A 230,686-nucleotide genomic window follows, 5' to 3' on the forward strand; every position below is an offset into this window, starting at 1 on the left:
TTGACCAGAAACTCGCCGTAAAGCTCCTTTTCTCCAGTCGATGGATTGCGGGTGAAGGCGACGCCGGTGGCCGAAGACGAGCCTAGATTGCCGAACACCATGGCCTGCACATTAACCGCCGTTCCCCAGTCTCCGGGAATATTGTGCAGATGGCGATAGGTTACGGCGCGGGTGTTCATCCAGCTTGCAAAGACGGCACCGATGGCGCCCCACAATTGCACCTGCGTATCCTGCGGAAAGGGATCGTCAAGCTCTTCCTCGATCAAGCCCTTGTAGAGCGAAACGATATGCTGCCATTCACCGGCGGAAAGCTCGGTATCATATTCATGGCCGAGGCGGCCCTTCTCGTCTTCGAGAATTTCCTCGAAGATTTCATGGTCGAGCCCCATCACCACATCAGCATACATCTGGATGAAACGGCGGTAGCTATCCCATGCGAATCGGGCGTCGCCGGAAATCTCGGCCAGCGCCTGCACGGTTTCGTCATTGAGGCCGAGGTTGAGTACCGTATCCATCATGCCGGGCATGGAGGCGCGCGCGCCGGAGCGGATCGAAAGAAGCAGCGGCTGAGGTCCCGCACCAAAGGTGCAGCCAGTGATGGCTTCCATGCCGCGCAAGCCAGTGGTGACCTGAAGTTTCAACTCTTCCGGGAGGCATCGGCCACCCTGATGGTAGCGCGCACAGGCTTCGCTGATGATGGTCAGGCCCGGAGGAACAGGCAGGCCGAGGCTTGCCATTTCGGCCAGATGGGCACCCTTGCCACCCAGCACGGCGAAATCGCTCGCACGCCCTTCGGCGGCCCCGTCGCCGAATGTATAGACCCATTTTTTCATTCTACGCTCTCCACCCAGAAGCGTTCTATTTTTCAACCCTTTACAGCATTGTCATAGTGTTGGAAACGGCAGTTCTTGCACCATTGCACGGCAGTGCAGCATAAATGCGGCGCATGTGTTGATAAAATCAAACCGCCCGCGACGAGCGCGAGCGGAATGGATGGCTTCTAAAGTGGATCAGTTCTGCTGTGAGCTCGGGCTTAAAACTCTTCCCAACCGGATTTGGCAGCGGCATTGCCATTGAAGGCCGCCGTAATCTTGCGGCCCAATGCGCGGGCAGGAGATTGAACCGGCCGTTCCGCTGACGTGGCCTGCCGCACCGGCGCCTCGTAACCTCCCTCCGCAAGCTTGAACTGACCCAGCAGGCGGTTGAGCGAAGCGGCCTCACGGGCCAGACCATGGCTGGCTGCCGTTTGCTCTTCGACCATGGCGGCGTTCTTCTGCGTGTCCTGATCCATCTGGTTCACAGCCGTATTGATCTGCTGCAGACCGGACGACTGCTCCTGTGCCGCATCCACAATCGCCACAACGTGACGGTTGATGTCCTGCACTTCAGCCACGATAGCTTCCAGTGCACGCCCCGTTTCGCCAACCAGTTGCACGCCCTGTTGAACCTGAGTGTTGGATGTGGTGATCAGGCCCTTGATATCCTTGGCGGCATTGGCGGAGCGTTGGGCCAGTTCGCGGACTTCCTGAGCAACGACAGCAAAGCCTTTGCCTGCCTCACCCGCACGGGCTGCTTCCACGCCCGCATTTAGCGCAAGAAGGTTTGTCTGGAAGGCAATCTCGTCGATGACGCTGATGATTTTGGAAATTTCAGACGAAGACTTTTCGATCTGCTCCATGGCGACAACAGCATTGCGGACCACCTCACCGGACTGCTCGGCACCAGTGCGGGCCTTTGCCACGATATGGCCGGCTTCCTGGGCGCGTTTTGTGGAATCCTTCACCGTGGTGGTGATCTCTTCCAGAGCCGCTGCGGTTTCCTCGACCGATGCTGCCTGCTGTTCCGTACGCCTGGCCAGATCATCGGCAGCGGCGCGGATTTCATTGGCAGCTGCATCGATGCCGCGGGCATTTTTGGCCACCTGGCTCAGCGCAGACTGAAGTTTTTCGGCAGAGGAATTGAAGTTTTCACGCACCGCATCGAGATGTGCGGCAAAGGGCTGGCTAATGCGGTAGGACACATCGCCGTTGGAGAGACGCGACAGCGCGGATGCCAGATTATCGACAGCAAAGCTGGTGTCTGCCGCTTCCCTCGCCTTCTGCTCCTCGCGGGCAAGGCGTTCCTTCTCCGACAGGCTGCGATTGGCGTCAGCTTCTGCCTCCAGACGGATACGCTCAATGGCGTTGTTGCGGAAGATGACGACATTTTGTGCCATTTTTCCGATCTCGTCCTTGCGATCAGCGCCGGGAATTTCCAGATCGACATTGCCTGACGCCAGCGATGACATGGAGCCCGTCATCAATTGAATGGGCTTGATAACGCCGCGGGTGACGATGAGAACGGAAATAGCGGCAAGCGCCACGGCAATCGCACCGAGGACAGCCAGGGTTTGCAGGATGAAATCTCTAAGATCATCACCGGCCACCAAACCGTCCTTGGCTGCGGTCAATTGTATGTCGATCAGTTTTGAAACGGATTCCCCCAGGGGATCGATGATTGCATAGAGTTGGGTATCGGCAAATTTGCTGATTTCTTCCAGATTACCACCCTGCAAAAGCGTGATGACGCCCTGTAGTTTCTGGTCCGCCGATTGGCGCAAGAGCTGGAATTCGTCGGCAAGCCGTTTCTCGTCCACCGTGAGATACGTCGCCATATAATCCGTCCAGGACTTCTCGATGCTCTGCATAGCACCCCGGATGCTCTGGACACCCTGGTCAGTGGTCAGCGCACCACCACTCACCTTGTGAACGGTGTCCACAATCTTGACGGCATAATCATCGGAAATGGATTTAAGCTGCGCCATGGGCACAACACGGTCCGCCACGATGCTGTGCAGCAATTTTCCTTCTTCATTCAATGCATAAAGTGAGAACAAGGAGGTCACGGCAAGTATTGCAACAAGAAAAAATACGCATGATAAAAGCTTAGAACGAATAGACATAGATATCCTCTTGAGCAGCTCAGAACCGCGAAATCGCGGTGGCTCGTATGGCATTGGACGATGTACAGAATGCGTGATGAAGAGTGATATCGAACTATTAATTAGATATGAATCATGTGTGATATGGCAATGGATTCAGTAATTTACACGCCTCCTGATCAAGTGTCGACAGCTTCGCGTGAGAACACCAATCAGAGGGTGTGTAATAGTTTATTAATATTTCCTGAAAACCAACCATTGAGAGAAACTATAAGGCAGCACTTAACAGGAATTGATAAATATCAAAAACGTGCCGTTACGTCAGATCCGACTGCGCAGGCATTTATTTTTATAAAATGATGAAAAAAACGACGATCAGGCGCTTAAACGGCTTCGATCAACCGCTCTGCCATCTGCAAATCGACGGAAACAAGTTGCGAAACGCCCTGCTCGGCCATGGTCACCCCGAACAGACGGTCCATGCGCGCCATGGTAATGGGGTTGTGGGTGATGATGACGAAGCGCGTTTCGGTGGATGCCACCATCTCGTCCATCAGGTTGCAATAACGCTCGACATTGTGGTCATCCAGCGGCGCATCCACCTCGTCCAGCACGCAGATGGGTGCGGGGTTGGTGAGAAACACGGCAAAGATCAGCGCCATGGCCGTCAAGGCCTGCTCGCCGCCGGATAGCAGCGTCATGGTCTGCGGCTTCTTGCCCGGTGGGCGGGCGAGAATTTCCAGCCCGGCTTCCAGCGGATCATCCGATTCGATCAGTTGCAGTTCCGCCGTGCCGCCGCCGAACAGGTGGGTGAACAGGCGCTGGAACTGCGTGTTGACGATATCGAAAGCGGCGACCAGACGCTCGCGGCCTTCGCGGTTGAGATTATGAATGCCCGCCCGCAGTTTGCGAACGGCGTCAATAATGTCGTCGCGTTCCTTGATGAGCGCCGCGAGTTTTGCCGAAAGCTCGGCCTGCTCTTCCTCGGCACGCAGATTGACGGCGCCCAAACGTTCACGCTCGATTTTCAACCGATCCAGATCCCGCTCGACATCGCGGATTTCCGGCATGGGCGCGTCCACGGCAAGGCCCGTCAGGCGGAAGGCCATATGCGGCTCGACATTCAGCGCTTCACGAATGCGGTGCTCGCCTTCCTGACGCTTTTCGCGGGCCGAAACCAGACGTTCTTCCGCACGCCCGCGCTTTTCACGGGCTTCCGCCAGTTCGGACAAGGCAATGGTTGCAACGCGATCCGCCTGACGCTGATGGTTTTCCGCCTCCACCAGCTGGTCGGCGGCAAGACGCCTCGCCTCTTCCGTCTTTTGCAACTCCGTCAGAAGATTGCGGCGCTTCTCATCGAATTCTTCAGGCGCGATATCCAGTTCGGCAAGCTCGTCACGGGCCTCGTCTTCACGCTCACGAAGCGTGGCAATGTGGCCGCTGGCGCTTGCCGCGCGGGCCTGCCATGTGGCGCGCTCCTGCGCGATGGCGTTGATGCGGCGCTGGCGCACCTCGGCCTCACGGTTCAAACCTTCGTGCCGCGCACGGGCCTCGGCCAGCAGGCTGCGGTCAGTTGCCACCTCCAGCTGGGTTTCCTTGAGGCGCAGGTCGATATCGGAGAGATCGGCGGCGTCTTCCAGTTCGATCAGGGTATTTTCTTCCTGAGCAACGATGTCCTCGATCTGCCCGCCGATCTGCTTGATGGCTTCAGACACGACATCGCGGCGGCGCAAAAGATCGCCGGAAGCACGCTCGGCCGTGGAAAGCGCATCGCGTGCATCCACAAGCTGGCGGGATGCGAGGCGACTTCTTTCCCGCGCATCGGCAAGCTGGCTCTCGGCGGAGGCAATCTCGTCAGCGCATGTCGCAAGCTGCTCCTGCGCTTCATCAAGCGCATAGCGGGCCTCTTCGCTCTCGTTTTCCAGTTCCGCCAGGCGGTTCTTTTGCGAGAGCCTGAGCGCGGCATTGCCCGGCGCATCGGCACCAGTAATATGGCCATCCCAGCGCACCAGCGCGCCGTCTTTCGTCACCAGCCGCTGGCCGGGCTTTAGCGCGGACATCAGCCGCATGGCTTCGTCCATGCTAGAGACCAGACCCGTCTGGCGAAGAGTGCGGTTCAAAGCCTTGGGGCCATCGACATGCGAGAGCAGCGACGCAACACCTGCCGGTAGCGCCGGGTCATCCGCACCATCACCATTGTCAGTCCAGTATGCGGCAGCGGCGGAATCGAGCGGACTTTCCAGATCATCCCCAAGTGCCGCACCAAGGGCTGCTTCAAAGCCGCGCTGCACTGTCAGCTCTTCGGCAACGGGCGTGAACGAGCCGGAGACGGCACCGGCTGCCAGCATTTTTGAAATGGTGCGCGCTTCGGTTTCCAGCGCATTGAGGCGGCTGCGCGCAGCCTCAACCGGGCCTCGCGCCAGAGCTTCGGCGGACCGTGCATCGGCAACAGCGGTCTCGGCATCCTCCACCACGAGCATCGCGTCTTCGACCGCAATTTCTGCCGCTTCTACGCTTTCACGCTTTTCCGATGGATCAGGCAGATGGGACAGCTTTTCATCGATGTTTTCAATTTCGCCAGCTGCTTCCGATGCCTGACGGTCCAGACGCGCCTTCCGGTCGGCAAGATCACGAATGGTTCGTTCCAATTGTCCGCGATTGGCGGCGGCGTCTGCACGCTGCGCCGTCAAGGCGGTGAAAGCCTGCTCACTCCGGGCCAGCTGGTCTGATGCTTCCTCGAAGGCTTGGCGCGTTTCTTCAGAATAGCGACCAGCATCGGCCAGCATCTCCTGAATTTCCGCCTCTTCCTCATCAAGGCGCGCCAAAATGTCGGCATTGTCGGCGACCATGCGTTCTTCACGCACAATATCCTCGCCCAATTGCGCAAGGCGGCGGGCAAGCTCATCGCGACGGCGCAGAATGCGGTTGGTTTCTTCGTCCAGCTGGGTCCGGGCAATCTGCAGGCGTTGCAGGGCAGCGGCAACTCTGGCTTCGTTTTCGCGCAGTTCAGGCAGCCTCAAGCTGGCAATGGCCTGCTCCTTGGCCGCTTCCATCTGCCGTTGCGCTTTTTCGGCCACGATGTTGGTCGCCTGATTGAGCGCGCTGTCCGCCTCGCCTTCCGCCTGCTTGGCCTCCACCCAGCGAATATGCAGCAGCGTTGCCTCGCGGGCGCGAATATCTGACGATAGCATCTTGAAGCGGCTGGCCTGTCGCGCCTGCCGTTTCAGGCTTTCGATCTGGCTTTCAAGCTGGGCGGTAACATCTTCCAGCCGCTCGAGATTTGTCTCGGCAGCGCGCAGGCGCAGTTCAGCTTCGTGGCGGCGCGAATGCAGGCCGGAAATGCCAGCGGCCTCTTCCAGCAACTGACGTCTCGCCTGTGGCTTGGCATTGATGAGCTCGCCGATGCGGCCCTGCCCGACCATGGAAGGCGAGCGCGCGCCGGTGGAGGCATCCGCAAACAGAAGCTGCACATCCTTGGCGCGGGCTTCCTTGCCATTGATACGATAGACCGAGCCGTTTTCACGCTCGATGCGGCGTGTGACCTGAATTTCATCCGCATCATTGAAGGCTGCGGGCGCGGTGCGGTCGGAATTATCGAGATAGAGACCGACTTCGGCGGTGTTGCGGGCTGGACGGTTGCCGGAGCCGGAGAAGATGACGTCATCCATGCCGGAGGCGCGCATGTTCTTGTAGGAGTTTTCACCCATCACCCAGCGCAGGGCTTCCACAAGATTGGACTTGCCGCAGCCATTGGGGCCGACAACGCCGGTCAGGCCCGGCTCTATGATGAATTCGGAGGGCTCGACAAAGGATTTGAAGCCGAGAAGACGCAGCTTGTTGAATTTCATGCCGCTGCTCTATCGTCAAAAAAAACGGGCGCACGGATGTATCCGTCGCCCGTTTTTGTCAGGTAACGTCTATTAGAGCAGGCTGTCGACAAGCGCCGACATTTTTTCAACAGACATATCTCCAGCGTAGCGCTTTCCATTGATGATGAAGGTCGGGGTCGAATTGACGCCGAATTCCGTCGCACCGCGTTGCATCGTTGCGTTCACATCATCCAGAAGCTTCTGGTTCGTCAAGCAGGCCTCGAAGGTCTCCTGTGAAAAACCGGCCAGTTTCGACATTTGCAGCAGGGCTGCGCGTGCATCCTGCGCCGTTGCCCAGCTCTGCTGCTGCTTGAACAGCATGGAAACGAACGGATAATACTGCTGCTCTGGCGCGCAACGGGCCAGCATGAAGGCGGCAGCGGCACGCGGATCAAACGGGAATTCCCGGATAACGAAGTAGACCTTGCCGGTGTCGATGTACTTCTTCTTGATTTCTTCAAATGTGGTGTTGTGGAAATGGGCGCAGTGCGGGCAGGTCATCGACATGTATTCGACGATCTTGACCTTCGCATTCACGTCTCCAAGACCACGGTCCGGCAGCGGGCCGGGCTTCATGACCGCGTCCATATCCACATTGCCGGATGATTCGGGCAATTCCTGCGCAAAGGCGGAGCCCGGTGTCAGTGCGAATGGCAGGGCGACAGCAACTGCGGCCAGTGCAACACCGCCAAGCAGGCTGCGGCGAGAGATATTGAATTCTGGAAAATGCATCTAGCACCTGTGTGTGAAAGACTGAAATTGTCTACAATTGCGATATAGTGGCTGCCCGAGCAGAACAAGCGGCCATTTCTTTTCTTCTTGTCAAAGAATTGTGACCAGTCAAGGACCGTCTGGACTTAGACCTGCGTCAAATCGTGCCACGGCGGACGCGCTTTTGCAAAACCGCAGTGCCCAGACGTTCAACCGCCTTGCGCAGCACATCGCTTTCAATGCCGTCCATCATGCCTTCCAGCCGCTTTGCGGCATCACCACGCAGCGGCTGTGGCTTAGGGCGACGGTTGAGCGTTCGCGACACGGGTTTCTGAACGATCCTGATCTGGCGCACGGCGGGAAAGCCGAAGAAACCGTTGATGCGAGCAATCAACTCCCCCTGCGCATGGGTCAGAAACAGGGCGCGGGCACCTTCGCAGGCAATGGTCAGCACGCCCGCCTGATAGCCACCGCGATCCGGCCCCTCATCGCGCCGCGGCCAGGTGATCTTTTCCGGCCGCGTGCAATCGGCAAAATCCGCACCGGCAATTTCATCCCAGGAGCCAAGAAGCGCGGTGCTGATACCGGCTCTCTTGGCCAGAACGGGATCGATGATGCCGTTTGCGATTTCGGCAATCTGGATAACGCCTCTGCGTGGCTTTTTCATTTTGAACTCGTGCACTCATGGCTTGATCGACGCAAGCGGATGGACCAAGTATAGGCCCAATATGAGGGCCACAGCAAACCATGCTTCAGAAAACTGACAACCCGCCTTACGCGGACGTGCTGCTGGCATGGTACGACCGGCACCACCGCGACCTGCCATGGCGCACATCACCGCCCATGGCGGCCAAGGGTTTGCGGGCCAATCCCTATCATGTCTGGCTGTCTGAGGTGATGCTGCAGCAGACCACTGTACAGGCGGTAAAACCCTATTTTGCCAAGTTTCTGGCGCTCTGGCCCAGGGTCGAGGATCTGGCTGCCGCGCCCAGTGATGACGTGATGGCGGCATGGGCAGGGCTTGGCTATTACGCCCGCGCCCGCAACCTTAAAAAGTGTGCCGAAGCGGTTGCCAATGAGCATGGCGGCATCTTTCCCGACACCGAGGAAGGCCTGAAAAAACTTCCCGGCATTGGCGATTATACGGCGGCAGCCGTGGCGGCCATCGCGTTCAACCGTCAATCGGCGGTGCTGGATGGCAATGTGGAACGGGTCATTTCCCGCCTGTTTTGCATCGACGCGCCCCTGCCCGGCTCCAAGCCCGCCATGAGGGCAAAGGTGGCGCAGATTACGCCCGCTGACCGTCCGGGCGATTTCGCGCAGGCCATGATGGATCTGGGTGCAACAATCTGTACGCCGAAGCGTCCGGCCTGTGCGCTCTGTCCCTATAAGGACCACTGTCTGGCGCTGGCGCAGGATGAGCCGGAACGTTTTCCGGTGAAAGCTGCCAAGAAGCAGAAGCCGGTGCGTTTGGGTGCAGCCTACGTTGCGGTGAACGATAAGGGTGAAATTCTTCTTCGCCGGCGGATCGAAACCGGCCTGCTGGGTGGCATGACAGAGGTGCCGACGACCACATGGACATCACGCATCGATGGCGGCACCGGCACAGACCACGCGCCCTTTGCTGCAAACTGGGAAGCGGCGGGCAGCATTACCCACGTCTTCACACATTTCGAACTGCGGCTTTCAATCTACCGCGCCGAGGTAACGAGCGCCGACATGCGGCTGACCAATGACGGATGGTGGGAGCCGGTCACAAATCTTGATGCCCAGGCCCTGCCAACGGTGATGAAAAAAGCCATCGCACAGGCTATTCCATTGGCCTTCGACACTGCTTAGGAAACATTGATGCCCAAGATCAACCATATCGTTTTCGACATCGGCAAGGTTCTGATCCATTATGATCCGAACATTCCCTATAGCCGCATCATTCCAGATGCGCAGGAACGGGCGCGGTTCTTCGAAACCGTTTGCACCCACGAATGGAACCTGGAACAGGATCGCGGGCGCAGTTGGGAAGAAGCAGAAGCGCTGCTTCTGGAAACCCACCCTGAGAGAGAAGATCACATTCGCGCCTTCCGTCTGCACTGGCACGAAATGGTGTCCCACGCCTATGATGATTCCGTCGCCATTCTCAAAGGTCTGATTGATGGCGGTCACGACGTGACGATGCTGACCAATTTCGCATCCGACACGTTCCGGGAAGCACAGAAGATGTATCCCTTCCTCACCCTGTCTCGCGGCGTGACGGTTTCAGGCGATGTCGGCCTGATCAAGCCGGATGTAGCGATCTACAAACTTCACGCCGAAACCTTTGGCCTCAACCCGGCAACCAGCATCTTCATCGACGATTCACTCGCGAATGTCGAAGGTGCGAAGGCTGCGGGCTGGGAGGCGGTTCATTTTAAAGATGCGAAGACATTGAAAGCGGATCTGGCCGCGCATGGCGTCCACGCTTGAGATGAGAATGGCTGGTGCAGGCGAAAATGGCGGTCTTCTACCTGCACCAGTCTGGCTGCAAGCAACCAGATTAGTAAATCTCGATCTCGGGAAAGTTGCCGTCTTCGTTCTTCGGTCCCGGCATCCCTGACATCATTTCTCATATCCGGGCAGGTCCGTTGGCGGCTTGCTATGGCTCCCTTGCACCGACTAGCTAAAGACCCATACTTGCCCCAGGCTTTCCAGGCAATTGATATGCTTAAGAAATTTCTGATATGATTAACGACGGATACACAGACGCCCGGCGTTCAGAGAAGGCCGGGCGTCTGTTACTCTTCATCCGGGACTGAAGGTACTAAAAACCGGACGAAGTATGCGCGGCGGGTAGACCCGCCTTTTGGGCAAGAGCGCAAGCGGTGGATCGCCTTATCCGGCCTTTGCCATTTCATTGCGGATAATGGTTCGCAGATCATCGATAGGCTTCAAGGCGTCGCCGTCCTCATAGTGCCAGAACGTCCAGCCATTGCAGGCATCCAGCCCTTGCACCTTGGCGCCCAGGCGGTGAATGGAGCCAGCGGTGCCAGCGGATGCAATCGTGCCGTCAGCCCTGATAATGGCGCTGTAGCGACGTTTCGCATCTGTCAGAACCTGACCGGGACGTACCAGGCCGCTTTCGAGAAGCACGTTGAACGCAACGCGAGGTTCGGCCTTCTTGCCGGTCATGACGGTGAGTTCCGCCTTGCCCAGAGGCTCCACTGCGGCGATGCGCGCAGAGGCCGCATCGATATAATCCTGCTCCCGCTCAATGCCGACAAAATGACGGCCGAGACGCTTTGCCACCGCACCCGTGGTGCCGGAGCCGAAGAATGGGTCCAGCACGACATCACCCGGCTTTGTGGATGCCATGATAATGCGGGCCAGCAGTGCTTCCGGCTTCTGGGTCGGATGGACCTTCTTGCCGTCATCGCCCTTCAGACGCTCATGGCCGCTGCAAATCGGAAAAAGCCAGTCGGAGCGCATCTGCACGTCATCATTGGACGCCTTCAGGGCTTCATAGTTGAAGGTGTAGCTTTTCGCCTTCGCATCACGGCTGGCCCAGATCATGGTCTCATGCGCGTTCTGGAACCGGCGGCCCTTGAAGTTTGGCATCGGGTTGGTCTTGCGCCAGACGATGTCGTTGAGGATCCAGAAGTTCATATCCTGAAGAATGGAGCCGACGCGGTAAATGTTGTGGTAGGAGCCGATGACCCAGATGGTGCCATTGGGCTTCAGCACGCGGCGGCAGGCCAGAAGCCAAGCGCGGGTGAAGGCATCGTAGGCCTCGAAGGACGCGAACTGATCCCAGTCATTATCGACGGCATCAACCAGAGACTGATCCGGGCGGTGCAGCGAGCCACCGAGCTGGAGATTATATGGAGGGTCGGCAAAGATCGCATCCACAGACTGGCTGGGAAGTGCCTCGAGTGCGGCAACGCAATCACCCTTGATGATGCTGTCTTTCCAGGCGTCGCTTTCACCTGCAAGATCAAAACCGGCACGCCGAAAATCGGCTAGCGGAAACACTGATGCCATAGGTACTCGCTCCATACGCTTACTCGACTGAACTGACCCTTATGGTTACCGAAGTTGGTTATCAAAGCCTGAACGCGGCGTGCAAAAACGCGCTAAGTGCGTAAAAAAATTCGCTGACTCGTCATAAAGTGGGAATGGACAGTGTTAATCGGGCCAGCAGATGACGCCCTCATCGCTTGCAGACAGGCGAGATGCCCCCTCGCCCAAAAGCGTCGAACTTCACCCAGGAAAATCAGCATTTTACTGTTCATCGTGATTCATTGGTGACCAATGGAACCATACGTCACTTTTGACGTTGTGATTTCGGAGTTTTGGGTGCCATCTAGAGATGGCGCCAAGGCTATGGGTTGCAGGGGTATTTTCAGAATGCGCGTTTCTATCATTGTTGTTTCTACGCTTCTCGCCAGCACTGCCTTTGCGCAGACCGCTACGCCGTCGGCTCCAAAGCCGCAGATCAACGTCAAGACGGATGCGATGCTCGTTTCGGGCGGTCCGTCGCTTGGCGATAGCGACAAAGTTCGCTGGGATTTTTACAAGGCTGACAGCGCAGGCAATGCGAGCACCGAGAATGTTGGCGGCGCTTACGACGCGACATTCGAGGAGAAAATCCCGGTCGGTAAATATGTGGCCGTCGCAAGCCTCGGCAATGTTTCCAAGACCATTCCCGTTGAAATTACCGATGGCAAGGTCGCGCAGGTCAACGTCGTGTTCGATGCAGCACTGCTGACCATCGTTCCAAAGCGCAGCGCAGACAGCAAGGAAGCCGAGCCACAGGCGCGTGTTGATATCAAGCAGGGCACTGCATTTACCGATAGCATCTATGGCGCCAAGGAAATTTACGTTCCGGCTGGAGAGCTGAAGCTAGAGGGCCGGATCGGCCCCGCACAGGCTTCGGAAACCATCAGCGTCAAGGCTGGCGAGACTGTCAGCCGCGATCTCATCATCCCCAGCGGTGTCGTGGTTGCCAATGCCGTCTACAAGGATGGCGGGCGCGCCGTTGAAACCGACAATATCCGCTTCGAGACCGTTTCCACCGATGAAACGCTGGATGGAACGCGGGAGACAATCACCGGCTCCTATGGTGTTGGCAAATTGATGCAGATGCCCGCTGGCTCCTTCATCATGCGGGCGCGGTTGGGCAAGGTGACCGCCGAAACGCCGTTCAACGTGACGGCTGGGCAACGCACAACTGTTACCGTGAACCTTGACGCTGGCGTGCTTGCCGTGACAGCCAAGGATGCACAGCGCATCGACATCATGGAAATCACGAAAGACCTGCAAGGCACCCAGAAGGAAATTTCCGGCCGTTACGATACCAAGCATCAGGAAACCCTGCATCCCGGCGAATATACCGTGAAGGTGACGTATGATGACAAGACGCGCCGCGAGCCAAAGCTGGTCAACGCCACGGTCACGGCGGCAGAACGCACGGAACTTAACATCACCGATTGACGCCTAGCTGCCGCGCTGTCTTGACGCCGCAGAAATCATCCCCCGCGATGCGGTCGCAAAGGCTTGTCCATTCGCAGCCTGAGCAGGGTTGCCGCAGATGGCCGTGCTTGAAGCCCGCTCGCAGCGTTTCGATAAAAGCTTCGTCCGGATTGATTTGATCACCGATCTGCAGGTTTCGACCCAGCCACTGCCCAACGGCATCGAGCGCGCTTGCATCGCGCCCGACCACGCTATGCGCGAAACAATGCGCGTCCTTATCATCCAGCAAGGGCTCGCAGATATCGTCCGGGCCGGATATGATTTCGATCTCTTCGCCACCCCGCAATCGCGCGGCGACACGGTCATAATTGACCGTGAAGCCGTGCGTATAGCCTTTGCCGACATAGGTCAGCATGCACAGCAGATGATGTGCCCTTAGACGAATGGTCACTTGGCGGCTTGCGCGCGCAAAGAGAGGACGTTCAGGACCGCAACGGCGAGAGCCGATTTCAGCACCGCGCCGAGAATGAACGGTGCGACACCGGCAATCCAGGCTTTTTCGGCACCGAGCAAACCTGCAAGCCAGACCCATCCGAGCGCAAGACCCAAAGCACTGGCACCGAAGTGAAGCAGGAAGCCCGCCAACGGACGATCGCCGCTGATGCCCTTTTCCGTCATGAAGCCAACGAGTGCGGCCATGATGGGGAATGAAACGAGATAGCCAGCCGTGGGGCCAACGAAGGGCGCAAGGCCAAATGCTCCGCCAGCCAGAACCGGCAGGCCAAGCATGGCTTCACCCAGCCAAGCCAGCACCGTCAGCGTGCCCAGCCGCCAGCCATAGAGCGCACCAATCATGGTGATTGCGAATGTCTGCATGGTGATCGGCACCGGCACCATGGGCACGGAAATCCTTGATGCAAGCGCAAGAACCAGCGTTCCGGCGACAACGAACAACGTCTGCTGGATGAACGACTTCGATGGGAGATCGAGAAATCCCGATGGAGCATTGGGGATGTGAACAGTCATGATGTCTTCCTTTCAAATTATAGATAATTTATAAAGACACCATGATTGATAGAGCAGAATCCCCTAATGAATCCAGCCTTACCGCTAAAATTCGCGCAAGGGTGCCGCCGCCATGTGAATAGATTCCACATAAGCGCAACAATTACAGCATGATATGCTGAGATAAAATTATCTATAATTTATCCGACGATGGCGAATGCATCACGCGTGGCGCCTGCGGATGTGCGCACCGCGGTGCGGCCGATCCAGCGCACGTGCCCCTCCAATATGCGCACGGCTTCCTCATCCCGTCCGCCACGCAGGGCATCGATAATGGCGCGGTGATCGGTGTCTGTGCGCCGTTCCCACCCTGCCCGCCATGCCGAAAACAGGAAACGTGCGCTTGCGGCGTGAAGACCGTCTATGGCTTCCATCAGGCGCGGCATATTGCAGGGCGCGGTGATCAGCCGGTGGAACCGCCGGTTTGCCTCTTCCCATTGCCGCACATCCATGGCCCTGTCTCCCGCAAGCGTCGCCGCTTCCGCCTCATCCAGAATGGTCGCAGTCATGTTGGGAATGGCGTGCCGCAGGGCCAACACTTCAAGCGCTGCTCGCATCTCGGCCACTTCCTGCACATCGGGAAGGCCAAAATCAGCGACTCGCACACCGCGGCGCGGAATGCTGACGGCCAACCCCTGCGCTTCCAGACGCCGGAATGCCTCGCGCACCGGCACATGCGACGCACCGAACTCCTCGGCCACATGGTCCTGCCGCAGGCGCTCACCGGGAGACAGCTCGCCGCGCACGATCCTTTCAGCCAGAGTCCGGCTGATTTTTGCGGCGATTGTGTCTTCGGGTTTGGATTTGGGTGATTTGGCCATGGCATGACATAGGACGGCGAAGAAATATTGTCGAGAAAGAGCGTCTCGCCTGTTTCGGTTGAGCTTGACGCCGACATCGGCTAAAAGCGGCCAAATCTTCCCGCATCAATCGCTAAGGAGAGCCCATGAGTGGCTTCGACCTCATCATATTCGACTGCGACGGCGTTCTCGTCGATTCCGAAGTTATCGCCGCCCAGGTCGAATCACACCTGCTGACCGAAGCGGGCTACCCGATCTCCACCGAGGAGATGGGTGAACGTTTCTCGGGCATGACCTGGAAGAATATTCTTCTCGAAATCGAGCGTGAGGCCAGCATTCCGCTGTCAGCTTCGCTGCTGGAAAGGTCTGAGAAGCTTCTGGATGCGCGTCTTGAACGGGACGTGAAGATCATCGAAGGCGTCAAGGTTGCGCTGTCGCGCCTGACGACACCGCGTTGCATCTGCTCCAACTCATCCAGCGCGCGGCTGGAGATGATGCTGACCAAGGTTGGCCTCAAGCCCTATTTCGATGGCCACATCTATTCGGCCAAGGATCTGGGCGCAGATCGCGTCAAGCCGAAGCCTGATATCTTCCTGCATGGTGCAAAACAGTTCAACGTTTCGCCAGACCGTGTTGTGGTCATCGAGGACTCCGTGCACGGCATTACCGGTGCGCGGGCGGCAGGCATGCGCGTTATCGGTTTTACCGGCGCTTCCCACACCTACCCGAGCCATGCAGACCGGCTGACGGATGCAGGCGCTGAAACCGTGATTGCCCGGATGCAGGACCTGCCTGCGACGATTGAAGCCCTGTCTGAATGGGCCGGAGTGGCGTAAAGCCACTCCCAAACCTGGTATACGTGGCGTAGAGCCACTATCGCCGGGATAGAAGCGTTAGACGGAAAGGTGCCGGTTGGCACCTTATCCGCGGCGCCCCTTCTTCGTGCTTGCAGACGCCCCGGTATCAAACGAGATGAAGACGTTCGTCTGGCGCGATGCGCCGCCCGGACCATTGGGAATGGCGACATTGGGGCTGTTGAAGATGAACTGCGTGCCAGCCTCGCCAGCCGGTAGATCAACCGAGAAATTCGTGACCTGCGAGTAGATTTCGCCATCGCCGTCCTTCACCGTCACGCGGATCGGTAGGGAAACCGGGCCGGGCTTGGACAGCGGGCCGGGAACGAGACGACCCTGGGCCAGAACATTTACCGTCAGCGTTGAATCGCTCATGCTGCACGAGCGCGTCGTGTCTGACAGGGAGGCTTGATAGACCAGCTTGGATGCATCATCCTTGGCGCCGCCCGCATAGATGCGGCGAACCGCATTGCCATCGAGAATGGTGATGGTTGGGCAATTGGCCTGCACGACAGGCGCCACCGTCTGCGCCGTGGGCGCATTCACCGCCAGCGATTCCGACGGATTGGAAGAGTTGCAACCGGCGAGCACAGCCAGAAGCGATATGGTGGCGGACAAACGCAAAATATTCCCTGTCACTCTGTTCAACCCTTCAAAAACTATCCCGAGACAGGACCAGAGAACCCACTTATTGGCCTTTCATGCCTGTCGGCGATGGTCTATAGCAGCGGCGCTGGAAAAAATCGATTGGTTGTGTTCGGATTTGGCCTAATTTCGCAAATTGGCTTTAAAACGCGGCAAATCAAGGCCTTCAGCAGGTGAGCGGCAGACGATAAGGGATACTCTCGTGGAATATGTATCGACCAGGGGCAGCGCCCCATCGCTTGGTTTTTCCGACGCGCTTCTGGCGGGTCTGGCACGCGACGGTGGGCTTTATGTCCCGCGCGAATGGCCGACAATGTCCAAGAAAGAAATTCGTGGGCTGCGCGGCAAATCCTATCAGGAGATTGCCTTTGAAGTGCTCTACCGCTTTACCGGCCGCGAAATTCCAGCCGATACATTCCGCGCGATGATTGACGATGCCTACGCCACCTTCCGGCATCCAGCCGTCGCCCCTCTGGTGCAGACCGGCCCCAACTCCTTCATTCTGGAGCTTTTCCACGGCACGACGCTCGCCTTCAAGGACGTGGCGATGCAGCTCATTGCCCGCCTGATGGATTACACGCTGACCCAGCGCAACGAACGCGCGACCATCGTCGGCGCCACATCGGGTGACACAGGCGGCGCGGCCATCGATGCCTTTGCAGGCCGCGACCGCACGGATATCTTCATTCTGTTTCCGCATGGCAAGGTATCGCCGGTGCAGCAGCGCCAGATGACCAGCTCAACCGCATCCAACGTGCACGCCATGGCCATCCACGGCAATTTCGATGATTGCCAGAACCTCGTAAAAGAGATGTTCAACGATGGCAAGTTCCGTGACAGCGTCAAGCTATCGGGCGTGAACTCCATCAACTGGGCACGCATCATGGCGCAAGTGGTCTATTATTTCACCGCAGCACTTTCGCTGGGCGCGCCGGATCGTAAAATCTCGTTCACCGTGCCGACAGGCAATTTCGGTGATATTTTTGCGGGCTATGTTGCCAAGCAGATGGGCCTCCCCATCGACAAGCTGGTGATTGCCACCAATGACAACGACATTCTGGCGCGCACGCTGAAAACCGGTCGCTACGAAATGCGAGGCGTGCATGCCACGACATCGCCATCCATGGACATCCAGATTTCCTCGAACTTCGAGCGTCTTCTGTTTGAAGCCTATGGTCGCGATTCCGGCGCTGTCAAACGCTCCATGGACGGCCTCAAGCAATCTGGTGCTTTCGACATTTCCGAAAAGGCGATGAAGTTCATCAAGAAGGATTTCCGTGCCGGTCGCGCCACCGAAAAACAGGTTGCCGACACGATCAGGGACACGCTTGCCGAAAGCGGATACCTTTTGGATCCGCACACGGCGTCCGCTGTTTTCGTGGCGAAAAAGCATGAGAAATCAGGCACTCCGATGGTCACGCTTTCCACCGCGCACCCAGCAAAATTTCCCGCCGCTGTAAAATCCGCTTGCGCAATCGATCCCGCGCTTCCACTATGGTTGGCAGATTTGATGAACCGGGAGGAGCGTTTCGACATTCTGGATGCTGAGCTGGACGCCGTTGAAACCTACATCGGCAAACATGCTCGCGCCAGCGGTCAGTGACGCGGAAAGACGTGATATGAGTGTAAATGTAACCCGGCTTTCGTCCGGGTTGACGGTTGTTACGGAGAAAATGCCGCATCTCGAAAGCGTCGCGCTCGGGGTGTGGATCAAATCAGGATCCCGTAACGAGACCGATGATGAGCATGGCATTGCCCATCTTCTCGAGCACATGGCTTTCAAAGGTACGGCGCGGCGCACAGCCCGCCAGATTGCCGAGGAAATCGAGAATGTTGGCGGTGAGGTGAATGCCGCCACATCGACCGAAACAACCTCCTATTACGCTCGCGTTCTGAAAGATCACGTTCCCCTTGCCGTCGATATCCTTGCCGACATCCTGACAGAATCGGCCTTTGACGAGGCAGAGCTGGAACGCGAGAAAAACGTCATTCTTCAGGAAATCGGCGCTGCGACCGATACGCCTGACGATGTGCTGTTCGATAATTTTTCCGGCGTTGCCTTTCGCGACCAGACCATTGGCCGCCCTATTCTCGGCACGCCCGATACGGTTCAGTCCTTTACCACCGGCCAGATCCGCAATTATCTGTCCCGCAATTACACCACTGACCGCATCTTCGTGGTGGCTGCGGGTGCCGTGGACCATGACAGTTTCGTCAAGCAGGTAGAGCAGCGCTTTGCCAGCCTGCCGCAAATGCCAGCGACCACGCCGGTCATGGAAAAAGCCATCTACACCGGCGGGGAAATCCGCGAAACGCGCGACCTCATGGATGCGCAGGTTCTTCTCGGCTTTGAAGGCAAGGCCTATCACGCCCGCGATTTCTACTGCTCGCAGATTCTGGCCAACATTCTGGGCGGCGGCATGTCTTCGCGCCTGTTCCAGGAAGTGCGTGAATATCGCGGCCTGTGCTATTCGGTCTATGCCTTCCACTGGGGTTTTTCCGATACCGGCATTTTCGGCATTCATGCCGCGACCGGCAGCAACGACCTGCCGGAACTGGTGCCCGTCATTCTCGAAGAGTTGCGCAAGTCGTCTCAGGCCATTCATCAGGAAGAAATCGACCGCGCCCGCGCACAGATTCGCGCGCAGTTGCTGATGGGTCAGGAAAGCCCTGCCGCACGCGCTGGACAGGTTGCGCGGCAGATGATGCTCTATGGTCGCCCTATCCCCAATGACGAGATGATGCAGCGTCTGGGTGATATCACCACGACACGCTTGACCGATCTTGCGGGACGACTGTTTTTCGATACAGTCCCGACGTTATCCGCCATCGGCCCGCTCGAAAACCTGCTGCCGCTTTCGGATATCACGGCAGAGCTTTCCGCGACGCCGTCCGTCAAAATGGCAAACGGCTAACGCCCGAAGGGCTAAGGAACCGTGGCGATTGGATGAGGTCTGACCTTATATGCTGCGTTTTCTTTCCCGCAACAGCGACGCGCCGGAACTTCGCAATGCCGACTACCTGCTGAGGCTGCCGCGTAATTCCGATTACCGGCAGTGGTACAGACTGCGCTCGGAAAGCCGCCAGTTTCTCCAGCCATGGGAGCCGACCTGGCGAAGCGACGAGCTGACCGAAAGCTCGTACCGCGTGCGGGTAACGCGCAATGCACAGGAATTTTCGTCCGGATTGGCCGTTTCACTGCTGCTTTTCAACAGCCAACAGACGCTGCTGGGCGGCATAACGATCGGTTATATCCGTCGCGGTGCGGCCCAAAGCTGTATGGTTGGCTATTGGATGGGTGAGGCCTTTGCCGCCCAAGGCCATATGTCTGCCGCATTAAAGCTGGTAATACCCTACATCTTCAACGGACTTCAGTTGCACCGTATTGAGGCAGCCTGTATTCCAGAGAACTTCAAAAGCATACGGCTGCTTGAAAATGCCGGATTTCAGCGAGAAGGTCTCTTGCGGGAATATCTGAAAATAAACGGCGAATGGCGGGACCACCTCATGTTCTCCCTCATCACCGACAAGCAAAATCCCGGCGGGACGCAGTAGATTGATGAGATATATGAGCCTTGCGTCGCACTTCGTCAGACGTCTTGTGACCGCAGCGCGCTTTACGCCCCTGCTGACCCTTGTCTGCATCCTGTTCGCCGCTCAAGCGCATGCTTTCGAGCCGGTGAAGATTTCCAGAGACGATACGGCGCTGGATCTGACGGCGACAACCGATATCCACGCCAATCAGGGTGAAGCCTTTCAGGTGTCCACCGCACCCGGCCCCGATGGCATTCGCCGTCGCATCGAAGTTCGCGCCTCGTCCCCTGCCCATCAGGGTGATTGGGCGGTGTTTGCGCTTGCCAATGTGTCGGAAGAGCAGCTTGAGCGCGTCATCGTCGCACCGCATTTTCGACTGGTCAATTCCAAGCTGTTCTGGCCGGATCTTGGTTCGCAGCGCATCATCGCCATCACGCCCAGTGAAGGCTTTGCGCTGGACCGGCAGCCAAGCGCCGACGCGGACGTGTTTCGCATCACGCTGAACCCGGGCGCGGTGATTACCTTCGTCGCTGAACTGTCCACGCCGCAATTGCCGCAAATCTATCTGTGGGAGCCGGAGGCCTACAAGGACACGATCAATGCGTTCACGCTTTATCGTGGCATCGTGCTCGGCATTGCCGGTCTGCTCGCGGTTCTTCTCACCATTCTCTTCGTGGTCAAGGGCACCTCGGTTCTGCCCGCATCAGCGGCACTTTCCTGGGCGGTTCTGGCCTATATCTGCGTGGATTTCGGCTTCCTCGAAAAGCTGATTTCGGTGACCTCCAGCGACGAGCGAATATGGCGCGCGGGTGCGGAAGTGGCACTGGCCTCCAGTTTCGTGGTCTTCCTGTTCACCTATCTCAACCTGAACCGATGGCATGCCCATCTGGGCTATGCGACCTTCGCGTGGATCATCGGGCTGGGCGCGTTGTTTGGCGTGGCGATCTATGACCCCTCGATTGCGTCAGGCATTGCGCGCCTGTCCTTTGCGCTGACGGCGACGGCGGGATTGGTGCTGATCATCTATCTCGGCTTCAACCGCTATGACCGGGCCATTCTGCTCGTGCCATCCTGGGCGCTTATTCTTGTTTGGCTGTTTGGAAGCTGGCTGACGGTAACCGGGCAGTTGGACAACGACATCGTGCAGCCAGCCCTTGGCGGCGGTCTGGTTCTGATCGTGCTGCTGATCGGCTTTACGGTCATCCAGCATGCCTTTGCCGGCAGCGCCTATCAGCAGGGACTGTTTTCCGATCTGGAGCGTCAATCTCTGGCGCTAACGGGTAGTGGCGACACGGTCTGGGACTGGGACGTAACCCGCGACCGCATTGTCACCACGCCTGACGTTTCGATCAAGCTCGGGCTCGCCCACGGCACCATGCACGGGGCTGCCCGCAACTGGCTGCCGCGCCTGCATCCTGACGATCGCGACCGCTTCAAGGCAACGCTGGATGTGTTACTGGACCACCGCAAGGGTCGCCTCAACCACGAATTCCGCATTCGTGCCGAGGATGGCCATTTCCACTGGCTGCAAATTCGTGCGCGGCCCGTGCTGGGCTCAAACGGCGAAATCATTCGCTGCGTTGGCACGATCACCGACATTACCGAGCAGAAGAACTCCATCGAGCGCCTGCTGCAGGATGCGTTGAGCGACAATCTGACCGGCCTGCCGAACCGCCAGGTCTTCCTTGACCGGCTGCAATCCGTGCTGAACCTTGCGCCCGAAGGCGAGACGGTTCGCCCGACGGTTATGGCTATCGATATCGACCGCTACAAGCTGGTCAACGACACGCTGGGCATCGCTGCGGGCGACAATATTCTCATCGCGCTCACGCGCCGTCTGCGCCGTTTGCTGAAGCCACAGGATACGCTCGCGCGTCTTTCCGGCGATGAGTTTGGCCTGATCCTTGTGTCGGAGCGCGATCCACAGCGCGTGGCGGATTTTGCCGAAGCCGTGAACAAGGCCATCATGGTGCCGATCAATTTCGCCAATCGCGAAATCGTCCTGACCGCCTCCATCGGCCTCGTTTCATGGATCGACCAGCAGGAAAGTGCTGCGGGTCTGCTCAGCGATGCCGAGCTTGCCATGTACCGGGCCAAGCGCGCCGGTGGAAATCGCGTCGAGCCTTTCCGGCCTGCGTTCCGCACCTCCGGCACCGACCGGCTGCAAATGGAGAGCGATCTTCGCCGCGCCATCGAGCGCAAGGAGTTGTCGCTGGCCTATCAGCCGATCATCAAGCTCGACAACGGCGATCTGGCAGGTTTCGAAGCCTTGATGCGCTGGGAACACCCCAAGCGCGGCTCCATTCCACCGAGCGAATTCATTCCAATTGCCGAAGCTTCGGGCCTGATCGAGCCTCTGGGAATGTTTGCGTTGGAACGTGCCGCGACTGATCTGATGGACTGGCAGCACGCAATCGACAAGTTGCCGATCTTCATTTCGGTCAACATTTCCAGCGCCCAGCTCCTGAACAACGAGCTTTACAACGACGTTCGCAGCATGTTGCAGCGAACCCGTTGCAACCCGAAACAGCTCAAGCTTGAACTGACCGAATCCATCGTTATGGAAAACCCGGAACAGGCGCGGCTTGTGCTGGCAAAACTCAAGGAGACGGGCCTCAGCCTCGCTCTTGACGATTTCGGCACCGGCTATTCATCGCTGGCCTATCTCACGCGCTTCCCGTTTGACACGATCAAGCTGGACAAGGCGCTGGTGGCCAATACCAGCGACAAGCGCAACGTGCTGCTTCGCTCCATCATTGCCATGGCGCGCGCACTTGAAATGCAGGTTGTTGCCGAAGGCATCGAGACGCCAGAGGATGCCGCGGAACTCGCCCGCATGAATTGTCACTACGGGCAGAGCTTCCTGTTCGGCACGCCAGATACGCCCGACGCAGCGCTGAAGCTGCTTCGGGAGCGCTTTCAGGTGGTCAAGAGAGCCTGATCCTGCTGCTGCATCGGCTGAAACCCGTCATCAGCCAGTTCTGGCTGACCGACCGGTATTCTCTCGTGCAACAGCTGGTGCATGAATTCGAGCTTGGTTTCAACAGCCTGCGTCAGCACGAACGGGTAGAGGTCTGGTAGACCCATGCTGCGCTGCATCGAATTTAGCGCAAGTGTTAGCGGTATCCAGGCCGTGACCAGCTGCTTGGCACTTCTTGCACTGTAGGGGTCGAAAGCAACCTCGGTTTCCAGCGCTTCATGTCCCTCGGGCTCGATGGCGATACCGTAGGCGTGTGCCGTCTCAAGCGTATCGACGATGTGCAGATAGTGCGCGAAGCACTCCGCAAAATCTTCCCATGGATGGACGGCGGCATAGGCGCTGATGAAATTCTGCTGCCAGCCGGGTGGTGGACCCTGCTCGTAATTGCGCTTCAGCGCCTCGCCATAATCTGCACGTTCATCCCCAAACACCTCGCGGCAGGCTTCCAGCCGGTGGGCATCGCGCACGAGCATATTCCATATGAAGTGGCCGACCTCATGGCGGAAATGTCCGAGCATGGTTCTGTAGGGCTCGTTCATGTTGCTGCGAATCTGCTCGCGCGTCGCATCATCCGATTCCGCCGCGCGAATGGCAATCAGCCCTTCATCATGGCCAGTCATGGCGGGGATGATCGAGCCGTCAGGCGCAACTTCGTCCACCAGAAAGTCAAAGACGAGGCCATTGGGATGCACATCGCGGTTCGGGTGCGGCAGCTTCAGCCGCAGCAGCGAATAGAACAGATGGCGCTGCGCCTGGCTCAGCCTGCGCCACTGTTCGATACCGTCTTCGGTGGTGGCGTCCGGCACCAGTCGATTATGGCTGCAAGCCGGGCAGAAGTTGCTGTTGCTGTCAGAGGGTACCGACCAGTTGCAGATATCGTTGACTTCATTGGCGCAAAAACGGATCTGTTTCTCGGGATTGGCAACGAGCGACCAGTTCGGCTCACCGGCGGGCTCGATTGCTTCCATGGACAGTGTCTGCGGGACGAACACCAGCCGATGGCCGCATCTGACGCATGAGCGGTTGTCGAAATGAACGGGCTGTCCGCACGCAGCGCAGGAAAATAGGCGCATAGGTCGCTCCTGGAAACGACGGCTTTGGGCTAAGGGCCGAGCCGCTTTGAGTGATGAGACGCTGGCGATGAAAAAGCGCACGTGCTTTGAAAACACATGCGCTCATTGATAAAGTGTTCAACGCTAGGGTTGAAATGCTGGTAAATTAAGCCCGGTCAATCGCGCCTTTGACGGCGTCCTTCGCTTTTCCAATGGTGGACTGGATTTTGCCCTTGGTTTCCTGCGCAGCACCTTCGGCGCGCAATTGGTCGTTGCCGGTTGCCTTGCCCAGGCCCTGCTTGACCTTGCCTGCAACTTCGTTGGCCGTGCCAGAGATTTTATCGGATGTGCTACCCATAATGTTTCTCCCTAAATTCTAAGCCAGACATTCAGCTGGCTGCGCAGGTAAAAACGTTGGGATCACAATTTTGTTCCCGCACTCAGGCGTGACCGGCTTCAGCGGATAACATACGCGGATCAACGCCCATCAGGCCCAGCGCCCGCTCATATTTGTTGTTGAGGGAGCGATCAAAGATCAAGTCCTCGGAGGCCGGGCAGTTCAGCCAGCCATTGCTGGAGATTTCGTTTTCCAATTGGCCCGGCCCCCACCCTGCATATCCCAAAAGCAAGGTCGCCTTCTTCGGACCTTCGCCGCTGCTGATGGCTCGGACGATATCCAGCGTTGAGGTCAAGGAAATATCCTCGCTGACGGGAATGCTGGAATCACCGCTATAGTCATCCGAATGCAGAACGAAGCCCCGCCCCGCTTCAACAGGTCCGCCGCACAAGACGGGGAACTGCCGCGTCTGGTCGGGCAGCATGATGGTATCAGTCTGGCTCAGCATGTTGAGATGCAGCAGCACATCGGTGAAGGTGATCTGTTGAGGGCGGTTGATGATGAAGCCCATGGCGCCTGCGCTGGAATGCGCGCAGATATAAACCACCGAACGCTCGAAAACACCGCCTTCCAGCCCCGGCATTGCGATGAGAAAATGGCCTTCCAGAAAGCCGGTTTCATCCTTGTTCATCAGGGTGGCAAACATCGCGGTAGCCTCCTGTGCGAGATGCGCTGGCGTGCCCACAAAGATGCTGCATAGACGCGGATCAATCAACCGAAAATGATAACCTGCGTAAAATCGTAACTTTCCACTGCGGAGATGTTGGGTTAGACCGGACGCATGAACGCCAAGCTCTCCCTCTTCGCCCGCGCATCACTGCCGCTATTTGCTCTCACGCTTGCACTGGCATTGCAGCCAGCCACCGCAAAAGCCGATATTACGGAGTGGCAGCAAAGCGAAGGTGGACGCATGCGGGTCGTCAGCCTGCCCGCCGATGCCGATGGCCGCATTCAGGCGGCATTGCAGATCGAGCTCAAGCCGGGCTGGATTACCTACTGGCGCGAACCGGGGGAATCGGGCATCCCGCCCAAGATAACGCTCGGTGATACGAGCAAGGCGCGCCTCACATCACTGTCCTTTCCAGTGCCGAAGCTCATCAAGAACGAAGAGATCGAGGATATCGGCTACGATGCGCCTGTGTCCCTGCCTTTCGAGCTGCAATCCCAAGCGGGCGTGGATAGCGGACAGGTTCGCCTCACGGCTTTTATCGGCGTCTGTCTGAATATCTGTATTCCATTCGAGGCCAGTTTTGACATCGACATGGGCAAGGGCGAGACCGCAACCGAGGAAGAAACCGAGGCTGTTGCGGAGGCCAAGACAAGCTTGCCAATGCCCGCGACAGACGACTTCAAGGTCCAGAGTTTCCACATCACGCCGGACAAGACCCTGCTGGGCGTGGAGTTGCGCCTGCCGGAAGGTGCACCGAAAGAGACGGAAATATTCGTGGCAGGTCCATCTGGCTACGCCTATTTCGAGCCGCAGAACATGGTGCGCGACAAGCGCAAGCTGGCTTTCTACATGAACATCAAAGGGCTGCCAAAGTCCTATAATCCGAAGGGCCAGCAGTGGACGATCCTGGTCAAATCCGGTGATCAGGTCATGGAAGCGCCACTGGATTTTCCTCCGTGAGGACAACCCAAAAATCGATGGAGACTTTGTCAATTCATCGACTATAGTCGCGCCGGATCATTGCCACAGGAGCGATATTATGACCATCAAAATCGGCGACAAACTCCCCTCTGCGACATTCAAGGAAAAGGCGGCCGACGGCCCGGTTGAAACCACCACCGACGCCCTTTTCAGTGGCAAGAAGGTTGTCGTTTTTGCCGTTCCCGGCGCGTTCACACCCACTTGCTCGCTCAACCACCTGCCCGGCTATCTCGAAAACCGTGATGCCATCCTCGCCCGTGGCGTGGATGATATTGCCGTTGTGTCCGTCAATGACTGGCATGTCATGGGTGCATGGGCACAATCGTCTGGCGGACAGGGCAAAATCCACTTCCTGGCTGATTGGGACGCATCCTTCACCAAGGCACTCGGCCTTGATATCGACTTGTCCGCAGGCGCGCTCGGCGTACGCTCCAAGCGTTACTCCATGCTCGTTGAAGACGGCGTGGTGAAGTCCCTGAACATCGAAGAAAATCCAGGCCAGGCCACGGTTTCTTCCGCCGCGACGATGATCGAACAGCTTTAATAGCTTCTTGCATACTCATCCCCGGCCTCGCGCTGGGGATGCTTTGAGCGCAGTCTCTTCCCCGCCTCGCATCTTCGCGATCAGGCGCGTGCCGCGCCACCGTCGAGCAGTCCAAGTCGCTGCCTACCGCACCCCATTTCAAACGTCTCACCACCGTTAAAAATCAGGACATTTTTCCGCCGCATTTGTTATATCATTACAGTTACTATATAACATTATTGTGAGCATAAAATGCTGCATCACTTCTCCCTCCACCGATTGCTAAGACAATCCGTCGCTACCCGCCTTCTCCTTGTGTCTGCCCTCATTGCTCCTCTCTGGCTTGCCATCCGCTGGGCGGCATTGCTGTCATGAGCAGGGCTGCGGTGCTCACACTCGATAATTTGACAGTGGCCTATGACCGCCATCCAGCGGTGCACCACGTTTCCGGCCAGTTTCTGGACGGCAGCCTCACGGCCATTGCTGGCCCGAATGGCGCGGGCAAATCGACGCTGCTGAAAGCCATGATCGGTGATCTGAGGGCCGCTGAGGGTCGCATTGCCCACAGCTTGACCCGTGCCGATTTTGGCTATCTGCCGCAGGCGGCCGAGATAAACCGGCGTTTTCCAATCTCCGTTCTAGAGACCGTCACGCTTGGCACGTGGAAAACCGCAGGCGCCTTCGGCAGCATCGGCAGAGCCGTCGAAAAACAGGCCCGAGAAGCGCTGGCGACAGTTGGACTTTCCGGCTTTGAGGCGCGGTCTATCGGCGCGTTGTCTGCCGGTCAGTTTCAGCGAGTCCTGTTTGCTCGGCTGCTGATGCAGGATGCGCGGGTTATTCTTCTGGACGAACCCTTTACTGCCATCGATGCACGCACGACCCGCGACCTTCTTGAAATCGTTACGCGCTGGCATGGCGAGGGCAGAACGGTGATTGCCGTCTTGCATGATTTCGAGCAGGTGCGCGCGCATTTTCCCCACACATTGCTGATTGCGCGCGAATTGATTGGCTGGGGGCCTACAGAGGAGGTCATGTCGCACAACAATCTCCTGCGTGCCCGCACCATGGCCGAACGATGGGATGACAACAGCGATATTTGTGAGGCTGTACAATGACGGCCTATGACATCTTTCTCGCTCCGTTTCAGGATTACGGCTTCATGCGCCGCGCGCTGGTCGCGTGCTTTTGCCTGGCGGCGGGTGCAAGCCCCATTGGCGTTTTTCTGATGCTGCGCCGCATGAGCCTGATGGGTGACGCGCTCAGCCACGCCATTCTGCCGGGTGCCGCCATCGGCTACCTCATCGCTGGTTCCCTGTCGCTGACCGCGATGGGCGTCGGCGGGCTGGTTGCCGGCCTTTCCGTCGCGCTTTTATCGGGCATCGTCAGCCGCATCACGCCGTTGCAGGAGGATGCCAGTTTCGCGAGCTTCTATCTCGCCTCGCTGGCGCTAGGCGTGCTGATCGTTTCGTTGCATGGCTCCAATGTCGATCTCTTGCATGTTCTGTTCGGCACGATTCTGGCAATCGATGCGCCCGCGCTCTACCAGATCGGAGCGATCACCTCGCTGACACTGGTCGTCCTTGCCATCATCTACCGCCCATTGGTGACCGAATGCTTTGACCCCGGCTTTCTCAGAGCCGTCGGCGGCCGTGGCCCTCTTTATCACGTCGTGTTTCTGGTGCTCGTCGTCATCAATCTGGTGGCGAGCTTTCAGGCTCTCGGCACGCTGATGGCAGTGGGGCTGATGATGCTGCCCGCAGCCACCGCGCAACTATGGACCCGCAACCTGCCGACCATGCTGGTTATCGCTGCCTTGAGTGCCGCCATTTCCGGCTATCTCGGCCTCGTCATTTCCTACCATTTCGAGCTGGCCTCTGGCCCAACCATCATCATGGCTGCGACCTGCCTATACGGCCTATCGATCTTGACCGCACCGGCGGGGCTTGCCGGGCGCTATTTCACCCGCCCTCATCTGAAGGGCTAACCCCAGGAGACTACCCCATGTTGTCCCGCAAACTTCTCATGACTGCCGCCGCGCTTCCCGCTTTCCTAGCGTTCTGCGCTCCTGTTTCTGCCGCCGAGTTGAAGGCCGTCGCGTCATTTACGGTGCTGGCAGATATAGTCAAACAGGTGGGCGGCACGCATGTGACCGTGACCAGCCTCGTGAAACCAGACGGTGACCCGCATGAATTCGAGCCATCGCCATCAGATGCCAAACACCTGAAAGCGGCGGATGTCGTTTTCGTCAGCGGTCTTGGCCTTGAAGGATGGATGGACCGGCTGATCTCCGCCTCCGGCTACAAGAGCACTCCGGTTACGGTTTCACAGGGTATTGTGACCCGCAGCATGGAAGAGGACGGCAAGACCGTAACCGATCCGCATGTGTGGAACAGCCCCCTCAACGTGAAGGTTTGGGTGAAGAATATCGAAACGGCATTGGCAGCGGCAGATCCTGCGGACGCTGCCGCCTTCAAGGACAATGCCGATACCTATCTGAAAACGCTGGATGGCCTTGATGCATTCGCCCACTCGAAATTCGACACCATTCCGGCAGATCGCCGCAAGGTGCTAACCAGCCATGATGCTTTTGGCTACTTCGGGCGCGACTACAAGGTCACGTTCCTGTCGCCACTGGGTGTTTCCACCGAAACTGAGGCGTCAGCTGGCAGCGTTGCCAAGCTGATCGAGCAGATCAAATCAGAGAACGTCAAAACCTATTTCTTTGAAAACTCGAACGATCCGCGCCTGGTGAAGCAGGTGGCCAAGGCCACGGGTGCGAAGCCGGGCGGCGAGCTTTACGTAGAGGCCTTGTCCAAAGCCAATGGCCCTGCCCCAACCTATGAGAAGATGTTCCGCTACAATGTCGAGCAGTTGGCGGCAGCCATCAACAAATCCAGCTGAACACCCATGAAGAAAGGCGCAGATCCCGTGGGTCTGCGCCCTTTCGATATCTGTCAGGTCGCCATATCGAAGACGAGCAGGCCAGCTGCGCCGCCGTCCACAAGACCCATCAATCGCTGGCCAACATCAATATGTTGGGGATGGGCCAGATACTTGTCGCGCGCCTCGATGCTATCAAGCGTGACAATGAAGCCATCCATGAAGCCGCCATTGAGGCCCTCTGAAGATACATTCTGGCCGCATTTCACATCCGTGATGCCGGGGATAACATCCTTCAGCGCTGTGATCGCCTCATAGATGCCCTGCTTTTCAGCCGTTGCTGTCGCCGATTTGAAGCGTATGAATACGCAGTGCATGATCATGGAATGTCCCTCGCCTGTTTAGTATTTTAGCAGAAAGATAGGTGAGCACGCGCAATGCGCAAGTGCGAATGCGTGTGGGTGCGAAACGCAGTGGGGTTCGAGCACGCGTGCGCTTCTCGGCTAGCGGCGTTTGAACGGCTCCATGCCTCTTCTGGCAAGCTCGTCGGCCCGTTCATTTTCAGGGTGCCCGGCATGGCCTTTGACCCAGTGAAGCGTGACCTTGTGGCGTTCGCGCGCAAGCTCCAGCGCCTGCCAAAGCTCCACATTCTTGACCGGCTTGTTATCCGCAGTTTTCCAGCCCTTTTTCTTCCAGCCGAAAATCCACTTTGTAATACCATCCTTCACATAGGCGCTGTCCGTATAGAGATCGACCTCGCACGGTGATTTCAATGCGTTCAGCGAGGAGATGGCGGCCATCAGTTCCATGCGGTTGTTGGTCGTTTCCGCCTCGCCGCCACAGAGCTCCTTCTCCGTCTCACCATAACGCAGAACCGCCCCCCAGCCGCCTGGGCCGGGATTGCCGGAACAGGCACCATCCGTGTAAATCTCAACATGCTTCATTGCGTAACCAGACCATATTCGCCGACATTGGAAATGGTGCGGTGGAAGCGCAACTTTTGCAGATATTCCAGCGGATCCTTCTTGACCACGAGCGCGCCTTCCGGCGTCGTCAGCCAGTCATAGAGGCGCGTCAGGAAAAACCGCAGCGCTGAACCCCGCGCCAGCAATGGCAGTGCGGTAAGTTCCGCCTCGCTCATGGGCCGCACGGACTGGTAGCCTTCCAGCAGCGCCTTGCCCTTGGTGACGTTATAGGCACCATCCTTCTCAAAGCACCAGGCATTGAGGCAGATCGAGACGTCATAGGCCAGAATATCATTGCAGGCGAAGTAGAAATCGATCAGCCCTGAGAGATCGTCGCCCAGGAAAAAGACATTGTCCTGAAAGAGATCGGCATGGATAACGCCATCTGGCAGATCCTGCGGCCAATGGGCCGCCAGAAAATCAAGATCCGTGCGGATTTCCTGCTGCAGGCCGGGCTCGACCTCATCGGCACGGGCCTCAGATTTCTCCCAGAGAACTTTCCACCCTTCGACAGACAGCGCATTGGGCCGCTTCAGCTCAAAGCCCTCGCCCGCCAGATGCATGGCAGCCAGTGCCTTGCCCACTTCACGGCAATGGCGGGCTTCAGGCTTGCGAAGCCACATGCCTTCCAGAAACGAGATGAGCGCGGCGGGACGACCGGAGAGTTCACCCAGCAATTCCCCGTCATGGCGCGGCAATGGCAGGGGGCAGGACAGCCCCTTTTCAAAGAGATGCTGCTTCAGGCCGAGGAAAAACGGCAGATCCGCCTTTTCGACACGCTTCTCATAGAGCGTCAGGATCAGCGGGTCTTGCGTGGTGTGCAACAGGAAATTGGTGTTTTCAACACCCTCGGCAATGCCCTTATAGGACGTCAGCTCACCGACATCATATTCCGTCAGGAACTTCTTCAGATCGTCTTCGCTGATATCCGTATAGACTGCCAATTTGTGATCTCTTATGCGTAAAAATGGATTGTTGGCTTATCAAGGCTGCGATGCTGGCTTTGGTGGCAACGCATCGCTGGCGGTGCCATTGACGAAGGCCATATCCTGTGTTGTCAGCTCGATTTCGCGCAATTCCTTATTGACCAGAAAATGCTCTGTTTCCTCAACGGTTACGGCCAGATCAAGCGTGGTATCGTAGCGTGCCTTGAAGGCCTGGATAATCTCATCCACGATCACCTCAGGCGCAGATGCGCCCGCAGATAGCCCAACTGTTTCGACAGGCCCGATCTCATCCCAATCGATTTCAGCAGCACGCTGAACCAGAACTGAGCGTTTGGCGCCAGCGCGAAGGGCCACTTCAACCAGACGCTTGGAATTGGACGAGTTGGGCGCGCCAACGACGATGAAAAGATCGCAACCGGGTGCGGCCTGTTTTACCGCATCCTGCCGGTTGGTGGTCGCGTAGCAAATGCTGTCTGCCGCAGGGGCCTGCATCGCCGGAAAACGCTCCTGAAGCTTGGCAATGACCCCAGCCGTATCGTCAACAGACAGTGTGGTCTGCGTGACGAAGCCCAGGTTTTGCGTGTCTTCAGGCTCGTAGCGTGCGGCATCCTCGATGGTTTCGACCAGAGACACAGTGCCTTCAGGCAGTTGGCCCATGGTGCCGATGACTTCAGGATGACCGGCGTGGCCGATCAGGATGACGTGGCGGCCAAGGCGCTGGTGGCGCATGGCCTGCTTGTGGACCTTGGACACCAAGGGACATGTCGCATCCAGATAAAACAGGTTTCTGGCCTGCGCATCCGCCGGCACGGATTTCGGCACGCCATGGGCGGAAAAGACCACCGGCTGCTGGCGATGTTCGGCAGGAATCTCGTGCAGTTCCTCGACAAAAATCGCGCCCTTGGCTTCAAGCCCTTCCACCACATAGCGGTTATGGACGATTTCATGGCGGACATAAACTGGCGCACCATAAGCCTTCAATGCCAGAACAACGATCTGAATGGCGCGATCAACGCCCGCGCAAAAGCCGCGTGGGCCGCAGAGCCTGATCGTCAGAGGCGGTTTGGAAACGGCGATATTCATTCCTTCTCCTTAAGCCTCCCGCTTATTATCCACCCGATTTTCTCAAGCCCCGGACATAGGCAAAACCGACAACAATGACAAGGGCGAGCGCCAATCCGTACCACGTAATCACATATTGAAGGTGATTATTTGGCAGATCGATCAACGTCACGCCGCCCTTTGGCCAGCCGCCGGGATTGGCTGCGGCATTGGCATCCACAAAAAATGGCAGGACTTGTGCCGGCTCTAGGCCCGCACGGCTCGTCATCGCTGTCAGGTCTTTCCAGTAGTAGATATTCTTGGCCAGATCATTATCCGGCAGCAGGCTGGAGGGCTTTGAGCCCAGCCGCGCTCGCGCAAGTCCTTCAATACTGACGTTGCCGGCAACCTCGCCCTCCTTGCGCGTCGCAGGCTCCTTCATATCGTAGGGCACAAAGCCGCGATTGACGAAGATTGTGCGATCATCGGCGAGCTTCAGCGGCGTATAGATGTAATAGCCCGTCTGGCCCTGGAAGGTCGCGAAGAAATGTTGTTCCTTGGTGTGATCGAACGTGCCGGACAGTTGCACTGTTCGGTATTCTATATCACCGCCAGATGCTGCCAGCTTTTCGATGTCGGCAAGCGGCACGGGTGGCGCCTGGGTGCGCTGCTGAATATCGGCAAGCAAGCCTTCCTTCCAATACATGCGCTTGACTTGCCATGTGCCCAGCGCAAGCAAAAGGACGAGCGCCAGAAGTACCAGCGGTGCTGCAAACCACAGACGACGGTGACTGGCTTGGAGAAGGTTTTTGTCAGTCACTGTCAATCTGGCCTTCACTGGCTTTATAGCGATATTGCAGCGCGATCATCACGCCTTTCATCTTCTTCAAAAGAACAAGGGACAGAATGATGGCCGTGGGTATCCAGATCAAGGCATGCAGCCACACCGGCGGCGCAAAGCTGGCATCGAACCAGAGCGCTAGCCCGATGATCAGGAAGCCGACGACCAGCATGACGAGGACAGCGGGCCCCTCACCAGCATCGGCAAACCCGTAATCCAGGCCACAGGCGCTGCATTTCGGTTTCAGTTTGATAAAGCCTGCAAACAGCCCGCCCATGCCGCAGCGCGGGCAGCAGCTCTGCAGGCCAGCCTTCACCGGGTCGACCGGTGGGTATTGCGGCTCGTCGTCTTGGGTCATCATATCCTCCTCGACATGATTGTCCGTCTCACACAAAAACAAAGGGCGGCACGCGCCGCCCTTTGATCAACTTCTTATGTCATCTCAGTGGGCGAGCGGTGCGCCCCAGCCACCCCAGACATAGATGGCGAAAAACAGGAACAGCCAGACCACGTCAACAAAATGCCAGTACCAGGCAGCCGCCTCGAAGCCGAAATGCTGCTTGGGCGTGAAGCCGCCAGCGATGGCGCGAATGAGGCAGACCATCAGGAAGACCGTGCCGATGAAGACGTGGAAGCCATGGAAGCCTGTCGACATGAAGAACGTCGCGCCGTAGATCGAGTTTTTGAAGTCGAACGGTGCTTCCATGTACTCATAGACCTGCACGAAGGAGAAGAACGCTCCCAGTGCAACTGTCAGTGCCAGTCCGCTGATGAGGCCCTTGCGATCATTGTGCAGCAGCGCGTGGTGCGCCCAGGTTACGCAGGTGCCGGATAGAAGCAGAATGACGGTGTTGTAGAGCGGCAGATGCCATGGATCGAGAACCTCGATGCCCTTGGGCGGCCACTGCCCACCGGTGTATTCGACACGAGCAGCCTGAATGGCCTCGTGAGGGTAAAGGCTGGCGTCGAAATAGGCCCAGAACCATGCCACGAAGAACATGACTTCGGACGCGATAAACATGATCATGCCATAGCGCAGGTGCAGCGAGACGACGCGGGTATGGTGGCCTTCATTGCCTTCCTTTACCGTATCGGCCCACCAGGCGTACATGGTGTAAAGCACGATTGCGAGGCCGATATAGAACAGCCAGGGGTTTGCCCATTCCATGCCGAACATCTTCATGGAGCCGCCAGAAAGATAGCGCATGTAACAGACGCCACCAAAGGTCAGCACAAAAGCGCCGATCGAGGCCAGAAGCGGCCATGGGCTGGGGTCTATGATATGGTAGTCGTGGTTCTTCTGATGTGTGTCTGCCATGTGATCGATCCCCGCAGGCTCTTCCCTAGTCTCACTCGATTAAGCAGCCGTCTCAACGAAGGCTACCCATGCAGCACGACCCAAACCGGTCGCGCCTCCCTCTCTCAAAGTTTCGCCTCGTCACGTTCAGCCTTTACCGGCAAGGACGCAACTGGTTTTTCCGTCTTGGACGGATAGAATGTGTAGGACAACGTCAATGTATGAACGTTTCTCGTTTCCCGAGCGCTGACGATCTCAGGGTCTATGAAGAATACCACTGGCATCTCCAACGTTTCACCGGGCTGAAGTGTTGTCTCGGTGAAACAGAAGCACTGCACCTTGTTGAAATAGGCTCCGGCTTCCATTGGCGTGACGTTGAACACTGCCGACCCGGTGGTTGCGACAGCCGAACGGTTGGTTGCCCTGAACATGACCTGCACAGTCTCGCCAATCTTTGGCTCAACCATCTTGTCGACAGGGTGAAAATCCCAGTTCAAGCCATTCGACGTATTGGAGTCGAACGTAACCTTCATCTTCTTGTCGAGGATGACATCCGAATATTGCTCGACGCGCTGGGTGGTGCCGTTATAGCCAGTGACCTGACAGAAAAGGCGGTAGAGCGGCACCGATGCATAGGCCATGCCGACCATGCAGCAGACGAAAATCAGGCACAGAACAAGGATCGAGGCATTGCTCGTCTTCGCCGCGCGTGTGTCACTCACTGCCATGTGCCTCCCCCTCCTGCCGCTCAGCGGTCAAAAATCGCCGATTTTTATGATGGTGATGATGTAGAAGAGAACCACGAGAGCGGCCAGAACAATTCCGAGTGCGATGTTGCGTCCGCGTCTCGACTTTTTCTGTGCCTCATTGAGCTTAATTGTTTCCATCAGGCGGCTCCTCCCACCAACGTCAGAAACGATGGCACCAGATGATCGGCCAGAAGGCCGGAGAAAATCGCAAACAGGTAGAACACCGAATAGGCGAACATCTTCTTGGCCTGAACCATGCGCGCATCGCCATCAGCCATGCGCCGGACCGAGATGGAACACCAGATGAAGACCGCGCTGAGGACAGCGGCGAATATGCCATAACCCGTGCCTGCAAGCCCGGTGAAATAGGGCGCAACTGCAGCAACTGCTGTCAGGAGCGAATAGGCGATCATCTGGTTTTTGGTCGAACGTTCACCCGCCACATTCGGCATCATGGGGATACCAACGGAGCCATAATCCCGCATCTTGAAAAGAGCCAGTGCCCAGAAATGCGCAGGCGTCCAAAGGAAGATGATCATGAACAGGATCGTGCTGTCGAGAGAAACGCCACCGGTGACGCAGGCCCAACCAATCATTGGGGGAAATGCTCCCGACGCACCGCCGATAACAATGTTCTGCGGTGTCGAGCGCTTCAGCCACATCGTATAGACGACAGCGTAGAAGAAGATCGTGAATGCCAGAAGTCCAGCAGCAAACCAGTTGACCGCAAGACCGAGGATGGCCACGGAAAAAACCGACAGGATCATGCCGAAAGCCAGCGCTTCACGCGGCTCAATCCGGCCCGATGGAATAGGTCGCTTGGCGGTACGCGTCATCACGGCATCGATATCGGCGTCATACCACATGTTCAGCGCGCCGGACGCGCCAGCACCCACTGCGATACAGAGAATGGCGATAACGGCCAGCACCGGATTGATGCTGCCTGGTGCGAGCACGAGACCCGCGAAACCGGTGAAGACCACCAGCGACATGACGCGGGGCTTCAACAGTTCAAAGAAATCGCGCGCACCCGCTTCAGACAGCCTGAGGCCATCCATATCCAGCGTATCGCTGTTGTCGATAACGGTCATATTTCCTGCTTTCATAGGAAACGCCGCGCAGAATGGCGGCGCTCCTTGATGTCTTTCGTCTAAGTTTGAAACTGACATTTATCATGTTCAGCTAAACGACACCCTTGGACAAAATGCCTCAGCGGATACGGGGAAGCTGTTCCCACTGGTGATATGGCGGCGGCGAAGACAGCTGCCATTCCAGTGTCGTTGCACCTTCACCCCAAGGATTGTCACCCGCGACGCGCTTCTTCGCAAAGGCTTCCCAAACACCAGCGAGGAAGATCAATACCGCGACGGCCGAGATGTAAGAGCCATAGGAAGACACAGCATTCCAACCGGCATAGGCGTCAGGGTAATCGATGTAACGACGCGGCATGCCAGCAAGGCCGAGGAAGTGCTGCGGGAAGAAGATGAGGTTGACGCCGACGAACATGACCCAGAAGTGCAGGTTGCCGATCTTCTCGCTGTACATGTAGCCCGTGATCTTCGGGAACCAGTAGTACCAGCCTGCGAAGATCGCGAAGACGGCACCCAGAGACAGAACGTAGTGGAAGTGCGCGACAACATAATAGGTATCATGCAGTGAACGGTCGAGACCTGCATTGGCAAGCTGAACGCCGGTCACACCACCCACAGTGAAGAGGAAGATGAAGCCGATTGCCCAGATCATCGGCGTGGAGAAGGTCAGAGACCCGCCCCACATCGTGGCGATCCAGGAGAAGATCTTGATGCCTGTCGGAACCGCGATGACCATGGTTGCGAAGACGAAGTAGCGCTGCGCTTCCAGCGAAAGGCCGACCGTATACATGTGGTGCGCCCACACGATGAAGCCGACTGCGCCGATGGCGACCATGGCGTAGGCCATGCCGAGATAACCGAAGATCGGCTTCTTGGAGAATGTCGACACGATGTGGCTGATGATGCCGAAACCGGGCAGGATCAGAATGTAAACTTCAGGGTGACCGAAGAACCAGAACAGGTGCTGGTAAAGGATCGGGTCACCGCCGCCTTCTGGGGAGAAGAATGTCGTGCCGAAGTTACGGTCTGTCAGCAACATTGTGATGCCGCCTGCCAGAACTGGCAAGGACAATAGCAGAAGGAAAGCCGTGACAAGAACGGACCAGGCAAACAGCGGCATCTTGTGCAGGGTCATGCCCGGCGCACGCATGTTTAGGATCGTGGTGATGAAGTTGATAGCGCCGAGAATGGACGATGCACCTGCAACGTGAAGTGCGAAGATCGCAAGATCCACCGCAGGCCCCGGCATACCGCTTGTCGAAAGCGGCGGATACATGGTCCAACCGCCACCCACACCATAAGCACCCGCTGGTCCCTCAACGAAGAGCGAAAGCAGGAGAAGGATGAAGGCAGGAACGATCAGCCAGAACGAGATGTTGTTCAGACGCGGGAACGCCATGTCAGGCGCACCGATCATGATCGGGACCATCCAGTTGGCGAAACCGCCGATCATGGCTGGCATGACCATGAAGAAGATCATGATCAGCGCATGCGCGGTGGTGAACACATTGTACATGTGCTTGCCGCCATCAATGGCAGCGTCGCCTTCGAAACCATAGACCATGGTCGCGAGACCGTGGAAAATCTGAATGCCCGGCTCCTGCAATTCCATGCGCATGACAACGGAAAGTCCACCACCGAGAATACCGGCAATGATTGCGAAGATCAGGTAAAGCGTGCCGATATCCTTGTGGTTGGTCGATAGAAACCAGCGCTGAAAGAAAGTCGGCTTGTGCGCATGGTGCGCATGGTCGTCATGATGAACGTCATGGACGTGAGATTGGTGATTGTCGTGTGCGGATGGTCCAGCCATTGTGCTCACTCCCTACGTTACTTGGTTTCGTTTTCGGCAAGCTGAACGGTGCGCGATGCACCATCCACCGACGCCATGAGCGCCCGGTTCGCACCACCAAGATCTGAGGCGGCAGCAGCATACCAGGTTGCGTATTGCTCGTCGGAAACCACTCGTATGGCGATTGGCATGTAAGCGTGATCCTTGCCGCAAAGCTCGGAGCACTGGCCGTAATACAGGCCCTCTTTTTCAGGCTTGAACCATGTTTCGTTCAGGCGACCAGGCACGGCATCGATCTTGACGCCGAAAGCGGGCATTGCGAAGGCGTGAATAACGTCTGTTGGCGCTGCGGTAACGAGCAGGCGTACTGTTTTGCCAACAGGAACAACCATTTCGTTATCGACAGCCAAAAGGCGTGGATAGCGGGCCACATCAACCTTGCCAGCAGTCGCACGGTCTGCGTCCTTTAGCATATAGCTGTCGAAAGCCAGGGGCTCGGCACCTTCGGCAGCCGTGTACTCATAATTCCACTGCCATTGTGTCGCCGTCGCCTTCAGGGTGATATCCGGATTTTCCGGCTGGGTCAGCTGGGCGTTCAACAGGTTGAAAGACGGAAACGCCAGGAACATCAGGATAAGGACCGGAGCCAGAGTCCAGACAATCTCAATCGCCGTATTATGGCTGGTCTTGGAAGGGACCGGATTTGCCGATGCGCGGAATTTGACCGCGACGATAATCAACAATGCAAGCACAAACAGCGTGACAGGAACAATAAACCAGAGCGTATATTGTTCGAACCAGCGAATTTCATGCATGATGGGCGTTGCCGCCTCCTGCAAACCCATCTGCCACTCTTTCGGCTGATCGGCGCTTGCGCCGCCAGCCGTGAGCAGACAGATACCGCCCACCAAGCTTGCGTAAATTCTGTTAGTCACGGTACCTCTCCCTCACGCGTTTGATCATGATCAATCTCAAACGCAGAATCCATGCATATAGAGTAGACTTCAAATCATAGTTTGCCTGTCGCCGCAATATCGCCTTGGTTTGCAACCGAACCATTTTTAGCTCTATCCTGCTTCATCTTACCAGCGAAGCGCCGCCACCACCACTTGCAACGGTTGGTTTGCGATAAAGACTGCGATCAATGCGCCGCAAAGTCCTATTTTGGCCGTACTCGCTTGGAATTGAGGGTGGCGGCTCTTTTCTTTCCGCTGCGGGACGTCAAAATAGCCACACTGATTCGAATTCCTGAGGTATCCATGCGTCTGTCTCCGATTGCGCGCGGTTTTATTATCGCCGCCGGTCTTTCCCTTATCGTTCCGGCTGCGGGTTTTGCCCAGCAACAGCAGCCCGGCACGCCCAAATCGACGCATGGTGCGTGGTCCGTCATCTGTGACAAGCCTGCGGGCGCATCTGAAGAGCAATGCGCTCTGATGCAGAACGTGATTGCGGATGACCGTCCGGAGGTTGGCCTTTCAGTTGTCATTCTGAAGACGGCGGATCGCAAATCCCGCATTCTGCGCATTCTTGCCCCGCTCGGCGTTTTGCTGAAGGATGGGATGGAGCTCTATATCGACAACAACAATATCGGCCGTGCCTATTTCACCCGCTGCTTTTCCGAAGGGTGCTACGTGGAAGTCGATATTGACGACGAATTGCTGAAAGTGCTCCGCGCCGGCAAGAACGCGGTGTTTGCCTTGCGCGAATCCGTCGATCAGGACCGCGTTGGCATTCCCATCGAGTTGCGCGGCTTTGCCGAAGGCTACGACACGCTTCCTTGATCAATCTTGCGCGGGCGCGTCCTAGCGCTTAAATGCGCTGAGACATCGGGTAATGCATGTGAACGCTATCCGATGCTCAGGAACAGCCAGAACCGGAGCCCGCGATGACCCAAGATCTCTTGACCCTTTTCGATTGCGATGAAGGGCAGTTGCGCGCCAAGGTCGCTGATGCGCTTGCTGGCGCTGATGATGGCGAATTGTTCGTAGAACACGCGCAGGCAGAATCGCTGACCTTTGATAATGGTCGCCTCAAGGGCGGCAGCTTCAATACCGATCAGGGCTTTGGTCTACGCGCCGTTGCAGGTGAAACGGTGGGTTATGCCCATGCAGGCGAGCTTTCGCTTGGCGCTCTCGGTCGGGCATCCGACGCCGTAGGTGCTGTAACCAAAGGCTATTCCGGCTCCTATGCGGCGGCACCTCAGCGCACCAACAAGAAACTCTATGGCGACGAAAATCCGATCGGCTCTCCGAGCTTTGAGGAGAAGGTCAAGCTTCTAACGGAGATCGATGCCTATCTACGCGATAAGGATCCGAAGGTTCGCCAGGTGACTGCAAGCGTTGCGGCCAGCTGGCAGGTGGTCGATATTCTGCGCGCCGATGGGCACCGGGTCAGTGATATCAGGCCCATGACACGCATCAACATATCTGTCGTAGCCGGTGAAGGCGACCGGCAGGAGAGCGGTTCCTATGGCATAGGCGGTCGCGTCGGTTTCGGTGATTTCATCACTACGGAAAACTGGCAGCGTGGCGCAGATGAAGCATTGAGACAGGCGCTCGTCAATCTGACCGCCATTGATGCACCAGCTGGTACGATGGACGTTGTGTTGGGCGCTGGCTGGCCGGGGGTCATGCTGCACGAAGCTGTCGGCCACGGGTTGGAAGGTGATTTCAACCGCAAGAAAACCTCGGCCTTTGCCGGACTGTTGGGAGAAATGGTGGCCGCCCCCGGCGTGACCGTGGTGGATGACGGCACCATCGATAATCGTCGCGGCTCGATCACGATTGACGACGAAGGCACCCCTTCGGCCTATAATGTGCTGATCGAAAATGGCAGGCTTGTCGGCTACATGCAGGACCGGCAGAACGCACGGCTGATGGGGCAGAAGGCCACCGGAAACGGCCGACGCCAAGGCTATGCCCATGTGCCCATGCCGCGCATGACCAACACCTATATGCTCGGCGGCGACAAGACGCCGGAAGAAATCATCGCCTCGGTCAAGAAGGGTATCTATGCAGTTTCCTTCGGCGGCGGCCAGGTCGATATTACCTCAGGCAAGTTCGTTTTCGGCTGCACGGAAGCCTATCTCATCGAAAACGGCAAGATCGGCGCGCCCGTCAAGGGTGCCATGCTCATCGGCAACGGGCCGGACGCGATGAAACGCGTTTCGATGATCGGTAACGACATGAAACTGGACACCGGCGTCGGCAATTGCGGCAAAGCCGGTCAGTGGGTTCCAGTCGGTGTCGGCCAGCCGCATCTGCGGATGGACCATATTACCGTGGGCGGTACCAAGGCTTAAATATGCGAGGACGGGCCCGGATTCAGATGCTGACGCCGGGCCGATACCTTTCGCACTGCAACAATTTCGCCGTTCTGACGTTATCATAGCTTATTGGAAAGACATCCAACGCAATTCATTTTCAAAAGGTGATACCCAGCCCAATGACATTTACTGCAAATGCTCTCGTGCCCGAACTTGCCGTCAGCGATTGGCCAAAGTCGCGCTCGTTCTACTGCGATCTCATTGGTTTTCATGTGGTTTATGAGCGGCCCGAAGAAGGGTTCACCTATCTTGCATTGGGCGATGCGCAACTGATGATCGACCAGTTGGGCGCGGGAAGAACGTTTGAAGACGGCAAGGTGCCGATCAATTATCCCTTCGGGCGCGGCATGAACCTACAAATCGTTGTGCCATCGCTGGAAGCCATTCTGGACCGTCTTGAGCGCGCCGGTATCGAGCTTTACCTGCCGCTTGAAGAGAAGTGGTATCGCCGCGGCGAAACGGAACTCGGCAACCGGCAATTCATCGTGGCCGATCCTGACGGATATCTTGTCCGTCCTTTTGAGAGCCTGGGCGAGCGCCCATTCCGATTTGGTTGAGCCGGTGGTGAAATTGTTGCGCAGGCCTAAGGCCGTTATCTTCGATATGGACGGCGTTCTGATCGAGAGCGAAAAACACTACAGGGATTCGTTTCTGGCTGCCTCGGATGAGGGTGGACATGGCATGGCGGTGGAGGTCTATCAAAAGGTCTGCGGCAGTCCATGGGATGTCATTACCGCAACCATCCGTGCCGACTATGGCGAAGATTTCCCGATGGAAGAATTCCGTGATGCGTGGCTGCGGCATCTGGCCGTGCAGATGGCAGACGGTGTGGCGCTGAAGACCGGCGTTCTCGAAATTCTCGATCTGCTGGATGAGCTAGGATTGCCCCGCGCCATTGCGACCTCGTCCGGTCATGAGTCCGTCAACCGGCACCTCGGCCCCTTCGATATCATGAAGCGGTTCGATCATATTCTGGCACGTGGCGATTATGCCGAGCCGAAGCCATCTCCCCTGCCCTATCTCACCGCAGCGACACGTTTGAATTTTGCGCCGGAAGATTGTCTGTCGCTGGAGGATTCCTACCACGGCGTCCAATCCGCCTGGAGTGCGGGCACACAAACCGTGATGGTGCCAGACGTCGCGCCTGCAACGGATGCGATGCGCGAGAAATGCGTTGCAATCTGCGACAGCCTTCTGGATGTCGCAGAGTTGTTGAGAGCAGCTTCACGCTAGCGTCAGGGATACATCCGCACCTTCTCCCAGTCTCCCTCTGCCGTTTCGCGGCGAAATTCGACGCGGTCATGAAGGCGGAACTTGCCGTCTTGCCAAAATTCGATGGTCAGTGGCTGGATGCGGAAACCGGACCAGTGTGGCGGGCGTGGAATATCGCCGATCGCATATTTTGCGGTATAGGCCGCAACCGCTTTTTCCAACGCGAAGCGGCTTTCCAGCGGGCGCGACTGTTTCGATGCCCATGCACCGATACGGCTGCCGCGCGCGCGTGATGCGTAATACTCGTCCGCTTCCTGATCGCTGACGACCTCCACCGGACCGCGCACCCGCACCTGCCGGCGCAGGCTCTTCCAGTGGAAACACATGGCGCCTTTGGGCTGACCGAGCAGTTCGGTGCCCTTGCGGCTCTCAAAATTCGTGTAGAACACAAAACCGCGCTCATCGGCATGTTTCAAGAGAACCATGCGGACGCTGGGCATGCCGTCTTCATCAACCGAGGCGAGCGCGACCGCGTTCGGATCATTGATTTCAGACTCCGTTGCGTCTTTTAGCCAATTAGCAAAAAGTGCAAAAGGTTCATTTTCCTCAGTAAAGTCACTGGATGTTAACCGACTTTCCGACATATTGAATTAAATGCTCCTGAGCTGATTTTCACACCAGAGATGGATTCTGGATTAATGATGGTGATCGTCATAGCAAAGTCGAACAGTCGAACAAAGCGCTTCCTGAGCTCTGTCGTCAATGTTTCCGCGACCTTGGGGATGCTCGGCATGTTGGCCGGTTGCGTCAGCCTCGATATTTTTGGTGGCGAGAAGGTCGACAAATCCTTGTCGACGGCTTCTGTGCCCAACCAGCAAAACACGCAGACTCTTTCCGATGACGCAACAATCCGCAATGCTGTTACCTCGGCGGACCTTGCCAAGATTTCAGATGCACCGTTGCCATGGGCCAATGCGGCGACCGGCAGTGCGGGCGTTGTCACAGCCATTCGCGAAGACAGAAACACCGGCTTCGTGTGCCGGGAGTTTGACACGACCCGCCACTCCTTCGAGGGTGTGGCCAGTTACAGCGGCCAGGCTTGTCTCTCGGAGACGGGCGAATGGCTGATGACCCGCTTCAGCCAGAAATAAAGCATTTACCCTGTCTGCCATAAGGCCATGTGCATCAGCGCATGGCTTCGTAGCGTAAAGGTCTGGTTAGCAACTTCTTGCGACAGTCGAATCCAATTTCAAGATGAACGATGCAACGCAAAGAATGCCTGCACGTTCAAGATGGGTGGTTTTCGTGTTGCAGGCTTTTCATGACGAAAGAATACGGCCTGAACCGACATATTTAATTGGTGGTTCGGATGCGTGATCCCTACTCTATCCTCGGCGTTCAGAGAGATGCTGGCTCAGACGAGATAAAGGCTGCCTGGCGTTCGCAGGCAAAAGCCGTTCACCCGGATCAAAACCAGACCGACCCTGACGCGACAGCGCGTTTTGCGGAAATCGGTCAGGCCTATGATCTGCTGAAAGATCCGAAAAAGCGTGGCCTTTATGATCAGGCCAGACGCGCCGCCGAGACCAAAAAACGCGACCAGACCATTATGCAACAGCGCGCTGCGGCTCGTGAAGCTGCCGAGCGTGCCAAGGCTGCCGAGAAGCTCATGGAAGAGCTTGATAAGGCGCAGGCGCGTGCCCAGACCGAGCGCAAGCCGGAAAGTGCTAAACAGGATTCCGCAAAGCCGGAATCAGCCGAGGACATGCTCGAGCGTATTTTCGGCGAAAATGCCAAGGCCCATGCGGCAGCAGCAAAGCCTGAAGCCGACGATCCCAATATGACCAGCGAAGAAAATGCTGCTGCACGCAAGGAAAAAAGCGAAGCGCTCGCGGCACAGGTCGGCAGCTTTTTCAGCGGCCTGCTGCGTCGCATCCGGGGAACGGCACCTGCTGCAGAAAAAGCTCCTGATATCACCGCAGAAGCAATCGTCACCGTGTCTGATCTCCTGGAACAGAAGTGGGTGACAATTGGCATGCCGGAGGACAGGGAAGTTCGCTTCCAGCTGGAGCCGGGGATGACCGACGGCCATGTCGTTCGGTTGAAGGGCCAGGGGCTGAAACTGCCGGACACCGTTCGTGGCGATCTGGTGGTCACGCTTCTTTCGTCCCGCAATGACACATTCTCCATCCGCAACTTCGATATTCACACGACCTTTTCCATCTCGCTTGCCGATGCGGTTCTGGGTTGCGAGGCGACCGTTCAATCGCCCCACGGCGAATTGAAAGCGACGGTTCCACCATGGTCCGGCTCCGACCGGGCGGTTCGCATCGAGGGCAAAGGCCTGAAGGACGCATCCGGTGGTTACGGCGATTTCGTCGTTGAATTGCGCGTTGTGCTGCTGGATACGCCAGACGCGAAGGTCATGGACCTGATGCGGCATATGCGCGAAGGGCTCTATATCTAGCATCCGCCCTACCCTTTCGAGTGGAACCGCTGTTCTTGCGTTGAAGCATCCCGTTGAAAGAGGTGAACAACGCGCCCTTTGTTACGTTCGGTTACACGAGATGATCCCGCCCTGCTTGAACCTGCGTTCAGCCTATGCAATAGGCAGGTTTGATTTGTGTATAGGGAGCATCGAATGGCTCAGACATCCGGCCTCATGGCTGGCAAGCGCGGCCTCATCATGGGCGTCGCAAACAATCGCTCCATTGCTTGGGGCATTGCAAAGGCGTGTGCGGATGCAGGCGCTGAACTGGCTTTCACATGGCAGGGCGACGCGCTGAAAAAGCGTGTTGAACCATTGGCCCACGAGCTTGGCGCATTTATGGCCGGCCACTGTGACGTGACCGATCTTGAAACAGTTGACGCCGTTTTTGCAAATCTTGAGGCGCACTGGGGCAAGTTCGACTTCGTCGTTCACGCGATTGCCTTTTCCGAGAAGGATGAGCTGACGGGTCGGTATCTCGACACAAGCCGCGACAATTTCAACCGCACCATGGATATCTCCGTATACTCCCTGGCCGCCGTTGCAAAACGCGCCGAGCCGCTGATGAATGATGGCGGTGCGCTGCTGACGCTGACCTATTATGGCGCTGAAAAAGTCATGCCGAATTACAACGTCATGGGTGTTGCAAAAGCGGCTCTCGAAGCCAGCGTTCGCTATCTGGCCGTCGATCTCGGCAACCGTGGCATTCGCGTCAACGCAGTCTCTGCTGGGCCGATCAAGACCCTCGCGGCGGCTGGCATCGGCGACTTCCGCTACATTCTCAAGTGGAATGAATACAATGCGCCGCTGAAGCGCACTGTGAGCATCGAGGAAGTTGGCAAGTCCGCGCTCTACCTGCTGTCTGACCTCTCGACCGGCGTGACAGGTGAAATTCACCACGTCGATTCCGGTTACCACGCGATTGGCATGAAGGCCGTAGACGCGCCTGATATTTCCGTCGTCAAGGACTAAAGAATGCTGCACGCCGCGCAAAAGCATCAGAGGCTTTCGCGCGGCGTGTGCCCTGCGCCAGTATTGAGGCGACGGAAAACACGGGCTTTCCAAAGGGACTAGCCCTTTGTTTGTAGTTTGAGACAGGAGTGCCGCCTTGCTGGTCTACATCATCCGTCACGGACAAACAGACTGGAATGCGACGCGCAGGATGCAGGGCCGAAAAGACATTCCGCTGAATGATCTTGGCCGGTCTCAGGCGGTTGCAAACGGCAAGACCCTCGCAAGCATTCTTGGGGAAACTGCCAGCGATTTCGATTTTGTCGCCAGCCCTCTTGGCCGTACACGCGAAACCATGGAATTGGTGCGTGGCGCCATGGGCCTTGACCCTCATGCCTACCGAACCGACGAGCGCCTTGTTGAAGTGTGTTTCGGTGATTGGGAAGGCCACACCCTTCCCGAACTCAAACTGACCCAGCGCGAAAAAGTAAGAGCCCGCAAAGCTGCGAAGTGGGATTTCATTCCGCCCGGTGACGATGCCGAAAGCTATGAAATTCAATCCTGGCGAGTCGGTGCCTGGCTATCTTCCGTTGATCGTCAAACCGTCTGCGTCGGCCATGGCGGCGTTATCAGATCTGTTTTCCGCCTTGTCACCGATATGGACAAGCGGCTTGCCGCTGATACGGCGATACCGCAGGATAGGATTTTGAAAGTCGACACTGAAAGCCGTACGGCTGAGTGGATGGACCCGGTTCAATAAGCGGCGAGACCTTTACTGGACAACCTCAAGGTCATCCACGACGCGTCTGCCATCGACTTCCGTGTAGAAAACGACAACCTTCACACCAGCCTGCAAACCGTCGAAATTGAATTCCTCGGGCACTTTATAGCTCTTGCCATCAGCCAAGGTAATGGTCAGGCCCTTCACATCGACCTTACTGATCGTCGATTCGACATCGACGCTCTGGGCCGACGCGTTGAACGGAGCGAAAAGACCGGCGGTGGCCAAAAGTGCGGCAATCATCAAACGCATCGCTATTGCTTCCTTAAGGGTTCTGACGAGCTTCAAGTGCAACAAGATTTGCCTCCGGAATGTGGCGGAATTCGCCCACAAGCATGACATTTTCGGTATAATTGATGAACGGATTTTAACCTCTAATCAAGCCTTTAGGCAATGTTTCTTCTTGTGGAGAAATACTGTCATCACAAATTTCTTTAAATTACCATTTCTTGATACAAGAACTATATCGTCGGATTCAGACTATATTGTTTTTTCGTCTGTATAGCGGAAGAACGCGATGAACCCGAGGGATATGCAGAGTGAGTTTTTGGGCTGCGGCTGGGGACCGCCTTAACGAGTTAACGAAAAAGCGTGTCGCAGCGGCGCTGCTTGCTTTGGCCATGGCCGGCATCATGTTCAGTGCGTTCCACCTTGTGGACCACAAAAGTGCCAGCGCCCTGCGTGAAGATCTTCAGGTCCGTGCCCGCTATGCGCTTGAGCTTCTGCATGACAGCCTCGTGATGCGTCTGCACAACGACGTCGCGACGCTGACCTCTCTTGGACATTTCGCCGTCAACTCGGCTGACGCGCCGCAAAGCCTGGACAAGCTGACGGACTATCAGCTGCAACATACCGATCATTTCATTGCCATTGGTTTTGCCCGCAATTTCCAGCTCCAGAAGATTTATGCGTCGCAATCGGCGCAGGATTTTCCGACCGACCGGCTGAACACGATGCTGAGCGACCAATTGGCCAAGCTGGCTGCTTTGCCGGAAAAAGATCGACTGCCCGAGACACATGTTTTTGAGGCATCGGAAGGCAGCACCATCATGATAGTCGTCACGGTGCCGCCTCCTGGATCGGTCGCTGCGGCCCAAAACGATCTCGTCCTTGCTGTCGTTGACCGGAAAAAGCTCCTCCGAACGATCGGATATGACACAGAGGTTCCGCTCGAAGTCCATGCTGACAATATCCGCTTCGAGATCCGCGATACCGTGACCAACGAAGTGGTGGGCCGGGCTCTGGAGCCATTGCACGAAGACCCTGTTGTCTTGCCCGTAGACCTGCCCGGCTCCAACTGGGAAATCCGCGCCACGCCCGCGACCGGTTGGGATGCGGTAAAGCCCTATTATCGTTCGCTGAGCACGATGCTCATCATCGCTGTCACATCGATGCTGCTGCCGATCATCGTTGCGGGGCTGCTTCTTTCCGAACGAAACCGCAATATCAAGACGCTTCGCCAGCGTGAAGCCAAGCTCCTTGAGCTGTCACAGCGTTTCAAGCTCGCAATGGATTCCTCGAGCATCGGCATCTGGGAAATAGAGAACGATACATCTCGCTGCTACCTGGATGAGCGTGCGGCCAGTCTTCATGGTTTTCCGATGGTTGAACAGCGCCTGCTGTTGACGGAGTGGCTGACGGCGCTGGTCGCCGAGGACCGTTCGAAGGCGGCTCGGTTCTTTTTCAACTGTTCCTCCGGTCAACAGACCACATCGGAAGTGTACAGAATTGCGCTGCCGGGCGGCGCGGTGCGTTATCTGCGCTCTGCTGGTTCAAGTTACATCAAGCCGGACGCATCGCACCAGACGACAGGCATTCTCTGGGATGTCACAGCTGACATGATCATGGCGCAGAAATTGCGCGAGGCTAAAGACACCAGCGACATCAAGAATGCTGAACTCGAACTTGCCTTGCAGGAAATTTCAAACCGGGAACATGAGCTGGAAGAGCTTTCCGGCCGCCTGAAACTGGCGCTGGAATCTTACAATTGCGGCATCTGGGAATCGACAGACGACTATTCCCTGGCCATCTGGAACGAGCGCATGTGCGAGCTTTACGGGCTGCCGCCAGAGCCGGAAAAGCGCATAACCCGGCAAGCCTATCTCGACTGTCTTCACCCCGACGAGCGGTCTCGCGCACTTGGCGACGGAAATCGGGCAGCGGACGATCCCAACCGCCTGATCACCCAGCGTATTATTTTGCCGGATGGCAGTATTCGCCACGTCAAAGTTGTCGGTCGCCTTAACACCAACCGGGATGGAACGAGAAAAATCGTCGGCATCGCCTTTGATGTGACGGCAGATGTCTTGCTCTCCGAACAGTTGAGCACCGCAAAGGACGAAGCCGAAGCCAGAAGCGCCGAGCTTGAGGAAGCCAAAAACAGTATCGAGCACAATGCGCTGCATGACCCCCTCACCGGCCTTGCCAACCGGCGCAAGCTGGATGGCGCACTGGACGCCCTGTCATCCGGTGGGCCTAAGCAATTTGCCATTCTCCATCTCGACCTCGACCGCTTCAAGCAGATCAACGATACGCTGGGGCACGCGGCCGGTGATGCCGTTCTTGTTCATGCGGCAAACATATTGTCCAGAAACGTGCGCCAGGAAGATACCGTCGCGCGCATTGGTGGCGACGAGTTCGTGATCCTGATCTCTCCGCTGTCCGATAAGGACAGCATCAAGATGATAGCATCCAAGATCATCGCAGCTTTCAGCCATCCCTTCGATTTCGAAGGCTTTACCTGTCGGTGTGGTGTGTCCATCGGCATCGCCTTCTCGGACGGCATTGCGGCGGATCCCCGCCGTACGCTGATCAACGCCGACCTCGCGCTCTACCGTGCCAAGGCAACAGGCCGCAATCGCTATGAGTTCTTTACAGAAAACCTCCAGGCGGAAATTCTCAACCACAAGCGAACCGCTGACGAAATTCTGGCCGGACTGGAGCGTGGCGAGTTCGAAGCGTGGTACCAGCCGCAATTCTGCGCCAATACGCACGCGTTGACCGGCGTGGAAGCATTGGTACGCTGGCGCCACCCCGTGCGCGGCCTTCTAACCCCGGACAAATTCCTGAAAATCGCCGAGGAACTGAACGTCGTATCGGCGATCGACCATATCGTTTTGCAACACGCACTGCAGGACAAGGAAATCTGGCGCATCAAGGGCATCGATGTGCCGCGCGTATCGGTCAACGTCTCGGTTCGCCGCCTGCATGACGATCACCTGATTGAAAGCCTCAAGCAATTGCGGATCAAGCCGGGTGAAGTCGCCTTCGAGTTGGTAGAGGCCATTTTTCTCGATGACAACGAGGACATCGCCACCAGCAATATCGAGCGCATCAAGGCGATGGGTATCGACATCGAGATCGATGATTTCGGCACGGGCCACACGTCCATCATCAGCCTTCTGCGCCTCAAGCCGAAGCGTCTGAAAATCGACCGGCAGCTGGTCATGCCCATCACGAATGCGGCGCAAGAGCGGTCACTGGTGCGTTCGATTGTGGATATTGCCCGCTCGCTGGGCGTCGAAACGATCGCCGAGGGTGTGGAAACGCAGGACCACGCTCATATTTTGAGGCAGATGGGCTGCGACATGCTTCAGGGCTACGCATTTGCAAAACCGCTTGCGCCAGAGGAATTCACGAAGTTCGTCAGCGCGGAAAAATGGAAAATGGTTTCCTGAGGGTCACAGGAGTTGGCTGGAAAGATTTGCAAACAGGCGAACCGCACTCGCGAAAGAAAGGCTTTTGCCTTTTCATGTTTTACCCTATGAAAAGGCCGCTTCTTTCTTGAAATGCGTTCCACCCGTGGAATGCCGCTGCTTCGGTTTAATCATATGTCGCATAATACGTTCGGTTATCTTTTCCGCGTTTCCACCTGGGGCGAAAGCCATGGTCCAGCTCTCGGCTGCGTCATTGACGGCTGCCCGCCCGGCATTCGCTTCACGCTTGCCGAAGTGCAGACATGGATGGACAAGCGCAAGCCCGGCCAGAACCGCTTCGTGACCCAGCGCCGTGAAGACGACATCGTCAAGGTTCTGTCTGGCGTGATGCTGGACGAGGATGGTGAGACGATGATTACCACGGGCACGCCCGTGTCCATGATGATCGAGAACACCGACCAGCGGTCCAAGGATTACGGCGAGATTGCCCGCAGTTTCCGTCCCGGCCACGCCGATTTTACCTATGATCTGAAATACGGCATCCGTGATTATCGCGGCGGCGGACGTTCTTCCGCCCGCGAAACCGCCGCCCGTGTTGCCGCTGGCGCGCTGGCGCGCAAGGTCGTGCCGAGCCTCACGGTTCGCGGCGCGCTGGTGCAGATTGGCAAACATAAGATCAACCGTGCGAACTGGGATTGGGGCCAAGTCGACCAGAACCCGTTTTTCTGCCCCGATGCGGCCATGGTGCCCGTTTGGGAAGAGTATCTGGATGGCATCCGCAAGGCCGGATCATCCATTGGCGCTGTCGTGGAAGTTGTTGCAGAGGGCGTTCCGGCAGGAATTGGCGCGCCTATCTATGCCAAGCTCGATCAAGATATCGCCTCCAACCTCATGTCGATCAATGCCGTCAAGGGCGTGGAAATCGGTGAAGGCTTTGCCTCTGCCGAATTGACGGGTGAGGAAAATGCAGACGAAATGCGCATGGGCAATGATGGCCAGCGCATTTTCCTGTCCAACCATGCTGGCGGCATTCTGGGCGGCATCGCAACTGGTGAGCCCATCGTGGCACGCTTTGCCATCAAGCCGACATCTTCCATTTTGACCGAGCGCCAGTCCATCGATGCCGATGGTAACAATGTCGATGTGCGCACCAAGGGTCGTCATGATCCATGTGTCGGCATCCGCGCCGTACCGATTGGCGAAGCCATGGTGGCCTGCACGGTTGCCGATCATTATCTCAGGGACCGCGGCCAGACCGGACGTTTGAAATAGGAAGCAAGCATGGCATATGATCAGAAACGTGTCGTTGAAGCCATCAGGGCTTTCGAGGCTGGCGAAATCGTTGTGGTCATGGATGACGACGACCGCGAGAACGAAGGCGATCTGATTGTCGCCGCCGTGCATTGCACACCGGAAAAAATGGCCTTCATCGTGCGCCATACATCCGGCATCGTTTGCACGCCCATGCCTCGGGATGAGGCCAAACGCCTCAACCTCAACGCCATGGTGGCGGAAAACGATAGCGCCCACACCACGGCGTTTACGGTTTCGGTGGACTTCAAACACGGCACGACAACCGGTATTTCCGCCAGTGACCGCAACGTTACGGTTCGCAATCTTGCAAACCCGAACGCAAGCGCTGCCGATTTCACCCGTCCCGGCCACATCTTCCCGCTGATCTCTCGCGAGGGCGGCGTTTTGATGCGCTCCGGCCATACGGAAGCGGCTGTCGATCTGTGCAAGCTTGCAGGCTTGCCGCTGATCGGCGTCATCAGCGAGCTCGTCAATGATGACGGCACTGTCATGCGTGGCCCGCAGGTTTCGGCCTTCGCCGAGGCCCACGGCATGAAGCAGGTGTCGGTCGCAGATCTCATCGCCTATCGCCAGCGCAAGGAAACGCTGGTCGAGATGGAATCGGAATTTACGCTCGATACACCGTTCGGCCCCGCCAAAGTGCAGACCTACTCCCTGCCTTGGGACCCTATGGAACACATGGCTGTTATCTTCGGTGATATCAGGGATGGCGTCGATATTCCGGTGCGCCTGCACCCTGAAAATGTGGCCGGCGATGTGTTCGGCAAGAAGCAGCCTGTGCAGCACTATATGGAAAAGATTGCCGCCGAAGGCCGTGGCGTCATCATCTATCTTCGTGAGGGTTCCGTCGGTGTTGGCCAGGTATCCGGCCGCAGACGATCCCGCGACCCGGAGGAAGACCACGCTCAGGCCCGTACGCGCGATGATGAATGGCTGGAAATCGGCCTCGGCGCGCAAATCCTCAAGGATCTCGGCATCAGCTCGATCAAACTTCTGACGTCTAGAGAACGCCACTATGTTGGCCTTGAAGGGTTTGGAATCAGGATAAGCTCGACCGATATCGGTTGATATTCATCGTATTCGACACCCCGCAGATGCTGCGGGGTGTCGAGAGATCACAGAGCCCGCAAGAAGCTCTTGATGATCTGGGCAATCTCTTCGCAATGGGTTTCCAGCGCGAAATGCCCCGTATCCAGCAGATGAATTTCGGCATTCGGTAGATCCCGCTTATAAGCCAGCGCTCCAGCCGGGATGAATGCCGGATCATGGCGACCCCAGACGGCAAGAAGCGGCGGCTGGTGTTCGCGGAAATAGGCCTGAAATTCAGGATAGCGCTCCAGATTGGTGCGATAGTCCAGAATGAGATCAAGCTGGATATCCTCTGCACCCGGCCGCGCCATCAGCGCGATATCGAGCATATAGCCATCCGGGCCCAACCGGCGCGGGTTCGTTCCGGTTTTATATTGCCAGTTCTCGATCACATCCGCCGATAGGGATGCGCGGCAAGCCTCGCGAGTTTCCGGAGTTGGATTGCGCCAGTATGCCTCCCAGGCGCCCCACTCGTCACTGAACCCATCCATATAGGCATTGCCGTTCTGGCTGATGATGGCCGTGACCCTCTCAGGATGTGCCGCTGCGAGGCGATATCCTGTCGGCGCACCGTAATCGAAGACATAAAGCGCGTAGGTCTTGAGCGAGAGGGCCTGTGTGAACTCATCGATGACCTTGGCCAGATTGTCGAAGGTGTATTCGAAAGTGCCGCGTGCCGGAGCCATGGTATATCCGAACCCGGGCAAATCAGGAGCGATGACGCGGAAATGATCGGCAAGCATTGGAATAAGCTCCCTGAACATATGGCTGGATGATGGGAACCCGTGCAGGAGCAGAAGCACCGGCGCGTCCTTTGCGCCCGCTTCGCGGTAGAAGACATCCACCTCGCCCACTTTCTGGTTTTTGTAAGTGACAGCCATATTGGCCTCCAAAATCGTTTTGATGACATCGACACGAACCGACAGTCCGCCTCTCGACCGCAAAATACTACCGATCGGTCGTTTGTAAATAGCAAAAATATGTGATATAGATTGCGCGTTCGCTGCACCATGGCGGGCGGTTTGAGTGGAGTTGGGTAAGGCATGACAAAAGTCAGCAAGGAAAAGATCATTCAGGAAGCGCGGGAGCTGTTTCGGGAGAAGGGTTATGTCGGCGCGTCCATGCAGGATCTGGCCGATAAGGTCGGCTTGCGCAAAGCCTCGCTCTATATGCGATTTCCCAACAAGGAAGCGCTGGTGCCCGAGGTTCTGAGCCTGACGCTGCAGGAGACCTTTGCCCGGCCGGAGATTTCCAGTTCAGATTGGTACACGGCCTATGAGGCTGTTGTGCGCGCCATTGCCGGTAGCCTCATGGACCGCAAACGTTGTGTCGGATTTCATCTGGCCTATGGTGTCGGGGATGATACGCCGGTTGCCAAGGAAGCCGTGCGGACCTTTTTTCAGGCTCACCGCGATCGAATGACCGACATATTGGAAAAGGCAATGCCGCGTGATGCTGCATCCATCCTCGCCACGGATGCCCTTGTAACTCTGGAAGGAGCAACCTTGTTACTCGCCGTGTTCGACGATCCGGCTGCCATGGAGCGGGCCATCGACGCCGTTCTGGCTGCGGTCCGAAAAGAGGCGATTTAACCCAGCCAACCATCCAGATAGCAAACACGTTCCACACCGGTAAATTTCGCCAACCGGTTCAGCTCGGCATCCAGCTTTTCCAGCCTGCCGGTTGATGCGCGCACGGCTTTTTCAAGCCACAGACGCCTCACATCCAGCGTGCCGTTCTTGCGGTCTGCCTTCATGTCGATGCGGCCAATCAGCCTGTTCCCTTCCAGCAGCGGAAAAACGTAATAGCCATATTGTCGCTTGGCTTCCGGCACGAAGACTTCGATGCGATAGAAAAAGCCGAACAGCCGTTCCGTGCGGGCACGGTCGCGCAACAGCGGATCAAATGGGCTCAGCACCCGGATGCGCTGGGGTGGCGCTACCGCATCATCGCCCGTAAATCCTGCGAATGCGTAAGAGGCGCGGTCCTTGCCGCCATCGGAATGGGCAAGCATGACCTCACAGAGTTCATCGCGATGGTTCGCGACCCATTCTCTCGCTTCCTGCGGTGTGATGATATCGAAAAAGGCTGCGATTTCCCCCGATGTCGCAAAGCCGAGCCGCGACAGCGCCTGACGGCAGGCCCAATCGATAAACTCGTCGTGGCTGACGTCACGGTCGTGATGTTCTGGCGGAATAACACGCTCGGCAAGATCATAGACCTTCTGGAAATTCACCCGCCCCGAGACGGCGAGCTTGCCCGTGTGCCACAGGAATTCCAGCGCAGTCTTGGATGGATGCCAGTTCCACCAGCCGCCGGACTGATGCCCCTCCGCCTTCATATCCCGTGACATGACGGGACCGCCTTCGGCAATCCGCCGATAGGTTTCCTCGAAAGCGGAATCAAACCCCTCCCCGTGCCATTTGCGCCATCGTTCCAGAATGACCGGCTCGCGGCGGCGGAAGCGGTGTTTCCAATAGGGGTAGAAGGCCGTCGGAAGGATGGAGGCGTCGTGCGTCCAATGGTCGAAAAGCGCACGGTCTTTCTCGAGAAGGTCCGTCAGGTGCTGGCGCTTGTAGGTCTGGTTGCGGGAAAAGATGATCTGGTGATGCGCACGCTCGACCGTGCCAATGCTGTCCAGCTGGACGAAGCCGATATCGGTGATCAGGGCCAACAGATCAGCCTTGCTCATGGCGCGGCCTGGCGGCCCCGACAGTCCCTGACGGGACAGAAAGATGCGTCTCGCTGCTTCGTTGGAAATCAGAATCGCCATGGCAAAAGCCTAGGGTCGCGCCGCTCTAAAATCAACGTTCTTTTTTTGTTCCTTATTTTGTTTGTCGGGGCATATGATTATAGAACGAAGCTTGGAATTTTGAGGATCGGTTTTGGATATAGGTTTTCACGATGCGGGTGTGTCCTTTGAAGGGCGGGTGGCGGTGCAGCCGCTGTCGCTGCTGCTAACCGAGCGGCGCATCGGCGTTATCGGGCTGAATGGTTCGGGCAAGACCACATTCGCGCGGATGATCAACGGGCTGACGAAGCCCACACGTGGCCGGGTCAGCGTCGACGGGTTGGATACGGTGGCAGATGGCCCTGCCGTCCTGCGCGATGTCGGCTTCATTTTTCAAAACCCGCAGAACCAGATCATCTTACCCATCATACGTGACGATATTGGGTTCGGACTGAAGAACAGGGGCATGGATAAGGCTGGCATTGATGCTGCAGTCGATGCCACTCTGCAGCGCTTCGATATCCAGCATCTGGCAAAGCGGCGCGCGCATGAGCTTTCCGGCGGGGAATTGCAGCTCTGCGCTTTGGCGGCGCTGACCATTACCGGTCCGAAAATCCTCATCATGGACGAACCGACAAACCAGCTCGACCTGAAGAACCGGGCGCTGGTGGAACGGACCATGGCAGGGCTGGAGCAGTATCTCATCGTCATCACCCATGATCTTCCCTTGCTGGAGAGTTTTGATCGCGTTCTGGTGTTTCATCAGGGCAAGCTTCACGCCGATGCATCGCCCGCAGACGCCATCCGGCTTTACCGCGAACTGGCGCTGTCATGAAAAGCCTTCACGTTGAAGGAACGGGGTGGCTCTACCGTCTCTCCCCGCGCATCAAGTTGATCGGCCTTGCCGGTTTCAGCATCGCGCTGTTTATGACGCGACAGCCGCTGCTTCTTTTGGCAGCCCTATGCATGGCAGCTTTCGTTCTTGCCCAGGCCCGTCTTGGCTGGCGAGAAACGGTGGCCAGACTGCGTCCGGTCTTGCTCACCATTGCCGTCATCGCGCTGGTCAGCTTTGCGCTGATTTCGCCGCTCGATGCGACGATTACGCTGTTGCGGCTCACCGCCTTGACGCTGCTCGCAACCGCGATCACGGCCAGTGTGAGCATTTCACAGTTCATGGATGAGATCACATTTGCGCTCCGCCCGCTGGAAAGGCTGGGGCTTGCCAATGCAGCCGATGTCGGGCTTGCCGTGGGTCTCGTCGTGCGTTTCGTGCCAGAAGTCATCAGTCGCTACCATACATTGCGCGACGCGCACCGGGCTCGCGGAATAGAAACGAAGCCACACTTAATTCTCGTTCCGCTCATCATTATGACGTTGAAGGACGCGGATGCGATTGCCGATGCCATTGACGCACGCGGTTTCAGAGGCCAAACCTCGTTTTCTGATTTATAAAGAGAAAGCCTGTTGAGAATGAAGACCCGTGACCTCGTTCTGATTTCGCTGTTTTCGGCCATCATCATCGCACTTGGCCTGTTGCCGCCAATTCCGCTCGGCTTCATTCCCGTGCCCATCACCGCGCAATCGCTGGGCGTCATGCTGGCGGGTGTCGTGCTGGGCGCCAAGCGCGGCGCGCTTGCGGTTCTCCTCACCATTCTCATCGCCGCTATCGGCCTTCCGGTTCTGTCGGGCGGTCGCGGTGGTCTGTCGATCTTCTACACGCCGACAACCGGCTATCTGATTGGCTGGGTGTTCGCAGCGCTGGTAACCGGTGCATTGGCGCAGCGCCTCGTCAACAGGGATCAGTCGGCTCTCGCGCAGCTCGGCGGCTTCTTTGTCGCGAGCACTGCGGGCGGCGTGGTTACGCTTTACGCCTTCGGCATCACCTATCTCGCATTCGCCACCGGCATCGGCTTCGAAAAAGCCTTCATCGGGTCGATGGCCTTCATTCCGGGCGATATCGTCAAGGCTGTGCTGGCAGCGCTCGCAGGCCGGGCCGTTATGGCCGGATACCCATTGTTGCCGCAACGCGCCTAACGCTTCCGTTAGGGCTGTTCAGGAGTCACCGCCATGGCCACACGGCTTTACGAGCACCCGATATTCCTGGAACACATCACGCCGCAGGGGCATCCCGAACGCCCTGACCGGTTGCGCTCGCTCAACATCGCGCTTGAGCACCCCAATTTTGAACGACTGGAACGCCGCCAAGCGCCTCAGGCCAATGAAGACGCCATTCTGTTGGCGCATCCGGAAAGCCATCTGATTTCGATCATGCGGCAAATTCCGGAAGAGGAAGGCGAGATCAACCGAATCGAGGCCGATACCTATGCCTCACCGAAATCGCTACAGGCTGCGCTGACCGGCATCGGAGCGGCCATGGCGGCTGTCGATGACGTGTTTTTAGGCGCGGCAGACAATGTTTTCGTGGCCAGCCGCCCGCCGGGCCACCATGCCGAAACCGAAAAAGCCATGGGTTTCTGCCTGTTCAACAATGCAGCCATTGCTGCCCGCCACGCGCAAAAAAACTATGGCGCAGAGCGCGTCGCCATCGTGGATTGGGACGTGCACCACGGCAACGGCACCCAGGATATTTTCTGGAACGACACATCCGTGCTGTTTTGCTCCACCCACCAGATGCCGCTGTACCCTTGGAGCGGCGACAAGCGCGAGACGGGCATCAAGAACAACATCGTCAACGCTCCGCTTTCGCCCAATACCGGCAGCGACCATTTCCGCGAGGCTTTCAAATCTCGCGTGCTGCCAGCACTCGCAGATTTCTCGCCTGATCTCATCATCATCTCCGCGGGTTTTGATGCGCATCACCGCGATCCGCTGGCGCAGATCAATCTGGTGGGCGAAGATTTTGACTGGGCGACGGGCCGAATTCTAGAGATGGCAGACAAATTTGCCTCCAACCGGGTCGTCAGCCTGCTTGAAGGTGGTTATGATCTGGAAGGGTTGGCGGAATCGGCAGCCATGCATATTTTGAGAATGATGAAGGGTTGAACATGACGGAAAATGCCAACACAGCCGATGTCAGCGGTTATTCTTTCGAAAAGGCTGTCGCCGAGCTGGAAAGCATTGTCGCCCGTCTGGAACGCGGCGATGTGGCGCTGGACGAATCTATTGCCATTTATGAGCGCGGCGAAGCCTTGAAGAAGCATTGCGAGACGCTGCTGACGGCGGCTGAAAAGCGCATCGAAAAAATCCGTCTGGATCGCGCAGGCAAGCCGGTTGGCGTGGAGCCGCTGGACGGCGAATAGGCTCCCCTCCCCAGTTCTCGGCTTCGATGGACGGCACGAAAACAGACCGTTCATTATTGATTCCTCACGAACGCCTTGAATCATGGTAAGCTAGCGCCTGATCTCAGGAGATTGCCATGTCATTTTTTCCGGGAAGAGACCCAGCAGCAGGCGATGCTTTTGCCTGTGACGCCATCGAAAACCTGATCATTCCGCGCTCCAGTGATATTGGCGGGTTTGCCGTGCGGCGTGCCCTGCCAACGCGGGACAGGCGGCTGGTTGGCCCCTTCATCTTCTTTGACCGTATGGGCCCGGCCATTCTCAGGGCGGGTCAGGCACTGGATGTAAAACCGCATCCGCATATCGGCCTTTCGACGGTCACTTACCTGTTTGATGGCGAAATCAAGCATCGCGATAGCCTTGGCACCGAACTGGTGATCCGCCCCGGCGATCTCAATCTGATGACAGCAGGGCGCGGCATTGTGCACTCCGAGCGAACGCCGGAAAACCTGCGCGGTCACCCGCTTTCCATGTCCGGGCTGCAAACATGGCTTGCCCTGCCGGACGGAAGTGAGGAGATTGCGCCGGATTTTTCGCATACGGGACGCGAAGCCATGCCCGTGATTGACATCAAGGGCGCGACCGGGCGGGTCGTCATCGGTGGTTTTGCAGGCGCTGCATCGCCGGTCAAGACGTTGACCGATACGCTTTACGTCGATCTGACGCTGGAAGCCGGGGTAAAGTTTCCCTTTCCAGCCGACCACGAAGAGCGGGCGATCTATATTCTCTCCGGTTCACTTGATGTGGCGGGCGATGTTTTTGCTGCCGATCAGCTCATCGTATTCCGCGCGGGCGATGATATTACGTTGAAGGGCGGCAATTATGGTTGCCACATCATGCTTTTCGGGGGCGCGGCGCTGAATTCGAAGCGCTATATCTGGTGGAATTTCGTGTCATCGTCCAAAGAACGCATCGAAAAAGCGAAGGATGAGTGGAGAACCGGTCGCTTCGACATCGTACCGGGGGATGAAGAAGAGTTTGTCCCTTTGCCGCAGGGTTGAAATTCGTTAAAACAAAATAAATCTTGCCCAAGACGGATCTACACACCATCTGAAGCGGCAGATTCACCACAAAAAAAGCGAAGGCCGAACGATTGACCGGAATGCCAGAGACACCATTGCTTGACCGTGTGAAGTTCCCCTCTGATCTCAAGTCGATCGAGGATCGCGATTTGCCGCAGCTTGCGCGGGAATTGCGCGACGAGATGATCGATGCTGTCTCGACCACGGGCGGGCATCTGGGCGCAGGGCTTGGCGTGGTGGAACTGACCATTGCCATCCACAAGGTGTTCAATACGCCGGAAGACCGGCTTATCTTCGATGTTGGCCACCAATGTTATCCCCACAAGATCCTGACCGGGCGCCGCGATCGCATCCGCACGCTTCGGCAGGAAGGTGGGCTTTCCGGCTTCACGCGTCGTGCTGAAAGCGAATATGACGATTTTGGCGCGGGTCATTCCTCCACATCGATTTCCGCTGGCCTCGGCATGGCGGTTGCCGCCGAGCTTGATGGCAGCGACCGCAAGGTGATTTCCGTGATCGGCGATGGCTCCATGTCCGCAGGCATGGCGTTTGAGGCACTGAACAATGCGGGTGCGCTCGACGCACGCCTGATCGTCATCCTCAACGATAATGATATGTCGATTGCCCCGCCAACGGGTGCCATGAGCGCCTATCTGGCGCGCCTAGCCTCCGGGCGCACCTATATGGGCTTTCGCGATCTTGGCAAGAAACTGACAGCCTACCTCGGCAAGTCGATTGACCGGGCCATTACCCGCGCAGTCACGCATGCACGCGGCTATGTGACCGGCGGAACGCTTTTCGAGGAGCTCGGCTTTTACCACATCGGCCCGATCGACGGTCACTCCTTCGAGCATCTTCTGCCGGTGCTGCGCAATGTCCGCGACAACCAGAAAGGTCCTGTGCTGATCCATGTGGTCACGCAAAAGGGCAAGGGCTATGCGCCCGCCGAAGCCGCAGCCGACAAGTATCACGGCGTCAACAAGTTCGATGTCATCACCGGCACACAGGCGAAAGCCAAGCCGAATGCGCCGAGCTATACCAGCGTGTTTGCTGAAGCGCTGGTGCAGGAAGCGACGCTGGACGAGAAGATCGTTGGCGTCAGCGCCGCCATGCCGAACGGCACGGGCCTGGACAAGTTGGCCGATATTTTTCCGAAACGAAGCTTCGATGTCGGCATCGCCGAGCAACATGCCGTTACCTTTGCGGCGGGTCTGGCAGCCGATGGCTACAAACCGTTTTGCGCGCTCTACTCCACCTTTCTGCAACGCGGTTACGACCAGCTGGTGCATGACGTGGCGATACAGTCCTTGCCTGTGCGCTTTCCGATTGACCGCGCTGGTTTCGTCGGCGCGGATGGACCAACCCACTCAGGCTCGTTTGACACAACATTTCTCGCCACCCTGCCCGGCATGGTCGTCATGGCGGCTGCGGACGAAGCGGAACTGAAGCATATGGTGCGCACAGCCGCCGCCTATGATGAAGGTCCGATTTCCTTCCGATATCCGCGCGGTGAAGGTGTTGGTATCGAAATGCCAGCGCGCGGCGAAATTCTGACTATTGGCAAGGGCCGGGTCATCAAGGAAGGCAGCAAGGTCGCCCTGCTCTCTTTCGGTACACGCCTTGCAGAATGTCTGGCGGCAGCGGAAGATCTGGATGCCGCTGGCCTTTCCACCACTGTGGCCGATGCCCGTTTTGCCAAGCCGCTGGACATTGATCTGATTCGCCAGCTCGCCAGCCACCATGAGGTGCTGATTACCATCGAAGAAGGTGCCGCGGGCGGGTTTGGCGCTCACGTGCTGCAATTCATGGCCAGCGCCGGACTTCTGGATACGGGTCTCAAGGTTCGCACACTGACCCTGCCTGACCAATGGGTCGAGCAGGCGAAACCGGAGGTCATGTATGCCAATGCCGGACTCGACCGGGCGGGCATCGTTTCCACCGTCTTTGATGCCCTCGGCCAGAAGCGTGCGGGGCTCGGCGTCGCCTGAACCGTCAGTTCATTCACACGTCAGAAAGCCCTTCCTTCTGATCGCTAATAAAAAACCCGCCGGATCTCTCCGGCGGGTTTTGCAGGTCAGCTTGCGCCTGTTTCTCAGAACTCTTCCCAATCCTGCGCGGCAGGTTTGGCAGAGGTATCGGGGGCAGCGGCAAAGGCTTTTTCTAGGCTCTGCCCGAGTGCGCGGGCCGGAGAAGGGACCGGGCGGGCTGTCGGCTTTGCGATCTTCGCGGCCGGACGTGGTGCTGGCGAATAGACAGGCTTTGGCGCGGATGCAGAGGCGGTGCGCGGTGCGCTGTGGGGCACAGGAGAAACGGGTTTGGCGACAGGCACGCCGTTGCCAAGATTGAACTGACCGATGAGTTCGTTCAGGGCCTGTGCTTCTCGCGCAAGCGTGTGGCTGGCTGCGGTCTGCTCTTCCACCATGGCAGCATTTTTCTGCGTGCCCTGATCCATCGTGTTGACGGCGGTGTTGATCTCCTGCAAGCCGGTTGCCTGCTCGCGGGAAGCCGTCACGATGGTGGTGACGTGGGCGTTGATTTCCTCAACTTCAGCAATGATGAGTTCCAGAGCCTTGCCGGTTTCGCCAACCAGGTTCACACCGTTTTCAACCTGCTGGCTGGAGGCGCTGATCAGCACCTTGATCTCCTTGGCCGCCTTGGCTGAACGCTGCGCCAGTTCGCGCACCTCCTGCGCGACAACGGCAAAGCCCTTGCCCGCTTCACCCGCGCGGGCAGCTTCAACACCCGCGTTCAACGCCAGAAGGTTGGTCTGGAAGGCAATATCGTCGATAACGCCGATGATGCTGGTGATTTCGCTGGATGAATGTTCAATGGCCTGCATGGCGGAAACGGCATTGCGGACAACAGTGCCGGACTTTTCAGCGCCAGAGCGTGCACGCTGCACCAGTGCGCTTGCCTCTTCGGCGCCCTTGGCGCTGTCATTGACCGTCGTGGTGATTTCTTCGAGGGCTGCTGCCGTTTCTTCGATAGAGGCAGCCTGCTGCTCGGTACGGCGCGACAGGTCATCGGCCGAAGAGAGCATTTCAGCTGCCCCGGCATTGATGGCCGACGCATTTTCACCAACCTTGCGCATTGTGCCCTGAAGCTTCTCAAGCGAGTTGTTGAAATTGATGCGAAGTGGCTCGACGAACTCCGTGAATGGCGAATCAATCCGGTAAACCAGATTTCCATCCGCCAAAGCCTCAAGACCCTTGGCAAGCTCATCGCGAGCGAATGTCTGCTCGGCCTCCATCCTTGACTTTTCGAGTTCGTCGCGGCGGCGGTCAGCTTCTGTCGCTGCGCGCATTCTGTCACCTTCACCCGCAAGGCGAGACTTCTCGATACCGGCTTCCTTGAAGACCAGAACAGCCTGCGCCATCTTGCCCACTTCATCGCCACGGTCCACGGCTGGAACCTCAACGCTCATATCACCACCAGCAAGGCGGCCCATGGCGTTGGTCATGCCGACAATCGGGGAAACGATTGTGCGAGAAAGAGCCCAAATCAACAGAACAGCAACAATACCGGCCACTGCACCGCCGCCTACAAGGGCAAGGCGAAGATTGTCATGCGCCGCAGCCTGTGCCGCCACATTGGCTTGAGACGTCGCTGCAAGCTCTGACTTGATCTTGGCGGCGGCAGCGCGGAAGGCATCCAACTGCCCTTTGCCATTGCTGCGCCCAATTTCGATGACCTCCGAAATCGAGGCCTCGGTGTTCTTGCGGGCCGCCATCTGGGGCTCGATCAGTTGTGTGTAGAAGACGGTTGCCGTGTTTTGCATCTCGTCGATAGATTTCAGAATATCTGCCTGGCCCGCGGCAAAGCCACGCGCTTCATCCAGCTTTTTCAACATCAACGCCCGCTGTGAAAACACGTCATTATAGGTGCTATCGCTGCGGAAAAGAATGTAGCCACGTTGGTTGACCGCCTGTTCCAGCATCGCAGCCAGCGCAGAATCGACCGTCAAAACGATGTTGCTGATGTTGGTCTGCTCTTCAGAAATGCGTTTGGCTTCAAGTGTTTGCCAAAACACGACAGCCGTTGCGACAAGGCAGACAGCCATCAAGGCGATAAAGGTTGCGATAAGCTTCAGGATGATAGGTAAATTTTTTAAAGACATCACGAAATCTCTCGATACGTCAGGTGTGAGGCAAGGCCAAACGGCCACTGACATCGCGTCATTTGTTCGGGAATAGGTGCCATCATGGCAAAATTGGTGCGCCGGAACTCAGCTTCGCGCCAACATTGCACCAAGCCGTTTATTTTCGCTTAAACCAGACGTGTCACCCTGTAGACAAACCGGTGTAGGCCGGGCCAGCACGACATCACAAAACGCTTGCTTTCCGGGCTTTTGACAGTCATTGACACGGCTATGTCTCATTCATCTGAAAATCACCGACTGGACCAGCTTCTAGTCTCACGCGGTCTGTTCGCCAGCCGCTCTCGCGCCCGGGACGCCGTCGCGCGCGGAACCGTGCGCGTCAACGGCAAGGTTGTGACCAAGCCAAGCCTGACATTTCCCGGAAATGTCGTCTTCGAGATCAGCGATCCTGCTCAGGATTACGTCTCACGCGGCGCCCTCAAGCTGGTCGCCGCACTGGATCATTTCCAGCTCGACCCACGCAATCTCGAATGTCTTGACGTCGGCGCGTCGACGGGCGGCTTCACCGAGGTTCTGCTAAAACGCGGTGCGTCCCACGTAACGTCCATCGATGTCGGCCATGGCCAGATCCACCCGCGCATCGAAAACGACAGACGCGTGACCAGCATCGAAGGTTTCAACGCACGTTTCCTGACCAGCGACGATATCGACAACCGTCCGATCAGCTTCATCGTTTCGGATGTGTCTTTCATCTCGCTCAAGCTGGCACTGGCACCTGCGCTGGAACTGGCAGAGCCGGGTGCGCTTGCCGTTCTTCTGGTAAAGCCACAGTTTGAAGCAGGACGCGACGCGATCAGCAAGGCTGGTCTTCTGAAAGAACCTGAAACGGCACCTGCCGTCGCCGCAGAGCTTGAACGCTGGCTGGTGGAAGATATGGGCTGGGTCAGCCTTGGCCTTATTCCCTCCCCCATTGCCGGTGGCGATGGAAATGAGGAATATCTTCTCGGAGGCCGCAAGCCATGACAACCCAGACGGTCACAATACAGAGCCTCGGCGCACAGGGCGACGGCATCGTGCATGGGTCAGATGGACCGATCTACGTTCCATTTGCTCTGCCCGGCGAAACGGTAGCGATTGCCCGGGTCAAGGATCAGGGCATGGTCATGTCCATCACCACGCCAGCACCCGAGCGTCGCGAACCCGCCTGCCGCCACTTTGGGCCGGATGGGAAAAACGGCACCTGCGGCGGCTGTTCGCTGCAACATATGGCCGATGAGCCCTATCACGTGTTCAAGCGCAGCCTCGTGGTCGCGGCGTTGAAGTCCAAAGGGCTGGATGTGCCGGTGGAAACGCTTGTGCACTGTCGCCCGGGCGAGAGACGCCGTGTCGTCTTTACCGCCCGAAAAACTGAAAAAGGCATGCTTCTAGGCTTCAGCCAAGCCAACAGCCACCACATCGTCGCTATCGAGGAATGTCCCGTCAGCTCGGATGGTATCGTGTCGCGACTCGATGCTATCAGAGCCATCAGCCTGCCGCTCGCATCCAATGCGGAGCCCTTCCGGATCGCCGTGATGGAAACGCTGTCCGGGTTGGATATTGCGTTTGAAGGCATCAAGTCTGCCAATGACAAGCAGCGCCGGGCGGTCACAGAGACCGTGCTCTCCATGCGCGGCATCTCGCGTGTGTCGCTGTCGGGTGAAATCCTGATCGAGCCACAAAAGCCGATGATCGATTTCGATGGCATTGCAATTTCCCCTCCATCCGGCGGCTTTGCACAGGCCACCCGCCAGGCAGAAGATGCCATGGCGGCACTCGTGCTGGAGCATGTGGGCAAATCCAAACGCATTGCCGATCTGTTCTGTGGCTCCGGCACGTTTGCGCTTCGCCTTGCGCGTCTGGGCAAGGTGCACGCGGTCGAAGCCGAGGAAAAGGCGCTGAAGGCGCTGGATCTTGCTGCCCGCAATACGCAAGGCCTGAAGCCCGTGACCATTGAAAAGCGCGACCTGTTCCGCCACGCACTGACAGCCAAAGAACTGAAAAACTACGACGCGGTGGTTTTCGATCCACCACGCGCGGGAGCCGAAGCCCAGTGCAAGGAACTGGCGCGCAGCACCGTCAAGAAGATTGTTGCCGTCAGCTGCAATCCGCTATCGCTGGCGCGGGATCTCGCCATTCTGGTCGAGGGCGGATACCGCATCACCAAGGTGACGCCTGTTGACCAGTTTCTATGGTCGCCGCATGTGGAAGCGGTTGCTACGCTCGAAAAATAGGCCTTACCAGGCCGTATCGATATTGCCGCTGCCAACGACACCGTTGCAGCGGCAACGTCCGCCCACGCGGCCCTGCTGAACGGGGCAGACGTAAGGGCGGGAGCGATTGGCGCTATCGGGTGGCGTCACCACACAGACGAAACGCTGATAGCGGCGGTCGGAATTGTTGTTTCGATCAGGCCGCCTGGACTGGCTGTTGTAGTTCTGGACCTCGACCACATCGCTCTGGTGCGCCTGCGGCACTTGCAGTGGCAGAACGCTTGCCGCTTGCGCAATGCTGGAGAGAGACATGAGGGCGAGCGTGGCAAGCACGATGGGGCGCATGTTACAGGCTTTCTTGAAAGACAGGCAGTTTGCGCAAAGACTAAACTGCCTTTGCCAGCAATTCCATAAGACCCGCCTATTTTCAACGTCCACGCTTAACGGCGCATGAATGCCTCAAAGGCGGCTCTGGCTTCAGCGCTTTGCAATTGTGCTGCAAAATGCACGATCTCGGCATCGATGCGCGCGCGTACCTCGGCCACATCTCCACGCAGCAAATCCCGGGCGATTTTTAATGCCTGCGGAGGCTTTGCCGCAAGTGACGAAGCGATCTTCAGCGTCTCGCTCTCGACTTCAGCCTCGGGAACCACTTTCCAGATCAACCCTGCGGCAAGCGCCTGTTCCGCAGAAAAGGCCTCACCGGCAGCCAGCATAGCAAAGGCGCGCTGATGCCCCATGATGCGCGGCACGAGCAGACTGGAGGCCGCTTCCGGCACCAGTGCGAGATCCACGAAGGGTGTTTTGAACAGGCTGCGGCTCGACGCGACCGTCAGATCGCAATGCAAGTGCAGCGTCGTGCCGATGCCGATGGCAAGGCCATCCACGCCGGAAACGATGGGTTTCTGGACGCCCACCAGGGCGTGCAGAAAATCTGCAGCCGCCAATCGTCCCTTGCCGCCAGACATGGCGAAGGCCATGAAATCGGCCATGTCGTTTCCGGCCGAAAAGCAGCCATTGGAGCCGAGAAAAGCGATGGCGCGAATATCGGCATCCTCATCCGCCGCCTGCAAGGCATCGATCATGGTGCGGTACATCGCATCCGTGATCGCGTTTTTCTTTTCGGGCCGGTTGAAGCGAATGACCTGCACGCCGGGTGCAGCCTGCGGACGTTCAACGAGAATAGGATCGGCAGCCATGGATAGCTCTCCTCAACCCAGCACGGTGCGGGCGGCTTCAAGGCTCGCAGCACCTGAGATCACGCGGTCCTTCAAGGCAGATGTTTCCGCCAGCAGGTTTTCAGCGGTGAAGCGACATAGGGCAACACGCTTTGCCCCCTGCCCGTCATCGACTGACACCAGCGCACCCTTGGCCAGATAGACACCCGTTAGCGCCAAACCGAACAGACGCTGGTAAGGCGTGGCACCGGCCAGAACAGCCGCCGTTTCACCCTTGGCAAGCGTGGCGAGCAGCCATTCCGTTGCATGCTCAAGATCAGCAATACTCTGGTCGAGATAGCGGGCTGTTTCACCAAGCTCAGGATTGTTGGCGGCGCGCACGGCCTGTGACTGCTCTTTCAGTTCCGCGATGAAGCCGCGAACATGATTGCCTTCGGAGAGCGGCAATTTGCGCATGACCAGATCGATGGCCTGAATGCCGTTTGTGCCCTCATAGATCGGGGCGATGCGGGCATCGCGCAGGTAACGGGCAGCACCCGTTTCCTCGATGAAGCCCATGCCGCCATGCACCTGTATGCCAAGCGATGCGACGTCTACCCCGGCATCGGTCGAAAAGGATTTTGCAATCGGTGTCAGAAGGGCAGCGCGCTCCTGCCAGAATTTTCGCTCAGCCGGTTCGCTCCGGGCATGGCTCATGTCTGTGGCGTGGGCGCAGGAGAAGGAGATGGCCCGCGACCCTTGCGTCAGCGCCTTCATCGTCAAAAGCGTTCTGGCAATATCGGGATGCTCGATGATCGGGCTCATGCCCACGGCTTGGGTGCCGGGAGCCTTGCCCTGTGTGCGCTCTTTTGCGTAGGCAATGGCCTTTTGCGTGGCCGCCTCGCAGATGGCAACGCCCTGCATACCAACGGCCAGACGCGCATTGTTCATCATGGTGAACATGCAGGCCAAACCCTTGTTTTCCTCACCAACGATCCAGCCAATAGCACCTTTTTCGGCCCCATAGCGTCCGTCGCCAAAAATCATCGTGCAAGTAGGAGAGCCGTGAATGCCGAGCTTGTGCTCCAATGCATGGCAGAAGAGGTCGTTGCGCTCGCCGGGATTTCCAGCCTCGTCGGGAAGGAATTTCGGCACCAGAAACAGGGAAATGCCGCGTGTTCCCGCAGGCGCATCCGGAAGGCGGGCCAGAACCAGATGGATGATATTTTCGGCAGCGTCGTGCTCGCCCCAGGTAATATATATTTTTTGGCCGAAGATACGGTAGCTTCCGTCAGCGGCGCGTTCTGCCCGGCTCTTCAAGGCTGCAAGATCCGATCCGGCGTGCGGTTCGGTCAGGTTCATCGTGCCGGTCCATGTGCCGGACACCAACTTTTCGAGATAGGTCGCCTTGAGTTCGCTGCTGCCATGGGCCGCGATCGCTTCGACAGCACCCATGGTAAGCGTGGGGCACAGCGCAAAGGCCATGGAACCGGAGTTCCACATTTCGAGCGCGGCGACATTCAGAAGATGCGGCAGCGCCTGCCCGCCAAATTCTTCCGGCGCTGTCAGGCCGTTCCAGCCACCTTCCGCCCAGCGGCGATACAGATCGGCCCAGCCATCGGGCGTGCGCACCGCACCATCCACGAGCTTCGAGCCTTGCTTGTCGCCAATATCGCCAAGCGGTGCGACCTCATCGGAGGCAAAGCGACCCGCTTCATGGAGAATGGCATCGACCGTGTCTTCATCGAGATCGCCGAAAGCGCCCTCTTCGAGCGCGGCTTTGAGACCTGCCACATGTTTCAGCGTAAAAGCGATATCGTCTACCGGTGCGATATACATCCTGCCTCCTCCCGAAGCGTCAGCTTGCAATGCGATAGCCTCTGGGGCTAATTGATTTTTACGTAAACGTCAATTTGAAAAATCTAAGAGATGCTCAACTTCTCGCTCTCAGCCAAAATCGGCGCTTGCCTAGCCCGCGGCAACGATAGCCGTAATCAAACCTTCGCAAAACTCTGGTCTGCATGATATGTCGCACAAGCGGATTGCGCTCCGCTGCCCGCCCGCGATTGCGTTTCAGGATTTACGACCATGGACATTCCCCATCCAGCCATACCCGGTCTCGTCTGGGCCTATCGCTTCAGCCCGGGCGCTCAGGCATGCACGCGATTGCCGCCGGATGTCGCCTTTAGCGAATTGCAAACCGAAGACGGGTTCTTCTGGCTGCACCTTAACCTTGCCGACTCACGCGTCACGGGCTTTCTGGAAACCCTTCAGGGCCTTGATGAGAGCATGAAGGCGAGCCTGACCACCCATGAAACGCATCCTTCCATTGTGGTGGATGATGGCGCGTTGCATGGAACGCTGGTGGATTTCCAGCGCGAATTCGATCAGGAAACACGCGACATTGGCTGGCTGCATTTTGCGCTGGGCGAACGCTTCATCATCACCACACGGCTCCAGCCATTGCGTTCCGTGGACCGGCTCCGCGCCGCGATCGACAAGAACCCGAAACGCTATTCCACGCCATCGCATGTGTTTGAGGGACTGGTTGCCGAGTTTCAGCGCAGCCTGATCGCGCTCATCATGGAAACGACGGAAGAGCTGAATTCCATCGAGGATATCGTCTACGACTCCACCCCACGGGATGAACGGCGCAGGCTTGCACCCGTGCGCCGCACCGTTGTGCGCCTTCACCGGCATCTGCGCACGGTCCTAACATTGATGCGCCGGGCCTCGGCTGCGGATGAAGACGAAATGCCACCCGGTTTCGAAGATATCGCCGCGCGGCTGACGGGTCGTCTGGAAGCCATCGATCATGATGTCTATGCCTTGCAGGAACGGGCAAGGCTTTTGCATGAAGAAGTCGATTCCAAGCTTTCGTCCGAAACCAACCGCCATCTTTATATTCTCTCGCTCATGACAGCGTTTCTCTTGCCGCCAACGCTGGTGACAGGCTTTTTCGGCATGAACACATCAGCCCTGCCCTTCACCGAGGGCGCAAGCGGCACATTCTATGCGGCCAGCTTCATTGTCGCATCCATTTTGCTGGCATGGGTGCTGATACGCAGGGTGGGAATTCTGTAAACGCGGAAACGCCGCCCCGAGACATCGGGGCGGCGTTTTCAAGATTGATAAGCGGGCGATCAGCTGTAAGGCGAATAGCAGGTCTGACGTGGGCCGTTATACGGCTGGAAGGTGTTGCTACCGGCATCGTAAGAGCGGTAACGGCCAAAGCACCAGTTCACGTGGCTCTGGCTCACGCCATAAGCGCGCGGTACTGGGCGGTAAACCGGACGTGGGCGATATTCAGGCACCGGACGGTAGACTTCGCGAGGCTGCGCGAGCGCACCGCCGATGATTGCACCGGCACCGAAAGCCGCCAGCGGGAACCAGTAACCGTTGTGATGGCGATAGCCCGGGCGATATTCGCGGTAGCCACGGTGGCCGCGATAATAACCGCCGCCATAATCGCGCCGGTATCCACGGTCGCGCCAGTACTGAACGTTGACAACGCCGTCATCGGCTTTTTCCACGGCTGGTGGAGCAACCTTGATTGGCATGGCCTGCGCGGGAACGATTGAGCCCGTTACAGCCAGAACAGAGAAGCCTACGGCCCAAACTGTTTTCATATAATTCTGCATCTGATTTCCTCCATCCACGACCGGTTACTCTGCCGGTGCATTGTGAACAACGATGTTTTCTTCTTGGTCTTATCACCCGCGATGCGGGCTGATTTTATATGTTACTCAACTTATAAATACTTAGCTGAACCCAGCATTAACAGCGCATTCACAGTCAATTGATGGGGTCTCATTAAATAAAATGAGAAAGGCCCGACATATGCCGGGCCCTTTCAAAAACACTGTTAGTTGGATACGCACTGTCTGCGCGGGCCATTGTTAGGCTGGAATGTATTGTCGGATGCGCGATACGAACGGTAGCGGCTTGCGCAATATTGCTGATGGCTGTTGCCGTAGGCAGGACGGCCCTGCGACATTGCACCGCCGATGATTGCGCCTGTGGCAAATGCTGCAAGCGGGAACCACATGCCGTTGTGCTGACGGTAGCCTGGGCGACGGTCACGGTAGCCACGGTGGCCGTTGTAATAATCGCGGCGCGCCATTGAGCGGCGGTAATCACGATCGCGGCCACGGAAGCTACGATCCCGATAGATACGGCGCTCGTCGCGACGGTACTGCACCTGAACGACATTATCGGCCATCGTCGTCTGTGCAGGCTTCTGCATGGGAACGGGCACTTGGAATGCCTGCGATGGCGTGAAGCTCGTCATGAGCATGATGACCGCTGTAGCGATGCTCGTTTTGCGCAAATTCATTTTGGATGTTCTCCGTATTGTGATGCGCGTTAAGACCGCGCTTCCATTGTCACAATAACGGAGAAGGTTGCTTTTGGTTCCATTGCGCAAAATGGAACAAGTATAATCAGGCCTCTACTTGAACATCTGTGAGGGGCCTCGAACAACAGGCGAGAATATAGCCTTCCTCGATTTCCTCATCCAGAATGCCGCCATTGTGGTTCATCTCAACCTCGCCGGAAAGCTTCAGAACACGGCATGTTCCGCAGATACCGGACTCGCAGGCGGCACCGATGCGCACACCCGCCGCACGCGCCGTCATCAAAATGGTCTGGCCTGACTGGCATGGCACGTCCTTGCCGGACAGTGTGAAGTTGATTTTGGCCAGCACTTCGCCATCGTCGGGCAAATCGCTTGCACCGACAGCAACGGGAGCCGCGGGAGAAAAGCTTTCCTGATGATAACGCGCCATATCGAAGCCGGATGCTTCCAGCATGGAGCGGATGGCCGCCATAAAGGGTTCCGGCCCACAGCAAAACACCGTGCGATCCATAAAGTCATGCGACAGCAGCGCGATCTTGGCCTTGTCCACCATGCCCTTCAGACCGGACCACAGATCCGTGCGCCCGCAGTTTTCAACGATGAAGCCGAGCGACAGGTTGGGCATGAAGCGCGCCAGATATTCCAGCTCATGGCGGAAGACGATGTCGGAAGGAGAGCGTGAGCAGTTGATGAAGGAAATATCGCTTTGCGGTGCGCGGTCACTCATATCACGCACCATCGACATCATCGGCGTCACGCCAGAGCCTGCGGAGATGAACAGATATTTGTCTCCGGGGTGCCGCACATAGGAAAAGTCGCCCAGCGGCCCCAACGCACGGATCTTCATTCCGGGCTTCAGGTTGTTGAACATCCAGCGCGTTCCGATGCTCGTGGCCTGCGCCTTCACGGTCACGGCAAGCGCGTAGGGTCGCGACGGGCTGGAGGAGAGCGTGTAGGTTCGGAACAGCGGCTCCGGGCCAACAGGCAGTTCCAGCGTCACAAACTGGCCCGGCAGATAGCGAAACCAGTTGGTGCCTTCGGAGCGAAACAGGAAGGTCATCACATCTGGTGTTTCAGGCGTAACGGAGATGCACTCCAGCAGATGGAGCTTGTCGCTCCAAGGCTTCATCTCATCAATATGCTTGTATGTCGTTGCGATGCTGGAAAAGGTCATGCGACAGCCGACAGTTTTTTCTCGTCGCCGGTCAGGCGGTCGATCATGAAATCCGCATACCAGTTGACGAACTGCATGACGCCGCCCTCATCTTCCATGGAGTAAGGACCCGGCTCATAGGCAGGGGAGCGAATGCCGAAGGCATTTTCCTCGACAATGCGGCGGTCCTGATCATTGGTCTCGTTCCAGACATGGGTCAGGTTTTCGATATCATAATCGACCCCTTCCACCGCATCCTTATGCACCAGCCACTTGGTTGTGACCTGCGTTTCCATTGGTCCGAGTGGCAGCACACGGAAGGAAATCAGGTGGTCGCCGAGGAAATGGTTCCAGGTCGTCGGGTAATGGAACAGAAGCAGCGTGCCGATATGGTCAATCGTAACATCATCCGACAGCGGGCGACGCACGGCGCGCTTGCCGGACATGGTGTAGCTCTCGGCATCACCAATCAGCGGCATACGCGCCACACGGAACTGGCCCTTGGGATCGATCTTGAAGCGGCTCGGAAGACCCGCAGCCTCGCAGCGTGCCCAGTGGCCGCCGATTTCAGGATCGCTCGCGCCGCCGTCAGTCCCGGTCACGCTCGGGTTTTCAGGATAGGTGCGGCACAGTTCCGGGTGGTTGGCGGCGCAATGGTAGCACTCGCGGTTGTTTTCCCAGACGAGCTTCCAATTGCCCTTTTCGATGATTGTGCTTTCATGGGCGACCTTTGCCTCCCACACACGGTGCGGTGCCATATAGCCCTCGATTTCGGCACGAACCGGCGCGAAATCGGCGGGCTTTTCGGCCAGACAGATGAAGACGTATCCGGCCACCGTCTCACAGGCGATGGGCTTAAGGCCAAACTCGCCCTTGTCGAAATCATCGCCCATATGACGCGCAAACAGCAGCTTGCCATCCAGATCATAGGTCCACTGGTGGTAGGGACAGACCAGACGGGCCGACTGGCCCTTATGGCTAGTGCAGACGCGTGAACCGCGATGGCGACAGGAGTTATGGAAGGCGCGGATGGCACCATCCCGGCCGCGCACGATGACCACGGAGTAGTCACCGATCTGAACTGTCATATAGGTTCCGGCCTTCGGCACTTCGCAATCATGGGCCACAAACAGCCAGTCGCGGTACCAGATGTTTTCCATGTCCAGCTGGAAATAATCCTGATCCACGTAGAAAGGCTGCTCAAGGGTAAAACCCTCACGACGGTTTTTCAGTTGCCGCAATACGGTGTCGCGCAAATCCATGGCCACGTCCTCGAAAAGTCGCGGCAAGCCTTCAAGGGGCCATCTCCCGCGTGTGATGGCGATTATCTAACCATTCACGCGCATCTTCAGCACCACATACAGCGACATCGGCTTCCGCATTGGCGACAATTTGCGACATGGACGATATCGGCCTTGGCCCGTGATTTTGGTTCTGAAACAGTGGCTTATAGATCGATCAAACGAAAATCCGTCGCAATGTGACGCGGGATTGTGCGCCATAATCTTTAATGGCGACAGTGTCGCGAAAAGGAATTTTTAACCTCCTTCACGTAAAACAATTCAATCGGCATAGGAGTTCTCCGATGGAAAAGAGCACGCAGATACGCTATTTTGATGCGAGCGCGCTCAAGCCCGCGCCTCCCCGCACGAAAACAGCCCATTCCGATTTCCTTCGCACCGGCAAGATCGCCCGTTACGAAGAGAAATGGGTTCCGCGTGAGCATCGCTATCTGACGCATGAGCAGGTGGCCGAGATTACCGGACGCAAGCTTCAGACGGCTGGCGAATTGACCTATTCAAGGCTGAATTCCTTCCACCAGTCCATCCGCTTTCCCAACATGGTGTTTCACCGCACCATCGAAGAGAGCCCACATCTGGGCTATTGCCATGTCACGGCATCGCGCACCAGTTTCGACCTGCGCAACCCCGTCATCTGGTCGTTCTATTTCGCCAATTTCTTTGCCGAACTGTGCGGCGACGACCAGTTCTTCGAGAACATCGATGCGCGGCATCCCCGCATGTATTTTGCCGTTGCAATGGCTGTGGCCGGTGACAGGTCGGTGAAAATCGACAAGACCATTCACCGCGATGGCCTGCTGTTTCGCACCCATGACCCCAAGGTTGCACTGAAGAATGTGCTGATGCTGGGCACGCGCTCCAGTGAGATGCGCAAGTTCATCCGCACACTTTGAAACTGACGCGGCAAACAGCTTTCCAACCCGGCTGAAAACCTCTAAAGCATGCCGCGCGAAACTGTGCGGCGTCAAAGGCCGCGCGCCCCTGGAAGGTGCAGCATTCATGGCGCGTCATATCGACATTGAAAACGACCGGGCAACGGCGCTTCGCGACGCCGTTGAGGTGTTGTCGTCAGGCCATCCCGTCGCCATTCCCACGGAAACGGTCTATGGCCTTGCCGCAGATGCCACCAACCCTGTTGCCATTGCCCGCATCTATGAAACCAAGGGGCGTCCGCAGTTCAATCCGCTGATCTGCCACATGGCCAGCATTGCGATGGCGGAAGATTATGCGGTGTTTGATCCCATCTCGCGAAAGCTGGCAGAGGCGTTCTGGCCCGGGCCTCTCACACTCATTCTGCCGTTGAAGGCGGGGGGCGCAATCCATTCGCTTGCCACAGCCGGTCTGGATACTGTCGGCATTCGCATTCCCAAGGGCTTTGCCAGCGCGCTGATCGAACATTTCGGAAAGCCGCTCGCCGCACCCAGCGCCAACAGTTCTGGCAAGATCAGCGCCACCAGCGCTGCCCATGTGGAAGCTGACCTCGGTGATAAGATCAGCCTTATTCTGGATGGCGGCGCGGCTGATGTCGGTGTGGAATCCACCATCATCAAGGTCGAGCAGGACGGCACCGTGCGCCTGCTCCGTCCCGGTGGATTGGTGGCGGAAGAAATCGAGCGCGTTGCGGGATCGAAACTCGTGCGCCCGGAAAAGGCGTCTGCCACCATAGAGGCTCCCGGCATGCTCGCCTCGCACTACGCGCCCGGCGCGGCGGTGCGGCTGAATGCCGCTTCCGTTCAGCCGGGCGAGGCCTTGATCCGTTTTGGTGACGAAGCCATTGTTGGCGAAGACAAAGCCGCGATTGTTCTTGATCTCAGCCGCAGTGGCGATCTCGCGGAAGCCGCCGTCAACCTGTTCGACCATCTGAAACAAGCCGATGCCAGCCGTGCAACCAGCATCGCTATTACGCCCATTCCGGTTACGGGGCTTGGCGAAGCCATCAACGACCGGCTGGCGCGTGCCGCTGCCCCCCGCCCTGACGAAGCTGATTGAGGACCGATAATGATGACCGCCTTGCCCGATGACCTGATCCAGCGTTTCGTAACCATCGTTGGCGACAAGAACGCCATGCGCGACCAGGCTGATCTTGCCCCGCATCTGGTGGAAAATCGCGGGCTTTACAAAGGCACGTCATCATTGATGCTGAAACCGGCCTCGACCGAGGAAGTGGCGGCCATCATGAAGCTTGCCAGCGAGACCGGCACGGCCATCGTGCCCCAGACCGGAAACACTGGCCTTGTGGGCGGCCAGACACCGCGAAGCGGCGCAAGTGACGTTATTCTGTCGCTGGAGCGGATGAACCGCGTCCGCGATATTGATCCCGTCGCCAATGTCATTGTCGTGGATGGTGGCTGCATTCTCGATACGGTCCATGCCGAAGCGGAAAAGGTGGAGCGGATGTTTCCGCTATCGCTCGGCTCTCAAGGCTCCTGCCGCATCGGTGGAAACCTTGCCACCAATGCAGGCGGAACGGCGGTGCTTGCCTATGGAAATATGCGCCAGCTTTGCCTTGGGCTGGAGGTGGTTCTGCCAACCGGCGAAATCTGGAATGGACTGCGCCGCCTCAAGAAAGACAATACGGGTTATGATCTGCGCGACCTTTTTATCGGTTCGGAAGGTACGCTTGGCGTGATCACCGGCGCGGTGCTGAAGCTGTTTCCCAAGCCTAGGGGTCATCAGGTTGCCTTTGCCGGTCTCAACTCACCTGAAGATGCCTTGAAGCTGTTTGATCGCGCCTCAACGCTGTGTGGCGCGGCGCTCACGGGCTTTGAGCTTATGCCCCGCATCGGTATCGACTTTACCACAAAGCATATTCCAGGTGTCCGCGACCCGCTGGATACGGTGCATCCATGGTATGCGCTCATTGATATCTCCACCTCCGATACGGCGGAAACCGCGCAGACCATGATTGAGGACCTGCTGGAGAAAGGGTTTGAGGCTGGTGTCGTCCAGAATGCCGTCATTGCCTCATCGGACGCGCAGCGCACGGCGCTTTGGCACATGCGCGAAAGCATGTCGGATGCGCAAAAGCCAGAGGGTGGGTCCATCAAGCATGATGTTTCCGTGCCGGTCTCCAAGATACCGGTGTTCATGGCAGAGGCGGAGGCCGCCGTCATGCAGGCACTGCCCGGTGCGCGCATCTGTGCTTTCGGGCATCTGGGCGATGGCAATATTCACTACAACATCTCCCAGCCCGTGGGTGCCGATAAGGCTGAGTTCATTGCCCGCTGGCGCGAGATCAACCACATCGTCCACGGCATCGTGCTTTCCCATGGTGGCTCGATTTCCGCCGAACACGGCATCGGACAGTTAAAGCGTGATGAGCTTGCCGATATCCGTCCGGGTATCGAATTGGAACTGATGCGCCGAATCAAGACAGCTTTTGACCCGGCGGGCGTGATGAACCCCGGTAAGGTTGTAAGCGTCTAAAGGGGTTTCACCGCCTCAGTCCTGCAATGGAGCGCACTGAAACACCAGTGGGCACGCGCATTGCGTGCCCTTTTTTGGGCTCCGCACCCATCATCCCCGCCCATTTTTGGCTTTGGTGTTTTTCACCATTGTCGGAACCGATTTGTCCTGCGCACCCTGTTTTTCAGGGCAATGGGCGCGGGGGCGGCACAGGTGCATTTCGATAAAATCACGGAACCGGATAGCGCAGGCTTGCGCCAGGCATTGGCATGATTGTGGCCTGATCAATTCAGGATTTCGAAACCCTATCGGTCTGCCTTTTGCTAACCATTTGGGAATGCAAAGTTTTCTTAACCTCGATTTTTAAGCTGTCTCGAAGATGCGGCGGCTATCTTCACCCTATCAGAGGACGAAAAGTCCCAGACGAGGCCATGAAACGGCTCTCAGGTAAAACAAGGATAGCATGATGACCAACACTGTTCTGAAGCCCGACTGGGCAGGCGCGACACTCCGGCTCGACCCAACGCGGTTCCCGCAGCAGCTGACGTATGGCAAGGACAAGAGTTCAACCGATATCGCTATCACGCTCGATGAACGCGGTGCTGTGCTTCGCAAGGTCCTCCACTCCAGTGGCCTTCCGCTTTCCTTCGCGCTTCCTGCCCGTGCCTTCAAAGGTGTTGCCGCCCGCGCCATCGACCATGGTGATGGTCAGGTGACCGTGACGCTCGAACTTCATCATGACGATCCAGACCTTTGCATTCCCCTTCTGGTGGCGCACGACCTGTGCGACATCGCAGCGGATTGGCGCAGCTGGTCTGAAGCCTACCGCATTCCCATGCTGATGGTTGAGGCCGATGGCATTGCCCGTCCGCTGGAGGACCATCTCGGCCAGGTGCGGACCAAGACCACGCGCCCGCGCCGTCGCCATTCCTATTTCGCAGAACGCCGTCCGCGCTTCCTCGTGCGTCGTAACACCGGCTCGCTGGGCATGACCATGCGCATCCAGGGCAAGGAAATCATCGCCCGCAGCTGATCCAAGAGTTTCCTCCGCGCAAAGCCCGGCACGTTTCAAGACGGAGCCGGGTTTTTCGTATCAACCAAAGATGAGCGGCAAGAGCAGACCGGCGAAAATCAAAAGCCCAACCCGATTGTTGGATTTGAAGAGAGCGAGGCACTGCTCGACATTGTTGATATCGAGCATCCTGACCTGCCGAAACAGCAGGAAAGCCGCAGTGGCAAGGCCGACATAGCCAAGCCAACCCACACCGGCTGTGGCGAAAGCCAGAAAAATGAAGACCAGCGCGGCACCATAAAGGCCGACAAGCCATGTGCCTGTCTTTTCCCCGAACAGAAGCGCTGTGGAGCCGATGCCCACAGCCGTGTCGTCTTCCCGGTCCTGATGAGCGTAGATCGTGTCGTAACCAATCGTCCAGGCGATGGCGCCAACATAGAGCAGGAACGGCGAGATCGAGAGCGATCCGAATTGCCCGGCCCAGCCCATCAATGCACCCCAGGAAAAGGCAAGACCGAGGAAAAACTGCGGCCAGTTGGTCACGCGCTTGGCAAAGGGATAGATGGCGACGAAGATCAGCGATGCCAGACCAACGAGAATGGCAAATCCGTTAAAGCATAAGAGGACCACTAGGCCGACGAGCGCCTGAAGCACTATGAAGATCTTGGCCTGTGTGCGGGTTACCCTGCCAGACGGAAGCGGGCGCGAACGGGTTCTCGCTACCGCCATATCGATTTTGTGATCGGCAAGGTCGTTATAGGTGCAACCGGCACCCCGCATGGCAACCGAGCCAGCGAAGAACAGAAAAAGATGGAACAGCAGCGTGGCCCAGGAGAAGGTGCCGATGTTCTGCGCCGCATTGGCCGCCATGGCCGCCGACCAGAAACAGGGCCACATCAGCAATTGCCAGCCAATGGGGCGGTCCCAGCGGGCAAGCTGCGCATAGGGCCAAAGGGTCCTCGGCAATATCCGATAGACCCAATTGTTGGATGGTGCGTCGGAAACGCGACCGGAAAGATCACTTTGGTCAGCCATATCTGCGTTCTACGCCTCACATTTACGAAGCGTCAAGCGCAAGACTGCCAAAGCAAGGCCCGGCCTGCGCTTAGCGTTTTTTCATGGCCTCTGCCAAGGCTGCCGCCAGTGCTCCACCTGCAGGAGCGGCTTCAGCGCGGGGCTGGGGTTTGGCACTTGCGTGGCGCATGGCGCTTGCATTGCCTTTTTCCCGCATCGGCTGGGGTGCGGCCTCGCCACCATCCTTGCGCATGGTCAGAGCGATGCGCTTGCGCTTCACATCCACCTCAACCACCCGCACCTTGACCACATCACCGGCCTTCACCACCTCGTGCGGGTCCTTGATGAAACGATCCGCCAGCTGCGACACATGGACGAGACCATCCTGATGGACGCCGATATCCACAAACGCACCAAAGGCAGCAACGTTGGTAACAGTGCCTTCCAGCAGCATGCCCGGTTTCAAATCGGTGATTTCATCGACGCCATCGGCAAAGGTCGCGGTTTTAAAGCTTGGACGCGGGTCACGACCGGGCTTTTCCAGTTCGGCGATGATATCCTTGACGGTGGGCAGACCGAACTGCTCATCGATGAACTGCTTGGGATCAAGCGACTTCAACGCCGCACTGTCGCCCATCACGGAACGCAGGTCGCGACCGCATGCGGCAACGATCTTCTTGGCGACGCCGTACGCTTCAGGGTGCACGGATGACGAGTCGAGCGGCTCCTTGCCGTTGGGAATGCGCAGGAACCCGGCGCATTGCTCGAAGGTGCGCTGGCCAAGACGTGGCACTTTCAGCAACTCCTTGCGGCTGGCAAACGGCCCCGTCTGGTCGCGGTGCAGAACGATGGCATCTGCGATGGAGGCACCAAGGCCCGATACCCGCGACAGAAGCGGTGCGGACGCCGTGTTGAGGTCAACGCCAACAGCATTCACCGCATCTTCCACAACGGCATCCAGCGAGCGAGAGAGTTTGCCCTGATCAACGTCATGCTGGTACTGGCCGACGCCAATGGATTTGGGCTCGATCTTCACCAGTTCTGCAAGCGGATCCTGCAAACGGCGGGCGATGGAGACCGCTCCGCGCAGGGAAACGTCGAGATTGGGGAACTCCGCAGCCGCACTTGCCGAGGCCGAATAGATCGAAGCGCCTGCTTCGGACACGATGACCTTTGTGGGCTTGGGGCCGGTCAGCTGAGTGAGCATATCCGCCACAAGCCGCTCCGTCTCGCGGCTGCCGGTGCCGTTGCCGATGGAAATCAGCTCGACATTGTGTTTGCGGATCAGAGCCGCAAGCTCTGCCTGCGTTCCGCGAATATCGTTCCTGGGCGGGAATGGATAGACGGTCGTCGTTTCCAGCAGCTTGCCGGTGCCATCCACAATAGCCACCTTGACGCCGGTGCGAATGCCGGGATCCAGCCCCATGGTGGCGCGCGAACCGGCAGGTGCGGCCAGAAGCAGATCCTTCAGGTTGCGGGCAAAGACGTGGATCGCCTCTTCTTCCGCCCGTTCCCGCAATTCGCGCATCAGGTCGAGAGATAGAGACATGGAAAGCTTGACGCGCCATGTCCAGCCCGCCACCTCCATCAGCCAGGCATCCGCCGGTCCTGCGCTCCGAATATCAAACGCGCTGGCAATGGTGCGTTGTGCTGGCTTCACCGGTGATGGATCATCCGCGTCCACATCGATTGTCAGCGTCAGAACTTCCTCGTTCCAGCCGCGCAGCATGGCAAGCGCGCGGTGGCCGGGCACGGTGGCCCATTTTTCGGAGTGGTCGAAATAGTCAGAAAATTTCTCACCCGTCGCCTGCTTGCCATCGACAACCTTGGCGCGGAACGTGGCGTTGTGGCGCATGTAGTCACGCAAGCGACCCAAGAGATCAGCGTTTTCCGTCATGGTCTCGGCAACGATATCGCGGGCGCCCTCAAGCGCCGCCTTCACATCCGCGACTTCACCCTGAACATAGGCCTGCGCCAAGACCGCGGGATCGGCGCTGCGATTGTCCCAAATCGCTTGCGCCAGAGGGCCGAGGCCCTTTTCGCGAGCGATTTCGGCGCGTGTGCGGCGCTTGGGCTTATAGGGCAGATAAAGGTCTTCCAGTTCCGCCTTCGTCGTGGCCGATACGATCTTGCGCAGCAGATCGTCGGTCATCTTGCCCTGCGTGGTGATGGAATCGGTGATGGACGAGCGCCGGGCATTCAGTTCGCGCAGATAGGATAGCCGCTCCGCCAGCGTGCGAAGCTGGGTGTCATCAAGGCCGCCGGTGACTTCCTTGCGGTAACGGGCGATGAAGGGAACCGTTGCCCCCTCATCCAGCAGCGCAATCGCTGCATTCACCTGTTCGGCGCGGGCATTGATTTCGGAAGCGATCAACGGAGCAATGCGGGAATTATCTGCGGCCATATGGTTCTCTGAACTTTCTTAAAATCTGCCCGAACATAGATGCTGATTACGGCATGACAACAGGCAGCTTGATCGATTCCACAGAAAAGCCGAATGAGCCTGTGATCCGACGCCATCGCGATCCGGGCAACAAACAGGCGACCAATCAGCGCTTAGACCTTGACCTTTCAGCCCCCTGCCCTTAACGCCCCAGCAATACGTTAAAGCGCGAGATGACAGGGGTGTTGACCATGAAAGTTCTGTTGATCGGTTCCGGCGGACGCGAACATGCGCTGGCCTGGAAAATTGCCCAGTCCCCCCTGCTCACCAAACTTTATGCCGCACCCGGCAATCCCGGCATCGCCGATCACGCCGAGCTGGTGACCCTCAATGTGGAAGACCACGCAGCAGTGATTGCCTTTGCGAAAAACAACGACATCGATTTTGTCGTTGTCGGCCCGGAAGCGCCACTGGTATCCGGTCTTGCCGATGATCTGCGCGCCGCAGGCATCGCCACATTCGGCCCTTCCAAGGCCGCATCTCAGCTTGAGGGCTCCAAGGGCTTCACCAAGGATCTCTGCGCCCGATACGATATTCCGACCGGCGCTTACCAGCGTTTCAAGGCTGCAGAACCGGCCAAGGCCTATGTCCGCCAGCAGGGCGCACCCATTGTTATCAAGGCCGATGGCCTGGCCGCCGGTAAAGGCGTGACCGTTGCCATGAGCGAGGCTGAAGCGCTTTCAGCGATTGATGATTGTTTTGACGGCGCATTTGGTGCGGCTGGCGCTGAAGTCGTCGTCGAGGCATTTCTCGACGGTGAGGAAGCCAGCTTCTTCTGCCTTTGCGATGGCAAAACGGCCCTGGCGCTGGCAACCGCGCAGGATCACAAGCGCGTGGGCGATGGCGACACCGGCCCCAACACAGGCGGCATGGGTGCCTATTCCCCTGCCCCCGTCATGACGCCTGACATGGTCGAGCGCACCATGAAACAGATCATCGAGCCGACGATGACCGGCATGGAAAAGGACGGAAACCCGTTTTCTGGCGTCTTTTTTGCGGGGCTGATGATCACGCAAAAAGGCCCCGAGCTGATCGAATATAATGTTCGCTTCGGAGACCCCGAATGCCAGGTGTTGATGATGCGCCTGAAGAGCGACCTGCTGCCGCTGCTCTATGCGACCGCCACCGGAACACTTGCCGATGTGAGTGCCGAGTGGCGTGATGATGCGGCCCTGACTGTGGTTCTTGCGTCCAAAGGTTATCCCGCCGCCTACGACAAGAACACACCAATCGACCACATTCCCGATGCAGGTGAGGACGCAAAGGTGTTCCACGCTGGCACAGCGCTGAAAGACGGTCAGCTGGTTGCCACGGGTGGGCGGGTGTTGAACGCGACAGCATTTGGCGCAACCGTCACGCAAGCCCAGAGCCGCGCCTATGCCTTGGCTGCCGAGGTGAAATGGGACAATGGTTTCAGCCGCAGCGATATTGGCTGGCAGGCCGTGGCCCGCGAAAAGGCGCAGTGAACAGCCGCCCGGCTTCGTTCAATATTTACCAAAATTCCTGACCGGATGGAAAGGAAGTCGCAGTAAAATCCGCCCCGTTGAAGCAGCAGAATTGCTGCACGGAACGGGAGATTTCATGCGCAAGACGTTGCTGACGGTCGCACTCGTGCTGGCAAGCGGTTCTGCCATGGCGTCATCCATTGAAATCATCGGCCAGAACCGCACATCAAACGGCAGCGTTGTGTCGGTGATCTGCGCGGCCTGCCCGCCTGCCATCGTCAAATCAGACTCGGTGGCAGCGCCAACTCTGGCCGCTGGCACTCAGGATGTTTCCATTCGTGACGTAGATGGAAAAAAGCAGCTTGTGCGCACCGAAGCGTGGCTTGGTGGCTCGCCCGTTACATTCGTAAGCTCTAATGCTCTATGGCTCCCTGAAGACACTTCGATCCCAAACATTGCAGAGCACCCATTGCCGGGAACCGACGCTGTGCAGACATCCGCCGTGTCATCCACAGAGCCGAAGGCGCAAGAGCCTCAAACCGCACCTCTGTTTTCAGACGCACCTCTGCGTCCGACCCTGTGATGTCTTTTCACACACGCCCCACGGCAAGAGAATCACGCACCGTTTCTTAACAAACATCTGCTAATTAGTCTGTGATGCGATCAAGCATTGGCGGAGCACCGTCTGCTGTCATGGGGGAGCGTCCATTAGGATGCTGACAGCCGTTACTCGTACGAGTCCGCAGGTTCTTATGAAGAGTTTCAAGATTTCGGTTCAGCTTGCCGTTTTGGTAGGTTGTCTGGTCGCTGCCTTTGCCATCGCCACTTTCCTCCAGATAAGGACCTCGTCCGAGACGATTTATCAGCAGCGTTACGAGATGCTGAGAACAGAAACGGAAACAGCGATTTCCGTTCTTAAAATTTACGATGACAAGGTGAAGGCTGGTCAGCTTACCATGGAACAGGCCCGCAAGCAGGCCTTCGAACTCTTGGCTGCCGTGCGCTATGAGCCTGACGGCTATTTCTTCGGCTACGACTACGACATCAACACGGTGTTTCATTACGACACCAAGCGTGTCGGTCAGAACTCCAGGAACAAGCCAGACCCGACTGGAAAGCTTTTCCGCGAAAATCTCGTCGAACTCGCGCTCAAGGGCGGCGGGCGCGTAGACTACATGTCCAGCAAGCCAGGTCTGGATCCGGGCCTTTACTTCCGCAAGACCGCCTATGCAGCCGAGTTCAAGCCCTGGGGCGTCATCGTCAACACGGGCCTCTATATGGATGACCTCGACGCCGAAGTGAACAGCGCCATCTGGAAAGCAATCAGCGCCTGCATCGGCATTCTCATTTTCGCAATCGCAGCCTCGGTCGTGATCATCAGAGGCATCACCAAACCATTGAGCGAAATTCACATGGCACTGGGCGAAGTGGCCAACGAAAACGTAGCGATTGGCATTCCGCATACCAGCATGAAGAACGAAGTCGGATTGATGGCCAAGGCAACGGAAGCATTGCAACGCAAGGTGCGCGAGCGCCACGCCATGCAGCTCCGTGAGGAAGAACAGCAGCAGCAGCTGGACAGCGAACGCCAGACCAATCTCGACACGCAGAAAAGCGAAGCGGAGCTTCAGGCCCGTGTCGTCAGCACCATCGGCAATGCGCTGGAAAAGCTGGCACAGGGAGATCTGACAGTTCGCTGCGGCGATCTGGGCTCTCGTTATACGGGCCTACGGACCAACTTCAACGAGGCACTTTCGCAGCTTGATGCGGCCATGGCGAAGGTCAATATCAAGAGCATCGATATTGGCGGCTCCAAGGATGAAATCCGCAACGCTTCCAACGAGCTGTCTCAGCGCACCGAGCGCCAGGCTGCAAGTCTGGAAGAAACATCTGCGGCGCTGGACGAACTCACAGTTGCGGTTCGCCTCACGGCGGATGGCGCATCGGAAGCAGCAAAGAAGGTCACATCGATCAGCACCGATGCCAACCGCAGCGACAAGATCGTTGAACAGGCCATCGGCGCCATGAGCGGCATCGAGCAATCCTCGCAGGAAATTACCAAGATCATCGGCGTTATCGATGGCATTGCCTTCCAGACCAACCTTCTGGCGCTCAACGCCGGTGTGGAAGCAGCGCGCGCGGGTGAAGCTGGCAAGGGCTTTGCGGTTGTTGCGCAGGAAGTGCGCGAACTGGCGCAGAAATCCGCGGCAGCGGCCAAGGAGATCAAGGACCAGATCGCCCGTTCCTCCACGCAGGTGGAAAATGGCGTTCGCCTTGTGGGTGAAGCAGGCGATGCGCTGAAGCGCATCTCCGATCAGATTAAGTCTTCGAGCGAGATCGTCAACAAGATCGCCCATTCGGCAGCCGAACAGGATACGACGTTGCGGTCTATCTCAAGCTCGTTGAACCAGCTGGATGCCGCAACCCAGCACAACGCTGCCATGGCCGAGGAAACAACCGCACTGGCGCAAACGCTGGCCGCCGATACGGAAGAGCTTCTCAACCTCATAAGCACCTTCCGCGTTTCCGGCTCGCAGAGCGGCAGCCTTCAGGGCATGGCGCAGCAAATGCGCCGCGCAAGCTGATCTGCAGCGCTAACATCACTGGATCACACAAACGCCGGGGAGAAATCTCCGGCGTTTTATTGTGTGAGCCGATCCAGCTCATCAATGTTGGCGGGTGAGAAAACGACTATTCCGGCTTGGCTGAGCAGCGCAGCCGTCACGCCATTGCCCGCCTGTTTGCGGCCCGAAAACGAGCCATCATAGATGGCCACGGAGCCACAGGATGGGCTGCCGTCAATTAGCAGGGCGTAGGCGCAGCCATGGTCTTTCGCAAAAGCCAGCGCCTTTTGCGCACCGTCTATGAATTGCGAGGTCACATCACCGCCGGTGATTTCGATGACACGCGCCCTTCCCTCCAGCACATCAAGCCCGGACGCTCCGTTCTCGATTTCCGCTGGCGGACGCGGAACGGCCATACCACCCGCCATTTCTGGACAGATCGTCACCAACCGACCCTCCTGCTTCCAGCGTTCGATTGCCGGATGCGCGAGCGGCTTGCCCTTGCCATCATAACGGACGGCGTGGCCGAGCAGGCAGGCGCTGATCAGGATTTTGCCAGTCAACGCCGCCGACCCTATCACCCCGTGATTTTCGAGAAGTCCGCCACGGTGCCGGTGGCTTCACGAATGGCCTTCAACAAGGCAAGCCGGTTCGCGCGGATGGCATTGTCCTCATCATTGACCAGAACGTCTTCGAAAAACTTATCGACCGGAGCGCGCAGGGTGGAGAGCGCCTGCATGGCCGAGCGGAAATCTTCGGTTTCAACCGCCTTTGCGGCATCGGCAGAGGCCGTCTTGATAGCCGCATAGAGCGCCTTTTCGGCATCGAGCTTCAGCAGCTCTTCCGAAACGCTGTTGGCGACCACAGTCCCCTTCTTTTCTTCTGCCGCCAGAAGCTGTGTGGCGCGCTTGGTGCCAGCCAGAAGATTGATGCCATCCTGATCCGTCACAAACGCCGTCAACGCTTCGACGCGACGCGCGACCATGAGAAGATCGTCAGTCTCAGGTGTGAGGACCGCTTCGATCAGATCATAGCGTGCGCCGAGATCGCGGAGATAGACTTTCAGGCGGTCGTGGAAGAAGGACAGGAGGTCACGGTCTTTGACGATGCTCAGCAGCGGCAGCCGAATATTCCGCTCCAAAATCATCCGCACAACACCCAACGCAGCACGACGCAGCGCGAATGGGTCTTTTGAACCTGTCGGCTTTTCATCGATGGCCCAGAAGCCCACCAATGTGTCGAGCTTATCTGCCAGGGCGACGGTCAAGCCGACCTTGTCTTGCGGCAGACGGTCGGACGGGCCATTCGGCTTCCAGTGGTCTTCAATGGCGGCGGCAACGCTTTCGTTTTCGCCCTGAAGCAACGCGTATTTGCGGCCCATCAGGCCCTGCAATTCGGGGAATTCGCCGACGGCTTCGGTGCGCAGATCGGCCTTGGCGAGAACCACGGCGCGGTCCACCAACGCTGCATCTGCGCCGATGACGGGCGCAAGCTGCTTGGCCAGTTCGCGGATGCGGGCCACGCGCTCACCCTGTGTGCCGAGCTTGGCGTGGAACGTCACGTTCAACGCATCGAGCTTGGCCATGCGCTGATCCAGCGGCTTGGTCAGATCAAGGCCGAACTTTGCGGCGGATGCCTTGAGTGTCTCAAGGTCCGGTAGGTTCCCCTGGTCGCGGGTCCAGAAGTGCTTGGCGTCTGACAGGCGGGCGCGCACAACCTTGCCGTTGCCGTGCATGATTTCCTTGCCGCCATCGATGGCCTGAATGTTGGACACCAGAATGAAGCGGTTGGAGAGGCCTTCGGTTGCACCTTGCGGGCGCGTCACGAAACACTTCTGGTTGGTCTTGATGGTGAGGCGGATGATTTCGGCGGGAATTTCGAGGTAGTCTTCCTCGAATGTGCCGATCAGCACCTGCGGCCACTCCACAAGGCCGGAAACCTCTTCCAGCAAGCCTTCATCTTCCACGAGGTCTAGGCCATTGGCGAAAGCCAGATCCTTGGCGTCGTGCAGAATGATATCCTTGCGGCGCTCGGCATCCAGAATAACCTTGGCCTTTTCCAGGCTCGATACATAATCTTCAAAGCGGCGCACGGTGATGGCGTCAGGCGCGTGGAAACGGTGTCCATAGGTCACGTTGCCAGCCACGATGCCGTCAATCTCAAAGGAAATGACCTGCGTTTCATCATTTTCAGGGCCGAATACACAGATGATGGATTGCAGCGGGCGAACCCAAGTCAGGCTTTCGGAGCCCTTGCCTTCAACTCCCGCATAGCTGGAACCCTTCGGCATGGAGGCAGCACCGGAGCGCATGGAAACCGGCCATGGGAACTTTCTGATAATGCCTGGCATAACGCTGGCAATGATCTCTTCCGCCGGGCGGCCGGGCTTGTTGATGATGGCGATGTAGAAATCACCCTTCTTCGGATCGGACACGACCTGCGCTTCCGCCACGGAAGACAGACCGGCACCGCGCAGAAAGCCTTCGATCGCCTTTTCGTTGGCGTCGGTGCGCGGACCCTTCTTTTCTTCGCGCACATCGGCAGAGCGGGCATTGAGGCCGCGAATATCCAGTGTCAGGCGGCGCGGCGTCCAGTATTCGCGGGCACCTTCATAGGTCAGGCCTGCTTCCACCAGCGCATCGGTGACAAGCTTCTTCAGATCACCCGCCGCCTTGCGCTGCATGCGTGCGGGGATTTCTTCGGAGCGAAGTTCGAGCAGAAGATCAGGCATATCTGTTTTCCGGTGTCATGGATTTTTCGTTGGCCTCTGCTAGCAAAATTTGGGGCCGATGCACAATGTAAATATCGGGTGCCCCCACGCGGGCGGTGCGTCCCAAACAGAAGTTCTTGACCCGCAGGCCCTTGCCATGGCACCTGTCCGCATCCAAAGTCAGTGCATTCTGACTATCCTCTTTTGACCGTGAAGACTGCAATGACCGACGTTCCAGACCATATGAACCCGAAACGTTCCTTTCAGGCGCTGATCCTGACGCTGCACAATTACTGGGCGGACAAGGGCTGCGCCGTGTTGCAGCCTTATGATATGGAAGTGGGCGCGGGCACGTTTCACCCGGCGACCACGCTGCGCGCACTCGGCCCCAAGCCTTGGAAGGCCGCCTATGTGCAGCCATCGCGCCGCCCGTCTGACGGACGCTATGGCGAAAACCCCAACCGTTTGCAGCATTATTACCAGTATCAGGTCATTCTGAAGCCCAACCCTTCCAACCTGCAGGAGCTTTACCTCGGCTCTCTCAAGGCCATTGGTCTTGATCCATTGCTGCATGATGTGCGCTTTGTGGAAGACGACTGGGAAAGCCCGACGCTGGGTGCCTGGGGTCTGGGCTGGGAGTGCTGGTGCGATGGCATGGAAGTCTCGCAGTTCACCTATTTCCAGCAGGTCTGCGGCATTGAGTGCTCGCCTGTTGCGGGTGAGTTGACCTATGGTCTTGAGCGTCTGGCCATGTATGTGCAGGGCGTGGATAATGTCTACGACCTGAACTACAATGGCCGCGAGGGCGACGAGAAGATTTCCTACGGCGATGTGTTCCTGCAGGCAGAGCAGGAATATTCACGGCACAATTTCGAATATGCCGATACCGCCATGCTGCATCGCCATTTCATCGACGCCGAGAAAGAGTGCAAGGCCCTGCTGGATGCCGGTGCGCCGGGTGAAAATGCCAATCGGGTTCTGCACAAATGCGTATTTCCGGCCTATGACCAGTGCATCAAGGCTTCCCACGTGTTCAACCTCTTGGATGCGCGCGGCGTGATTTCCGTGACCGAGCGTCAGAGCTATATCCTGCGCGTTCGCACACTTTCCAAGGCCTGCGGCGAAGCATTCCTGATGACGGATGCCGGTGGCGCGAACTGGAACAAAGACGCAGCCTGACGACTGATATGGACAGGCGATGACATGGCAGGTCGGAACGCAAGTTTTCCGGCCAGACCGGAGAGTTTCACGAGGGGGAACGGCACATGTATATCGCACTGGCCATTTTGGCGGCAATCGCGCTCTATGTCGTCTTCATCTATAATGGTCTCGTCAAATCCAGACAGATGACCGAAGAGGCGTGGTCGGGCATCGACGTTCAGTTGAAGCGTCGCGCCGATCTCATTCCCAACCTCATCGAAACTGTGAAGGGCTATGCCGCTCACGAAAAAAGCACCTTCGAGGAAGTGGTTGCCATGCGCAACCGCGCACAGGCTGTGCCCACAGGCGATGTCGAGGGCCGTGCACAGGCCGAAGGTCTGCTCAGCCAAGCGCTGGGAAAGCTGTTTGCTCTGGCAGAAGCTTATCCCGACCTCAAAGCGAACACTGGCTTTCTGGAACTGCAAAAATCACTTGAGACCATCGAGGGTGAAATCCAGATGTCGCGCCGCTACTATAATGGCTCGGCGCGGGATCTGAACGTCAAGGTGGAGAGCTTCCCTTCCAACCTTGTTGCGCGCAATTTCGGCTTTATAAAAGCCCCCTACTTCGAGATCACCAACGAGGCGGATCGCGCTGTTCCTGCTGTCAAATTCTGATGCGATAACCGGCACAGGCCGGTTGAGAAAAACGATAAAGCCATGATCGAACTGACCATTACCCCGCCAAACCACCCACTTTCCGGCAAGGTGGAGCCACCCGGCTCCAAATCCATCACCAACCGTGTGCTGCTGCTTGCGGGACTTGCCAAGGGCCGCAGCCTGCTGACCGGCGCTTTGAAAAGCGACGATACGCTGTTCATGGCACAAGCCCTGCGCGCCATGGGCGTTGATGTAACAGAACCTGACGCGACGAGCTTTGTGGTGGAAAGCGATGGCGTGCTGAAAGCCCCCGAAGAGCCGCTTTTCCTCGGCAATGCGGGAACGGCCACGCGGTTTCTGACGGCGGCGGTTGCTTCGGTTGATGGCACTGTTGTGGTTGATGGCGACGAACATATGCGCAAGCGCCCGATCCAGCCGCTGGTGGAAGCCTTGATCGCGCTTGGCATCGACGCACAAGCGCCGACCGGCTGCCCACCTGTGACCGTGAAGGGCAATGGCCTCGGCTTTGCCAAGGACAGCGTCACCATCGACGCCAATCTTTCCAGCCAGTATGTCTCCGCACTGTTGATGGCCGCACCCTGTGGCGCAAAGCCGCTGGATATTGTGCTGGCCGGTGAAGACATTGGCGCGAAAGGCTATATCGACCTGACAGTGGCGGCCATGGAAGCCTTCGGCGCCAAGGTCGAGCGGGTTTCCAATGCCGTCTGGCGCGTGCAGCCGACAGGTTATACCGCAACGGATTTCCACATCGAACCCGACGCATCTGCTGCCACCTATCTGTGGGGCGCGGAATTGCTGACGGGTGGCAAGATCGATATCGGCACGCCAGCGGAAGCCTTCACCCAGCCGGATGCCAAGGCGCATGCCATCATGGCGCAGTTTCCCAACCTTCCCGCCGAAATCGATGGCAGCCAGATGCAGGATGCCATTCCGACCATTGCCGTGTTGGCAGCTTACAACAACACTCCTGTGCGCTTTGTCGGCATCGCCAATCTGCGGGTGAAGGAATGCGACCGCATCCGGGCCATCTCGATGGGCCTCAATGCCATCCGTGACGGGCTGGCGCATGAGGATGGCGATGATCTGATCGTTCACGCCGATCCGGCTTTGGCAGGTCAGACGGTGGCCGCCTCCATCGATACGTTCCACGATCATCGTATTGCCATGAGCTTTGCGCTGGCGGGCTTGAAAACGGGCGGCATTGCCATTCAGAACCCTGTTTGCGTGGGCAAGACCTATCCCGGATACTGGAAGGCGCTTGCGTCTTTGGGCGTTCAATACAGCGAAACCGGACAAGACTGATTGCAGAGAAGGACGCCGCCCATGAAGACCCAAGCCGCCAGATATCTCGCGCTTCTCGTCTTCCTGCTGGCGGCGGCCCTTCCGGCAGCGGCTGAGGAATTCATCAGCTCTTATCATTCCGTTGTCGATGTCGCCAAAAGCGGGCAGCTGACGGTGACCGAAACCATCACGGCCCGGGCGGAAGGCAACAGGATCAAGCGCGGCATCTTTCGCGATTTTCCACTTTACGCGCTGGACGCGAATGGAAACCGCACCAAGGTTGGTTTCGACGTCTTATCCGTAGAGCGGGATGGTTCAAAAGAAGACTGGCGCACCGAAAGCATCGATGGCGGCATCCGCATCTATACCGGCAATGCCGACCGCTTTCTCTCCACCGGCGATCACATCTTCCAGATTACTTACACCACCGACCGGCAAATCCGCTATTTCAATGGTTATGACGAGCTGACCTGGAACGTGACCGGCAATGGCTGGCAGTTTCCCATGCGAGAGATTTCTGCCACCGTTTCCCTGCCGCAGGGCGTGGCACCAACAGACACCGCCGTTTTTACCGGACGCCTTGGAGCTAAGGGCAAGGATGCCCGCGCCCTGACGGAAGGCAACGAGGTGTTCTTTGCCTCCACCCGCCCCTTCTATCAGGGCGAAGGCATGACGATTGCGGTGAAACTGCCCAAGGGCGCTATCGACCAACCATCGGCTGCGCAGGAACGGAGCTGGTGGCTGCAGGATCATCTGGGGTCGGTGTTGGGTGTCTCCGGCTTCATCCTCATCCTGATTTATTACTACAGGGCGTGGTCAGCTGTTGGCCGTGATCCCGCCAAGGGCATTATCATTCCGCGCTGGGATGCGCCGGAAGGTTTATCGCCCGCTCTTGTCAACTATGTCGATAATAATGGCTTCTCCGATGATGGCTGGACGGCGTTCTCAGCCGCATCGCTGAGCCTTGCCGTTAAAGGCTATGTGGTGCTGGACGATTTGAAGTCGTCCCTCGTCATCCGCCGCACCGAAAAGCCTGTAGAGGGCAAGTTACCGCTGGGGGAGGCAGCCATCATCAACACGGTTGATGAGCCCGGCATGTCCTTTGAAATCAACAAGAAGAATGGGTCACGGGTTGTTTCGCTGGGCAATGCCTTCCGCAAAGCTATCGAGTCCGAGCACAGCGGCAAGTATTATCGCGCCAATTTCGGCTTCATTGCCCTCGGCTTCATCCTGTCGATTGTCGTCGTCCTTGCTGTCGCCGTGTTCGGGAATTTTGAACCGGACGCCTATATAGCCATGTTCGTGATTGGCATCCTCACCTTCGTCGGCACCATCTTTGCCTCCGTCTTCGGGAAATCCTTCACCCGTGGCGGGTCCCTGCTCAAACGGATCGGCATGATCATCGTGCTTGCGCTGGTGGGATCCATGCTCATATCCGGCATTGGCGGCGCGATCACCGTCATCTCGCTGGAAAAGCTGGAAGCACTCCAACTGCCCGCGATCATGTCAGTCGCCGGCATTATCGCGACAAACCTAATTTTCTTCATGCTGATGGGCGCGCCGACGCCGCTCGGCCGCAAGCTGATGGATGGTATCGAGGGTCTTCGGCTGTATCTGACGGTTGCGGAACAGGACCGGATGAACATGCAGGGCGCGCCGAAAATGTCGCCTAAGCATTTCGAAACGCTGCTGCCCTATGCTGTCGCGCTGGGTGTCGAGAAACCGTGGAGCCAGGCGTTCGAGACATGGCTGGCCAATGCGCAGGCGGGCGAGTATTCGCCGGGATGGTATAGCGGCAACTACAACAATTTCTCGGGGCGCATCGGTGGTTTTTCAACCTCCATGGCTTCCACCATCGCCTCGACCATACCTGCACCCGTGAGCTCATCATCATCGAGCTTTTCCGGCGGCGGCGGTTCGTCGGGGTCCGGCGGGGGTGGCGGCGGAGGCGGTGGCTGGTAGGCCAAGACGCCAATTGGCTCGAAGCAGCCACTGCCCCCCAACTTCAGCACATAGAGGCGAAACAGAGCGTGCATCTTTCAAGGATCGTGACTCGCGCGATGCTGCAAGAGCAATGGTTCGCGTAAAAGTCGGCATCGATACAAGATGCCTTTCAGGCTGCAGCCACGCCCGTAACGGCAATCCAAGTAACTTTGTACACCTTCTGAGAAAGTTGATAATTTTCAAAGCATATGCGAATACTTGTAATTAAAATTTAATCTATTTTTCTCATTTGACATAATAAAAATGTAGGTGAGGGAGTGCAACATGATCACCGCAAGCCCGAAGGAACCAACCAGACCCAACTTCGGGAGAGTAGTCATGAAAAATCTTCCCATACTAACAAAATTTCTGATCATTATGGCAATAAGCACCGTCTTTTGCCTCGGTGTAGCAATCTATACTTCGGAACAGATACGAAGCATCGATACGGCCTACAGCGGCCTAATCGATGAAGAGGCTGCGGCCTCGATTGCAATATCCCGAGCGAACCGCAGCATGCAGGGCATGCGCGCCACCATCAGCGAAATACTTGCGGCAACGAACCCGGAAACATTGAAACGCACAAAGGCTGAGTTCGATGATGTCCGTGCAAGATTCGTCGGTTTTATGGATACTTCGATAAAGGCGTTACCAAGCAAAAATTCGCTTGTTGATTTGAAAGCTGAAGGCTTGCGCGTCGTAGATGTGGTTTGCAACGAGATAATTACAGCAGGCATGGCCACGACCGATGCTGCGGCAAGCCAGAGACTTCAAGACAAATATTTTGAGACATGCCAACCCGCGATCGCGAATTTTGCTACTGCAATGACGCAAAACGCGAACCAAATCATCGGCGCAACTGAAGAAGAAAGCACACAGTTGTCTGCAAATTCGGCGTCCATCGTCATGTCTTCGATGGCCGGCATCGTCCTTGGCATGGGGGTCGTCCTGGCGCTGGGGATTTTTCTTATTCGTTCGTCGATCTCTAACCCGATCCGCCAGCTGGCATCCACCATGGGCGTTCTCGCCAATGGCAATCTCTCCGCCGTCGTAGAGGGTACGGACCGTCGCGATGAAGTGGGCGACATGGCCAAGGCCGTGCAGGTGTTCAAGGATAATGGTCTCAAGGCCCGCGACATGGAAACACAAGCCGCCAGCCAGCGTGACATGTCGGAAGCAGAACGCGCCCGTGCGGTGGAAGCCGATCGCCAGCGCGCCGCCGAAATGGCAGAAGCCACCTCCGGTCTTGCAGAAGGCTTGCAGCATCTGGCCAGCGGCAATCTCGGTTTTGAGCTGAGCCAGCCCTTCGCTGCCGATTTCGAAGGCCTGCGCAGCAACTTCAACGCCGCTGTTGGGCAATTGCGCAACACCCTCTCTTCCGTCGCCGAGGCCACCCGCGCCATCGACAGCGGCTCGCGAGAACTGTCTGCAAGTGCCAACGACCTGTCCAAGCGCACGGAGCAGCAGGCCGCAGCACTGGAGCAGACCGCAGCCGCTCTCGACGAGATCACGGTCAACGTCAAGAACTCGTCCCAGCGCACCGAGGAAGCCCGCGAGATGGCGGTCGATGCCAATAAGTCTGCGCGCCAGTCTGGTGATGTTGTGGCCAATGCCGTCAACGCCATGCAGCGCATCGAGACCTCATCCAGCCAGATCTCCAACATCATCGGCGTGATTGACGAGATCGCCTTCCAGACCAACCTGCTGGCGCTGAATGCAGGCGTGGAAGCAGCGCGCGCCGGAGAAGCCGGTAAGGGCTTTGCCGTCGTTGCGCAGGAAGTGCGTGAACTCGCCCAACGCTCCGCCCAGGCGGCCAAGGAGATCAAGGAACTTATCCGCACCTCTGCAGGAGAAGTGGAGAACGGCGTCAAGCTCGTCACCGCGACCGGCGACGCCCTGAAGGTGATCGACGATCACGTGGCGGCGATCAACGGCCAGCTGGACGCGATTTCGACATCGGCACGTGAACAGTCTGTCGGTCTTACCGAGGTCAATACGGCCGTCAACCAGATGGACCAGACCACGCAGCAAAACGCCGCCATGGTGGAACAGGCCACAGCCGCCAGCAGCACGCTGGCAAACGAAGCCGAAAAGCTTCGCCAGCTCGTCAGCCGCTTCCAGCTGAGCAGTGGCTCTAAGGGCAGCGTCAGCGCAGGCTATGGCGCAGGTCCGATGGCCGTTGCATCGGCCAACCATGCGCCAGCTCCATCGCCAGCACGCAAGCTGGTCAGCAAGCTCTCCCGCGCTGTCGGCGGCGGTTCCTCAGCAGCAGCAGCCCAAAGCTGGGAAGAGTTCTGAGACTGAGACAGTCCTAAACCCATACAAGAGGCCCGGCGGATTGCTCCGCCGGGCCTCTTGTTCAGTTCTTGCGCTTGTGACGCAATGGATCAGACCTCGTCTTCTCGCTTCACGCGGTATTCACCTGTTGCGGGGTCCTTGATCAAGGTTCCGGTCGCGCCAGTCTCGCGCTCTTTCTCCTGCCGCTTGGTTTTCTCCGACAGTCTTTTCGCGTCATTCACGAAACGCTTGTAGAGAATGATCGCCCCGAACACGAGCAGGGCGAGCGTAATCAATTGGGCCATCTAATCTGTGTCCATCAAAATCCGTAACGCGCCCACATTGCCTTTTCTTCGGCCACATCCGCAAGCCCCGATGCAGCCGATGCGGCGATGGAATGGGCATGAAGATCGACGCCGGGCAGTTTTTTGCCAAAGAAATTGCGCGCACCCGAGACCAGCTGAAGCTTGACCTTGTCGCCGTAGCGTCTGCGCAAGACATCGCGCATATCGCCAAGACCGTCTATGAGGCCAAGGTCGAGGCCACGCATGCCGCTCCAGAACAGGCCGGAGAAAATAGCCGGATCGTCCTTCAGCTTCGAGCCGCGACGCATCTTGACCATATCTATGAAAACATTATGGATTTCGAGCTGAAGCGATTTGAGATACTCAATATCGCCTTCCTTCTCGGGCTGGAAGGGATCAAGGATCGCCTTGTTCTGCCCGGCGGTGTAGACGCGCCGTTCCACACCGATCTTTTTCAGCATTTCCGGAAAACCGAAACCACCTGAAACGACACCGATGGAGCCGACAATGGAGGTTGGATCAGCAATGATCTCATCGCCTGCCAGCGCGATCATATATCCGCCTGATGCCGCGACATCCTCAACGAAGATAATGACCTTCTTGTTCTTTTCTTCGGCAAGCTGGCGGATGCGGCTATAGATCATGCGCGATTGCACCGGCGAGCCGCCCGGCGAATTCAACGTGATCGCAACGACCGGCGCATCCTTCATGCCAAACGCCTTGTCCAGCAGCGGGCCATAACCCGCAATGTTCAGCGCCGGACGAAACTGACTGCCACCCGCCATAATCGCTCCGTGCATACGCACCACGGGTATGACCAGCTCCTGCTTGCGAAACCGCTTGGGCACCAGTCGCTTCAAAAATCCAGCCATTTGCATCCTCATCATCATCACTATCTGTTGTTCCGATGTGGGTATCTGCGTGGCAAACGCAATGGGGCGCGGAATGATAATCTGGTGAGGAGTGGCTAGGCCTGCGTTCGCTTTTGCCCGTCATTGCGCCTATAGGCCACACGGCCATTGCTCAAATCATCGACCTCGCGAAGAAACGCGTTGCTGCCATGATCATGCATCGTCAAGGCTGCGCGAAATGTGAGCCTTGCGCGAGAACCCTTGATGCCGGTGACCAGCATGCGCACGGCATCTTCGCCTGCGCGTGGGTAAATCAGGGTGATTTCCAGCCCGCCGAAGCGCTTTCCGCAGGCGGCAATAATATCGGCGATGGATTGCGGCCTTGCGATCAAAGACATCTGCCCGCCGGGAACCATGATGGCGGCGGCGGTTCTCAGCCAATGTTCAAACAGATCATCCGTCATGGCGTGGGCGGCAGCCTTCAGCGCGTCGGGTGTTTTGCGGTCGCCTGCGTCATTATAGGGCGGGTTCATGATGACGTGGTCGAAATATCCATCCACCAACCCGGCATCGTTTCGCGCACCGGCGCGCAATGTGACATCTGCCTGACGTACGGAGACTCGCTTGGCAAAGTCTGCATTTGCAGGAAGTTCCAGGCTTCGCCTGGCGAAATCCACCATTTCCGCAGACAGCTCAAACAGTGTCACCTCAGCCTTTTCCAGACGGGAAGCGACCGCCATGCCAGCCGCACCGGCGCCCGCACCAAGATCGGCAACGCGGCACGGCGCATCATCCGCCACAAGCGAGGCCAGCAACATGGCGTCCATACCGGCCCTATGGCCCCTGCCCTTCGGTTGAAGGATCTGGAAGCGGCCGCGATGGAATGCGTCGACTGTTTCGGAAACGGTATCCGTCACGGGGATCAAGCCTGATCTTCGCGCAATTCGTCGGAAAGTCCGGCATCGACCAGAATGCATCGCGCCTCGTCGGCCCGGTCTTCCTCCACCAGAAGCCGACGCGGAAGCAGGCCAAGTGACCCTTCGAGAATGCTCATGCCCTGATCGGCAATAAGACTTTGAATGCCAGCATCCTTCATCAGACTCTGTGAGAAGGACAGAAGAACGGCATCATTTGTTCGTATCAGTTCACGCATTGGTCAGTTTCCACCCGAATCCCGTCTTTTTGAACGGTGTGAGGCAATTCGCCCCTTGCCGCATTCGTTCACGCTTTCTATTGTCGGCCCCAAAAGTGAACAGGAGTCCGTATCCTTGGGCGTCGTCATACCGCTTGAAGAAAGCAAAAACAAACTCGCATCCGTCAAGCCGCTTGTCGACCTGACACGGGCAGACATGGAAAGAGTGAACCAGCTTATTCTTTCCAAGGCCGGTTCAGATGTCCAGATGATTCCCGAAGTGGCCAATCACCTGATCTCATCGGGTGGCAAGCGTCTGCGGCCAATGCTGACACTCGCCTCCGCTGCGATGTTCGACTATCAGGGTGATCACCACATCAAACTGGCCACCAGCGTCGAATTCATGCACACCGCCACGCTCCTGCATGACGATGTGGTGGATGAAAGCGATCTGCGCCGCGGAAAATCAACGGCACGCACCATCTGGGGCAATCAGGCCAGCGTTCTCGTCGGTGACTTCCTGCTTGGTCAGGCCTTCCGCATGATGGTGGAAGTCGGCTCGCTGGATGCGCTGGATGTGCTTTCCACCGCAGCCTCTGTCATTGCCGAAGGTGAAGTTCTGCAGCTTTCCGTCGCAAAAAATATGGAAACGACCGAGGATGACTATCTACAGGTCATCCGCGCCAAGACCGCAGCCCTTTTCGCAGCGGCGGCAGAGGTTGGACCCATTGTTGCCAAGACGGACAAGGCAACCCGCAGCGCGCTGAAATCCTACGGCATGAACCTTGGCCTCGCCTTCCAGCTGGTGGACGACGTGCTGGATTATGGTGGGAAAGCCGACGAGCTGGGCAAGAATACGGGTGATGACTTCCGCGAGGGCAAGATCACGCTGCCGGTGATTCTCTCCTATCGTCGCGGCACAGCGGAAGAGCGTGCGTTCTGGAAGCGCGCCATTGAGAACGGCGAGAGCACGGATGAAAATCTGGAAACGGCCCTCGGCCTCATCAAGAAATACAACGGCCTGACCGACACCATCGCCCGCGCCAACCATTATGGCACAATTGCCCGCGATGCGCTTGCGCCGCTGCCACAGAGCCCATGGAAAAAGGCGCTGATGGAAGTGATCGACTTCTGCATCCAGCGCGTCAACTAGGTTCCTGGCTGGGTGGAGTTGTTCAGGCGCGGCGTATCACAGTCGGTGGTTGCGTTCGTTGCGGTTTCACAAATCTTGGTGCTCGGGCAGAATTTCTTGCAGGCGTGCTCCAAAAAAGCCATTCTATCGTGACGAGGTATGTGACCGTCTGGATCGTTTTCGGTTCAGGCGTCACGGTCCAGTTGAAGCATGAAGGCGTTCAGGTGCAACCACTTTGCCCGCGCTCTCATGTGGCAGACTGATTTTTCGGTGCAGATGCACAAAAGCAAAGGTTCCTTTATGCGGCGCAACCCAGCATTTCGTCTTCTCTGCGGCGCGGCCTTTATTGCCGCTCTCTCCATCGACGCGGGTTCGCCTGCTTTTGCCGAGACGAAGCCTGCAGACAAGGTGGCCGAGACCGTTACGTTTGATCCGGCAAAGGTCAACACTTTCTCCGGTGCGTTTCTGGCGGCACGCACGGCGGATGTGGATCAGGATTTCAAGACAGCCATCACGCTCTATCAAAAGGCGCTTGAGTTCGACACCGCCAATGTGGAGATCCGTCAGCGCCTGATGATTGCGCAATTGCTGAGCGGCGATTTCGATGCTGGCGCAAAGATTGCCGACAGCCTGAAGGGTGATTCGTCCGTCGAGCGCGTCACAACCATCATTCGTGCGCTCGCCGCCATCAAGAACAAGGAATTTTCCGGCGCGGAAAAGGTCCTGAAATACACCGGCCCGAATGATCTGGACCGCATGGTCAACACGCTGTTGACGGCCTGGGCCCGCGCTGGTGCTGGCAAGAGCAAAGAAGCGCTCTCGCTCGTCAATGGCATGAAGGGACCGGGCTGGATTTCCATTTTCCAGAAATACCACGCTGGCGCGATTGCGCTGGTGGCGGGAAATACGGAAGCAGCGCGCAAGAGCCTCAACGACGCAGTGGCCGACCGTGAAGGCGGTGCAACCGCGACCGATACTTATATGCGCGCCGTGATGGCCCTTGCCCGGCTGGAAGCCAATGTCGGCAACAAGCAGAAGGCGCTCGATACCATCGCTGTCGGCGATACATTTGCGCCAAACTACGCGCCGCTGAAGGCGTTGCGCGAAAGCATCGAAAGAGGCGAGAAGCCACAGCAGCAGGTGCAGACCCCCATTGAGGGCGCGGCAGCCGTGATGTTCTCCATTGCCGGTGCCTTGAACCGCGAAGGGGCCGAAGAGATTGTCACGCTCTACCTTCAGACCTCACGCGCTCTCGACCCCAAAAGTGCAGACACTTTGATTCTTCTCGGCGGACTGGCTGAAGCACAGAAGCAGCCGGACCGCGCCATTGCCTTCTACCGCGAAGTGCCTCTGGATTCACCGATGCACCGCATTTCCGAGCTGCAACTTGGCCTGACGCTGGCGCAGACGGACAAGGTCGAAGAGGCGCGCAAACACCTCAAATCCCTGCTCGATTCGGATCCGAGCGATATTCGCTCCTATCTTGCCTATGGCTCGGTTCTATCGGATGCCAAGGACTACAAGGCCATGGCGGCTAATTATGACAAGGCTGTCGAGGTTATCGGCGCTGTCCCGAAGAAATCCGACTGGACGATCTTCTTCCAGCGCGCCATCGCCTATGAGCGTTTGAAGCAGTGGGACAAGGCAGAGCCGAATTTCAAGCGCGCTCTGGAGCTGAACCCCGAGCAGCCGCAGGTTCTGAACTATCTTGGCTATTCCTGGGTCGACAAGAATATGAACCTCGATCAGGCAATCGACATGATCCGCCGGGCCGTGGAGCTTCGCCCCAATGATGGCTACATCGTCGATTCTCTGGGCTGGGCGCATTTCCGGCTGGGTGCTTTCGATGAGGCTGTCGAAGAGCTGGAACGCGCCATTGAACTCCGCGCTGGCGATCCCACGATCAACGACCACCTTGGCGATGCCTATTGGCGCGTTGGACGCAAGATCGAAGCAGTTTACCAGTGGAACCGCGCGCTCATCGGCGAAAGCGAAGAGGTGGACAAGTCCAAGGTGAAGGAAAAAATCGCCAACGGCCTGCCACCGCTGGAAAAGGATGCGCAGAATACGGCCAAGAAAGACCAGGCGCCTCTGCCGCCTGTCGCGCCTGCGCCAGCGCCGGACAAGAAATCCTGATCCTTCATGTCCTCGCCTGACACTCAAGGAGCGGTCCGAACGACGGAGGCCGCTCCCGCCAAGATCAACCTCGCTTTGCATGTCACAGGCCAGCGCACAGATGGCTATCACCTGCTGGAAACGCTTGTTGTGTTCACGCAAGCGGGCGACGTGATCAGCATCGAGGATACAGAACAGGATAGCTTTTCGCTGTCCGGCCCCTTCGCGAGCGTTCTGCAGCAAGAGAATGCGGGCACCAATCTGGTGTTGAAGGCGCGTGATCTGCTGCGCGAAGCCGTTGGGTCTCAGGCACGACCTGTCACAATCCATCTTGAGAAAAAGCTGCCGGTTTCATCGGGTATCGGCGGTGGATCGGCCGATGCGGCTGCAACCTTGCGGGGCCTGTGCCGCCACTGGAATATCGCAGCTTCAACCGTCAAGCTGGATGAGATTGGCCTGAAACTGGGTGCTGACGTGCCGATGTGTCTTTCCAGCCAGCCGCTGATTGCGCGCGGCATTGGCGAGCAGATAGAAACAGTTGACGACATGCCCATGCTGCATCTGGTGCTCGTCAATCCTCTCAAGGGTGTTTCGACACCGGAGATTTTCAAGCGGCTGACGACCAAGACCAATCCGCCGCTTTGCGACCGCTCCAATCTCGACTGGATGGATTTCATCAGACAGTGCCGCAACGATCTTGAGACACCTGCGCGTGAGGTTCTGCCAGAGATCGGCGCTGCACAGACTTTGCTTTCTGACGCGGGTGCAGCGCTGGTGCGCATGTCAGGCTCTGGCGCGACATGTTTCGGGATCTTTGAAACAATGGCGGACGCGACCTTGGCGGCGGCAAGCCTTCGCCAAAAGCGTTCCGACTGGTATGTTCAGGCAACAAAAACCATAGGTGGACTTCGAGATGAATGCTGAAAGAGCTTTTATACCGGTTGGCATCGCGGTTTTGACCGTTTCAGACACGCGAACACTGGCAGACGACAAATCCGGCGACACGCTGGCCGCCCGGATCGTCGATGCTGGCCACATGCTTGTGGACCGTGCCATTGTGCCGGATGACACGGTCGCCATTCTGGAGCAGGTTCGCAGCTGGACTCTGTCCGATGCGATTGATGTGGTGATTACCACCGGCGGCACTGGCTTTACCGGACGCGATGTTACCCCAGAAGCGCTGGAGCCCCTGTTTGAAAAGCGCATGGATGGATTTTCCGAGGTTTTCCACCGCATTTCCTATGACAAAATCGGCACATCCACCATACAGTCACGCGCAACAGCAGGGCTTGCCAATGCCACTTTCATTTTCGTCCTGCCGGGTTCTCCTGGTGCCTGCAAGGACGCATGGGATGGCATCTTGAAAGCACAGCTGGACTACCGCCACATGCCCTGCAATTTCGTGGAAATCATGCCGCGCCTTGACGAGCATTTGAAGCGCGGCGCTTAGAAAAAACGTCTGCTAGGACGCTCTGCGCAAAGCCCAGGCTGGAATGAGTTCTGCGCTCAGACGCCTCGCCTTCTGTCCCTTCAGGAAAATATCCAGTCCGATGCGACCCAGCCTTCCGCTGGATTGCGCCACCGCATCCGCCTTCCTCAGCAGCAGGCCGTACTCCAGCGGGCGGCTCCGGTGCGTCAGGCGTGATAGCAAGGATGGACGGTAATGGCGCGACGGCGCAAATCTTGCAGGGCGTGTGTTCAGCGCCGTATATTCCATGATGTCCTCAATCCAGCCGCTCTGTGGGCGGCCGCCCAGTTCCATCAGTAGTATCCATTCACCGCGCGCCGACGCTATGATCTGGCCCATATCCCAGTCTGTTTCAAACCGGCAACCTGCTGCCTCGGCCACGCGAGACGAGCCGTCCGTGGAGCCATGATCAAGGATGATCACGTCGCTCACCAGCCCCTCCACCGCACCGGAAACAAGCGTGGACAAGGTATGCGCAAGTTCCGGCTCCTGATCCCGGCATTCCATAATGACTGTCAGCATGTCTTAGGCAAGCTTGTAATCCCCAGCTTCGGAAACACGATCTGATTTCCTCGCCTGAATTTTTAACGCAAGGCAGAGCAAATTGCTATCGAGTCTTTCGGTATTTTGTTCTTGTCTTGTTCTCATTCCTGCTTTATGAATCGGGTCATCCACCAAGCCGGTTCACCCGGTCAGGAGTATCCAGATGAGACAACATGTGCTTTCGGGGCAGGCTGCTTTTCAGCCGGGCCATACGCCAGATATTGCCAATGCCCTGGCCGATGCATCGGGTCTACGGATCGAGATCGACCGTCGGCGCGGGCGTGGGGCGGGCATCAATCCGGGCGGACGTTTCGAGACCCTGCAGCACGAGGCCGTGGATGACGGCTGGCAGATCATCGAGGAATTGCCGGAGTTTCGCACTGAGGTTCAGATCGAAAAGCCACGCAGCATCATCACGCGCAATGATTCGCCTGACATTCCCTTTGATCGCTCCATCAATCCCTACAGGGGTTGTGAACATGGCTGCATCTACTGTTTCGCAAGACCTTCGCACAGCTATATGGGGCTGTCGGCAGGACTGGATTTCGAGGCGAAGCTGTTTGCCAAGCCGGACGCTGCGAAACTTCTGGAACGCGAGCTCGGCAAGCCGGGATACAAGGCACGGGTCATCGCCATTGGCACCAATACCGATCCTTACCAGCCGATCGAGCGGGAATGGCGCATCATGCGCCAGATCCTTGAAGTCCTGGCGAAAGCCGAGCATCCCGTTGCCATTGTCACCAAATCCGGGCTGATTACCCGTGACATTGATATTCTGGCACCAATGGCGGCCAAGGGTCTGGTGAAGGTGGGAATTTCCGTCACGACCCTCGACCGCAAGCTTGCTCGCAGCATGGAGCCACGCGCATCGACCCCCACCAAGCGGCTGGAGGCGATAAAGACACTGACGGAGGCTGGCATTCCCGTGGCTGTGATGATGGCACCTGTCATCCCTGCGCTGAACGACCATGAGATAGAACGCGTGCTGGAAGCTGGAAAGGCAGCTGGGGCAACGGAAGCATCCTATGTTCTCCTGCGCCTGCCGCTTGAGGTCAGCCCGCTGTTTCGCGAATGGCTGTTGAGAAACTATCCGCACCGCTATCAGCACGTCATGTCGCTGGTGCGCTCCATGCGGGACGGGAAGGATTACGATGCTGAATTTGGCAAGCGGATGAAGGGTGCAGGTCCTTATGCGTGGCAGATTGGACGCAGATTTGAGATGACGACCAAACGGCTTGGCCTGATCCGCCGCGGCATACAGCTGCGCGACGATCTCTTCATCGCGCCGGGTGGTGCCGGTGTCCAACTCTCCCTGCTCTGATTACTGATAGACCTGAGAGGGAAATCACGCAGGTCTATCGCACAAGAATACCCGTCAGCGTCTATGCCCTGCGCTGCGGGTTGTGCCCCCGGTAAATTGCCGCCTTGCAAGGGTTCTACTCTTTCAACTCCGCCGAAAGAGTTCTGGAGGTCATGATGCCTCAAACAGCACCCCTCCGCCCCGTCGGTTGCTGTCCACACCCTGCGACCGGGGCTTGCAGGAGATCGGTTGCCTGTGCGAGTTTCGCACTATGAAACAACGCACAGCATCCGATTCTCCTGCCCTCTTTGATTTGATCGACAAAGGCCCGGATTTCAGCCTGGAACTTGAGGCAAAGAAGCGCGGTGAATGGCCGGTTGCTGGTACGGATGAAGCCGGACGCGGCCCGCTGGCCGGACCTGTCGTCGCCGCCGCCGTCATCCTCGATCCCGACAATATCCCCGACGGTTTGAATGATTCGAAAAAGCTCTCCAAGGCTCGCCGTGAGGTGTTGTTTGAGCAGATCCTCGCAACATCGATTGTGTCCATCGCCTCATCGGGACCTGTCCTCATCGACCGCATGAACATCTTGCGTGCGAGCCTCGATGCCATGCGCCGCGCTGTGTTGGGGCTCCAAACCACGCCCGCTCTCGTTCTTGCGGATGGCCGCGACGTTCCACCGGGGATTCCCTGTCTCGGAAAAGCTGTGATTAAGGGGGATGGCCGTTCCGTGTCGATCGCCGCGGCGTCTATCGTCGCAAAGGTCACGCGTGACCGAATGATGGAGAAAGCAGGCCTGCTGCATCCTGCCTACGGTTTTGAATCCCACGCAGGCTACGGTACGCCAACACATCTGCGCGCCATTGAGACCAACGGCCCCTGCCCTCTCCACCGCATGAGCTTTCGCCCGATGAGGGTGGAGTGATGGCCTTCTGCTAGGGCCTAGCGGGTTAACGCCGACGCCGCCCCCTCCCCCACATGTGCATGTGAGGTTCCCTCGGCATTCAGAGTCAACACTAGCGAGCTTCGGTTGTGCAGCAGACTCTCGCTGCGGCGGGAAAGCCATGAAGGGCTGCAACGGCTTCAGAGACAATGGTTTCATCCGGCCCGAGAGGTGCACGACATCACGCGATTGACGGAAACAAAACCAAGGCAGCGCTCGCGCGGAGCAAAGCGCCATGCTTTTTCAAGCGAGTTTATCCGGTTGGCGTTTGACGAAAGGCGTGCCAACGAGGCGCTTCAGCCGACTATGCGCACGATATTCAAAAACAAAAAAACCGCCAATCGCTTGGCGGTTTCAGAATGCTTGACCTCAAAACGCAATTGCCTGCGCTGGCGTCTCAGTTGAGACGCGTCTTGGCTTCGTTGACGGCAGTGTTGAAGAGCTGTGTCTTCACGGCAGCTGTCATCTTCTCCGCGATCAGCTTCTCGCTGGCGGCAATCGCCAGATCAACGGCCGCGGCACGAACGGCACCGATGGCGTCGGTTTCGGCCTGCTTGATCTTCTGCTCGGACAGAGCGTTGCGACGTGCGACGAATTCCTCGGTCTTGACCTTGGCTTCTGCCGTCAGGGCTGCAGCTTCGCGTTCAGCAGCAGCGATGATGTTCGCCGCGTCCGCTTCGGCTTCCTTGCGCTTGCGCTGATATTCCGCAAGCAGGTGCTGCGCCTCTTCGCGAAGGCGCTTGGCTTCCGCCAGCTCTTCCTTGATGTTGACGGCGCGCTCATCGAGCGAGCTTGCCAACATGCCGGGGACCTTCAGATACGCAATCAGGACAAAGAAGAGAACGAGACCGACAAGCGCGAAAAATGTTGCATCAAACGCCATGTTAAGCTCCCTTCAAAACAGATGCGGCAGCAACAGCGGCCTTGGCATCCGTATCCGAAACCTTGACGTTGATCAGCTGATCAACGATCGCGGTCGCAGTTTCCTCAGCGATTGTGCCGACATCAGCAAAAGCCTGGGTCTTGATCGTCTCGATCCGTGCTTCGGCTGCCGCCAGTTTCTTGGCAAGGTCTGCCTCGATAGCGGCGCGATCTGCATCGGCCTTGACCTTCGCTGCTTCGCGAGCAGCGGCTGCAATGGAGCCTGCCTTGGCGCGAGCCGCGTTCAATTCTTTTTCGTAGGTTTCGATGGCGGCATCTGCCTCAGCCTTCAAACGGGCTGCTTCATCGAGGTCCTGTGCGATACGGCCGTGACGGTCTTCGAGAATTCCGCCGACGCGTGGCACGATGACCTTCTTCATCAGCACATAGAACAGGCCGAATGTAATGGCCAGCCATAGAAGCTGTGATGCGTAGGTGGACTGATCGAATGGGGGAAACACACCGGATGTATGACCGGCATCGTGTGCCACGCCTGTCTCGGTATGCGTTGCTTCCGGAGCCGTCTGACCGACAGCCGGCGCTCCCGTATTCGTTTCACTTGTCGCGGGTGCTGACTGGGCAAAAGCCTCGGTCACGAACATACTCACCTCCAGGGGTCGTGCAAATGCGAAGGATCACGGCACGCGCTGCGAGCCGTGATCCAAACCTGATGCTGATATTAGACAGCGAACAGGAGAAGGAGAGCTACGAGCAACGAGAAGATGCCCAGAGCTTCCGTAACGGCGAAGCCGAATACCAGACGGCCGAACTGGCTGTCAGCGGCAGACGGGTTGCGCAGTGCGCCCGACAAGAAATCGCCGAAGATACGGCCGAGAGCGAGGGACGTACCAGCCATGCCGAGGCATGCGAGACCTGCGCCGATGTACTTTGCTGCTTCCGCTTCCATGTTAAGCTCCTTAGAATGGTTGTTTGCGGCTATTTTTGACACCCGATTGTCGGGGCCAGCGACTTTACTTCTCAGTGACCGCCATGCACGGCGTCGTTCAGGTACATGCAAGTCAGTACCGCGAAGACGTATGCCTGCAGGAAGGCGACGAGAAATTCCAAACCGGTCATTGCGACCGTCATGATGAGGGGCAGAATTGCGCCACCGATACCAAGGGCGCCGAGCGCACCCATGGAGGCAACAAAGCCCGAGAAGACCTTCAGCGTGATGTGACCTGCCAGCATGTTCGCGAAAAGACGAACGGAAAGGCTGATCGGACGCGACAGGAACGAAATGATTTCAATGGACGACACAAGCGGCAAAAGCACAGCAGGCACGCCTGAAGGCGCGAAAATGCCGAGGAAGCTCAGGCCATGCTTATAGAAACCGTAGACGACGACCGTACCGATAACTAGGCAGGACAGCGCAAATGTAACGATGATCTGGCTGGTCACCGTGAAGAAATACGGGAACATGCCGAGCAGGTTTGCCGTCAGAACAAACATGAAAAGCGAGAAGACAAACGGGAAAAACACCATTCCCTTTTTGCCAGCGCCTTCGCGCAGCATCGAAGCAATGAATTCGTAGGACATTTCAGCAACGGACTGCATGCGACCTGGGATCAAGCCACGGTTGGACGTTGCGAAATAGAGGAAGCCCGATGCGGCTGCGACCGTTGCGACCATGAACAGAGACGCATTGGTGAACGAAAAATCGACGCCACCGATCTCAATCGGGATGATCGGCGTTACCATGAACTGATGGGTCGGATCGTTTGCCACCGTATGCCCTCTTTATCTTTTGCCGCAAAACACGACACTTTAATTCTATATGGAAGGTAAGCGACTACTCGCCCTGCTTTCCACTCTTATCTTTTCCGAGCCCGCCTTCAAGAAGCGGTGGCTTTGCCACGACGCCCGCAGAACGCAGAACATTCAGAACACCTGCACAGAAGCCGAGGAGCAGAAGAACAATCATCCCCCACGGCGACGTACCAGCAAAATGATCCAGTAGATACCCCAGCATCGCGCCAACAACGATTGCAGAGATGAACTCGGAGGAAAGCTTGATCGCCATGGCGAAACCCTTCCGAGTCTCTGCTGCGTTCTGCTCCGTCCGGCCCTGCGCGTCGTCTTCCGCCTTCACCTTTGCCAGCTCATCGGCAAGGCGCCTGCGGCGCTCATCCAGACTATCGTTACGGTTGCCAGTCATTGCCAAATCCCACCCTTTTTCTCCATTCCGGCATTGCCAGAACTCATTGGAGTTGTAAACGGCAGGGCATCAAGCCTGTTCCAGCCCGCTCTGAAGTCGCGCGCAACATAGTTTTAGGGACTTCGCTAGTCAAGGCACTGACTGCGCTTGACGGAATACAAAATTGTGATTGAAAGCAATGACTTAAGCGATACAGGCAGATTAATTGCGTCGCCGATGCACAGAATTGGCCATTTTGGCAGGTTTATCCCACGGAAAAGCCCGAAAAATCAGCTCCAGCCGCCGCCATAGGTGCGGTAGAACACGTGCAGACCGATTCTGCCGACTTTTTTCATGCTTCTGCCCCAGGCGGGGCGTACGTAGACAGCGTGATAATGCGTTGCGGAGCCGACTTCCTTCAGCCAAATCTTGCCTGCCGTGGTCGCCAATGCCACTTCGCGGGCCATTTTCCAATGGCGCTCGGAATTCACACGGTCCTTAATATTGTCACAGGCGAAGGAAAACTGGCAGCGATTGCGCCAATCCTTATTCTGATAGACGACGCCGCAGATCGATTTTGGATAGGTTGGGTTGCGCACGCGGTTGAGGATGACCTGCGCCACGGCGGCCTGACCCTTGACCGATTCGCCACGCGCCTCAAAATAGATGCCGGACGAAAGGCATTGCTGCTCGGCAGCGGAAAAGACTTCGGCTGGCAGCGGCTGTGCTGCCCAGGCGTGGTCGTCTGCTGCGATCTGGGGAATGAAACGACCGGCATCCGGCTTTTTCAGAATGGCGTCGAAGGGTGATTCGCGCGCGAAATCCGGTTCTGCCGGTGCATAGGCCGTGGCCAGCACATCGGGTGTTCGGTTTGTAATCAGCTCTGCCAGCATGGGCGAGACGGTCTTTTCGGCCTTGCTCTCATCCCGACGGAAATAGAAGGAGGCCAATTCGATGTCCTTGGCCTTCTTCTGCTTCACGAAAGCGGTTCGATCCTTCCGCTTCAAAGGTTCGATATCCAGCATGCTCGTGCGACGCAAAACGGAACCTGCGGTGAATTCCTTCGGTGGCTGCATGATTTCAGTCGAGACGATGCGGCCCTTCTTGGCGGCGCGATTGACGCGGTCGCTATCTGGCGTCGTTTCCTTGCCGCTCTTGGATGTGACGAAAGCAACCTTGCTTCCATCCGGCGTTATCATTCCAGCCCCGGTCAGCACGGAGGCGGGATCAGCCTGAGCAAAAGAAAGAGACGCATTGTGGACGGAACCTGCCGGAGAGCTGGTGAGGACCATGCGCCACTGCTCTCCCCCGGCATCGAGGCCAGCCAGCAAAGAGGCGAGATCCGCACGGGCGGCAAGGGTGGGAAAGGCAAGCCAGGCGGCCAAACCGAAAACAACTGGCGATGTCCATGTCTCGAACGAGAGGAAGAACCCGCGACGCGATACTTTTTTTGAACGCAAAACCAGCACTCCAGACACGAACGCAACTCACTGCTACAGGTCTGGATAATCTCTCATTAACCTTGATGCTTGGTTAACAGCAGCTGGTCGCACGCCTTCACGTTAACGTGTCGGATGCAAAAAAACGCCACCCGGCTTCCGCAGGATGGCGTTTGAGAAGATCGGCACGGCCAACAATCGATCAGATGACGACGTGAGAGCCAAGCTCCACAACGCGGTTGGCGGGCAAGCGGAAGTAATCGGATGGATCGGCCGATGTTTCAGCAAGGGCAATGAACAGCCGGTTCTGCCATCCCGGCATGCCAGACTTGGGGTCTTGCACCAGCTTGCGTCTGCCCAGATAGAAGGATGTCGACATGATATCGAACTTGTAGCCGGTGCGGCGCAGATATCCCAAGGCCTGCGTCACATTCTGCGTTTCCATGAACCCGAAGTGAAGTTCGACAACGACGAAGCGTTCGCTGACCTTGGTGATCGTGTATCGACGATCAGGATGGACGCGGGGCGTGTCTTCGGTGCGTATCGTCAGGATCACATTCTTGTCGTGCAGAACGTGATTGTGCTTGAGGTTGTGAAGCAGTGCAGCAGGCGCCGTCTCCGGGTCGCCCGTCAGGAAAATCGCCGTACCGGGGATACGAACCGGGCCATGGGCACTCTCTTTTTCCACCGACGAAACGAAAGCCTTCAACGGAACGTCCGTGCGGCGTGTCTTGGCGAAGAGGATTTTCGAGCCGCGCTGCCATGTCATCATGATGATGACGAAGGCGACGGCCATCAGCACCGGCACGTAGCCGCCGTCGTGGATTTTCAGAAGGTTTGCACCCAAAAAAATCATTTCAAGCGAAATGAACGGCAAAATCACCAGAAGAGCGAGGGATTTCGACCACTTCCAGTGTGTGCGGGTAAACTGGAAGAACAGCAGGCTGGTGACGACCATCGCGCCGGTCACAGAGATACCGTAGGCCGTGGCCAGAGCGTCCGAGCTTTTGAAGGTCAGCACCAGTGCCACGACGCCAAACAGCAAGACGGTATTGACCGATGGCAAATAGATCTGGCCGGTGTTTGTTTCAGACGTAAACAGAATCTCCATACGCGGCAGGTAGCCCAGATGGATGGCCTGGCGAACGAGCGAGAAAGCACCCGTGATAACCGCCTGGCTGGCGATGATTGTAGCCGCCGTTGCCAGAATAACCGCTGGAAGCAAGGCCCATTGCGGAAACATCAGGTAAAACGGATTGGACATGGCCGAGGGGTCTTTCAGCACAAGCGCGCCCTGCCCCAGATAGTTCAACGTGAGAGCCGGAAAGACAAGCACGAACCATGCCCATTGAATGGGTCTGCGACCGAAATGTCCCAGATCCGCATAAAGCGCCTCTGCACCGGTGATGGTCAGGAAGACAGCGCCCAGCACGACCAGACCGTAGAAGCCTTCGGCAAGCAGAAACTCGACGGCATGCCATGGGTTGAAGGCATAGAGAATATTGTAATCATCCGAGATATGGATGAGGCCAACGAAGCCCATGACGAAGAACCAGACGGCGGTGATAGGGCCGAAAAACTTCGCGACAACTTCGGTGCCATGCGACTGGATGGCGAAAAGCCCGACCAGAATAATGACCGAGATGGGAATGATGAAGGAATCCATCTGCGGGGTGACGAGCTTCAGGCCCTCAACCGCCGACAGCACTGATAGTGCCGGGGTGATCATGGCGTCACCCATGAAAAGGGCAGCGCCAATGAGGCCGAGCATGATCAGCACGCTACGCTTGCTGCCAGCAGATTTCATCAAAAGAGCCAAGAGCGACAGGGTGCCGCCTTCGCCATCATTATCCGCACGCAGCAGAAAACAGATATATTTGATGGTGACGATGATGGTCAGCGCCCAGATCATCAAGGAAATGAGGCCGATCACTTCAGCCTCGGTGACGCCATCGTGCGAAATTGGCTTCAAGGCTTCACGAAAAGCGTAGAGCGGGCTGGTGCCGATATCGCCATAGACGACGCCGACAGAACCCAGCATGGCTGCAAAAAAGCCCGTCGTGCGGCGATCATCCGCCTCCGGCTTTTCGGAGTTATCCTTATCCAACGCGTGAGACATGGTGTTTCTGACCGGTTAGAGCCAGCCCTTCCAACGGAAAATGATGAATGGAATGATGGCCGATATCAACATGATGAAAATTGCCAGCGGATAACCATAGGTCCACTGCAACTCAGGCATGACGTTGAAGTTCATTCCGTAGACAGATGCCACAAGTGTTGGCGGCAGGAACACGACAGACGCAATGGAGAAGATTTTGATAATCGCGTTCTGTTCGACATTGATGATGCCAAGCGATGCGTCCAGCAAAAACGTCAGATTGCCGGAAATGAACGATGCGTGTTCCGACAGGGACTGAATATCACGGCCGATGGAGCGACCTGTTTCCTTCGCTTCCTTATCCTGCTGAACATTGGGCGTTGCTTGCAGAAAAGACTGTAGGCGGGCCAATGATGCGAGGCTATCGCGCACTTTTGAAATGAGACGGTGATAGCCCGAGATATCGGCAAGCTTGTCTTCCAGATAGCGGGGGGCCTTGCGCTTGCTTCGAGCCTGATCGCCGAAAATTCCAGCAGCCACCGTGTCGATGCGGATGACCGAATTTTCGATGATTTCCGCCGTGCGGTCCACGATGGTTTCGAGAAGCTTCAGCAGCAGAGCCGCACCGCTGCGCATATCATGCGGCACACGGGTGATGGCCGCAATGAAGAGATTGAAGGATTTGGGTTCGGCATATCTGATGGTGACGAGCCTGTTTCCGACAAGGATGAAGGCAACATCGGTCAGGCGTGGATCTTTTGAATCCGCATTCCAGACCAATGACCCTGTCATGAAGACGTTTCCATCTTCCACGTAAAGGCGGCTGGAGGGCTCGATGTCCTTGAGATCCTCGCGGGTCGGCAACTCGACGCCAAGCAGTTGCTCGACGCGAATTTCTTCAGCCCGGTCAGGGTTGATCAGGTCAATCCAGACAATATCATCCGAAATCTGCTGAACCGATGGGTCCGCCGACAGGCTGATTGCCTCGCAATTGGAGCGATAGGCCTTGATCAATCAGTTTCTCCGGTCAGCATCCCGACGAATGCCGGAAGGCTGCTCTAACACAAACCGTATGCCTTCCGCAAACGCCCGGAATGGGCGGCGGACCAAACGGCGCGGCCTATGCTCTGAATACCCATAAGAATCAAGGAGTATTTTTCACAGCGCCATAGCCGCCAAGCCGGAATGAGCGTGCGGCTTGCTGGGGCATAGTCGAATGCAGATCGGGCCGTCCGCCGTTACTAGCATTTGTATAAGCTTTTAGAATCAGTGGCTTGATCGACTAAAACGGCCTTCAGAGACTTCTCGCGAAAACAGAAACTCTCGTTCCACGCAACCGGAGCGAGGGGCTGTCAAGCTGTACCATAGATCAATTGCTATGCGCCGGGCGCATCGGTTGTCCACCTTATTCGAAGACGATACGCGGTGCGGGTTTGCTCAGGCCAGCGCCCATCTGGGTCCAGACGCGCTGTGCAATCTCGCGGTAAATCTGCGCCTGGGGTCCGTCTGGCTCCGCCACGACAACGGGGGTTCCGGCATCGGACAATTCACGAATGGAGATTGTAAGCGGCACTTCTCCCAGAAATGGAACGCCGATGCGCTCCGCTTCCGCACGCGCGCCACCATGGCCAAAAATATCGTACCGCGCACCGGTATCGGGGGCGATAAAGTAGCTCATGTTTTCGATGACGCCTAGGAGAGGCACTTCCACCTTCTGAAACATGGTGATGCCTTTTCGAGCATCGATCAGGGCCATATCCTGCGGGGTAGACACAATAACCGCGCCAGCCAGCGGCACTTGCTGGGCAATGGTTAGTTGCGCGTCACCCGTGCCCGGCGGCATGTCCAGCACCAGCACATCAAGCTCACCCCAGGCCACTTCGCGCAGCATCTGCATCAGCGCAGACTGGACCATCGGCCCACGCCAGATCATCGCGGCTTCTTCATCCACCAGAAAGCCCATCGACATGACCTTGAGGCCGTAATTTTCCATGGGGATGATGGTGCGCCCTTCACCCTGCTGCGGGCGACCGGAAAGTTTGAGAAGCCGAGGCAGCGATGGTCCATAAATATCGGCATCCAGAATGCCGACACTCAGGCCAAGCGTTTGCAGCCCCAGCGCCAGATTGACGGCTGTGGTGGATTTGCCGACGCCACCCTTGCCGGATGCAACAGCAATGATGGCGCGGATGCCGGGAACGCCCGTTTTGACGCGCGGCTGTGCGGCACCTGCCTGTGGAGCTGGCGAGGGCTTTGGGACCTTTGGCTGGGCGGGAGCGGAACCGGGTTTGCGGTCGGCGGTCAGCGTGACCATCGCCGCCTTGATGCCGGATACGCCAAGGGCGGCTTTTTCTGCTGCAAGCCGCAGGGGCTCCATACGATCGGCCTCTGCTGCAGGAACGGTAATCGAAAAATAGGCCTTGTTATCGGCAATGAAAATTTCCGACACCATGCCAAGCGCGATGATGCTTTCATTACCGCCCGGATAGGCGATGCTTTTCAACGCTTGCTCGATTTCGTTCTTGCCGGCCTGTGCCATATCAGTTTCCATTATGCTGCATCCGCAGCCTTCCATAACCAAGTGCTTCCGTTTCGCCAATGATAAAGCGTAACCGCTCTTGCGATCCTGGCCGGTCACATCTTCGTATCGGCACCAAGATTCTCGGGATCGAAGATGCGCCCGTCGAAAAAGGCGTCAGGCCCGAGCACGAGGCCAGACCGGGATGCACCCACGATGACAGGCACTTTCAGCGTCCCCTCCAACTTCATATTGGCAGAGGGAACCGGGAGAAAAAGCGGCTTGATCGCCTTGCGGAAAATATCCGGACGATAGGCGCGCGCCGCGGCGTCATACGCGCTTTCATCAGCGGCGGCATCCGGGGCAAGATCGTTGGGCAAACCCATCTGACTGAAGAACCACAGCGCCTGGCTCTGCCAGGGAAAGTTGACGGCTTTGCCGCTTGTGGCAAAGAAGCCGGGGCATTCCAGCATGCGCGTAAGGGAATGAGAGATAAATCCTGTCAGGGCAGGAAGAATAAGCTCCTTATCCATATTAAGGCATTGAGGCGCACCTAGAATACCCGCGAGCTCCTGAATATTGGCATGGCTGGAGCACCATTCGCCCGCCCGGTAAAGCGCACGAATCATCGCCTCTAATGTGTCAGGCTCAGACCGTGCCCAAGCGTCTGACACGGCCAGGACCTTCTCCGGCGCGTTCTGCCAGATATGCGACTTGGTTGTAAGAATGCGCGCCGATCCACGCAATACGGCAACGGTTCCATAAGGTTCTGATCCGTAAAAGCCATCGATCTCCCCGGCCTCCAGCATATCAGGCATATCGCTCGGCGTCGCTTCGACGAGGGTGAGGTCGTCGCCGATATGCAAGCGGGCGCTGTTCAGAAGATAATGCAACTCCAATGCAGATGCAGAGAGCGGATGTTCGACAGCCAAGGCCAGCGGCTTCAACCTCGCTGACTGGCGGGACGCGGCAACGCGGCCGAGAGCACGGGCCAATGTGGCTGGGTCTGGTATCTTCATTCCCTGCTCGACCAGATCGTCATGCAAATCCTGGGCGGCGGCAAAGGTGGCACCACCTGTGGCCAGCACGAAGGGCGCTGCAAAACCGGCTGGAATATCGCCGAGACCAAGCGCTGAAGCCACCGGGAGGGAGGCGGACAGATGAAGGCCCTGCAGATCGCCGTTACGCCACTCGGCTAGAAGTTCGTGCACGGAGGATTTTTTGACCAGATGAAGAGACACCCCTTCATCTGCGGCAAAGCCTTTTTCAGCGGCAACGACAAGCACCGCGCAATCGATCGTCGGAGAAAATCCAGCCTTGAAGCTTCTCGAAGCTGCCAAACGAATCTCATCTCCTCTGCCACCTGCAACAGCAAGAATTGCCTACGTCGATGCAGATAACAATCCAGAAAATAGAAATATTTCTACTTGATCAAACCGACGCGCAAAGCCTTTGCGACAGCTTGCGTCCGGTTGACAGTGTCCAGCTTTTTCGTCGCGCGATTTAGATAGTGATTGACGGTATGCTCCGACAAAACCAGGATTTCCGCAATCTCTGCGCTGGTTTTTCCCGCCGCCGTCCAGTTGAGACAGTCGATCTCGCGATCCGTCAAGGTACCGGTCACGCGGGAATCAAGAGTTCTCACATGCGCAAGGCGGCTGAAAACATGAGCGCACACATAGGCAATCTCTGCCACGAATGCCGGTGGAAAGTCCGTGCGGCTGCCGTGGAAGGAGATTGCGCCTCTTTGCCCTGTGTGATCCTGCACCGGGCACCAGAGCGACTTCACCATATCAAAGCGGGTGAAGAGATCGAGAATGGTCTTGCCGACCGTGTTATCGTGCCCGCTTTTCAAAAGCTCGGCATCGACAAAAAACGGTACGCTGGTCCGCTTCAAGGCACGCAACACATTGCTGCGCGGCAACAGGCCTTCATGGTCATATTGATGCAACAATTCAGCTGGCCAGTTTGTAATGACCGTGTATTGCGAGAGATCCAGAGCAATATGATCTGGAAGATTGACAACCATAAAAGCTTTCATGCCCCAGGCTTCAGTTGTCTTTTTAAGAAAACGAAATATATCGAACTGAGTGCTCAGCTCTGCTACTTCTGCCGCGCTCTCCGCCCCAGGCTGCGCGTCGCAGGAAATCTTTGGTTCCAACATTTTTTTGGTTCTTTATGCGATAGACTTAAATGAATGAGACTCGATAAGATAAAATAACACTACATCAATAGCAGCGCATTGTTTTTTTTGCACACAAAAGTTGATATTTACAAATTATCGCAATTTTCGCGCATGAATATTGTTATTGCCTATTCGCCCACAATTTTAAGTATTTACTCGCTTACAGGCGGTAGGCGCACCATCAAATCGGCCGAAATATTCTTCGCTGCTTCACGGACAAGGTCTGCCCATCCTTCAAGACGCGGCCTGCTGAGCCGATAGGCGGGTCCGGTGACCGAAATAGCGGCATAAATGCGCCGTCCCGGCAGTGGCACCGGCACCGCGATACACTGTATTCCGGCCTCGTGTTCTTCCAGATCAAAACCAAAACCCTGAGAGGCGATGTCACCCACTGCCTGCTTCAGATCCTTTGCCGTGACAATGGTATTGGACGTGTAGGGCTGAAACGCCATGGTCTCAATGATAGCGTCGAGCTCCGCCTGCCCTAAAAGCGAAAGTGCTGCCTTGCCGACACCGGTGCAATAGGCTGGTGAAACACGACCGATCTGCGAATACATGCGCACCGCCTGCTTGCCATCGATCTTGTCCAGATACACGATCTCCGCGCCTCTCAGCACACCGAGATGGACCGCTTCCTGCGTCTTTTCCTGCAGGTCTCGAAGATGAGGTGCCGCGACAGTGCGCAGGTCGCTGCTGCTCCACGCCTGGGAAGCGAAACTCAGCAAACGCAGACCAGCCACATAGGTCTGATCGCCTCTCTGCTCCAGCAAACCCTCATCCAGAAGATGCGCAAGTTGACGGTGCAGCGTGCCACGCGGCTGGCCGCTGCGCTGCAAGATATCGGTGAAACGAAGCGGCTGTGGCGACATCACCACCAGCTCCAGCAGGGAAATCGCCTTGCCGAGTGTTCCCGTGGTACTTTCAACCGTCGTGTCACCGCTTCGAGGCATGATACTGGTCTCCCCGTGCGCTATTGTCACGCTTGACAGACACCAAGCGGACAGCGCACTATTCCGATTATTGAAACTTAGTTCCAAATAATGGAACGCGCAATCCTTTCCGAGTGATATGTTGAGCGAAAATTTCTCACCCACTTCTGAATTTGTAGATGACGGCATTCTGATTACGGGCGGCGGTTCGGGTATCGGGGCGTCGCTGGTGGCAGCCTTTGCCGATCGAGGGGCAAAAGTTGCCTTCATCGATATCAATGAAACTGCAGGCACACAGCTGGCTGAAACGCTATCTGCACGCACACGCCACCCGGTCACGTTCATCAAGGCTGATTTGCGGGACCAGCCGCAACTGGCGCGGGCCGTGACAGATGCGGCGCAGGCGACGGGTGGCATCAAGGTGCTGGTCAACAATGCTGCATGGGATGACCGCCACGATATCGATACGGTGACGAGCGAATATTGGGATCAAAACCAGGCGATCAATCTGAAGCCGGTTTTCTTCGTCACACAGGCCGCCCTGCCCTATTTGCGACAGGCCCATGGTGCGTCGATCATCAACTTTTCCTCCATCTCCTACCTCTTGAACATGGGCGAGTTGCCCGCCTACACCGCCGCCAAGGCAGGCATCATCGGCATGACGAAAAGCCTTGCCGGGCGTCTGGGTCAAGAGAACATCCGCGTAAACGCGATTTTGCCGGGCATGATCGTGACCGAACGCCAGAAAAGCCTTTGGCTGAACGATGACACCATCTCGCAAACAGTGGGCAGACAATGCCTCAAACGCACCCTGACGGCAGAGGATCTTGTCGGTCCCTGCCTCTTTCTGGCCTCTTCAGCATCCGCTGCCATGACGGCCCAAACCATGATCATTGATGGAGGTCTTTTATAATGTCTGATGCCGCATATGTTGCAGTGGACTGGGGTACGACCAGCTTTCGGCTCTGGCTGATCAGCCAATCGGGCGAAGTGCTTGGTGAGCGCCGAAGCAACGAGGGCATGACAACGGCAATGCAAACCGGCTTTTCGCAGGTGCTTGCATCCCATCTCTCTGCTCTTTCCGCGCCATCGGGCCTGCCGGTGATCATTTGCGGTATGGCGGGTGCGAGACAGGGTTGGGTCGAAGCGGGCTATGTCGATGTTCCCGCGAATTTGGCGCAAGTGCTTGATGGCGCTGTCCGGGTGCCGGGCGAAACGTCAGATGTACGCATTCTGCCGGGCCTTGCGCAGCGCGCAGCCGACAAGCCGGATGTGATGCGCGGCGAAGAAACGCAGCTTTTGGGCGCGCTTTCTGCCGATTACAGGTCCGGGGAGCAATTGGTTTGCATGCCGGGCACCCATTCCAAATGGGTCAATGTCGCCAATCTTGAGGTTACAGGCTTCTCCACATTCATGACCGGAGAGCTGTTCGATGTCATATCGAAACACTCCATCCTGTCCCATGCGGTTGCCGATGCCGGGAGCTTCACCGGTGACAGCGAAGCCTTCCGAACGGCTGTATCGCAAAGCTATTCCAACCCGCAAATGGCGACGAACCACCTGTTCACGGTGCGGTCTGGCCAATTGCTGCACGGCCTGTCTGCGACAGATGCCAAGGCGAAACTGTCTGGCACGATGATCGGGCTGGAAATTGCCGGCGCGCATTCCGCAGCCTCGAAAATGGCGCAGGTCGTTCTCATCGCATCCGGTTCACTGGGTGCGCTCTACGAAGCAGCGTTCAATGCGCTTTCCATTGATTTCGTCACCATTGATGCAGATGAAGCCGTGCGTCGCGGGCTTGTTGCAGCTGCAAACGCCATTTGGCACTGAGGAGTTTTCCATGCGTATTCCCTTCCCTTCCATGAAATACCCGCTTGTCGCAATTCTGCGCGGCATTCGCCCTGAAGAAACCGAGGGTGTGGTAACAGCACTTCTGGAAAGCGGCCTGCGAGCCATCGAAATTCCGCTCAATTCACCAGACGCCTTCCGCTCCATCGAAATGGCCGTCAAGCTGGCGCCAAGTGACGCGCTTATCGGCGCTGGCACCGTATTGACCGTCGAAGACGTGGCTAAGGTGGACGCCGTTGGCGGAAAGCTGATGGTCAGCCCGAATGTCGATGTGGATGTCATCACTGCTGCCAGAGAAAAAGGCATGGTCACCATGCCGGGTGTGCTCACGCCAACAGAGGCGCTTCTGGCGCTCAAGGCAGGCGCAACCGGGCTCAAATTCTTCCCCGCCAGCGTGCTTGGACCATCCGGTCTCAACGCTATCAGAGCCATTTTGCCCAAGGATACGCTCGTTGCGGCAGTCGGCGGTGTATCGGACAAGAATTTCACAGACTACACGAGCATTGGCATCACGGCCTTTGGCCTTGGAACCAGCCTGTACAAGCCCGGCATGACCGTCGATGATGTGCGCGCCCGCGCCATCGCCACCGTCACGGCCTATGATCTAGCAATCGGAGCTTAAGGCATGGCAGACATTCATGACTTCAAGGGAAAGGTGCTTGACCCAACACAGATGATGCTGGGCGAAGGGCCGAGTTTCGACCCGATCACCAACACATTGTGCTGGCTGAATATTCTGGGCAAGGAGCTTCACGCGCTTGACCTGACAAGCAACACCAAAACGGTGCATGCCCTGCCCTTCATGGCAAGCGTCGTTGCACGTATCGATGATAAGCGTCAGTTGCTGGCCTCCGATGAGGGCCTCTTCATTCGGGACCGCGCAACAGGGGAGCTGACGCTCCACGTCGATTTTGAGCCCGGCAAGCCCGGCAACCGCTCCAATGACGGGCGCATTCACCAGAGCGGTGCATTGTGGATCGGCACCATGGGCAAGAAGGCCGAGGATGGCGCCGGATCGATCTATCACGTCGCGGGCGGCAAGGTGACGCCGCTGTTCGACAAGATCAGCATCAGCAACGCCATCTGCTTTTCCCCTGACGGCGCGACCGCTTACTATGTCGATACGCGCGTGAACCAGTTGATGAGCCTTCCCGTCGATCCGCAAACAGGTCTGCCGACCGGCGCGGCCAAGGTGTTCATCGATCAGGCGGGTCAGAAGGGCGGCATTGATGGCGCGATCTGCGATGCGGATGGCAATATCTGGAATGCGCGCTGGGGCGTCGGCGCGGTGGATCAATATTCACCGAACGGACAGCACTTAGCGCGCTATGAAGTTCCGGCAGCACAGACGACATGCCCTGTGTTTTTCGGCGCATCGGCAGACCGCATCGGCGTGACCTCGGCTTGTGAGGGCCTTGATGATGCGACCATCAAAGCCAATCCCCTCTACGGCGCGACTTTCGATCTCGGCATCGAGGTTAAAGGGATGCTGGACGCCGCCTATCGGCTCTAAGCCCATCAGAATAATGACTGACAAAGGCGCCTGACGGGCGCCTTTTTCGTCAGCCAAATTCGCGGGCGGAGTGGTTTATGTCGCGGTAGTTTTCCTGAAGGTAGCGTTGCGTTGCGGCGGCATCGACCGGGCGACCATAAAAATAGCCCTGCCCCATGCCGCAGCCGAGGCACCGCAGTTTCTCGGCTTCCGCCTTGTCTTCAATGCCTTCTGCCACAACCTGCAGATCCAGCCCGTCACACATGGCAACGATTGCCTTGATGATGTGCTCTGACGGTCTATCGGTGGTGATGCGCGACACGAAAGCACGGTCGATCTTGACCTTGTCGAAGGAAAAATCACGAAGCCTGCCAAGGCTCGACTGGCCCGTGCCAAAATCATCCAGAGAAATCCGAATACCGGCATGTTGAAGGTCGGTCAGGATGCGCTGGGCCGTATCGGCCGATGTCATGACCGCAGTTTCGGTAATCTCAAGCTCCAGCCGTCGTGGATCAAGCCCGACGCGCCTCAGAATGCTGAGAATATTTTCAGCGGTACCGGGGTCCATCAGTTGCGCGGAAGAGAGATTGAAGGACAGGAACAGTTCTCGCGGCCATGAGAGCGCGGCTTCCGCTGCCTTGCGCAACAGCAGTTCCGATAGCGCATCAATAAAACCACGCTCTTCGGCCAGAGGCACGAAGACGGCGGGAGAAACAAATCCAAGATCAGGATCATTCCACCGCGCCAGAGCCTCGAAGCCGATGACCGTGGCATCGCTGAGCCGAACGATTGGCTGGAAATGCACATCAAGCGTGCCGCTGATGATGGCATGTCGCAATGCCTGTTCGAGCTGCGTCGCGCTTTTCATCTCCTGCGCAATTTCACGCGAATAGACGGTGATCTGGCCGCGGCCACGCCGCTTGGATCGATAAAGCGCCGTTTCCGCACTTTTGAGAAGATCCTCGAACTCATTACCTGCAAAGGGATGGATCGCAAAGCCGAAGGATGATGACAGCCTTACGTTCCGGTCTCCCAGATCGTAGGGGGCGGAAAGCACGTCCTTGATCATTTGCCCAACGCGCTCGGCCCCGGTGCGTTCGAAAACCAGCGGCAATACGAATGCGAATTCGTCACCGTCATGGCGGGTAACGATCGCCCCATCCGGCACGCAGGCTCTCAGGCGATGCGCGACCTGACACAGGATTTCATCGCCCGCTTCGGCGCCAAAAAGGTCGTTGATCGGTTTGAACCCATCGATATTCGCTACGCCAATCGTGAAGGGCGCGGGGTCACTTGCCCGCTCGGCTGCCAGCATCACAATTTTGTCGCGAAGCCTGTAGCGGTTTCCCAGTCCCGTCAACGGGTCGCGGTAAGCCATCGCCTGCAATTCATGCTGGCTCACCTGCGGCGCATTTCGCTCTGGCGATTTCATTCGCGCGTCCTGATCGAGGGAGTGCGGGTTATCTTGCAATATGATTTGGTCTCACGAAACATTAGCGCGGAAATGTGCGAAATAGCTATCAATATTCAGGGTATCTTCTTCCGCAGTGACGGTACGGCGTCTAAATACTGGCACGGTGCTCTCGCTGGGGCAGATAACGCTTCAAGATCAGTTCGATCATATCGGGACTGATAGGTTTGAGCAGCATATCATCCATGCCGGCATCTAGGCAGGCTTGCCGATCACCCTCGAACGCCTGGGGTATGACACCGATAATCGGGGTGCGCCCACGCTCGCCCCCAACCATGCCACGCACGCGTCGTGCCGCTTCAAACCCGTCGAAATCCGGCAGGGTGGTGTCCATCAAAATGAATGCGGGCTTTTCCGTTTCAAACAACCTGAGGGCATCACGGCCCGTGGAGGCGATCCGGTAACTCAGGCCAAGACCATCCATAATCTGCGAAAACACGATCTGATTGATGCTGTTGTCTTCAACCACGAGAACATCGAGCCCGCTCTTCTTGGCGGGCGCTGGAGGCGTACCTGTAGAAATCTCCCAGCCAGTATCGGTTTGGACAGGTGAAAGGGTGCGGCTCGCGAGCCGGAAATGGCGGGAAATCTCCGTGATCAGCGAGCTTTCCAGCAGATAGTCATCCACCGTCACGGCATCGACGCCATAGGTCTGGGGCAGATCCAGACAGGCAATATCCATTTGCACATCGACAATCACAAGATCGATGCGCACTCCGGCAGAGGTGGCATATTCCATGAACGCCTTCTGCTCGTGCTGCGTCGACACCATGGCGCAATCCACACCAACCGCGGTCATTTTACGCATGGCCAGATCGCCCAGTGAGGCATTGGGTGTGACCAGCAGAATACTGCGGCCCTTCAAGACCTGCGATGCCTGATGATGCTCATCATCCATGTAGGATGAGGCCACGAACGACATGTGCTCCAACCCGCGAATGACGCTCTTGCCATCCGCGCCTGCACTCGCAAAGGCGGTCACGTCATCCATGGTCGTGACAAGAAAATACCGGCCAGGCTTGCCGACCCTTTGCTTTCTGGTGATGACCAGTGCTTCTTCACCGGTCAGACGCGTGACGCGCTCCGGCAGAATGGCGGGCGTGCCTGTTTCCAGAACATGGCGGTCCATCGCGTCGATGCGCGAGGCAAGCGGATCGGAATGGATATCGGAAACCGTCCGGCCCAGAATAAGATCGGCTGACGTTTCCAGAAGGGCACAGCCAGCCTTGTTGACGCCGACATACGTTGTGGTGTGATCCTTGACGAAAATGGACAGGGGCAGCGTGTCGAGAATTTCTTCTGTCAGCTGCACACGCTCTACATCCAGGCGCCACTGATCTTCCCGCTTTTTCTGCTCGGTTATTTCACTGATGACGCAAATGCCGAGGCCAGAGGGAAAGCGCCGTTTGACGAAGCGCAGCCACCTGCCACCGGCACGCGGCTCCACCGTTTCCGAACGCTCTTTCCAGTGCGAAGACAATTGTTCGGCGATCCACTCGTCGCGTTCGATATTGTGCGCAATCGAAGGGCCGTCCACTTCGCGCCGACTGTCGTACAAAGCAGCGAGCAAATCCCTAAGGCGCGTGCCTATGCCTAGCTTTAAGTCAGGGATGGGTAGATGGGCGGGAACACGGCTGTTGATGAAGATGATACGATCATTGCGATCATAGATGACGATAGCAGCAGAGATCGCATCGCAAACGGCGTCGAACATGGCAGTTTGAATATCTGCGCAGACCGACACCTCATCCTTCATTGCATTTCCTCACAGGCACTTCTCAAGGCAAAATCAACTCACAAAAAACCGGCCACGGACCGTGGATAAATGGATAAAACGAAGGACATGCGGGATTTTGACTTGAAGCAGACTGGACAAGATGCGACGGCCCCAGCTTTCCGTCGCACATCCGCTGGCAATGCCAGAGGAATATAGTTGCTGAACTCATTTCAAGCAGTTTCGACTTTAGAAGCTTTCCCTTAAGAGGCGCTTAACGGTGTCGCTTCGAAAGATTTAGCGGGACAAGCAGGCGATTGGTCGCGTCTTGCATGATTTTCCTTTCATAAGACGGGCGAATCCTCGAAAATAGATCCATGTCCATCAAGCAACTATCCGAAACCCTGATCAACCAGATTGCCGCAGGCGAGGTTATCGAAAGACCCTCAAGCGCCGCCAAGGAATTGATCGAAAACGCAATCGACGCAGGCGCCACGCGCATCGAGATTGCGACCGCTGGCGGCGGCAAGGGTTTGGTGCGCATTTCCGACAATGGTTGCGGCATGTCTCCAGCCGATCTGGAGCTTGCGGTACGGCGGCACTGCACGTCCAAGATTTCCACGACGCTGGATGATATCCGCACTCTGGGTTTTCGCGGGGAAGCGCTTCCGTCAATCGGTTCGGTTGCCAGATTGACAATCACCAGCCGCCAGCAGGGTGCCGCCGAAGGCGCAATCATTTCCGTTGCGGGCGGCAAGCTCTCACCTGTCCGCCCGGCCCCTTCCAACACCGGCACCATTGTTGAGGTGCGTGACCTTTTCTTTGCCACGCCGGCGCGGTTGAAATTCCTGAAAACCGAACGGGCGGAAGCTGCAGCGATCACGGAAATCGTCAAGCGCATGGCGATTGCCTTCCCGCATATCCGGTTTGTGCTGTCTGGGACGGACCGCTCGACGCTGGAGTTTGCGGCCACGGGTGACGACCATCTGGCCCGCATGGCGCAAATCCTCGGCATGGATTTCAAGGATAATGCCATCGAGATCGATGCCGGGCGGGAAGACGTGACACTGACCGGATTTGCTGGTGTGCCGACTTTCAATCGCGGCAATTCGGCTCACCAATATATGTTCGTGAATGGTCGCCCTGTGCAGGACAAGCTGTTGCTGTCAGCCATTCGCGGGGCCTATGCGGAGACGGTGCCGCACGGTCGCTATCCGATTGCGGTTCTGTCGCTGCAACTTGATCCGGCGCTTGTCGATGTCAACGTGCATCCGGCCAAATCGGATGTGCGCTTTCGTGACCCGGGCTTGGTCCGCGGCCTCATCGTGGGCGCCATTCGACAGGCGCTGACCCGTGAGGGCGACCGCGCTTCCACCACGGGTGCTGCGCAAATGATGAATGCATTTCGTCCCGGCTATAGTCCATCGACCATGCGTTCGCAGCCAACGCAGGCATGGTCACCCGCAAACTCACCGTCGCGCCCTCTTTCCGTGCAGGATGGTCTGGCGCTTCGCGAGGCGGCGCAATCTCAGTTCACCGACATTACCATGCCAACGGCTCGCGCCGACGCCGCAGAGCAGGCAAACAGCATCGACACAGGCACAGAACCCACCCGTTTTCCGCTGGGAGCTGCCCGCGCACAGGTTCACGCCAATTACATTGTCGCGCAGACGCAGGACGGTCTTGTCATCGTGGATCAACATGCAGCCCACGAACGTCTTGTGTTCGAGGAAATCCGAAAAGCGCTGCATTCCAAGCGCCCGCCTTCGCAGGTGCTGCTGATACCGGAAATCGTCGATCTGCCTGAGGAGGACTGTGACCGGCTGATGGACCACGCCAGTGGGTTCGACAGCATGGGCCTTGCCATCGAACGTTTTGGACCGGGCGCCGTGGCGGTGCGCGAAACGCCCGCCATGCTTGGCGAAGTCAACGTGCAGGGTCTTGTTCGCCAATTGGCCGATGAGATAGCCGAGTGGCACACAGCCACCAGTCTCGCCAGCAAGCTGGAATATGTCGCAGCCACCATGGCCTGCCACGGCTCGGTGCGGTCTGGCCGTCGCATGCGCCCGGAAGAGATGAATGCGCTTTTGCGGCAGATGGAAAACACGCCGGGGTCAGGCCAGTGTAATCATGGTCGCCCGACTTACATTGAGCTCAAGTTGGCTGACATCGAAAAGCTGTTTGGACGAAGTTGAGATAGTGCCGTGTTGAGGCTGGCATTTTGGCCATTGCATCCTTAAAAAGATCCGACGTCAGGAGACAGGCAGATGAACAGATTTGAAGGCGGCAGCAACCGCGAAGCGAAGGTCGAATATCTCGATGGCGATATGCGTATCGTGCAGACAGGTTCGCATGTCGTCTGCGCCATGACGGGCAAACATATACCGATCGATGAGCTTCGTTACTGGAGCGTCCTACGTCAGGAAGCCTATGCAGATGCAGCAGCATCGGTTGAAGCGGAAAAGCGCGCCGGAGCTCTGCCAAACCAGCGCCGCAACGCCTGACCTCGGCCACGCAAGACATCCGTCTCCCAAATTAATCGATGATTCGCCCTGCCCGGCAGGAACGATCGCACCCAATGCCGGTTAGCCGGGTGTGTGACCAAGATGCACGATTTTCAATAGGAGACTGACATGGCCGAGAAGACACTCGACGATCTTTTCTATGACACGCTCAAGGACATCTATTATGCCGAGCGTCAAATCCTGAAAGCCCTGCCGAAAATGGCCCGCGCCGCCATGGATAAGAAGCTGAAGGCCGCCTTCGAAAAGCACAAGGAAGAAACCCAGGGGCAGATCGAACGCCTCCAGGAAGTCTTTGAAATCATCGGCAAGCGCGCGCAGGGCAAGACCTGCGAAGCCATCCAGGGCATCATTGCCGAGGGTGAAGAAATCATCGAAGATTACAAGGGTTCTGTGGCGCTCGACGCTGGCCTTATTTCCTCCGCGCAGGCCGTGGAACACTATGAGATTACTCGTTACGGAACTCTCAAGGCCTGGGCTGAAAAGCTCGGATATACCAAGGCCGTTGCGCTGCTGGATGCAACGCTGCAGGAAGAATCCACAACGGATGAAGACCTGACCAAGCTGGCAGGCTCTTCTATCAATGCTGCGGCCCAAAAGGCAGCTTGATCTTCCAACCACGCATAAAAAAGCCGGGCATCTCGCCCGGCTTTTTCGTTATGGTGCCGTGGTATTCGTAGAGCTTGGATTTCTATCCGTACCCTCCGTTGGCGGCGTGGTGCCGGAAGGCGTATTGTTATCGAATGTCTGAGTGCCCTGCGCACCCGGGTTAGGCGTGGCCGATGGTGAGGTCGAGCTGGTAGCTGGCGCTGTTTCTGTTGTTGCAGGTGCTGTGCTCTCACCCCAGCTCTCCGCAACGATCCAGACCGCGCCGGCAAGCACAAGACTGATGACCAGAATGATCAGAACAGGGCTGCCCTTGAACCCCTGACGGCTCTCCTTCGGTGAAAAGACTTTCTTTTCCGTATTTTCCTGCGGCATGAAATCCTCCTGAAATCGTGGAGCGACCAAATGTGGCGCTCACATCATCAAGGAAAGCCCGCCAAAGGTAGATAGTTCCAGCAGGCCAGGATATTCGCCCTGCACCTTTGCACCCTCAAGCCTCTCGCAGCTTCCTGTTGCGGCAATTCTGTAGAGCAGTGTCGATGATACCGCGCGCCACAGCCGGGTCGTCGAAGACCATATCGATATCGATGACCAGCGTCTGGCTCAGCAGGTTGGCCGCGCTGCCATGATGACCCTTCAGCCGAACGGCATCCTTGGCGGTGGTTACCAGCGCCACACCCAGCCTATCCGCCTCGGCCATGAGGTCGCTGATTTCCTCGTCGCTGAAATGATGATGGTCGGGGAAAGATCGCCTCGCGACGATGTCCCCCCCAAGCTCTTCGACGGTGCGAAAGAATTTGGCAGGATCGGCGATGCCGGCATAGGCAAGCACTTTAGTGCCCGCAAAGTTGGGCTGAGGCCGTGGTCGGATGGAGGATACAAAGACCGGCTTTCCAGCACGCGCAGCCGTTCGAACGATGGTCTCTGCCGCTTTCCCGTTGCCGACCTTCAAAAGCCCTGTCAGTTGACGCATCTGCTCATCCAGCGGCGCACGCACGGGACCGCCGGGCACAAAGTGGCCGTTGCCGATACCGCGCTGCGTATCGATGACGACGAGCGCATAATCCAGTGTCAAACGCGCGCTTTGGAAACCGTCATCCATGATGATGAGATCGACGCCTTCTTCGACCAGACGCCGCGCACCCTCCACCCGCTTTCGGGAAATGACCGTTATTGCTTCACGCGCCAGCAACAGGGGTTCATCGCCCACATCCTGAGAACGATGGTGTTCAGCCTCGACCAATGTCGTCACATCCAGCGTGCCGCCATAACCACGGCTGAGGAAACCGGGCTTCAAGCCCATCTCCAGCGCGGCCTGGGCGATGGCGATGGCAGTGGGGGTCTTGCCCGCACCGCCGACCGTGAAGTTGCCAATGCAAATGACCGGGACAGGAACGGAGGCCCGCTTTGCCGTCCGCATGCGTTTTCCGGCCACCTTGCCATATACGAACGAGAAGGGTGACAGTGCCCAGGCCTGCCAACCGGATTTTTCCCACCAGAATGGCGGCGCTTCCGAAACCATGCGTTCCCAAACTCCCGCGTTTGCCTTTGGTAGAAGCAGCTATCTGCCAGAAAGGTGAGGAATTTGCAAAGAGGGCGGCTTTCAGATCGGCCAGTCAGCTCGTCGCTACGGATGGTAGGAGCGTTTCAAGGCCGGTAATATCGTCGAAACAATAGTCGCAATCCGCAGACAGGCTTGCCTTCGAGCCGGTGCCGGTCAGCACTGCGATGCACAGGCCCGCGCCTGCGTTTCTACCCATGTGAAGGTCGTGATTGTTGTCACCCACCACAGCCACACAGTCCGGAGAAAGGCCAATGGCCTTGCAAAAACCCAGCACCATGCCCGGCCCTGGCTTGGTGCCATGGCCACTGTCATAACCGGCCACAAAATCAAGATCGGCCTCGAAACCGAACCGACGGGCAAGCTCACGGATCGATGCTTCATTGTCGCTCGAGGCAATGCCGAGCCTGTAGCCACGGCTCTTCAGTCGCGCAAAGAAAGCCTTGAGATCGGTGACGGCGACGGATTTTCCGGCTGCCTGCGTGAAAAGCTGATCGAGGCGCTTTGTGAGGTCTGATAGATCGCAGGGAGACCCTGCTGCCACAAGCCCTTGCGCAATCTGCACCGTGTTGCCAGCCGCCAACAGGCTATCGGGTGTGACATGGCCGGATACCGGGTCCATGCCGCAGGCCAGAAGCAGCTGATCCGCCAGCGCTGCATCGCCATTGGCGGCAATCGCTGCGAGTTCACGGTTGACGGGACCCCAGCTGGCATCATAGCCAATGAGCGTTCCATCCTTGTCAAACAGAATTGCCCTGATGGATGCGGGGGACTTTCGAGAAGCGTCCGTCGGCATGATCAACCAGCCGCACTGCGTGGCTGGAGTTTTGCCGTCACCGTCAGGGGGTTGATGTAGGGCTCCAGGGCCTTGACCGTGAGCGAAAGCGCTCCGCGCATATCCTCGATGACCTTGCCACCCGCATCGATCATCTTGTACCGCTCATTGTCGTTGACCAGCAGATAATGCACGGCTTTCGCCAGCATTTCCACGTCTTTTATGATACGGCCACCGCCTGAGCGGAGCAGCTTCTGATAGGCATCGCGGAAATTCTGCACATGCGCACCTGATAGCACGGCGCAATCCAGCATGGCTGGTTCCAGAGGGTTCTGGCCGCCTTCCGCCGTCAGCGAACGACCGACAAAGGCAAGCTCGGTCAGACGCAGATAAAGCCCCATCTCACCAATGCTATCGCCCAGAAAAATATCCGTCTGCGGCGTAATCACATCGCCCCGGCTTCTGCGGGCGACAGTCAGGTTCATGCCTTTCAGCATCGTCTCGATCTCATCGGCGCGTTCGGGATGGCGCGGTACGATGATAGTGAGCTGGTCATTGCGAGACTTGATGGCCGCGTGCACGGTGGCCGCAGCCTTCTCCTCGCCATCGAAGGTCGAGATCGCAGCCCATGTCTTGCGCGTGCCGATCTGGCGTCGGTAGGTTTCAAGAAGGACTGGATCATGCGGCGGCGGGTCGGTGTCACCCTTGAGGTTTCCAGACACAAGGACAGGCCACGAACCCAGATCTCGAAACCGTTCCGCATCGACATCGGACTGCGCCACGACCAGAGCCAGCTTGCTGAACAGCGCCTCGGCCAGATCCGGCCGGTTGTGCCAGCGTCCAAAAGAACGATCGGACAGGCGGGCATTGACGCGGATCTGCGGGATGTGACGACGCTCGAGCTCCATCATAGTAACAGGCCATATCTCGGATTCGGCAGTAATGGCCGCATCCGGTGTCCAGTAGGTCAGGAAACGGTTGATCGAGATTTTGATATCCAGCGGAACATACTGGTGGATGACGTCATCGCCCAAACGCGCCTTGCTGACCTCAGCCGAGGTCACGGTTCCGGTTGTCAGCAAAACATGGATATCGCGTTTGCGAATTTCGCGGATGAGCGGAATGAGCGCCAGCGTTTCACCCACGCTTGCGGCGTGAAACCAGACGAGCGGACCACGGGGGCGATCTGCGCTTGGAAAGCCGAAGCGCTCCATGCGGCGGCGCTTGTCTTCCTTGCCCTTGGCAGCACGATACATGAGGTAAGGACGGGCGAAAGGATAGGCGGCGACGCCAGCAATTCTGTAACCCGAAAGGGCGAAACGTGCGATACGGCTGTTCATGACATGCTGCCTTCGATCATTTCGCGCAATGCTTTCCCCTATGATCCCTGCCAGAGTGTAGAGCCAAACAGACCGGGCCACTCACAGTCGCCGTCTTTTCTGGCTAGACATCGAAACGACCCGAAAACGCGCACGCGCTTCTCGCCCATCGCCTGAAGGCTATGTCATACAAAAATGCGACTTTTTTGTTTCAGAGCAGACATTGCCTGCGGAAATATGCCGCTACCCCAGATGTTGTGCGTGCCCTAAGGGGACTCGCACAATTTTTCCCTGCATCTGGTATAATACAAACCAAGTCGGAAACCAGTGGTTATTTGCTGTCAGGCTCCAGCAAACGGTGCATATGCACTATAAAATAACGCATATGGGCGTTGTCCACAGTCTGCTGCGCTTTTGACTTCCACGCTGTCAGCGCCGATGCATAGTCAGGAAAGATACCAACGATATCCAGTGCCTTCAGATCACGAAACTGCACTTCCTGAAGATTTTCGAGTTCGCCGCCGAACACAAGGTGAAGAAGCTGTTTCTGGTCGCCCGCTACAGTCATTTTTTCTCTTCTTTCTAATCGTCCATTTGTCCCAAGAGTGTTTCATCTGCGGGATTTCGCCGTAAAAATCAACCTCTGTCAGACAGGTTGAGCGGCCCCAGCAAGGCCGGAAGAACATGGTTGGCCGCTGCGCACAGTTGCGGATGCGTCACCTGGCGCCTGTTGTAGATCAGGGTGTTGCCATCAATATCCACAAGGCTGCCACCCGCCCGCTGCAAAATGAGATCGGCTGCCGCGAGATCCCAGTCATGGGAATGGGGCTTGACCAATGTGCCATCGATGCGCCCATCCGATACCATGGCCAAGCGGTAAGCAAGCGATGGCACGTGGGCGATGCGGTGGACCCTTGCCTTGACGGAAGGGTCGAGGCGGGCAATCACATCTTCCGGTGCTGCCAAATGAATCTGCTCACCGCCAGCAGAGGTGACAGAGAGCGGCTGTCCGTTTTTGAGCGCAGGGCCAACTGTCAGTGCGCTGAACTCTTCATCAAAGGCTGGCGCAAACAGCGTCGCCGCAACAGGCCTGCCGCGATGAACGACGGCAACGCTGACGCACCACGTGTCCTTGCCGCCAATAAAGGCGCGTGTGCCGTCAATGGGATCCACGACGAACACCGTCTCTTTCGACAGCCGATCTTCGTCATCATCCGTCTCTTCCGAAAGCCAGCCATAATCAGGCCGAGCCTTGCGAAGCACGGTTTCCAAAATCTCGTTGGCAGCATAATCGGCAGCGCTGACGGGCGAATGGCCTTGCTTCCACCAGACCTCCGGGTCTTTGCGGAAAAACGTCATGGCTACACTGCCAGCCTGTCTTGCGGCATCTACAATGAGGTCAAGGTCGGAGCGCCAGTCTGCTCCTGTTGCGTCGTTCATATGCTCGTCGTTCGTTGCGCGGTCAGCGGGTTGGCCTATTTCCATGCCCGAACATGCGCATGACACGGGCCTCAATGCAACCACTGTGAGGGTAAATCAGCGTCCCGCTATTGTCATGCCTTCAATGGCGAGCGTGGGCGCAACCACGCCATACTTGCGGTCAATGTCATCTGCGGGGGTTATCCGCATGAACATGTCCTTGAGGTTCGAGGCGATTGTGACCTCGGAAACCGGGAACGCCTTTTCACCATTCTCGATCCAGAACCCGCTTGCGCCGCAGCTATACTCGCCCGTCAGCAGGTTGGCGCCATGGCCGATGAGTTCGGTGACGTAAAAGCCGGCACCAACATGCGCGATCAGGTCTTTCGGCGAAATATCGCCTGGCTCCAACATCAGGTTGGTCGAGGCTGGAGACACGAGATTGCCGCCGCGAACGCCACGGCCATTGGTTTCAAGTCCCAATTCGCGCGCCGTGGAGGTCGACAGAAACCAGTTTTTCAACACGCCATCTTCAATCATGACCAGCTTTTCACCGCGCACGCCCTCTCCATCGAAGGGACGCGACGATGGTCCGCGCACGATCTGCGGATCGTCGGTCAGAACGAGGCCCTTCTTCAGCACCTGCTGTCCCATCTTGTCCCGCAGGAAGCTGGTTTTACGGGCCACGGATGCGCCGTTGATGGCACCGGCAATGCTGCCGACGAAACCGCGTGAAATGCGCGGATCAAACACCACGGTTACGTTGCTGCCAGTATCGACCTGACGGGGATTGGTGCGTGCCACAGCCTTTTCGCCAGCACGACGGCCAATATCCTGGGGGGCATCGAGATCGGCGAAGTAAAGACGGCTGTCATACTCGTAATCGCGCTCCATCTTCGTGCCTTCACCGGCAATGACGCTGACGGAACGGCCAAAGCGGCTGCCCATATAGCTGCCGAAAAAACCATGCGAGGTGACAAGAACCAGACCGCCCATGCCGCTGGAGGCGCCAGCACCAGAGGAATTGCTGACACCGGCAACACCAAGCGCTGCTTCTTCAGCAGCAAGGGCTGCATCCCGAAGCTCGTCGGTGGAAACCACTGTGGCGTCGAACAGTTGAAGATCGTCATAGGAGCCAGCCAGACGCGACTTGTCTGCGAGGCAGGCGAAGGGGTCTTCGGGTGACACTTTTGCCATGGCAACGGCGCGTTCGGCCAGGGTCTTCAAATCAAGGCCGGGATTGGCCGAGACACTGGCCACGCGCCTGCCGACGAAAACTCGCAGGGAAAAATCATCGCTTTCCGACGATTCAGTGCTTTCCACCTTGCCCAGACGCACGCCCACGGATTGCGACCGGGATCGGATGATGACGGCGTCCGCCTCATCTGCGCCGGCACGCCGGGCGAGTTCGACCAGTTCGCTTGCACGGTCTAGAAGCTTGGAAGAATCGATTTCTGAGGACATGAGGTGGGCCTTTCGTTGACCTTCATTTATTGCGCCACACCTGCCGCATCAAGGCCAAAGCAGAACTTCACCTGCTTTTGAGTGGCTTGGTCACGATTCAACGCCGTGGCCGCGATGATAAAGCTCCACCTGCATCTCGATCTGCCGTTTCAGCTCATCCTTGGTCACTTCGGATTCGGCCAGGATCTCTTGGGCCTTTCTGAAATCCAGCACACGGAAACGGTTGACCGGTGGCCGCAGGAAAATATGCGGCGGGTGCAAGCGCAGTTTCAGCGAAATGGCAGATTGCATCATCAACTGGCTCGCACCGAACAGGCTTTCAAAGCGGCTCGGCATCGTCGTGCCATCACCTTCCGGCCCGCCGACGACATCCACACCGATGACGATATCGGCTTTGTCCAGCAGATGATCATAGGGAACAGGGTTGAAGATGCCACCATCGATCATGATCCGGTCATTCATGCGAATGGGCATGAACAGCGCGGGAATGGCGGATGATGCCGCCAGCGCCTGATGCAAGCTGCCGGTTTCCACAATGACTTCGCATTGCGCATAATAGTCAGTCGCAGTGACCTTCAGCGGAATTTGGAGGCCTTCGAATGTCTTGGGCAGCGCTGATGGCAGGAGGGCATCGAGAATAAGCTCGAGATTGAACTGGCCGAAGCGAAACCCGAACGCGCTGTGGCGCATGGCAGCGGGCCCAAGGCTCCATAGCTTGTTGGCCACGCTTCCCTTTTTGCCCATAAGCTCAAGCGTATAATCACGGATATCACGGCCACGCATTCCAGCCGCCATGCCAGCACCAATGATGGAGCCGATGGAAGACCCTGCAATGGCTGTGGGGCGAATGCCGAGTTCATCCAGTGCTTCAACGATATTGATGTGGCAGATGCCGCGTGCACCGCCGCCACCCAATGCCAGCGCAAATGTTGGATCGCGTGTTTCTCTGGCTGCTTCTTCGCGCTTGCGCTTTTTACCAGAGAGTTTCTTTTTCTTCGCAGCCACGGGTGCAGGCTCTCCTTCACGTCAATTCGCTTCCCGCTCTATGACACAAAGACGACAGGAGAGTGACGCGCACGGCAACGGTGCGCGTCATCCTGATCAATTCCGTGGTTGTGGCTCGTAACGATAGAAATGCATCTTCGAGTCGCCGAAGACGCGGCTTTCGAGAAGCTTGAAGGCGGGATCGACAGTCACCAGCACATCGGCGCGCTCTTCGAGAATGGCGAGCGCCCCCGGCACCAGCCAGCCGCCCACATGGGCAGCCTCAAGTGCCTTTTCGCCCTGGCCAAGGCCATAAGGTGGATCTGCAAAGATCACATCGAAGGGCTCGATATTGTTAACACTGCCGAGCTTGGTGGCATCGCGGCGCAGAATACGCGCACGACCATGCAGGCCCAGCGCATCGATATTTTCCCACAGAAGGCCCCTGCCCTCGATGCCGTTTTCCACAAACAGCGCAACCCGACAGCCGCGCGACAGGGCTTCAAGCCCCACCGCGCCGGTGCCTGCAAACACATCGAGAATCCGCGTGCCATCCAGGCTTTCCGGATAGGCGTGGCTCAATATGTTGAAGAGGCTTTCACGTGTACGGTCGATTGTGGGTCTGATTGTATTGGATTTCGGAGCGGCAAGAGACCTGCCGCGAAACTCACCGCCTACGATCCGCATTACGCGTCATTCCCCTGCCACCAGAAGGTTTTCCACCGGGGCCTCGGCCACCGGAACCATTACCCGGACCCTTGTTGTCTGGGCCCCTACTATCTGGGCCTTTGCCACCGGGACCCTTGCCCGAATAGCCACCCTCGGAACGCTCGCCGCGCGGCTTGCCGAATGAGGGCTTGCCAGCAAAACCACCCGGCTTGCCGCCAGAAGGCCTGCCTTCGCGAGGCTTGTCGCCAAAGGGTTTTGCACCGCGCGGCTTGTCACCGAATGGACGCTCGCCGCGTGGGCGGTCTGCACCGTCGCGAGGCTTGCGGTCGCTGAAGGGTCGTTCGCTGCGCTCGCCGCTACGGGCCGGGCGATCACCAAATGATGGACGCGCTGGCCGGTCACCACGGTCTGGACGATCCCCGAAGGACCGTTCGCCGCGTGGACGCTCACCGCGTTCGCCAGCATCACGAGGCTTGCGGTCGCCATAGGGGCGATCACTGCGCTCGCCGCTACGCGCCGGGCGATCTCCAAAGGATGGGCGGGCGGGACGGTCACCACGGTCCGGCCGATCCCCGAAGGACCGTTCGACACGGGGGCGGTCGCTGCGTTCGCCAGCATCACGGGGCTTGCGGTCGCCAAATGGCTTGCCGCCGCGATCACCACGGTCGCCTTTACCGCGTCCACGGCTTTCATCCTGCGCAGGCTTGTCAGCGCGGATCCAGTCACCCTCGGAATCCCTGTGCTTCACAATACCCCGGCGGGACTCTTCCTCAGCCGACGGTCTCTTGAAAGCGGTATCAGCCTCCTCACGGTAGGATTTACGCTCCTTGCCGTCACGGGTTGGCTTGGCGCCGGGTGCCATCCACACATTGGCTGTGCGGTTGCTGCCCATGGGTGGGCGCTTGGGGCGGTCTTCCTGTCCCTCTTCACGACCCTTGCCGAATGGCTTGGCGCCGCGTTTGGCATCAGGGCGACCCTGAGCGCGCTCGCGGGGTGCGGCTTCGCGCTTATCGTCGAAACGTGGTGTACGCGGGTTCTGCTCGGCAGGACCGCGCTTCGACCACTCGGACTTTACAGGACGCTGAGGTGCTGCTTCCTCATCCTCGGAAACAGCATCATAGATCGGCGCATCGAAATTCGCACCGGCTGCCTCGATTAGGCGTGGGCCCAACTGATCGCGCAGCATGCGGCCACGCACTTCAACGACCTGGCCTTCCGGCAGGTCGCCGAGCTGGAATGGACCGTAGGAGATGCGGATAAGGCGGTTAACCTCAAGACCAAGCGCGCCAAGCACGTTCTTGATTTCCCGGTTCTTGCCTTCGCGAAGACCCATGGTGATCCAGACGTTGCGGCCCTGGGTACGATCCAGCGTTGCTTCGATGGAGCCGTAGAGCACACCATCAACGGCGATGCCCTCTTTCAGCTTGTCCAGCGCCGCCTGATCAACCTCGCCATGGGCGCGCACGCGGTAGCGGCGCAGCCAGCCGGTTGTCGGCAGTTCAAGAACGCGCGACAGACCGCCATCATTGGTCAGCAGCAACAGCCCTTCGGTGTTGATATCAAGACGACCGATGGACAGAACCCGGGGCAGTTCCTTTGGCAGATTGTCAAAAACGGTCGGACGTCCCTCAGGATCGGAATTCGTCGTCACCAGACCTGAAGGTTTGTGGTACAGCCAGAGCCGCGTACGCTCGGCACCACGGATCGGCTCGCCATCGACCTCGATCTTGTCATCGAGAGTGGCGTTGATGGCGGGGCTTTCCAGCTTGACGCCGTTCAGCGAAACGCGACCTTCCATGATCATGCGTTCCACATCGCGGCGCGATGCCACGCCTGCACGCGCCATGATCTTGGAAATACGCTCGGGTTTTGCCGCCGCAGTTTCGGCCACGGCAGGCTCCGTTCTTGCCACAAACGGCTTCTTCTCGCGTGCAGCATCGGGGCCACCGGAAGATTTTGGCTTCCTGTCCCGGTCGAATGTCTTGCCACCACCGCGCGTCGGCTTGTCTTTGAATGTCATTTGTTGTTTGCCTGTTGTTTGCCGTGTCCTATCAGGTCACGCGGCATCGGTTAAGAGGAAATTGCACGGACAATGGCGGAAACGACGCATTTCATGGACCAAGCGCTTGATGAAGCGCAAGAAGCGGCCCTGCGAAACGAGGTGCCTATCGGTGCAGTGCTTGTGCTGGATGGCCGCGTGGTGGCCCGTTCTGGCAACCGAACACGGGAACTGAACGATGTTACGGCCCATGCCGAGATTGCAGTGATCCGCATGGCGTGCGAAGAATTGGGCCAGGAACGGCTTGTTGGGGCCGATCTCTATGTCACGCTGGAGCCCTGCACCATGTGCACTGCGGCCATTTCCTTTGCCCGCATCCGCCGGCTTTACTACGGCGCGAATGACGCCAAGGGCGGAGCTGTCGAGAGCGGCGTGCGGTTTTTCAACCAGCCCACCTGCCACCATGCGCCGGAGGTCTATTCGGGGATGGCGGAAGTGGAGAGTGCGGAGATTTTGCGGGGGTTCTTTCAGGGCAAGCGCGGCGAGTGAAGACTTGCGACGATCAAATAAGACTTAGGATCAGGGCGCGTTCTGAGTATCTGGAACGTTGAATGTAGGGGTTCGTTAGATCCTCGGGTCAAGCCCGAGGATGACGGAGGCGAAGGCCGGGGCTCTTCGAACCCGTTGGGTCAGCAAGCTACAAACGCCGCCCAATACCCCTTACTGGAACGGGTTCCACCAGCTCTTGCCGGTGCCAGCCATGGCAGCGTTTTTCTTGCGCTCTTTTTCTTTCTTGGATTCCGGCGTGCCTAGGTCTGCGAGTTGTTCCTGCGGAACGCTGCGATATTCGAGCGGCGGGTCGGTCAGGAACTTGCGCTGATTGCTGTTGACGATCGTACCGCCCTGCGCATCAGCCTTGGCCTTGCGGAAGGCTTCCCACTTCTGGGTCTCAGTCATCTGGCCGTTGGTGCCATTACCAGCCAGCAATGGCGAACGGTATCTTGGATTGTCGCGGTTGTCGTCTGCTTCCTGACGCAGGCGCTCACGCGCCTCTTCCGGTGTTTCCGGCCATTGCGGGTTAGTCTCACGGTTGGCGAGGTTCTGCTGTGGCTGCGCCAACTGTCCGGCGCGGGCCTGGGCTGGCACGACGAGACCGGGACGCGGATTGTATTTCAGGTTGCGCTTGTCCTGGTCTCCGGTGATGGAGGTGGCATTGCCAAGGTCATCGACCAACTGCTCGGCGGATGACTTTCCCGTACCATAGGTCGGGCTGGTGCAGGCGCTCAATGCGAGGCTGACAGATACCGCGCCAAGAATGGTGCCGTAGATGCGAAATCTCTGCGTCATGCTCATCGAAACCCTTCCGCCCCCAGCGCGCCGTTCGCCCTTACGGGCGCTCACAAAGCGCTCTTATATTAATTACAGGCATTGCGCATTCCAAAAATCGTTTCCGATTTTCGGCCTGATGCTGTCGCCGTCCACAGACCGGCAGCCCGCAGTGCTGCAAAAATCCGGCCAATTTCAGGCAGGTTTACCGGATGAACGCCCAAAGTGCAATTCACCCGGTACTTTTCTTAAGCAATAACCCCTAGCTCACGAAGGGCTGCGGCGTCACGGGCCGAGACATCCGGGAAGGCTGGATCGGAGCCGACATCGGTGGTGATGCGCCAAGAACGCGCACATTTCTGACCTTCGGCAAGTTTCTGCTCGACAGACACGTTCTGGACTTCGCCCAGACGGAACGCATCTGAGGGACCTTCGCCCGCCACAACCGAGATGGCCGATGTGATGCAGATTTCCGCGAAATCCTGGCCTTCAAGGGCAGCCAGCAATTCAGCATCCGCAACATGCACCACGGGAGCCGCTTCCAGCGAGGAACCGATGCGCTTTTCACGGCGCTCGACTTCCAGTGCACCGGTTACCACCGTGCGCACCTTGCGGATCTTATCCCACTTGGCTTCCAGCGTCTCGTTTTTCCATTCCGCCGGAACGTCGGGGAACTGGACGAGGTGCACGGATTCCGCATCTGGGTAGCGTGACAGCCATGCTTCTTCAGTTGTGAAGGGCAGCATGGGGGCAAGCCAAGTGACAAGGCAATCGAACAACTTTGATATGACCGAGAGCGATGCACGACGCTTGAGCGACGATGGAGCGTCGCAATAAAGCGTGTCCTTGCGGATATCGAAATAGAACGCCGAAAGCTCGACATTGGCAAAATCGATGAGCGCACGGGTGATCTTCTTGAAATCGAACGCGTCGTAACCGTCGCGCACGACCTGATCCAGCTCGGACAGGCGGTGCAGCACCAGCTTTTCCAGCTCCGGCAGGTCGGCATAGGCAATCTCTTCGCCCGTGTCATGCGCCAGCGTGCCCAGCATCCAGCGGATGGTGTTGCGCAGCTTGCGATAGGCATCGATATTGGTCTGGATGATGGCCTTGCCCAGACGCTGGTCATCCCAATAATCCGTGGTCATGACCCAGAGACGCAGAATATCCGCACCCGACTCCTTCATGACATCCTGCGGTGCCACGACATTGCCGAGAGATTTGGACTGCTTGCGGCCCTGCTCATCCATGGTGAAACCATGGGTGACAACGGCCTTGTATGGCGCACGTCCCCGCGTCGCGCAGCTTTCCAGCAGCGACGAGTGGAACCAGCCGCGATGCTGGTCGGAGCCTTCCAGATAGACATCGGCAGGCCATTTCAGATCAGGCCGATCTTCCAGCGTGAAAGTGTGCGTGCAGCCGCTATCGAACCAGACGTCGAGAATGTCGCGGACCTGTACCCAAGGTTCGCCTGCGCGCTCGCCCAGGAAACGCTCGCGCGCACCTTCGGTAAACCATGCATCCGCGCCTTCAACCTCGAAAGCCTCAAGGATGCGGGCATTGACAGCATCATCAACAAGCACTTCACCATGCTCATCGGCAAACACGACAATTGGAACGCCCCAAGCGCGCTGGCGCGAGAGAACCCAGTCCGGGCGGTTCTCGATCATGGCGCGCAGGCGGTTCTGGCCACCGGCTGGCACGAAGCGGGTATCGTCAATGGCAGACAGCGAACGGGAGCGCAGCGTGGTGCCATCCCCCAGTTCCTTGTCCATATAGACAAACCATTGCGGCGTGTTGCGGAAGATGACCGGCTTCTTGGAACGCCAGCTATGCGGATAGCTGTGCTTCAGACGGCCACGGGCAAACAGGTTGTTGACGCCGATCAGCGCCTTGATGACGCGCTCATTGGCATCACCCTTCTTGCCATTGTCGTCCATGACACGGGCAGCGCCACCTTCAGCCGATGGGCCGAAACCGGGCGCGTCTTCAGTGTAGAAGCCGTCATCGCCAACCGGGAACGGGATCTTCGACGAGATGCCACGCGCTTCGATCTCACGCGCCTTGGAGGTCCATGCGTCAAAGTCTTCACGACCGTGGCTTGGTGCTGTGTGCACGAAGCCGGTACCGGCATCATCGGTGACGTGATCGCCATCGAGAAGCGGGACAGGGAAATCGTAGCCAAGGTGAGCCAGCGGGTGGGCGCAGGTGATCGCCGAAAGAACGCCAGCAGGCACTCCACCCAACCTCTTAAATTGCAACTTGGCTTTGGCGAACGCTTCAGAAGCAAGTTTATCTGCGAAGATCAGCTTTTCGCCTGCCTGCGGACCGAAATCGTTTTCCGCACTTTCGACCTCATACAAACCGTATGGAAAACGCGAAGAAAAAGATATCGCACGGTTACCGGGGATGGTCCAAGGAGTTGTCGTCCAAATTACGACGGAAGCACTTTCGAGTGCCGTCAACATTTCACCGGCTGCGGCAAATGCGTCATCCATCGAGCCATAACTGTCCTTAGGGCTTTGAGCGACCCTAGCTTCCACCACCGGGAACTTCACCCAGATCATGTCGCTCTCGACGTCGGCATACTCGACCTCGGCCTCAGCCAGAGCTGTGCGCTCGACGACCGACCACATGACCGGCTTCGATCCGCGATAAAGCTGGCCGCTCTTGGCGATCTTGAGCAGCTCGCCAGCGATACGCGCTTCCGCGTGGAAGTTCATGGTCGTGTAGGGGTTTTCGAAATCGCCTTCGATGCCCAGACGCTTGAACTCAGCCGATTGCTTCTCGATCCAGCCAGCGGCGAACTCACGGCATTCCTGACGGAATTCGTTGATCGGAACCTCGTCCTTGTTCTTGCCCCTGGCGCGGTAGGCTTCCTCGATCTTCCATTCGATGGGAAGGCCGTGGCAATCCCATCCGGGAACGTAATTGCTGTCAAAGCCGCGCATCTGGAACGAGCGGGTGATGACGTCTTTGAGGATCTTGTTCAGCGCGTGGCCAATGTGGATGTTGCCGTTGGCATAGGGGGGGCCATCATGCAGCACGAATTTTTCGCGCCCAGCGGCAGAAGCGCGCAGCTTCTTGTAGAGGCCCATCTGCTGCCAGCGGGCAACGGTTTCAGGCTCTTTTTGCGGCAGGCCGGCGCGCATCGGGAAATCCGTCTGCGGCAGGTAAAGTGTTTTGGAATAGTCTAATGTCTGTGCGGTGTCGTTCATGATCATACCGTTATGCGGCGGCCCCAGAATGAGAGGGAATGGCGGGGTCGCGCCGTCTTGAGTGCAAAAAGGGCAAAGGCGGAAGGCGCTTTTGGCAAGCGCCGAAATCCCGGACCTTTCGGCTGCTTATTGCGCACGAAAGGCCGGGCCAATAATTCGGGATATGAACGTCAACCGAAATTGGTGCATAGGCGTCTGCTTATGTGTTTTTTCAGCGTTTGAAAAGGGAATAGATGCCGCACAAAGCCCTATCGCGCTCAAAAAGCGATCAGAGCATCCAGTTCGCCCAGAGGTTTCACGCCGGACAGAAGCGCCCTCGCCTCTTCCTCGTCGCGTTTGATCTGCGCCACCAGCGCCTCCAGCCCGTCAAATTTCAGCTCATCCCGCAGGTTTCCGAAGAAGGACACGGAGCAGACTTCGCCATAGAGATCGCCTGAGAAATCAAACAGGAAGGTTTCCAGAAGGGCTGCGCCATCTTCTGTCACGGTTGGGCGGTAGCCAAAGCTCGCGACGCCATCATGCAGCGTGCCATCGGGCCTTCGGAATCGCACGGCATAGATACCGGGCTTCAGTTCGGTTTCCGGCGGCAGCGCCATGTTGGCGGTGGGATAACCCAGCGTGCGACCCAGCTTCTGCCCGCCAATGACTTCCGCCTCGACAGTGTAACGATAACCCAGAAGGCCAGCCGCCGCGACAACATCGCCCTCGCCCAGCAATTCCCGGATACGGCTAGAGGAAACGACTTCGGCACCCTCATCGCGAAACGCATCCACCAGCGTCACATCGAAACCGTAGCGGTGACCGGCCTCCATCAGGAATGCAGGTCCACCCTCGCGGCCCTTGCCGAAATGGAAATCGAAGCCGGTGACGACAGCGCTTGCGCCCAGCCAATCAACCAGAACGGACTTTACAAAATCTTCGGCCGAGCGCTGGGAGAACTCCCGGTCAAAGGGATATTCGATCACGGAGTGAAACCCCTCCTTTGCCAGCAGCCGGGCCTTGACCGGGCCGGGCGTAAGGCGAAAAACCGGTTTATCCGGGCGGAAGACCGTTCGCGGGTGGGGCTCGAATGTTAGCGCCAGCACGGGAATGCCGCGCGCGCGCGCCAGTTCCAGCGCACGATCCAGCACGGCGCGGTGGCCGCGATGCACACCGTCAAAATTTCCAATAGCAACGACGCCGCCCTTCAGATTATCCGGAAGCGGTTCTTTCTGCTCATTGCGATGAAATACGGTCATAGGCGCATCTGCTTTCAGGCCAGGCGTGGCATCCACCAGCCGGGAGCGGCGTTCTGGCTTTCCAGATAGGCATTCATCAGCGCCTCGTCCGTTTCGCCATTCAACATATATTCCGCAGCGTGAATTCCGCCGCTAATATAGAGAAGCTGGAGCCCGGCGGAAATCGCGCCCTTCACGTCTGTCGGCATGCCATCGCCAATGGCCAGCACACGCGACTTGGAAAACTCGCCGCGCACCTCTTTTGCTGCCGCAAGACAGGCTTCATAGATTGGAGAGTGGGGCTTGCCCGCAATGCGCACTTCGCCGCCAAGCTGTTGGTAATAGGCCGCCATGGCGCCCGCACAGGGAACGATGCGCTCGCCACGCTCCACCACCAGATCGGGGTTGGCGCAGATCATCGGCACGGAACGGGCAATGAAGCCCTTCAACATATCGGTGTAGTCTTCCGGCGTTTCGGTTTCGTCATCGAAAAAGCCGGTGCAGACAACGGCTGTTGCCTCTGCTTCCGGCACGACCTCGACGTCGAGACCGTCCATCAGCGGCATGTCGCGCTCCGGCCCCAGAAGGAAGACCTTGTTCGGGCCTTCAGCAATCAGTTTGCGGGTAACATCGCCAGAGGTGACGATGCGGTCATAAACACTGTCGGAAATGCCGAATGCCCGCAATTGGGCGATGACGCCAGGTCCCGGGCGGGGCGAATTGGTGATGAGCACCACGGTCTTGCCCGCCTTTCGCGCCGCTTCCAATGCAATCGCCGCATCGGCAAAAACGGTGACGCCATTGTGCAATACACCCCACACATCAGACAGAATAACGTCAAAGTCCGGGGTAATGTCGCCGAGCGTGGCAATGCGATGGGCCATGTAAAAGATTCCAAGCGTTCCGTGAATTCACGCTGTGACATTGCAAAGCGGGATGGCGAAGGCAAGCAAAAAAGCAATTCCGCATGCGGATCACATCAGCCAGAGTCTCAGAAAACCCGCTGCAATACACATGGCCAGAACCGGCACCATGCCCAGTTTCAGCCGGAAAAGCATGATCGATGATGCAATAAAAAGACCGAGAAGCATGGGATCAAGCGTCGCGAGGACGGGCCATGAAAAGCCGAAATTAACGGCTGGCGCCACCGCCACCCGCTCCACCTGACCGAACAGCACATGCAGACCAAACCAGACGGACAGGTTGAGAATGACGCCGACGACGGCCGCCGTAATGGCTGATAGCGCTGACGACAGGAAGCGGTTGTGGCGCAGCTTTTCCATATAGGGCGCGCCTGCGAATATGAACATGAAGCTCGGCACGAAGGTTGCCCAAGCGGCGATGCTGGCGCCCAGAATGCCCGCTGTCAGCGGATCGAACCAGCCAGGCTGGCGAAAGGCCGCAAGAAAACCGACATAGGAGAGAACCAGCACCAGCGGCCCCGGCGTCGCCTCAGCCAGCGCCAGACCATCGAGCATCTCGCCCGCCAGCATCCAGCCCTTCGTTTCCACAGCCACCTGCGCGACATAGGCCAGCACTGCATAGGCTCCGCCGAAAGTCACCACCGCCATTTTGGAGAAGAATATCTGCAAATCAACAAGGGTGCCGGGGCCGGAGGTGATCCATAAAAGCAGCAGCGGCAATTGCCATATGACAAGACCGATCAAAAGCCCACGCACAAGCTTCTTCCATGACGGATTGGTCGTGCTGTCATCGTCCACACCCACCACCGGCAGCGCATCTCCTCGGGCTTTGAGAAAACCAATGAGCCCGGCGGCAAGAATAACGAGCGGGAACGGAAGGGAAAAGAAGAACAGGGCAACAAATGCCGCCGCCGCAATGGCAACCTGAAAGCGGCTGGTCAACGCCCTCCGCGCCACCCGCAGCAATGCCTCAAGCACGATGGCCAGCACACCCGCTTTGAGGCCAGACAGCAGCGCTGGCAGCCAATGCGTATCCTGATAAAGCGCATAGGCCGATGCCAGCGCCACGATGACCAGAAAGCCCGGCAGGATGAAGAGCAGACCGGCCACGATGCCACCGCGCCTGCCGTGCAGAAGCCAACCGGCATAAGTGGCCAGTTGCTGCGCTTCTGGGCCCGGCAACAGCATGCAATAATTCAGCGCGTGCAGGAACCGTTCTTCACTCAGCCAACCCTTCTCGTCCACCAGCACGCGGTGCATCAGGCCGATCTGTCCGGCGGGTCCGCCGAAACTCAAAAGGCCTATGCGCGCAAAGGCGGCAATCATCTCCAGAAAGGAAGGGCGGGCGGGTGCGATATCGCTGCGTAAAAATTCTGTCATGCGCTGGTAGTAACCATTTTACATGAAAATTTTCCGACAGGCCGTCCTTGACTCGGCAACATGGGCTGCTTATCTCCGTGTTGCTGGCACTCTACACTAGGGAGTGCTAACAATCATCACGCGGACCTGTTGTTAGGTCCGCTCAGGTCATTTGATCGAGGGATTAGACAATGACAAGCACCAATTTCCGTCCGCTGCATGACCGCGTCGTCGTTCGTCGCGTTGAGTCTGAAGCAAAGACCAAGGGCGGCATTATCATTCCTGATACCGCCAAGGAAAAGCCACAGGAAGGCGAAATCGTTGCTGTTGGCACCGGCGCCCGCGACGAAAGCGGCAAGCTCGTTCCTTTGGACGTCAAGGCTGGCGATCGCGTTCTGTTCGGCAAGTGGTCCGGCACCGAAGTCAAGCTCAACGGCGAAGACCTTCTGATCATGAAGGAATCCGACATCATGGGCGTTATCGGCTGATCAGCCGGTTCTTCTCACTTTTCCATGACAACCAATGGGCAATGAGCCCGGGAGTTTTCTACAATGGCAGCTAAAGAAATTAAATTCGGCCGCACAGCGCGCGAAAAGATGCTCAAGGGCGTCGACATTCTCGCAGACGCAGTGAAGGTAACGCTTGGTCCTAAGGGCCGTAACGTCATCATCGACAAGTCTTTCGGCGCACCACGCATCACCAAGGACGGCGTTTCTGTCGCCAAGGAAATCGAACTTGAAGACAAGTTCGAGAACATGGGCGCACAGATGGTCCGCGAAGTTGCTTCGAAGACCAACGATATCGCTGGTGACGGCACCACGACTGCGACCGTTCTTGCACAGGCCATCGTTCGCGAAGGCAACAAGGCTGTTGCAGCCGGCATGAACCCGATGGACCTGAAGCGCGGTATCGACCTCGCTGTTTCCGAAGTTGTGAAGGACCTTCAGGCCAAGGCCAAGAAGATCTCCACATCTGAAGAAGTTGCACAGGTCGGCACGATCTCTGCAAACGGCGACACGCAGGTTGGCAAAGACATTGCTGAAGCCATGCAGCGCGTTGGCAACGAAGGTGTTATCACCGTCGAAGAAGCCAAGACTGCCGAGACCGAACTCGAAGTCGTTGAAGGCATGCAGTTCGACCGCGGCTACCTGTCGCCTTACTTCGTCACCAACCCTGAAAAGATGGTTGCTGACCTGGAAGACGCTTACATCCTGCTGCACGAAAAGAAGCTTTCGAACCTTCAGGCCATGCTGCCTGTTCTCGAAGCTGTCGTTCAGACCGGCAAGCCACTCGTCATCATCGCTGAAGACGTTGAAGGCGAAGCTCTTGCTACGCTCGTCGTCAACAAGCTGCGTGGCGGCCTGAAGATTGCTGCTGTCAAGGCTCCTGGCTTCGGCGATCGCCGCAAGGCAATGCTCGAAGACATCGCGATCCTGACCGGCGGTACCGTTATCTCTGAAGATATCGGCATCAAGCTTGAAAACGTCACGCTCGACATGCTCGGCAAGGCGAAGAAAGTTTCGATCACCAAGGAAAACACAACGATCGTTGACGGTTCGGGCCAGAAGTCCGACATCGAAGGCCGCGTTGCGCAGATCAAGGCTCAGATCGAAGAAACATCTTCCGATTACGACCGCGAAAAGCTGCAGGAACGTCTTGCCAAGCTCGCTGGCGGCGTTGCCGTTATCCGCGTTGGCGGCTCCACGGAAATCGAAGTCAAGGAACGCAAGGACCGCATCGACGACGCTCTGAACGCGACACGCGCTGCTGTTCAGGAAGGCATCGTCCCAGGCGGCGGTACTGCTCTTCTGCGTTCTTCCACGAAGATCACCGTTAAGGGTGCAAACGACGACCAGGAAGCCGGCATCAACATCGTTCGCCGCGCTCTGCAGTCGCTGGTTCGCCAGATCGCTGAAAACGCTGGTGACGAAGCCTCCATCGTTGTTGGCAAGATCCTCGACAAGAACGAAGAGAACTACGGCTACAACGCCCAGACCTCTGAATATGGCGACATGATTGCCATGGGTATCGTTGACCCTGTCAAGGTTGTTCGTACAGCTCTGCAGAACGCAGCTTCAGTTGCTTCGCTGCTGATCACGACGGAAGCCATGATTGCTGAACTTCCTAAGAAGGAATCGGCAATGCCACAGATGCCAGGCGGCGGAATGGGCGGTATGGACTTCTAAGAAGTCTTACCCTTCGGAATACGGAAAGGCGGTCCTCACGGGCCGCCTTTTTTTGTTCATGGCTTGCGCACGCTATCGGCCCACTGTCTTTAAATAGTGAACAATTAGTCTTCACTTGTTCATCTATTCGGTAGCGACAATTTGGCGCATATGGTGGGCATACATTCCTGCCACACGGCACCATCTTTGGAGACTTTTATGTCCACTACCCAGAACGCGCTCGTGCTTGTTGCACGCATTCTTCTTTCCTTCATGTTCATCCTTGCAGGCTTCGGCAAGTTGACTGACCCTGCCGGCACTGCTGGCATGATTGCTGGCGCAGGTCTGCCTGCTGCAACGGCCCTGTCTTACCTTGCGGGCGCATTCGAACTCGTTGCCGGCCTTGCTGTTTTGGTCGGTTTCCAGACAAAGATCGCCGCTTGGGCGCTTGCAGTCTTCTGCGTATTCACCGGCCTCGTTTTCCACAGCGGCACGGTTGCCGTTCCTGGCTGGCCGGATGCGGCTCTCGGCTGGATCAACACACTCAACGGCATCATGATGATGAAGAACATCACGCTGGCTGGCGCTTACATCCTGCTCGCAACATCAGGTGCTGGCGCCTATTCGCTGGACGCCCGCCGTGGCGTAGCGGTTGCGCACGCCTGATTGCATCAGGTGCAAATCAAAAGGCCGCTGGAGAAATCCAGCGGCCTTTTTTCCATTCAGTAGAGATTTGCTAGAGCGCAGATTGGACGCGCGCGATGATGTCCGCTACCACGGCATCGCCCTCATGCTCGGCTTTCCGTGCCCGCACGAAGCAAGCCTCCGAGCGCAGGATAACGCCGTCGGTCAGGATTTTCAGGTGGTTTGCCTTCAGCGTCGAGCCGGTGGAGGTGATATCGACGATGATATCCGCCTGCCCTGCCGCCGGTGCACCTTCTGTCGCGCCCAGGCTTTCCACGATGCGGTAAAGCTGGATGCCGTGCTGGCGGGAAAAGAACTGCTGCGTCAGCCGCCAGTATTTGGTGGCGATGGCAAGGCGGCGGCCATGCCGGGCACGAAATTCCGAGGCGACGTCGCCCAGATCGGCCATGCTGTCAACATCAAGCCAGATCTCTGGCACGGCGACGACGACATCGGCGTGGCCGAAGCCGAGGCGCGCGCAAAACTCCACACGCTTTTCGACATCGCTCAAGTCTTCGCGCACCAGGTCTTCGCCGGTAACACCGAAATCCACCGTGCCGTTGCCGATCTCGCGCGCGATTTCCGACGCTGAGAGATAGGCGATCTCGATATCGTCTCGTCCTTCGACACGGCCGCGATAGGAGCGGTCATTGCCGATGGCGACAATTTTCAAGCCTGCGCGTTCCAGAATGGCTGAGGAATCATCCTTCATCCGCCCCTTAGAGGGCAAGGCAATGGTGATGGTCATGGTCTGGCCCTCACGGCTTCGATACGGTCCAGCCAGAGCGAGAAGCCGACTGCTGGAATTTTGTCTTTTGCGCCGAGAAGCGTCATCAACCGGTCAAACCGGCCACCGCCCGCTAGCACAGCTGTCTCGCCCTTCACGCTTACCTCAAACACGAGGCCGGTATAATAATCGAGCGGACGCCCGAAGGCGGCACCATAGGTGATCGTATCCAGATCGATGCCGCCATTGGCAAGGGCTGCAACACGCGCATCAAAGGCAGAAAGCGCTGCTTCCAGTTTCAGTTTCGCCTTATCGGCAAATTCGGACAGGGTTTGCGATGCCTGCGAAAGCGGTGCCTGAAGGCTCAGGAACTGCTTCAATAGCTCGAAACTCTCATCCGGCAGGCGCGTGGCGGCGAGCGCCAGCTTTTCGCGCAGGCGACGGGCGATCTCCTGCGGCGCGCGGCTGGCATTGGTGGAATAGCCGGTTTCCTGCATGACGGTATCGATATAATCCACCAGCACTTTTTCATCGCCGGTGGCCAGCAGCCCGGCAACACGGGCGTCAAGCCCCGTCATGGGCTTGGGGCTGACGAGGCTTTCCAGCAAGGCCTGGAGCTGCGCGGTATCACCAAAGGCTTGAACCAGCCGCTTCTGCCAACCAGTGGGCAGGCCGAGAGCGGCAATGACGGCCTCGAACACCTGCTGATCGCCCAGCGTGACGACAAGCGCACGCCCCGGCAACAGGCGTTTCAAAATGGCTGCGGCATCGTTGATCGTGCGGGCGTCTGCGGCGGCGATATCCTTATCGCCCAGATCTTCGATACCGGCCTGATAGAACTCGTTTGCCCCATCACGACGCTGGCGGAAGACTTCACCAAGATAGGAGTAACGCTTGGGCGTTCCGGTTGCGGTTTCGATGTGGCGCAGACAGACGGGAATGGTAAATTCCGGGCGCAGGCACAGGCTCTCACCCGTTTCGCTCTCCGTCATGAAAATTCGGCGGCGCAGGTCTTCCCCGGCCATATCCAGAAACGGCTCGGCGGGCTGGATGACAGGCGTGTTCACCCGCGCCGTCTTGCGGGCCGCAAATTCATCGAGAAGCTCTGCGGAGAAATCCGGCATGTCGATCATCGGCATGGTTCAGCCCGCCCGGCGCCGGTCTTCGGCCTGAGCCGCCAGCATGTCCTTGACCTTGGCAACCAGTTCCGCTTCCGGCACGGTTTCCTGTGCCACGCGGGCCTCGCGCCACGTGGCGTTGTCCTCGATCTCGCCAGACAGGCGCTTGCCCTCGATGAGGTCCTTGATCTGCACCATACCCTCCGCACGTTCGTCACTGCCCTGAATGATGGCCAGCGGCGCGTCCATGCGGTCAGCATATTTCAGCTGGTTGCCGAATTTCTTCCAGTTGCCCTGATACATTTCGGCACGAATGCCTTCATTGCGCAGCGCCTGCGTGAAGCGCTGGTAACGGCCAAGGCTTTCCACATCGCCATCCATGACGGTGACGAGAACGGGGGCCAGCGGCTTTGTCTGGCCCAGCTTGCCAAGGTTCTTCAACGCCGTCATCAGGCGAGAAACGCCGATGGAAAAGCCCGTTGCCGGGACCGGCTGGCCCATGAAGCGCGATACCAGACCATCGTAACGGCCACCACCGCCGACCGAGCCGAAGACAACCTTTTCGCCCTTTTCGTTGGTCACGTCGAAGGTCAGTTCGGCCTCGTAAACAGGGCCGGTGTAGTATTCGAGGCCTCGGACGACGGAGGGATCGATCTTGATGCGGGTGGAATCATAACCAGCGCCGGAAACCAGGGCGCCAATAACGTTCAGCTCTTCAACGCCTTCCGTGCCCTTGGATGTCCCAGCAACGAGGTTGGCTAGATCCTCAGCGCTTGCGGCGTAGTCTTTGATTCCGACAAAGAACAGAACCTTTTCAATCTGCGCTTCATCCAAGCCCGCGCCTTTGGTGAAATCACCGGATTCATCCTTGCGACCGGGACCCAGCAGCAGCTTCACGCCCTCAACACCAAACTTGTCGAGCTTATCGATCGCCCGCAGCACGTTCAGACGTCGGCCTGCATTCTCTTCACCGCCAAGCCCGATGGCTTCCATCACGCCATCCAGAACCTTGCGGTTGTTGACGCGGATCACGTAATCGCCGCGCTTAATTCCGAGAGCTTCCAGCGTGTCGGCCATCATCATGCACATTTCGGCATCGGCCTGAACGCCGAAGGCGCCGATCGTATCGGCATCGAACTGCATGAACTGGCGGAAGCGGCCGGGGCCTGGTTTTTCGTTGCGGAAAACATAGCCAGCGCGATAGGTGCGGAACGGCAGCTGTATTTCGTTGAAGTTTTCTGCGACGTGGCGGGCAAGCGGCGCTGTGAGATCATAGCGCAGGCTCATCCACTGGTCGTCATCATCGGTCAGCGAAAACACGCCTTCATTGGGGCGGTCGCTATCGGGCAGGAACTTGCCCAGCGCATCGGTATATTCAAACAGAGGCGTTTCGATGGGATCGAAGCCGTAGAGTTCATAGACCCCACGAATTTTCTCGATCATCTCATTGGTGGCATGGATATCGGCAGCCGAGCGATCCGTGAAGCCGCGCGGCAGGCGGGCTTTCAGTTTCTGAGGCTTTTTTGCTTTTTCGCTCATGATGCCGGTCCAATTGTCTCTTGAAATCAAGCCGGTCTATTAGAGGATGAAGCCCTGTGCGGCAAGGCGCGGCGGCGCAGTTTTACTGGCGTGAGGGCGGAAATCATGCTAGGTGGGATACACGCATCCCACTCTGCCGCCGGGAGAAGAGACCATGAGCAAACAAACCGCCATCCGATTGCCCGATGAAACCTATGAGCGCCTCAAAGCTCTATCCGAGCGCACCGGCCGCACATCCGCCTATTATATCCGCGAGGCCATTGAAAAGCATATCGAGGATATGGAGGATTTGTATCTGGCGGAAGAGGCGACGCGGCGGCGGGTTGAGGATAACGAACGCACCTACACTCTTGAAGAAGTGAAGCGCCGCCTTGGTCTGGACAATTGAGTTTCAGGAAAAGCCGCTCAAGCAGCTTGAAAAGCTTGGGAAACCCAATGCAACGCGCATCATTTCCTTCCTCACAGACCGTATCGCGCTGGATGACAATCCACGGCGGACCGGCCAAGCCCTGCAAGGCTCCGAACTCGGCAACTACTGGCGCTACCGCGTGGGCGACTATCGCATTCTTTGCGATATTCAGGACAACAGGCTCGTGGTTCTCGTCATTGAAATCGGCCATCGCCGGGAAGTCTATCGCTGAGCCATGATCCTCGAAGCCCTCAATTACGCTGCGACCTATTACAAGACGCCCGCTGAGTTCCGCCCCCATATCCGCTATTCCGTCAATCTCTGGGCGCGGGCCAACCGCTGCCAAAAGGCATGGGCCGAGCACGAGGAAAACAGCAAGCGCTTCATTTTCTCCACCGCAGCCAAGCTGAAGCAGAGACGCACCGCAGTCGTGCTGGGCTCAGGCCTGTTGCGGGATGTGCCGCTGCAACAGCTGGCTGGAGCATTCGATACCGTTGTTCTGGTCGATCTGGTGCATCTGGCCAGCATCCGCGCCAGGCTTTACAGCCGTCACAGCAGAACGGTCGTCCTGAACCACCGCGATCTCTCAGGCTATGCCGATCTGGAAGCAGGAAGGCAGCCGGAACCCCTGGCGTTTCTACGGCTGGTGCCCTATCTCGATCTGGTTATCTCCGCCAATCTTCTGTCGCAGATCGGCACCGGCGTTCGCAACCGGCTGGAAAAGCATCCCGATCAAGCAATGCCTGCGGACACCTTGCCGCAACTCATCCGAGCGCATCTGGATGGTCTGTCGGGCCTTCCCTGCAAGGCATGTCTCATCACCGATACCGCGTTTGAGGTCATCGACAGAAACGGCAGCGTCCGTCAGCAGGAAGATTTGCTGCACGGCGTGACGGTGCCCAAAATCATGCGCGGCTGGGACTGGCCGGTGGTGCCCTTTGGCGAAGAGAGCCGGGATTATCAGATCATTCACAAGGTTGTCGCCAGCGAGCTGACCTGACAGCCATTGTACTGACGTTTTTCCGTCGCTACATCTATGTCATGCGTCCTGTCTTTCACATGCTGATGTTTCTGGCCTGGCTGCTCTACGGGGCGATGCCCGCGCAGGCGGCGTTTGGGCTTTCAGTCCCGACGAGCGACGCAACTAGCCAGATGTCTCACGAACAGCATGCAGACCACGCCGCTTCGGAAAGTGAAGCTCACCACGCCGGAAAAGGCGATCCCTGTCCGCACCGTGGAAGCATGAGCCATGCGCCTTTTTGTGCGGCCTGCATCGTATTGATACCGCAGTTCCGTTTGGCAAAAATGGAACGATTGCCGCATGGGAACCCGAAGAGCCATGTGCTGCACGCCTTCATCGGCACCGTTCCCGCACCGCCACTACCCCCTCCCCGTGCCTGACGGACACACGTAACTATCAAAGTAGAATTCCGTCAGACACAGGAAGGATAATCCATGTCCATGAGAACCATTTCGCTGGCCGCAATGCTTGTCGCTGCTTTTTCCCTGCCTGCCCTTGCGCAGGAAGCCGGTGGCCATGCGGGCCACGACATGTCTGCGAAAACGACATCCGGAAATGCTTCAACCGAGGCATTCAAGGAGGTCAGAAGCAAGATGCATGAGGATATGTCGGTGAATTACACGGGCAACGCCGATGTCGATTTCGTGCGGGGAATGATCCCGCATCATCAGGGCGCAATCGATATGGCAAGGGTGCAGTTGCAGTATGGCAAGGACCCTGAAATCCGCAAGCTTGCCGAAGAGGTGATCAAAGCGCAGGAAACCGAAATTGCCTCCATGAAGGCGTGGCTGGCCTCCAAGGGTTACTAAACGCGCAGGTGGAGAGGCGGCCTAAGGCTGCTTCTCCACATTAACAGTATAATTCGCGCCCAGTCCGCGGCGCGATGAGCTGAGAACGAGGATAGGGCGGATCAGCCAGTCTGTGTCCGCCTTAGGCGTCAGCACCGCCTCGTTCTTGCCTGCATCGCTGAAGAAGATTGCATCGTCTTCCGGCTTGGCAAAATCGAAGATGGCCATGACCACATATTCACTGCGGCTGGAAAGCGTGACCTTGAGTGTCTCTCCGGCCTTGACCTTGATGCGATAGACATCGCCTTTGCCCTGCCGCGTCCAGCCATTCAGCACCAGCGGGCCGGTTGCAGGCATAGCAGCTGTTTTCAGGGCCTCGCCATCATCAAGCCAGATGCCATCGACATTGCGCGGCTCGGCGTAGGCTGAAACCGCGCCGGTTGCCGCCAGCATTGCAGCGATCAAAATGTGCGAAAATCTGGTCACGGGCGTACAAACTCCAGCCTTTGCGTTTCTATACGCGGATGGCAATGGCAACCTTCAATATGATCGTTGACCATCCCCATGGCCTGCATGAATGCGTAAACGGTGGTGGGGCCGACAAAGGTCCAGCCGCGCTTTTTCAGGTCTTTCGACAGCCGTGTGGATGCGGGTGTGATCGGATTGGCCCGCAGGGTGGCGTAATCAAAAACGTCAGGGCGCTCATGTGGCTGAGGCTCATAGCTCCAGAAAAAACGGGCAAGGGAACCGAATTCATCTCGCATTTCGATTGCGCGGCGGGCGTTGTTGATGGTCGAGACGATCTTGCCGCGATGGCGGATGATGCCTGCATCTGCGGCGCAGCGCTCGATATCCGCGTCCTGAAATTGCGCGACCTTCTCGAAATCGAACCCGCAGAAAGCGGCACGAAACGCCTCGCGCTTCCGCAAAACCGTCAGCCAGGAAAGCCCGGACTGGAAGCCTTCCAGACATATTTTCTCAAACAGTCTGGTATCGTCCTTAACGGGGCGGCCCCACTCCTCGTCATGATAGTGCGCGTAATCGGCCAATCCCTGCTGCCAGAAACAGCGGATCTTGCCGTCCTCACCCGTCAAAAGCCCGGTTTCACTCATGGCGCTGCTGCCCTTCTTGTCGTGTGCGGGTGATTACCATTGATTCACTCTGTTTCAAAACCGCCCGCTAACCTTATTAAAAGCTTTCGACGAAATCGCGGCTTTTCACCAACTACCATTTACCATTCGCTGTCGCCGAAGTGCGAACGTGACAATTATCTTCCGGTGCCATGTAGAGAGTCCACCCGATGTCGATGAAATCTGTTCTTTTGGCGCTGAGCCTCAGCTGCGCCATCACCATGCCAGCCCTTGCCAATGACCGTTACCGCGAGCGCCCGCCAGTGGTCGTCAGCCCTGACCTGACAGCCCCATGGGTCATGCAGCTTGGTGGCGCAAAGGTCCGCCCCGTCGTTTATCCGCAGCAGCCTGCGCGTCCATCGCTGTTTCAGCGCCAGACGGCTCAGCCGCGCCCACAGGCTGTGGCGGCACGCCCCAACGCACCGCGCCTTCAGATCGCGCCACAGTTCTTGCCGCAAATGGTTCAGTATCAGGGCAAGGAAGCGCCCGGCACAATCGTCATCGATACGCCAAACCGCTTTCTTTATCTTGTCATGGCCGATGGCAAGGCGCGGCGCTATGGCGTAGGCGTCGGCAAGCCTGGCTTTGAATGGGCCGGTACGCACAAGATTACCCGCAAGAATGAATGGCCAAGCTGGACGCCACCGCAGGAAATGATTACCCGCGAAGCCGCCAAGGGTCATTATCTGCCAGCCTTCATGGAAGGCGGCCCGCAAAACCCCATGGGTGCACGCGCCATGTATCTGGGCTCCACGCTTTATCGCATCCACGGCACCAACCAGCCCTGGACGATCGGCAGCAACAACTCATCCGGCTGCATTCGCATGCGCAATGAGGACGTGACCGATCTCTACGAGCGCGTGAATGTCGGCACCCGGGTGATCGTGATCTGAAAGCAACGCTGCCGACAAACCGTGCGCCAAAGGGTTGCATTTTAATAAAGAACACGTTGCCAAAAAACGAAACATTCGTTATTGCTTAATATGTACTCTGGCGGGGGACGCAGAGGGCTGGAAGCGCTTCAAGCAGCATGCCAGCGAGGAGAACGGGCGGGTCAAACCGCCCGTTTTTCGTTGATTCCCGCGATTTTTCCAGGTTTTTTGCCGCCATAGGCCCAGTCCAGCAGTTCAACCGTGTGGAGAATGGGCATTGAAGCCGCGCTGGCAATCTGCGTCATGCAGCCAATATTGCCGGTGGCGATGATATCAGCCTTCGTCGCCTCGATATTCCTGACCTTGCGGGCCTTCAACTGCGCGGAAATTTCCGGCTGCAAAATATTGTAGGTGCCTGCCGAGCCACAACAGAGATGCCCTTCAGCGGGGTCACGAACCACAAATCCCGCTGCTTTCAGCAAGAGTTTTGGTTGGGCGGTTATCTTTTGCCCATGTTGCATGGAGCATGCCGAATGATAGGCCACTGTCAGGCCGTTTCGCTCCAGAGGCGGCAGGTCGAGCGTGGAGAGATATTCGGTAATGTCCTTTGCCAGAGCAGATACGCGCTGAGCTTTTTTGGCATAGGCGGCGTCGAGCCGCAGCATGTGCCCGTAATCCTTGATGGTGGTGCCGCAGCCGGATGCGGTGATGATGATGGCATCGATCCCGCCCTGCTCGATTTCACGCGTCCAGACATCGACATTGTGGCGTGCCGAAGCAAGCGCCTGCTCCTCGCGGCCCATATGGTGAACCAGCGCGCCACAGCAGCTCTCGCCCTGCGGCAGCACGATCTCAATGCCGAGACGGGTCAAAAGCCGAATGGCAGCATCGTTGATGCCGGGGTCCAGCACCGGTTGAGCGCAACCGGTCAACATCGCCACCCGCCCACGCTTTGCGATTTGCGCTGGATGAATGCCGGGATTTGCGAAGGCAGACATGGGTGGGGTGGCTTTCGGGGCCAAATCGAGCATTGATGCCAAGGGCCTCAACGCTTTGCTCTTGCGAAACATGGGCGCGAAAGGCTGGCCAAGGCGAGCGAGCGTGAGTGCCGCGCGAAACCGGTCTGGATAGGGCAGCACGCGGGTCAGCACATTGCGCATCAACCTGTCCCAGAAGGGTCTCTTATATGTCTTTTCGATGTGAGCGCGGGCATGATCGATCAGATGCATATAGTCGACGCCGGATGGACAGGTGCTCACGCAGGACAGGCAGGACAAACAGCGGTCGATATGCGTGACCACCTGAGCGTCAGCCGGGCGGTCGTTTTCCAGCATGTCCTTGATGAGATAAATGCGACCGCGCGGGCTATCCAGCTCATTTCCCAGCGTCACATAGGTCGGACAGGTCGCCGTGCAGAAACCGCAATGCACGCATTTCCGCAGGATCTTTTCGGACTGAGCGACGTCTGGATCAGCAAGTTGCTGTGGCGTGAAGGAGGTTTGCATCAGGCGGAGCCTTTTTCAGCGTGGGTACGGGTCACGGCACCCATCTTGCCGGGGTTGAAAATTCCCGCTGGATCGAGCTTTTCCCTGATGCGGGCAGAAAGCATCATCTCTGCCGACGACAGCGGCTCGAACGCGGGCACATCGCTGCGGTCAGGCGCCCGTACCAATGTCGCATGGCCGCCGCCCAGCGCCTTTACGTATTTCCGCAGCAACGTCGCCTCGGGGTCAGCCTCCATCTGCATCCAGACCAGACCGCCTTGCCAGTCGTAGAAGGCATCGATGCCTGTTTCCAGACGCAGCGCCGCCACCAGCTTATGGCCTTGAGAAGGCGCAACGGACACACGCCAGAGGGGCTTGGCGGCGTTGCCAGCATAGGGCGCGATATCGCGGATGTCGTGCCAGAGCGATTGGCTCTCGTCCTTGGACAGCAAAATCGAAGGCGCCACCTTGCCCAGCACGGTTTGCAAATTCTGCGACCGCACCTGCACCGACGCCTTTAACCCCTCCAGCCGCAGCACCGTTGCCGCACCATCGGGCAAAGACCCGCCGAGGAAACACGACCGGACACTTTCCGGCAAATGCGCCGCTCCCGAAACCTCCATGCTGGTCGCCATGGCTGCGGCCATGACATGGGTCGCCGCTTCATCTTCAAGGCCTGACAGGACAAGTGTTGTCTGCGCAGGTGGCACCGGCAGAACGCGGAATGTGACCTCTGTGAGAAAACCCAGCGTGCCATAGGACCCAGCCAAAAGCTTGACGAGATCAAGCCCGGTCACGTTCTTCATCACCCGGCCACCGGCCTTTATGGCCTCGCCTTTGCCGTTGATGAGGCGGATGCCGAGCAGGCTGTCTCGCGCCGCACCTGCCACGTAGCGTCGGGGGCCGGACACATTGGCCGCAAACACACCACCAATCGTGGGTTCGCCTACCGTTCCCATAACAGCACGATGATCCACCGGCTCAAATGCCATCATCTGATTGGCGGCTAAAAGTGCCGCCTCGACCTCAGCGACCGGCGTACCCGCTCGCACCGTCATGACCATTTCGGCAGGATTATAGGCGATGATACCGCTCAACGCTTGTGAGGAGAGACACGCGTCGGCCTCAACCCGATTTCCAAAGCCGGAGCGGGTGTTGCCGCCAACAATCGCCAGCACTTGCCGGGCATCGGCATGGCCACTGATAATGTCGGCAGCTTCGATTTCACTTGCGGGTAACAGCATGTCATTCATGAGGCAGGACGCCCTTCCAGCGGGAAGACCTTGGACGGGTTGAGAAGCCAGCCGTCATCGAAGGCGAACCGCACGGCCATCTGCTGGGCCAGATCGACATCGGAAAATTGATGACGCATCAGGTCGCGCTTTTCGATGCCGACGCCGTGCTCGCCCGTGAGGCACCCACCGGCATCCACGCAAAGGCGCAAAATCTGGTTTCCCGCCTCTTCCGCCTTTGCGGCCTCAACCGGGTCATTGGCGTTGAACAGAATAAGCGGATGCATGTTGCCATCGCCAGCGTGGAAAACATTGGCCACGCGAAGGCCGAAACTATCGGTAATCTCGCTGGTTTTCTGAAGCACATAGGAAAGCTGGCTGAGAGGCACAGTCCCATCCATGCAGATGTAATCTGAAATGCGACCCGTTGCACCAAAGGCGGATTTGCGGCCTTTCCAGATGGCAGCGGCCTCCATGGCCGACTGACATTCGCGCACGGTTTTTACCGCATGCTGGCGGGCGATGGCGACGATATCGGCCAACATGGCATCCATTTCGTCTTCCGAGCCCTCGACTTCCACAATCAGCAGCGCGCCGACATCCGTCGGATAGCCGGCTTTGGCAAAGGCCTCGCAAATTTCGATGGCCGGCTTGTCCATGAACTCTATGGCCACCGGGATGATGCCGGAGCCGATAATATCCGCCACGCAGGAGCCTGCCTGTTCTGACGTATCGAAACCGAAGAGAACGGGACGCGCGCCTTCCGGCTTCGCAATCAACCGCACCGTGGCTTCAGTGACGATGCCAAGCTGTCCTTCCGAGCCGCAGGCGAGGCCGAGCAGGTCGTAGCCGCTGGCATCCAGATGCTTTCCACCCAGTTCCAGCACCGTTCCATCCACCAGCACCATCTTGACGCCCAGCAGATTGTTGGTGGTGACACCATATTTCAGGCAGTGCGCGCCGCCGGAATTCATGCCGATATTGCCGCCGATGGTACAGGCCAGTTGCGAACTGGGGTCTGGCGCATAGAAAAATCCCTGCGGACCGGCGGCATCGGAAATCGAAAGGTTTGTGACGCCTGCCTGCACCGTGGCAACCCGGTTGAAGAAATCCAGCTCCAAAATTTGCGACATTTTCGACAGGCCGATCACCACAGCATCTTCCTGCGGAATAGCGCCGCCGGACAGCGATGTGCCCGCGCCACGCGGCACGATGGGGATGCCATAACGGTGGCAATATTTCATCACTGCGGCAACCTGCGCTGTCGTCTTTGGCAGGGCAACCGCCAGCGGAACCTTGCGATAGGACACGAAGGCATCCGTCTCGAACGGCACAAGCTCCCGCTCCTCATGCACGAGACATTCGGGCGGAAGAAGATCGCTCAGGTCCGCGACGATCCTGGCTCTATTGTCCAACACCGAGGCGCTGGGCTTCAGGAATTCTGTGGTTTGCGACATGGTTGCTCCACAGGCCTCCTCCTTGCGATGCATGGCCCATGTTATCGGGCTTTACAGGGGAGAAGCAAGCTGTGGATTGGCTTCATATGAAGCGCCTGTATAGGCCTTGCATCTCGGCACTGTGGGCAAGCGAGCCAGTCCCTGACAGCGCCTTATAATCTCGCCGAGCCACCCGAGATTGACAGATTTTATCACTTTTTGATGGAACCTTTTCGGAAAGGAGCCATTTTCATGTGGTTAATGGAATTTTTTACTACGATGGGACGCTATTGATGACCTTGAGCGAAACTGAACGCTATCCCCGGATAGCACTCATATCGACACATGGCTATGTCGCCGCGCACCCGCCGCTAGGCGCTGCCGATACCGGAGGACAGGTCGTGTATGTCTTGGAGCTGGCTCGAAAACTCGGGCAGCTTGGATATACGGTCGATCTTTACACCCGCCAATTTGAAAACCAGCCTGAGTTTGACGATGTTGATGAGCGGGTTCGTGTGGTCCGAATTCCCTGCGGCGGCAAGGATTTCATTCCAAAGGAATATCTACACCGCCACATGATGGAATGGTGCGAAAACGCGCTGCGCTTCATCAAGAAAAACAATCTGAATTACACCTTCATCAACAGCCATTACTGGGATGCAGGCGTTGCCGGTCAGCGTCTCTCTGAGGCCCTGAAGGTGTCACATCTTCACACTCCGCACTCCATCGGCATCTGGAAAAAGCGCCAGATGGAGACCGATTATCCGGAAAAGGCGGATACGTTCGAACTGGAATTCAATTTCAAGGAACGCATCCAGCATGAGCTGATTGTCTATCGCAGCTGCGACATGGTGATTGCCACCACGCCGGTGCAGCTGGACGTACTGATCGAAGATTACGGCCTGAAGCGCAAGCACATCCATATGATCCCGCCGGGTTACGACGACAACCGGTTCTTCCCGGTGTCGGAAGGCTCGCGACAGATGCTGCGTCAGCGTTTTGGCTTCGAGGGCAAGACTGTTCTGGCGCTTGGGCGTCTCGCGACCAACAAGGGCTACGACCTGCTGATTGACGGGTTTTCGGTGCTCATAGAGCGCGAGCCGGAAGCGCGGCTCCATCTTGCCGTGGGCGGCGAGAACATGGACGAGCAGGAAACGACCATCCTCAATCATCTCAAGGAGCGGGTAAAGTCGCTCAACCTTGAGGATAAGGTGATTTTTTCCGGTTATGTTGCCGATGAGGACCTGCCCGATATCTATCGTGCGGCCGATATGTTCGTGCTATCCAGCCGGTACGAACCCTTTGGCATGACCGCCATCGAAGCCATGGCAAGTGGCACGCCGACGGTCGTTACCATTCATGGCGGCCTGTTCCGAGCGGTCAGCTACGGGCGTCATGCGCTGTTTGCCGATCCTTTCGATAAGGAAGATCTCGGCATTACCATGATGAAGCCGCTCAAGCATGAGCGCCTCTATGGCCGCCTGTCGCGCATGGGCGCGCACAAGGCCCGCAGCCTTTTCACCTGGACCGGAATTGCACAGCAGCTGCTCGCCGTTGTCGAGGGACGACCGATGATGCCTGTTCTGGAAGAGTCGGACTGGGCTGAACCATGGAATGATGGCGATTGAAAAAGCTTCGCATTTTCTCAACAGATCTCGACGGCACCGTTGTTGGCGATAATGCCGCAACGGCCCGTTTCCGCGACTTCTGGCAGTCACTGCCGGCAGACAACCGTCCGTTGCTTGTTTTCAACAGCGGGCGGCTGCTCGATGACCAGTTCGACCTGATGAAACAGGTTTCCCTGCCCTCGCCTGACTATGTCATCGGCGGTGTTGGAACGATGCTGTCATGCCGTGACGAACCCTCGTTGGAAACGGCTTACACGGCATCGCTCGGTCAGGCTTTCGACATCGACAAGATCAAATCGCTTGTTTCGGGTCTTCCGGGCATCAGCATTCAGCCCGAACGTTACCAGCACGGCTTGAAATCCAGCTGGTATCTGCACGACGCAAAGGCCGAAGACATTGCCAGCATCGAAAACCTCATGGCGGCCAACAGCTTAGAGGCGCGCGTCGTCTACTCCAGCCAGCGGGATCTCGATATCTTGCCGAAAGCAGCAGACAAGGGGGCCGCCCTCACATGGCTGTGCCACCATCTGGCAATCGGTCTTGATGAGGTTGTGGTGGCTGGCGATACGGGCAACGACCGGGCAATGTTTGAACTTCCCGGCGTGCGCGGTATTGCCGTTGCCAATGCCTTGCCGGAACTGAAAGCATTGGCCGCGCAAAAGGGTAATATCTTCTCGGCCCTTGAAAATGAAGCCGATGGCGTTATATCCGGCTTGCAGCACTGGTTGTCTTGACGGATGTCATTTTGATCACAAAAAATATGTGCTCAACATGAAATATGCTTGAGCATTTGCTGCTATAGCCTTGACCTCAGGTTGTAACAACCTGACAATTTAGCGAATCGTTTCACATTCGATGCGAAGATATGGCCGTCAGCAACTGGCTATATCGGGCCGGATATTTTATATAAGATAAATCAAAAAAAGGATCTCATGAATTGAATCTTCTGAACCGACTGGCAAATGATGTTCGCTTGATTTTGCGCCGCCCACCGCGGCAGCAATATGCGGCGCTTTGCTATCGTCGTGCCAAGAAGAGTTGCTGTGTGGAGGTTCTTCTTTTGACCAGCCGCGACACGGGCCGCTGGGTCATTCCCAAGGGTTGGCCGATGGAAGGCAAGAAGGCGCATGCTGTTGCCGAGCGTGAGGCCTATGAAGAAGCCGGTGTGCGCGGTCGTGTCGAGAAAGATCATTTCGGATTTTTCACCTATGACAAGAAGATGCGCAACGGAATGAATGTTCTGTGCCGCGTGCAGGTTCATCTACTGGAAGTTGCCGAGCTCTTAAAAAACTTTCCCGAGAAGGAAAGCCGCACGCTGGAGTGGGTCAGTCCGCAGGAAGCTGCGCTGCGTGTGAACGAACCGGAACTGAAAGAACTTTTCCTTTCATTCGACAAGCAAATGGCGCAAACGCAACAGCAACCGCCGCTGAAAATCGTAAACCTATAATCTCTACCGACCGCTTGCGCCTGCATATGCGGTGAATGCCGCAGCCGAAAGCAGACCCATGGCGCAACCACCCAACAACCGCATGAAACCGACGCTGGACAAGGATCTGGATAAGCTGACGCTTGTCGAGGAGGCCGGGTTCCATTTGACCCGTGGTCTGACGGCCGTCGGTCTTGGCCTGCTTTTTCTCATGCTTTCGGCACTTGTAGCCAGCGTGTTTGTCATGGACCAGCCCGGCGCGGGGATAGTCTTTGCCGCCGTCATTATCGGCGCCTACATGGCCATGAACATTGGCGCAAAAGATGTGGCCAACAATGTTGGCCCTGCGGTTGGCGCCAAGGCGTTGCCTCTGGCGGCAGCGCTCATCATCGGTGCCATTTGCGAAGTGATGGGCGCTGTTATCACCGGCGGCAACGTGGTGGAAACGATTTCAAGCGGAATCATCAACACCCGGTCCATTCCCGAAAGCTCCATCTTTGCTTGGGCCATGCTCTCGGCACTCATGACCGCTGCATTGCTGGTCAATCTTTCCAATTATCTCAAGGCACCCATTTCCACCACGCACACCGTTGTCGGCGGCGTGGCAGGCGCGGGTACCGCTGCCTATGGCTTTGCAGCGGTAGACTGGTTTTCGTTGAGCCGCATTGCCATGACTTGGGTCGCAACGCCCTTCATCAGTGCCTTTTTTGCAATTCTTCTACTTGCCTTCATCAACAAATATATCATCTACCGCACGGACAAGATTGCCGCTGCTCGGACTTGGGTGCCGGTACTGATCGGCATCATGAGCGGCGTTTTCACGGCCTATCTCATCTGGGTCGGGTTTCACCATGTGGTCACCGTCTCCTACCAAACGGCAATATTGTCAGGGCTTGCAGTTGGCTTCATCAGCTGGCGTCTGTGCATACCCCTGATCGCGAAGCAGTCCCAGGGACTTGAGAACCGCAATCAGTCGCTGCGCAAGATGTTTCAATGGCCGCTTATTCTGGCCGCTGGCCTGATGTCTTTTGCGCATGGAGCCAATGACGTATCGAACGCCATCGGCCCCGTGGTTGCCATCGTGCGGGCAACGCAGGGCGTTGTCGTTAGTGAGACGGATCGGGCGCCTGAATGGGTGATGCTGATTGGCGCGTTTGGCCTGTCCTGCGGTATTCTGCTCTTTGGACCACGGCTGATCCGTCTGGTGGGTGAGCAGATCACCAAGCTCAATCCCATGCGGGCTTTTTGCATATCGGTTTCGACTGCGCTGACAGTTCTCGTCGCCTCTCGCTTCGGCATGCCTGTCAGCACCACCCACACAGCCATCGGCGCTGTGTTCGGGGTCGGCTTTTTCCGTGAATGGTACATGGAAAGGGCACGCCAGCGGCTGGAAACAGGCAGCGACAGACAGGTTGAAGACACGGAAAACTCATCCGAGGTCAGCCGCCGCTATCTGGTCCGCCGCTCGCATTTCATGACGATCATCGCCGCCTGGATCATCACCGTTCCGGTCAGCGCAGCCTTGTCGGCAACCTGTTATGGAATCATGTATATTCTGTTTATCAGGCTCTAGAGCTTCCAATCCGGTTGAGATTCACGAGAAACATGCGCGCCAACTTCAGAATACAACGTCTTTGCGTCAGCCAGCCATTGAGCGCTGTCGATGCCATCGAGGCTACCAGCGATCAGTTCAACTATCTGGCCAATGTGCTGCGGATGACGGATGGCGCGGAAATTCTGTTGTTCAACGGCCGGGATGGCGAGTGGAAGGCTCAAATCTCCTACCCCACCCGCAAGAAAATTCTGCTGACGCCTATCGAACAGACACGGCCGCAGCCGACCAAACCCGATCTTCACTATCTCTTTGCGCCGCTGAAGACCGGTCGCATGGATTATCTGGTGCAAAAGGCCGTGGAGATGGGAGCGGGCGTGCTTCAACCCGTCATGACGCAGCATGTTCAGGGCAAGATCACCAGTCTGGAGAAGCTCCGCGCCAATGTGATCGAGGCCGCCGAGCAATGCGGCATTCTGGCCGTGCCAGAGGTTGAGGAACCGGTAAAGCTCAAAGACCTTCTCGAAACATGGCCCGCCTCTCGCCGCATCATCTATTGTGATGAGGGCGACGAAGGGCAAAACCCTTTGCCGATCCTCACCGCAATCGAGGAAAAACAGCTCGCTTTGCTGGTCGGTCCCGAAGGCGGTTTTTCGAAGGAGGAGCAGCAAATGCTGCGCGATCATCCATCCGTGACACCCATTCCACTTGGACCGCGGATTTTGCGAGCCGATACCGCAGCAGTTGCAGCGCTTGCTGTCATTCAGGCAACGCTCGGCGATTGGAAATAGCGACTTGTCAGGCTGGTCACGGCGCACAACATAAGCCGTAAATCCATGCTTGAAAGAAATTCATTTGCGCGCCACGGTGCAGCACCCTATCAGCGAATTAAAGCCAGATTGGCAACATCGACCACAAGGTAATTTCATGGCCCGCGACACGACCGACCAGACCCCCATTTCCTCGACACAGGAATTGATCGATTATCTGGCGCAAGGCTGCAAGCCGGTTGAGAAATTCCGCATCGGCACCGAGCATGAGAAGTTTGCCTTCTTCCGCGATGGCAACAAGCCCGTTCCCTATTTTGGCGACGCCAGCATCTCAGCGCTTCTGAAAGGCATGCAGGAAAAGCTCGGCTGGGAGCCCATCATCGACGAAGGCAACATCATCGGCCTGAGCGAGCAGAGCGGCATGGGTGCCATTTCCATCGAACCGGGTGGACAGTTCGAACTGTCAGGCGCGCCGCTCGAAACCCTGCATGAGACCTGCAAGGAATCCAACCGGCATCTGGCGATGTTGCGCGAGATTGCCGAGCCTATGGGCATTCGCTTTCTCGGCATAGGCGGCAGCCCGCTCTGGACCTATGACGAAACGCCGCAAATGCCGAAATCCCGCTATGCGATCATGACGCGCTATATGCCCAAGGTCGGCAGCCATGGTCTGGATATGATGTACCGCACCTGTACAATCCAGGTGAACCTCGACTTCTCCTCGGAAGAGGATATGCGCCGCAAGATGCGCGTTTCCATGAAGCTGCAATCTCTGGCAACGGCGCTATTCGCCTCCTCCCCGTTTACCGAAGGCAAGCCAAATGGCCTCCTGTCCTGGCGCGGCGATATCTGGCGTGATACCGATAACGGCCGCTCAGGCGTGCTGCCCTTCGCCTTCCAGCCTGATTTTGGCTTCCATCATTATGTCGAATGGGCGCTGGATGTGCCGATGTATTTCATAGTGCGCGATGGCAGATATCGTGACTGTACCGACATGACCTTCCGCCAGTTCATGAACGGCGCGTTGAAGGGCCAGATTGCCGAGTGGGAACCGAACCTGGGTGACTGGACTAACCACCTCTCGACGCTCTTCCCGGATGTGCGCCTGAAGCGCTTCCTGGAAATGCGCGGTGCAGACGGTGGCCCATGGCGTCGTATCTGTGCGCTGCCTGCCTATTGGGTCGGCCTCCTCTATGATGACAGCGCGCTTACCGCTGCTGATGAACTGACGGGGGACTGGACAGTTGAAGACGTTGTTGCCATGCGCGACACGGTGCCGGTCCAAGGCCTCAAAGCCACCGTGGCTGGTCGCTCCGTAATGGATGTGGCGCGTGAAACCGTGTCCATCTCCCGCGACGGACTGCGCAATCGCAAGCGCCGCAATGAAGAGGGCCAGGACGAGAGCGTGTTCCTCAACCCGCTGGATGAGGTTCTGGCCAAGAAGGCAACCATGGCAGAGGACCTGCTGGTAGCCTACAATGGTCGCTGGAACCAGTCAGTCTTGCCGGTCTTTGACGAGTATCAATACTAAGATAGGCGCACAAAAAAGCCCGGTGCAGCGCAAGCGCAGACACCGGGCAAAGGCAGGGTTATTGGCAATCACCCTGCGGGGAAACTGTAGAGGCCGCCGCTAAAGGGCCTTTGCGGCCGCCGTTCGGGCGCAATGCGCCAGCCGCGTGGTCGGGTCCGAAGTAAGGCCCGCGTCGAATGCGTTTTTCAAATCATTGCGCGTCAGCCCAATATCGGCCAGTTGATGGTCATCCATCTCATTCAGCCTGTTAGCGGCGATGCGGTTGGAAATGCGGCGCAGAACAGTGCGGAATCCTTTGACCACGCTGGCAACGACCACTTCAAGCGTCGCGGCCCGTGGTGCGAATACGCCCAGTTCCATCTTCCGTACTGCCGTGCGCATAACACTATCCTTCATTCAGGCACGATGAGACAAAGCCTGCACACCCATGTGTGGAGGCCGCCGGTTCGATCATCCTTGGATGACCATTTGGTTGATTGATGTTTCTGGCGTCAAAATGTCGCAAGACTATTGATCAGTCCAACGAATGTTTCTAATGTCAGACATCAATCATTCTTATGGATGGCCCGCGATGTCCGCACCCCTCGATATTGACCAGCTGCACACATTCATCGCCATCATCGATGCGGGTAGCTTCACCAAAGCGGCAGACCGGGTTTTCAAGACTCAGTCAGCGGTCTCGATGCAGATGCGGCGGCTGGAGGAGCGGCTGGGCAAGCAGCTTTTTGCCAAGGATGGACGCGGCAACCGGCTGACGGCAGAGGGTGAAAAGCTGATGCATTATGCCCGCCGTATCATCCGCCTCAACAACGAGGCCGTCGCCGCCTTTGACGACAACCGGCTCGAAGGCACGCTGCGCATCGGCACACCGGACGACTATGCAGACCGTTATATGCCGGAAATTATCGGTCGCTTTGCCAAGACGCATCCCAATGTCGAGCTTTATATTGTCTGCGAGCCATCGGTCAGCCTTGCGGAAAAGATGGCGCGTGGTGAATTGGATATCGCGCTGGTGACCCATAACCCCCGCGCCCGCACATCTGATATTGTGCGCACCGAGCCGTTGTGCTGGGTCGCGTCCGCCAACCACCCTCTGCGTGATGACGTGCCTGTGCCGCTTGCGGTAGGACGCCGCGATTGCCATTGGCGGCAATTGGCTGCTTCGGCACTGGATGCCGATGGTCGTGATTATCAGGTGCTGTTTACCAGCTGGTCATCCACCGTCATAGCGTCAGCCGTGCTTGCGGGCATGGCCGTTTCGGTGCTGCCGGAATCCACGCTTAGAACCGGCATGAAGGTGCTGACGGCAGCAGATGGCTTCCCGCCACTACCACCCGTTCAAATCGGCCTGATGAAGCGCCCTGGCCTTTCGCCTTCCCTCATCAATGCCATCACAGATCACATTACGGCCTGCCTGGACAACATCTCGCCAGCCAGCGCCGCTGAGGATCTGGACAGTGATGGCAAGGCCTTTGGCCGCGCTACGCCACGCCTGCGCACCGCCCAACTCATGCCCGGCTGGTAGCGTCACCGGCCAACACTTTAATCAGGCCAGCGTCTTGGTGAAAAACGCGACCGTCCGGCTCCAGGCAAGATCGGCTGCCGCCTTGTCGTAGCGAGCGGACGAGGTATCGTTGTTGAAGGCGTGGTTCACGCCGTCATAGACAAAGATCTCGAACGTCTTGCCATTGGCTTCCAGCGCCTTGCGGTAAGCGTCAATCCCGGCATTGATCCGCTCATCCATCCCCGCATAGTGCAAAAGCAGCGGTGCGGTGATAGCGGGCACGTCTTCCACCGGTGGCTGCGAACCATAATAGGCAACGCCTGCATTCAAACCCTGTGATTTCGTGGCGAGGCGGTTGACGAGGCCACCGCCCCAGCAAAAGCCCATGGCGCCCGTTTTGCCGTTGGAGCCTGTGCGCTTCGTCAGCCACAGCCGGGTCGCTTCTGCATTGGCGACCGTCGCGTTCATATCCATGCCCGAAAACATTGCCCGCGCCTTTTCCTCATCCGCAGGCGTTCCCCCCTGCGATGACAGAAAGTCTGGCGAGAGAGCAACAAACCCTTCCAGCGCCATGCGGCGGGCAACATCGCGGATATGGGCATTCAGCCCCCGGTTTTCGTGAATGACGATGACCGAGCCGAGTGGCTTAGAGACATCTTTCGGCGTGACCAGATAGCCCTTCATCTCGCCATCAGCACCGGGATAGGTAACATCTTCGGCTACGATGCGCTCGTCTGTCTCAGCGACCATGGCGGCCTGAGCGCCGGAGGCGGCCAGTATGGGCGCTATGGCTGCGGCGGCTGCACCAGAGCCTGCCAGAAGCGTCAGCTTTTCCATGAACTTGCGTCGGTCGAGGCTGAGATGCGTGTACTCGTCGTATGCATCGATCATCGCCTGCGAAATCTTCGGGCCATCGGTCATCGTATGCTCCAATCTAGCTTTGCTGGAGCATGACACTTAACGGAAATACGCAATGAATGATGCAGTCTCAGGGCGGTCAGAAAAACAACTTTTCGCGATCTGCGAGACAGGCGTTATACGCCTATTCCAGCGCAAGCCAGATGCCGAGCCAGCCCCACATGAGGATCAACGCGAGAAAACTGATGGCAAAGGCCGGTGCGCGGTAACGCAGCCGGTTGCTTGTGACGTGCACATAGGAATGGACGTAACGGGCCGCGATAAAAATCCAGGCGAGGATGATGGTGGCGATGTTGTCGGCATCGGTAATGTAAAGCAAAAGACACGCCGCATGAAACAGCATCGGCAGTTCGAACTGGTTGGCGAGGTTCTTGTTCACCACCCGGCTTTGATCCGCCTCTTCACCAGCATCCCGAAAGCGCTTGAAAGATTCCTTGTTGGAGAATGTATATTTTTTTCTACGAATAAAAAGAAGCACATAGAGACCGAAGACCAGAAGCGCGTGTGCGATCATGGGCCAGAACATGGCAGTCGTTGGTGACATTGTCGGGCTTCCTTTTATAGAAAAACGCTCCCCGAACGATGTGAGTTCGGAGAGCGTGCATTGTGAGACGGATCAGACTGCGCCGGGGTAGTTCGGGCTTTCGCGGGTGATCGTCACATCATGGGCGTGGCTTTCACGCAGGCCCGCACCGGAAATACGAACGAAGGTTGCGCGCTCCTGGAAGTCCTTGATGGTGCCGCCGCCCACATAGCCCATGGCAGCCTTCAGGCCGCCAGCAAGCTGGTGCAGCACGCCTGAAACCGGACCCTTGTATGGCACCTGGCCTTCGATACCTTCCGGCACCAGCTTCAGCGTATCACGCACTTCCGCCTGGAAATAACGGTCTGCGGAGCCACGGGCCATGGCACCGACAGAGCCCATGCCGCGATAGGCCTTGAAGGAGCGGCCCTGATAGAGGAACACCTCGCCTGGGCTTTCATCCGTGCCAGCCAACAGCGAGCCGATCATGACCGCAGACGCACCGGCGGCAATGGCCTTGGCAAAGTCGCCAGAGAATTTGATGCCGCCATCAGCGATGACTGGAATATCCTCAGCCTGTGCCGCTTCAACCGCCGACATGATGGCAGCCAACTGTGGAACGCCAACGCCCGCCACGATGCGCGTGGTGCAAATCGAGCCGGGGCCAATACCGACCTTGACCGCATCCGCACCTGCATCGATCAGCGCCTTGGTGCCGTCTGCCGTCGCCACATTGCCAGCAATGATGCGAATGGCATTCGACATTTTCTTGACCTGGGTAACCGCATCCAGAACGCGCTGGGAGTGACCATGCGCCGTGTCGACAACCAGAAGGTCGACACCTGCGGCAATCAGGCGCTCGGCCCGCTCGATGGCATCGGCACCGACGCTGATGGCAGCGGCAGCGCGAAGACGGCCCTGCGCATCCTTGGTGGCGTTGGGGTTGAGCTGCGACTTCTCAATGTCCTTGACGGTGATGAGGCCCACGCAGTTGCCGGCGCTATCCACAACCAGCAGCTTTTCGATGCGATGCTTGTGCAGAAGGCGGCGGGCTTCCTGCTGATCGACGCTGCTTTCTTTGACCGTGATCAGATTTTCACGGGTCATCAGCTCATAGATTTTCTGGCTTGGATCAGACGCAAAGCGCACATCGCGGTTGGTCAGAATGCCAACGAGGCGACCCGTCTTGTGGCCACCGGAACCGCCATTTTCAACAACCGGAATGCCGGAAATGCTGTAGGTCTTCATCAGCGCCTGCGCTTCGGCAAGCGTTGCATCCGGGCCGATCGTGACAGGGTTGACCACCATGCCGCTTTCGAACTTCTTCACCTGGCGAACCTCTTCGGCCTGTTCGACCGGCGACAGGTTGCGGTGAATGACGCCGATGCCGCCAGCCTGCGCCATGGCAATGGCCAGACGACCTTCTGTTACTGTGTCCATGGCAGAAGACAGAATCGGCAGGTTCAGTTCGATATCACGGGCAATACGCGTGGAGATATTCGTTTGGCCGGGCATGACTTCGGAGTGCCCCGGCTGAAGCAGCACGTCGTCGAATGTGAGAGCATCGAGACCGGTGGGGGTTTGAATAATGCGAGCCATGGCCAAATTCCTAATTTGAAAATGCATGGCCGTCCCGGAACGAATGTTCACCCCGGCGCCCTGCAAAGGATTGCTTGGAAGTTGGCGAGGGCTGGTAACACGTTCATGACAGGAAGGGAATAGAAAAAACCCGGAAACACGTTCCGGGTTTTGGTGTTGCACCGATGCAGCAGGTGTCAAATGTCGAACTGGTAGGACTTCGGAACAAAGCGATAACCGACATCCTTGCGCTCGGCATAACCCACCGAAGGGAAGGGCATGTGGTAGCCAAGGAACGGCAACCGGTCGGTCGCAACCATGTCGAACACCTTCTTGCGGCTGGCGGCAGCGGCTGCCTTGTCCATGTCGAAGCGCACTTCCCATTCAGGCCGCTGAAGCGACAGAACGAAGTGGTTGGCCGTATCCGCAGTCAAAACGAGGTGCTTTCCTTCCGACTCGACGTGGAAGATCATATGGCCGGGCGAGTGGCCAAATGCAGCGGCACTGGTGATGCCGGATACGACCGTTGCGCCGTCACCGATGAAGGTGGCCTTTTCCGCAAGTGGCTTCACGTTGGCGAGCACCGCCTTATGGCCGCCTTCTGCCGGTGATCCCACGCGCTTGGTGTCGGTCCAGAAGTCATACTCGGCCTGGCCCATGACATATCTGGCGTTCGGGAATGCAGGAGCACCCTTTTCCATAAGGCCGCCAATGTGGTCGCCGTGCATATGGGTCAGCACGACAACGGTCACATCTTCCGGCTTGAAGCCTGCGGCAGCGAGGCCCTCCATCAAGCGGCCATTGCCTGCGCCGCGACCGCTCTCACCAAATCCCGTATCGAACAGAACGAGGTCGGAACCGGTATTGATGAGCGCAGGTGAGAAGCTGTTGACGAACTGGTCCGTGGGCAGGAAGTTTTCCTGCAGCAGTGCACCGACGGTTTCGGCGCTCTGGTTGGTGCCGAAGGTCTCACCGGGCTTGCCGGATGGTCTTGCTCCGTCTTTCACGACGAGAACTTCGAAATTTCCAAGTTTGAAGCGATTTGTTTCAGGTGGCATGGCGTGATCGACCTTCATGGACGTTTGCGGTTGGTTTGCCTGCGCAAAGGCAGTGCCACGCAGAACGAAGGGAGCAGCGAGTACGCCGAGTCCTGCGGTGGCAAATAGGTTGCGTCTGTTCATCGTCAATAAATTTCTCATGAAATCCTCCAGATATATTCGCCTCAGCGCGATAGCTTTAACATTGCTAAACGTCAGGATTGAGCAGAAAGATCCGTCTCACACAGACGTGATGAATTTCCGAATGAAGGAATGTTTAGTTGGCAAATCCTGCGCGCAGGCGTAGGTAACAGGCAACGACCCTATCAGGATGCGGTCTTCCCGCAATCATTCCATGAATCGCGTCATTCCGCTTATACTCGCCGTTGCTCTTTTCATGGAGCAGATGGATTCCACAGTCATCGCGACATCCCTGCCCGCGATTGCCGCTGATCTCAATGTAGGGCCGATCACGCTCAAGCTGGCGCTGACGTCCTACATGGTCGCGCTCGCCATCTTCATTCCCATCAGCGGCTGGATGGCGGATAAATTCGGCGCGAAGAAAATCTTCCGCATCGCCATTGCCATCTTCGTCATCGGCTCGATCTGTTGCGCAGTGTCGTCCTCGGTGATCGAATTCGTCGTTTCGCGCTTCCTGCAAGGCATGGGTGGCGCGATGATGACGCCGGTCGGAAGGCTTGTTCTGCTGCGCACCACAAAACGCTCCGAACTCGTCTCCGCCATGGCGCTGCTGACCATCCCCGGCCTTGTGGGTCCGCTCACCGGCCCACCCATTGGCGGTTTCATCACCACCTATTTCTCGTGGCACTGGATTTTTCTGATCAATGTTCCGATTGGCGTCATCGGCATCTGGCTCGCGACGATCTATCTGCCTGAAATCGAAACCACCAATCCACCGCCCATGGATACCAAGGGCTTCATCCTCTCGGGCATTGCAGCATCGGGCGTCGTCTTCGGTGTCTCGGTTGTCAGCCTGCCCGCGCTTCCGCCTTCGGTCGGCATTGCGACGATGATCATTGGTTTCATCTGTGGCTTCTGGTATGTCCGGCACGCCAAGTCTCACCCCGCCCCAATCCTCGATTTCAAGATTTTCCGCAATGCGACGTTTCGGGCTGCTTCGGTCAGCGGAACCCTATTTCGCATTTCAACGGGCGCCATACCCTTCCTCATGCCGCTGATGCTGCAGATCGGTTTTGGGCTCAATCCGTTTCAATCCGGCATGATAACCTTTGCCGGTGCCATCGGCGCCATCACCACCAAGTTCGTGGCACGGCGCGTGTTCGCGGCAACGGGCTTCCGAACCATCCTAATCGGCGCGGGCATTGTCGGCGCGTTCACCACCGCCGCCAACGCGTTCTTCACGCCGTTAACGCCCTATCCGCTGATCATGATCTGTCTTGTCACCGCTGGCTTTGCCCGGTCGTTTTTCTTCACCGGCACCAACGCGCTCGGCTATGCCGATATCGAGGATGCGCAGGCAAGCCAGGCAACGTCGATGTCATCGGTATTGCAGCAGATCAGCCTGGCGCTTGGCGTGGCCTTCGCTGCCACCATTCTGGAAGCCAGCAGCTATCTATCGGGCGAACACCTGCAGCTCGCGGATTTCCACACGGCCTTCACAATCGTGGCTGTCGTTTCGCTGCTTGCCATCGTGCCGCTGTTTGCCATGGACCGAAGTGCTGGCTCTGCCGTTTCAGGGCATCGGGACAAGGCGTCACAGCCAGCGGAATAGACGATATGCGCTGGGTTCAGCGCATATCCATGTCATCATAGTCATCTTCGCGTGGGTCGAACGCAAGTTCCCGCGTGTTGCGCTCGAGATCCTCTTCCCGGCTCGTGCGGTCGCCGGGCTTTCTTCCCTTGAAGTGCTTGGCCAACAGGAACATTTCCACGGATTCAGACCGCGACGATGCGGGCTTGATGTGAATGACCTGCTTGAAGTTCTTCTTGAGCATATCCAAAAGCGCCCGCTCCGTGCCGCCCTGGAAGGTCTTGGCAAGGAAGTGGCCGCCTTCAGCCAGAACCTGCACGGCAAAATCCGCCGCCACTTCGCACAGATGCATCGTCCTGATGTGGTCTGTCTTCTGGTGGCCGGTGGTCGGCGCTGCCATGTCCGACAGCACCAGATCCGGCGTTCCACCCACAGACTCGATCAACAGATCGGGCGCTCTGGAATCCAAAAAATCGAGATGCAGGATTTTAACGCCGGGAATGGGGTCGATTTCCAGAAAATCGATGGCCGCAACGCGGATATCGTCCTCGGTCGAGTCCGTGACCTTGGCGGCAATCTGCGACCAGCTTCCCGGTGCGGCACCCAGGTCGATGATCCGGCGCGCATCCTTCAGAATCTGGTGCTTGTCGTTGATTTCCAGCAGCTTGAATGCCGCGCGGGCGCGGTAGCCTTCAAGCTTCGCGCGCTGCACATAGGGGTCATTGATGTGACGCTCGATCCAGGCGCGGGAAGAAGGCTTCAGCTTTGCCTTCTTCACCTTCTGGCCAATCTTGCGTCCGGTACGGGTTGTACTCGTGGGCGCTTTGCTCATATCAAGCCTTCCGTTCCGGTTTGCCCTGCGTAGCCGCACGGCGGATCTTGTTGCGGCGCCATGCGCCATCGTCTGCCATCATATCCGTCAAAATTCCTTCGCGAAGCCCTCTATCGGCAACACGCATGCGCCGGGACGGCCACCGTTTGCGGATGGCCTCGAGAATGGCACAGCCTGCCAGAACGAGATCAGCCCGGTCAGGCCCAATGCAGGCATTGGCGGCGCGTCCGGCAAAATCCCAGGCCAGCAACTTATCCTGCATGGCCGTCACTTCATCGTCAGACAGCCACAGCCCATCCACTTTTCTACGATCATAGCGCGGCAGGTCAAGATGCACGCCCGCCAGCGTGGTGACCGTTCCGGATGTTCCGATCAGGTGGAAGTCATCATTGGGCATGTCTTCGCCGGGTGCCGGGCAATCAAACCCGTTCAACAAGCCTTCGACTTCCGCCACCATCGCCGCGAAAACCTCTGGCGACACGTCGCGTCCGCCATGGCGCTCGGACAGCGTCACAACACCCACCGGCAGCGAGGTCCAATGCGTGATGTGGTTTGCCAAGCGGCTGGAACGGTTTTCGCCAACCTTGATGACGGCAATTTCGGACGAGCCGCCACCAATATCGAACAGCACGACAGAGCGCGCTTCACGACCGACAAGCGACGAGCAGCCTGAAACGGCAAGGCGGGCCTCGGTCTCGCGGCTGATGATCTCCAGCGTCAGCCCCGTTTCGCGGGTCACGCGCTCAAGAAACTGTTCGCCGTTCACCGCAGCACGGCAGGCCTCGGTCGCGATCAGCCGCATGCGCCGGATAGGTCGGCCCGAAAGCTTGGAGGCGCAGACACGCAAGGCCTCGACAGCCCTGTCCATCGCGTCATCGGAGAGGCGTCCCGTCGAGACCAGACCTTCGCCGAGCCGAACGATGCGGGAAAATGCATCGACAACACGAAACTGGCCGGGGCGGGTCGGCTGCGCAATCAGCAAGCGGCAATTGTTGGTGCCGAGATCAAGCGCCGCATACATGTCGGCGCCGATGTCATGCCCAGCATCCCGGTAATGGCCTTGCGACCGGCCGTGCGAGCGCCCCTGATGATCTGCCGTAGACGGAGCATGGGAAGGAGATGCCCCGCCGTTTTGACGTGCGGAGGGCTTGGGCGCATGGGTGGGCACCAAGGGCCTGCCCTGCGGTCCACGATGCGAGTGTTTGCCACCCCGGGCCCTGCGTTTTTCATGCGGAGATTGCGGCTTGGCGGGGATTGCAACATCGCCTGCCGAAGCGCCAACTGTGTCGCCGTGTTCCACAGCTTGGGAAGGCTGTCCGCCGCCTTGGCCACGGGAACGCCTGCGGCGCTTGCGCTTTCGGGGTTCGGAGTCACGCTCCGCCTGGCCATTGTTTGGGGAATCCGCGCGGGAATCGGCAATATGAGGATGCGCCAAAGCAGAAGCGTCACGGGGTTTCCCGCTACGCCTGCTTTTGCCACGACGGGAACGCTTCGCATTCCCTTTTTCCACCGCCGACGCCCCCGATTCCGACGGCTTTATGCCGTTACCGGGGTCAGTCACTGTTTTATCCATTCCGCCGCGCGAAAGCTTATTGCGATGCTGCTGGCGTTCATAAAGTTACGTTGCCGCAATCATAACAGTGCCGGACATTTTAGCCAACCGATTTTTGCCAGTAGCGCTTCAAGCCACGGGTCAAAGCCCACCCATCGGCGCCGAACCAGCGCATGGCCTCCGCTTATTTCAGTTGTGCGCACAGGCCAATCCCAGCCTGAGTTGAATATCTGAAACGCATTTCTGGCACTGAGATAAACCGCAGTATAGTCCCAGGCTTGAACAAGGCTCGATTCCGAACAAAAGGTCTGCACCTGTGGAGACATCAAAACGACATCATAATCTCAATAAATTTGGCGACAACGAACAGAGCTTTAATAAAAGATACCGCATTGACCATTCACGCTAATAATTTTAAATATTATAACATTAAAACAAAATAACAATCAATATTCATGATATTTTTTAATAAAAAAAATACACCTAAATTTGGAATTTGTTGAATATTTTGTTCTATATGAATATAATATTATTGTTCATATATTATATTATAACAAAAATCAATTTTTATTTATTTCTAACATTTTCATGAATCTCCCACTTGGGATACCGCCTTGCCTCGCGGCCATGCAAGATCTGCCATATATTGGAAAGCGAACCTTAACTCTTTCAAGTTGTATATCGACGATCATCAGCGGACAATAATCCATATTTACGGATATAAATGTGCCTGTTTGACGCCTGTCGACGCAGTGTTCTTTCCGACGGCTTATATTCACTCAACCCAAGGTAATTTAAAAATACGACAGAAAATAGGGGCGCCTCTCCAATCTGCCGCCACCGCCCCATATCAGTTCAAGGCCGAGACTGCATTGTGCCGAACTTCGAGATTTCCCTTAAAATCAAACTCTACTTAAAACTACATTAGATTTTCTTTAACCTGACATCGCATATACTCATAGTTGAGAAGGATTAATTCGTGTGCGCTGTTGAGTCGGCAGGTGGCTTTGCGACCTGTGGGACAGCCTACGCACTTTCAATGTGCTGTTTGAGATTGGGAAAGCCATCAGGCTTGCAACAGGCCGCCGTCGTCCAGTTTTGAGGGATCAAGCTGGCGGATTGGACGAGCCGGAAGCGCCATTTCACCACGATGAAACGGTCTGCCTCAACTTTATTGCATGTAGGTTCAAATTTCTTTCACCCGTTCATGGGGAGATTTTCCTCCCCGGGTGTCTCACTGGAGAAAACCGTGAAAAACTTCAGCCTTCGTAGCCTTCTTTATTTAATTGCATTTGCGCCACTGGCTGCTTTCCTTTTCCTGAGCATTTCCTCAGTGTGGACTAGCTATAACCGATATGTGAACCTGGAAAAGCAGCTGGTCGTGCAGCGACTGGCCAATGCCGGGGCCGCCATTGCAGTCGTTCTGCCTTCCGAGGGCGTCGCGCCACCTGATAAGCTGGCGCAGAAACGCAAGGAAACAGATGATGCTTTGGTTGCGTTGAAACAGGCATATGATGACTGGAAGACGCTTGGCAAAGTCGATCCTGCCATTGATGCCGCCGTTAGCTTTGTTATGGAACGGAAGGATCGTATCAACGGATTTCGGGCGAAGCTTGACAATAACGCACCCAACCTCTCGGAAGAGGTGGCAGTCCTTCAGCCAATCGTTGGAAACAGCATTTCCCTGATTGCGCGGTCCAGCGCGACCATCGGCGACCTTGATCTCGCTCGCTTCATTGATGGCTACCATGCCCTGATGCAGGTGAACGACGGCAGCCTGATCGAGGGTGTCGTAGCAAGGAGCTATCTCGGTGAGGAAGGCATCGGCGGACCGTTGGTCAATCTTCTGTCTCATGCCCGCGAATTGAAACAGATCTATGGCGTCACGATGCGGGCGTTTCTTCCAGCCGATATTATTGCTTCGTTCGAAGCTTTTCAAAAAAGCGATCAGGGTAAAATGCTGGACGCCCTCGCCAAAGATATGGCGGTGAACGCACCTAAAGGCCCGACGACTATTTCGATGGCTCAGTTCGGCGAAGCTGCCAATGCAGCCACTCGCACACGCTTCGAGATGATTGCAAAAACCGGGATAGCATTGAATGCCGCCGCGCAAGCCCGCAAGGACGCACTTTACTCCGATTTCATTGAGGGCAGCGTCATTGCTTTGCTCGTCACGGTTCTGGTTATCATTCTCTGTATCGTCGTCATGCGCACCGTGTCCGGAATTATCCGGGTGATAGAACTGCGCATGGGAGAACTGGCTGAGGGCAAAACTGAAGCCCCCATTCCCTTCTCCACCCGTCAAGATCAGTTCGGCAGCATTGCACGCAGTGTTGAAGTGTTCCGCCAGGGCGCCATTCGAACGCGCCAACTGGAAGCCGAAGCCGAAGAAACCCGCAAGCGCAATGAAGCCGAGCGCGAGGAGGTGCAGCGACGCGCCGAAGCGGAAGCGGAAGATCGCCTCAACAGGGCCACGGGCTCGCTGGCAGCCGGTCTGCGCCAATTGGCAAGCGGTGACATGAATTGCGAAATCCGCGAGCAGTTTGCGCCACAGTTTGAGGCTCTTCGCCAGGACTTTAACGTGTCCGTCAACCAGCTGCGTGATGTTCTGGTGGCTGTGGGTCAGTCGGCAAGTGCCGTGAAGGCCGGTAGCGGTGAAATTTCCCATGCCGCCGACAATCTGGCGCGCCGGACCGAACAACAGGCCGCGTCGCTCGAAGAAACAGCTGCAGCGCTGGAAGAAATCACCACCAACGTGAAGTCAACATCGACACGCACCAACGAAGCGCGCGACCTTGTTCGCGAGGCGCGTGGTAATGCCGGACATTCCAGCGAGGTGGTGGGCAACGCGGTTTCGGCCATGGAGCGGATTGAACAGGCGTCCGGTCAGATTGGCCAGATCATCGGCGTGATCGACGAAATCGCCTTCCAGACCAATCTTCTGGCGCTGAATGCCGGTGTTGAAGCCGCCCGCGCTGGCGAGGCAGGCAAAGGATTTGCTGTCGTGGCACAGGAAGTTCGCGAACTTGCCCAACGCTCGGCGCATGCCGCCCGCGAAATCAAGGCCTTGATCAGCAACTCCAACAGTGCCGTCACAGAAGGCGTCAAGCTGGTGGGAGATACGGGCCAGGGCCTCAATGCGATTGCCGAAGTGGTACAATCCATCAATCAGCACATGGATGCCATTTCCGCTGCGGCACAGGATCAGTCATCGGGACTGACGCAGGTCAGCACCGCTGTCAACCACATGGATCAGGCAACCCAGCAGGGTGCCGCGATGGTGGAGGAGATGAACGCTGCCAGTGCTGGCCTTGCCCAGGAAGCCACGAAACTTGCCGATCTTCTCAGCCAGTTCAAAACCGAGGCCACCGGCGCACATACGGGCCGCGGCAGCAACAGATCCAGCATGTATGCTGCGGCTTGAATGACACGATTTTCTTCCCCACAGGCTTTGCTGCTTTTAGAGCGCGGCCTGTGGGGGAGAGAAGCATTCAACCGTCAGATTTTCGGCTTGGGCACATAGAGTGGCGTGGAGAGCGATAGCCACACCGCATTGGCCTTCGGTGCGTTCTCCGCTAGCACCGAGAACTGGTAGCTGAGAGAAACCGTGGAGTGGCCAAGATCATACATCACGGTCGGGCCAAGATTTAAGCCCCTGAAACGCCTGTTCGCGATGGTAGTCGAGCCGATCTTGTCGTCCTCGATCTGAACGAGAAAACCACCATAGCCACCAATTTTCAGTTTATCCGTAACGGCATAGGTGAGCTTGAAGTCCGTGGCGAACAGATCGCCGGAAAGATAATCCGTATCTTCGTTGCGATTGTTGCGGTGATAACCAGCCATGACACCGAAATCCAGGCCGGTTGGATCAAAGTAGTTGTAGTGCACGGAGACATCGGCGGTAGAGTACCCATTCTGGACATTAATCTGCCGTGACGTTTTGTAGCTCGACGTATGCGCAGCATAGCCAATGGCGCCGCCAATATTATGAAAGTGCCCGAACGTGTAGTTCGCGATTTGAACAGCCCCCAGATTGCCGAAGCCATCGACCTCGCCGGATACCGGAATGTTGTCAAAGTCGGTGTTATTGTAAGCATAAGGGATCACTACCTGGGTTGCGAAACGCCAGCCATCCAGATCAACCGGCCACACACCCATAATTCTCGACACGCTCACCGCCGCCTTCTGGTCGAGATCAAACAGCGGGTCTCTGTTTCCATCTGGACCATTGTACTCGCTGGCCGTCAGATAGCCGGTCTTGTTCAGCAGAAATATGCCGGGAACAGGTGGCAACGCGCCAAAATAAGTGCCCGGGGCGCCAGGCCCCCAGTTCATTGCCCCCGGCTCTGCTGCCATGCTGGAGGAAGCCATGCCGCTCACACCGGCAACACAGGCGCCAGCCAGAATGTGCACAAGCGAAATCGAGCGCCGCTGCGATCTGTCACGACCGCCGATGGCGCCAGATTTCAATCGGTCAGGCTCATACTCTCGTACTCCCAATGCAAGTATAGGTACCATAATCATAATACACCCCTGCGTGTTATAAGTTTCAGATATACGCGCAACGATGCGACCGAAACCTGAACAGGAATCGGGCCACACGTGCTTTGTTTTTCATAAAAATTGTGCGCCGCAATAGACGAAAAGCCGCTAATGACGGCTTATGCTGATGACGGTGATTTTACGTTTCTGCCATTATCATTTTCTCCCCTATGATCCCCAATGGCCGAATCGATTACCATTGGTTGCATTCCCCAGAGTAGAAATATGAGGATAAGCTTGCTTGAGGCTAACTAATATTTTTGAAGCTAACTCGCCCTATGGTTTTAGGAAGGGAGGCGGCCTGTCCAACATTTGTTGACTTTTCATCACCACATTCTGGCGAGGTGAAAACGGATTGGCACAATCAGAAGCCACAGATGACATGCGCGCAAAACGGGCTGCGTGGATAGAAGACAGGGAGGTGAAAAAGGGGTCGAGACGCTGGCGATTTCAGCCGGCCTCTGACGCCGGAGCGTATGATCGTTCGCGACGAAGCGCCCAACCAAGATTAAGAAAACTCTATCGGCTGATAGTAAGTGCTAGAAACTCAGCGCACCACAATGTGCCGGCTTGCCGTAAACATCTGGATATATTGTGGAAAAATGGTACGGTTGGGGGGAATTGAACCTCCGACCTCAGGTGCCACAAACCTGCGCTCTAACCAACTGAGCTACAACCGCACATCACGAACGCCGTGTTGGCGTCACGGGGGCTCACATACGGGGAGTTTTTCCGTTTTGCAAGTCCTTCGGTGATTTTTACGAAAAAAGGGTCATAAAACAAGCATGTTTCGAATAGGCGTCGGCAAGAGCTGCAAAAAGCCTATGGAAGAAAGGCCGCAAACACCGATTGTCGATTGCATTTGGGCCGCTGCCGACACACATTGGATGTGATGTACAGTTCTGATCCTAAAAGTCTGGCGCATTAACTGTAATTGGCAATTCCCCTTACAGATGATGGACCAAAAGACCCTGTCAAGTTATTTAAGATTCTGTTAACATCGGGCCGATGCAGGCCGTATACCCCTCATGATGAGGTTTTGCGGTTGCGTGAGGTCAGGTCGTGCCAGAATAGGTATCCACATGCCCGCCGTACAATATCCATTTATTGACATTGCCGTCCATGAGCGCGTTCGTGACCATTTCGGTCGCGGCGAAGCCATGGCCCTTTTCTCAATGGATTTGCAGACGGCGCTCTGGGCCAATGGCCGGGGTGCGGCCTTGTTCGGCACGCCCATGATCTATGATTTCCTAGAGCGCGGGCCAAGGCAGCAGGATGTAACATTCCGGCAATTTGCCGCAACGGCGGCGCGCCTTGCAAAAACCGGAGACAGCGGGCAGTTCAATATCCGCATTCATTCCGGTTTCAAAAGCGTTTCGGTTATGGCGACCGCCCAGATCATCGAACCGGAACCCGGCCAGCCTGCAATCCTCTTTACCGCGCCGATCGACGCCGTCGTCCCTTCGCTTCAGGAGCGGGCACGCCGGATGATTGAGGGTTTCGATGACCCTGACATTCACTTGGCGGTGCTGGATGCCGACAGCAAGGTCCTTGCGGCTTCGCAAGGCTTTTCTGCGCTAGGCATTACGCCCGTAACGACACGTACGCTTGTGGCCATGGCATCTGGCCAACCCGGCAAGCTGGTCAAGAGACCGGTGCCTGCGGGCAAGGGTTATCTCCCTGCCGCCGCGGGGCAACTGTCACAAGAGCCGCAGCTCAACCTTCTGTTCGTCGTTGAAACCGTCATCGGCACGCTTGATCCTTCCGCCGAGTTTACCCAGACAAGAGTAGAGGCAGCGACCCAACCGCATGTAGAGCTTCCCGGTACCGTCTCAAAGGAAGAGGTTGCTGAGGCTGTCTTTGCCGATCCGGCTGACTCAGTTGACGGCCTTGCGACTGAAATGACCGATCTGGAGCCAGCGCTAGAGCCGCAAGTGCTTGACGAGGCTGACACAACGACCTCGGGAACGGTCATCGCTGAAGCTGAGGCTGACGTCGATGTCATGCCTTCCGAAGAGGAAATCACAGCTGTAGAAGCCGTCCAGACTGAAGCGACTGTCTTGGACGAGGGCAAGGCTGAAACAGAGACAGCCGACGTTGAGCCGGAACCGATTGCCGTTGCCGATACAGTCGAGCTGGAAGATGCCGCGACATCGCCTGTCGAGGATGAGGCAGGATTCACATTCGATCCGAGTCGGCGCGCATCCCGCTTCGTCTGGAAGATTGATGCCGCCGGGCGGTTCAGCTCCGTATCGCATGAATTCGCGGATGCTGTGGGGCCGAAGGCTGCCAATGTCGAAGGCATGAGCTTTGCCGATCTGGCCGCCCTGTTCAACCTTGACCCGGATGGCAAGATTACCGAGCTTTTAAACCGACGCGACACGTGGTCCGGCAAGACGATCTATTGGCCTGTCGAAGGCACATCATTGATGGTTCCCATCGATCTTGCAGCCCTGCCAACCTATACGCGGTCGCGTGAGTTTGATGGCTTCCGGGGTTTCGGCATTGTCCGCATCACAGACGCGGTAGAAGATCCGAACGCCGTTGGCCTAGCGCTTGCGGGTGAAGAGCAGCCAGCAGATGACGAACTGGCCGAAACCGTCACGGATGATGTGGCCGTTATGCCGGTTTCGCCAGCAGACGCTGAGGATGACGCGGCAGAAGACGCGCCCGCTCCCTTGCAGGCTGTGAACGAGAATATTGCCGAGGACGAACGCCCGCAGGCGCAGCGTGATTTCAATCCGCCAGAAACTGAAGTCCCTGTTCTTGAGATCACCGAGACGCCGAACCGCCGGTCTTCTGACAAGGTCGTTCAGTTTGAAAATCACCGCGCCAAAAACCGCGAGGGCTTGAGCGCGAGCGAGCAGGCTGCCTTCCAGGAAATCGGCCGCGCCCTCACGCCGGTTGCTGCCGACGAGACGAAGACGGAACACGATGAAGCGGTTTCGCCCGAGCCTATCGATGATGCGGCATCGGATGACGAACCCGTCAATACAGACGAAGCATTGCAGCAGGAGCTGTTCACAGCAAACAGTGAACAGTCTGCCGACGTGTCCTCTGATGATGACGACGATTTCGCCGCCTACACGCGTGGTGATGAAAACGTTACCTTCATCGCTCCACAGAGCGTAGCCCGCCCCTCTGAAGCGGATGCGCCCGTTGAGACCCACAATGCGCCGCGCACGATCGCTACGCTGAATGCTGACACAATCGACCAGATGCCGGTCGCGCTTCTGGTTCACAGCGGTGACCGGCTGATCCATGCCAATCCGGAATTTCTGCGCCTGACAGGCTACGGCTCCATCGAGGAACTGGCCGAGGTTGGCGGTCTTGATGCGCTGTTGCAGCGTGATGATCTCGACGCCGTGTCGCAGCGCTCGGGCGGCTTGGTGGCCGTCAGCGCAGAGAACGAACTCATTCCGGTCAAGGCACGCCTGCAATCCGTAAGCTGGGACGAAGCGGGCGCTTTGATGCTGTCTCTCATCCCGATGCAGGAGCCTGCGGCCAATCCCCTGCCCGCCAACGAGAATGACGTTCAACAACCTACAACCGATGCCACGGATGCCGAGGTTTCTGCGCTGAAAGGCCAGGTCGAGGAACTGCATTCGATTCTGGAAACGGCGACGGATGGTGTCGTTCTGCTGGACGAAGGCGGCACGATCAGGTCGCTGAACCGTTCTGCCAATGCCTTGTTCAACTACGACAATGATGAAATCTCCGGCAAACCCTTCGTGATGCTGTTTGCTCATGAGAGCCAGCGTGCGGTTCTTGATTATCTCTCGGGCCTTGCCAATAATGGCGTGGCAAGCGTGCTGAACGATGGCCGTGAAGTCATTGGCCGTGAGGCATCCGGCGGTTTCCTGCCGCTGTTCATGACCATCGGCAGGCTGAAATCATCCAACGGCTATTGCGCTGTCATCCGCGACATCACCCAGTGGAAACGCACGGAAGAAGATCTGCGTAACGCCAAGCGCGCCGCAGAGACTGCAAATGCGCACAAGACCGATTTCCTAGCCCGCGTCAGCCATGAGATCCGCACACCCCTGAATGCCATTATCGGCTTTGCCGAACTGATGGCAACGGAGCGTTTCGGCCCTGTCGGCCACCCGCGTTATGTGGAATATTCCAACGACATCGGTCGCTCCGGCAGGCATGTGCTCGATATCGTCAATGATCTGCTGGATATTTCCAAGATCGAGGCGGGCCAGATGGATGTCGATTTCAAGGCGGTCGCCCTGAACGACACGATCGCCGAAGCCGTGTCCATCGTGCAGCCACAAGCGAACAACCAGCGGGTCATCATTCGCACTGCGCTGTCGCAATCTGTGCCGCAGATCGTTGCCGATCTTCGCTCGATCAAGCAGATCATGCTCAACGTGCTGTCGAATGCCATCAAGTTCACGCCATCGGGCGGGCAGATCGTTGTCTCTACGGCCTATGAAGCCAATGGCAGCGTTGTTCTGCGCATTCGTGATACCGGCATCGGCATGACCCGCACGGAGCTGGAACATGCGATGAAACCATTCCGTCAGGTCTCAGCATCCAGCAACCGCGTTCGCGGCGATGGCACTGGCCTTGGCCTGCCGCTGACAAAGGCGATGGTGGATGCCAACCGTGCCAACTTCTCGATTACATCGGCTCCCAACGAGGGAACGCTGGTGGAAATCAGCTTTCCTTCGCAGCGCGTGCTTGCGAACTGAACCCTTCCAGGATTAGCAATGTCTGCGAGGCTCGTTCCTCCAGACATTTTTAGATCGACGCATCGGCTTTAGCCGATGTCGGAAGGAATAAAGGCATTGGCGTCATCACGGATGTTCTCTTCCCGCATATTCCGGCCAAGAGCGGGCGTCTCAGGGCTGTCCATAGCCACGCTGGTGCTGGCGGCAATGGTCTCCATGCCTTTGATTGCCATCTTTTCTATTGCGGCCACAGGCGGCACCGATGGCTGGCATCATTTGCTGGTCAATGTTCTGCCGCGTGTGGGTGTGCAAACGCTGGCGCTTCTCGTGATGACCGGGCTTACTTGCGCCGTCTTTGGCATCATCGCCGCATGGCTCGTCAGCAGCTTTGAGTTTCCGCTGCGCCGTCTGGTATCCTTTGCGCTGGTCCTGCCGCTTGCCATCCCGTCTTATCTGGCTGCCTATGCATTTGGCGAGTTCCTGGATTTCACAGGCCCTGTGCAGACGGCTCTGCGCTCTCTCTTGGGTTATCAATCCATCAAGGACTACTGGTTCCCGGATGTGCGATCGCTCGGTGGCGCGGTTCTGGTGCTGAGTTCGGTGCTTTACCCTTATGTGTACCTATCTGTGCGCGCCGCTTTTGGCCTGCAAGGCAGGCTGGCCACGGAGGCCGCCAGAACGCTCGGCGCAAGCCCTTTGCGAATATTCCTCACCGTGCAACTGCCCATGGCCAGACCCGCCATCATCATCGGTCTTGCACTTGTGATGATGGAGACGCTCAACGATATCGGAGCGGTCGAGTATCTGGGCGTTCGTACCCTGACATTCGCCATCTACGAAACCTGGCTCAATCGAGGAAATCTGGCTGGCGCAACACAGATCGCCTCGGTGCTCATCCTCATTGTCGTGGCGCTCATCATCACCGAAAGAAAGGCGCGCAGCAGCCAGCGGTTCACCGCCGCCAAATCCACGGCCATGAAGCAGCGCTTTGCCTTGAAGGCACTTCCGCCAGCAACCGGCTGGGCAGCGACGGCCTTCTGCCTGCTGCCCGTTCTCTGTGGTTTTGCAATCCCGGTTCTGGTGCTGGGGGGTTATGCCCTCAAGCGGCTTGGTGCGCTTGCCGATCCGAAACTCATCAAGGCGCTGGCACACAGTTTGGAAGTGTCGATTTGTGCCGCTGTCATCACCCTCGTCTTTGGCTTTCTTTTTGCCTATATCCAGCGCATCAACGCATCGCCCTTTGCGCGTGTTGCCAGTCGCGTAGGCTCACTGGGTTATGGCATCCCAGGAACGGTGCTCGCCATCGGGGTGTTGTTGCCGCTTTCAGCCTTTGACAATGCGCTCGATGGCCTCTTGCGGGCTCACCTCAACATTTCGACCGGACTTCTGCTTTCGGGAACGGCATTTGCCATCATTTACGCCCATAGTGTGCGGTTCGTGACGCTTTCGGAAGGCACGATCGATGCGGGCTTTCAAAAGCTCTCGCCGCATGTCGATATGGCCGCCAGAACGCTCGGGCGCACGCGCTCCCGCACGCTGGTGGATGTGCTGTTACCCAACATTCGCCCGGCCGCCGTGACCGCCGCCCTGTTGGTTTTCATCGAATCCCTGAAAGAACTGCCCGCCACCGTCATGCTGCGACCGTTCAACTTCAACACGCTCGCCACATTGGTCTATGAGAATGCGTCGCGCTCCAAAGTGCAGGATGCCTCCATCCCAGCTCTCATCATCATCGCCGCAGGACTTATTCCCGTACTCTTCGTTTCCCGGTCGCTCGACCACGGACCTGATGCACACTGACAGTGAAAAAAAAGGCAGCGAATGCTGCCTTTAAAAGTTTGTGCTAATAACGAGAGTAGGAATAAACAAACATCATGTCTTTGGGTCACCGACCCGGCCACCCTCTCATTGAGTGCACCCACGTTAAACACCATTTGAGACATTGCCCTTTAACAAAGTGTTAAAAGCGCACTACACCATTTAGGGACAACAAAATCCTAATCGGCTCATTTGCATTAAACCGCCACAAATAAGCCGATCAGCCTTTGGCCGCCGCGTGCTGATCCCGCATCCGCTGCAATTCCGAACGCTTGGTGGCAAGCGAGGCGCAGATGACGCCAACGGTGACGAAGGCGATCAGGATCGTGCAGATGGCATTGATCTCAGGCGTCACACCCAACCGCACCTGCGAATAGATCTTGATTGGCAGCGTTGTTGCGCCCGGCCCCGTGGTAAAGCTCGCGATGACCAGATCGTCCAGCGACAGTGAAAACGCCAGCATCCAGCCCGCAACGACACCCGGCAAGATCAACGGAAGGGTGATGCGGAAGAAGGTTTTGACGGGCGGGCAGCCAAGATCGAGCGCTGCCTCTTCCAGACTACGGTCGAAGGTCAGCAGACGCGATTGCACCACGATCGCCACATAGCACATGGTGAAGGTCGTGTGCGCGATGATGACGGTCCAGAAACCGCGATCTACCCCGATGGAGACGAACAGCAGCAGCAAGGACAGGCCGGTGATAACCTCCGGCATGACGAGCGGCGCGTAGATCATGCCGGAAAACAGCATCCGCCCCGGAAACCGCGTGAAGCGGGTGAGTGACAGAGCTGCCAGCGTTCCCAGGATCGTGCCGATGGTCGCGCTCAAAAGCGCCACGCGCAGCGTGATCCAAGCTGCATCCATCAGGCTCTCATTGCTCCACATGGACTGATACCAGTGTAGCGAGAACCCGCCCCAAACCGTGACGAGCTTGGAGGCATTGAAGGAATAGATCACCAGAATGAGGATCGGAATATAGAGGAACGCAAAGCAGAGCGTGAGGATGGTTGTGTCAAATTTACCGCGCTTCATGGCTCAGCTCACCTTCTTCTGCTGGTTCTGGAAGATGGCGATGGGCACGACAAGCACCAGCAGCAACAACACGGCAACGGCCGAGGCCAGCGGCCAATCTCTGTTGCCGAAGAACTCCGTCCACAATGTCTTGCCGATCATCAGCGTTTCCGCGCCGCCCAAGAGATCGGGGATGACGAATTCACCTGTTATGGGAATGAAGCAGATCATCGATCCGGCAATCACGCCGGGCAGAGACAGCGGGAATGTGATTTTCCAGAAGGCTTTCCATGGCGGGCAACCCAGATCGGCTGCGGCTTCTAGCAGGGTATTGTCCAGCTTTTCAAGGGCTGCATAGAGCGGCAGCACCATGAAAGGCAGGTAGGAATAGACGATGCCGATAAAGACCGATGTGTCTGTTCGGAAGATATTGACCTGCTCATCAGGGCCCAGAATGCCGATGGTCTGGAAGAGAACTGTGAGCAACCCCTCGGGCTTCAAAATCCCGATCCATGCGTAAACACGGATAAGGAATGATGTCCAAAACGGTAGGATCACCAGCATGACCAGCGTTGGCCTGATGGTCGTAGGCGCGCGCGCCATGGCCAGCGCCATGGGGTAGCCGATCAACAGCAGGAGAAATGTTGAAATCAGCGCGATCCGCAGCGACGACAGATAGGCTTCAACGTAAAGCGGGTCCTGCGTGAGGAACAGATAATTCTCGAAATCCAGCTGCGACAGGAAATCGCCAATGGCGCTGAAGCCATCAAACACCGGCACATAGGGCGGCATGGCGATGGCCGTATCGGACAGCGATATCTTGACGATGATCAGGAACGGCGCGGTGAAAAACAGCGCAAGCCAGATATAGGGAACGGCAACGATGAGCCAACGCAGAGGGCTCTGCCGATTTTCAGGAGACGAGATAGCCATATGACACCTCCTTTAGCGGGTGAGAACCAGACCGGAATCGGCTTTCCACTTCAACCAGACCATATCCCCGAAGGTGATGGGTCGATCCACGAGGCGTGACACATTGGCTTGCGCCGCCCGCATGATGCGGCCATCACCCAATTTGACGATGAAGATCGAGAAATCGCCGAGATAACCGATATCCCAGACTTCGCCGTGACCGACATTGACTGTCGTGTCCGCAGGCGGGTCGAGCGAGATGCCTACCTTTTCCGGGCGAATGGCAAAGGCAACCTTGCCGCCGACCGCAACGGCGCAGTCCTGTTCCACCACAACGGGCAGACCTTCGCAATCAAGACGGATATGGGCCGGCGCACCCTCACGCGGAGCGATATCCTTAACCTCGGCTTCGAAAATATTGATATCGCCAATGAAATCCGCGACGTAGCGACTATTGGGCGCTTCGTAGATTTCGGCGGGCGTCGCCACCTGCACGACGGTGCCCTTGTCCATCACGGCAATGCGGTCCGAGACAGTCATGGCCTCTTCCTGATCGTGCGTTACGATGAGAAAGGTCAGGCCCAGCGTCTGCTGCAAATCCATGATTTCGAACTGGGTTTCTTCGCGCAGCTTTCGATCCAGCGCACCCAATGGCTCATCCAGCAGAAGAACCTTCGGGCGCTTTGCCAGAGAGCGGGCAAGCGCCACGCGCTGGCGCTGGCCGCCGGAAAGCTGGCTCGGCTTGCGCTTGGCAAACTCGGTGAGCTTGACGAGGCGCAGCATTTCCTGGACACGGGTGTTGATCTCGGCCCGTGGCAGATTATCCTGTTCAAGCCCGAAGGCGATGTTCTTCTCAACCGACATATGCGGGAAAAGCGCGTAGGACTGGAACATCATATTGGTGGGACGCTTATAGGGCGGAACACCGGAAATATCCTTGCCCTGCAAAAGGATACGGCCCTCGGTCGGCTCTTCGAAACCGGCCAGCATGCGCATCAATGTCGTCTTGCCGCAGCCCGATGGCCCCAGCAGAGAGAAGAATTCGCGCTCGTAAATATCCAGCGTCAGATTATCGACGGCAACGAAATCGCCAAATCTCTTGGTCACATTCTCAAACCGAATGAACGGCACGGAGGCCGGGTCTGTCCATGGAGAGAATTTGCGCTTCACCGGACCAAGAGATTTAGCCATGTATTATCCCATCTGTTTTATAAGCCTGAACGAGAAAGGGGCAGGAATGCGCCCGCCCCTTTTTCCAATCCCGGTCAGCTGCCGGTTTTTATCTGTGTCCAGACGCGGTTGAGAACGCGCTGTTCTTTTGGCCCGTAAGGCGAGATGGTGAAGAGCTTCTTCATTGTTTCTGCGTCCGGGTAAACACCGGGGTTCTTCGAAACAGCCTCATCCATCAATGCCTGCGATGCAAGATTGCCGTTGGCATATTGCACATAGTCGGATGCCTTTGCGGCAACATCGGGCTTCATCATGAAGTTGATGAAGGCGTGGGCTGCATCGACATTTTTGGCATCTGCCGGAATGACGAAGGAATCCATCCAGATGTAAGTGCCTTCCTTGGGAATGACGTAGTTCACTTCCACGCCATTCTTGGCTTCTTCAGCGCGCGCCTTGGCCTGAAGAATGTCGCCAGACCAACCGATGGTAATGCAGCTGTCGCCATTGGCCAGCTCATCGATATAGGCCGAGGAATTGAAGGTCTTCACCGAAGGACGAATGGCCTTGTAGACATCGCCGCCTGCTTCCAGATCGGCAGTTTCCTTGCTGTCAGGGTTTTTGCCGATGTAGTTCATGGCAATGGCGAAGGTTTCGTCGGATGCATCCAGAATGTTGATGCCGCATGACTTCAGCTTTGCAGCATTTTCAGGCTTGAAGATAACATCCCAGCTATCGATCTTCACGTCGCCCAAGGCGGCCTTGACCTTGGCCACGTTGTAACCGAGGCCGGTGGTGCCCCACATGTAGTTGACGGCATATTCGTTGCCGGGATCGTACTGCGCCAGACGGGTGGTGATCTCAGGCCACATGTTCTTGAGGTTCGGCAGCTTGGACTTGTCCAGCTTCTGGTAAACGCCAGCCTTGATCTGACGGGCCAGGAACGGCGATGTCGGCGCAACCACGTCATAACCGGAATTGCCGGCCAGAAGCTTGGTTTCCAGAACCTCGTTGCCATCATAAACGTCGTAAACGACCTTGATGCCGGTTTCCTTTGTGAATTCTTCCAGCAGAGAAGGCTCGATATAGTCGGACCAGTTGTAAACGTGGACGACCTTTTCCTGCGCATAGGCCGTGCCGGCGGCCAGCGCCGCGGCCACAACAGCAAGACTGAAACGAAGCGAACGGTGTTTCATGGTAACTCCTGTTTGAGCGCGCCGTGGGAAGCGCGTGATCCCCTTGTTTTGTCAGAGACTAGAAAGGAAAACTTGCCGCCGCAAGCGGGAAATGTGCAGCGCGGCATTTTCAAACAATTGTCTTCAAATGCGTCACTGAAAATCGAAAACGCTGAGACCCGTGACCATCTCATCCAGCCCCAATGGCCGCGTCAACGGCGCTTCGGCACGCGACAGGCAGCCTTGCCTCTCACACAGACGACAGGATGGGCCGATGGCAACCCGCAGCGCTGCGCTTCCAACCGCGTCACCATAAACCGTTTCCTTGGCAAGTGCGGCATCACAGGCGATCATGACTGTGGTGCGGCGAAGCCGTTCTCCAAAGCCCGCCTGCGGCCCCTCCAGCGTGCGTGCAATCGTCAGATAGCCACCACCATCCGGCATCTCCACCTGCTCGGCCAGAACCTGACACGGCTGCGAAAACGCGGCGTGGACATTGAGCTTGGGACAGAGCCCACCAAAGCGGGCCTGCGGAAAGCCGAGCGCGCCTGCCTTGCGAAAACGGTTTCCGGCACTGTCGATTTCCATGAGGAAGAATGGAATGCCGCTGGCACCCGGCCGCACCAGAGTGACGAGGCGGCTTGCCGCCTGCTCGAACGATACGTTGAAGCGCCCGCGCAAGATGTCGATATCGTAACGCGCCCGCTGTGCGGCGGCGAGATATGCGCCATAGGGCATCATCAGCGCATGGGCGGCGTAACGCGCAAGCTCGAAACGGGCGATACGTTTCGCCTCTTCACTGGAAAGCGGCAGGTCTGCAAGCTCAACACCAATCTCCGTCGTCAGCGCCAAAAGACAGGCTTCCATGGCCATCTCACGCAGCTGATCCTGCGGCGAAAGGCGCTCGGAGAGAAACAGCCGCATGGAGTGGCGGTCATAACGCCTTCGCAAATTCGGCATGGCGTGCACCGGCATGGTGCGCACAACGATGCCGTGGTTTTTCTGAAGCCAGAGTTTCAGCGCCTGCGCCAGATCGTCTCCCGGCTTCAGCGCAGCGTGAAACGCTTCCGCCGCCGCATCCAGCTGCGCAAAAAAAGCGGGCCGCCGTTCAAAGATTTCCCGCACTTCGTCAATGGGCAGGCGCGTTGCCGAAAGCGTGGTCTGGTGCCCTTCCCGCGCCAGAAGATCGGAGAGGTCGCTGAGGCGCTGCGCCTGCTCGCGATAGGCACGGTAGAGCTTGTTGATACCAGCCGCCACATTGGGGGCCGCTTCCGCCACCTCAACCAGTTCCTGTCCCGACGGCACCTCCCCCGCCAAAAGCGGATCGGCAAACACTTCCCGCAGCTGGCTGGACATGCCGCCACTCTCGCCCTGCAGATCATCGAGATCCACCTTGTAGACAGATGAGAGTTTCAGCAGAAGCTGAACGGTCAGCGGGCGTTGGTTGCGTTCGATGAGGTTGAGATAGGACGGCGAAATCGACAGTGCCTCCGCCATCGCCGTCTGCGTCAAGCCCAGTCCATTACGCACACGGCGCACGCGCGCGCCTGCGAAAATCTTTGCTTCCACCAACGCCTCCCAGCAAGTGATGCAGACAGAATAACGCAGCCGGTCATTTTTACAAGACTTACAATTTTACAAATCTTGCTGTCAAATTCCCTACAGCGTGACCTCTTTCAAGTCACTGATATTGCTTTTGAACTGGCGGCTGAACGCAGTAAATTGTAAACATTTCCACATCGGATCACTGCTGATCGGGAGTGGATCAGCGCGGAGATTGTGACAAAGGGAGAGAGACATGACGGATTTTTACAAGCTTGTACCGAGCGCCCCGCAGGGTCGTTTTGATGGCATTGAGCGGACTTATACGGCAGCGGATGTGGAGAAGCTGCGCGGCTCTGTCGAGATCCGTTATTCTCTGGCGGAAATGGGCGCGAACCGGCTGTGGCAGCTCATCAATGAGGAAAGCTACATCAATGCGCTCGGCGCGCTCTCCGGCAACCAGGCCATGCAGATGGTTCGCGCCGGTTTGAAGGCGATCTACCTGTCTGGCTGGCAGGTTGCTGCAGATGCCAACACGGCCTCTTCGATGTATCCCGACCAGTCCCTATACCCGGCCAATGCCGCCCCGGAACTGGCAAAGCGCATCAACAAAACATTGCAGCGCGCCGACCAGATAGAAAACGCCGAAGGCAAGGGCCTGTCTGTCGATACCTGGTTTGCACCCATCGTTGCCGATGCCGAAGCAGGGTTCGGTGGTCCGCTGAACGCGTTTGAAATCATGAAAGCCTTCATCGAGGCAGGCGCTGCGGGGGTTCACTATGAAGACCAGCTGGCATCGGAAAAGAAGTGCGGCCATCTGGGCGGCAAGGTTCTTATCCCGACAGCCGCGCATATCCGCAACCTGACGGCAGCGCGTCTAGCCGCAGACGTCATGGGCACACCAACGCTCGTCATCGCCCGCACGGATGCGGAAGCCGCCAAGCTTTTGACTTCCGATATCGATGAGCGTGACCGCCCCTTCGTGGATTATGATGCCGGTCGTACTGTCGAAGGCTTCTATCAGGTCAAAAACGGACTGGAGCCCTGCATCGCCCGCGCCAATGCCTATGCGCCGTTTTGCGATCTCATCTGGTGCGAAACATCCAAGCCGGATCTGGAGCAGGCGAAGCGCTTTGCCGAAGGCGTCCACAAGGTGCATCCGGGCAAGAAGCTAGCCTATAATTGCTCGCCGTCCTTCAACTGGAAGAAACATCTCGATGATGCGACGATTGCAAAGTTCCAGCGGGAATTGGGGGCAATGGGCTACAAGTTCCAGTTCATCACACTTGCCGGTTTCCACCAACTCAATTACGGCATGTTTGAACTGGCACGCGGCTACAAGGACCGGCAGATGGCCGCCTATTCGGAGCTTCAGGAAGCGGAATTCGCAGCCGAAATCAACGGCTATACCGCCACCAAGCACCAGCGCGAGGTTGGCACCGGCTATTTCGATGCGGTCTCGGTCGCCATTACGGGCGGCACATCATCCACCACGGCGATGAAGGAATCGACCGAACACGACCAGTTCCGCCCTGCTGCGGAATAACGAGCATGTCGCGCAAAAGTGTGACGCGGTTTTGCGATAACGACATTCGACAAACAACAGGCAAGCTTCAACCCCATTGAACGGAGGAAAAACTATGGCTTCGATTTCAAGAGTTAAGGAACGCAGCGAGGAGCAGTCCTCATCCATGAACCAGGATCAGCAAAGCGCCATTCGCATGCTGGCAAATGATCTGCATCGCCTCAATCAGGCGGTCATGAATGCTGTCGAAGCTGGTGTTTCGGTAGAGCTCGTTCGCTCCGCCCGCCACCATGGCGGCGACGGCAACTGGGGAGACCTGCTCATCCCCGTCATCGTTGCACAGGGCAAGGCTGCGGCTTAAGCGCTTCCCACCAAATGTTCGTCATGCCGGGCTCTGCCCGGTATGGCGCAACGGAGATATTTAGAACAGCAGAACCAGAAACGCCGCAATCGCGCCAGCCGAAATCAGGCTGAGGCGGAAGGCGTAGACTGCGTTGTCAGTGGCGGTGCGAGCAATCGCGATAGCGCGGGCAGGTTTTCTGAACGTCATCATGAGCGGCTTCCTGAACGAAAAACATAACCGATCGATGCCGGGTTCCGGCGTCCAGCGGGACATCATGTATCAACTTGCGTTGTGCTGGCATTCGATCAGCATGACTCCGCGTCTCTTAATAAGGCCTTAAGATGGCGAAGCTTCACACAGATTCTCCAGCGGCGTGGCCGGATGCCCATGCCCACTGGAAATTATAGCCGCCCAGCCAGCCCGTGACGTCAACACATTCCCCGATGAAATAGAGGCCTGGCACGGCTTTCGCCTGCATCGTCTTGGAATCGAGATGGGTGGTATCCACGCCGCCCAATGTGACCTCGGCGGTGCGATATCCCTCAGACCCCGATGGCTTTATTGACCAGTCCTGCACGGCTGAAGCCAGCGCGCCCAAAGTCTTGTCCGACATATCGCCCAGATTGCCCGTGACCCCTGCCCGCTCGGTTACATGCTGCGCAAGCCGCTTTGGCAAAATATCCCCCAATACCGTCTGAGCGGACTGGCGGCCATTCGTCTTTTTCGCGGCCTTCAGATGACCGATGACGTCAAGTTCCGGCTCCATCTTGAGGCTGATCTCGTCACCCTCGCGCCAGAAGGATGAGATTTGCAGAATTGCGGGGCCGCTCAGGCCTCGGTGGGTAAACAGCAGAGCTTCCTTGAAGGACGTCTTGCCGTGGAAAAGCTCCGCAGGAACAGCAATGCCTGACAGCGGTGCGAGCTTTTCCAGCGCCGCCGGATCAAGCGTCAGCGGCACAAGGCCGGGTCGTGTTTCGATGATCGGCAATCCGAACTGTTCGGCCACGCGATAGGCAAAGCCGGTCGCGCCCATTTTCGGAATGGATTTTCCACCGGTGGCGATGACAAGACTGTCGGCTTCAATCATCCCGGCCGATGTTGCAACCCTGAAGCCACCGGTGCCGATGGCTTCCACCGATGTGATCTCCGTCTGCAGCCTAAGCTTCGCACCCACCGCCTGCATTTCGCCAAGCAGCATGCGGATGATATCCTTGGCGCTATCATCGCAGAACAGTTGCCCCAGCGCCTTTTCATGGAAGGCAATGCGGTACTTTTCCACAAGGCCTATGAAATCGCGCGGCGTGTAACGGGCAAGCGCCGATTTGGCGAAATGCGGATTGCTGGACAGATAGTTCTTCGGGCTGGTATGCACATTGGTGAAATTGCAGCGGCCCCCACCGGAAATGCGGATTTTCTCGCCCGGCGCCTTGGCATGATCGATGAGAATGACAGAACGGCCACGCTGACCGGCACGGATGGCACACATCATGCCCGCTGCCCCCGCACCCAATATCAGCACGTTACATTTTTCCGTCATGGAGTTTCCCTAGTTTCGGTGTACTTCCTCTTTTCGAAGTCAGGTCCGTTGTCAATGGCGCTTTACCCTTTTGCCAATTGCCAAAGTCTGGCTATGATAGTGCCAATCGAAACACAAAGCCGGTGATTTATGCCTTCCAAGAAAACCATGCTCCGCCCCAAAAAACCGGCAACCATGGCAAAGAAGATACCCGTCGACGTCTCTCCCACACGGGGTTGCGCCACATGGCGGGAAGCTGCGCAATGGCTCAAAGCCCGCGGCATCGAGGACATCGAGTGCATCACGCCTGACCTCGCAGGCGTTCCACGCGGCAAGATGATGCCGACATCCAAGTTTACGGGCGATACATCGCTGGCGCTGCCATCGGCTCTCTACCGCCACACGATTTCTGGCGAATACCCCGATGAAACGGCGAACTTCCGCTATGAGCCGCGCGATAGCGACCTGAAGCTGGTGCCAGATCTTTCCACGCTCTGCGTCGTGCCGTGGGAAAGTGACCCCACCGCGCAGGTCATCTGCGATGTCGTGGATCAGGAAGGCAACTTCGTTCCCTACACGCCGCGCAACGTGCTCCGAAACGTGCTCGACCTTTACAAGGAAAAGGGCTGGAAGCCGGTCGTTGCCCCGGAAATCGAGTTCTATCTGGTCGCCATGAATGACGACCCCGATTATCCGCTGCATCCGCCAAAGGGTCGCTCGGGCCGTTCCATCGTCGGCGGCCAGAGCTATTCGATTGCCGGCATCAACGAATTCGACGAATTGATCGACGATATCTATCACTTCTCGGAAAAGCAGGGTCTCGAGATCGACACGCTGATCCATGAAGAGGGTCCGGCGCAGCTGGAAATCAACCTTCGCCATGGTGACCCCATCGAGCTTGCCGATCAGGTCTTCCTGTTCAAGCGCACCATTCGTGAAGCGGCGTTGAAACACGGCATATATGCCACCTTCATGGCAAAGCCCATGCAGGGCATGCCCGGCTCCGCGATGCACATTCACCAGTCGGTGGTGGATGCCGAGACTGGCGACAATGTGTTTTCCAACAAGGATGGCAGCCCGTCCAAGGAATTTTTCTCCTTCGTCGGCGGCATGCAGCGTTATGTGCCGAACGCGCTGGTCATGCTGGCGCCCTACGTCAACTCCTACCGCCGCCTGACGCCAGACATGGCATGCCCGGTCAACAATGCCTGGGGTTACGACAACCGCACGACCGCCTTCCGCGTGCCGATATCAGGCCCTTCGGCGCGGCGCGTGGAAAACCGCCTGCCCAGCTCCGATGCCAACCCTTACCTCGCCATCGCGGCATCGCTTGCCTGCGGCTGGCTTGGCATCATGAACAATATCGAGCCGACCGAGCCGACCTATGAGACGGCCAATGAAGGCTCCATCGAGCTGCCACGCGGCCTGTTGGAGGCGGTGGCATTGCTGGAAGGTGAGCCTCAGTTGGAGCGGGTCTTCGGTCATGAGTTCGTGGGTCTTTATGCCGGTCTGAAGCGTGGCGAGTTTGAAACCTTCATGCAGGTGATCAGCCCTTGGGAGCGGGAATTCCTGCTGCTGAACGTATGAGGGTTTGCGCATGACATGGCAAAGCCCGATAGCACCCGGCCTATCCTGGTATCAGGATAGCGTTGGTGACAGGCCGCAATATCCCGCCATGGATGGCTCCCGCACGGTGGATTGTGCCGTCATCGGCGGCGGTTTCACCGGTCTGCAGGCCGCCTATAATCTGGCCAAGGCAGGTATTTCCGTTGTACTGATCGAGGGCTGCCGCTTTGGTGATGGCGCATCCGGGCGCAATGGCGGCCAATTCGGCAGCGGACAGCGGGCCTGGCCGGACGAGCTGGAAAAGCAGGTCGGCTTTGAGCGTTCCAAGGCGCTGTTCGACATTGCCGAAGGTGCAAAACATTACGTGCTGGATTTTGCCCGAGACCATGGCATCGACATGGAGTTTCTGCCGGGGCAACTGAATGTCCTGCACAAGAAAAGCTATGAGAAGACCTATCGCGACAGCGTCGAGGCGATGCGCAGCCGCTATGGCTACGCCCAAGTTTCCTTCATGGAAAAGGCCGAGACAGAGCAAAGGCTGGGTTCCGATCATTACCATTTCGGCGTTCGTGACACCGGCACCGGGCATATTCACCCGCTGAAGCTCATCATCGGTCTGGCAAAGGCCGCTCACGCTGCGGGCGCGCAGATTTTCGAGATGACGCCCGCTAAGTCGATAAAGCAGACGGGCGGCAAGACGCTAATTGAAACGCCATCCGGCACGATCACCGCAAGCCGGGTTCTCATCGCGACCAATGCCCATATCGGCAATCTGGAGCCTGTGACGGCAGCCCACGTCATGCCCATCCGCTCCTTCATCGGCGCGACGGTGCCGCTGGATGAGTTTCCGGAAATCATTCCCGGAAAGGAAGCGGTCGCGGATAGTCGTTTCGTGGTGCGTTATTTCCGCAAGACGCCGGACAATCGTTTGCTGTTTGGCGGACGGGAGGCCTATACGGCGGATTCGCCGCGGGACATTTCCAGGCATATTCGCAAGCAGATCGCCGAAATCTATCCGGCGCTCGATACGATCGAGATGACGCATGCCTGGGGTGGGTCCGTCGGTATCACGCTCAACCGCCAGCCTTTCGTGCGCGAAGTCATGCCAGGTGTGATGTCCATCGGCGGCTATTCCGGCCACGGCGTGATGCTGTCGAATTATTGCGGCAAGCTCTATGCGGATATGGTCATTGCCAAGGACCGGGCGCTGGAGCAGTTCTCGTCGCTTGACGTGCCGTCATTTCCGGGCGGAACATCATTGCGGGCACCGCTGCTGTTTCTGGCGCTTTCGTGGTACGCATTGCGAGACAGGTTCTGATGCAACAAGCGGGAAATATCGGCGCGGCGAAGGTTAACGCAGCATAAACAACGTCTTAAAAGCAAAAACCATATTTTTTTTCCAACACATCTGGCATTTTTAAATCGATTAGATTATGGATGCCTCCAACACATGAGAGATCGAGAGAATCGGTATGAGCAGTCAAATCATTCCAGTAGAGCCCTTCGATTGCGTCGTTTTTGGCGGCACTGGCGACCTGGCCGAGCGTAAGCTTTTGCCAGCTCTCTACCACCGGCAGGTGGAAAACCAGCTGTCTGAGCCAACACGCATCATCGGTGCATCCCGTTCGGTAATGACCCATGACGAATACCGTAAATTCGCTCAGGATGCTCTGAAGGAGCATTTGAAGAAGGGCGAATATGATGACGAGCAGGTCGCGAAATTCTGCGCCCGCATCTTCTATGTTCCTGTCGATGCCAAGTCTGACGGCGGCTGGGACAAGCTGAAAAAGCTTCTCGATGAAGGCAAGGACCGCATTCGCGCTTTCTATCTGGCTGTCGCTCCCGGCATTTTCGGCGATATCGCCTTCAAGATCCGTGACCACAAGCTGATTACCAAGTCTACGCGCATCGTCGTGGAAAAGCCGATTGGCCGCGATCTGGCGTCGGCGCTTGAGCTCAACGACACGCTGGGCAACGTCTTCAAGGAAGAACAGATCTTCCGTATCGACCACTATCTCGGCAAGGAAACCGTGCAGAACCTGATGGTACTGCGCTTTGCCAATGCGCTGTTTGAACCGCTGTGGAACTCCGCCCATATCGACCATGTGCAGATCACCGTTGCCGAGTCCGTCGGGCTTGAAGGCCGTGCCGGATATTACGACAAGGCTGGCGCGCTGCGCGATATGGTGCAGAATCATATTCTCCAGCTTTTGTGCCTTGTGGCGATGGAACCCCCCTCCTCCATGGACGCGGAAGCCGTTCGTGACGAGAAGGTTAAAGTTCTTCGCTCGCTCAAGATGATCGACCAGTCCAATGTCGAGAAGCTGACAGTTCGCGGACAGTACCGCGCTGGCGCTTCTGCCGGTGGTGCAGTCAAGGGCTATCTGGAAGAACTGGAAGGCGGCGTTTCCAACACCGAAACCTTCGTGGCCATCAAGGCTGAAATTGCCAATTGGCGTTGGGCGGGCGTGCCTTTCTACATCCGCACCGGCAAGCGTCTTGCCTCGCGCGTGTCTGAAATCGTCGTGACCTTCAAGCAGATCCCGCATTCGATTTTCGATGATGCGGCAGGCAAGATCGAAGCCAACAAGCTGGTCATTCGTCTGCAGCCAGATGAAGGCGTCAAGCAGTCTCTGCTCATCAAGGATCCGGGTCCGGGCGGCATGCGCCTGCGTCAGGTTTCGCTGGATATGAGCTTTGCGCAAGCGTTTAACGTGCGCAGCCCAGACGCTTATGAGCGCCTCTTGATGGATACGATCCGCTCCAATCAGGCCCTGTTCATGCGCCGCGATGAAGTGGAAGCGGCATGGAAATGGGTCGATCCAATTCTGAAAAGCTGGGAAGCCGTCAATCAGGGCGTACAGGGCTACACGTCGGGCACATGGGGACCAAGCGGTTCGATTGCGCTGATCGAGCGTGACGGCCGCACATGGCACGAAGCCGATTAAGGGGATATGCAATGATCGGACAGGAGCATATCTTCGCAAACGGCCGTGAACTGGCGCAAACGCTGGCAAAGGACGTGGCCGAACGTCTGGAGCGTGGGCTTTCCGAGCGTGGGACGGCAAGCATTGCCCTCTCCGGCGGCTCGACGCCCAAGCTGTTCTTTCAGGAACTGTCCAAGCATGAGCTGGACTGGAAGAACATCAGCGTAACGCTGGTGGACGAACGTTTCGTAGCCCCGGAAAGCGACCGTTCCAACCACAAGCTGGTGGCCGACCACCTGCTGCAGAACGCCGCGACCTACGCCTATTTCGTGCCGCTCTATCAGTTCTTCGCCACGCCGGAAGACGCTGCAACGCTTGCAACGGTGAAGACGGAAGCCATCTGCGATCCGTTCGATGTCGTCATTCTCGGCATGGGCACGGATGGCCACACGGCATCGTTTTTCCCTGGCGGTGACAATCTGGAAGAGGCGCTCGATCTCGATGAAGAGCGCTCGGTGCTTCCGATGAGCGCAGAAACTGCCGGCGAAGAGCGCCTGACGTTCAATCTCTCGGCACTTCACGATGCCCGTTTCCTCGTGCTGCACATCGAAGGTGCGGCCAAGAAGGAAACGCTCGACAAGGCAAAGTCCGATCTGGACGAGGAAGACATGCCTGTGCGGGCCGTGCTCAACCGCGCGGAATCGCCCGTTCAGATCTATTGGGCGCCATAAGCCCCACGCTTGAAACAGCAACATGAACACCGGCTGGCATTCCCAAGTGCCTGGCCGATGTTCCACTAAAGGACAGGATACACGCCCATGGCTGCCGACCCGCGTATTCAGGCTATTACAGCCCGTATCGTCGAGCGCTCGAAACCTTACCGCGAGATTTATCTCGAAAGGCTTCGTCTCCAGCTAACCAAGGGTGTGCATCGTTCTGTTCTGTCCTGCGCCAATCTTGCGCACGGATTTGCGGTCTGTTCCCCCGCCGACAAGGACATCCTTGCCGGCGACCGGGTTGGCAATCTGGGCATCATCACCGCGTATAACGACATGCTCTCGGCGCATCAGCCCTTCGAGATCTACCCGTCCATCATCCGCGATGCGGCCAAGGAAGCCGGTGGCATTGCGCAGGTTGCCGGTGCGGTGCCAGCCATGTGTGATGGCGTGACGCAAGGTCAGCCGGGCATGGAGCTGTCGCTGTTTTCGCGCGATGCAATTGCCATGTCGGCGGGCATCGGCCTCTCGCACAACATGTTCGATGCAGCCGTGTTTCTCGGTGTCTGCGACAAGATCGTTCCGGGCCTCGTCATTGCGGCGCTCTCTTTCGGTCATCTGCCCTCCATATTCATTCCAGCTGGACCGATGACATCTGGTCTGCCGAATGACGAGAAATCCCGCATTCGCCAGCTTTATGCCGAAGGCAAGGTTGGACGCGCCGAGCTGCTGGAGGCGGAATCCAAATCCTACCACGGCCCCGGCACCTGCACCTTCTACGGCACGGCCAATTCCAACCAGATGCTGATGGAGATCATGGGCTTCCACATGCCCGGATCGTCCTTCATCAATCCGGGTACGCCTCTGCGCGACGCGTTGACGCGTGAAGCCACCAAGCGGGCGCTGGCAATCACAGCGCAGGGCAACGAGTTCACGCCAGCGGGCGAAATGATCGATGAACGTTCCGTGGTCAACGGCGTCGTCGGTCTGCACGCCACCGGAGGCTCCACCAACCACACGCTGCACCTCATTGCCATGGCGCGTGCAGCTGGCATCGTGCTGACATGGCAGGATATTTCCGATCTCTCAGACGTGGTGCCACTTCTGGCCCGCGTTTACCCCAATGGTCTGGCGGATGTGAACCACTTCCACGCAGCCGGTGGCATGGGCTTCCTCATCAAGCAGTTGCTGAAGCAGGGCCTGGTGCATGATGATGTCCGCACCGTCTTTGGTCAGGGACTTGAGGCCTACACCATTGAGCCGACGCTGGATGAGAAGGGCGGCGTGACGCGCAGCCCGTCACCCGATGTGAGCCATGACCCTAAGGTTCTCGCCAGCGTCGAAACGCCTTTCCAGCCAAGCGGCGGCCTGAAAATGCTGACCGGCAATCTCGGCAAGGCCGTCATCAAGATCTCGGCGGTCAAGCCGGAACGGCATATCATCGAAGCACCGGCGATCATCTTTCATGATCAGCAGAGCCTTCAGACCGCCTTCAAGGAAGGCAAGCTGAACCGCGATTTCGTGGCTGTGGTACGCTTCCAGGGACCGAAGGCCAATGGCATGCCCGAGCTGCACCAGCTGACGCCGCCGCTCGGCGTGTTGCAGGATCGCGGCTTCAAGGTGGCCTTGGTCACAGACGGTCGCATGTCCGGCGCGTCAGGCAAGGTGCCCGCCGCCATTCACATGACCCCTGAGGCTGTCGATTGCGGACCGATCTCCCGCATCAAGGATGGCGATATCATCCGGCTCGACGCCATTACAGGCACCATTCAGGTTCTGGTATCGGATGCAGAGCTTGCGGCCCGTGAGCCCGCGACGGCCGATCTCTCCGAGAATGAATGGGGCATGGGCCGCGAGCTGTTTGCGCCCTTCCGTCGCAGTGTTGGCCCGGCAGATCAGGGTGCTAGCGTGTTCGCGAGCTGACAATGGTGGACCCGACAGAGGTCGCCTACCCGGTCCAGATGCAGCTGGAGGCGTATAATGCACGCGACATTGACGCCTTCATGCCGTGGTGGGCAGGTGATTGCCACTACTACCTGTTTCCCGACACGCTTCTGGCCAAAACGGCGGAAGAGATCCGTGAAAGGCATGTGGAGCGGTTCAAGGAGCCGAACCTGCACGGCAGGTTGCTCCACCGCATGGTGCTTGGCAACACGGTCATCGACCATGAAACAGTGACGCGCACCTTCCCCGATGGTCCCGGAGAGCTTGACGTCATCTGCATCTATGAAGTTACGGCGGGCAAGATTTCCAAGGCGTGGTTCAAGATCGGCACGCCTCGCCTATACGGCTGATATTAGCGTTACCAGGCCCGGATATCGAGCTTGCGGTCGCGGTGCTGCGGATGCGTGCTGAACACGAAAATCCGCTCCATATCCTTCTTGCTCAGAATATGTAGGAAGCGAACGTGGATCGTGTTGTTTGGATTGACCTTCAACAACACGCAACCGATCTTGGTGATGCGGGCGTCGGGAATATCGAGATAGAATTGCTGGGGCAGATTGTACTGGGTCAGAAGCGCCAGCACGGCTTCGGAGTGGGAAATCTTGACGACATCGCACCGGCGTGAAGCCATATTCATTACGGCTTTCTCGGTATATTCGATGCGTGCGGCATTCATCGTATCTTCCAGTTTGAACCGCCCCTCGCGGTCATACATGAAAGATTCTTCCTTGCTGAGATAGCTGGGTTTGCCGATGTCTGCCCGGGCGTTCAATTTCGTCATCCCTTTTCATTATTTGAGAAAAAAGACTAGCCAGAAGGTCTTAAGAATTTATCTCCCCGTTTCGATATGAAACACATGCCAGATCTGACTGTGGATAAGATCCACCACTGCGCGCAGGCATGAGACAGCCATGGTTAAGCCGCTGATATCTTATCATATTCTCTAATATGATAAGAAAACGACGCCACGAAACGCCTTTCAAAAATAGTTAAGGCGGCGTTTCAAAAGCCGTTTCAGCGGCGATAAGTCTGGCCCTCCGCATCAAACAGATGCAGCTTCTCACGCGGTGCTGAGAAGCGCAAAACCTGACCTTTTTTGGCCTGGGCGATGCCCGGAATTTTCACGATAATCGGCTCCTGGCCAGCAGGGGCTTCGAGGTAGAGCAAGGTGACTTCCCCGAGCGCCTCGACAATGGAAACCTTGCCCTCGAAAAGATAGTCATCGCCCGTGACGATGGACAAATCCTCCGGGCGCACGCCAAAGGATGCGGCTTTGCCGTCCTCTCCGGCGGGGGTCGCAATATCGACGGACAGGGTCTTCCCACCGGCAAGCTCGATAGCAGTCTGCGCGCCCGAACGTTTGATGGTTGCGGGAATGATGTTCATGGCTGGAGATCCGATAAACTTCGCCACAAAGAGATTGCCGGGGTTCTCATAGAGCTCAAGCGGTGCACCCACCTGCTCCACACGGCCGCCGTTGAGAACAACGATACGGTCAGCCAGCGTCATGGCCTCTACCTGGTCATGGGTGACGTAGATCATCGTCGTATCCGCCATCTGCTCGCCAAGCTTGGCGATTTCGATCCGGGTGGCCACACGAAGCGCCGCATCGAGGTTGGACAGCGGCTCATCGAACAGGAAGACCTTGGGGTTGCGGCAGATGGCGCGACCGATTGCAACGCGCTGGCGCTGGCCACCGGACAAGGCTTTGGGCAGACGCTCAAGATATTGCGTCAATTGCAGAATGTCGGCCGCAGCGCGCACGCGGCGGTCGATTTCCTGCTTGTTCTCCTTAGCGATCCGCATACCGAAGGCCATGTTGTCGTAAACCGTCATGTGCGGATAGAGCGCATAGGACTGGAACACCATGGCGATGCCGCGCCGCGACGGCGGGATCTCGTTGACCAGTTGCCCGTCAATATACATCTCGCCGCCCGTGATCTCCTCCAACCCGGCAATCATGCGCAGCAGCGTGGATTTACCGCAGCCGGAAGGGCCGACGAAAACAATGAATTCGCCTTGTTTGATCTCCAGATCAATGCCGTGCAGGACCTTGACCTGGCCATAGGCCTTGCGGATATCCTTGAGAACGAGACCAGTCATGCGGTGTTCCTCCCTGGTATGATGTCAGGCGTAACGGGCGAAGAATGCGCCCCATGCCGGTAATGCAACGCTGCTGCCGTTCAGCTCAGCCGAAAAACCATGGCCGTCGAGAACCTCCCAGTTGCCCTCCGGCAGCTGTGCTGTGGATGGTTCTGCGGAAAGGTTGAACAGGCAGACCACAGTCTCGTTGCCTAGCGTGCGCGTGTAGCTGGAAACGGTGCCCTCGACCGGCTGAAACGCAATGCTTCCCTTGGCAAAGGCCGGGTGCTGTTTGCGGAAGGCAAGGAAGCGGCGGTAGTGCTCCAGCACCGATGTCTCATCCCCCTGCTGGGCGCTGACGGCGCGCTGCTTGTGTTCAGGGGGAATCGGAAGCCAGCCCTTATCGGCTGTTGAGAAACCTGCCAGCGCATGGCCTGCATCCCAGACCATCGGCGTGCGGCAACCGTCACGACCCTTGAATTCCGGCCAGAACTGGATGCCGTAAGGGTCCTGCAGATCGTCGAATGCGATTTCGGCCTCTGTCAGGCCAAGCTCTTCGCCCTCGTAAATGCAGACCGATCCGCGCTGCGTCATCAACAGGGCAGCCAGCACCTTGGCGAAAGCATCCTTGTCTTCCACCACATCGCCCCAGCGGCTGACATGGCGCACGACGTCATGGTTGGAAAAGGCCCAGCATGCCCAGCCCTCGGGGGCAGCGCGGGCAAAATCTGCCTGCACATCGGCCACACGCTGCGGCGTCAGCGCATCCGGCGCCAGAAACTCGAATGCGTAGCACATCTGCATCTTGTCATCGCCGGATGTGTATTCACCGACGATCTCAAGCCCGCGCTGGCTATCCCCCACCTCGCCCACGGCTGCGATATCCGGGAACTCATCGAGAACGGCGCGGAAGCGCTTCAGGAATGCGATGTTTTCGGGGCGGTTCTTGTCGTAGATGTGTTCCTGGAAATTATAGGGGTTCACGGCTGGTGCGGTGGAAGCGTTGCGGCGTTCCGGAGCAAGCGCCGGGTTGTTGCGCAATTCCTTGTCGTGGAAATAGAAGTTGATCGTATCCAGACGGAAACCATCGACGCCGCGCTCCAGCCAGAAGCGGGTAATGTTGAGCAACTCCTGCTGCACCTCTTCATTGTGCAGATTAAGATCAGGCTGCGAGGTGAGGAAGTTGTGCATGTAATATTGCATGCGCGTCGGGTCCCACTGCCAGCCGGAGCCGCCGAAAATGGAGAGCCAATTGTTGGGCGGTGTGCCATCCGGCTTGCCATCGCTCCAGACATACCAGTCAGCCTTCGGATTCTGGCGGCTGGAACGGCTCTGCACAAACCACGGATGCTGATCCGACGTGTGCGACAGGACGAGGTCGATCATGACGCGGATACCAAGACGGTGCGCCTCGGTAATCAAGCCGTCGAAGTCCGCCAGTGTGCCGAACATCGGGTCGACATCGACATAGTTGGACACGTCGTAGCCGAAATCCTTCATAGGAGACGTGAAGAAGGGAGAAATCCAGATCGCATCTGCGCCGAGCTTTGAAATATGCTCCAGGCGCGAGGTGATGCCCTTGAGATCGCCAATGCCATCGCCGTTGCTATCCTGATAGGAGCGCGGGTAGATCTGGTAGATCACAGCACCGCGCCACCAATCCTTGTCGCGAACGAGAGTAGAAGTCGTCATTTCAGTATCCTGTTTGGTATGGGCATTCATGTTGATCAGCCTCCCTTGACCGAGCCGGAAAGCAGACCGCGTACAAGGTAGCGTTGGAGAGCGAAGAAAACGCAGAGCGGCACGACGATGGTGACGAAGGCCGATGCGGTGAGGATTTCCCAGTTGCCGCCGCGAGAACCCAGAAGCGCGTTGAGTGCGCCTGTCAGCACCAGCTCATCCTTCTGCGTTCCCAGAAACACCATGGCGACCAGAAGGTCGTTCCAGGTCCAGAGAAACTGGAAGATGGAGAAGGATGCAAGCGCCGGGAAAGACAGCGGCAGGATGATCTTGACGAAGATTTCAAAGTCACTGGCACCGTCCACACGCGCACTCTCGATGATTTCTTTCGGCAGGCCGGAAATATAGTTGCGCAGCAGATAGATGGCGAGCGGCAGACCAAAGGCCGTGTGCGCCAGCCATATGCCCGCATAGGTCTTGGAGGGCACGCCAAAGACGTTGCCGATCCAGTTATAGAGCTGCAACAGCGGGATGAGCGACATCTGCAACGGCACCACGATGAGGCCGACGACCATGGCGATGATGAGGGAGCGTCCCGTAAACTTCATCCATGACAGGGCATAGGCCGCGAAAGCCGCGATGAGAATGGGGATGACCGTGGCCGGAATGGCAACCGTCAGCGAATTGACGAAGGCCTGACCTATACCCTCAGAGGCAAGCACAGTGCGATAATTATCAAGCGTGAAGATGGGCGGCGTGGACACAGCCAGATAGACACGCTTGGCACGCGAACCCTCGAAGCTTGCAGTCTTGCTGTACTGGTAGGTGCCGTCCTCGTTGATAACGAGGCTTTCGCCGTCACCCAGATCGGCTGCCTCCCCTGCCGGGAAGGCTTCAGGCTCCTGCACCCTCACGCCAAAAGCGGAAATCTTGCCGCCCGCGCCATTCTCAAACACATTGCCGGAGATGATGAAACGATCACCCTCCTGCCTTTGCGTTGCAGGGTCGGCAAGGCGAAGCGCCTGCGTTTGACTTGAGCTGGAAAAGGCCGTCCACCAACCTGATACAACGAGCTGGTCCTTGTCTCGCAGCGAGCTGACCAGAATGCCGAGCGTTGGCAAAAGCCAGAGCAGCACGACGAAGAGGACGCTGATGTGAACGATCAGGCGTGGCAGGCCGATGCGGCGAATACGCGTTGTTATGCTCATCTCAGCGACCCTCCATCTCACGGTTTGCCTGGCGAATGTTCCAGATCATGATCGGCGTGACCGCTGCCATGATGATGAGCGCGATAACGGCACTGCGTCCGCTGTCTCCACCGCCTCTGAACATCCAGTCGAACATGAGGTTGGCCAGAACCATGGTGTTCCATTGGCCATTGGTCATGGTCAGAACGATATCGAAGACCTTGAGAACGAGGATAGTGATCGTCGTCCAGACAACGGCGATGGTGCCCCATATCTGTGGAACGAGAATCTTCCAGAAGATCTGCCAGCCATTGGCCCCATCGATCACAGCGGCTTCCACCGTCTCTTCGGAAATGCCGCGAAGCGCTGCCGAGAGGATGACCATGGCAAAGCCGGTCTGGATCCAGATGAGGATGACCATGAGGAAGAAGTTGTTCCAGAACGGCATGGAAATCCACACCTCTGGCGAGCCGCCGAAATATTCAACGATGGCATTCAGCAAGCCGATCTGCGTTTGCCCCTCGCCGCGATATTCATAGACGAATTTCCAGATGACGGAGGCGCCGACAAATGAGATCGCCATCGGCATGAAGACGATGGATTTGGCGATATTGCCCCACCAGATGCGGTCGGTCATGACGGCAATCACGAGGCCGAAGAAGGTGCAGGCGGCGGGCACGACGGCCAACCAGAGGATATTGTTGAAAATGGATTGGCGGAAACCATCATCATAGATGGCCCAGCGGTAATTGTTGAGGCCGACGAAATTGTCACCGGTCCGGTCGTAGAAAGACAGGATGAAGGTGGCGACCACGGGGTAGACGAGATAGACGATGAGCAACAAAAGTGCGGGGCCGACGAAGAGCCAGGGGCGGACCGCCGCGCGCCGGTTGAGGTTGCGCGATGCGTGGATCACATCGCCGTCTTTCACCGGAAAAATGACCTGTAGCGCCTTGTCAGACAGCCAGTAATAGGCCGCACAGGCAAAGACGCCTACAATCATCACGCCGAGCGCCGAAACGATCTGGGTAATCATATTCGCTCCCCGTTATTTCGTTTTCATACCCGGCCTGACAGCGTTACCCCGTTGCGGCAGAGACATGCGAGAGAAACGACCCGGCAGCTGTTGAGCGCCGCCGGGTGAAGTTTTCGATTACTTGAGGCCGTCCCAGGCCTTCTGGATGTCATCAGCAACCTGCTGGGCAGACTTGCCGCCGACATAATCCACCATGCCCGTCCAGAATGCGCCAGCACCGATCTTGCCGGGCATCAGGTCCGAACCATCAAAGCCGAAGCTGGTGGCCGTGGTCAGGATTTCGCCCTGACGCTTGGTCTGTTCGCTGGCATAGGTGTCGAGGTTCACGCCTTTGTAAGGTGTGAGGAAGCCGGACTGCGCCATCCAGACTTCATGGGCAATCGGTGTCTTCAGGAATTCCACGAAAGCGCGGGAAGCCTTGGAGTCCTTGGTGATGGTGAAGAGCGTTCCAGCGCCCAGAACCGGCGTGCCGAGGTCAGGCTTGGCGGCAAATGTCGGCATGTAGAAGAAATCCACATCCGTTCCAACCTTGGTGCCTTCCGGGAAGAAGGATGGAATGAACGATGCCTGGCGGTGCAGGTAGCATTTCGGTGGAATGTCGAACAGGCCCTTGGGGCTATCGCGGAAATCGGTGGAGGCAACGGCGGCAGCGCCACCACTTACATATTTGTCGTTCTTGGCAAATTTGCCGAATTCCTCGATGGCGGCAACAACGCGCGGATCGTTGAACTTCACCTCGTTGGTCGTCCACTTCTGGTAGACATCCAGTGGCTGGGTGCGCAGCATGATGTCTTCAACCCAGTCCGTGGCTGGCCAGCCGGTCGCACCGCCTGAACCAAGACCGATGCACCATGGCGTACCGCCATCGGCTACGATCTTGTCGCTGAGCTTGACGAGGTCTTCCACGCTTTTCGGAACTTCGTAGCCAGCTTCTTCAAAGTTTTCAGGCACATACCACACGAGCGATTTCAGGTCGGCCTTGAACGGAAATGCGAAATAGGCCTTTTGTCCGTCCTTGCCCGGGTAAATGCCCAGATCCACCCAGGACTGGCCCGCGCCGTAGTTTTCCTTCACCCAGTTGGCCGTCTCATCGCCAAGCGGGGTCAGCAGACCTTTCGCAGCAAGGTCGGCCAGCAGGCCGGGCTGCGGCAGAATGGCGACATTGGGAGGAGAACCGGCCTGCGTATCGATAACGATCTGCTGCTCGTAATTTTCCGATGAGGAGTAGCGCACATTCACGCCGGTCGCCTCGGTGAAATAGGCCAGAACGGACTGGAACAGCGCCTCGTCCTCGCCGCGCCATGGTCCGAAGATCGTCAGCGTTTCGCCCTTCAGGCTCGCATTGGCGGCCTTGAAATCCTCATAGCTTTTCCAGTTGAATTTGGCATCGCCACCGGGCTGGAACTTCAGCTCCGCAGCGAAAGCTGCCCCCGACAGCAACGTGGCCATGGCCACGGTCGTCCAGAAAGTCTTTTTCATGTGATCTACCTCCCATCACATTGTCAGGCGCAATAGCCTGAAAAGATACTCAAAGCGCTTTGGCTAACCATTCATCTCACTGAGAATGAAGATGAGTCAAGTCCCTGCTACAACTATTAGGTTTCAATAACCATCTTGCGCTGCAACATAAGCGAAAACTGGCCCGCTTCCGCAGTTTCCAATTGTGGCTGGAAGCAACAATTGCTAACGTCCAAAGCGGTTTGGAAAAGCGGGGGCTGGATGATATGAACCTGAAGCAGTTGTCGCAAATGCTCGGCATTTCGCAGACGACCATCAGCCGTGCGCTGAACGGATATCCCGAAGTCAACGCAGAAACACGCCGCAAGATCATCGAGGCCGCGCAGGCCACGGGCTATAGGCCGAACGCCGCTGCACAACGGCTGGCCACCGGCAAGATGGGCTCCATCGGGCTGGTCATGCCAACCGGGGAGGAGCATCAGTCCGACGTGCATTTTGCGGAATTTCTGAATGGCCTAGGCGAAGTTTCGGCACGCAACGGCTTTCATCTTGTCATCATGCCCAGCCCGCCTACCCATGAGCAGGAGGCCCTGCGAGAACTGGCCGCCAGCGGCAGCGTCGATGGCATCTATCTGGCCTATATGAAGAAGAACGATCCCCGTATCGAGATGATGAAGAGCCTGTCCATTCCCTTCATCGTCCACGGTCGTTCCTGGGGCGTGGAAACGGATTACCCGTTTCTGGATGTGGACAACGAAACCGCGTTCAACGATGCGACATCGCTCCTCCTCCAGCTTGGCCATCGCAACATTGCCTTGATGAACGGGCCTGAAGGCTACGACTTCACCTTTCGCCGCCACCGGGGCGTCGAGGCGGCGCTGTCCGCACAAGGCTATGCGCTAAACCCGGCCAATGTCAGCCACAGCGTCATGAACGACGAGGCAGGATTTTCGATTATGGAAAGGCTGCTATCTCAGGCTGATCGCCCGACAGCGGTCATCTGCGCGTCGACTGCGCTGGCGCTGGGCGCCGTGCGCTCGCTCAATCTGCGGGCGCTAAAACCGGGAAAAGACATTTCCATCATCGCCCATGACGATGTTCTGCCGCTGCTGAAACCGGTGAATTTCTCGGTGCCCCTGACAACCACTCGGTCATCGCTTCGTGAGGCGGGATCGCGCATCGCCGAGCGATTGATCAATCAGATCAAGACCGGCAAGGCTGATACATACGAAGAGCTTTGGAAGGCAGAGCTTGTGGTGCGCGGATCGACCGGACCTGCGCACCTTTAGAAAGCTCTCAGAACTTCGGTGCGGTTTTTCCTAGCGCCCGGTGGGCTGCAATCACAGTGTTTGCCATCAGCATCGCAATTGTCATCGGGCCAACACCGCCGGGAACAGGCGTAATCGAGGCGGCAACGGCGCTTGCCTCATCATAGGCAACATCACCCACCAGCCGTGACTTGCCCTCGCCCTTTTCAGGTGCTGGCACGCGGTTGATGCCGACATCGATGACCGTCGCACCGGGCTTCACCCAATCGCCCTTGACCATCTGCGGGCGCCCAACGGCTGCAACGAGAATATCGGCAGTCTTGCAGACGGCAGCCAGATCCTTGGTGCGCGAATGGGCCATGGTCACGGTCGCGTTGGCGTTGAGCAGCAATTGCCCCATCGGCTTGCCGAACAGGTTGGAGCGGCCAATGACAACGGCGGTGAGACCGGAGAGGTCATCGCCGTGAATGCTGCGCACCAGCAACAGCGAGCCCGCTGGCGTGCAGGAAATCAGACCGGTTTCGAGGTCGCCGGATGCCAGCTTGCCAGCGTTGAGAACGCTCAAGCCGTCAACGTCCTTTTCGGGCAGAATGGACTGGATGACGGGATCGGAATTGAGGTGCTTCGGCAAGGGCAATTGAACGAGAATGCCATGAATGGCGGCATCGGCGTTCAAGGTAGCGACCAGCGCTTCCAGATCCGCCTGCGTGGTGTCTTCCGGCAGTGTGTGCTGGATGGAATTGAACCCGCATTCCTTGGCTGTCTTGCTCTTGGAGTTGACATAGGCGTGGCTGGCCGGATCGTTGCCGACGATGACCACGGCGAGGCCGGGCTTGATGCCGGTCTGCTGCTCGAGTTTCTCCGCCGCCTCTCGCACGGCCGTCGTTACCGATGCCGCCTTTGCCTTGCCGTCGATGACCGTCGCCATATGCCTGCCTCCTGGGAACACGATAGCTCTTTAGCGCCCTAATGCTGTGCAGCACCGTGGAATGCAAGGAAAATCGCTGTTTCAGGGCAGCAAATCAGGCCCGGCGGCTGTCGCGCTCTTCATCGGTCAACCTTTGGAGGCGCTCGCGAAGGACAACGAGTTCCTGGCGCAGCGCGTGCAGTTCCTCGGTCTCCGCCTGTGGGTGCTCGGCCTCTCCGGCCAAAGCCGCCGCCAGCAGCGGCGGAAGCTTGAACACAGGCGCTTCGCGCTGCGTCTGCTCAAGCGGAACAGCATTGCGCATCAACACCTGCCGCACCTTTTGATCCAGGGGCATGTCGTTGGCGGGCTCATCATGAATGGTGAGACCATCATCATCACCGTTCTGCATCGCCTCGCTGACAGGCTCCGCATCACCATGCGCGGCAATAGGTGCTTCGGGTGCAGACTCTTGATCATCCCGAGCGATCATCACATCGTCGAAAATACCAGGCTCGATCTCGATGGCCTCAGCGGCGGCAAGCTCAACCTCTTCAGGCGTTTCGGCCACTTCGGGCTCCACTGGGTCTGGAAGCGCTACCTGCTCACTCTCATCGTCGCGCTTGCGTCGGAAGCTCAAAGCCAGAAGCGACATCAGCAAACCAGCCGCTCCGCCGGCCAGCGCCATGCTCTTGGCGGTAAAGCTGTCGTAATTTGCAAGACCCGGCTGAGCTGCCTGCGCAATGGCAGCGCTTGGACGAGGTGCCGGTGAAAATGTGCCTGCAGCATCGCTGGAACGGATATAGGTGCTGCGGGCTTCTTCCAGCGCCGTTTCCAGCCTTGCCAGATTGGCCGGTGCGTCACCCATCTCCTGCATTTGCCGGTCCAGCTCAGCCCGCGCAGTTTGCTGCCTGCTCAAAGCCGCAGCGATCTTTGCCTGTTCGCTCGCCAGCGCCTCACGCACACGGCGAAGAGCGGGCATGGCGGCGGAACGGGCAGCGTCCAGCGTCGTTTGAGCCGCGATTGTGCGCGGATGTTTCGGCCCATGGTCGACGCTGACCTCGGCCATTGCGAGTTTGGCGGCGGTATAATTCTGCCTGATATCATCAAGAGCTGCAAAGGCCGGCATCGCTGGCAAGGTCTGGCTCAGCACATCATCCAGCTTCATGGAGGCAGCAGAGGCAATGGCGTCGGCCAGTTGCGTGTTTCTGGAAACCAGCGCTTCCGTCTGCGCATCATCCTCGCGAATTTTCTGTTGCAGATCCTGTATGCGTGACACAGCATCGTTTCCATGCCGCATCTGAAACCCGGTCAAAGCTGCCTCGGCACTATCGAGCGCAAGCCGCGCCGTCTCCACGGCCTGAAGTTGCGGATCATGCCGCTCGGCCCCTATGTCCCGGACCACGCGGCTGGCCAGATAATCGGCTATGCGTTGCGAAGCCTGCGGGGTGGCGGCAGTCACACGGATATCGATCTCGTCGCTGGCTGGCTTCGAGGTGATGGCAACGGAGTCTTTCAGAGCTGTCTCAGTTGCGCCCACCACGGCACTCCCATCCTGCCCACCGCCTGCAAGCAGGTCCAGCAAAACAGACATGTGGCCTGACGTCTCAACGCCGGTCACGTCCTCAGCCTTTAGCTTCATGTCAGAGACCATCAGCCCAAGAGCGACCGGAGACAGGAGTGTCTCGCGCAGTTGCGCGGCCATGCGCTGCACGCCCTGTGTGCCCGAACGGGAATTGGAAATCTTGACGCTTGCATCCGACACATAACCCTTGAGGCCTGGATCCAGAAGCATGCCCGGCAACAGGAACCCTGCCGCCGAAAGCGAGATGACGACAAAGCCCGAGAGGAGATAATCCCGCAACGAGGCTGCGCCGCGCCTTGGGTGAAGCGCGTTCCAGTTTCGCAATGTGTGTCTGTCGCTCTCAAAAACCATCGCAAACCCAAGGGGTTACAGAATTCCGGCTGGAACCCCGCTGGTAAAAACATAAACGAACCCTAAAGCGACAAGGCAAACAAATGGTTAATTGGAGCCAAAACAGCGCATTTTCAGCTGTTTTCGGGACCGCTTACACAAAGCCATCGCCCGCAAGTCCCGCGCAAGATTGTCGGCCTAAACCGGAGACAGGTTAAACACGGAGAATTGTCATGCAGCCGATTCAGCTCTTTGCGCTGGCATCCCGGCAGGCCGAATGGCTTTCTGTGCGTCAAGAAGTCGTCGCCAGCAACATCGCGAATGCCAGCACCCCAAAATTCCGCGCACAGGACGTCGTTCCTTTCGATACGGAATTGCAGTCGGTCGGCATGCAGATGGCGCGCACCAATTCCGCACACATGGAACTGGCAGTCGCAGGCGGCGGCAAAGTTGCTCTCGACGAGGCTGACCTTAACAACGAAATCGGCGTTCAGGAGTCGGGCAACACGGTGTCCCTTTCCAAGGAAATGGCCAAGACAAGCGAGATCAAGGGGCAGTTCGAACTGAACGCGCAACTCGTTCGCTCTTTTAACAGCATGATGCTGACAGCGGTGGGCAAGTAAGATGGATCCTTTAAAGTCTGCGACGAAAATTGCAGGAAGCGGAATGGAAGCTCAGGCCACGCGCCTGCGCATCGTCTCGGAAAACATCGCGAACTCTCGTACAACGGGCGATACGCCGGGTGCAGACCCCTATCGTCGCAAGACCATTACGTTTGCAAATGAGATGGATCGCGTTTCCCAGACAAATCTTGTCGAGGTCAAGAAACTGGGCGTTGATCGCTCCGACTTCACCCAGGAATACGATCCCGACAGCCCTGCCGCAGACGAAAAAGGCATGGTCAAGCTTCCGAACGTCAACATGCTGATCGAGATGGCCGACCTTCGTGAGGCCAACCGCGGCTACGAGGCCAATCTACAAATTATCAAGCAGACACGCGACATGGTTGCCTCGACCATCGCATTATTGAAGGGTCAGTGATCATGATCGACGCCATCAGCAGCCTGAAATCACTGACGGGCAATTCCGCAACCGACAGCCTGAAAGAGGTCACATCCGGCCTCGGCTCTCTGGCCGGAAGCGCAATCTCCACGGCGGCAACCGCTGCCACTGGCCCTACCTTCGCCAGCGTTCTGGGCGGCGTCGCAAGCGATGCTGTCCAGTCCCTGAAAATGGGTGAAGCCATGTCGTTTGCAGGCATTCAGGGCAAGGCCAATACGCGAGAAGTCGTTGATGCCGTCATGCAGGCGGACCAGACGCTCAAGACCGCCGTGGCTCTGCGCGACAAGATCGTCTCGGCCTATCTCGACATCGTGAAAATGCAGATTTGACGCTTAAGGATATCAAAAATGAGAGCACTAGCTATCGCAGCGACGGGCATGGATGCCCAGCAGACAAACCTTGAGGTCATCGCGAACAACATCGCGAACATCAACACGACCGCCTTCAAGCGCGGCCGCGCCGAGTTCACCGACCTCTTGTACCAGACAGAGCGCGCACAGGGCGTGATGAACCGTGCCAACCAGTCCGTGGTTCCAGAAGGCGCCAATATCGGCCTGGGTGTTCAGACATCGGCTGTCAGAAAACTCCACCTTCAGGGTGAAATCTCCCAGACCGGCAACGATCTGGATCTTGCCATTGTCGGCAAGGGCTGGCTTCAGGTCGATGGCCCCGAAGGCACCACGCTCTATACAAGAGCTGGCGCTCTCAACAGGGATTCGGCCGGGCGCCTCGTCACGGTCGACGGCTTCGGCGTTCAGCCAAACATCACCATTCCAATCGACGCGACGGAAGTCACGATCAGCACGGATGGTATTGTTTCGGCACGCATCGGAACGGAAACGAACCTCACCGAACTTGGTCAGCTCAGCCTCAGCAACTTTGCCAACGAAGCGGGCCTCAAGCCGCTCGGCGATAACCTGTTCTCGCAGACGGAAGCTTCTGGCGATCCAGTCACAGCAACCCCTGAGTCCGTCGGCTTCGGCTATATCAAGCAGCATTACCTTGAAAGTTCGAACGTCGATTCGGTCAAGGAAATCACCGACCTCATTTCCGCGCAGCGCGCTTATGAAATGAACTCCAAGGTCATCACCACTGCAGATGAGATGGCGACGATCGTCAGTCAGAACCTGAAGTAACGCAAAGGTAGGGTAACATGAAGTTTCGCCCGAAATTCGTGCCTGGCAGTCTATGCACAACGGCGCTGGCGCTCATGGTTGGTCTTGTGGCGCTCGCGCCGCAGGCTGCCCTTTCGCAGCAAAGACACGCCGTTGTTCCAACAGGCACTATTTTCCCAGGCGATATCATTACCCATGAGCGTGTGACCGAAGTTCCCGTGACCAACCCCAACATCGCTCCGGGCTTTGCGGAAACGACTGACGTTGTGGTGGGCAAGGTTTCCAAGCGCACACTCGTTGCCGGCCGCACCATTCCGCTCGGCGATCTGCGTGATCCTTTCGCCGTCCAACGCGGAGCGACGATCAGGATCATCTATAGTGTGGGTGGCATGCACCTTTCAGCATCCGGCACCGCCATTGAAGATGGCATGCCGGGTGAAGTCGTGCGTGTTCGCAACCGCGACACCGGCGTCACAGTCAGCGGCACGGCCCTGCAGGACGGAACCGTGGAGGTTTTCCAAAAATGAGTTTTCGTAAGGGCCTGATCGCTGTCACTGTGATGGTCGCCACTTTGTTGGCAACCACACCCCTCGCCTATTCCCAGACCAATGCGCGTGTCAAAGACATCGCTTCCTTGCAGGCTGGCCGTGAAAACCAGCTGATTGGTTATGGTCTTGTCGTCGGCCTCCAGGGGTCCGGCGACAGCATGCGTTCATCACCCTTCACCGAGCAATCGATGCGGGCGATGTTGCAGAACCTCGGCATTTCCATGCAGGGCAACCAGAGCGGCTCCAAAAACGTCGCCGCAGTCATGGTCACCGCCAACCTTCCGCCATTTGCAAGCCCCGGAAGCCGGCTCGACGTCAATGTCAGCTCGCTGGGCGATGCCTCGTCCTTGCGCGGTGGCACGCTCGTCATGACATCCATGTCGGGCGCCGATGGCCAGATCTACGCTGTGGCGCAGGGTTCGGTCATTGTTTCGGGCTTCAATGCCGAAGGCCAGGCCGCACAGCTGACACAGGGCGTGACGACCGCCGGACGCGTTCCAAGCGGCGCGATCATCGAGCGCGAGCTGCCATCGCAGTTCAAGGATTCCGTCAATCTGGTCCTGCAACTGCGCAACCCTGATTTTTCGACCTCGACACGCATTGCCGACGCCATCAATGGCTACGCCCGCACCGCGTTTGGCGAACCGATTGCCGAGGCCCGCGACAGCCAGGTGGTTTTCATCCAGAAACCGAGAACGGCTGATCTGACCCGCCTGATGGCGAGCATCGAAAACCTTGCCGTGGAAACCGATACGCCTGCCAAGGTGGTGATCAACGAGCGCACGGGCACTATCGTCATCGGCGCCGATGTTCGCATTTCACAGGTCGCCGTCAGCTACGGAACGCTGACCGTTCAGGTGACCGAGACACCACAGGTTATTCAGCCAGAGCCATTTTCGCGCGGAGAAACTGCCGTTCAGCCGCAGACCGACATTTCGGCACAGGCAACCGGCGGCCCGGTCGCCATTCTCAACGGGCCCAATCTGCGCTCGCTGGTGGCTGGCCTGAACAATATCGGTGTGAAGCCTGATGGCATCATCGCCATCCTTCAGGGCATAAAATCAGCGGGTGCGCTGCAAGCAGAACTGGTGTTGCAATGATGCTGAAACTCTCTGAGCTATTCACCCCGCAGCGCACGATCCTTGCCGTGTTTCTCATGGTCGCGTCGCTTCCTTCCGCCCGCGCCCAGGAACAGGTGCGGGTAACGACGGGCGATACGAGCAGTCAGGAAATCCAGCAATATTGCACCAATGTCATCGATCAGGCGCGCGACCAGCGCTATGTGCTGCAAAAGCAGGACCTGGAAAAGCTGCAACAGGATGTCGATAACCGCATCGCCGTCATGGAAGCGCGCAAAGCCGAGTATGAAGACTGGCTGAAGCGCCGCAACGATTTTCTGAAACAGGCCGAAGCAAACCTCGTCAACGTCTACAAGACGATGAAAGCCGATGCTGCGGCACCCCAATTGCAGGAAATCGACGCTGGCATCGCAGCGGCGATCATCATGAAGCTGCCGCCTCGCCAGTCCGGTCTGATCCTTGCTGAAATGGATGCCAAGAAGGCCGCCACCATCGCGTCGATCATGTCCAGCGCGACCGACAAAACCACATCAAGAGATCCGTCATGAACAAAGCGCTTATTCTCGTTCTTTCTGCCGCAAGTGTTCTGAGCGGTTGCTCGAGCATCACCCAGAACCAGACGCTGAAGGAAATCGGCAATGCGCCTGCCATGAGCCCGATCGGCAGCGGCCTGCAATTCAGTCAGGCGCCGCAACTGGCTTCCTACCCCAAGCAGCCATTGCGCTCGGCCAGCGGTTACTCGCTGTGGAGCGACAGCAAGGCAGCCCTATTCAAGGATGCGCGCGCGTTGAACATTGGTGACATTCTGACCGTCAACATCCAGATCAACGACAAGGCGACCTTCGACAACGAAACCGACCGTACCAAGAAGAATAATCGCGAGACGGGCTGGAAGGCAGACGCCGAAATTCTCGGCTGGAAGCCGCAGGCCGATTCGTCGCTCAGCTTTGACAATACCAGCGAATCCAACGGCAAAGGCTCCATCAGCCGTGCAGAAAAGCTGACCCTGCTGGTGGCCGCCGTCGTGACCGGGATATTGGAAAACGGCAACCTGTTGATCAGCGGATCGCAGGAAGTGCGCGTCAACCACGAGGTCCGTATCCTCAACGTGGCGGGTATCGTGCGGCCGCAGGACGTCAACTCCGAAAACACCATCTCCTACGAGAAGATTGCCGAAGCGCGTATTTCCTACGGCGGACGCGGGCGCATCACGGAAATCCAGCAGCCACCGGTTGGCCAGCAGATCGCCGATATGTTCTCACCGATCTAACGCAAAACACCGCATAAAACGAACCTACGGTCCATTGCATTCCGCACGGGCTGCTCTCCGAGACAGACGTAAGAAGCGATCATGAGCCTCACCACAACCGAACCTGAAGCCCCAAAGAAGCCGTCGATCATCGTGACCGCAGGTGCCATTGCGGTGCTTTCGCTTCTCGGCCTGGGAGGCGGATGGTTCGTGGGCAACGCCCTGTTCGTGCCGGCTGCGCCAGTTGAGGCAACACCTGCCCCCGCCGCACCGGAACATGCAGCCGAGCCTGCAGCCGCTGCAGGGGCAGAGGGCGAACATGGCGCCCCTGCCGCCCATGGGGAAAAAGGTCCGGCGGGACCGAGCCTGATTGCGCTCGATCCGATCGTGACCAATCTTGGCTATCCAAACGACAAGTGGATCCGACTGGAACTTGCCCTGCAATTCAACGGCCCCGGCGATGTGCCGTTGAGCCAGGAATTGCATCAGGAATTGATGTCCTATCTCAGGACTGTCTCCCTTCAGCAGATCCAGGGCCCTCGTGGCTTTCAATATCTTAGGGATGACCTGAGAGAAATCGTTGACGTTAGATCAAAAGGGCGCGTATCCAAGGTTCTCTTCAGAACCTTTGTGATCGAATGATTCGAAACCTTGTCCTACTGCTGGCCCTTGTCCTGACCCCAGGGCTTGCGCTTGCCCAGCAAACACCGGCTGATCTGCTGAACCTGCCACTGGACGGGTCTGCGGCATCGTGGATCATTCGCACCTTCGGGTTGCTCACGGTTCTGTCCATCGCGCCCGGCATCCTCATCATGGTGACGAGCTTTCCTCGCTTCATCATTGCCTTTTCCATCCTGCGCTCTGGCATGGGTCTGGGTACCACCCCATCGACCATGATCCTCACCAGCATGGCGATGTTCATGACCTTCTACGTCATGGCTCCGACATTCGAGCGTTCCTGGCAGGATGGCATACAGCCACTGTTGCAGAACCAGATCACGGAAGCCGTCGCAATCGAGCGCGGCGCCGAGCCGTTTCGCACGTTCATGATCGGCAATACCCGCCCCAAGGATCTCGCCCTCTTCGTGGATCTGGCCAATGAGCGTGGGCAGGAGACGATGAACGGCAACGTGCCGCAATATCGCGTTCTCGTCCCAGCCTTCATGCTGTCGGAGATCCGCCGTGGCTTTGAAATCGGCTTCCTGATCATTCTGCCCTTCCTCGTCATCGACATGGTCGTGGCCACCATCACCATGGCGATGGGTATGATGATGCTACCGCCCACCTCCATCTCCCTGCCCTTCAAGATCCTGTTCTTTGTCTTGATTGATGGCTGGAACCTGCTGGTCGGCTCACTCGTCAGATCGTTCTACTGATCGATCGTCTCCTATCGGGGGCCATGAGCGTTGCGACGCGCCGTCCATTTGCCGTCTTACCTCATCTGCGTGCTGCTCGAGCTTCGAGCCCTTGTCCACGTCATAGGCCGGCACCGAGCTGGTTTCTTGGCGCCATGAGGCATGCCCCGCCCCAAACGCAAAACCGCCCGGACTGACGAAGCAGACCGGGCGGTTTTAGCGGGAGAATAATCAGTGCGCGGCCTTGGCAGGCTCGGCTGGCTTTGGCGGTGGTGGATCGGTATTGACCACGATTTTCTTGGGCTTGCGACCCGGGTCTCTCGCCTCGATCTCCTCTTTCGAGATGAAATCCATCTGCTCGATCAGAACCTGCTTCACAAACGGCTTTTCCATGCGGGCATTCAACCCGTCCATGATCGTCGTCTTGAAACCGGCCACATCGAATTTGCCAGCGTTCTTCACGTCAACAAGTTTGTTACCCACCAGCAGCGTGTAGAGCTCATCCGTCAGATAGGTCGGCACGGGGACATGAACGTCCTTCATTGCCTCTTCATCGATCTGAAGGCTGGCGCGAACGAGAAAGTATCCGCTTACCTGGCCATCTGTTACCACTGGCAGGGTCACGGTTTCACTCTGGACGAAGTGCGGTGGGCGGACGACCTCGACGGTCTTCTCGCTATCCTTCTTTCCGAGCGTCACGGCGGCATAGACGCCGCCGAGCGTTACGACGAGAACCCATATCCCGGTCGCGATCAGCTTGATCATTGCGCCCCACTTGCAAACTGTTGAAGCGAGTAGGTGCCGTCATCCTCTGCGCGTCTGGCAGCATTCTTCAAAAGATCGACCACGGCTTTCACGGCATGAAGATTGGCATCGACGCGGCGCAGGTTGATCGCAAGCTTTGCCTTGATGTCCAGAATCTGGCGCTTGTGCGCAGCCGCAATCTTGGCGCCATCGACATCGCGCAGCAACATGCTGAGCTCATAAAGGCAACGGCTCTTATGGGCGTTCGACAATTTGAAATCGAAATCGGGATCCTTGCCGATCCGCTGGTTTTCGTTATCGATGACGGTTTCGAGACGCCCCAGAATGGCCTGGGTTCTATAGTCGTTGTTTACGATATCCATAATGTATCAGCGCTCCGCCGCTTAGAGCCTTTTCGGTGAACGCGGTTCACCTTCAAAGCTCTATCTGTTTGTTTTAAGCAATTCCGCACGCAAAACCGGTTTCCACTTTTGCTGGAATTGCTTTAGCTTTCAGTCTTTTTGGTTTCGGCTACAGAAAATGTTCGCCGCTGGAAGTCCGTCACCATGCTGACGGCAAGGCTCTTGTCGTCCTCGTTCATCTTGGTGGGGGCCTCAGAATTGCGCACCCGCTGCATGGCCTGACCGTAGGCCTGTTCGGCAATGCCGATGCCGCCGCGCTTGGAAACGGCATCCGCCATCTGCTCGGCCATCATGCTTTGCCAGAATTCACCGGCAGAACCCTTGCCATAAACCTCTTCGCTGTCCTTCGGCATCATGTTCTGGAGCATGGTCGTCAGAACACTGGCCTCGAACTTGCGATAGGTTTCGGGAATCTTTTCATCGGACTTGACGTGGTGGATGTTGCCGACGCCCGCCTTGCCGGCTGCCGTATCGATGCTGTTGATGGCAGATTCGAAGCCCGCATTGCTGGCTGTCAGCACCGATGCTTCGCGTGTTGCGCTCACAGAGCGCAGTTTTTCCCGTGCCGCCATGACCTGTGTCGGGTCAGCTGCGTTCACAACATCAAGCACAAGATCGCTTGGAGGAGAAATGGCCAACGTCGTCATCCTTTTTACGTTTTATCGGATGACGCTATATCTCTAACCTTGCTGGAGGCTGGTGTCTTTCAGGCTCATCTGCAAATCAATGAGCTCATAGACGCTGTTATCGTCGCGCACCCGCGCTTCGTCCGCACGCGCATCATCCCTTTTATCTTCGAGACGCTCGCCCTTTTTCGTCTCTTTCACCACCTGCTGTTCCTGCGCTTTCTCGATGGATTCAAGTCTGATGTCGCGAGACTTCAGCCTGCCGTGGCGTGTGGCGTAGTGCTTGAGCATGTGCTGGTGCAGCGGGTCGAGAGAAGTCAGGTAGCCGGTCAAGGTATCGATTTTTTCGGCCAGTTCATTGCGCTCGCGCGTGGTAATCGCCAGCTCGTTTTCGGCCATCTGCTTCAAATGTCCCTGGACCTTGACGAGCCTGCCGAGCTTTTTGGATTTGCTGTCGTCCATGATTGCCCCTCACATATTCGCAAAGACGCGAAAGAACCCGGTGACGTACTGGTTGACCAATGCTGCTATGCCAAAATACAGCAACAGCAGACCCCCGCCAAGCGCGTAAGGCGTCGAGATGAAATAGACCGGTATCTGCGGGGCCATCTTGTTGATGAGGCCAATCGCCATGTTGAACAGAAATCCATACAGAATGAACGGGCTGGCGACGCGAAGGGCAATGGTCATTGAAGCGACCAGCGTATCGGTCAGCGAGATCAGCATTCGCTGCACGCTCATGGCCCCGCCCAGCGGAATGGACGTGTAAGATTCCACGATGGCACGGAAAATCACATGATGGAAATCGAGAATGAACAGCAGCAGCAAGACGCCATAGGATAGCATGCTGGCCAGCTGGCTTTCCGACGTATCCTCCAGCACATCCTGCACCGGCGGGCCGGTGAAGGCCATGGCCATGCCCATGGCGGTCGCGGCAAACTGCATGCCCAGCACATAGAGATGGGCGATCATTCCGAAGGTCGCGCCGATCAGCGATTCGAAGAACATGAATTTGAGAAGCGTGATGGCATCGGTCGTCACCACGGGATAGATCGTGGTCCACATCAAAGGCAGAATGGCCATGGCGAGAGCCATGGCCGTCAGCAGGCGGATTTGCATGGGAAGGCGCGCCGAGGAAAATCCCGGCATTACCATCAAGCAGGCACCAATCCGGCAAAATGCCAGAAACAGCGCCACAACCGTTCCCTGCGGGTCTGAGATCATGAGATCGAGCCGAGTATCTTTATTTCCGTGCCCTTGGCCAATTCGACATGCGAGAGGACTGGCAGCGTGCTGAAGAGGCGTTCCGTAATCATGCGCACATAAGACCGGGTTTCCGGCAAGGTAACAAGTACGAAAGGCAGCCCGACATCCATGTATTCACGGATTACTTTGCTCGCCTCGTTCGAGAACTCTTCCACCTGACGCGGATCGATATCGAATTCGATCACTTCGCCCTTTGGATCGCGCTTGATGGCCTGCTGGAACACGACGTCCCACTTGGTGCCAAGTCTCAAGACGCGCAGAACGCCATTGTCCGAAAGATCGCCGCAAATCTGCTGAGCCATACGGATGCGGACATGCTCGACGATCTGCTCTGTTCTGCGAAGATGCGGCGCAAGCTCTGCCACGGCTTCGAGAATGAGGTGTAGATTGCGGATGGAAACGCGCTCTGCCAGCAACAGTTTGAGGATGGCCTGCAGACCGGAATAGGACATGTGCGACGAGCAGATTTCGTCCGCCAGTTTCTTGTATTCCGGGTCAAGGCGATCGATCAGCACCTTGACGTCCTTGTAGGACAGCAGCATCGGAAGATTGTTGCGAATAACTTCGCTGACATGGGTCAGAAGTGCCGAGATGTTGTCGATCGGATGGAAGCCCTCGCGCTTGAGGTCTTCCACGAAGTTTTCAAGCACGGAAACGGCCGGCATGCCGAACGCTGGTTCCCGAACCTCGTCGCCCGGAACAGACGGTCTGCGACCCTTGCCGGTGATGACAAGAACTTCGCCGACGCGCAGGGTGCTGGCAGCAACCGTCGTGCCGTGAATGCGGATCTGGTAGGACTTGTCGGGAATGGCGATATCGTCCGTGACCTTGATTTCCGGCACGACGAAACCGTACTGCGTTGCGAATTTCTTGCGCATCTTGCCGACACGGAAGCCAAGCTCCTGGTGCGCGCCGAGCAATCTTGGCGAAACCTGCTTGCCAAGCGCAAGCTCGATTTCGGTTGTGCGCAGAGAATTCTTGACGGTGTCCTTTTCGGCTTCCTGGGCCTTGTTCGTTTGCTGTTCTTCGGCCACGCGCTCGGCGTCTTTCTCCTGCGCCAGCTGGCGCGGGATGATCCAGGCACCGAAGGCGAGCAACCCACCCAGCGACATGAACGGCAGGAATGGCAGGCCGGGAACAAGCGAGAGAACCATCATCAGCCCGGCAGCAACGCCAAGAGCCTTCGGGTATCCGCTCAGCTGGTTGAGAACCGCGGTGTCTGTGGAGCCCTTGGCACCGCCACGGGTAATGATAAGGCCGGCGGCCAGCGAAACGATGAGGGCCGGCACCTGCGAAACGATACCGTCACCCACCGACAGCTTGACGAAAACGTCAGCGGCTTCACCAATGGCCATGCCGTGGCGGAAAACACCGATGATGATGCCACCGCAAATGTTAATGCCGGTAATCATGAGGCCCGCGACAGCGTCACCGCGCACGAACTTGGACGCACCGTCCATGGCACCGTAGAAGGCGCTTTCTTCTTCCAGCTCGTGACGACGCAGCTGGGCTTCTTTTTCATTGATGATACCGGCGGACAAGTCGGCATCAATCGACATCTGCTTGCCGGGAATGGCATCGAGGGTGAAGCGCGCGCCGACTTCCGCGATACGCGTGGCACCCTTGGTGATGACGATGAAGTTCACCACGATGAGGATGAGGAAGACGATCAGACCGATCACGAAATCGCCCGACATCACAAGGCTGGAGAAGCCGGCGATAACACCGCCGGCTGCTTCATGGCCCTGGTTGCCATGGGACAGGATGACTCGCGTCGTGGCGATGTTCAGCGCCAGACGGATCATGGTCGAGATCAGAAGAATGGTCGGGAAAGACGAGAAATCCAGCGGGCGCTGAATCCACAGGGACACCATCAGGATGAGGACGGAGAAGGCAATCGAGAATGCCAGACCCATGTCGATCAGGAAGACCGGGATCGGCAGGAACAGGATGCACAGAATGGACACGATGCCCACCGCAAACCCGATATCGCGCCCACGCGCCGCGACTTTCGGAAGGGGCAATATGCTTGGAGGCGTTGCCATTCTAACTCCATCTCTTGATGAGAACTGTAGAAATGTCCCGGCCTTGCCCTCATGGAAAAGCCTGCCGACCCAATGGACAGAGATCGACGTCGCAGCATTATGGGATCAAGCTTGCGCGAGAATGGACAAAAACGCGAGGTAAGGCCTGAGATCTGCTTTTTAATCGCCCGCTATATTTAGGCTTTGGTTCAGACTATTTCTGTAATATATTAGTCAGGAACTTCGCGCGATGATAGCGTGCACTCTGGCCATGACCCTCAAAGGCCAAACCCTGCAAGGCTATCCATGTCGACTGTATCTACCTATACCAGTTACCTCAACGTAAACCGGGATATCAAATCCTCGCTGGAGACAGTTGCCAGCAAGGCTTCGGTTGCGCGTGAAACCGCCTATTACGAAGAAAACATCGGCAAGGTCTCCACGGTCGATGAGTTTCTGGGCGACTATCGTCTCTATTCCTATGCCATGAAGTCTTACGGTCTTGAGGATATGACCTACGGCAAGGCATTCATGCGCAAGGTTCTGGAGAGCGATCTCAGCGATAGCACCAGCTTCGCCAACTCAATGACCGACAAGCGATACCTGCAATTTGCAGAGGCTTTCAACTTCAAAGGCGATACCAAGACTGTTCAGAACACCCAACAGGCCACCAGCCTGACGGATGCCTACAAGGCGTCGTTCACAGCCGAGGAAACATCGCTCAAAGCCGAATCCACCTATTTCGCCGCGCAGATTACCAAGGTCACCAGTCTCGACGGCCTCGTCAACAATGAGCGCCTGCGCACCTATATGCTCGATGCGGCCGGCCTTGATTCAAAATATACGTCCAAGTCCTATCTGAAACAGGTTTTGACCAGCGATCTCAATGATCCGGCGAGCGTCGCCAATCAGGCAAAAGATCCTGCATGGAAAAAACTCGCAGAAGCTTTCAATTTCAAGACAGACGGCACCATCAATGGCAGCGTGCAGACGGCTGACCAGACCGAAGATCTGAAGCTGGACTATATCTACAACCAGTCCTCGTTCCCATCCGATACCCTGGCCGATGCCAATAAGCGGTACTGGGAAAAGAACGTCGCCACGGTAGCAACCGCCACCGAGCTCGTGGCCGATCCTCGCATGCTGGATTACGTGAAAACGGCGTTCGACCTGAACCCGACGATCATGGCCAGCAGCGTGGCAAGCCTTATGTCCAGCGTGAATTTTGCCACGACCTATGGCAACACGAAGCTGCTGGACAGTTTCAACTTCGAAACGGATGGTACGCTGGCGTCCGGCAACACGGCACAGACCGCGCTCCAGACCGTCGACATCAACAAGAAGTACAAGACCGCGTTTCTGGAAGACCAGTCCAAAGCGTCGGACGAAGCCATTACCAACTATAAAGCACGGGTCGAGGGCTTTACCAGCATCGAGGACTTCTTCGTCTCGAACAAAAAGGATAAGGACAAGAAGAATGACAGCGTCACCGAAGTCTGGGACGTGGCACTCAGGGCTTTCGGCATTGATCCTGATGAGGTCAGCCAGTCTGAGCTGAAGCGTGTTTTGACGAGCGATGTCAATGACAAGAAAAGCTACGTCAACACCCTGAAAGACGAACGCTTCGTTGAGCTGAACAAGGCGTTCAACTTCACCTCCGATGGCTCGCTAAAGGCTCCTCTTCTGGCGCAATCGGAAAGTATAACGGAGAGATTTGCGGGCGATTACCAGAACGCGAAGCTGAGATCGCTGACCGGAGCAGAAAAAGATGCGGCTGGCAAAAAAGCGGACGCCGAGATCGAATATTACAAATCGCAAATGCAGTCGATCAAGTCTGTGAAAGATTTGCTGGCAGATAGCCGCCTGACGAAATTCATTTTCGAGGCCAATGGCATCGACCCCAAAAGCGTCGAACCGGCTGACCTGAAGAAGATGTTCACGTCCGACCTGTCGGACCCGAAAAGCTACGTCAATTCACTGGATGACAATAAATTCGCCGAGATTGTCGCATCGTTCAACTTCGATACTGAAGGTAAACTGACTGAAAAGGCCGTTGGTGGAGCGCAGCAGCGAGGCGCCATTCTGGAAACGACCAACCAGTATGTCCGCCAGACAATGGAAGAAGACCAGGGCGAATCCAATGCGGGCGTTCGGCTTGCGCTGTATTTCGAGCGCATGGCGCCTACCATTTCAAGCGCCTATGGCTTCCTCAGCGACGACGCGCTGTTCCAGTTCTTCAAGACCGCCTATAGCCTGCCAACCTCGGTCGGCAACATGGATGTGACCAAGCAGGCGGATCTGGTGAACACCTATATCGACATCACCAAATTGCAGGACCCGGATTACGTCGGAAAGATGCTGAAGCGGTTTACCGCCCTTTACGATGTTCAGAACAATAACAGCTCTTCGACCCTGTCGATCCTGAGTGGCTCGACATCCATCAGTGCCGATACGCTTCTGGCCGTGGCGCAGCTGAAATCAAGGTAGTAGAACCCAATTCGGTTCGACCAAAAGAAAACGCCGTAAATCACGAGGATTTACGGCGTTTTTTATGGATGCCACATTTCGTGGCTTAATAGTCTTCGTCGCTGCGGCGCTGCGCGACACCTTCCTCATCCGGATTGCTTTCATCATCGGCAACGGGAATGGCGTAGGAGCCTTTCAGCCAGCGCGAAAGGTCCAGAGACCGACAGCGATCCGAGCAGAAAGGATAGTCTTCGCGCGTGGAGGGCCTTTTGCACTCCGGGCAAGGCTGCGCCTTTCGCAGCGGTGTGACAGTCGGTTTGTTGGATGGATCGGTCACTGGGATCAGCCTTCTTGCCAGGAGGAAGCCACCTCGAAGCCTTCACCAGCCAGAAGTGACACCGTTTCATAGAGCGGTAGCCCGACGACATTGGTGTAGGATCCGGTCAGCTTCTGCACGAAACAACCGGCAATGCCCTGAATGCCGTAAGCACCCGCCTTGCCGCGCCATTGGCCTGACGCGATGTAGCTTTCGATTTCATCCT

At 57.4% G+C, this 230,686-nt stretch carries 214 protein-coding genes, 1 tRNA gene and 1 pseudogene (2 of these 216 running past the window's edge); 101 read left to right on the top strand and 115 right to left on the bottom strand.

Annotated elements, in window-relative coordinates; genetic code table 11:
- From ppdK to IFT53_RS01680, 5 genes are all read right to left on the bottom strand, one after another.
- Nucleotides 1-833: the 5' end (the start) of a pyruvate, phosphate dikinase gene (gene ppdK, locus IFT53_RS01660; RefSeq protein ID WP_192063576.1), read on the bottom strand. It extends 1,894 nt beyond the left edge of the window; 833 of the gene's 2,727 nt are visible here — the first part of the coding sequence; it begins with the start codon at nt 831-833; its stop codon lies off the left edge, out of view.
- Between the two features lie 200 nt (nt 834-1,033).
- Nucleotides 1,034-2,941, bottom strand: coding sequence for a HAMP domain-containing methyl-accepting chemotaxis protein (locus IFT53_RS01665; protein WP_192063575.1), 1,908 nt, complete (start codon nt 2,939-2,941; stop codon nt 1,034-1,036).
- A 362-nt stretch (nt 2,942-3,303) separates the two neighbouring features.
- On the bottom strand, nt 3,304-6,768 hold the full coding sequence (gene smc, locus IFT53_RS01670; protein WP_192063574.1) for a chromosome segregation protein SMC: 3,465 nt from the start codon (nt 6,766-6,768) through the stop codon (nt 3,304-3,306).
- Between the two features lie 72 nt (nt 6,769-6,840).
- Nucleotides 6,841-7,521, bottom strand: coding sequence for a DsbA family protein (locus IFT53_RS01675; protein ID WP_192063573.1), 681 nt, complete (start codon nt 7,519-7,521; stop codon nt 6,841-6,843).
- 136 nt (nt 7,522-7,657) lie between these two features.
- Nucleotides 7,658-8,167: a DUF721 domain-containing protein gene (locus IFT53_RS01680; RefSeq protein WP_042618197.1), complete on the bottom strand. Its 510-nt coding sequence runs from the start codon at nt 8,165-8,167 to the stop codon at nt 7,658-7,660.
- 80 nt (nt 8,168-8,247) lie between these two features.
- Here IFT53_RS01680 and mutY point away from each other — a divergent pair, with 80 nt between their 5' ends.
- Both mutY and IFT53_RS01690 read left to right on the top strand, forming a co-directional pair.
- Nucleotides 8,248-9,339, top strand: coding sequence for an A/G-specific adenine glycosylase (mutY, locus tag IFT53_RS01685; RefSeq protein ID WP_192063572.1), 1,092 nt, complete (start codon nt 8,248-8,250; stop codon nt 9,337-9,339).
- Between the two features lie 9 nt (nt 9,340-9,348).
- Nucleotides 9,349-9,960 carry an HAD family hydrolase gene (locus IFT53_RS01690; protein ID WP_192063571.1) on the top strand — a complete coding sequence of 204 codons (612 nt, stop codon included), beginning with the start codon at nt 9,349-9,351 and terminating at the stop codon, nt 9,958-9,960.
- Nucleotides 9,961-10,365: 405 nt separating this feature from the next.
- On the opposite strand, the gene IFT53_RS01695 is transcribed toward IFT53_RS01690, so the two are convergent.
- Entirely contained in the window at nt 10,366-11,511 is a 1,146-nt protein-coding gene (locus tag IFT53_RS01695; protein WP_192063570.1) for a site-specific DNA-methyltransferase, read from the bottom strand.
- Nucleotides 11,512-11,877: 366 nt separating this feature from the next.
- Between IFT53_RS01695 and IFT53_RS01700 the strand changes: the two genes are divergently transcribed.
- Entirely contained in the window at nt 11,878-12,963 is a 1,086-nt protein-coding gene (locus IFT53_RS01700) for a hypothetical protein (protein WP_244656205.1), read from the top strand.
- On the opposite strand, the gene IFT53_RS01705 is transcribed toward IFT53_RS01700, so the two are convergent.
- From IFT53_RS01705 to IFT53_RS01715, 3 genes are all read right to left on the bottom strand, one after another.
- Nucleotides 12,953-13,393, bottom strand: a complete 441-nt coding sequence (locus IFT53_RS01705) for a DUF1284 domain-containing protein (RefSeq protein WP_192063569.1) — start codon at nt 13,391-13,393, stop codon at nt 12,953-12,955. The genes IFT53_RS01700 and IFT53_RS01705 overlap by 11 nt on opposite strands.
- Nucleotides 13,390-13,968: a biotin transporter BioY gene (locus IFT53_RS01710; protein ID WP_192063568.1), complete on the bottom strand. Its 579-nt coding sequence runs from the start codon at nt 13,966-13,968 to the stop codon at nt 13,390-13,392. The genes IFT53_RS01705 and IFT53_RS01710 overlap by 4 nt, the downstream gene beginning before the upstream one ends.
- Before the next feature lie 179 nt (nt 13,969-14,147).
- Nucleotides 14,148-14,828 carry a GntR family transcriptional regulator gene (locus IFT53_RS01715; protein WP_042618191.1) on the bottom strand — a complete coding sequence of 227 codons (681 nt, stop codon included), beginning with the start codon at nt 14,826-14,828 and terminating at the stop codon, nt 14,148-14,150.
- A gap of 125 nt (nt 14,829-14,953) precedes the next feature.
- Between IFT53_RS01715 and IFT53_RS01720 the strand changes: the two genes are divergently transcribed.
- Nucleotides 14,954-15,643 (top strand): HAD family hydrolase, encoded by a 690-nt coding sequence (locus IFT53_RS01720; RefSeq protein ID WP_192063567.1) that lies wholly within the window; start codon nt 14,954-14,956, stop codon nt 15,641-15,643.
- A gap of 84 nt (nt 15,644-15,727) precedes the next feature.
- Here IFT53_RS01720 and IFT53_RS01725 read toward each other — a convergent pair whose 3' ends face one another.
- Entirely contained in the window at nt 15,728-16,279 is a 552-nt protein-coding gene (locus tag IFT53_RS01725; RefSeq protein ID WP_192063566.1) for a PilZ domain-containing protein, read from the bottom strand.
- Between the two features lie 229 nt (nt 16,280-16,508).
- Between IFT53_RS01725 and thrC the strand changes: the two genes are divergently transcribed.
- From thrC to IFT53_RS01745, 4 genes are read left to right on the top strand one after another with little or no spacing between them, the layout of a single operon-like run.
- The gene (thrC, locus tag IFT53_RS01730; RefSeq protein ID WP_192063565.1) at nt 16,509-17,909 is read left to right on the top strand and encodes a threonine synthase; all 1,401 of its coding nucleotides are present in this window, start codon (nt 16,509-16,511) and stop codon (nt 17,907-17,909) included.
- A gap of 16 nt (nt 17,910-17,925) precedes the next feature.
- Nucleotides 17,926-19,221 (top strand): M16 family metallopeptidase, encoded by a 1,296-nt coding sequence (locus tag IFT53_RS01735; RefSeq protein WP_042618434.1) that lies wholly within the window; start codon nt 17,926-17,928, stop codon nt 19,219-19,221.
- Nucleotides 19,222-19,270: 49 nt separating this feature from the next.
- Nucleotides 19,271-19,861, top strand: a complete 591-nt coding sequence (locus IFT53_RS01740) for a GNAT family N-acetyltransferase (protein WP_192063564.1) — start codon at nt 19,271-19,273, stop codon at nt 19,859-19,861.
- A gap of 4 nt (nt 19,862-19,865) precedes the next feature.
- Nucleotides 19,866-22,781 (top strand): EAL domain-containing protein, encoded by a 2,916-nt coding sequence (locus IFT53_RS01745; RefSeq protein ID WP_446737643.1) that lies wholly within the window; start codon nt 19,866-19,868, stop codon nt 22,779-22,781.
- Here the strand turns inward: IFT53_RS01745 and IFT53_RS01750 are convergent.
- The 3 genes from IFT53_RS01750 to IFT53_RS01760 all read right to left on the bottom strand — a co-directional run bounded on the left by IFT53_RS01750 (nt 22,760) and on the right by IFT53_RS01760 (nt 24,915).
- On the bottom strand, nt 22,760-23,893 hold the full coding sequence (locus tag IFT53_RS01750) for a zinc-binding metallopeptidase family protein (protein ID WP_192063563.1): 1,134 nt from the start codon (nt 23,891-23,893) through the stop codon (nt 22,760-22,762). The two genes, IFT53_RS01745 and IFT53_RS01750, sit on opposite strands and share 22 nt — an antisense overlap.
- 145 nt (nt 23,894-24,038) lie before the next feature.
- Nucleotides 24,039-24,230, bottom strand: coding sequence for a CsbD family protein (locus IFT53_RS01755; RefSeq protein ID WP_042618185.1), 192 nt, complete (start codon nt 24,228-24,230; stop codon nt 24,039-24,041).
- Between the two features lie 82 nt (nt 24,231-24,312).
- On the bottom strand, nt 24,313-24,915 hold the full coding sequence (locus IFT53_RS01760) for a YqgE/AlgH family protein (RefSeq protein WP_244656204.1): 603 nt from the start codon (nt 24,913-24,915) through the stop codon (nt 24,313-24,315).
- 135 nt (nt 24,916-25,050) lie between these two features.
- Between IFT53_RS01760 and IFT53_RS01765 the strand changes: the two genes are divergently transcribed.
- The 5 genes from IFT53_RS01765 to IFT53_RS01785 all read left to right on the top strand — a co-directional run bounded on the left by IFT53_RS01765 (nt 25,051) and on the right by IFT53_RS01785 (nt 29,344).
- Nucleotides 25,051-25,899, top strand: coding sequence for a protein-disulfide reductase DsbD domain-containing protein (locus tag IFT53_RS01765; RefSeq protein ID WP_192063562.1), 849 nt, complete (start codon nt 25,051-25,053; stop codon nt 25,897-25,899).
- A gap of 79 nt (nt 25,900-25,978) precedes the next feature.
- Nucleotides 25,979-26,464 (top strand): peroxiredoxin, encoded by a 486-nt coding sequence (locus IFT53_RS01770; RefSeq protein WP_192063561.1) that lies wholly within the window; start codon nt 25,979-25,981, stop codon nt 26,462-26,464.
- A gap of 350 nt (nt 26,465-26,814) precedes the next feature.
- Nucleotides 26,815-27,558: a metal ABC transporter ATP-binding protein gene (locus IFT53_RS01775; RefSeq protein ID WP_192063560.1), complete on the top strand. Its 744-nt coding sequence runs from the start codon at nt 26,815-26,817 to the stop codon at nt 27,556-27,558.
- Nucleotides 27,555-28,427: a metal ABC transporter permease gene (locus IFT53_RS01780; RefSeq protein ID WP_192063559.1), complete on the top strand. Its 873-nt coding sequence runs from the start codon at nt 27,555-27,557 to the stop codon at nt 28,425-28,427. The genes IFT53_RS01775 and IFT53_RS01780 overlap by 4 nt, the downstream gene beginning before the upstream one ends.
- A 17-nt stretch (nt 28,428-28,444) precedes the next feature.
- On the top strand, nt 28,445-29,344 hold the full coding sequence (locus tag IFT53_RS01785) for a metal ABC transporter solute-binding protein, Zn/Mn family (RefSeq protein ID WP_192063558.1): 900 nt from the start codon (nt 28,445-28,447) through the stop codon (nt 29,342-29,344).
- Nucleotides 29,345-29,397: 53 nt separating this feature from the next.
- On the opposite strand, the gene IFT53_RS01790 is transcribed toward IFT53_RS01785, so the two are convergent.
- The 12 genes from IFT53_RS01790 to coxB form a co-directional block, all read right to left on the bottom strand.
- Nucleotides 29,398-29,706 carry a Dabb family protein gene (locus IFT53_RS01790; RefSeq protein ID WP_192063557.1) on the bottom strand — a complete coding sequence of 103 codons (309 nt, stop codon included), beginning with the start codon at nt 29,704-29,706 and terminating at the stop codon, nt 29,398-29,400.
- Between the two features lie 120 nt (nt 29,707-29,826).
- Nucleotides 29,827-30,267, bottom strand: coding sequence for a ribonuclease HI (gene rnhA / locus IFT53_RS01795; protein ID WP_042618178.1), 441 nt, complete (start codon nt 30,265-30,267; stop codon nt 29,827-29,829).
- Nucleotides 30,264-31,232, bottom strand: coding sequence for a homoserine kinase (locus IFT53_RS01800; RefSeq protein ID WP_192063556.1), 969 nt, complete (start codon nt 31,230-31,232; stop codon nt 30,264-30,266). The genes rnhA and IFT53_RS01800 overlap by 4 nt, the downstream gene beginning before the upstream one ends.
- A 39-nt stretch (nt 31,233-31,271) precedes the next feature.
- On the bottom strand, nt 31,272-32,318 hold the full coding sequence (gene ispH, locus IFT53_RS01805) for a 4-hydroxy-3-methylbut-2-enyl diphosphate reductase (protein WP_042618176.1): 1,047 nt from the start codon (nt 32,316-32,318) through the stop codon (nt 31,272-31,274).
- A gap of 25 nt (nt 32,319-32,343) precedes the next feature.
- Entirely contained in the window at nt 32,344-33,096 is a 753-nt protein-coding gene (locus tag IFT53_RS01810; RefSeq protein WP_192063856.1) for an SURF1 family protein, read from the bottom strand.
- Nucleotides 33,089-33,475 carry a DUF983 domain-containing protein gene (locus tag IFT53_RS01815; RefSeq protein WP_192063555.1) on the bottom strand — a complete coding sequence of 129 codons (387 nt, stop codon included), beginning with the start codon at nt 33,473-33,475 and terminating at the stop codon, nt 33,089-33,091. Before IFT53_RS01815 ends, IFT53_RS01810 begins: the two co-directional genes overlap by 8 nt.
- Nucleotides 33,476-33,559: 84 nt before the next feature.
- Nucleotides 33,560-34,435, bottom strand: a complete 876-nt coding sequence (locus IFT53_RS01820) for a cytochrome c oxidase subunit 3 (RefSeq protein WP_192063554.1) — start codon at nt 34,433-34,435, stop codon at nt 33,560-33,562.
- Between the two features lie 104 nt (nt 34,436-34,539).
- Nucleotides 34,540-35,142, bottom strand: a complete 603-nt coding sequence (locus IFT53_RS01825; protein WP_192063553.1) for a cytochrome c oxidase assembly protein — start codon at nt 35,140-35,142, stop codon at nt 34,540-34,542.
- Between the two features lie 27 nt (nt 35,143-35,169).
- Nucleotides 35,170-35,301 carry a hypothetical protein gene (locus IFT53_RS23925; protein WP_274604068.1) on the bottom strand — a complete coding sequence of 44 codons (132 nt, stop codon included), beginning with the start codon at nt 35,299-35,301 and terminating at the stop codon, nt 35,170-35,172.
- Nucleotides 35,301-36,254, bottom strand: coding sequence for a heme o synthase (locus IFT53_RS01830; protein ID WP_192063552.1), 954 nt, complete (start codon nt 36,252-36,254; stop codon nt 35,301-35,303). The genes IFT53_RS23925 and IFT53_RS01830 overlap by 1 nt, the downstream gene beginning before the upstream one ends.
- Before the next feature lie 118 nt (nt 36,255-36,372).
- Nucleotides 36,373-38,067 carry a cytochrome c oxidase subunit I gene (gene ctaD, locus IFT53_RS01835; protein ID WP_042618171.1) on the bottom strand — a complete coding sequence of 565 codons (1,695 nt, stop codon included), beginning with the start codon at nt 38,065-38,067 and terminating at the stop codon, nt 36,373-36,375.
- A 17-nt stretch (nt 38,068-38,084) separates the two neighbouring features.
- Nucleotides 38,085-38,981, bottom strand: coding sequence for a cytochrome c oxidase subunit II (coxB, locus tag IFT53_RS01840; protein ID WP_192063551.1), 897 nt, complete (start codon nt 38,979-38,981; stop codon nt 38,085-38,087).
- Nucleotides 38,982-39,305: 324 nt separating this feature from the next.
- Here coxB and IFT53_RS01845 point away from each other — a divergent pair, with 324 nt between their 5' ends.
- The 4 genes from IFT53_RS01845 to IFT53_RS01860 all read left to right on the top strand — a co-directional run bounded on the left by IFT53_RS01845 (nt 39,306) and on the right by IFT53_RS01860 (nt 42,604).
- The gene (locus tag IFT53_RS01845) at nt 39,306-39,827 is read left to right on the top strand and encodes an invasion associated locus B family protein (RefSeq protein ID WP_042618169.1); all 522 of its coding nucleotides are present in this window, start codon (nt 39,306-39,308) and stop codon (nt 39,825-39,827) included.
- Nucleotides 39,828-39,931: 104 nt separating this feature from the next.
- Nucleotides 39,932-41,347, top strand: coding sequence for a metalloprotease TldD (gene tldD, locus IFT53_RS01850; protein WP_192063550.1), 1,416 nt, complete (start codon nt 39,932-39,934; stop codon nt 41,345-41,347).
- A 143-nt stretch (nt 41,348-41,490) separates the two neighbouring features.
- The gene (locus IFT53_RS01855; protein ID WP_042618167.1) at nt 41,491-41,928 is read left to right on the top strand and encodes a bleomycin resistance protein; all 438 of its coding nucleotides are present in this window, start codon (nt 41,491-41,493) and stop codon (nt 41,926-41,928) included.
- Between the two features lie 16 nt (nt 41,929-41,944).
- Entirely contained in the window at nt 41,945-42,604 is a 660-nt protein-coding gene (locus tag IFT53_RS01860) for an HAD family hydrolase (RefSeq protein ID WP_274604741.1), read from the top strand.
- 2 nt (nt 42,605-42,606) lie between these two features.
- Here IFT53_RS01860 and pdxH read toward each other — a convergent pair whose 3' ends face one another.
- Nucleotides 42,607-43,227 carry a pyridoxamine 5'-phosphate oxidase gene (gene pdxH / locus IFT53_RS01865; protein WP_192063549.1) on the bottom strand — a complete coding sequence of 207 codons (621 nt, stop codon included), beginning with the start codon at nt 43,225-43,227 and terminating at the stop codon, nt 42,607-42,609.
- Nucleotides 43,228-43,281: 54 nt separating this feature from the next.
- Between pdxH and IFT53_RS01870 the strand changes: the two genes are divergently transcribed.
- The 4 genes from IFT53_RS01870 to IFT53_RS01885 all read left to right on the top strand — a co-directional run bounded on the left by IFT53_RS01870 (nt 43,282) and on the right by IFT53_RS01885 (nt 46,782).
- The gene (locus IFT53_RS01870; protein ID WP_243256534.1) at nt 43,282-43,734 is read left to right on the top strand and encodes an RT0821/Lpp0805 family surface protein; all 453 of its coding nucleotides are present in this window, start codon (nt 43,282-43,284) and stop codon (nt 43,732-43,734) included.
- A 218-nt stretch (nt 43,735-43,952) separates the two neighbouring features.
- Nucleotides 43,953-45,050 carry a DnaJ C-terminal domain-containing protein gene (locus IFT53_RS01875; protein ID WP_192063548.1) on the top strand — a complete coding sequence of 366 codons (1,098 nt, stop codon included), beginning with the start codon at nt 43,953-43,955 and terminating at the stop codon, nt 45,048-45,050.
- 174 nt (nt 45,051-45,224) lie between these two features.
- The gene (gene fabI / locus IFT53_RS01880) at nt 45,225-46,043 is read left to right on the top strand and encodes an enoyl-ACP reductase FabI (protein WP_192063547.1); all 819 of its coding nucleotides are present in this window, start codon (nt 45,225-45,227) and stop codon (nt 46,041-46,043) included.
- Between the two features lie 136 nt (nt 46,044-46,179).
- Nucleotides 46,180-46,782: a histidine phosphatase family protein gene (locus IFT53_RS01885; RefSeq protein ID WP_192063546.1), complete on the top strand. Its 603-nt coding sequence runs from the start codon at nt 46,180-46,182 to the stop codon at nt 46,780-46,782.
- A 12-nt stretch (nt 46,783-46,794) separates the two neighbouring features.
- On the opposite strand, the gene IFT53_RS01890 is transcribed toward IFT53_RS01885, so the two are convergent.
- Nucleotides 46,795-47,055, bottom strand: a complete 261-nt coding sequence (locus IFT53_RS01890) for a DUF1344 domain-containing protein (RefSeq protein ID WP_042618162.1) — start codon at nt 47,053-47,055, stop codon at nt 46,795-46,797.
- A gap of 287 nt (nt 47,056-47,342) precedes the next feature.
- Here IFT53_RS01890 and IFT53_RS24025 point away from each other — a divergent pair, with 287 nt between their 5' ends.
- From IFT53_RS24025 to ribB, 3 genes are all read left to right on the top strand, one after another.
- Nucleotides 47,343-50,480: an EAL domain-containing protein gene (locus IFT53_RS24025; RefSeq protein WP_192063545.1), complete on the top strand. Its 3,138-nt coding sequence runs from the start codon at nt 47,343-47,345 to the stop codon at nt 50,478-50,480.
- 153 nt (nt 50,481-50,633) lie between these two features.
- A complete protein-coding gene (gene aroC, locus IFT53_RS01900; RefSeq protein ID WP_192063544.1) occupies nt 50,634-51,731 on the top strand; it encodes a chorismate synthase in 1,098 nt (365 codons plus the stop codon).
- A gap of 9 nt (nt 51,732-51,740) precedes the next feature.
- Complete coding sequence (ribB, locus tag IFT53_RS01905) at nt 51,741-52,841, top strand: 3,4-dihydroxy-2-butanone-4-phosphate synthase (RefSeq protein ID WP_192063543.1); 1,101 nt, start codon at nt 51,741-51,743, stop codon at nt 52,839-52,841.
- Between the two features lie 47 nt (nt 52,842-52,888).
- Here ribB and IFT53_RS01910 read toward each other — a convergent pair whose 3' ends face one another.
- Nucleotides 52,889-53,743 (bottom strand): alpha/beta fold hydrolase, encoded by an 855-nt coding sequence (locus IFT53_RS01910; protein ID WP_192063542.1) that lies wholly within the window; start codon nt 53,741-53,743, stop codon nt 52,889-52,891.
- A 162-nt stretch (nt 53,744-53,905) separates the two neighbouring features.
- On the opposite strand from IFT53_RS01910, the gene IFT53_RS01915 reads away from it, so the two are divergent.
- Nucleotides 53,906-54,454 carry a TetR/AcrR family transcriptional regulator gene (locus IFT53_RS01915; RefSeq protein ID WP_042618159.1) on the top strand — a complete coding sequence of 183 codons (549 nt, stop codon included), beginning with the start codon at nt 53,906-53,908 and terminating at the stop codon, nt 54,452-54,454.
- Here IFT53_RS01915 and IFT53_RS01920 read toward each other — a convergent pair.
- On the bottom strand, nt 54,451-55,635 hold the full coding sequence (locus IFT53_RS01920) for a winged helix-turn-helix domain-containing protein (protein ID WP_192063541.1): 1,185 nt from the start codon (nt 55,633-55,635) through the stop codon (nt 54,451-54,453). The two genes, IFT53_RS01915 and IFT53_RS01920, sit on opposite strands and share 4 nt — an antisense overlap.
- A gap of 112 nt (nt 55,636-55,747) precedes the next feature.
- Here IFT53_RS01920 and IFT53_RS01925 point away from each other — a divergent pair, with 112 nt between their 5' ends.
- From IFT53_RS01925 to dxs, 7 genes are all read left to right on the top strand, one after another.
- Complete coding sequence (locus IFT53_RS01925; protein ID WP_192063540.1) at nt 55,748-56,428, top strand: energy-coupling factor ABC transporter ATP-binding protein; 681 nt, start codon at nt 55,748-55,750, stop codon at nt 56,426-56,428.
- Entirely contained in the window at nt 56,425-57,045 is a 621-nt protein-coding gene (locus IFT53_RS01930; protein ID WP_192063539.1) for an energy-coupling factor transporter transmembrane component T family protein, read from the top strand. Before IFT53_RS01925 ends, IFT53_RS01930 begins: the two co-directional genes overlap by 4 nt.
- 18 nt (nt 57,046-57,063) lie before the next feature.
- The gene (locus IFT53_RS01935) at nt 57,064-57,627 is read left to right on the top strand and encodes a biotin transporter BioY (RefSeq protein WP_192063854.1); all 564 of its coding nucleotides are present in this window, start codon (nt 57,064-57,066) and stop codon (nt 57,625-57,627) included.
- 33 nt (nt 57,628-57,660) lie between these two features.
- The gene (locus IFT53_RS01940; protein ID WP_192063538.1) at nt 57,661-58,596 is read left to right on the top strand and encodes a histone deacetylase family protein; all 936 of its coding nucleotides are present in this window, start codon (nt 57,661-57,663) and stop codon (nt 58,594-58,596) included.
- Nucleotides 58,597-58,598: 2 nt separating this feature from the next.
- Nucleotides 58,599-58,853, top strand: a complete 255-nt coding sequence (locus IFT53_RS01945; RefSeq protein WP_042618153.1) for an exodeoxyribonuclease VII small subunit — start codon at nt 58,599-58,601, stop codon at nt 58,851-58,853.
- Nucleotides 58,854-58,969: 116 nt separating this feature from the next.
- Nucleotides 58,970-59,893, top strand: a complete 924-nt coding sequence (locus tag IFT53_RS01950; protein WP_192063537.1) for a pirin family protein — start codon at nt 58,970-58,972, stop codon at nt 59,891-59,893.
- A gap of 92 nt (nt 59,894-59,985) precedes the next feature.
- A complete protein-coding gene (gene dxs / locus IFT53_RS01955; protein ID WP_192063536.1) occupies nt 59,986-61,902 on the top strand; it encodes a 1-deoxy-D-xylulose-5-phosphate synthase in 1,917 nt (638 codons plus the stop codon).
- Nucleotides 61,903-62,006: 104 nt separating this feature from the next.
- Here the strand turns inward: dxs and IFT53_RS01960 are convergent, their stop codons facing one another.
- Nucleotides 62,007-64,031 carry a methyl-accepting chemotaxis protein gene (locus IFT53_RS01960; RefSeq protein WP_192063535.1) on the bottom strand — a complete coding sequence of 675 codons (2,025 nt, stop codon included), beginning with the start codon at nt 64,029-64,031 and terminating at the stop codon, nt 62,007-62,009.
- Nucleotides 64,032-64,283: 252 nt separating this feature from the next.
- On the opposite strand from IFT53_RS01960, the gene IFT53_RS01965 reads away from it, so the two are divergent.
- Entirely contained in the window at nt 64,284-65,036 is a 753-nt protein-coding gene (locus IFT53_RS01965; protein ID WP_042618426.1) for a TlyA family RNA methyltransferase, read from the top strand.
- Nucleotides 65,033-66,283 carry a class I SAM-dependent RNA methyltransferase gene (locus IFT53_RS01970; RefSeq protein WP_192063534.1) on the top strand — a complete coding sequence of 417 codons (1,251 nt, stop codon included), beginning with the start codon at nt 65,033-65,035 and terminating at the stop codon, nt 66,281-66,283. The genes IFT53_RS01965 and IFT53_RS01970 overlap by 4 nt, the downstream gene beginning before the upstream one ends.
- Before the next feature lie 3 nt (nt 66,284-66,286).
- Here IFT53_RS01970 and IFT53_RS01975 read toward each other — a convergent pair whose 3' ends face one another.
- From IFT53_RS01975 to IFT53_RS01985, 3 genes are all read right to left on the bottom strand, one after another.
- Nucleotides 66,287-66,607 (bottom strand): hypothetical protein, encoded by a 321-nt coding sequence (locus IFT53_RS01975; RefSeq protein ID WP_192063533.1) that lies wholly within the window; start codon nt 66,605-66,607, stop codon nt 66,287-66,289.
- Between the two features lie 95 nt (nt 66,608-66,702).
- Nucleotides 66,703-67,461 carry a crotonase/enoyl-CoA hydratase family protein gene (locus IFT53_RS01980; protein ID WP_192063532.1) on the bottom strand — a complete coding sequence of 253 codons (759 nt, stop codon included), beginning with the start codon at nt 67,459-67,461 and terminating at the stop codon, nt 66,703-66,705.
- A gap of 12 nt (nt 67,462-67,473) precedes the next feature.
- A complete protein-coding gene (locus IFT53_RS01985; protein ID WP_192063531.1) occupies nt 67,474-69,258 on the bottom strand; it encodes an acyl-CoA dehydrogenase in 1,785 nt (594 codons plus the stop codon).
- Nucleotides 69,259-69,507: 249 nt separating this feature from the next.
- On the opposite strand from IFT53_RS01985, the gene IFT53_RS01990 reads away from it, so the two are divergent.
- Nucleotides 69,508-70,503, top strand: coding sequence for a transporter (locus tag IFT53_RS01990; protein WP_192096926.1), 996 nt, complete (start codon nt 69,508-69,510; stop codon nt 70,501-70,503).
- 59 nt (nt 70,504-70,562) lie between these two features.
- Here the strand turns inward: IFT53_RS01990 and IFT53_RS01995 are convergent, their stop codons facing one another.
- From IFT53_RS01995 to IFT53_RS02010, 4 genes are all read right to left on the bottom strand, one after another.
- The gene (locus IFT53_RS01995) at nt 70,563-71,060 is read right to left on the bottom strand and encodes a BA14K family protein (protein WP_192063852.1); all 498 of its coding nucleotides are present in this window, start codon (nt 71,058-71,060) and stop codon (nt 70,563-70,565) included.
- Nucleotides 71,061-71,284: 224 nt separating this feature from the next.
- Nucleotides 71,285-71,755 carry a BA14K family protein gene (locus IFT53_RS02000; protein ID WP_192063530.1) on the bottom strand — a complete coding sequence of 157 codons (471 nt, stop codon included), beginning with the start codon at nt 71,753-71,755 and terminating at the stop codon, nt 71,285-71,287.
- Between the two features lie 106 nt (nt 71,756-71,861).
- Nucleotides 71,862-72,950: a hybrid-cluster NAD(P)-dependent oxidoreductase gene (locus tag IFT53_RS02005; RefSeq protein ID WP_042618142.1), complete on the bottom strand. Its 1,089-nt coding sequence runs from the start codon at nt 72,948-72,950 to the stop codon at nt 71,862-71,864.
- Nucleotides 72,947-74,191, bottom strand: a complete 1,245-nt coding sequence (locus IFT53_RS02010; protein ID WP_042618425.1) for an aromatic ring-hydroxylating oxygenase subunit alpha — start codon at nt 74,189-74,191, stop codon at nt 72,947-72,949. Before IFT53_RS02010 ends, IFT53_RS02005 begins: the two co-directional genes overlap by 4 nt.
- A gap of 323 nt (nt 74,192-74,514) precedes the next feature.
- On the opposite strand from IFT53_RS02010, the gene IFT53_RS02015 reads away from it, so the two are divergent.
- The 4 genes from IFT53_RS02015 to IFT53_RS02030 all read left to right on the top strand — a co-directional run bounded on the left by IFT53_RS02015 (nt 74,515) and on the right by IFT53_RS02030 (nt 78,668).
- Nucleotides 74,515-75,123 carry a DUF6656 family protein gene (locus tag IFT53_RS02015; protein WP_042618141.1) on the top strand — a complete coding sequence of 203 codons (609 nt, stop codon included), beginning with the start codon at nt 74,515-74,517 and terminating at the stop codon, nt 75,121-75,123.
- 106 nt (nt 75,124-75,229) lie between these two features.
- The gene (locus tag IFT53_RS02020) at nt 75,230-76,219 is read left to right on the top strand and encodes an L-threonylcarbamoyladenylate synthase (protein ID WP_192063529.1); all 990 of its coding nucleotides are present in this window, start codon (nt 75,230-75,232) and stop codon (nt 76,217-76,219) included.
- Nucleotides 76,220-76,228: 9 nt separating this feature from the next.
- The gene (locus IFT53_RS02025) at nt 76,229-77,656 is read left to right on the top strand and encodes an FAD-binding oxidoreductase (RefSeq protein ID WP_192063528.1); all 1,428 of its coding nucleotides are present in this window, start codon (nt 76,229-76,231) and stop codon (nt 77,654-77,656) included.
- Between the two features lie 445 nt (nt 77,657-78,101).
- On the top strand, nt 78,102-78,668 hold the full coding sequence (locus IFT53_RS02030; RefSeq protein ID WP_042618424.1) for a DUF6101 family protein: 567 nt from the start codon (nt 78,102-78,104) through the stop codon (nt 78,666-78,668).
- Between the two features lie 60 nt (nt 78,669-78,728).
- Here the strand turns inward: IFT53_RS02030 and ubiA are convergent, their stop codons facing one another.
- Both ubiA and IFT53_RS02040 read right to left on the bottom strand, forming a co-directional pair.
- Nucleotides 78,729-79,682, bottom strand: coding sequence for a 4-hydroxybenzoate octaprenyltransferase (gene ubiA / locus IFT53_RS02035; protein ID WP_192063527.1), 954 nt, complete (start codon nt 79,680-79,682; stop codon nt 78,729-78,731).
- A gap of 70 nt (nt 79,683-79,752) precedes the next feature.
- Nucleotides 79,753-82,065: a Tex family protein gene (locus IFT53_RS02040; protein ID WP_192063526.1), complete on the bottom strand. Its 2,313-nt coding sequence runs from the start codon at nt 82,063-82,065 to the stop codon at nt 79,753-79,755.
- Between the two features lie 230 nt (nt 82,066-82,295).
- On the opposite strand from IFT53_RS02040, the gene purD reads away from it, so the two are divergent.
- The 3 genes from purD to IFT53_RS02055 all read left to right on the top strand — a co-directional run bounded on the left by purD (nt 82,296) and on the right by IFT53_RS02055 (nt 86,134).
- Complete coding sequence (gene purD / locus IFT53_RS02045; protein ID WP_192063525.1) at nt 82,296-83,570, top strand: phosphoribosylamine--glycine ligase; 1,275 nt, start codon at nt 82,296-82,298, stop codon at nt 83,568-83,570.
- A 115-nt stretch (nt 83,571-83,685) separates the two neighbouring features.
- Nucleotides 83,686-84,132, top strand: a complete 447-nt coding sequence (locus IFT53_RS02050) for a plant virulence effector HPE1-like domain-containing protein (protein ID WP_192063524.1) — start codon at nt 83,686-83,688, stop codon at nt 84,130-84,132.
- Nucleotides 84,133-84,301: 169 nt separating this feature from the next.
- Entirely contained in the window at nt 84,302-86,134 is a 1,833-nt protein-coding gene (locus IFT53_RS02055) for a methyl-accepting chemotaxis protein (RefSeq protein WP_192063523.1), read from the top strand.
- 56 nt (nt 86,135-86,190) lie between these two features.
- Here the strand turns inward: IFT53_RS02055 and IFT53_RS02060 are convergent, their stop codons facing one another.
- Both IFT53_RS02060 and glyS read right to left on the bottom strand, forming a co-directional pair.
- Entirely contained in the window at nt 86,191-86,676 is a 486-nt protein-coding gene (locus IFT53_RS02060) for a DUF523 domain-containing protein (RefSeq protein ID WP_192063522.1), read from the bottom strand.
- Nucleotides 86,677-86,690: 14 nt separating this feature from the next.
- Entirely contained in the window at nt 86,691-88,844 is a 2,154-nt protein-coding gene (gene glyS / locus IFT53_RS02065) for a glycine--tRNA ligase subunit beta (RefSeq protein WP_192063521.1), read from the bottom strand.
- Between the two features lie 201 nt (nt 88,845-89,045).
- Between glyS and IFT53_RS02070 the strand changes: the two genes are divergently transcribed.
- From IFT53_RS02070 to IFT53_RS02090, 5 genes are all read left to right on the top strand, one after another.
- Nucleotides 89,046-90,002 carry a glycine--tRNA ligase subunit alpha gene (locus IFT53_RS02070; protein WP_192063520.1) on the top strand — a complete coding sequence of 319 codons (957 nt, stop codon included), beginning with the start codon at nt 89,046-89,048 and terminating at the stop codon, nt 90,000-90,002.
- A gap of 86 nt (nt 90,003-90,088) precedes the next feature.
- Entirely contained in the window at nt 90,089-90,640 is a 552-nt protein-coding gene (locus IFT53_RS02075; RefSeq protein WP_042618132.1) for a LemA family protein, read from the top strand.
- 42 nt (nt 90,641-90,682) lie between these two features.
- Nucleotides 90,683-91,945, top strand: a complete 1,263-nt coding sequence (locus IFT53_RS02080) for a 3-phosphoshikimate 1-carboxyvinyltransferase (protein WP_192063519.1) — start codon at nt 90,683-90,685, stop codon at nt 91,943-91,945.
- Between the two features lie 21 nt (nt 91,946-91,966).
- Nucleotides 91,967-93,886 (top strand): DUF2207 domain-containing protein, encoded by a 1,920-nt coding sequence (locus IFT53_RS02085; RefSeq protein WP_192063518.1) that lies wholly within the window; start codon nt 91,967-91,969, stop codon nt 93,884-93,886.
- A gap of 360 nt (nt 93,887-94,246) precedes the next feature.
- Nucleotides 94,247-96,205: a methyl-accepting chemotaxis protein gene (locus IFT53_RS02090; RefSeq protein ID WP_192063517.1), complete on the top strand. Its 1,959-nt coding sequence runs from the start codon at nt 94,247-94,249 to the stop codon at nt 96,203-96,205.
- An 89-nt stretch (nt 96,206-96,294) separates the two neighbouring features.
- Here the strand turns inward: IFT53_RS02090 and IFT53_RS02095 are convergent, their stop codons facing one another.
- The 4 genes from IFT53_RS02095 to IFT53_RS02110 all read right to left on the bottom strand — a co-directional run bounded on the left by IFT53_RS02095 (nt 96,295) and on the right by IFT53_RS02110 (nt 98,493).
- Nucleotides 96,295-96,489: a hypothetical protein gene (locus tag IFT53_RS02095; protein ID WP_192063516.1), complete on the bottom strand. Its 195-nt coding sequence runs from the start codon at nt 96,487-96,489 to the stop codon at nt 96,295-96,297.
- A 14-nt stretch (nt 96,490-96,503) separates the two neighbouring features.
- Nucleotides 96,504-97,361: a S49 family peptidase gene (locus tag IFT53_RS02100; protein ID WP_192063515.1), complete on the bottom strand. Its 858-nt coding sequence runs from the start codon at nt 97,359-97,361 to the stop codon at nt 96,504-96,506.
- Between the two features lie 95 nt (nt 97,362-97,456).
- Nucleotides 97,457-98,257: a methyltransferase gene (locus tag IFT53_RS02105; protein WP_192063514.1), complete on the bottom strand. Its 801-nt coding sequence runs from the start codon at nt 98,255-98,257 to the stop codon at nt 97,457-97,459.
- Nucleotides 98,258-98,262: 5 nt separating this feature from the next.
- On the bottom strand, nt 98,263-98,493 hold the full coding sequence (locus tag IFT53_RS02110) for a putative signal transducing protein (protein WP_192063513.1): 231 nt from the start codon (nt 98,491-98,493) through the stop codon (nt 98,263-98,265).
- Between the two features lie 115 nt (nt 98,494-98,608).
- Between IFT53_RS02110 and IFT53_RS02115 the strand changes: the two genes are divergently transcribed.
- From IFT53_RS02115 to moaB, 4 genes are all read left to right on the top strand, one after another.
- Nucleotides 98,609-99,625, top strand: a complete 1,017-nt coding sequence (locus tag IFT53_RS02115) for a polyprenyl synthetase family protein (protein WP_192063512.1) — start codon at nt 98,609-98,611, stop codon at nt 99,623-99,625.
- 279 nt (nt 99,626-99,904) lie between these two features.
- Nucleotides 99,905-101,740, top strand: a complete 1,836-nt coding sequence (locus IFT53_RS02120; RefSeq protein ID WP_192063511.1) for a tetratricopeptide repeat protein — start codon at nt 99,905-99,907, stop codon at nt 101,738-101,740.
- A 6-nt stretch (nt 101,741-101,746) separates the two neighbouring features.
- Nucleotides 101,747-102,643 carry a 4-(cytidine 5'-diphospho)-2-C-methyl-D-erythritol kinase gene (locus IFT53_RS02125; RefSeq protein ID WP_192063510.1) on the top strand — a complete coding sequence of 299 codons (897 nt, stop codon included), beginning with the start codon at nt 101,747-101,749 and terminating at the stop codon, nt 102,641-102,643.
- Nucleotides 102,633-103,169 (top strand): molybdenum cofactor biosynthesis protein B, encoded by a 537-nt coding sequence (gene moaB, locus IFT53_RS02130; protein WP_192063509.1) that lies wholly within the window; start codon nt 102,633-102,635, stop codon nt 103,167-103,169. Before IFT53_RS02125 ends, moaB begins: the two co-directional genes overlap by 11 nt.
- Nucleotides 103,170-103,181: 12 nt before the next feature.
- Here the strand turns inward: moaB and IFT53_RS02135 are convergent, their stop codons facing one another.
- Nucleotides 103,182-103,709 (bottom strand): glycosyl transferase, encoded by a 528-nt coding sequence (locus tag IFT53_RS02135; protein ID WP_192063508.1) that lies wholly within the window; start codon nt 103,707-103,709, stop codon nt 103,182-103,184.
- Nucleotides 103,710-103,893: 184 nt separating this feature from the next.
- Here IFT53_RS02135 and IFT53_RS02140 point away from each other — a divergent pair, with 184 nt between their 5' ends.
- The gene (locus IFT53_RS02140) at nt 103,894-105,051 is read left to right on the top strand and encodes a PA0069 family radical SAM protein (RefSeq protein ID WP_192063507.1); all 1,158 of its coding nucleotides are present in this window, start codon (nt 103,894-103,896) and stop codon (nt 105,049-105,051) included.
- Nucleotides 105,052-105,301: 250 nt separating this feature from the next.
- Nucleotides 105,302-105,955, top strand: coding sequence for a ribonuclease HII (locus IFT53_RS02145; protein ID WP_192063506.1), 654 nt, complete (start codon nt 105,302-105,304; stop codon nt 105,953-105,955).
- Nucleotides 105,956-106,370: 415 nt separating this feature from the next.
- On the opposite strand, the gene IFT53_RS02150 is transcribed toward IFT53_RS02145, so the two are convergent.
- The 12 genes from IFT53_RS02150 to IFT53_RS02205 form a co-directional block, all read right to left on the bottom strand.
- Nucleotides 106,371-106,856, bottom strand: coding sequence for a F0F1 ATP synthase subunit B (locus tag IFT53_RS02150; protein ID WP_192063505.1), 486 nt, complete (start codon nt 106,854-106,856; stop codon nt 106,371-106,373).
- Between the two features lies 1 nt (nt 106,857).
- Nucleotides 106,858-107,496, bottom strand: coding sequence for a F0F1 ATP synthase subunit B (locus tag IFT53_RS02155; protein WP_192063504.1), 639 nt, complete (start codon nt 107,494-107,496; stop codon nt 106,858-106,860).
- A 77-nt stretch (nt 107,497-107,573) separates the two neighbouring features.
- The gene (locus IFT53_RS02160; protein WP_027673924.1) at nt 107,574-107,801 is read right to left on the bottom strand and encodes a F0F1 ATP synthase subunit C; all 228 of its coding nucleotides are present in this window, start codon (nt 107,799-107,801) and stop codon (nt 107,574-107,576) included.
- 71 nt (nt 107,802-107,872) lie between these two features.
- Nucleotides 107,873-108,622 carry a F0F1 ATP synthase subunit A gene (locus tag IFT53_RS02165; RefSeq protein WP_042618118.1) on the bottom strand — a complete coding sequence of 250 codons (750 nt, stop codon included), beginning with the start codon at nt 108,620-108,622 and terminating at the stop codon, nt 107,873-107,875.
- A gap of 64 nt (nt 108,623-108,686) precedes the next feature.
- The gene (locus tag IFT53_RS02170; protein ID WP_192063503.1) at nt 108,687-109,052 is read right to left on the bottom strand and encodes an AtpZ/AtpI family protein; all 366 of its coding nucleotides are present in this window, start codon (nt 109,050-109,052) and stop codon (nt 108,687-108,689) included.
- 269 nt (nt 109,053-109,321) lie between these two features.
- Nucleotides 109,322-110,491, bottom strand: coding sequence for a cell wall hydrolase (locus IFT53_RS02175; RefSeq protein WP_192063502.1), 1,170 nt, complete (start codon nt 110,489-110,491; stop codon nt 109,322-109,324).
- Between the two features lie 181 nt (nt 110,492-110,672).
- Entirely contained in the window at nt 110,673-112,511 is a 1,839-nt protein-coding gene (locus IFT53_RS02180) for a potassium transporter Kup (protein WP_244656221.1), read from the bottom strand.
- 93 nt (nt 112,512-112,604) lie between these two features.
- Nucleotides 112,605-113,582 carry a magnesium transporter CorA family protein gene (locus IFT53_RS02185; protein ID WP_042618115.1) on the bottom strand — a complete coding sequence of 326 codons (978 nt, stop codon included), beginning with the start codon at nt 113,580-113,582 and terminating at the stop codon, nt 112,605-112,607.
- A gap of 391 nt (nt 113,583-113,973) precedes the next feature.
- Nucleotides 113,974-115,107 carry an Mrp/NBP35 family ATP-binding protein gene (locus tag IFT53_RS02190; RefSeq protein ID WP_192063850.1) on the bottom strand — a complete coding sequence of 378 codons (1,134 nt, stop codon included), beginning with the start codon at nt 115,105-115,107 and terminating at the stop codon, nt 113,974-113,976.
- Between the two features lie 95 nt (nt 115,108-115,202).
- Nucleotides 115,203-116,426, bottom strand: a complete 1,224-nt coding sequence (locus tag IFT53_RS02195) for an ABC transporter substrate-binding protein (protein WP_192063500.1) — start codon at nt 116,424-116,426, stop codon at nt 115,203-115,205.
- Between the two features lie 83 nt (nt 116,427-116,509).
- Nucleotides 116,510-117,250, bottom strand: a complete 741-nt coding sequence (locus IFT53_RS02200) for a helix-turn-helix transcriptional regulator (protein WP_042618114.1) — start codon at nt 117,248-117,250, stop codon at nt 116,510-116,512.
- Nucleotides 117,251-117,423: 173 nt separating this feature from the next.
- Complete coding sequence (locus tag IFT53_RS02205) at nt 117,424-118,221, bottom strand: IclR family transcriptional regulator (RefSeq protein WP_192063499.1); 798 nt, start codon at nt 118,219-118,221, stop codon at nt 117,424-117,426.
- 121 nt (nt 118,222-118,342) lie between these two features.
- On the opposite strand from IFT53_RS02205, the gene IFT53_RS02210 reads away from it, so the two are divergent.
- Genes IFT53_RS02210 through IFT53_RS02225 form a run of 4 tightly spaced genes read left to right on the top strand, consistent with a single transcriptional unit; the run spans nt 118,343 to nt 121,561 of the window.
- Nucleotides 118,343-119,113: an SDR family NAD(P)-dependent oxidoreductase gene (locus tag IFT53_RS02210; protein WP_446737644.1), complete on the top strand. Its 771-nt coding sequence runs from the start codon at nt 118,343-118,345 to the stop codon at nt 119,111-119,113.
- Nucleotides 119,113-120,030 (top strand): 2-dehydro-3-deoxygalactonokinase, encoded by a 918-nt coding sequence (locus IFT53_RS02215; RefSeq protein WP_192063497.1) that lies wholly within the window; start codon nt 119,113-119,115, stop codon nt 120,028-120,030. The genes IFT53_RS02210 and IFT53_RS02215 overlap by 1 nt, the downstream gene beginning before the upstream one ends.
- Before the next feature lie 10 nt (nt 120,031-120,040).
- A complete protein-coding gene (locus IFT53_RS02220; protein WP_042618110.1) occupies nt 120,041-120,670 on the top strand; it encodes a 2-dehydro-3-deoxy-6-phosphogalactonate aldolase in 630 nt (209 codons plus the stop codon).
- 3 nt (nt 120,671-120,673) lie between these two features.
- Nucleotides 120,674-121,561: an SMP-30/gluconolactonase/LRE family protein gene (locus IFT53_RS02225; protein WP_192063496.1), complete on the top strand. Its 888-nt coding sequence runs from the start codon at nt 120,674-120,676 to the stop codon at nt 121,559-121,561.
- A 49-nt stretch (nt 121,562-121,610) separates the two neighbouring features.
- On the opposite strand, the gene IFT53_RS02230 is transcribed toward IFT53_RS02225, so the two are convergent.
- Both IFT53_RS02230 and IFT53_RS02235 read right to left on the bottom strand, forming a co-directional pair.
- A complete protein-coding gene (locus IFT53_RS02230; RefSeq protein WP_042618108.1) occupies nt 121,611-122,972 on the bottom strand; it encodes a putative bifunctional diguanylate cyclase/phosphodiesterase in 1,362 nt (453 codons plus the stop codon).
- 130 nt (nt 122,973-123,102) lie between these two features.
- Nucleotides 123,103-124,767: a response regulator gene (locus tag IFT53_RS02235; RefSeq protein WP_192063495.1), complete on the bottom strand. Its 1,665-nt coding sequence runs from the start codon at nt 124,765-124,767 to the stop codon at nt 123,103-123,105.
- A 335-nt stretch (nt 124,768-125,102) separates the two neighbouring features.
- Between IFT53_RS02235 and mutL the strand changes: the two genes are divergently transcribed.
- The 3 genes from mutL to IFT53_RS02250 all read left to right on the top strand — a co-directional run bounded on the left by mutL (nt 125,103) and on the right by IFT53_RS02250 (nt 127,856).
- On the top strand, nt 125,103-126,920 hold the full coding sequence (gene mutL / locus IFT53_RS02240) for a DNA mismatch repair endonuclease MutL (RefSeq protein WP_192063494.1): 1,818 nt from the start codon (nt 125,103-125,105) through the stop codon (nt 126,918-126,920).
- 72 nt (nt 126,921-126,992) lie between these two features.
- Entirely contained in the window at nt 126,993-127,229 is a 237-nt protein-coding gene (locus IFT53_RS02245) for a DUF2093 domain-containing protein (protein ID WP_042618105.1), read from the top strand.
- A gap of 129 nt (nt 127,230-127,358) precedes the next feature.
- Complete coding sequence (locus tag IFT53_RS02250) at nt 127,359-127,856, top strand: YciE/YciF ferroxidase family protein (protein ID WP_192063493.1); 498 nt, start codon at nt 127,359-127,361, stop codon at nt 127,854-127,856.
- Nucleotides 127,857-127,904: 48 nt separating this feature from the next.
- Here IFT53_RS02250 and IFT53_RS02255 read toward each other — a convergent pair whose 3' ends face one another.
- The 10 genes from IFT53_RS02255 to IFT53_RS02300 form a co-directional block, all read right to left on the bottom strand.
- Nucleotides 127,905-128,228 carry a hypothetical protein gene (locus tag IFT53_RS02255; protein WP_192063492.1) on the bottom strand — a complete coding sequence of 108 codons (324 nt, stop codon included), beginning with the start codon at nt 128,226-128,228 and terminating at the stop codon, nt 127,905-127,907.
- 115 nt (nt 128,229-128,343) lie between these two features.
- Nucleotides 128,344-129,375: a tetraacyldisaccharide 4'-kinase gene (lpxK, locus tag IFT53_RS02260; RefSeq protein WP_192063491.1), complete on the bottom strand. Its 1,032-nt coding sequence runs from the start codon at nt 129,373-129,375 to the stop codon at nt 128,344-128,346.
- Between the two features lie 94 nt (nt 129,376-129,469).
- Entirely contained in the window at nt 129,470-130,210 is a 741-nt protein-coding gene (locus IFT53_RS02265) for an HAD family hydrolase (RefSeq protein ID WP_192063490.1), read from the bottom strand.
- 2 nt (nt 130,211-130,212) lie between these two features.
- Nucleotides 130,213-131,529, bottom strand: a complete 1,317-nt coding sequence (waaA, locus tag IFT53_RS02270; RefSeq protein WP_192063489.1) for a lipid IV(A) 3-deoxy-D-manno-octulosonic acid transferase — start codon at nt 131,527-131,529, stop codon at nt 130,213-130,215.
- Between the two features lie 310 nt (nt 131,530-131,839).
- Nucleotides 131,840-132,076 (bottom strand): DUF4170 domain-containing protein, encoded by a 237-nt coding sequence (locus IFT53_RS02275; RefSeq protein WP_042618099.1) that lies wholly within the window; start codon nt 132,074-132,076, stop codon nt 131,840-131,842.
- A gap of 68 nt (nt 132,077-132,144) precedes the next feature.
- Entirely contained in the window at nt 132,145-132,948 is an 804-nt protein-coding gene (locus IFT53_RS02280) for a 3'(2'),5'-bisphosphate nucleotidase CysQ (protein ID WP_192063488.1), read from the bottom strand.
- A gap of 96 nt (nt 132,949-133,044) precedes the next feature.
- Nucleotides 133,045-134,391 carry a TldD/PmbA family protein gene (locus tag IFT53_RS02285; protein WP_192063487.1) on the bottom strand — a complete coding sequence of 449 codons (1,347 nt, stop codon included), beginning with the start codon at nt 134,389-134,391 and terminating at the stop codon, nt 133,045-133,047.
- A gap of 90 nt (nt 134,392-134,481) precedes the next feature.
- On the bottom strand, nt 134,482-135,312 hold the full coding sequence (locus tag IFT53_RS02290; RefSeq protein ID WP_197980137.1) for a patatin-like phospholipase family protein: 831 nt from the start codon (nt 135,310-135,312) through the stop codon (nt 134,482-134,484).
- Nucleotides 135,313-135,492: 180 nt separating this feature from the next.
- The gene (gene rsmD / locus IFT53_RS02295) at nt 135,493-136,062 is read right to left on the bottom strand and encodes a 16S rRNA (guanine(966)-N(2))-methyltransferase RsmD (RefSeq protein WP_192063486.1); all 570 of its coding nucleotides are present in this window, start codon (nt 136,060-136,062) and stop codon (nt 135,493-135,495) included.
- Nucleotides 136,043-138,064, bottom strand: coding sequence for a pseudouridine synthase (locus IFT53_RS02300; RefSeq protein WP_192063485.1), 2,022 nt, complete (start codon nt 138,062-138,064; stop codon nt 136,043-136,045). Before IFT53_RS02300 ends, rsmD begins: the two co-directional genes overlap by 20 nt.
- Before the next feature lie 72 nt (nt 138,065-138,136).
- Here IFT53_RS02300 and IFT53_RS02305 point away from each other — a divergent pair, with 72 nt between their 5' ends.
- Nucleotides 138,137-138,592 carry a nucleoside deaminase gene (locus IFT53_RS02305; RefSeq protein WP_192063484.1) on the top strand — a complete coding sequence of 152 codons (456 nt, stop codon included), beginning with the start codon at nt 138,137-138,139 and terminating at the stop codon, nt 138,590-138,592.
- A 171-nt stretch (nt 138,593-138,763) separates the two neighbouring features.
- Here IFT53_RS02305 and IFT53_RS02310 read toward each other — a convergent pair whose 3' ends face one another.
- The 5 genes from IFT53_RS02310 to chrA all read right to left on the bottom strand — a co-directional run bounded on the left by IFT53_RS02310 (nt 138,764) and on the right by chrA (nt 146,107).
- Complete coding sequence (locus IFT53_RS02310; RefSeq protein WP_244656220.1) at nt 138,764-139,390, bottom strand: hypothetical protein; 627 nt, start codon at nt 139,388-139,390, stop codon at nt 138,764-138,766.
- Between the two features lie 227 nt (nt 139,391-139,617).
- On the bottom strand, nt 139,618-142,587 hold the full coding sequence (gene ileS / locus IFT53_RS02315) for an isoleucine--tRNA ligase (protein ID WP_192063482.1): 2,970 nt from the start codon (nt 142,585-142,587) through the stop codon (nt 139,618-139,620).
- Nucleotides 142,588-142,844: 257 nt separating this feature from the next.
- Nucleotides 142,845-143,825 carry a bifunctional riboflavin kinase/FAD synthetase gene (locus IFT53_RS02320; protein WP_192063481.1) on the bottom strand — a complete coding sequence of 327 codons (981 nt, stop codon included), beginning with the start codon at nt 143,823-143,825 and terminating at the stop codon, nt 142,845-142,847.
- A 14-nt stretch (nt 143,826-143,839) separates the two neighbouring features.
- Entirely contained in the window at nt 143,840-144,688 is an 849-nt protein-coding gene (locus IFT53_RS02325; protein WP_192063480.1) for a TIGR01459 family HAD-type hydrolase, read from the bottom strand.
- 90 nt (nt 144,689-144,778) lie between these two features.
- A complete protein-coding gene (gene chrA, locus IFT53_RS02330; RefSeq protein WP_192063479.1) occupies nt 144,779-146,107 on the bottom strand; it encodes a chromate efflux transporter in 1,329 nt (442 codons plus the stop codon).
- A gap of 170 nt (nt 146,108-146,277) precedes the next feature.
- Between chrA and groES the strand changes: the two genes are divergently transcribed.
- The 3 genes from groES (at nt 146,278) to IFT53_RS02345 (ending at nt 148,917) form a co-directional block, all read left to right on the top strand.
- Nucleotides 146,278-146,574 (top strand): co-chaperone GroES, encoded by a 297-nt coding sequence (gene groES / locus IFT53_RS02335; RefSeq protein ID WP_042618090.1) that lies wholly within the window; start codon nt 146,278-146,280, stop codon nt 146,572-146,574.
- Nucleotides 146,575-146,637: 63 nt separating this feature from the next.
- Nucleotides 146,638-148,272 (top strand): chaperonin GroEL, encoded by a 1,635-nt coding sequence (gene groL, locus IFT53_RS02340; protein ID WP_192063478.1) that lies wholly within the window; start codon nt 146,638-146,640, stop codon nt 148,270-148,272.
- 198 nt (nt 148,273-148,470) lie between these two features.
- Nucleotides 148,471-148,917 carry a DoxX family protein gene (locus tag IFT53_RS02345; protein ID WP_192063477.1) on the top strand — a complete coding sequence of 149 codons (447 nt, stop codon included), beginning with the start codon at nt 148,471-148,473 and terminating at the stop codon, nt 148,915-148,917.
- A 70-nt stretch (nt 148,918-148,987) separates the two neighbouring features.
- Here IFT53_RS02345 and hisG read toward each other — a convergent pair whose 3' ends face one another.
- The 3 genes from hisG to hisS are packed head-to-tail and all read right to left on the bottom strand — an operon-like array spanning nt 148,988 to nt 152,319.
- Nucleotides 148,988-149,683, bottom strand: a complete 696-nt coding sequence (gene hisG / locus IFT53_RS02350) for an ATP phosphoribosyltransferase (RefSeq protein WP_192063476.1) — start codon at nt 149,681-149,683, stop codon at nt 148,988-148,990.
- On the bottom strand, nt 149,680-150,801 hold the full coding sequence (locus IFT53_RS02355) for an ATP phosphoribosyltransferase regulatory subunit (protein ID WP_192063475.1): 1,122 nt from the start codon (nt 150,799-150,801) through the stop codon (nt 149,680-149,682). The genes hisG and IFT53_RS02355 overlap by 4 nt, the downstream gene beginning before the upstream one ends.
- A gap of 3 nt (nt 150,802-150,804) precedes the next feature.
- A complete protein-coding gene (gene hisS / locus IFT53_RS02360) occupies nt 150,805-152,319 on the bottom strand; it encodes a histidine--tRNA ligase (protein ID WP_192063474.1) in 1,515 nt (504 codons plus the stop codon).
- Nucleotides 152,320-152,473: 154 nt separating this feature from the next.
- On the opposite strand from hisS, the gene relB reads away from it, so the two are divergent.
- The 5 genes from relB to copM are packed head-to-tail and all read left to right on the top strand — an operon-like array spanning nt 152,474 to nt 154,558.
- Nucleotides 152,474-152,707, top strand: coding sequence for a type II toxin-antitoxin system RelB family antitoxin (gene relB / locus IFT53_RS02365; protein ID WP_192063473.1), 234 nt, complete (start codon nt 152,474-152,476; stop codon nt 152,705-152,707).
- Nucleotides 152,691-152,960: a type II toxin-antitoxin system RelE family toxin gene (locus tag IFT53_RS02370; RefSeq protein WP_192063472.1), complete on the top strand. Its 270-nt coding sequence runs from the start codon at nt 152,691-152,693 to the stop codon at nt 152,958-152,960. The genes relB and IFT53_RS02370 overlap by 17 nt, the downstream gene beginning before the upstream one ends.
- A gap of 3 nt (nt 152,961-152,963) precedes the next feature.
- Nucleotides 152,964-153,728: a hypothetical protein gene (locus tag IFT53_RS02375; RefSeq protein ID WP_192063471.1), complete on the top strand. Its 765-nt coding sequence runs from the start codon at nt 152,964-152,966 to the stop codon at nt 153,726-153,728.
- A gap of 59 nt (nt 153,729-153,787) precedes the next feature.
- Nucleotides 153,788-154,129, top strand: a complete 342-nt coding sequence (locus tag IFT53_RS02380) for a hypothetical protein (protein ID WP_206758579.1) — start codon at nt 153,788-153,790, stop codon at nt 154,127-154,129.
- A gap of 54 nt (nt 154,130-154,183) precedes the next feature.
- The gene (gene copM / locus IFT53_RS02385) at nt 154,184-154,558 is read left to right on the top strand and encodes a CopM family metallochaperone (RefSeq protein ID WP_192063469.1); all 375 of its coding nucleotides are present in this window, start codon (nt 154,184-154,186) and stop codon (nt 154,556-154,558) included.
- Between the two features lie 21 nt (nt 154,559-154,579).
- Here the strand turns inward: copM and IFT53_RS02390 are convergent, their stop codons facing one another.
- Both IFT53_RS02390 and IFT53_RS02395 read right to left on the bottom strand, forming a co-directional pair.
- On the bottom strand, nt 154,580-155,023 hold the full coding sequence (locus IFT53_RS02390) for a hypothetical protein (RefSeq protein ID WP_446737645.1): 444 nt from the start codon (nt 155,021-155,023) through the stop codon (nt 154,580-154,582).
- Complete coding sequence (locus IFT53_RS02395; protein ID WP_192063468.1) at nt 155,020-155,649, bottom strand: DNA-3-methyladenine glycosylase I; 630 nt, start codon at nt 155,647-155,649, stop codon at nt 155,020-155,022. The genes IFT53_RS02390 and IFT53_RS02395 overlap by 4 nt, the downstream gene beginning before the upstream one ends.
- A 188-nt stretch (nt 155,650-155,837) precedes the next feature.
- On the opposite strand from IFT53_RS02395, the gene IFT53_RS02400 reads away from it, so the two are divergent.
- Nucleotides 155,838-156,560 carry a L,D-transpeptidase gene (locus tag IFT53_RS02400; protein ID WP_192063467.1) on the top strand — a complete coding sequence of 241 codons (723 nt, stop codon included), beginning with the start codon at nt 155,838-155,840 and terminating at the stop codon, nt 156,558-156,560.
- A gap of 161 nt (nt 156,561-156,721) precedes the next feature.
- On the opposite strand, the gene glcF is transcribed toward IFT53_RS02400, so the two are convergent.
- Genes glcF through IFT53_RS02415 form a run of 3 tightly spaced genes read right to left on the bottom strand, consistent with a single transcriptional unit; the run spans nt 156,722 to nt 160,712 of the window.
- A complete protein-coding gene (glcF, locus tag IFT53_RS02405; RefSeq protein WP_192063466.1) occupies nt 156,722-158,044 on the bottom strand; it encodes a glycolate oxidase subunit GlcF in 1,323 nt (440 codons plus the stop codon).
- Nucleotides 158,044-159,267 carry a glycolate oxidase subunit GlcE gene (gene glcE / locus IFT53_RS02410; RefSeq protein WP_192063848.1) on the bottom strand — a complete coding sequence of 408 codons (1,224 nt, stop codon included), beginning with the start codon at nt 159,265-159,267 and terminating at the stop codon, nt 158,044-158,046. Before glcE ends, glcF begins: the two co-directional genes overlap by 1 nt.
- A gap of 5 nt (nt 159,268-159,272) precedes the next feature.
- Entirely contained in the window at nt 159,273-160,712 is a 1,440-nt protein-coding gene (locus IFT53_RS02415) for an FAD-linked oxidase C-terminal domain-containing protein (protein WP_192063465.1), read from the bottom strand.
- Nucleotides 160,713-160,984: 272 nt separating this feature from the next.
- Here IFT53_RS02415 and IFT53_RS02420 point away from each other — a divergent pair, with 272 nt between their 5' ends.
- The 6 genes from IFT53_RS02420 (at nt 160,985) to IFT53_RS02445 (ending at nt 167,598) form a co-directional block, all read left to right on the top strand.
- Nucleotides 160,985-162,319 carry a glycosyltransferase family 4 protein gene (locus IFT53_RS02420; protein ID WP_192063464.1) on the top strand — a complete coding sequence of 445 codons (1,335 nt, stop codon included), beginning with the start codon at nt 160,985-160,987 and terminating at the stop codon, nt 162,317-162,319.
- Nucleotides 162,316-163,053, top strand: a complete 738-nt coding sequence (locus tag IFT53_RS02425) for an HAD-IIB family hydrolase (protein ID WP_192063463.1) — start codon at nt 162,316-162,318, stop codon at nt 163,051-163,053. Before IFT53_RS02420 ends, IFT53_RS02425 begins: the two co-directional genes overlap by 4 nt.
- Nucleotides 163,054-163,256: 203 nt before the next feature.
- Nucleotides 163,257-163,766, top strand: a complete 510-nt coding sequence (locus IFT53_RS02430) for an NUDIX hydrolase (protein WP_192063462.1) — start codon at nt 163,257-163,259, stop codon at nt 163,764-163,766.
- A 58-nt stretch (nt 163,767-163,824) separates the two neighbouring features.
- Nucleotides 163,825-165,318, top strand: a complete 1,494-nt coding sequence (locus IFT53_RS02435; RefSeq protein ID WP_192063461.1) for an inorganic phosphate transporter — start codon at nt 163,825-163,827, stop codon at nt 165,316-165,318.
- Nucleotides 165,319-165,350: 32 nt separating this feature from the next.
- Nucleotides 165,351-166,088, top strand: a complete 738-nt coding sequence (locus tag IFT53_RS02440; RefSeq protein WP_192063460.1) for a 16S rRNA (uracil(1498)-N(3))-methyltransferase — start codon at nt 165,351-165,353, stop codon at nt 166,086-166,088.
- Nucleotides 166,089-166,224: 136 nt separating this feature from the next.
- Entirely contained in the window at nt 166,225-167,598 is a 1,374-nt protein-coding gene (locus IFT53_RS02445) for a glutamate--cysteine ligase (protein WP_192063459.1), read from the top strand.
- A gap of 99 nt (nt 167,599-167,697) precedes the next feature.
- Here IFT53_RS02445 and IFT53_RS02450 read toward each other — a convergent pair whose 3' ends face one another.
- On the bottom strand, nt 167,698-167,979 hold the full coding sequence (locus IFT53_RS02450; RefSeq protein WP_244656203.1) for a DUF1127 domain-containing protein: 282 nt from the start codon (nt 167,977-167,979) through the stop codon (nt 167,698-167,700).
- 190 nt (nt 167,980-168,169) lie between these two features.
- On the opposite strand from IFT53_RS02450, the gene IFT53_RS02455 reads away from it, so the two are divergent.
- Entirely contained in the window at nt 168,170-169,123 is a 954-nt protein-coding gene (locus IFT53_RS02455; RefSeq protein WP_042619109.1) for a LysR substrate-binding domain-containing protein, read from the top strand.
- 21 nt (nt 169,124-169,144) lie between these two features.
- On the opposite strand, the gene IFT53_RS02460 is transcribed toward IFT53_RS02455, so the two are convergent.
- From IFT53_RS02460 to IFT53_RS02475, 4 genes are all read right to left on the bottom strand, one after another.
- Nucleotides 169,145-170,023 carry a dienelactone hydrolase family protein gene (locus IFT53_RS02460; protein ID WP_192063458.1) on the bottom strand — a complete coding sequence of 293 codons (879 nt, stop codon included), beginning with the start codon at nt 170,021-170,023 and terminating at the stop codon, nt 169,145-169,147.
- Nucleotides 170,024-170,144: 121 nt separating this feature from the next.
- Nucleotides 170,145-170,564: an MAPEG family protein gene (locus tag IFT53_RS02465; protein WP_244656202.1), complete on the bottom strand. Its 420-nt coding sequence runs from the start codon at nt 170,562-170,564 to the stop codon at nt 170,145-170,147.
- Between the two features lie 72 nt (nt 170,565-170,636).
- Nucleotides 170,637-172,142: an IMP dehydrogenase gene (guaB, locus tag IFT53_RS02470; protein ID WP_042619085.1), complete on the bottom strand. Its 1,506-nt coding sequence runs from the start codon at nt 172,140-172,142 to the stop codon at nt 170,637-170,639.
- A gap of 176 nt (nt 172,143-172,318) precedes the next feature.
- The gene (locus IFT53_RS02475; protein WP_446737651.1) at nt 172,319-173,302 is read right to left on the bottom strand and encodes an MBL fold metallo-hydrolase; all 984 of its coding nucleotides are present in this window, start codon (nt 173,300-173,302) and stop codon (nt 172,319-172,321) included.
- Nucleotides 173,303-173,513: 211 nt separating this feature from the next.
- Between IFT53_RS02475 and IFT53_RS02480 the strand changes: the two genes are divergently transcribed.
- The gene (locus tag IFT53_RS02480) at nt 173,514-174,911 is read left to right on the top strand and encodes an MDR family MFS transporter (protein ID WP_192063456.1); all 1,398 of its coding nucleotides are present in this window, start codon (nt 173,514-173,516) and stop codon (nt 174,909-174,911) included.
- A gap of 16 nt (nt 174,912-174,927) precedes the next feature.
- Here the strand turns inward: IFT53_RS02480 and IFT53_RS02485 are convergent, their stop codons facing one another.
- Both IFT53_RS02485 and IFT53_RS02490 read right to left on the bottom strand, forming a co-directional pair.
- Entirely contained in the window at nt 174,928-175,722 is a 795-nt protein-coding gene (locus tag IFT53_RS02485) for an RlmE family RNA methyltransferase (RefSeq protein WP_192063455.1), read from the bottom strand.
- Nucleotide 175,723: 1 nt separating this feature from the next.
- Nucleotides 175,724-177,295 carry a Ppx/GppA phosphatase family protein gene (locus tag IFT53_RS02490; RefSeq protein ID WP_192063454.1) on the bottom strand — a complete coding sequence of 524 codons (1,572 nt, stop codon included), beginning with the start codon at nt 177,293-177,295 and terminating at the stop codon, nt 175,724-175,726.
- Nucleotides 177,296-178,523: 1,228 nt separating this feature from the next.
- On the opposite strand from IFT53_RS02490, the gene IFT53_RS02495 reads away from it, so the two are divergent.
- Nucleotides 178,524-180,698 carry a methyl-accepting chemotaxis protein gene (locus IFT53_RS02495; protein ID WP_052496905.1) on the top strand — a complete coding sequence of 725 codons (2,175 nt, stop codon included), beginning with the start codon at nt 178,524-178,526 and terminating at the stop codon, nt 180,696-180,698.
- Between the two features lie 74 nt (nt 180,699-180,772).
- Here the strand turns inward: IFT53_RS02495 and IFT53_RS02500 are convergent, their stop codons facing one another.
- Together IFT53_RS02500 and IFT53_RS02505 are read right to left on the bottom strand one after the other, a co-directional pair.
- Entirely contained in the window at nt 180,773-181,798 is a 1,026-nt protein-coding gene (locus tag IFT53_RS02500) for a SphA family protein (protein ID WP_192063452.1), read from the bottom strand.
- 621 nt (nt 181,799-182,419) lie between these two features.
- A tRNA-His gene (locus tag IFT53_RS02505) sits at nt 182,420-182,496 on the bottom strand.
- Nucleotides 182,497-182,898: 402 nt separating this feature from the next.
- Between IFT53_RS02505 and IFT53_RS02510 the strand changes: the two genes are divergently transcribed.
- Both IFT53_RS02510 and IFT53_RS02515 read left to right on the top strand, forming a co-directional pair.
- A complete protein-coding gene (locus IFT53_RS02510; protein ID WP_192063451.1) occupies nt 182,899-186,516 on the top strand; it encodes an ATP-binding protein in 3,618 nt (1,205 codons plus the stop codon).
- A 111-nt stretch (nt 186,517-186,627) separates the two neighbouring features.
- Nucleotides 186,628-188,295, top strand: a complete 1,668-nt coding sequence (locus IFT53_RS02515; protein ID WP_244656200.1) for an ABC transporter permease — start codon at nt 186,628-186,630, stop codon at nt 188,293-188,295.
- Nucleotides 188,296-188,533: 238 nt separating this feature from the next.
- On the opposite strand, the gene IFT53_RS02520 is transcribed toward IFT53_RS02515, so the two are convergent.
- The 5 genes from IFT53_RS02520 to IFT53_RS02540 form a co-directional block, all read right to left on the bottom strand.
- On the bottom strand, nt 188,534-189,346 hold the full coding sequence (locus tag IFT53_RS02520; RefSeq protein ID WP_042619078.1) for an ABC transporter permease: 813 nt from the start codon (nt 189,344-189,346) through the stop codon (nt 188,534-188,536).
- A gap of 3 nt (nt 189,347-189,349) precedes the next feature.
- Nucleotides 189,350-190,258, bottom strand: a complete 909-nt coding sequence (locus IFT53_RS02525; protein ID WP_192063450.1) for an ABC transporter permease subunit — start codon at nt 190,256-190,258, stop codon at nt 189,350-189,352.
- A gap of 12 nt (nt 190,259-190,270) precedes the next feature.
- The gene (locus IFT53_RS02530; RefSeq protein ID WP_192063449.1) at nt 190,271-191,428 is read right to left on the bottom strand and encodes an ABC transporter ATP-binding protein; all 1,158 of its coding nucleotides are present in this window, start codon (nt 191,426-191,428) and stop codon (nt 190,271-190,273) included.
- A gap of 74 nt (nt 191,429-191,502) precedes the next feature.
- The gene (locus IFT53_RS02535; RefSeq protein WP_192063448.1) at nt 191,503-192,600 is read right to left on the bottom strand and encodes a polyamine ABC transporter substrate-binding protein; all 1,098 of its coding nucleotides are present in this window, start codon (nt 192,598-192,600) and stop codon (nt 191,503-191,505) included.
- A gap of 132 nt (nt 192,601-192,732) precedes the next feature.
- A complete protein-coding gene (locus tag IFT53_RS02540; RefSeq protein ID WP_192063447.1) occupies nt 192,733-194,151 on the bottom strand; it encodes a helix-turn-helix domain-containing protein in 1,419 nt (472 codons plus the stop codon).
- 226 nt (nt 194,152-194,377) lie between these two features.
- Between IFT53_RS02540 and aceA the strand changes: the two genes are divergently transcribed.
- Together aceA and IFT53_RS02550 are read left to right on the top strand one after the other, a co-directional pair.
- Nucleotides 194,378-195,667 (top strand): isocitrate lyase, encoded by a 1,290-nt coding sequence (aceA, locus tag IFT53_RS02545; RefSeq protein WP_192063446.1) that lies wholly within the window; start codon nt 194,378-194,380, stop codon nt 195,665-195,667.
- 94 nt (nt 195,668-195,761) lie between these two features.
- Nucleotides 195,762-196,007, top strand: a complete 246-nt coding sequence (locus IFT53_RS02550; protein WP_192063445.1) for an SMc00767 family acetate metabolism repressor — start codon at nt 195,762-195,764, stop codon at nt 196,005-196,007.
- A 60-nt stretch (nt 196,008-196,067) separates the two neighbouring features.
- On the opposite strand, the gene IFT53_RS23930 is transcribed toward IFT53_RS02550, so the two are convergent.
- Together IFT53_RS23930 and IFT53_RS02555 are read right to left on the bottom strand one after the other, a co-directional pair.
- Complete coding sequence (locus IFT53_RS23930) at nt 196,068-196,199, bottom strand: hypothetical protein (RefSeq protein WP_274604067.1); 132 nt, start codon at nt 196,197-196,199, stop codon at nt 196,068-196,070.
- 142 nt (nt 196,200-196,341) lie between these two features.
- On the bottom strand, nt 196,342-197,526 hold the full coding sequence (locus tag IFT53_RS02555; protein ID WP_192063444.1) for an NAD(P)/FAD-dependent oxidoreductase: 1,185 nt from the start codon (nt 197,524-197,526) through the stop codon (nt 196,342-196,344).
- A gap of 129 nt (nt 197,527-197,655) precedes the next feature.
- Here IFT53_RS02555 and IFT53_RS02560 point away from each other — a divergent pair, with 129 nt between their 5' ends.
- The 6 genes from IFT53_RS02560 (at nt 197,656) to IFT53_RS02585 (ending at nt 205,008) form a co-directional block, all read left to right on the top strand.
- Nucleotides 197,656-199,092 carry a glutamine synthetase family protein gene (locus IFT53_RS02560; RefSeq protein WP_192063443.1) on the top strand — a complete coding sequence of 479 codons (1,437 nt, stop codon included), beginning with the start codon at nt 197,656-197,658 and terminating at the stop codon, nt 199,090-199,092.
- Nucleotides 199,093-199,102: 10 nt separating this feature from the next.
- The gene (locus tag IFT53_RS02565) at nt 199,103-200,389 is read left to right on the top strand and encodes an NAD(P)/FAD-dependent oxidoreductase (protein WP_192063442.1); all 1,287 of its coding nucleotides are present in this window, start codon (nt 199,103-199,105) and stop codon (nt 200,387-200,389) included.
- Between the two features lie 154 nt (nt 200,390-200,543).
- A complete protein-coding gene (gene zwf, locus IFT53_RS02570) occupies nt 200,544-202,019 on the top strand; it encodes a glucose-6-phosphate dehydrogenase (RefSeq protein WP_042619068.1) in 1,476 nt (491 codons plus the stop codon).
- Between the two features lie 11 nt (nt 202,020-202,030).
- Nucleotides 202,031-202,729 carry a 6-phosphogluconolactonase gene (gene pgl, locus IFT53_RS02575; protein WP_192063441.1) on the top strand — a complete coding sequence of 233 codons (699 nt, stop codon included), beginning with the start codon at nt 202,031-202,033 and terminating at the stop codon, nt 202,727-202,729.
- 87 nt (nt 202,730-202,816) lie between these two features.
- Complete coding sequence (gene edd / locus IFT53_RS02580) at nt 202,817-204,637, top strand: phosphogluconate dehydratase (protein WP_192063440.1); 1,821 nt, start codon at nt 202,817-202,819, stop codon at nt 204,635-204,637.
- Between the two features lie 2 nt (nt 204,638-204,639).
- The gene (locus IFT53_RS02585) at nt 204,640-205,008 is read left to right on the top strand and encodes a nuclear transport factor 2 family protein (RefSeq protein ID WP_192063439.1); all 369 of its coding nucleotides are present in this window, start codon (nt 204,640-204,642) and stop codon (nt 205,006-205,008) included.
- Between the two features lie 8 nt (nt 205,009-205,016).
- Here IFT53_RS02585 and IFT53_RS02590 read toward each other — a convergent pair whose 3' ends face one another.
- The 6 genes from IFT53_RS02590 to IFT53_RS02615 all read right to left on the bottom strand — a co-directional run bounded on the left by IFT53_RS02590 (nt 205,017) and on the right by IFT53_RS02615 (nt 212,122).
- Complete coding sequence (locus tag IFT53_RS02590; protein WP_042619105.1) at nt 205,017-205,373, bottom strand: hypothetical protein; 357 nt, start codon at nt 205,371-205,373, stop codon at nt 205,017-205,019.
- 299 nt (nt 205,374-205,672) lie between these two features.
- A complete protein-coding gene (locus IFT53_RS02595; protein ID WP_192063438.1) occupies nt 205,673-206,761 on the bottom strand; it encodes an ABC transporter ATP-binding protein in 1,089 nt (362 codons plus the stop codon).
- Between the two features lie 24 nt (nt 206,762-206,785).
- Nucleotides 206,786-208,462: a beta-galactosidase BglA gene (gene bglA / locus IFT53_RS02600; RefSeq protein WP_192063437.1), complete on the bottom strand. Its 1,677-nt coding sequence runs from the start codon at nt 208,460-208,462 to the stop codon at nt 206,786-206,788.
- Between the two features lie 5 nt (nt 208,463-208,467).
- Entirely contained in the window at nt 208,468-209,628 is a 1,161-nt protein-coding gene (locus IFT53_RS02605) for a carbohydrate ABC transporter permease (RefSeq protein WP_192063436.1), read from the bottom strand.
- Between the two features lies 1 nt (nt 209,629).
- Entirely contained in the window at nt 209,630-210,643 is a 1,014-nt protein-coding gene (locus tag IFT53_RS02610; protein ID WP_192063435.1) for a carbohydrate ABC transporter permease, read from the bottom strand.
- A gap of 117 nt (nt 210,644-210,760) precedes the next feature.
- Nucleotides 210,761-212,122, bottom strand: coding sequence for an ABC transporter substrate-binding protein (locus tag IFT53_RS02615; RefSeq protein ID WP_192063434.1), 1,362 nt, complete (start codon nt 212,120-212,122; stop codon nt 210,761-210,763).
- A 236-nt stretch (nt 212,123-212,358) separates the two neighbouring features.
- On the opposite strand from IFT53_RS02615, the gene IFT53_RS02620 reads away from it, so the two are divergent.
- Nucleotides 212,359-213,390 carry a LacI family DNA-binding transcriptional regulator gene (locus tag IFT53_RS02620; RefSeq protein ID WP_192063844.1) on the top strand — a complete coding sequence of 344 codons (1,032 nt, stop codon included), beginning with the start codon at nt 212,359-212,361 and terminating at the stop codon, nt 213,388-213,390.
- A 7-nt stretch (nt 213,391-213,397) separates the two neighbouring features.
- Here the strand turns inward: IFT53_RS02620 and folD are convergent, their stop codons facing one another.
- Nucleotides 213,398-214,297 (bottom strand): bifunctional methylenetetrahydrofolate dehydrogenase/methenyltetrahydrofolate cyclohydrolase FolD, encoded by a 900-nt coding sequence (gene folD, locus IFT53_RS02625; protein WP_192063433.1) that lies wholly within the window; start codon nt 214,295-214,297, stop codon nt 213,398-213,400.
- Nucleotides 214,298-214,391: 94 nt separating this feature from the next.
- Nucleotides 214,392-216,209: a hypothetical protein gene (locus IFT53_RS02630; protein WP_192063432.1), complete on the bottom strand. Its 1,818-nt coding sequence runs from the start codon at nt 216,207-216,209 to the stop codon at nt 214,392-214,394.
- A gap of 212 nt (nt 216,210-216,421) precedes the next feature.
- Between IFT53_RS02630 and flgB the strand changes: the two genes are divergently transcribed.
- The 10 genes and pseudogenes from flgB to fliP all read left to right on the top strand — a co-directional run bounded on the left by flgB (nt 216,422) and on the right by fliP (nt 222,617).
- Nucleotides 216,422-216,811, top strand: a complete 390-nt coding sequence (flgB, locus tag IFT53_RS02635) for a flagellar basal body rod protein FlgB (RefSeq protein WP_042618050.1) — start codon at nt 216,422-216,424, stop codon at nt 216,809-216,811.
- Nucleotide 216,812: 1 nt separating this feature from the next.
- Nucleotides 216,813-217,229, top strand: a complete 417-nt coding sequence (flgC, locus tag IFT53_RS02640) for a flagellar basal body rod protein FlgC (RefSeq protein WP_042618049.1) — start codon at nt 216,813-216,815, stop codon at nt 217,227-217,229.
- A gap of 2 nt (nt 217,230-217,231) precedes the next feature.
- Nucleotides 217,232-217,579 (top strand): flagellar hook-basal body complex protein FliE, encoded by a 348-nt coding sequence (locus IFT53_RS02645; RefSeq protein WP_042618048.1) that lies wholly within the window; start codon nt 217,232-217,234, stop codon nt 217,577-217,579.
- Between the two features lie 18 nt (nt 217,580-217,597).
- Nucleotides 217,598-218,386 (top strand): flagellar basal-body rod protein FlgG, encoded by a 789-nt coding sequence (flgG, locus tag IFT53_RS02650; RefSeq protein ID WP_192063431.1) that lies wholly within the window; start codon nt 217,598-217,600, stop codon nt 218,384-218,386.
- A 17-nt stretch (nt 218,387-218,403) separates the two neighbouring features.
- A complete protein-coding gene (flgA, locus tag IFT53_RS02655; protein ID WP_042618046.1) occupies nt 218,404-218,892 on the top strand; it encodes a flagellar basal body P-ring formation chaperone FlgA in 489 nt (162 codons plus the stop codon).
- Between the two features lie 83 nt (nt 218,893-218,975).
- Nucleotides 218,976-220,013 (top strand): annotated as a pseudogene (locus IFT53_RS02660) (flagellar basal body P-ring protein FlgI); the annotation flags it as partial.
- Entirely contained in the window at nt 220,010-220,540 is a 531-nt protein-coding gene (locus tag IFT53_RS02665) for a MotE family protein (RefSeq protein WP_042618044.1), read from the top strand. The pseudogene IFT53_RS02660 and the gene IFT53_RS02665, both read left to right, overlap by 4 nt.
- Entirely contained in the window at nt 220,537-221,262 is a 726-nt protein-coding gene (gene flgH / locus IFT53_RS02670; protein WP_192063429.1) for a flagellar basal body L-ring protein FlgH, read from the top strand. Before IFT53_RS02665 ends, flgH begins: the two co-directional genes overlap by 4 nt.
- A gap of 81 nt (nt 221,263-221,343) precedes the next feature.
- Entirely contained in the window at nt 221,344-221,883 is a 540-nt protein-coding gene (locus IFT53_RS02675; protein WP_192063428.1) for a flagellar basal body-associated FliL family protein, read from the top strand.
- Nucleotides 221,880-222,617 (top strand): flagellar type III secretion system pore protein FliP, encoded by a 738-nt coding sequence (gene fliP, locus IFT53_RS02680; protein ID WP_042618041.1) that lies wholly within the window; start codon nt 221,880-221,882, stop codon nt 222,615-222,617. Before IFT53_RS02675 ends, fliP begins: the two co-directional genes overlap by 4 nt.
- A gap of 210 nt (nt 222,618-222,827) precedes the next feature.
- On the opposite strand, the gene IFT53_RS02685 is transcribed toward fliP, so the two are convergent.
- The 6 genes from IFT53_RS02685 to flhA all read right to left on the bottom strand — a co-directional run bounded on the left by IFT53_RS02685 (nt 222,828) and on the right by flhA (nt 227,699).
- Nucleotides 222,828-223,361: a hypothetical protein gene (locus tag IFT53_RS02685; RefSeq protein WP_042618040.1), complete on the bottom strand. Its 534-nt coding sequence runs from the start codon at nt 223,359-223,361 to the stop codon at nt 222,828-222,830.
- The gene (locus tag IFT53_RS02690) at nt 223,358-223,723 is read right to left on the bottom strand and encodes a hypothetical protein (protein ID WP_042618039.1); all 366 of its coding nucleotides are present in this window, start codon (nt 223,721-223,723) and stop codon (nt 223,358-223,360) included. Before IFT53_RS02690 ends, IFT53_RS02685 begins: the two co-directional genes overlap by 4 nt.
- 122 nt (nt 223,724-223,845) lie before the next feature.
- Complete coding sequence (locus IFT53_RS02695) at nt 223,846-224,400, bottom strand: rod-binding protein (RefSeq protein ID WP_192063427.1); 555 nt, start codon at nt 224,398-224,400, stop codon at nt 223,846-223,848.
- A 42-nt stretch (nt 224,401-224,442) separates the two neighbouring features.
- A complete protein-coding gene (locus IFT53_RS02700) occupies nt 224,443-224,850 on the bottom strand; it encodes a hypothetical protein (RefSeq protein ID WP_192063426.1) in 408 nt (135 codons plus the stop codon).
- 9 nt (nt 224,851-224,859) lie between these two features.
- Nucleotides 224,860-225,612 (bottom strand): flagellar biosynthetic protein FliR, encoded by a 753-nt coding sequence (gene fliR / locus IFT53_RS02705; protein WP_042618038.1) that lies wholly within the window; start codon nt 225,610-225,612, stop codon nt 224,860-224,862.
- Nucleotides 225,609-227,699, bottom strand: coding sequence for a flagellar biosynthesis protein FlhA (flhA, locus tag IFT53_RS02710; RefSeq protein WP_192063425.1), 2,091 nt, complete (start codon nt 227,697-227,699; stop codon nt 225,609-225,611). The genes fliR and flhA overlap by 4 nt, the downstream gene beginning before the upstream one ends.
- A 285-nt stretch (nt 227,700-227,984) precedes the next feature.
- On the opposite strand from flhA, the gene IFT53_RS02715 reads away from it, so the two are divergent.
- A complete protein-coding gene (locus IFT53_RS02715) occupies nt 227,985-230,165 on the top strand; it encodes a DUF1217 domain-containing protein (RefSeq protein WP_192063424.1) in 2,181 nt (726 codons plus the stop codon).
- An 85-nt stretch (nt 230,166-230,250) separates the two neighbouring features.
- Here the strand turns inward: IFT53_RS02715 and yacG are convergent, their stop codons facing one another.
- On the bottom strand, nt 230,251-230,481 hold the full coding sequence (gene yacG / locus IFT53_RS02720) for a DNA gyrase inhibitor YacG (RefSeq protein ID WP_192063423.1): 231 nt from the start codon (nt 230,479-230,481) through the stop codon (nt 230,251-230,253).
- Between the two features lie 5 nt (nt 230,482-230,486).
- Nucleotides 230,487-230,686 carry the 3' end of a Maf-like protein gene (locus IFT53_RS02725; RefSeq protein WP_042618034.1) on the bottom strand. 424 nt of this gene lie beyond the right edge of the window, so the window shows 200 of its 624 coding nt (coding positions 425-624); its start codon lies off the right edge, out of view; the stop codon is at nt 230,487-230,489.

Source organism: Rhizobium sp. CFBP 13644, from assembly GCF_014842165.1.
GTDB lineage: Bacteria > Pseudomonadota > Alphaproteobacteria > Rhizobiales > Rhizobiaceae > Agrobacterium > Agrobacterium tumefaciens_C.

Excerpts from the sequence above, each read along its gene's own strand:
- IFT53_RS01665 (WP_192063575.1), bottom strand. The coding sequence starts at position 2,941 with ATGTCTATTCGTTCTAAGCTTTTATCATGCGTATTTTTTCTTGTTGCA.
- smc (WP_192063574.1), bottom strand. The coding sequence starts at position 6,768 with ATGAAATTCAACAAGCTGCGTCTTCTCGGCTTCAAATCCTTTGTCGAG.
- IFT53_RS01675 (WP_192063573.1), bottom strand. The coding sequence starts at position 7,521 with ATGCATTTTCCAGAATTCAATATCTCTCGCCGCAGCCTGCTTGGCGGT.
- IFT53_RS01680 (WP_042618197.1), bottom strand. The coding sequence starts at position 8,167 with ATGAAAAAGCCACGCAGAGGCGTTATCCAGATTGCCGAAATCGCAAAC.
- mutY (WP_192063572.1), top strand. The coding sequence starts at position 8,248 with ATGCTTCAGAAAACTGACAACCCGCCTTACGCGGACGTGCTGCTGGCA.
- IFT53_RS01690 (WP_192063571.1), top strand. The coding sequence starts at position 9,349 with ATGCCCAAGATCAACCATATCGTTTTCGACATCGGCAAGGTTCTGATC.
- IFT53_RS01695 (WP_192063570.1), bottom strand. The coding sequence starts at position 11,511 with ATGGCATCAGTGTTTCCGCTAGCCGATTTTCGGCGTGCCGGTTTTGAT.
- IFT53_RS01700 (WP_244656205.1), top strand. The coding sequence starts at position 11,878 with ATGCGCGTTTCTATCATTGTTGTTTCTACGCTTCTCGCCAGCACTGCC.
- IFT53_RS01710 (WP_192063568.1), bottom strand. The coding sequence starts at position 13,968 with ATGACTGTTCACATCCCCAATGCTCCATCGGGATTTCTCGATCTCCCA.
- IFT53_RS01715 (WP_042618191.1), bottom strand. The coding sequence starts at position 14,828 with ATGGCCAAATCACCCAAATCCAAACCCGAAGACACAATCGCCGCAAAA.
- IFT53_RS01720 (WP_192063567.1), top strand. The coding sequence starts at position 14,954 with ATGAGTGGCTTCGACCTCATCATATTCGACTGCGACGGCGTTCTCGTC.
- IFT53_RS01735 (WP_042618434.1), top strand. The coding sequence starts at position 17,926 with ATGAGTGTAAATGTAACCCGGCTTTCGTCCGGGTTGACGGTTGTTACG.
- IFT53_RS01740 (WP_192063564.1), top strand. The coding sequence starts at position 19,271 with ATGCTGCGTTTTCTTTCCCGCAACAGCGACGCGCCGGAACTTCGCAAT.
- IFT53_RS01745 (WP_446737643.1), top strand. The coding sequence starts at position 19,866 with ATGAGATATATGAGCCTTGCGTCGCACTTCGTCAGACGTCTTGTGACC.
- IFT53_RS01750 (WP_192063563.1), bottom strand. The coding sequence starts at position 23,893 with ATGCGCCTATTTTCCTGCGCTGCGTGCGGACAGCCCGTTCATTTCGAC.
- IFT53_RS01755 (WP_042618185.1), bottom strand. The coding sequence starts at position 24,230 with ATGGGTAGCACATCCGATAAAATCTCTGGCACGGCCAACGAAGTTGCA.
- IFT53_RS01760 (WP_244656204.1), bottom strand. The coding sequence starts at position 24,915 with ATGTTTGCCACCCTGATGAACAAGGATGAAACCGGCTTTCTGGAAGGC.
- IFT53_RS01765 (WP_192063562.1), top strand. The coding sequence starts at position 25,051 with ATGAACGCCAAGCTCTCCCTCTTCGCCCGCGCATCACTGCCGCTATTT.
- IFT53_RS01770 (WP_192063561.1), top strand. The coding sequence starts at position 25,979 with ATGACCATCAAAATCGGCGACAAACTCCCCTCTGCGACATTCAAGGAA.
- IFT53_RS01775 (WP_192063560.1), top strand. The coding sequence starts at position 26,815 with ATGAGCAGGGCTGCGGTGCTCACACTCGATAATTTGACAGTGGCCTAT.
- IFT53_RS01780 (WP_192063559.1), top strand. The coding sequence starts at position 27,555 with ATGACGGCCTATGACATCTTTCTCGCTCCGTTTCAGGATTACGGCTTC.
- IFT53_RS01785 (WP_192063558.1), top strand. The coding sequence starts at position 28,445 with ATGTTGTCCCGCAAACTTCTCATGACTGCCGCCGCGCTTCCCGCTTTC.
- IFT53_RS01790 (WP_192063557.1), bottom strand. The coding sequence starts at position 29,706 with ATGATCATGCACTGCGTATTCATACGCTTCAAATCGGCGACAGCAACG.
- rnhA (WP_042618178.1), bottom strand. The coding sequence starts at position 30,267 with ATGAAGCATGTTGAGATTTACACGGATGGTGCCTGTTCCGGCAATCCC.
- ispH (WP_042618176.1), bottom strand. The coding sequence starts at position 32,318 with ATGAATATCGCCGTTTCCAAACCGCCTCTGACGATCAGGCTCTGCGGC.
- IFT53_RS01815 (WP_192063555.1), bottom strand. The coding sequence starts at position 33,475 with ATGACCCAAGACGACGAGCCGCAATACCCACCGGTCGACCCGGTGAAG.
- IFT53_RS01820 (WP_192063554.1), bottom strand. The coding sequence starts at position 34,435 with ATGGCAGACACACATCAGAAGAACCACGACTACCATATCATAGACCCC.
- IFT53_RS01825 (WP_192063553.1), bottom strand. The coding sequence starts at position 35,142 with ATGGCAGTGAGTGACACACGCGCGGCGAAGACGAGCAATGCCTCGATC.
- IFT53_RS23925 (WP_274604068.1), bottom strand. The coding sequence starts at position 35,301 with ATGGAAACAATTAAGCTCAATGAGGCACAGAAAAAGTCGAGACGCGGA.
- IFT53_RS01830 (WP_192063552.1), bottom strand. The coding sequence starts at position 36,254 with ATGACCGTTATCGACAACAGCGATACGCTGGATATGGATGGCCTCAGG.
- ctaD (WP_042618171.1), bottom strand. The coding sequence starts at position 38,067 with ATGGCTGGACCATCCGCACACGACAATCACCAATCTCACGTCCATGAC.
- IFT53_RS01845 (WP_042618169.1), top strand. The coding sequence starts at position 39,306 with ATGCGTCTGTCTCCGATTGCGCGCGGTTTTATTATCGCCGCCGGTCTT.
- tldD (WP_192063550.1), top strand. The coding sequence starts at position 39,932 with ATGACCCAAGATCTCTTGACCCTTTTCGATTGCGATGAAGGGCAGTTG.
- IFT53_RS01855 (WP_042618167.1), top strand. The coding sequence starts at position 41,491 with ATGACATTTACTGCAAATGCTCTCGTGCCCGAACTTGCCGTCAGCGAT.
- pdxH (WP_192063549.1), bottom strand. The coding sequence starts at position 43,227 with ATGTCGGAAAGTCGGTTAACATCCAGTGACTTTACTGAGGAAAATGAA.
- IFT53_RS01870 (WP_243256534.1), top strand. The coding sequence starts at position 43,282 with ATGATGGTGATCGTCATAGCAAAGTCGAACAGTCGAACAAAGCGCTTC.
- IFT53_RS01875 (WP_192063548.1), top strand. The coding sequence starts at position 43,953 with ATGCGTGATCCCTACTCTATCCTCGGCGTTCAGAGAGATGCTGGCTCA.
- fabI (WP_192063547.1), top strand. The coding sequence starts at position 45,225 with ATGGCTCAGACATCCGGCCTCATGGCTGGCAAGCGCGGCCTCATCATG.
- IFT53_RS01890 (WP_042618162.1), bottom strand. The coding sequence starts at position 47,055 with ATGCGTTTGATGATTGCCGCACTTTTGGCCACCGCCGGTCTTTTCGCT.
- aroC (WP_192063544.1), top strand. The coding sequence starts at position 50,634 with ATGTCGCATAATACGTTCGGTTATCTTTTCCGCGTTTCCACCTGGGGC.
- ribB (WP_192063543.1), top strand. The coding sequence starts at position 51,741 with ATGGCATATGATCAGAAACGTGTCGTTGAAGCCATCAGGGCTTTCGAG.
- IFT53_RS01910 (WP_192063542.1), bottom strand. The coding sequence starts at position 53,743 with ATGGCTGTCACTTACAAAAACCAGAAAGTGGGCGAGGTGGATGTCTTC.
- IFT53_RS01915 (WP_042618159.1), top strand. The coding sequence starts at position 53,906 with ATGACAAAAGTCAGCAAGGAAAAGATCATTCAGGAAGCGCGGGAGCTG.
- IFT53_RS01920 (WP_192063541.1), bottom strand. The coding sequence starts at position 55,635 with ATGGCGATTCTGATTTCCAACGAAGCAGCGAGACGCATCTTTCTGTCC.
- IFT53_RS01930 (WP_192063539.1), top strand. The coding sequence starts at position 56,425 with ATGAAAAGCCTTCACGTTGAAGGAACGGGGTGGCTCTACCGTCTCTCC.
- IFT53_RS01935 (WP_192063854.1), top strand. The coding sequence starts at position 57,064 with ATGAAGACCCGTGACCTCGTTCTGATTTCGCTGTTTTCGGCCATCATC.
- IFT53_RS01940 (WP_192063538.1), top strand. The coding sequence starts at position 57,661 with ATGGCCACACGGCTTTACGAGCACCCGATATTCCTGGAACACATCACG.
- IFT53_RS01945 (WP_042618153.1), top strand. The coding sequence starts at position 58,599 with ATGACGGAAAATGCCAACACAGCCGATGTCAGCGGTTATTCTTTCGAA.
- IFT53_RS01950 (WP_192063537.1), top strand. The coding sequence starts at position 58,970 with ATGTCATTTTTTCCGGGAAGAGACCCAGCAGCAGGCGATGCTTTTGCC.
- IFT53_RS01960 (WP_192063535.1), bottom strand. The coding sequence starts at position 64,031 with ATGTCTTTAAAAAATTTACCTATCATCCTGAAGCTTATCGCAACCTTT.
- IFT53_RS01965 (WP_042618426.1), top strand. The coding sequence starts at position 64,284 with ATGTCTCATTCATCTGAAAATCACCGACTGGACCAGCTTCTAGTCTCA.
- IFT53_RS01970 (WP_192063534.1), top strand. The coding sequence starts at position 65,033 with ATGACAACCCAGACGGTCACAATACAGAGCCTCGGCGCACAGGGCGAC.
- IFT53_RS01975 (WP_192063533.1), bottom strand. The coding sequence starts at position 66,607 with ATGCGCCCCATCGTGCTTGCCACGCTCGCCCTCATGTCTCTCTCCAGC.
- IFT53_RS01980 (WP_192063532.1), bottom strand. The coding sequence starts at position 67,461 with ATGGCTGCCGATCCTATTCTCGTTGAACGTCCGCAGGCTGCACCCGGC.
- IFT53_RS01985 (WP_192063531.1), bottom strand. The coding sequence starts at position 69,258 with ATGTATATCGCACCGGTAGACGATATCGCTTTTACGCTGAAACATGTG.
- IFT53_RS01990 (WP_192096926.1), top strand. The coding sequence starts at position 69,508 with ATGGACATTCCCCATCCAGCCATACCCGGTCTCGTCTGGGCCTATCGC.
- IFT53_RS01995 (WP_192063852.1), bottom strand. The coding sequence starts at position 71,060 with ATGCAGAATTATATGAAAACAGTTTGGGCCGTAGGCTTCTCTGTTCTG.
- IFT53_RS02000 (WP_192063530.1), bottom strand. The coding sequence starts at position 71,755 with ATGAATTTGCGCAAAACGAGCATCGCTACAGCGGTCATCATGCTCATG.
- IFT53_RS02005 (WP_042618142.1), bottom strand. The coding sequence starts at position 72,950 with ATGACCTTTTCCAGCATCGCAACGACATACAAGCATATTGATGAGATG.
- IFT53_RS02010 (WP_042618425.1), bottom strand. The coding sequence starts at position 74,191 with ATGGATTTGCGCGACACCGTATTGCGGCAACTGAAAAACCGTCGTGAG.
- IFT53_RS02015 (WP_042618141.1), top strand. The coding sequence starts at position 74,515 with ATGGAAAAGAGCACGCAGATACGCTATTTTGATGCGAGCGCGCTCAAG.
- IFT53_RS02020 (WP_192063529.1), top strand. The coding sequence starts at position 75,230 with ATGGCGCGTCATATCGACATTGAAAACGACCGGGCAACGGCGCTTCGC.
- IFT53_RS02025 (WP_192063528.1), top strand. The coding sequence starts at position 76,229 with ATGATGACCGCCTTGCCCGATGACCTGATCCAGCGTTTCGTAACCATC.
- IFT53_RS02030 (WP_042618424.1), top strand. The coding sequence starts at position 78,102 with ATGACCAACACTGTTCTGAAGCCCGACTGGGCAGGCGCGACACTCCGG.
- ubiA (WP_192063527.1), bottom strand. The coding sequence starts at position 79,682 with ATGGCTGACCAAAGTGATCTTTCCGGTCGCGTTTCCGACGCACCATCC.
- IFT53_RS02040 (WP_192063526.1), bottom strand. The coding sequence starts at position 82,065 with ATGGCCGCAGATAATTCCCGCATTGCTCCGTTGATCGCTTCCGAAATC.
- purD (WP_192063525.1), top strand. The coding sequence starts at position 82,296 with ATGAAAGTTCTGTTGATCGGTTCCGGCGGACGCGAACATGCGCTGGCC.
- IFT53_RS02050 (WP_192063524.1), top strand. The coding sequence starts at position 83,686 with ATGCGCAAGACGTTGCTGACGGTCGCACTCGTGCTGGCAAGCGGTTCT.
- IFT53_RS02055 (WP_192063523.1), top strand. The coding sequence starts at position 84,302 with ATGAAGAGTTTCAAGATTTCGGTTCAGCTTGCCGTTTTGGTAGGTTGT.
- glyS (WP_192063521.1), bottom strand. The coding sequence starts at position 88,844 with ATGCCTGATCTTCTGCTCGAACTTCGCTCCGAAGAAATCCCCGCACGC.
- IFT53_RS02070 (WP_192063520.1), top strand. The coding sequence starts at position 89,046 with ATGACCGACGTTCCAGACCATATGAACCCGAAACGTTCCTTTCAGGCG.
- IFT53_RS02075 (WP_042618132.1), top strand. The coding sequence starts at position 90,089 with ATGTATATCGCACTGGCCATTTTGGCGGCAATCGCGCTCTATGTCGTC.
- IFT53_RS02080 (WP_192063519.1), top strand. The coding sequence starts at position 90,683 with ATGATCGAACTGACCATTACCCCGCCAAACCACCCACTTTCCGGCAAG.
- IFT53_RS02085 (WP_192063518.1), top strand. The coding sequence starts at position 91,967 with ATGAAGACCCAAGCCGCCAGATATCTCGCGCTTCTCGTCTTCCTGCTG.
- IFT53_RS02090 (WP_192063517.1), top strand. The coding sequence starts at position 94,247 with ATGAAAAATCTTCCCATACTAACAAAATTTCTGATCATTATGGCAATA.
- IFT53_RS02095 (WP_192063516.1), bottom strand. The coding sequence starts at position 96,489 with ATGGCCCAATTGATTACGCTCGCCCTGCTCGTGTTCGGGGCGATCATT.
- IFT53_RS02100 (WP_192063515.1), bottom strand. The coding sequence starts at position 97,361 with ATGGCTGGATTTTTGAAGCGACTGGTGCCCAAGCGGTTTCGCAAGCAG.
- IFT53_RS02110 (WP_192063513.1), bottom strand. The coding sequence starts at position 98,493 with ATGCGTGAACTGATACGAACAAATGATGCCGTTCTTCTGTCCTTCTCA.
- IFT53_RS02120 (WP_192063511.1), top strand. The coding sequence starts at position 99,905 with ATGCGGCGCAACCCAGCATTTCGTCTTCTCTGCGGCGCGGCCTTTATT.
- IFT53_RS02125 (WP_192063510.1), top strand. The coding sequence starts at position 101,747 with ATGTCCTCGCCTGACACTCAAGGAGCGGTCCGAACGACGGAGGCCGCT.
- moaB (WP_192063509.1), top strand. The coding sequence starts at position 102,633 with ATGAATGCTGAAAGAGCTTTTATACCGGTTGGCATCGCGGTTTTGACC.
- IFT53_RS02135 (WP_192063508.1), bottom strand. The coding sequence starts at position 103,709 with ATGCTGACAGTCATTATGGAATGCCGGGATCAGGAGCCGGAACTTGCG.
- IFT53_RS02140 (WP_192063507.1), top strand. The coding sequence starts at position 103,894 with ATGAGACAACATGTGCTTTCGGGGCAGGCTGCTTTTCAGCCGGGCCAT.
- IFT53_RS02145 (WP_192063506.1), top strand. The coding sequence starts at position 105,302 with ATGAAACAACGCACAGCATCCGATTCTCCTGCCCTCTTTGATTTGATC.
- IFT53_RS02150 (WP_192063505.1), bottom strand. The coding sequence starts at position 106,856 with ATGGCGTTTGATGCAACATTTTTCGCGCTTGTCGGTCTCGTTCTCTTC.
- IFT53_RS02155 (WP_192063504.1), bottom strand. The coding sequence starts at position 107,496 with ATGTTCGTGACCGAGGCTTTTGCCCAGTCAGCACCCGCGACAAGTGAA.
- IFT53_RS02160 (WP_027673924.1), bottom strand. The coding sequence starts at position 107,801 with ATGGAAGCGGAAGCAGCAAAGTACATCGGCGCAGGTCTCGCATGCCTC.
- IFT53_RS02170 (WP_192063503.1), bottom strand. The coding sequence starts at position 109,052 with ATGACTGGCAACCGTAACGATAGTCTGGATGAGCGCCGCAGGCGCCTT.
- IFT53_RS02180 (WP_244656221.1), bottom strand. The coding sequence starts at position 112,511 with ATGCTGGGTTCTGTCGGCGTCGTCTATGGCGATATCGGCACCAGCCCG.
- IFT53_RS02190 (WP_192063850.1), bottom strand. The coding sequence starts at position 115,107 with ATGGCACAGGCCGGCAAGAACGAAATCGAGCAAGCGTTGAAAAGCATC.
- IFT53_RS02200 (WP_042618114.1), bottom strand. The coding sequence starts at position 117,250 with ATGTTGGAACCAAAGATTTCCTGCGACGCGCAGCCTGGGGCGGAGAGC.
- IFT53_RS02205 (WP_192063499.1), bottom strand. The coding sequence starts at position 118,221 with ATGCCTCGAAGCGGTGACACGACGGTTGAAAGTACCACGGGAACACTC.
- IFT53_RS02215 (WP_192063497.1), top strand. The coding sequence starts at position 119,113 with ATGTCTGATGCCGCATATGTTGCAGTGGACTGGGGTACGACCAGCTTT.
- IFT53_RS02220 (WP_042618110.1), top strand. The coding sequence starts at position 120,041 with ATGCGTATTCCCTTCCCTTCCATGAAATACCCGCTTGTCGCAATTCTG.
- IFT53_RS02225 (WP_192063496.1), top strand. The coding sequence starts at position 120,674 with ATGGCAGACATTCATGACTTCAAGGGAAAGGTGCTTGACCCAACACAG.
- IFT53_RS02230 (WP_042618108.1), bottom strand. The coding sequence starts at position 122,972 with ATGAAATCGCCAGAGCGAAATGCGCCGCAGGTGAGCCAGCATGAATTG.
- IFT53_RS02235 (WP_192063495.1), bottom strand. The coding sequence starts at position 124,767 with ATGAAGGATGAGGTGTCGGTCTGCGCAGATATTCAAACTGCCATGTTC.
- mutL (WP_192063494.1), top strand. The coding sequence starts at position 125,103 with ATGTCCATCAAGCAACTATCCGAAACCCTGATCAACCAGATTGCCGCA.
- IFT53_RS02245 (WP_042618105.1), top strand. The coding sequence starts at position 126,993 with ATGAACAGATTTGAAGGCGGCAGCAACCGCGAAGCGAAGGTCGAATAT.
- IFT53_RS02250 (WP_192063493.1), top strand. The coding sequence starts at position 127,359 with ATGGCCGAGAAGACACTCGACGATCTTTTCTATGACACGCTCAAGGAC.
- IFT53_RS02255 (WP_192063492.1), bottom strand. The coding sequence starts at position 128,228 with ATGCCGCAGGAAAATACGGAAAAGAAAGTCTTTTCACCGAAGGAGAGC.
- lpxK (WP_192063491.1), bottom strand. The coding sequence starts at position 129,375 with ATGGTTTCGGAAGCGCCGCCATTCTGGTGGGAAAAATCCGGTTGGCAG.
- IFT53_RS02265 (WP_192063490.1), bottom strand. The coding sequence starts at position 130,210 with ATGCCGACGGACGCTTCTCGAAAGTCCCCCGCATCCATCAGGGCAATT.
- waaA (WP_192063489.1), bottom strand. The coding sequence starts at position 131,529 with ATGAACAGCCGTATCGCACGTTTCGCCCTTTCGGGTTACAGAATTGCT.
- IFT53_RS02275 (WP_042618099.1), bottom strand. The coding sequence starts at position 132,076 with ATGACTGTAGCGGGCGACCAGAAACAGCTTCTTCACCTTGTGTTCGGC.
- IFT53_RS02280 (WP_192063488.1), bottom strand. The coding sequence starts at position 132,948 with ATGAACGACGCAACAGGAGCAGACTGGCGCTCCGACCTTGACCTCATT.
- IFT53_RS02285 (WP_192063487.1), bottom strand. The coding sequence starts at position 134,391 with ATGTCCTCAGAAATCGATTCTTCCAAGCTTCTAGACCGTGCAAGCGAA.
- rsmD (WP_192063486.1), bottom strand. The coding sequence starts at position 136,062 with ATGCGGATCGTAGGCGGTGAGTTTCGCGGCAGGTCTCTTGCCGCTCCG.
- IFT53_RS02300 (WP_192063485.1), bottom strand. The coding sequence starts at position 138,064 with ATGACATTCAAAGACAAGCCGACGCGCGGTGGTGGCAAGACATTCGAC.
- IFT53_RS02305 (WP_192063484.1), top strand. The coding sequence starts at position 138,137 with ATGGCGGAAACGACGCATTTCATGGACCAAGCGCTTGATGAAGCGCAA.
- IFT53_RS02310 (WP_244656220.1), bottom strand. The coding sequence starts at position 139,390 with ATGACGCAGAGATTTCGCATCTACGGCACCATTCTTGGCGCGGTATCT.
- ileS (WP_192063482.1), bottom strand. The coding sequence starts at position 142,587 with ATGAACGACACCGCACAGACATTAGACTATTCCAAAACACTTTACCTG.
- IFT53_RS02320 (WP_192063481.1), bottom strand. The coding sequence starts at position 143,825 with ATGACCGTATTTCATCGCAATGAGCAGAAAGAACCGCTTCCGGATAAT.
- IFT53_RS02325 (WP_192063480.1), bottom strand. The coding sequence starts at position 144,688 with ATGGCCCATCGCATTGCCACGCTCGGCGACATTACCCCGGACTTTGAC.
- chrA (WP_192063479.1), bottom strand. The coding sequence starts at position 146,107 with ATGACAGAATTTTTACGCAGCGATATCGCACCCGCCCGCCCTTCCTTT.
- groES (WP_042618090.1), top strand. The coding sequence starts at position 146,278 with ATGACAAGCACCAATTTCCGTCCGCTGCATGACCGCGTCGTCGTTCGT.
- groL (WP_192063478.1), top strand. The coding sequence starts at position 146,638 with ATGGCAGCTAAAGAAATTAAATTCGGCCGCACAGCGCGCGAAAAGATG.
- IFT53_RS02345 (WP_192063477.1), top strand. The coding sequence starts at position 148,471 with ATGTCCACTACCCAGAACGCGCTCGTGCTTGTTGCACGCATTCTTCTT.
- hisG (WP_192063476.1), bottom strand. The coding sequence starts at position 149,683 with ATGACCATCACCATTGCCTTGCCCTCTAAGGGGCGGATGAAGGATGAT.
- IFT53_RS02355 (WP_192063475.1), bottom strand. The coding sequence starts at position 150,801 with ATGCCGATGATCGACATGCCGGATTTCTCCGCAGAGCTTCTCGATGAA.
- hisS (WP_192063474.1), bottom strand. The coding sequence starts at position 152,319 with ATGAGCGAAAAAGCAAAAAAGCCTCAGAAACTGAAAGCCCGCCTGCCG.
- relB (WP_192063473.1), top strand. The coding sequence starts at position 152,474 with ATGAGCAAACAAACCGCCATCCGATTGCCCGATGAAACCTATGAGCGC.
- IFT53_RS02375 (WP_192063471.1), top strand. The coding sequence starts at position 152,964 with ATGATCCTCGAAGCCCTCAATTACGCTGCGACCTATTACAAGACGCCC.
- IFT53_RS02380 (WP_206758579.1), top strand. The coding sequence starts at position 153,788 with ATGCTGATGTTTCTGGCCTGGCTGCTCTACGGGGCGATGCCCGCGCAG.
- copM (WP_192063469.1), top strand. The coding sequence starts at position 154,184 with ATGTCCATGAGAACCATTTCGCTGGCCGCAATGCTTGTCGCTGCTTTT.
- IFT53_RS02395 (WP_192063468.1), bottom strand. The coding sequence starts at position 155,649 with ATGAGTGAAACCGGGCTTTTGACGGGTGAGGACGGCAAGATCCGCTGT.
- IFT53_RS02400 (WP_192063467.1), top strand. The coding sequence starts at position 155,838 with ATGTCGATGAAATCTGTTCTTTTGGCGCTGAGCCTCAGCTGCGCCATC.
- glcF (WP_192063466.1), bottom strand. The coding sequence starts at position 158,044 with ATGCAAACCTCCTTCACGCCACAGCAACTTGCTGATCCAGACGTCGCT.
- glcE (WP_192063848.1), bottom strand. The coding sequence starts at position 159,267 with ATGCTGTTACCCGCAAGTGAAATCGAAGCTGCCGACATTATCAGTGGC.
- IFT53_RS02415 (WP_192063465.1), bottom strand. The coding sequence starts at position 160,712 with ATGTCGCAAACCACAGAATTCCTGAAGCCCAGCGCCTCGGTGTTGGAC.
- IFT53_RS02420 (WP_192063464.1), top strand. The coding sequence starts at position 160,985 with ATGACCTTGAGCGAAACTGAACGCTATCCCCGGATAGCACTCATATCG.
- IFT53_RS02435 (WP_192063461.1), top strand. The coding sequence starts at position 163,825 with ATGGCGCAACCACCCAACAACCGCATGAAACCGACGCTGGACAAGGAT.
- IFT53_RS02440 (WP_192063460.1), top strand. The coding sequence starts at position 165,351 with ATGCGCGCCAACTTCAGAATACAACGTCTTTGCGTCAGCCAGCCATTG.
- IFT53_RS02445 (WP_192063459.1), top strand. The coding sequence starts at position 166,225 with ATGGCCCGCGACACGACCGACCAGACCCCCATTTCCTCGACACAGGAA.
- IFT53_RS02450 (WP_244656203.1), bottom strand. The coding sequence starts at position 167,979 with ATGCGCACGGCAGTACGGAAGATGGAACTGGGCGTATTCGCACCACGG.
- IFT53_RS02455 (WP_042619109.1), top strand. The coding sequence starts at position 168,170 with ATGTCCGCACCCCTCGATATTGACCAGCTGCACACATTCATCGCCATC.
- IFT53_RS02460 (WP_192063458.1), bottom strand. The coding sequence starts at position 170,023 with ATGACCGATGGCCCGAAGATTTCGCAGGCGATGATCGATGCATACGAC.
- IFT53_RS02465 (WP_244656202.1), bottom strand. The coding sequence starts at position 170,564 with ATGTCACCAACGACTGCCATGTTCTGGCCCATGATCGCACACGCGCTT.
- guaB (WP_042619085.1), bottom strand. The coding sequence starts at position 172,142 with ATGGCTCGCATTATTCAAACCCCCACCGGTCTCGATGCTCTCACATTC.
- IFT53_RS02475 (WP_446737651.1), bottom strand. The coding sequence starts at position 173,302 with ATGAACAGACGCAACCTATTTGCCACCGCAGGACTCGGCGTACTCGCT.
- IFT53_RS02480 (WP_192063456.1), top strand. The coding sequence starts at position 173,514 with ATGAATCGCGTCATTCCGCTTATACTCGCCGTTGCTCTTTTCATGGAG.
- IFT53_RS02485 (WP_192063455.1), bottom strand. The coding sequence starts at position 175,722 with ATGAGCAAAGCGCCCACGAGTACAACCCGTACCGGACGCAAGATTGGC.
- IFT53_RS02490 (WP_192063454.1), bottom strand. The coding sequence starts at position 177,295 with ATGGATAAAACAGTGACTGACCCCGGTAACGGCATAAAGCCGTCGGAA.
- IFT53_RS02500 (WP_192063452.1), bottom strand. The coding sequence starts at position 181,798 with ATGATTATGGTACCTATACTTGCATTGGGAGTACGAGAGTATGAGCCT.
- IFT53_RS02510 (WP_192063451.1), top strand. The coding sequence starts at position 182,899 with ATGCCCGCCGTACAATATCCATTTATTGACATTGCCGTCCATGAGCGC.
- IFT53_RS02515 (WP_244656200.1), top strand. The coding sequence starts at position 186,628 with ATGTTCTCTTCCCGCATATTCCGGCCAAGAGCGGGCGTCTCAGGGCTG.
- IFT53_RS02520 (WP_042619078.1), bottom strand. The coding sequence starts at position 189,346 with ATGAAGCGCGGTAAATTTGACACAACCATCCTCACGCTCTGCTTTGCG.
- IFT53_RS02525 (WP_192063450.1), bottom strand. The coding sequence starts at position 190,258 with ATGGCTATCTCGTCTCCTGAAAATCGGCAGAGCCCTCTGCGTTGGCTC.
- IFT53_RS02530 (WP_192063449.1), bottom strand. The coding sequence starts at position 191,428 with ATGGCTAAATCTCTTGGTCCGGTGAAGCGCAAATTCTCTCCATGGACA.
- IFT53_RS02535 (WP_192063448.1), bottom strand. The coding sequence starts at position 192,600 with ATGAAACACCGTTCGCTTCGTTTCAGTCTTGCTGTTGTGGCCGCGGCG.
- aceA (WP_192063446.1), top strand. The coding sequence starts at position 194,378 with ATGACGGATTTTTACAAGCTTGTACCGAGCGCCCCGCAGGGTCGTTTT.
- IFT53_RS02550 (WP_192063445.1), top strand. The coding sequence starts at position 195,762 with ATGGCTTCGATTTCAAGAGTTAAGGAACGCAGCGAGGAGCAGTCCTCA.
- IFT53_RS23930 (WP_274604067.1), bottom strand. The coding sequence starts at position 196,199 with ATGATGACGTTCAGAAAACCTGCCCGCGCTATCGCGATTGCTCGCACC.
- IFT53_RS02555 (WP_192063444.1), bottom strand. The coding sequence starts at position 197,526 with ATGACGGAAAAATGTAACGTGCTGATATTGGGTGCGGGGGCAGCGGGC.
- IFT53_RS02560 (WP_192063443.1), top strand. The coding sequence starts at position 197,656 with ATGCCTTCCAAGAAAACCATGCTCCGCCCCAAAAAACCGGCAACCATG.
- IFT53_RS02565 (WP_192063442.1), top strand. The coding sequence starts at position 199,103 with ATGACATGGCAAAGCCCGATAGCACCCGGCCTATCCTGGTATCAGGAT.
- zwf (WP_042619068.1), top strand. The coding sequence starts at position 200,544 with ATGAGCAGTCAAATCATTCCAGTAGAGCCCTTCGATTGCGTCGTTTTT.
- pgl (WP_192063441.1), top strand. The coding sequence starts at position 202,031 with ATGATCGGACAGGAGCATATCTTCGCAAACGGCCGTGAACTGGCGCAA.
- edd (WP_192063440.1), top strand. The coding sequence starts at position 202,817 with ATGGCTGCCGACCCGCGTATTCAGGCTATTACAGCCCGTATCGTCGAG.
- IFT53_RS02585 (WP_192063439.1), top strand. The coding sequence starts at position 204,640 with ATGGTGGACCCGACAGAGGTCGCCTACCCGGTCCAGATGCAGCTGGAG.
- IFT53_RS02590 (WP_042619105.1), bottom strand. The coding sequence starts at position 205,373 with ATGTATGACCGCGAGGGGCGGTTCAAACTGGAAGATACGATGAATGCC.
- IFT53_RS02595 (WP_192063438.1), bottom strand. The coding sequence starts at position 206,761 with ATGACTGGTCTCGTTCTCAAGGATATCCGCAAGGCCTATGGCCAGGTC.
- bglA (WP_192063437.1), bottom strand. The coding sequence starts at position 208,462 with ATGAATGCCCATACCAAACAGGATACTGAAATGACGACTTCTACTCTC.
- IFT53_RS02605 (WP_192063436.1), bottom strand. The coding sequence starts at position 209,628 with ATGAGCATAACAACGCGTATTCGCCGCATCGGCCTGCCACGCCTGATC.
- IFT53_RS02610 (WP_192063435.1), bottom strand. The coding sequence starts at position 210,643 with ATGATTACCCAGATCGTTTCGGCGCTCGGCGTGATGATTGTAGGCGTC.
- IFT53_RS02615 (WP_192063434.1), bottom strand. The coding sequence starts at position 212,122 with ATGAAAAAGACTTTCTGGACGACCGTGGCCATGGCCACGTTGCTGTCG.
- folD (WP_192063433.1), bottom strand. The coding sequence starts at position 214,297 with ATGGCGACGGTCATCGACGGCAAGGCAAAGGCGGCATCGGTAACGACG.
- IFT53_RS02630 (WP_192063432.1), bottom strand. The coding sequence starts at position 216,209 with ATGGTTTTTGAGAGCGACAGACACACATTGCGAAACTGGAACGCGCTT.
- flgB (WP_042618050.1), top strand. The coding sequence starts at position 216,422 with ATGCAGCCGATTCAGCTCTTTGCGCTGGCATCCCGGCAGGCCGAATGG.
- flgC (WP_042618049.1), top strand. The coding sequence starts at position 216,813 with ATGGATCCTTTAAAGTCTGCGACGAAAATTGCAGGAAGCGGAATGGAA.
- IFT53_RS02645 (WP_042618048.1), top strand. The coding sequence starts at position 217,232 with ATGATCGACGCCATCAGCAGCCTGAAATCACTGACGGGCAATTCCGCA.
- flgG (WP_192063431.1), top strand. The coding sequence starts at position 217,598 with ATGAGAGCACTAGCTATCGCAGCGACGGGCATGGATGCCCAGCAGACA.
- flgA (WP_042618046.1), top strand. The coding sequence starts at position 218,404 with ATGAAGTTTCGCCCGAAATTCGTGCCTGGCAGTCTATGCACAACGGCG.
- IFT53_RS02665 (WP_042618044.1), top strand. The coding sequence starts at position 220,010 with ATGATGCTGAAACTCTCTGAGCTATTCACCCCGCAGCGCACGATCCTT.
- flgH (WP_192063429.1), top strand. The coding sequence starts at position 220,537 with ATGAACAAAGCGCTTATTCTCGTTCTTTCTGCCGCAAGTGTTCTGAGC.
- IFT53_RS02675 (WP_192063428.1), top strand. The coding sequence starts at position 221,344 with ATGAGCCTCACCACAACCGAACCTGAAGCCCCAAAGAAGCCGTCGATC.
- fliP (WP_042618041.1), top strand. The coding sequence starts at position 221,880 with ATGATTCGAAACCTTGTCCTACTGCTGGCCCTTGTCCTGACCCCAGGG.
- IFT53_RS02685 (WP_042618040.1), bottom strand. The coding sequence starts at position 223,361 with ATGATCAAGCTGATCGCGACCGGGATATGGGTTCTCGTCGTAACGCTC.
- IFT53_RS02690 (WP_042618039.1), bottom strand. The coding sequence starts at position 223,723 with ATGGATATCGTAAACAACGACTATAGAACCCAGGCCATTCTGGGGCGT.
- IFT53_RS02700 (WP_192063426.1), bottom strand. The coding sequence starts at position 224,850 with ATGGACGACAGCAAATCCAAAAAGCTCGGCAGGCTCGTCAAGGTCCAG.
- fliR (WP_042618038.1), bottom strand. The coding sequence starts at position 225,612 with ATGATCTCAGACCCGCAGGGAACGGTTGTGGCGCTGTTTCTGGCATTT.
- flhA (WP_192063425.1), bottom strand. The coding sequence starts at position 227,699 with ATGGCAACGCCTCCAAGCATATTGCCCCTTCCGAAAGTCGCGGCGCGT.
- IFT53_RS02715 (WP_192063424.1), top strand. The coding sequence starts at position 227,985 with ATGTCGACTGTATCTACCTATACCAGTTACCTCAACGTAAACCGGGAT.